Source organism: Gymnodinialimonas sp., assembly GCF_059726805.1.
Map to the genome: position 1 here is coordinate 1730128 of NZ_AP041059.1, position 225949 is coordinate 1956076.

The 225949-nt window shown below is 61.4% G+C and carries 214 protein-coding genes, 5 tRNA genes, 3 pseudogenes and 1 riboswitch (1 of these 223 cut by a window edge); of the genes and pseudogenes, 115 read left to right on the top strand and 107 right to left on the bottom strand.

Going from position 1 to position 225949, the window contains the following annotated elements:
* Positions 1-164 precede the first annotated feature (164 nt).
* A complete protein-coding gene (locus AC6I9R_RS08545; protein ID WP_461425150.1) occupies positions 165-725 on the top strand; it encodes a GNAT family N-acetyltransferase in 561 nt (186 codons plus the stop codon).
* A gap of 23 nt (positions 726-748) precedes the next feature.
* Here AC6I9R_RS08545 and AC6I9R_RS08550 read toward each other — a convergent pair whose 3' ends face one another.
* The 3 genes from AC6I9R_RS08550 to AC6I9R_RS08560 form a co-directional block, all read right to left on the bottom strand.
* Positions 749-1282 (bottom strand): cupin domain-containing protein, encoded by a 534-nt coding sequence (locus AC6I9R_RS08550; protein WP_461425151.1) that lies wholly within the window; start codon positions 1280-1282, stop codon positions 749-751.
* A 2-nt stretch (positions 1283-1284) separates the two neighbouring features.
* A complete protein-coding gene (locus AC6I9R_RS08555) occupies positions 1285-2166 on the bottom strand; it encodes a polysaccharide deacetylase family protein (protein ID WP_461425152.1) in 882 nt (293 codons plus the stop codon).
* An 85-nt stretch (positions 2167-2251) separates the two neighbouring features.
* A complete protein-coding gene (locus tag AC6I9R_RS08560) occupies positions 2252-3328 on the bottom strand; it encodes a C4-dicarboxylate TRAP transporter substrate-binding protein (protein ID WP_461425153.1) in 1077 nt (358 codons plus the stop codon).
* Positions 3329-3566: 238 nt separating this feature from the next.
* On the opposite strand from AC6I9R_RS08560, the gene AC6I9R_RS08565 reads away from it, so the two are divergent.
* Positions 3567-4091 carry a TRAP transporter small permease gene (locus AC6I9R_RS08565; protein WP_461425154.1) on the top strand — a complete coding sequence of 175 codons (525 nt, stop codon included), beginning with the start codon at positions 3567-3569 and terminating at the stop codon, positions 4089-4091.
* Positions 4092-4103: 12 nt separating this feature from the next.
* Positions 4104-5420 (top strand): TRAP transporter large permease, encoded by a 1317-nt coding sequence (locus AC6I9R_RS08570; protein ID WP_461425155.1) that lies wholly within the window; start codon positions 4104-4106, stop codon positions 5418-5420.
* On the opposite strand, the gene AC6I9R_RS08575 is transcribed toward AC6I9R_RS08570, so the two are convergent.
* On the bottom strand, positions 5417-6319 hold the full coding sequence (locus AC6I9R_RS08575) for a LysR family transcriptional regulator (RefSeq protein WP_461425156.1): 903 nt from the start codon (positions 6317-6319) through the stop codon (positions 5417-5419). The two genes, AC6I9R_RS08570 and AC6I9R_RS08575, sit on opposite strands and share 4 nt — an antisense overlap.
* Before the next feature lie 101 nt (positions 6320-6420).
* Here AC6I9R_RS08575 and AC6I9R_RS08580 point away from each other — a divergent pair, with 101 nt between their 5' ends.
* A complete protein-coding gene (locus AC6I9R_RS08580; protein ID WP_461425157.1) occupies positions 6421-7527 on the top strand; it encodes an LLM class flavin-dependent oxidoreductase in 1107 nt (368 codons plus the stop codon).
* Positions 7524-8306, top strand: a complete 783-nt coding sequence (gene pcaD / locus AC6I9R_RS08585) for a 3-oxoadipate enol-lactonase (RefSeq protein ID WP_461425158.1) — start codon at positions 7524-7526, stop codon at positions 8304-8306. Before AC6I9R_RS08580 ends, pcaD begins: the two co-directional genes overlap by 4 nt.
* Here pcaD and AC6I9R_RS08590 read toward each other — a convergent pair.
* Genes AC6I9R_RS08590 through cobO form a run of 3 tightly spaced genes read right to left on the bottom strand, consistent with a single transcriptional unit; the run spans position 8301 to position 10810 of the window.
* A complete protein-coding gene (locus AC6I9R_RS08590; RefSeq protein ID WP_461425159.1) occupies positions 8301-9746 on the bottom strand; it encodes a cobyric acid synthase in 1446 nt (481 codons plus the stop codon). The genes pcaD and AC6I9R_RS08590 overlap by 6 nt on opposite strands.
* Positions 9747-10202, bottom strand: a complete 456-nt coding sequence (locus tag AC6I9R_RS08595; RefSeq protein WP_461425160.1) for a cupin domain-containing protein — start codon at positions 10200-10202, stop codon at positions 9747-9749. It lies immediately after the preceding gene.
* Positions 10202-10810: a cob(I)yrinic acid a,c-diamide adenosyltransferase gene (gene cobO, locus AC6I9R_RS08600; protein WP_461425161.1), complete on the bottom strand. Its 609-nt coding sequence runs from the start codon at positions 10808-10810 to the stop codon at positions 10202-10204. Before cobO ends, AC6I9R_RS08595 begins: the two co-directional genes overlap by 1 nt.
* A 70-nt stretch (positions 10811-10880) precedes the next feature.
* A riboswitch (cobalamin riboswitch) is annotated at positions 10881-11067 on the top strand.
* Between the two features lie 32 nt (positions 11068-11099).
* Between cobO and AC6I9R_RS08605 the strand changes: the two genes are divergently transcribed.
* Genes AC6I9R_RS08605 through cobJ form a run of 7 tightly spaced genes read left to right on the top strand, consistent with a single transcriptional unit; the run spans position 11100 to position 19118 of the window.
* Positions 11100-11492 carry a DUF1636 family protein gene (locus tag AC6I9R_RS08605; RefSeq protein WP_461425162.1) on the top strand — a complete coding sequence of 131 codons (393 nt, stop codon included), beginning with the start codon at positions 11100-11102 and terminating at the stop codon, positions 11490-11492.
* A 3-nt stretch (positions 11493-11495) separates the two neighbouring features.
* Entirely contained in the window at positions 11496-12548 is a 1053-nt protein-coding gene (gene cobW / locus AC6I9R_RS08610; RefSeq protein ID WP_461425163.1) for a cobalamin biosynthesis protein CobW, read from the top strand.
* Positions 12549-12554: 6 nt separating this feature from the next.
* Positions 12555-15824, top strand: a complete 3270-nt coding sequence (gene cobN, locus AC6I9R_RS08615) for a cobaltochelatase subunit CobN (RefSeq protein ID WP_461425164.1) — start codon at positions 12555-12557, stop codon at positions 15822-15824.
* On the top strand, positions 15821-16978 hold the full coding sequence (locus tag AC6I9R_RS08620; protein WP_461425165.1) for a ferredoxin-like domain-containing protein: 1158 nt from the start codon (positions 15821-15823) through the stop codon (positions 16976-16978). The genes cobN and AC6I9R_RS08620 overlap by 4 nt, the downstream gene beginning before the upstream one ends.
* Positions 16979-16990: 12 nt before the next feature.
* Complete coding sequence (locus AC6I9R_RS08625) at positions 16991-17620, top strand: precorrin-8X methylmutase (RefSeq protein ID WP_461425166.1); 630 nt, start codon at positions 16991-16993, stop codon at positions 17618-17620.
* On the top strand, positions 17617-18354 hold the full coding sequence (gene cobI, locus AC6I9R_RS08630; RefSeq protein ID WP_461425167.1) for a precorrin-2 C(20)-methyltransferase: 738 nt from the start codon (positions 17617-17619) through the stop codon (positions 18352-18354). The genes AC6I9R_RS08625 and cobI overlap by 4 nt, the downstream gene beginning before the upstream one ends.
* Entirely contained in the window at positions 18351-19118 is a 768-nt protein-coding gene (gene cobJ / locus AC6I9R_RS08635; RefSeq protein ID WP_461425168.1) for a precorrin-3B C(17)-methyltransferase, read from the top strand. The genes cobI and cobJ overlap by 4 nt, the downstream gene beginning before the upstream one ends.
* Here the strand turns inward: cobJ and AC6I9R_RS08640 are convergent.
* Positions 19076-19846 carry a cobalt-precorrin-6A reductase gene (locus AC6I9R_RS08640; protein WP_461425169.1) on the bottom strand — a complete coding sequence of 257 codons (771 nt, stop codon included), beginning with the start codon at positions 19844-19846 and terminating at the stop codon, positions 19076-19078. The genes cobJ and AC6I9R_RS08640 overlap by 43 nt on opposite strands.
* Between AC6I9R_RS08640 and cbiE the strand changes: the two genes are divergently transcribed.
* From cbiE to cobF, 6 genes are read left to right on the top strand one after another with little or no spacing between them, the layout of a single operon-like run.
* Complete coding sequence (gene cbiE / locus AC6I9R_RS08645) at positions 19845-21044, top strand: precorrin-6y C5,15-methyltransferase (decarboxylating) subunit CbiE (RefSeq protein WP_461425170.1); 1200 nt, start codon at positions 19845-19847, stop codon at positions 21042-21044. The genes AC6I9R_RS08640 and cbiE overlap by 2 nt on opposite strands.
* Positions 21041-21403: a cobalamin biosynthesis protein gene (locus tag AC6I9R_RS08650; protein WP_461425171.1), complete on the top strand. Its 363-nt coding sequence runs from the start codon at positions 21041-21043 to the stop codon at positions 21401-21403. Before cbiE ends, AC6I9R_RS08650 begins: the two co-directional genes overlap by 4 nt.
* Positions 21400-22194: a precorrin-4 C(11)-methyltransferase gene (gene cobM, locus AC6I9R_RS08655; protein ID WP_461425172.1), complete on the top strand. Its 795-nt coding sequence runs from the start codon at positions 21400-21402 to the stop codon at positions 22192-22194. Before AC6I9R_RS08650 ends, cobM begins: the two co-directional genes overlap by 4 nt.
* Positions 22187-23512 (top strand): cobyrinic acid a,c-diamide synthase CobB, encoded by a 1326-nt coding sequence (locus AC6I9R_RS08660; protein WP_461425173.1) that lies wholly within the window; start codon positions 22187-22189, stop codon positions 23510-23512. The genes cobM and AC6I9R_RS08660 overlap by 8 nt, the downstream gene beginning before the upstream one ends.
* Complete coding sequence (gene cobA, locus AC6I9R_RS08665; RefSeq protein WP_461425174.1) at positions 23509-24231, top strand: uroporphyrinogen-III C-methyltransferase; 723 nt, start codon at positions 23509-23511, stop codon at positions 24229-24231. Before AC6I9R_RS08660 ends, cobA begins: the two co-directional genes overlap by 4 nt.
* Positions 24221-24961, top strand: coding sequence for a precorrin-6A synthase (deacetylating) (gene cobF / locus AC6I9R_RS08670; RefSeq protein ID WP_461425175.1), 741 nt, complete (start codon positions 24221-24223; stop codon positions 24959-24961). Before cobA ends, cobF begins: the two co-directional genes overlap by 11 nt.
* 21 nt (positions 24962-24982) lie before the next feature.
* Here cobF and AC6I9R_RS08675 read toward each other — a convergent pair whose 3' ends face one another.
* From AC6I9R_RS08675 to AC6I9R_RS08685, 3 genes are all read right to left on the bottom strand, one after another.
* The gene (locus tag AC6I9R_RS08675) at positions 24983-26923 is read right to left on the bottom strand and encodes a putative bifunctional diguanylate cyclase/phosphodiesterase (RefSeq protein WP_497863091.1); all 1941 of its coding nucleotides are present in this window, start codon (positions 26921-26923) and stop codon (positions 24983-24985) included.
* A gap of 100 nt (positions 26924-27023) precedes the next feature.
* Positions 27024-28313, bottom strand: coding sequence for a type I glutamate--ammonia ligase (locus AC6I9R_RS08680; RefSeq protein ID WP_461425177.1), 1290 nt, complete (start codon positions 28311-28313; stop codon positions 27024-27026).
* Positions 28314-28325: 12 nt separating this feature from the next.
* On the bottom strand, positions 28326-29582 hold the full coding sequence (locus AC6I9R_RS08685) for a cytochrome P450 (protein WP_461425178.1): 1257 nt from the start codon (positions 29580-29582) through the stop codon (positions 28326-28328).
* Positions 29583-29623: 41 nt separating this feature from the next.
* On the opposite strand from AC6I9R_RS08685, the gene AC6I9R_RS08690 reads away from it, so the two are divergent.
* Positions 29624-30364, top strand: coding sequence for a type 1 glutamine amidotransferase (locus AC6I9R_RS08690; protein ID WP_497863092.1), 741 nt, complete (start codon positions 29624-29626; stop codon positions 30362-30364).
* Here AC6I9R_RS08690 and AC6I9R_RS08695 read toward each other — a convergent pair.
* Entirely contained in the window at positions 30353-31003 is a 651-nt protein-coding gene (locus AC6I9R_RS08695) for a GntR family transcriptional regulator (RefSeq protein WP_461425180.1), read from the bottom strand. The genes AC6I9R_RS08690 and AC6I9R_RS08695 overlap by 12 nt on opposite strands.
* A gap of 124 nt (positions 31004-31127) precedes the next feature.
* Here AC6I9R_RS08695 and AC6I9R_RS08700 point away from each other — a divergent pair, with 124 nt between their 5' ends.
* The gene (locus tag AC6I9R_RS08700) at positions 31128-32102 is read left to right on the top strand and encodes a LysR family transcriptional regulator (RefSeq protein WP_461425181.1); all 975 of its coding nucleotides are present in this window, start codon (positions 31128-31130) and stop codon (positions 32100-32102) included.
* Here AC6I9R_RS08700 and AC6I9R_RS08705 read toward each other — a convergent pair.
* Positions 32099-33625, bottom strand: a complete 1527-nt coding sequence (locus AC6I9R_RS08705; protein WP_461425182.1) for a trimethylamine methyltransferase family protein — start codon at positions 33623-33625, stop codon at positions 32099-32101. The two genes, AC6I9R_RS08700 and AC6I9R_RS08705, sit on opposite strands and share 4 nt — an antisense overlap.
* Before the next feature lie 177 nt (positions 33626-33802).
* On the opposite strand from AC6I9R_RS08705, the gene AC6I9R_RS08710 reads away from it, so the two are divergent.
* The 3 genes from AC6I9R_RS08710 to AC6I9R_RS08720 all read left to right on the top strand — a co-directional run bounded on the left by AC6I9R_RS08710 (position 33803) and on the right by AC6I9R_RS08720 (position 37405).
* Positions 33803-36238, top strand: a complete 2436-nt coding sequence (locus AC6I9R_RS08710) for a GcvT family protein (protein ID WP_461425183.1) — start codon at positions 33803-33805, stop codon at positions 36236-36238.
* A 188-nt stretch (positions 36239-36426) separates the two neighbouring features.
* Positions 36427-36500 (top strand) — tRNA-Gly (locus AC6I9R_RS08715).
* A 368-nt stretch (positions 36501-36868) separates the two neighbouring features.
* Positions 36869-37405, top strand: a complete 537-nt coding sequence (locus AC6I9R_RS08720; RefSeq protein WP_461425184.1) for a phage tail protein — start codon at positions 36869-36871, stop codon at positions 37403-37405.
* 134 nt (positions 37406-37539) lie between these two features.
* Here AC6I9R_RS08720 and AC6I9R_RS08725 read toward each other — a convergent pair whose 3' ends face one another.
* The 7 genes from AC6I9R_RS08725 to AC6I9R_RS08755 form a co-directional block, all read right to left on the bottom strand.
* Positions 37540-37686, bottom strand: coding sequence for a hypothetical protein (locus AC6I9R_RS08725; protein WP_461425185.1), 147 nt, complete (start codon positions 37684-37686; stop codon positions 37540-37542).
* A gap of 55 nt (positions 37687-37741) precedes the next feature.
* On the bottom strand, positions 37742-39505 hold the full coding sequence (locus AC6I9R_RS08730; protein WP_497863093.1) for an asparagine synthase-related protein: 1764 nt from the start codon (positions 39503-39505) through the stop codon (positions 37742-37744).
* Between the two features lie 94 nt (positions 39506-39599).
* On the bottom strand, positions 39600-40028 hold the full coding sequence (locus AC6I9R_RS08735) for a lasso peptide biosynthesis B2 protein (RefSeq protein ID WP_461425187.1): 429 nt from the start codon (positions 40026-40028) through the stop codon (positions 39600-39602).
* A gap of 67 nt (positions 40029-40095) precedes the next feature.
* Entirely contained in the window at positions 40096-40341 is a 246-nt protein-coding gene (locus tag AC6I9R_RS08740) for a PqqD family peptide modification chaperone (RefSeq protein ID WP_461425188.1), read from the bottom strand.
* Between the two features lie 71 nt (positions 40342-40412).
* A complete protein-coding gene (locus AC6I9R_RS08745) occupies positions 40413-41339 on the bottom strand; it encodes a phosphoenolpyruvate carboxykinase (ATP) (protein WP_461425189.1) in 927 nt (308 codons plus the stop codon).
* A 268-nt stretch (positions 41340-41607) separates the two neighbouring features.
* The gene (locus AC6I9R_RS08750; protein ID WP_461425190.1) at positions 41608-43758 is read right to left on the bottom strand and encodes a M10 family metallopeptidase C-terminal domain-containing protein; all 2151 of its coding nucleotides are present in this window, start codon (positions 43756-43758) and stop codon (positions 41608-41610) included.
* A gap of 9 nt (positions 43759-43767) precedes the next feature.
* Positions 43768-44178 carry a hypothetical protein gene (locus AC6I9R_RS08755; RefSeq protein ID WP_461425191.1) on the bottom strand — a complete coding sequence of 137 codons (411 nt, stop codon included), beginning with the start codon at positions 44176-44178 and terminating at the stop codon, positions 43768-43770.
* A gap of 184 nt (positions 44179-44362) precedes the next feature.
* On the opposite strand from AC6I9R_RS08755, the gene AC6I9R_RS08760 reads away from it, so the two are divergent.
* The 5 genes from AC6I9R_RS08760 (at position 44363) to AC6I9R_RS08780 (ending at position 51414) form a co-directional block, all read left to right on the top strand.
* Positions 44363-46189: an ABC transporter transmembrane domain-containing protein gene (locus tag AC6I9R_RS08760; RefSeq protein ID WP_461425192.1), complete on the top strand. Its 1827-nt coding sequence runs from the start codon at positions 44363-44365 to the stop codon at positions 46187-46189.
* A 163-nt stretch (positions 46190-46352) separates the two neighbouring features.
* Complete coding sequence (locus tag AC6I9R_RS08765) at positions 46353-48248, top strand: acyl-CoA synthetase (protein WP_461425193.1); 1896 nt, start codon at positions 46353-46355, stop codon at positions 48246-48248.
* Positions 48249-48257: 9 nt separating this feature from the next.
* On the top strand, positions 48258-49457 hold the full coding sequence (locus AC6I9R_RS08770) for a winged helix-turn-helix domain-containing protein (RefSeq protein WP_461425194.1): 1200 nt from the start codon (positions 48258-48260) through the stop codon (positions 49455-49457).
* Positions 49458-49534: 77 nt separating this feature from the next.
* A complete protein-coding gene (locus AC6I9R_RS08775; protein ID WP_461425195.1) occupies positions 49535-50686 on the top strand; it encodes a CapA family protein in 1152 nt (383 codons plus the stop codon).
* Positions 50687-50748: 62 nt separating this feature from the next.
* Complete coding sequence (locus AC6I9R_RS08780; protein ID WP_461425196.1) at positions 50749-51414, top strand: hypothetical protein; 666 nt, start codon at positions 50749-50751, stop codon at positions 51412-51414.
* On the opposite strand, the gene AC6I9R_RS08785 is transcribed toward AC6I9R_RS08780, so the two are convergent.
* The 12 genes from AC6I9R_RS08785 to AC6I9R_RS08840 form a co-directional block, all read right to left on the bottom strand.
* Positions 51394-51933, bottom strand: a complete 540-nt coding sequence (locus tag AC6I9R_RS08785; protein ID WP_461425197.1) for a DinB family protein — start codon at positions 51931-51933, stop codon at positions 51394-51396. The two genes, AC6I9R_RS08780 and AC6I9R_RS08785, sit on opposite strands and share 21 nt — an antisense overlap.
* Complete coding sequence (locus tag AC6I9R_RS08790; RefSeq protein WP_461425198.1) at positions 51917-53014, bottom strand: cupin domain-containing protein; 1098 nt, start codon at positions 53012-53014, stop codon at positions 51917-51919. Before AC6I9R_RS08790 ends, AC6I9R_RS08785 begins: the two co-directional genes overlap by 17 nt.
* Positions 53011-53703 (bottom strand): fumarylacetoacetate hydrolase family protein, encoded by a 693-nt coding sequence (locus AC6I9R_RS08795; RefSeq protein ID WP_461425199.1) that lies wholly within the window; start codon positions 53701-53703, stop codon positions 53011-53013. The genes AC6I9R_RS08790 and AC6I9R_RS08795 overlap by 4 nt, the downstream gene beginning before the upstream one ends.
* Complete coding sequence (locus AC6I9R_RS08800; RefSeq protein ID WP_461425200.1) at positions 53704-54894, bottom strand: 3-hydroxybenzoate 6-monooxygenase; 1191 nt, start codon at positions 54892-54894, stop codon at positions 53704-53706.
* Positions 54895-55078: 184 nt separating this feature from the next.
* Positions 55079-56593, bottom strand: coding sequence for a mannitol dehydrogenase family protein (locus tag AC6I9R_RS08805; RefSeq protein ID WP_461425201.1), 1515 nt, complete (start codon positions 56591-56593; stop codon positions 55079-55081).
* Positions 56581-57348: an L-iditol 2-dehydrogenase gene (locus AC6I9R_RS08810; protein ID WP_461425202.1), complete on the bottom strand. Its 768-nt coding sequence runs from the start codon at positions 57346-57348 to the stop codon at positions 56581-56583. Before AC6I9R_RS08810 ends, AC6I9R_RS08805 begins: the two co-directional genes overlap by 13 nt.
* On the bottom strand, positions 57345-58349 hold the full coding sequence (locus tag AC6I9R_RS08815; RefSeq protein ID WP_461425203.1) for an ABC transporter ATP-binding protein: 1005 nt from the start codon (positions 58347-58349) through the stop codon (positions 57345-57347). The genes AC6I9R_RS08810 and AC6I9R_RS08815 overlap by 4 nt, the downstream gene beginning before the upstream one ends.
* A gap of 12 nt (positions 58350-58361) precedes the next feature.
* Positions 58362-59192: a carbohydrate ABC transporter permease gene (locus AC6I9R_RS08820; RefSeq protein WP_461425204.1), complete on the bottom strand. Its 831-nt coding sequence runs from the start codon at positions 59190-59192 to the stop codon at positions 58362-58364.
* A gap of 10 nt (positions 59193-59202) precedes the next feature.
* A complete protein-coding gene (locus tag AC6I9R_RS08825) occupies positions 59203-60069 on the bottom strand; it encodes a carbohydrate ABC transporter permease (protein WP_461425205.1) in 867 nt (288 codons plus the stop codon).
* A 129-nt stretch (positions 60070-60198) separates the two neighbouring features.
* On the bottom strand, positions 60199-61518 hold the full coding sequence (locus tag AC6I9R_RS08830; protein ID WP_461425206.1) for an ABC transporter substrate-binding protein: 1320 nt from the start codon (positions 61516-61518) through the stop codon (positions 60199-60201).
* 120 nt (positions 61519-61638) lie between these two features.
* On the bottom strand, positions 61639-62670 hold the full coding sequence (locus AC6I9R_RS08835; RefSeq protein ID WP_461425207.1) for a LacI family DNA-binding transcriptional regulator: 1032 nt from the start codon (positions 62668-62670) through the stop codon (positions 61639-61641).
* Positions 62671-62918: 248 nt separating this feature from the next.
* Positions 62919-62993, bottom strand: a tRNA-Thr gene (locus tag AC6I9R_RS08840).
* A gap of 191 nt (positions 62994-63184) precedes the next feature.
* Between AC6I9R_RS08840 and AC6I9R_RS08845 the strand changes: the two genes are divergently transcribed.
* The 10 genes from AC6I9R_RS08845 to AC6I9R_RS08890 all read left to right on the top strand — a co-directional run bounded on the left by AC6I9R_RS08845 (position 63185) and on the right by AC6I9R_RS08890 (position 70938).
* Positions 63185-63355 carry a hypothetical protein gene (locus AC6I9R_RS08845; protein ID WP_461425208.1) on the top strand — a complete coding sequence of 57 codons (171 nt, stop codon included), beginning with the start codon at positions 63185-63187 and terminating at the stop codon, positions 63353-63355.
* A 16-nt stretch (positions 63356-63371) separates the two neighbouring features.
* The gene (gene murA, locus AC6I9R_RS08850; protein WP_461425209.1) at positions 63372-64631 is read left to right on the top strand and encodes a UDP-N-acetylglucosamine 1-carboxyvinyltransferase; all 1260 of its coding nucleotides are present in this window, start codon (positions 63372-63374) and stop codon (positions 64629-64631) included.
* A complete protein-coding gene (locus AC6I9R_RS08855) occupies positions 64628-65098 on the top strand; it encodes a DUF2948 family protein (RefSeq protein ID WP_461425210.1) in 471 nt (156 codons plus the stop codon). Before murA ends, AC6I9R_RS08855 begins: the two co-directional genes overlap by 4 nt.
* Positions 65095-66102, top strand: coding sequence for a GNAT family N-acetyltransferase (locus AC6I9R_RS08860; RefSeq protein WP_461425211.1), 1008 nt, complete (start codon positions 65095-65097; stop codon positions 66100-66102). Before AC6I9R_RS08855 ends, AC6I9R_RS08860 begins: the two co-directional genes overlap by 4 nt.
* Before the next feature lie 48 nt (positions 66103-66150).
* Positions 66151-67455 (top strand): histidinol dehydrogenase, encoded by a 1305-nt coding sequence (hisD, locus tag AC6I9R_RS08865; RefSeq protein ID WP_461425212.1) that lies wholly within the window; start codon positions 66151-66153, stop codon positions 67453-67455.
* 7 nt (positions 67456-67462) lie between these two features.
* Entirely contained in the window at positions 67463-67936 is a 474-nt protein-coding gene (locus tag AC6I9R_RS08870; RefSeq protein ID WP_461425213.1) for a UPF0262 family protein, read from the top strand.
* A gap of 4 nt (positions 67937-67940) precedes the next feature.
* Positions 67941-68399 carry an arsenate-mycothiol transferase ArsC gene (locus AC6I9R_RS08875; RefSeq protein WP_461425214.1) on the top strand — a complete coding sequence of 153 codons (459 nt, stop codon included), beginning with the start codon at positions 67941-67943 and terminating at the stop codon, positions 68397-68399.
* A gap of 232 nt (positions 68400-68631) precedes the next feature.
* Positions 68632-68985, top strand: a complete 354-nt coding sequence (locus tag AC6I9R_RS08880; RefSeq protein ID WP_461425215.1) for a hypothetical protein — start codon at positions 68632-68634, stop codon at positions 68983-68985.
* Positions 68982-70088, top strand: coding sequence for a hypothetical protein (locus AC6I9R_RS08885; RefSeq protein WP_461425216.1), 1107 nt, complete (start codon positions 68982-68984; stop codon positions 70086-70088). Before AC6I9R_RS08880 ends, AC6I9R_RS08885 begins: the two co-directional genes overlap by 4 nt.
* 241 nt (positions 70089-70329) lie before the next feature.
* Positions 70330-70938: a hypothetical protein gene (locus AC6I9R_RS08890; RefSeq protein ID WP_461425217.1), complete on the top strand. Its 609-nt coding sequence runs from the start codon at positions 70330-70332 to the stop codon at positions 70936-70938.
* Between the two features lie 223 nt (positions 70939-71161).
* Here the strand turns inward: AC6I9R_RS08890 and AC6I9R_RS08895 are convergent, their stop codons facing one another.
* Positions 71162-71368 (bottom strand): hypothetical protein, encoded by a 207-nt coding sequence (locus tag AC6I9R_RS08895; RefSeq protein ID WP_461425218.1) that lies wholly within the window; start codon positions 71366-71368, stop codon positions 71162-71164.
* Positions 71369-71742: 374 nt separating this feature from the next.
* On the opposite strand from AC6I9R_RS08895, the gene AC6I9R_RS08900 reads away from it, so the two are divergent.
* From AC6I9R_RS08900 to AC6I9R_RS08930, 7 genes are all read left to right on the top strand, one after another.
* On the top strand, positions 71743-72144 hold the full coding sequence (locus AC6I9R_RS08900) for a ketosteroid isomerase-related protein (RefSeq protein WP_461425219.1): 402 nt from the start codon (positions 71743-71745) through the stop codon (positions 72142-72144).
* Positions 72141-72725, top strand: a complete 585-nt coding sequence (locus AC6I9R_RS08905; RefSeq protein ID WP_461425220.1) for a GNAT family N-acetyltransferase — start codon at positions 72141-72143, stop codon at positions 72723-72725. Before AC6I9R_RS08900 ends, AC6I9R_RS08905 begins: the two co-directional genes overlap by 4 nt.
* Complete coding sequence (locus AC6I9R_RS08910; RefSeq protein ID WP_461425221.1) at positions 72722-73609, top strand: carbon-nitrogen hydrolase family protein; 888 nt, start codon at positions 72722-72724, stop codon at positions 73607-73609. The genes AC6I9R_RS08905 and AC6I9R_RS08910 overlap by 4 nt, the downstream gene beginning before the upstream one ends.
* A gap of 70 nt (positions 73610-73679) precedes the next feature.
* Positions 73680-73898 carry a translation initiation factor IF-1 gene (gene infA, locus AC6I9R_RS08915; RefSeq protein WP_011455993.1) on the top strand — a complete coding sequence of 73 codons (219 nt, stop codon included), beginning with the start codon at positions 73680-73682 and terminating at the stop codon, positions 73896-73898.
* 4 nt (positions 73899-73902) lie between these two features.
* Positions 73903-74469 (top strand): hypothetical protein, encoded by a 567-nt coding sequence (locus tag AC6I9R_RS08920; protein ID WP_461425222.1) that lies wholly within the window; start codon positions 73903-73905, stop codon positions 74467-74469.
* A 10-nt stretch (positions 74470-74479) separates the two neighbouring features.
* Positions 74480-75052: a Maf family protein gene (locus AC6I9R_RS08925; RefSeq protein ID WP_461425223.1), complete on the top strand. Its 573-nt coding sequence runs from the start codon at positions 74480-74482 to the stop codon at positions 75050-75052.
* Positions 75049-76083, top strand: coding sequence for a ribonuclease E/G (locus AC6I9R_RS08930; protein WP_461425224.1), 1035 nt, complete (start codon positions 75049-75051; stop codon positions 76081-76083). The genes AC6I9R_RS08925 and AC6I9R_RS08930 overlap by 4 nt, the downstream gene beginning before the upstream one ends.
* A 102-nt stretch (positions 76084-76185) precedes the next feature.
* Here the strand turns inward: AC6I9R_RS08930 and AC6I9R_RS08935 are convergent, their stop codons facing one another.
* Positions 76186-77469, bottom strand: a complete 1284-nt coding sequence (locus tag AC6I9R_RS08935; protein WP_461425225.1) for a lytic murein transglycosylase — start codon at positions 77467-77469, stop codon at positions 76186-76188.
* A 140-nt stretch (positions 77470-77609) separates the two neighbouring features.
* On the opposite strand from AC6I9R_RS08935, the gene AC6I9R_RS08940 reads away from it, so the two are divergent.
* The 3 genes from AC6I9R_RS08940 (at position 77610) to AC6I9R_RS08950 (ending at position 79284) form a co-directional block, all read left to right on the top strand.
* Entirely contained in the window at positions 77610-77792 is a 183-nt protein-coding gene (locus AC6I9R_RS08940; protein ID WP_461425226.1) for a DNA gyrase inhibitor YacG, read from the top strand.
* Positions 77793-77895: 103 nt separating this feature from the next.
* Positions 77896-77970: transfer RNA gene (locus AC6I9R_RS08945), tRNA-Phe, on the top strand.
* A gap of 159 nt (positions 77971-78129) precedes the next feature.
* Entirely contained in the window at positions 78130-79284 is a 1155-nt protein-coding gene (locus AC6I9R_RS08950; protein WP_461425227.1) for a tyrosine-type recombinase/integrase, read from the top strand.
* Positions 79285-79470: 186 nt separating this feature from the next.
* On the opposite strand, the gene AC6I9R_RS08955 is transcribed toward AC6I9R_RS08950, so the two are convergent.
* Positions 79471-80496: a hypothetical protein gene (locus tag AC6I9R_RS08955; protein ID WP_461425228.1), complete on the bottom strand. Its 1026-nt coding sequence runs from the start codon at positions 80494-80496 to the stop codon at positions 79471-79473.
* 924 nt (positions 80497-81420) lie between these two features.
* Complete coding sequence (locus tag AC6I9R_RS08960; RefSeq protein ID WP_461425229.1) at positions 81421-82440, bottom strand: recombinase family protein; 1020 nt, start codon at positions 82438-82440, stop codon at positions 81421-81423.
* A gap of 84 nt (positions 82441-82524) precedes the next feature.
* Between AC6I9R_RS08960 and AC6I9R_RS08965 the strand changes: the two genes are divergently transcribed.
* The 5 genes from AC6I9R_RS08965 to AC6I9R_RS08985 all read left to right on the top strand — a co-directional run bounded on the left by AC6I9R_RS08965 (position 82525) and on the right by AC6I9R_RS08985 (position 87937).
* On the top strand, positions 82525-84099 hold the full coding sequence (locus AC6I9R_RS08965) for an ATP-dependent nuclease (RefSeq protein WP_461425230.1): 1575 nt from the start codon (positions 82525-82527) through the stop codon (positions 84097-84099).
* Positions 84084-85112 (top strand): hypothetical protein, encoded by a 1029-nt coding sequence (locus AC6I9R_RS08970; RefSeq protein ID WP_461425231.1) that lies wholly within the window; start codon positions 84084-84086, stop codon positions 85110-85112. The genes AC6I9R_RS08965 and AC6I9R_RS08970 overlap by 16 nt, the downstream gene beginning before the upstream one ends.
* 844 nt (positions 85113-85956) lie before the next feature.
* On the top strand, positions 85957-86781 hold the full coding sequence (locus AC6I9R_RS08975; RefSeq protein ID WP_461425232.1) for a transglutaminase family protein: 825 nt from the start codon (positions 85957-85959) through the stop codon (positions 86779-86781).
* 14 nt (positions 86782-86795) lie between these two features.
* Positions 86796-87623 carry a TreTu family toxin gene (locus AC6I9R_RS08980; protein ID WP_461425233.1) on the top strand — a complete coding sequence of 276 codons (828 nt, stop codon included), beginning with the start codon at positions 86796-86798 and terminating at the stop codon, positions 87621-87623.
* Positions 87620-87937, top strand: a complete 318-nt coding sequence (locus tag AC6I9R_RS08985) for an immunity protein TriTu family protein (protein ID WP_461425234.1) — start codon at positions 87620-87622, stop codon at positions 87935-87937. The genes AC6I9R_RS08980 and AC6I9R_RS08985 overlap by 4 nt, the downstream gene beginning before the upstream one ends.
* Positions 87938-88332: 395 nt before the next feature.
* Here AC6I9R_RS08985 and AC6I9R_RS08990 read toward each other — a convergent pair whose 3' ends face one another.
* Positions 88333-89010 (bottom strand): pilus assembly PilX family protein, encoded by a 678-nt coding sequence (locus tag AC6I9R_RS08990; protein WP_461425235.1) that lies wholly within the window; start codon positions 89008-89010, stop codon positions 88333-88335.
* Positions 89011-89012: 2 nt separating this feature from the next.
* On the opposite strand from AC6I9R_RS08990, the gene AC6I9R_RS08995 reads away from it, so the two are divergent.
* Together AC6I9R_RS08995 and gspG are read left to right on the top strand one after the other, a co-directional pair.
* The gene (locus AC6I9R_RS08995) at positions 89013-89591 is read left to right on the top strand and encodes a prepilin peptidase (protein WP_461425236.1); all 579 of its coding nucleotides are present in this window, start codon (positions 89013-89015) and stop codon (positions 89589-89591) included.
* Positions 89588-90028, top strand: a complete 441-nt coding sequence (gene gspG, locus AC6I9R_RS09000) for a type II secretion system major pseudopilin GspG (RefSeq protein WP_461425237.1) — start codon at positions 89588-89590, stop codon at positions 90026-90028. The genes AC6I9R_RS08995 and gspG overlap by 4 nt, the downstream gene beginning before the upstream one ends.
* A 2-nt stretch (positions 90029-90030) precedes the next feature.
* On the opposite strand, the gene AC6I9R_RS09005 is transcribed toward gspG, so the two are convergent.
* From AC6I9R_RS09005 to AC6I9R_RS09045, 9 genes and pseudogenes are all read right to left on the bottom strand, one after another.
* Positions 90031-90459, bottom strand: coding sequence for a hypothetical protein (locus AC6I9R_RS09005; RefSeq protein ID WP_461426633.1), 429 nt, complete (start codon positions 90457-90459; stop codon positions 90031-90033).
* Between the two features lie 63 nt (positions 90460-90522).
* Positions 90523-90621, bottom strand: a pseudogene (locus AC6I9R_RS09010) (prepilin-type N-terminal cleavage/methylation domain-containing protein); the annotation flags it as partial.
* Complete coding sequence (locus AC6I9R_RS09015; protein ID WP_497863094.1) at positions 90618-90962, bottom strand: hypothetical protein; 345 nt, start codon at positions 90960-90962, stop codon at positions 90618-90620. The pseudogene AC6I9R_RS09010 and the gene AC6I9R_RS09015, both read right to left, overlap by 4 nt.
* Before the next feature lie 13 nt (positions 90963-90975).
* The gene (locus AC6I9R_RS09020; RefSeq protein ID WP_461425239.1) at positions 90976-91350 is read right to left on the bottom strand and encodes a prepilin-type N-terminal cleavage/methylation domain-containing protein; all 375 of its coding nucleotides are present in this window, start codon (positions 91348-91350) and stop codon (positions 90976-90978) included.
* Complete coding sequence (locus AC6I9R_RS09025) at positions 91337-92554, bottom strand: type II secretion system F family protein (RefSeq protein ID WP_497863095.1); 1218 nt, start codon at positions 92552-92554, stop codon at positions 91337-91339. Before AC6I9R_RS09025 ends, AC6I9R_RS09020 begins: the two co-directional genes overlap by 14 nt.
* A gap of 9 nt (positions 92555-92563) precedes the next feature.
* The gene (gene gspD / locus AC6I9R_RS09030) at positions 92564-94552 is read right to left on the bottom strand and encodes a type II secretion system secretin GspD (RefSeq protein WP_497863096.1); all 1989 of its coding nucleotides are present in this window, start codon (positions 94550-94552) and stop codon (positions 92564-92566) included.
* On the bottom strand, positions 94527-95081 hold the full coding sequence (locus AC6I9R_RS09035; RefSeq protein ID WP_461425242.1) for a hypothetical protein: 555 nt from the start codon (positions 95079-95081) through the stop codon (positions 94527-94529). The genes gspD and AC6I9R_RS09035 overlap by 26 nt, the downstream gene beginning before the upstream one ends.
* On the bottom strand, positions 95078-95632 hold the full coding sequence (locus tag AC6I9R_RS09040; RefSeq protein ID WP_461425243.1) for a hypothetical protein: 555 nt from the start codon (positions 95630-95632) through the stop codon (positions 95078-95080). Before AC6I9R_RS09040 ends, AC6I9R_RS09035 begins: the two co-directional genes overlap by 4 nt.
* Positions 95629-96624, bottom strand: coding sequence for a hypothetical protein (locus AC6I9R_RS09045; protein ID WP_461425244.1), 996 nt, complete (start codon positions 96622-96624; stop codon positions 95629-95631). The genes AC6I9R_RS09040 and AC6I9R_RS09045 overlap by 4 nt, the downstream gene beginning before the upstream one ends.
* Positions 96625-96714: 90 nt before the next feature.
* Here AC6I9R_RS09045 and AC6I9R_RS09050 point away from each other — a divergent pair, with 90 nt between their 5' ends.
* The 4 genes from AC6I9R_RS09050 (at position 96715) to AC6I9R_RS09065 (ending at position 105799) form a co-directional block, all read left to right on the top strand.
* Positions 96715-98175: a GspE/PulE family protein gene (locus AC6I9R_RS09050; RefSeq protein ID WP_461425245.1), complete on the top strand. Its 1461-nt coding sequence runs from the start codon at positions 96715-96717 to the stop codon at positions 98173-98175.
* 396 nt (positions 98176-98571) lie between these two features.
* The gene (locus AC6I9R_RS09055) at positions 98572-104865 is read left to right on the top strand and encodes an RHS repeat-associated core domain-containing protein (protein ID WP_461425246.1); all 6294 of its coding nucleotides are present in this window, start codon (positions 98572-98574) and stop codon (positions 104863-104865) included.
* A complete protein-coding gene (locus AC6I9R_RS09060) occupies positions 104859-105464 on the top strand; it encodes a hypothetical protein (RefSeq protein WP_461425247.1) in 606 nt (201 codons plus the stop codon). The genes AC6I9R_RS09055 and AC6I9R_RS09060 overlap by 7 nt, the downstream gene beginning before the upstream one ends.
* Positions 105465-105541: 77 nt before the next feature.
* Positions 105542-105799, top strand: coding sequence for a hypothetical protein (locus tag AC6I9R_RS09065; protein WP_461425248.1), 258 nt, complete (start codon positions 105542-105544; stop codon positions 105797-105799).
* On the opposite strand, the gene AC6I9R_RS09070 is transcribed toward AC6I9R_RS09065, so the two are convergent.
* Positions 105705-107207, bottom strand: coding sequence for a recombinase family protein (locus AC6I9R_RS09070; RefSeq protein ID WP_461425249.1), 1503 nt, complete (start codon positions 107205-107207; stop codon positions 105705-105707). The two genes, AC6I9R_RS09065 and AC6I9R_RS09070, sit on opposite strands and share 95 nt — an antisense overlap.
* A gap of 186 nt (positions 107208-107393) precedes the next feature.
* Complete coding sequence (locus tag AC6I9R_RS09075; protein ID WP_461425250.1) at positions 107394-108554, bottom strand: type IV secretory system conjugative DNA transfer family protein; 1161 nt, start codon at positions 108552-108554, stop codon at positions 107394-107396.
* A 178-nt stretch (positions 108555-108732) separates the two neighbouring features.
* Here AC6I9R_RS09075 and AC6I9R_RS09080 point away from each other — a divergent pair, with 178 nt between their 5' ends.
* From AC6I9R_RS09080 to AC6I9R_RS09090, 3 genes are all read left to right on the top strand, one after another.
* A complete protein-coding gene (locus tag AC6I9R_RS09080) occupies positions 108733-109263 on the top strand; it encodes a DUF3768 domain-containing protein (protein WP_461425251.1) in 531 nt (176 codons plus the stop codon).
* A gap of 380 nt (positions 109264-109643) precedes the next feature.
* A complete protein-coding gene (locus AC6I9R_RS09085; RefSeq protein ID WP_461425252.1) occupies positions 109644-109991 on the top strand; it encodes a helix-turn-helix transcriptional regulator in 348 nt (115 codons plus the stop codon).
* A gap of 4 nt (positions 109992-109995) precedes the next feature.
* Complete coding sequence (locus tag AC6I9R_RS09090) at positions 109996-110463, top strand: hypothetical protein (protein ID WP_461425253.1); 468 nt, start codon at positions 109996-109998, stop codon at positions 110461-110463.
* 54 nt (positions 110464-110517) lie between these two features.
* On the opposite strand, the gene AC6I9R_RS09095 is transcribed toward AC6I9R_RS09090, so the two are convergent.
* Positions 110518-110832, bottom strand: coding sequence for an H-NS histone family protein (locus AC6I9R_RS09095; protein ID WP_461425254.1), 315 nt, complete (start codon positions 110830-110832; stop codon positions 110518-110520).
* A gap of 248 nt (positions 110833-111080) precedes the next feature.
* Here AC6I9R_RS09095 and AC6I9R_RS09100 point away from each other — a divergent pair, with 248 nt between their 5' ends.
* The 6 genes from AC6I9R_RS09100 to AC6I9R_RS09125 all read left to right on the top strand — a co-directional run bounded on the left by AC6I9R_RS09100 (position 111081) and on the right by AC6I9R_RS09125 (position 118419).
* Entirely contained in the window at positions 111081-111689 is a 609-nt protein-coding gene (locus tag AC6I9R_RS09100; RefSeq protein ID WP_461425255.1) for a hypothetical protein, read from the top strand.
* A 199-nt stretch (positions 111690-111888) separates the two neighbouring features.
* Entirely contained in the window at positions 111889-112248 is a 360-nt protein-coding gene (locus tag AC6I9R_RS09105; protein WP_461425256.1) for a hypothetical protein, read from the top strand.
* Positions 112248-114332 (top strand): type IV secretory system conjugative DNA transfer family protein, encoded by a 2085-nt coding sequence (locus AC6I9R_RS09110; protein ID WP_461425257.1) that lies wholly within the window; start codon positions 112248-112250, stop codon positions 114330-114332. Before AC6I9R_RS09105 ends, AC6I9R_RS09110 begins: the two co-directional genes overlap by 1 nt.
* 99 nt (positions 114333-114431) lie before the next feature.
* On the top strand, positions 114432-114641 hold the full coding sequence (locus AC6I9R_RS09115) for a hypothetical protein (RefSeq protein ID WP_461425258.1): 210 nt from the start codon (positions 114432-114434) through the stop codon (positions 114639-114641).
* 139 nt (positions 114642-114780) lie between these two features.
* Positions 114781-115605 (top strand): replication-relaxation family protein, encoded by an 825-nt coding sequence (locus tag AC6I9R_RS09120; protein ID WP_461425259.1) that lies wholly within the window; start codon positions 114781-114783, stop codon positions 115603-115605.
* Between the two features lie 306 nt (positions 115606-115911).
* Complete coding sequence (locus tag AC6I9R_RS09125) at positions 115912-118419, top strand: hypothetical protein (protein ID WP_461425260.1); 2508 nt, start codon at positions 115912-115914, stop codon at positions 118417-118419.
* A 189-nt stretch (positions 118420-118608) separates the two neighbouring features.
* Here the strand turns inward: AC6I9R_RS09125 and AC6I9R_RS09130 are convergent, their stop codons facing one another.
* Positions 118609-119970 carry a hypothetical protein gene (locus AC6I9R_RS09130; RefSeq protein ID WP_461425261.1) on the bottom strand — a complete coding sequence of 454 codons (1362 nt, stop codon included), beginning with the start codon at positions 119968-119970 and terminating at the stop codon, positions 118609-118611.
* 226 nt (positions 119971-120196) lie between these two features.
* Positions 120197-120436 (bottom strand): annotated as a pseudogene (locus tag AC6I9R_RS09135) (IS5/IS1182 family transposase); the annotation flags it as partial.
* Positions 120437-121215: 779 nt separating this feature from the next.
* On the opposite strand from AC6I9R_RS09135, the gene AC6I9R_RS09140 reads away from it, so the two are divergent.
* Positions 121216-123132, top strand: a complete 1917-nt coding sequence (locus tag AC6I9R_RS09140; RefSeq protein WP_461425262.1) for a hypothetical protein — start codon at positions 121216-121218, stop codon at positions 123130-123132.
* 297 nt (positions 123133-123429) lie between these two features.
* Here AC6I9R_RS09140 and AC6I9R_RS09145 read toward each other — a convergent pair whose 3' ends face one another.
* The 3 genes from AC6I9R_RS09145 to AC6I9R_RS09155 are packed head-to-tail and all read right to left on the bottom strand — an operon-like array spanning position 123430 to position 125369.
* Positions 123430-124488 (bottom strand): hypothetical protein, encoded by a 1059-nt coding sequence (locus tag AC6I9R_RS09145; RefSeq protein ID WP_461425263.1) that lies wholly within the window; start codon positions 124486-124488, stop codon positions 123430-123432.
* Positions 124482-125006 (bottom strand): hypothetical protein, encoded by a 525-nt coding sequence (locus tag AC6I9R_RS09150; RefSeq protein WP_461425264.1) that lies wholly within the window; start codon positions 125004-125006, stop codon positions 124482-124484. Before AC6I9R_RS09150 ends, AC6I9R_RS09145 begins: the two co-directional genes overlap by 7 nt.
* Positions 125007-125369, bottom strand: a complete 363-nt coding sequence (locus tag AC6I9R_RS09155; protein ID WP_461425265.1) for a hypothetical protein — start codon at positions 125367-125369, stop codon at positions 125007-125009.
* A 226-nt stretch (positions 125370-125595) separates the two neighbouring features.
* Here AC6I9R_RS09155 and AC6I9R_RS09160 point away from each other — a divergent pair.
* Positions 125596-126749, top strand: a pseudogene (locus AC6I9R_RS09160) (IS3 family transposase).
* Between the two features lie 279 nt (positions 126750-127028).
* Positions 127029-127544 carry a hypothetical protein gene (locus AC6I9R_RS09165; RefSeq protein ID WP_461425266.1) on the top strand — a complete coding sequence of 172 codons (516 nt, stop codon included), beginning with the start codon at positions 127029-127031 and terminating at the stop codon, positions 127542-127544.
* Between the two features lie 256 nt (positions 127545-127800).
* Here AC6I9R_RS09165 and AC6I9R_RS09170 read toward each other — a convergent pair whose 3' ends face one another.
* Together AC6I9R_RS09170 and phnF are read right to left on the bottom strand one after the other, a co-directional pair.
* Positions 127801-128025 (bottom strand): helix-turn-helix transcriptional regulator, encoded by a 225-nt coding sequence (locus AC6I9R_RS09170; RefSeq protein ID WP_461425267.1) that lies wholly within the window; start codon positions 128023-128025, stop codon positions 127801-127803.
* 323 nt (positions 128026-128348) lie between these two features.
* Positions 128349-129071: a phosphonate metabolism transcriptional regulator PhnF gene (gene phnF, locus AC6I9R_RS09175; protein ID WP_461425268.1), complete on the bottom strand. Its 723-nt coding sequence runs from the start codon at positions 129069-129071 to the stop codon at positions 128349-128351.
* Positions 129072-129167: 96 nt separating this feature from the next.
* On the opposite strand from phnF, the gene phnN reads away from it, so the two are divergent.
* The gene (gene phnN, locus AC6I9R_RS09180; protein WP_461425269.1) at positions 129168-129734 is read left to right on the top strand and encodes a phosphonate metabolism protein/1,5-bisphosphokinase (PRPP-forming) PhnN; all 567 of its coding nucleotides are present in this window, start codon (positions 129168-129170) and stop codon (positions 129732-129734) included.
* Here phnN and AC6I9R_RS09185 read toward each other — a convergent pair.
* A complete protein-coding gene (locus tag AC6I9R_RS09185; RefSeq protein ID WP_461425270.1) occupies positions 129716-130417 on the bottom strand; it encodes a DUF1045 domain-containing protein in 702 nt (233 codons plus the stop codon). The genes phnN and AC6I9R_RS09185 overlap by 19 nt on opposite strands.
* Positions 130418-130436: 19 nt before the next feature.
* On the opposite strand from AC6I9R_RS09185, the gene AC6I9R_RS09190 reads away from it, so the two are divergent.
* On the top strand, positions 130437-131582 hold the full coding sequence (locus AC6I9R_RS09190; protein WP_461426596.1) for an alpha-D-ribose 1-methylphosphonate 5-triphosphate diphosphatase: 1146 nt from the start codon (positions 130437-130439) through the stop codon (positions 131580-131582).
* Here AC6I9R_RS09190 and AC6I9R_RS09195 read toward each other — a convergent pair.
* Positions 131579-132505: an aminotransferase class IV gene (locus AC6I9R_RS09195; protein ID WP_461425271.1), complete on the bottom strand. Its 927-nt coding sequence runs from the start codon at positions 132503-132505 to the stop codon at positions 131579-131581. The two genes, AC6I9R_RS09190 and AC6I9R_RS09195, sit on opposite strands and share 4 nt — an antisense overlap.
* Before the next feature lie 110 nt (positions 132506-132615).
* Here AC6I9R_RS09195 and AC6I9R_RS09200 point away from each other — a divergent pair, with 110 nt between their 5' ends.
* A complete protein-coding gene (locus tag AC6I9R_RS09200) occupies positions 132616-132876 on the top strand; it encodes a hypothetical protein (RefSeq protein ID WP_461425272.1) in 261 nt (86 codons plus the stop codon).
* Here the strand turns inward: AC6I9R_RS09200 and ltaE are convergent.
* Positions 132862-133893 carry a low-specificity L-threonine aldolase gene (gene ltaE / locus AC6I9R_RS09205; protein ID WP_461425273.1) on the bottom strand — a complete coding sequence of 344 codons (1032 nt, stop codon included), beginning with the start codon at positions 133891-133893 and terminating at the stop codon, positions 132862-132864. The genes AC6I9R_RS09200 and ltaE overlap by 15 nt on opposite strands.
* A gap of 130 nt (positions 133894-134023) precedes the next feature.
* Here ltaE and pdxR point away from each other — a divergent pair, with 130 nt between their 5' ends.
* On the top strand, positions 134024-135505 hold the full coding sequence (pdxR, locus tag AC6I9R_RS09210; RefSeq protein ID WP_461425274.1) for a MocR-like pyridoxine biosynthesis transcription factor PdxR: 1482 nt from the start codon (positions 134024-134026) through the stop codon (positions 135503-135505).
* Positions 135506-135558: 53 nt separating this feature from the next.
* On the opposite strand, the gene AC6I9R_RS09215 is transcribed toward pdxR, so the two are convergent.
* From AC6I9R_RS09215 to AC6I9R_RS09235, 5 genes are all read right to left on the bottom strand, one after another.
* Positions 135559-137997 carry a GcvT family protein gene (locus AC6I9R_RS09215; RefSeq protein ID WP_461425275.1) on the bottom strand — a complete coding sequence of 813 codons (2439 nt, stop codon included), beginning with the start codon at positions 137995-137997 and terminating at the stop codon, positions 135559-135561.
* Between the two features lie 60 nt (positions 137998-138057).
* The gene (gene aptA, locus AC6I9R_RS09220) at positions 138058-139389 is read right to left on the bottom strand and encodes an omega-aminotransferase AptA (protein WP_461425276.1); all 1332 of its coding nucleotides are present in this window, start codon (positions 139387-139389) and stop codon (positions 138058-138060) included.
* 243 nt (positions 139390-139632) lie between these two features.
* Complete coding sequence (pta, locus tag AC6I9R_RS09225; protein ID WP_461425277.1) at positions 139633-140616, bottom strand: phosphate acetyltransferase; 984 nt, start codon at positions 140614-140616, stop codon at positions 139633-139635.
* Positions 140616-142397: a sulfoacetaldehyde acetyltransferase gene (gene xsc / locus AC6I9R_RS09230; protein WP_461425278.1), complete on the bottom strand. Its 1782-nt coding sequence runs from the start codon at positions 142395-142397 to the stop codon at positions 140616-140618. The genes pta and xsc overlap by 1 nt, the downstream gene beginning before the upstream one ends.
* Before the next feature lie 414 nt (positions 142398-142811).
* The gene (locus AC6I9R_RS09235; RefSeq protein ID WP_461425279.1) at positions 142812-143318 is read right to left on the bottom strand and encodes a tetratricopeptide repeat protein; all 507 of its coding nucleotides are present in this window, start codon (positions 143316-143318) and stop codon (positions 142812-142814) included.
* A 340-nt stretch (positions 143319-143658) separates the two neighbouring features.
* On the opposite strand from AC6I9R_RS09235, the gene AC6I9R_RS09240 reads away from it, so the two are divergent.
* Together AC6I9R_RS09240 and AC6I9R_RS09245 are read left to right on the top strand one after the other, a co-directional pair.
* The gene (locus tag AC6I9R_RS09240; protein ID WP_497863097.1) at positions 143659-145386 is read left to right on the top strand and encodes a hypothetical protein; all 1728 of its coding nucleotides are present in this window, start codon (positions 143659-143661) and stop codon (positions 145384-145386) included.
* A 3-nt stretch (positions 145387-145389) separates the two neighbouring features.
* Complete coding sequence (locus AC6I9R_RS09245; RefSeq protein ID WP_461425281.1) at positions 145390-146412, top strand: SUMF1/EgtB/PvdO family nonheme iron enzyme; 1023 nt, start codon at positions 145390-145392, stop codon at positions 146410-146412.
* Positions 146413-146481: 69 nt separating this feature from the next.
* Here AC6I9R_RS09245 and AC6I9R_RS09250 read toward each other — a convergent pair whose 3' ends face one another.
* From AC6I9R_RS09250 to AC6I9R_RS09270, 5 genes are all read right to left on the bottom strand, one after another.
* Complete coding sequence (locus AC6I9R_RS09250) at positions 146482-147939, bottom strand: hypothetical protein (RefSeq protein ID WP_461425282.1); 1458 nt, start codon at positions 147937-147939, stop codon at positions 146482-146484.
* A 225-nt stretch (positions 147940-148164) separates the two neighbouring features.
* Entirely contained in the window at positions 148165-148899 is a 735-nt protein-coding gene (locus AC6I9R_RS09255; protein WP_461425283.1) for an SDR family oxidoreductase, read from the bottom strand.
* Positions 148896-150143, bottom strand: coding sequence for an FAD-binding oxidoreductase (locus tag AC6I9R_RS09260; protein ID WP_461425284.1), 1248 nt, complete (start codon positions 150141-150143; stop codon positions 148896-148898). Before AC6I9R_RS09260 ends, AC6I9R_RS09255 begins: the two co-directional genes overlap by 4 nt.
* Before the next feature lie 47 nt (positions 150144-150190).
* Positions 150191-150616 carry a GtrA family protein gene (locus AC6I9R_RS09265; protein ID WP_461425285.1) on the bottom strand — a complete coding sequence of 142 codons (426 nt, stop codon included), beginning with the start codon at positions 150614-150616 and terminating at the stop codon, positions 150191-150193.
* Positions 150613-152064 carry a UbiA family prenyltransferase gene (locus AC6I9R_RS09270; RefSeq protein WP_461426597.1) on the bottom strand — a complete coding sequence of 484 codons (1452 nt, stop codon included), beginning with the start codon at positions 152062-152064 and terminating at the stop codon, positions 150613-150615. Before AC6I9R_RS09270 ends, AC6I9R_RS09265 begins: the two co-directional genes overlap by 4 nt.
* Positions 152065-152223: 159 nt before the next feature.
* On the opposite strand from AC6I9R_RS09270, the gene AC6I9R_RS09275 reads away from it, so the two are divergent.
* A complete protein-coding gene (locus AC6I9R_RS09275; RefSeq protein WP_461425286.1) occupies positions 152224-154002 on the top strand; it encodes a hypothetical protein in 1779 nt (592 codons plus the stop codon).
* Between the two features lie 10 nt (positions 154003-154012).
* On the opposite strand, the gene AC6I9R_RS09280 is transcribed toward AC6I9R_RS09275, so the two are convergent.
* From AC6I9R_RS09280 to AC6I9R_RS09295, 4 genes are read right to left on the bottom strand one after another with little or no spacing between them, the layout of a single operon-like run.
* Entirely contained in the window at positions 154013-154588 is a 576-nt protein-coding gene (locus AC6I9R_RS09280; RefSeq protein WP_461425287.1) for a peroxidase-related enzyme, read from the bottom strand.
* Between the two features lie 56 nt (positions 154589-154644).
* Entirely contained in the window at positions 154645-156348 is a 1704-nt protein-coding gene (locus AC6I9R_RS09285; protein ID WP_461425288.1) for a dipeptide ABC transporter ATP-binding protein, read from the bottom strand.
* The gene (locus AC6I9R_RS09290) at positions 156348-157298 is read right to left on the bottom strand and encodes an ABC transporter permease (protein ID WP_461425289.1); all 951 of its coding nucleotides are present in this window, start codon (positions 157296-157298) and stop codon (positions 156348-156350) included. Before AC6I9R_RS09290 ends, AC6I9R_RS09285 begins: the two co-directional genes overlap by 1 nt.
* On the bottom strand, positions 157295-158311 hold the full coding sequence (locus tag AC6I9R_RS09295) for an ABC transporter permease (RefSeq protein WP_461425290.1): 1017 nt from the start codon (positions 158309-158311) through the stop codon (positions 157295-157297). Before AC6I9R_RS09295 ends, AC6I9R_RS09290 begins: the two co-directional genes overlap by 4 nt.
* Positions 158312-158488: 177 nt before the next feature.
* On the opposite strand from AC6I9R_RS09295, the gene AC6I9R_RS09300 reads away from it, so the two are divergent.
* Entirely contained in the window at positions 158489-159271 is a 783-nt protein-coding gene (locus tag AC6I9R_RS09300) for a MipA/OmpV family protein (RefSeq protein WP_461425291.1), read from the top strand.
* A gap of 175 nt (positions 159272-159446) precedes the next feature.
* Here AC6I9R_RS09300 and AC6I9R_RS09305 read toward each other — a convergent pair whose 3' ends face one another.
* The 5 genes from AC6I9R_RS09305 to AC6I9R_RS09325 form a co-directional block, all read right to left on the bottom strand.
* Positions 159447-161000 carry an ABC transporter substrate-binding protein gene (locus AC6I9R_RS09305; protein ID WP_461425292.1) on the bottom strand — a complete coding sequence of 518 codons (1554 nt, stop codon included), beginning with the start codon at positions 160998-161000 and terminating at the stop codon, positions 159447-159449.
* Positions 161001-161208: 208 nt separating this feature from the next.
* Complete coding sequence (locus AC6I9R_RS09310) at positions 161209-161529, bottom strand: DUF1330 domain-containing protein (RefSeq protein WP_461425293.1); 321 nt, start codon at positions 161527-161529, stop codon at positions 161209-161211.
* Positions 161530-161624: 95 nt separating this feature from the next.
* Positions 161625-162059: a universal stress protein gene (locus AC6I9R_RS09315; RefSeq protein WP_461425294.1), complete on the bottom strand. Its 435-nt coding sequence runs from the start codon at positions 162057-162059 to the stop codon at positions 161625-161627.
* Between the two features lie 147 nt (positions 162060-162206).
* Positions 162207-163379, bottom strand: coding sequence for an LCCL domain-containing protein (locus tag AC6I9R_RS09320; protein WP_461425295.1), 1173 nt, complete (start codon positions 163377-163379; stop codon positions 162207-162209).
* A 333-nt stretch (positions 163380-163712) separates the two neighbouring features.
* The gene (locus AC6I9R_RS09325; RefSeq protein ID WP_461425296.1) at positions 163713-165302 is read right to left on the bottom strand and encodes an ABC transporter substrate-binding protein; all 1590 of its coding nucleotides are present in this window, start codon (positions 165300-165302) and stop codon (positions 163713-163715) included.
* Positions 165303-165450: 148 nt separating this feature from the next.
* On the opposite strand from AC6I9R_RS09325, the gene AC6I9R_RS09330 reads away from it, so the two are divergent.
* The 3 genes from AC6I9R_RS09330 to AC6I9R_RS09340 are packed head-to-tail and all read left to right on the top strand — an operon-like array spanning position 165451 to position 167221.
* Complete coding sequence (locus AC6I9R_RS09330) at positions 165451-165894, top strand: YeeE/YedE family protein (protein ID WP_461425297.1); 444 nt, start codon at positions 165451-165453, stop codon at positions 165892-165894.
* A gap of 4 nt (positions 165895-165898) precedes the next feature.
* Positions 165899-166330: a DUF6691 family protein gene (locus AC6I9R_RS09335; RefSeq protein WP_461425298.1), complete on the top strand. Its 432-nt coding sequence runs from the start codon at positions 165899-165901 to the stop codon at positions 166328-166330.
* Between the two features lie 6 nt (positions 166331-166336).
* Positions 166337-167221: an MBL fold metallo-hydrolase gene (locus tag AC6I9R_RS09340; RefSeq protein ID WP_461425299.1), complete on the top strand. Its 885-nt coding sequence runs from the start codon at positions 166337-166339 to the stop codon at positions 167219-167221.
* An 89-nt stretch (positions 167222-167310) separates the two neighbouring features.
* Here AC6I9R_RS09340 and xth read toward each other — a convergent pair whose 3' ends face one another.
* Positions 167311-168093 (bottom strand): exodeoxyribonuclease III, encoded by a 783-nt coding sequence (gene xth, locus AC6I9R_RS09345; RefSeq protein ID WP_461425300.1) that lies wholly within the window; start codon positions 168091-168093, stop codon positions 167311-167313.
* A gap of 163 nt (positions 168094-168256) precedes the next feature.
* On the opposite strand from xth, the gene AC6I9R_RS09350 reads away from it, so the two are divergent.
* Positions 168257-168574, top strand: a complete 318-nt coding sequence (locus AC6I9R_RS09350) for a hypothetical protein (protein WP_461425301.1) — start codon at positions 168257-168259, stop codon at positions 168572-168574.
* A 99-nt stretch (positions 168575-168673) separates the two neighbouring features.
* Here the strand turns inward: AC6I9R_RS09350 and AC6I9R_RS09355 are convergent, their stop codons facing one another.
* A complete protein-coding gene (locus AC6I9R_RS09355) occupies positions 168674-169060 on the bottom strand; it encodes an STAS/SEC14 domain-containing protein (protein WP_461425302.1) in 387 nt (128 codons plus the stop codon).
* 81 nt (positions 169061-169141) lie between these two features.
* Positions 169142-170356 carry an acyl-CoA dehydrogenase gene (locus AC6I9R_RS09360; protein WP_461425303.1) on the bottom strand — a complete coding sequence of 405 codons (1215 nt, stop codon included), beginning with the start codon at positions 170354-170356 and terminating at the stop codon, positions 169142-169144.
* Positions 170357-170492: 136 nt separating this feature from the next.
* On the opposite strand from AC6I9R_RS09360, the gene AC6I9R_RS09365 reads away from it, so the two are divergent.
* From AC6I9R_RS09365 to AC6I9R_RS09375, 3 genes are read left to right on the top strand one after another with little or no spacing between them, the layout of a single operon-like run.
* Positions 170493-171470, top strand: a complete 978-nt coding sequence (locus AC6I9R_RS09365) for an NAD(P)H-dependent flavin oxidoreductase (RefSeq protein ID WP_461425304.1) — start codon at positions 170493-170495, stop codon at positions 171468-171470.
* Complete coding sequence (locus AC6I9R_RS09370) at positions 171470-172705, top strand: acyl-CoA dehydrogenase family protein (protein ID WP_461425305.1); 1236 nt, start codon at positions 171470-171472, stop codon at positions 172703-172705. The genes AC6I9R_RS09365 and AC6I9R_RS09370 overlap by 1 nt, the downstream gene beginning before the upstream one ends.
* On the top strand, positions 172702-173727 hold the full coding sequence (locus AC6I9R_RS09375) for a phosphotransferase family protein (RefSeq protein WP_461425306.1): 1026 nt from the start codon (positions 172702-172704) through the stop codon (positions 173725-173727). Before AC6I9R_RS09370 ends, AC6I9R_RS09375 begins: the two co-directional genes overlap by 4 nt.
* 106 nt (positions 173728-173833) lie before the next feature.
* Here AC6I9R_RS09375 and AC6I9R_RS09380 read toward each other — a convergent pair whose 3' ends face one another.
* Positions 173834-175018, bottom strand: coding sequence for an FAD-binding domain-containing protein (locus tag AC6I9R_RS09380; protein ID WP_461425307.1), 1185 nt, complete (start codon positions 175016-175018; stop codon positions 173834-173836).
* A 125-nt stretch (positions 175019-175143) separates the two neighbouring features.
* Between AC6I9R_RS09380 and AC6I9R_RS09385 the strand changes: the two genes are divergently transcribed.
* The gene (locus AC6I9R_RS09385) at positions 175144-175770 is read left to right on the top strand and encodes an ATP-dependent Clp protease proteolytic subunit (protein WP_461425308.1); all 627 of its coding nucleotides are present in this window, start codon (positions 175144-175146) and stop codon (positions 175768-175770) included.
* Positions 175771-175966: 196 nt separating this feature from the next.
* Positions 175967-177232 carry an ATP-dependent Clp protease ATP-binding subunit ClpX gene (gene clpX, locus AC6I9R_RS09390; RefSeq protein ID WP_461425309.1) on the top strand — a complete coding sequence of 422 codons (1266 nt, stop codon included), beginning with the start codon at positions 175967-175969 and terminating at the stop codon, positions 177230-177232.
* 98 nt (positions 177233-177330) lie between these two features.
* On the opposite strand, the gene AC6I9R_RS09395 is transcribed toward clpX, so the two are convergent.
* From AC6I9R_RS09395 to uraH, 7 genes are all read right to left on the bottom strand, one after another.
* Positions 177331-178326 (bottom strand): GT-B fold glycosyltransferase domain-containing protein, encoded by a 996-nt coding sequence (locus AC6I9R_RS09395; protein WP_461425310.1) that lies wholly within the window; start codon positions 178324-178326, stop codon positions 177331-177333.
* 92 nt (positions 178327-178418) lie between these two features.
* On the bottom strand, positions 178419-180830 hold the full coding sequence (locus AC6I9R_RS09400) for a GcvT family protein (RefSeq protein ID WP_461425311.1): 2412 nt from the start codon (positions 180828-180830) through the stop codon (positions 178419-178421).
* A 95-nt stretch (positions 180831-180925) separates the two neighbouring features.
* Complete coding sequence (locus AC6I9R_RS09405) at positions 180926-181918, bottom strand: 5-oxoprolinase subunit C family protein (protein ID WP_461425312.1); 993 nt, start codon at positions 181916-181918, stop codon at positions 180926-180928.
* A complete protein-coding gene (locus AC6I9R_RS09410; protein WP_461425313.1) occupies positions 181915-182589 on the bottom strand; it encodes a 5-oxoprolinase subunit B family protein in 675 nt (224 codons plus the stop codon). The genes AC6I9R_RS09405 and AC6I9R_RS09410 overlap by 4 nt, the downstream gene beginning before the upstream one ends.
* Positions 182586-183353 (bottom strand): LamB/YcsF family protein, encoded by a 768-nt coding sequence (locus tag AC6I9R_RS09415; RefSeq protein ID WP_461425314.1) that lies wholly within the window; start codon positions 183351-183353, stop codon positions 182586-182588. The genes AC6I9R_RS09410 and AC6I9R_RS09415 overlap by 4 nt, the downstream gene beginning before the upstream one ends.
* Positions 183354-183416: 63 nt before the next feature.
* Complete coding sequence (locus AC6I9R_RS09420) at positions 183417-184664, bottom strand: urate hydroxylase PuuD (RefSeq protein ID WP_461425315.1); 1248 nt, start codon at positions 184662-184664, stop codon at positions 183417-183419.
* Between the two features lie 44 nt (positions 184665-184708).
* On the bottom strand, positions 184709-185065 hold the full coding sequence (uraH, locus tag AC6I9R_RS09425) for a hydroxyisourate hydrolase (RefSeq protein WP_461425316.1): 357 nt from the start codon (positions 185063-185065) through the stop codon (positions 184709-184711).
* Positions 185066-185210: 145 nt separating this feature from the next.
* Here uraH and puuE point away from each other — a divergent pair, with 145 nt between their 5' ends.
* Genes puuE through AC6I9R_RS09440 form a run of 3 tightly spaced genes read left to right on the top strand, consistent with a single transcriptional unit; the run spans position 185211 to position 187914 of the window.
* The gene (gene puuE / locus AC6I9R_RS09430; RefSeq protein WP_461425317.1) at positions 185211-186623 is read left to right on the top strand and encodes an allantoinase PuuE; all 1413 of its coding nucleotides are present in this window, start codon (positions 185211-185213) and stop codon (positions 186621-186623) included.
* Positions 186620-187447, top strand: coding sequence for a bifunctional allantoicase/(S)-ureidoglycine aminohydrolase (locus AC6I9R_RS09435; RefSeq protein ID WP_461425318.1), 828 nt, complete (start codon positions 186620-186622; stop codon positions 187445-187447). The genes puuE and AC6I9R_RS09435 overlap by 4 nt, the downstream gene beginning before the upstream one ends.
* On the top strand, positions 187444-187914 hold the full coding sequence (locus AC6I9R_RS09440) for an ureidoglycolate lyase (protein WP_461425319.1): 471 nt from the start codon (positions 187444-187446) through the stop codon (positions 187912-187914). The genes AC6I9R_RS09435 and AC6I9R_RS09440 overlap by 4 nt, the downstream gene beginning before the upstream one ends.
* Before the next feature lie 116 nt (positions 187915-188030).
* Here the strand turns inward: AC6I9R_RS09440 and AC6I9R_RS09445 are convergent.
* A tRNA-Tyr gene (locus AC6I9R_RS09445) sits at positions 188031-188114 on the bottom strand.
* Positions 188115-188231: 117 nt separating this feature from the next.
* Here AC6I9R_RS09445 and rlmB point away from each other — a divergent pair.
* The 4 genes from rlmB to AC6I9R_RS09465 all read left to right on the top strand — a co-directional run bounded on the left by rlmB (position 188232) and on the right by AC6I9R_RS09465 (position 190539).
* Positions 188232-189014: a 23S rRNA (guanosine(2251)-2'-O)-methyltransferase RlmB gene (rlmB, locus tag AC6I9R_RS09450; RefSeq protein WP_461425320.1), complete on the top strand. Its 783-nt coding sequence runs from the start codon at positions 188232-188234 to the stop codon at positions 189012-189014.
* Between the two features lie 54 nt (positions 189015-189068).
* Positions 189069-189332 (top strand): hypothetical protein, encoded by a 264-nt coding sequence (locus tag AC6I9R_RS09455; protein ID WP_461425321.1) that lies wholly within the window; start codon positions 189069-189071, stop codon positions 189330-189332.
* A 105-nt stretch (positions 189333-189437) separates the two neighbouring features.
* Positions 189438-189902 carry a YHS domain-containing (seleno)protein gene (locus tag AC6I9R_RS09460; RefSeq protein WP_461425322.1) on the top strand — a complete coding sequence of 155 codons (465 nt, stop codon included), beginning with the start codon at positions 189438-189440 and terminating at the stop codon, positions 189900-189902.
* A 166-nt stretch (positions 189903-190068) separates the two neighbouring features.
* Positions 190069-190539, top strand: coding sequence for a CoA-binding protein (locus AC6I9R_RS09465; protein WP_461425323.1), 471 nt, complete (start codon positions 190069-190071; stop codon positions 190537-190539).
* A gap of 43 nt (positions 190540-190582) precedes the next feature.
* Here AC6I9R_RS09465 and AC6I9R_RS09470 read toward each other — a convergent pair whose 3' ends face one another.
* The 4 genes from AC6I9R_RS09470 to hisA form a co-directional block, all read right to left on the bottom strand.
* Positions 190583-190891: a phosphoribosyl-ATP diphosphatase gene (locus AC6I9R_RS09470; RefSeq protein ID WP_461425324.1), complete on the bottom strand. Its 309-nt coding sequence runs from the start codon at positions 190889-190891 to the stop codon at positions 190583-190585.
* Complete coding sequence (gene hisF / locus AC6I9R_RS09475; protein WP_461425325.1) at positions 190888-191649, bottom strand: imidazole glycerol phosphate synthase subunit HisF; 762 nt, start codon at positions 191647-191649, stop codon at positions 190888-190890. Before hisF ends, AC6I9R_RS09470 begins: the two co-directional genes overlap by 4 nt.
* 156 nt (positions 191650-191805) lie before the next feature.
* Positions 191806-192165 carry a hypothetical protein gene (locus AC6I9R_RS09480; RefSeq protein ID WP_461425326.1) on the bottom strand — a complete coding sequence of 120 codons (360 nt, stop codon included), beginning with the start codon at positions 192163-192165 and terminating at the stop codon, positions 191806-191808.
* Positions 192166-192249: 84 nt separating this feature from the next.
* The gene (gene hisA / locus AC6I9R_RS09485) at positions 192250-192966 is read right to left on the bottom strand and encodes a 1-(5-phosphoribosyl)-5-[(5-phosphoribosylamino)methylideneamino]imidazole-4-carboxamide isomerase (RefSeq protein WP_461425327.1); all 717 of its coding nucleotides are present in this window, start codon (positions 192964-192966) and stop codon (positions 192250-192252) included.
* Positions 192967-193115: 149 nt separating this feature from the next.
* Between hisA and AC6I9R_RS09490 the strand changes: the two genes are divergently transcribed.
* Positions 193116-193505: a DUF2147 domain-containing protein gene (locus AC6I9R_RS09490; RefSeq protein ID WP_461425328.1), complete on the top strand. Its 390-nt coding sequence runs from the start codon at positions 193116-193118 to the stop codon at positions 193503-193505.
* Positions 193506-193563: 58 nt separating this feature from the next.
* On the opposite strand, the gene hisH is transcribed toward AC6I9R_RS09490, so the two are convergent.
* The 3 genes from hisH to AC6I9R_RS09505 all read right to left on the bottom strand — a co-directional run bounded on the left by hisH (position 193564) and on the right by AC6I9R_RS09505 (position 195114).
* On the bottom strand, positions 193564-194202 hold the full coding sequence (gene hisH, locus AC6I9R_RS09495) for an imidazole glycerol phosphate synthase subunit HisH (RefSeq protein WP_461425329.1): 639 nt from the start codon (positions 194200-194202) through the stop codon (positions 193564-193566).
* Between the two features lie 40 nt (positions 194203-194242).
* On the bottom strand, positions 194243-194830 hold the full coding sequence (hisB, locus tag AC6I9R_RS09500; RefSeq protein WP_461425330.1) for an imidazoleglycerol-phosphate dehydratase HisB: 588 nt from the start codon (positions 194828-194830) through the stop codon (positions 194243-194245).
* A 209-nt stretch (positions 194831-195039) separates the two neighbouring features.
* Positions 195040-195114 (bottom strand) — tRNA-Gly (locus AC6I9R_RS09505).
* Between the two features lie 177 nt (positions 195115-195291).
* On the opposite strand from AC6I9R_RS09505, the gene AC6I9R_RS09510 reads away from it, so the two are divergent.
* Positions 195292-196263: a hypothetical protein gene (locus tag AC6I9R_RS09510; RefSeq protein WP_461425331.1), complete on the top strand. Its 972-nt coding sequence runs from the start codon at positions 195292-195294 to the stop codon at positions 196261-196263.
* 166 nt (positions 196264-196429) lie between these two features.
* On the opposite strand, the gene AC6I9R_RS09515 is transcribed toward AC6I9R_RS09510, so the two are convergent.
* From AC6I9R_RS09515 to AC6I9R_RS09540, 6 genes are all read right to left on the bottom strand, one after another.
* A complete protein-coding gene (locus AC6I9R_RS09515) occupies positions 196430-197263 on the bottom strand; it encodes a metallophosphoesterase (protein WP_461425332.1) in 834 nt (277 codons plus the stop codon).
* A 138-nt stretch (positions 197264-197401) separates the two neighbouring features.
* Positions 197402-197908: a DUF2314 domain-containing protein gene (locus tag AC6I9R_RS09520; RefSeq protein WP_461425333.1), complete on the bottom strand. Its 507-nt coding sequence runs from the start codon at positions 197906-197908 to the stop codon at positions 197402-197404.
* A gap of 2 nt (positions 197909-197910) precedes the next feature.
* Entirely contained in the window at positions 197911-198426 is a 516-nt protein-coding gene (locus tag AC6I9R_RS09525) for a hypothetical protein (protein ID WP_461425334.1), read from the bottom strand.
* A gap of 214 nt (positions 198427-198640) precedes the next feature.
* Positions 198641-198802, bottom strand: coding sequence for a hypothetical protein (locus AC6I9R_RS09530; RefSeq protein WP_461425335.1), 162 nt, complete (start codon positions 198800-198802; stop codon positions 198641-198643).
* Positions 198803-199045: 243 nt separating this feature from the next.
* Complete coding sequence (locus AC6I9R_RS09535) at positions 199046-200728, bottom strand: bifunctional helix-turn-helix transcriptional regulator/alpha/beta hydrolase (protein ID WP_461425336.1); 1683 nt, start codon at positions 200726-200728, stop codon at positions 199046-199048.
* Between the two features lie 198 nt (positions 200729-200926).
* Positions 200927-204367, bottom strand: coding sequence for a pyruvate carboxylase (locus AC6I9R_RS09540; protein ID WP_461425337.1), 3441 nt, complete (start codon positions 204365-204367; stop codon positions 200927-200929).
* Between the two features lie 206 nt (positions 204368-204573).
* Between AC6I9R_RS09540 and AC6I9R_RS09545 the strand changes: the two genes are divergently transcribed.
* On the top strand, positions 204574-205014 hold the full coding sequence (locus tag AC6I9R_RS09545) for a BLUF domain-containing protein (protein ID WP_461425338.1): 441 nt from the start codon (positions 204574-204576) through the stop codon (positions 205012-205014).
* Positions 205015-205017: 3 nt separating this feature from the next.
* On the opposite strand, the gene AC6I9R_RS09550 is transcribed toward AC6I9R_RS09545, so the two are convergent.
* Together AC6I9R_RS09550 and AC6I9R_RS09555 are read right to left on the bottom strand one after the other, a co-directional pair.
* Entirely contained in the window at positions 205018-205398 is a 381-nt protein-coding gene (locus AC6I9R_RS09550; RefSeq protein ID WP_461425339.1) for a hypothetical protein, read from the bottom strand.
* Positions 205399-205453: 55 nt separating this feature from the next.
* Positions 205454-206596 (bottom strand): alpha-hydroxy acid oxidase, encoded by a 1143-nt coding sequence (locus tag AC6I9R_RS09555; RefSeq protein ID WP_461425340.1) that lies wholly within the window; start codon positions 206594-206596, stop codon positions 205454-205456.
* A gap of 198 nt (positions 206597-206794) precedes the next feature.
* On the opposite strand from AC6I9R_RS09555, the gene AC6I9R_RS09560 reads away from it, so the two are divergent.
* Together AC6I9R_RS09560 and AC6I9R_RS09565 are read left to right on the top strand one after the other, a co-directional pair.
* A complete protein-coding gene (locus AC6I9R_RS09560) occupies positions 206795-209236 on the top strand; it encodes an ATP-dependent helicase (RefSeq protein WP_461425341.1) in 2442 nt (813 codons plus the stop codon).
* 63 nt (positions 209237-209299) lie between these two features.
* The gene (locus AC6I9R_RS09565) at positions 209300-209854 is read left to right on the top strand and encodes a hypothetical protein (RefSeq protein ID WP_497863098.1); all 555 of its coding nucleotides are present in this window, start codon (positions 209300-209302) and stop codon (positions 209852-209854) included.
* On the opposite strand, the gene AC6I9R_RS09570 is transcribed toward AC6I9R_RS09565, so the two are convergent.
* Complete coding sequence (locus AC6I9R_RS09570) at positions 209851-210453, bottom strand: LysE family translocator (RefSeq protein WP_461425343.1); 603 nt, start codon at positions 210451-210453, stop codon at positions 209851-209853. The two genes, AC6I9R_RS09565 and AC6I9R_RS09570, sit on opposite strands and share 4 nt — an antisense overlap.
* A gap of 72 nt (positions 210454-210525) precedes the next feature.
* Between AC6I9R_RS09570 and AC6I9R_RS09575 the strand changes: the two genes are divergently transcribed.
* Positions 210526-210978, top strand: coding sequence for an Lrp/AsnC family transcriptional regulator (locus tag AC6I9R_RS09575; RefSeq protein WP_461425344.1), 453 nt, complete (start codon positions 210526-210528; stop codon positions 210976-210978).
* Positions 210979-211410: 432 nt separating this feature from the next.
* On the opposite strand, the gene AC6I9R_RS09580 is transcribed toward AC6I9R_RS09575, so the two are convergent.
* Positions 211411-211788 (bottom strand): DUF1127 domain-containing protein, encoded by a 378-nt coding sequence (locus tag AC6I9R_RS09580; RefSeq protein ID WP_461425345.1) that lies wholly within the window; start codon positions 211786-211788, stop codon positions 211411-211413.
* A 35-nt stretch (positions 211789-211823) separates the two neighbouring features.
* Between AC6I9R_RS09580 and AC6I9R_RS09585 the strand changes: the two genes are divergently transcribed.
* The 14 genes from AC6I9R_RS09585 to AC6I9R_RS09650 all read left to right on the top strand — a co-directional run.
* Positions 211824-213026 carry an MFS transporter gene (locus AC6I9R_RS09585; RefSeq protein WP_461425346.1) on the top strand — a complete coding sequence of 401 codons (1203 nt, stop codon included), beginning with the start codon at positions 211824-211826 and terminating at the stop codon, positions 213024-213026.
* Between the two features lie 32 nt (positions 213027-213058).
* Complete coding sequence (locus AC6I9R_RS09590) at positions 213059-214147, top strand: Mrp/NBP35 family ATP-binding protein (protein ID WP_461425347.1); 1089 nt, start codon at positions 213059-213061, stop codon at positions 214145-214147.
* Positions 214148-214772: 625 nt separating this feature from the next.
* On the top strand, positions 214773-215300 hold the full coding sequence (locus tag AC6I9R_RS09595; RefSeq protein ID WP_497863099.1) for a division/cell wall cluster transcriptional repressor MraZ: 528 nt from the start codon (positions 214773-214775) through the stop codon (positions 215298-215300).
* Between the two features lie 14 nt (positions 215301-215314).
* Complete coding sequence (rsmH, locus tag AC6I9R_RS09600; RefSeq protein ID WP_461425348.1) at positions 215315-216295, top strand: 16S rRNA (cytosine(1402)-N(4))-methyltransferase RsmH; 981 nt, start codon at positions 215315-215317, stop codon at positions 216293-216295.
* A gap of 2 nt (positions 216296-216297) precedes the next feature.
* On the top strand, positions 216298-216657 hold the full coding sequence (gene ftsL / locus AC6I9R_RS09605; RefSeq protein ID WP_461425349.1) for a cell division protein FtsL: 360 nt from the start codon (positions 216298-216300) through the stop codon (positions 216655-216657).
* On the top strand, positions 216654-218435 hold the full coding sequence (locus AC6I9R_RS09610) for a peptidoglycan D,D-transpeptidase FtsI family protein (RefSeq protein ID WP_497863100.1): 1782 nt from the start codon (positions 216654-216656) through the stop codon (positions 218433-218435). Before ftsL ends, AC6I9R_RS09610 begins: the two co-directional genes overlap by 4 nt.
* A gap of 12 nt (positions 218436-218447) precedes the next feature.
* Positions 218448-219923 carry a UDP-N-acetylmuramoyl-L-alanyl-D-glutamate--2,6-diaminopimelate ligase gene (locus AC6I9R_RS09615; protein WP_461425351.1) on the top strand — a complete coding sequence of 492 codons (1476 nt, stop codon included), beginning with the start codon at positions 218448-218450 and terminating at the stop codon, positions 219921-219923.
* Positions 219920-221329, top strand: a complete 1410-nt coding sequence (locus tag AC6I9R_RS09620; RefSeq protein WP_461425352.1) for a UDP-N-acetylmuramoyl-tripeptide--D-alanyl-D-alanine ligase — start codon at positions 219920-219922, stop codon at positions 221327-221329. Before AC6I9R_RS09615 ends, AC6I9R_RS09620 begins: the two co-directional genes overlap by 4 nt.
* Before the next feature lie 12 nt (positions 221330-221341).
* Positions 221342-222427 carry a phospho-N-acetylmuramoyl-pentapeptide-transferase gene (mraY, locus tag AC6I9R_RS09625; RefSeq protein WP_461425353.1) on the top strand — a complete coding sequence of 362 codons (1086 nt, stop codon included), beginning with the start codon at positions 221342-221344 and terminating at the stop codon, positions 222425-222427.
* Positions 222424-222717: a hypothetical protein gene (locus tag AC6I9R_RS09630; RefSeq protein ID WP_461425354.1), complete on the top strand. Its 294-nt coding sequence runs from the start codon at positions 222424-222426 to the stop codon at positions 222715-222717. Before mraY ends, AC6I9R_RS09630 begins: the two co-directional genes overlap by 4 nt.
* On the top strand, positions 222714-224108 hold the full coding sequence (gene murD / locus AC6I9R_RS09635; protein ID WP_461425355.1) for a UDP-N-acetylmuramoyl-L-alanine--D-glutamate ligase: 1395 nt from the start codon (positions 222714-222716) through the stop codon (positions 224106-224108). Before AC6I9R_RS09630 ends, murD begins: the two co-directional genes overlap by 4 nt.
* A gap of 40 nt (positions 224109-224148) precedes the next feature.
* The gene (locus AC6I9R_RS09640; RefSeq protein ID WP_461425356.1) at positions 224149-224514 is read left to right on the top strand and encodes a VOC family protein; all 366 of its coding nucleotides are present in this window, start codon (positions 224149-224151) and stop codon (positions 224512-224514) included.
* Positions 224515-224681: 167 nt separating this feature from the next.
* A complete protein-coding gene (locus AC6I9R_RS09645; RefSeq protein ID WP_461425357.1) occupies positions 224682-225467 on the top strand; it encodes a hypothetical protein in 786 nt (261 codons plus the stop codon).
* A 154-nt stretch (positions 225468-225621) separates the two neighbouring features.
* Positions 225622-225949, top strand: partial view of a hypothetical protein gene (locus tag AC6I9R_RS09650; protein WP_461425358.1) — the 5' portion only. Its footprint extends 155 nt past the window's final position; the window shows 328 of its 483 coding nt (coding positions 1-328); the start codon lies at positions 225622-225624; its stop codon lies beyond the right edge, outside the window.

Genomic DNA, 225949 nt, shown 5'->3' on the forward strand with positions numbered 1-225949 from the left:
ACTTGAAAAACTATTCCGCGCCGAACGCAGGCGCGGAGGGGCAAGGGGCCCGTCGGCGCGTTTCCGCGCCATTTCTCGACTTTCTCTGTGCACGATTTACCACTTGATCCAGGGACATCACGGTTGCCCGTGGGAGGTAAGGCAACGTCAGAAAGTCCGGTGCCATGGCCCAACGCAGTGATCCCCCGCGCCCCTCGATCCGCCGCCTTTGGCGGTCGAACCAACGCGATTTGATCGACCATTTCCTGCGCCTGGATGATGAGACAAGGCGGCTTCGGTTCGGGCGCGCCGTCGATGCAGAATTTGTCACCACCTATGCCTTGCAGGTCCTGTCGGTAGATGCCGTGATTTTCGGCGCCGTGCACGATGGCAAGCTGCGCGGGGTGGCTGAGTTGCGCGGTCTGTTGGACAGTTGGCCGCGCAGCGCGGAAGCGGCCCTTTCGGTGGAGGCGGATTGGCAGGACAACGGCCTCGGCGAGGCGCTATTGACCCGGCTGATCGCGGCGGCCCGCAACCGCGGGATCAAGAAGGTGCATATGTTGTGCCTAAGAGAGAACGCCCGCATGCGCGCCTTGGCGCTGAAAAACGACGCCGCGCTGCAGTTCAACATCAGCGAAGTAGAGGCGGAATTGACCACGCCCTGGCCGACCCCGGTTTCGGTGTTCCGAGAGCTGTTTGGCGATACCGACACCTATATCGATGTCCTGTTTCAGCAGAAACAGTGATCGCGCTGCCCTGTGCTGTGACGCTAGCTCTCTTCCAGATCGCCGGCTGCGTTTACCCGCAGACCCGTGGCCTGGCTTTGCGCCAGAATGCGGGGCGCCCAATCGACGCGGCCGCCGTCTCCGGTGGCCTCTTTCGAGCCAATGATGGCCATCAACATCCCAGGCGCGTCGCCGATGTTGCGAAAGCCCCGGTAAATGCCGGGCGGGAAGGAGATCACGTCGAAGGGATCAATCTCGATCTCCTTGTCGCCGTTTTCGCCCCAGTACGCGGCCCAACGGCCGGTGAGCGGAATGAACACCTCGATCGTCTCGTGGGCGTGGAGCGCCGCGCCCTTGCCGGGCTCTGCGCCGACATAGGTGATCGAGAAGTAGCGGGAATCGACAATGGACGGCGCAAGGCCCGCATCCTCCGTCACGCCGCGCCCGATGACGTTGTAGATATCACGCTCATACTCAGGGATGCGGGTGTCCACGAAGGCCTGGGGAGAGGCCTTGAGCTCGCGGTAGCGGGCAACCCGGGCCTGCATTTCTCCTACGCTGATGTCTTTGATTTCCATGATTAACCTCGCGCTCGTGCCGATTCTACGTGGTACCATTCACCGATGTCGCGGGCTTGCATCCAGATGACCCCGTCGTGGCCGCCGATGTAATCCAACAGCTCTTCCAGATAGCGGATGCGGTGGGGCACCCCGGTGATGTAGGGATGGACAGAGATCGCCATGACCCGCGCGTTATGTTCGCCTTCCGCATAAAGGCGGTCAAACTGGTCCCGTCCGCGCCGCAGAAACTCGTCCGAGCGGTGGCCCTGGAGGGCGTAGACGGCGATGTCGTTCGTCTCGACCGTGTAGGGCAGGGCAACCATGTTCCCATAGGGCGATGTGATGTCCGCGGGCAGGTCGTCGACCACCCAATCGGCGACATATTGAATGCCGTTTTGACAGAGCAGATCCAGGGTCTCCTCGGTCTCGGTCAGGCCGGGGCTTTCCCAGGATACCGGGCGGCGGCCGTAGAAATCTTCGATGGTGTCCAGCGCCCTCGCGATTTCACCGGCCTGATCCTCCAGCTTGTGCATCGGCCCTTGCACATGCCCGTGGCCCATGAACTCCCACCCCGCCTCTCGCCCGGCGGCGGCGACACGGGGATAGCTGGTGCAGACGCTGCCGTTGATCGCCAGGGTCGACGGGATATTGCGGTCCGTCAGCGCCTTCCATTGGCGCCAGAAGCCCGAGCGCATGCCGTATTCGTGCCAGCTCCAGTTCGGGACATCGGGAATAAGCGGCTGGCCCATCGGCGGCGGCAGGACCGTGCGCGGCATCGGGCGGTCGATCCGCCATTCCTCCACATTGACGATCACCCAGACGGCCAGGCGTTTGCCATCGGGCAGGTACAGGCGTGGGCGGTCGACGCTGGCCTGGTAGGGAATACGATCAGATAGTGCCATGGAGCCCCCCCCCCGACATCACAAAGAAGACGTCACATAGAAGAAGGGCGGCCCCGAAAGGCCGCCCCGTTGTCAGTCGCGTCGATTACTCGACCGTGTATTCGAAGGGCCACTCGTAGTCCGTGGCGGCCACGGCCTCCAGGTACGCCTGCATCACTTCGGTGCCGGGCATGCCACGGCCATCGGCCTCGGCGGCCTGCTGGCCCGGGAACGACGCGAGGCTTTCGGCCCAACCAGAGCGCACCTCGGGCGAGATTTCCGAGATCGTGGCCCCGGCCTCTTCCAGACCCGACAGGCCCGAGACCTGACGCGCGTTGAGCGAGGCACCGGCCTGCGCCTCATAGGCGGCGCCGACTTCCAGGATGATCGCCTGCACATCTTCGGGCAGGCGCGACAGCGAGCGTTCGTTCATCGTCAAAGCGTTCACGCCCATCGCGCCGAAGCCGATCAGCGTGTAGTAGGGCGCGGGCTCGTAGAAGCGGAAGCCCAGGTAGGCCGACGGGAACATCAGCCAGCCGTTATAGACGCCAGTTTGAAGCGACAGGTAGCCATCGGGTAGGGTGGATTGCACGGGGGTTGCGCCCGCAAATTCCAGCCAGGGCAGGTTCGGGCCCGCGCCGCCGATCTTCACGCCCTGCAGGTCTTCGACCGTTTCCCAGGGGTCGGTCGTGCCCAGGTGATAGTTGTCCCATCCGTGCAGGCCCAGAAGCACCTGACCGTATTCAGAGGTGAACTGCTCTTCCAGCCAGGGCACGGCGTCATAGACGGCGCGGGTGGCCGTCATCTGCACTTCACTGTCCTGCGGGCCGAAGGGCGCGTAGTAGGGGAAGTTGTGCAGGAACAGCTTGGCGGGCTCAAAGCAGATGCAATAGGCGCCGATGTCGAGGATGCCGTTCTCGACCGACTCCAGCGTCTCCGCCACGCCTGCGATGGCACCGCCGTAGCCTTCGACGAAGGTGACCGTATGCTCCGTTTCTTCGGCGACACGGCGTGTGACCTCGGGGACGAAAAAGCCAGAAACATCAGCGACATAGACCGCAGGGCCATCGGGGTGGCCGGATCCGATCCGCAGGGTGAAATCCTCTGCCAGCGCGGCGCCCGCGCCAAGCGATAGTGTCGTGACGGCCAGCGCCGTGCTCCGCAAAAATGCCTTGGTTGCCATTATAAACTCCTCCCATGATGGCGATGATAGTGTCAGCGGTCTGTCGCGGCTTTTGCCTTTGCGCTTTGGATGAATTCCTTATTTATCGACCGCTAATCACGCACATCTCCACATAAAAGTGCCGTCCGGTCAAGCGTTCCGCGTCACTATTTATCGATTGCTAAATAACTCCTTGACCCCCCGCACCGATGTATTAGCGTTTACAAATTGTCGCAGGGCAACAGACGGGGAGGGTCTGATGGGCGTGCCGATCAAACTATCGCGGGGGATCCATTTGATCTCCGCGTTCTGGACCATGGGCTTGGCGTTGCTGATCTTTTGCGACGTGATGGGGCGTCAGTTGTTCGGCACCCCAGTCCCTGGCACGAAAGAGATCCTTCAGAACTCCGTTGTGACCATCGCGTTCCTGCAACTGCCCCTCGCGATCTACTCGGGATCCATGCTGCGCACCTCGATCTTTGCCGATGCCGTGCCGTTCGTGATCCGGCGCCTTCTGCGCACGATCACGGCGCTTCTGGGCATCGCGGTCTTCGTGGCCTTGGTCTGGAGCACCAGCGACTCGTTCCTGGATGCCTACCGCATCGGCGAATACGAGGGCGAAGGCTCCCTGCGGGTGCCCACCTGGCCCGTGCGCGGCGCGGTTCTGGTGATGTCGGCCTTCGTGGCGCTGGCGTATCTGCACATGATCGTTCTGGATTGGCAGGGCAAACTCGACAACGAAATCGAAGCGCCGGGGGCCATCGCGCCGCCGGTCGCCGAATAAGGGGCGCGGCTGATGGGTGGTGATATCGTCCTGTGGATGCTGGGTCTTCTGATCCTGCTGATTTTGCTGGGAACGCACATCGGGGTGGCGCTGGCCGTCTGTTCGGGCCTGGGCGTGTTCCTGATGTTGGGCAGCTTCGAGGCGGCGATCTCGATCCTTGGCAATACGGCCTATGAGGCGATCCGGAAGGACGTGTTCGTGGTGATCCCGCTCTTTGTCCTGATGGGGGATTTCATATCAAGATCAGGGGCGGCGAGTGACCTTTACCGCATCTGTGACCGCTCCCTGAAGCGCCTGCCTGGGCGCCTGGCGATTGCAACAATCGCTGGCAACACGGTCTTTGCCGCCGTCACGGGCGTTTCTATCGCCGCGGCCGCCGCCTTCTCGCGCATTGCGTATCCGGAGATGAAGAAGGCCGGCTACAAGCAGACCTTCGCGCTGGGGGCCGTTGCCGGTTCTGCCTGTTTGGGCATGCTGATCCCACCCTCGGTCCTGTTGATCGTCTGGGCGATCCTGACTGAGCTTTCCGTGGGCGCGCTGTTCATTGCAGGGATCATCCCAGGCATTCTTTTGGCCGTGATGTTCGCGGCCTATGTGGTCATCTCGGTCATGCACAGGCCCGAGATCGCGCCCGCGTTCGAGGCGGATCTTGTGCCCCTGACCCGTACCGAGATCAGGTCCGAGCTTGTGGGCGGTCTTGGCATCCTTGGCCTGATCATGCTGGTCATTGGCGGCATCTGGCAGGGTTTTTTCACCCCGACCGAGGCCGCGGGCTTCGGGGCCATCGGGGCCTTCGTCATCGGCCTGATCAAGGGCATGCGCGGCAAGGAGATCCTCGACGCGATCTATCAGGCGGGCCGCACCACCGCGCCGATCATGTTCCTGCTGATCACCGCGCAGATGTATTCGCGCCTCTTGGCCATCGGCGGCGCGGTGCCCTTCATCCAAGGCCTCTTCTTCTCCATCGGGGCAGAGCCGTGGATGATCATCGCGATGATGATGGTGATCTGGATCATCCTGGGGATGCTGGTCGACTCGGTCTCGATCATCCTGTTGACCGTGCCGATCTTCGCGCCCATGGCTGTTCTTCTGGGCCTTGATCCCATTGCCTTCGCGATCTTCGGCATTCTGGTGATCGAGGCGGGTCTGCTGACGCCGCCCTTTGGCCTGCTCGTCTACACGGTGAAAGGCGCCGTGCCCGATCCGTCGGTCACCTTGGGGCAGATCTTCTGGGGCTCCACGCCCTACTTCCTGTTGATCCTGCTGGCGGCGCTGATCGTGCTGTTCATCCCGCAACTGGCGACCTGGCTGCCGCAGATCATGTTCTAGGGTTCGACCAATCGATCCAGTTCGGCGCGCAACTCGTCGAGGAACAGGTGCCCCTCGGGCGGCAAGGGCCTGCGGGCCGGTTCAATCACCACGAACTCCGAATGGAGCGGCGGGTCGATCAGCGGCGACACCCGCCGCACATCGCCGCGCGCGTCGGCACTGCAGATGATCCAGGGCAGGATCGTCACCCAGTCACTGGCGGCGACCAGTTCTAGCGTGCCAAGCATCGCGTCCATGTCCAGCACCCGGTCGATGGCGACGCCGTGGGTCTCGGCGTATTCCATGATCTTGGCGCGCCGCACGTTGGTGCGTGACGGCACGATCAGCTTCAGGGGCCCTTGGTCGGCGAGCCTGACCGGGGTCAGATGCGCCAGCCCGCGCCCGGCGCCTGAGACCAGCATTTCGCGCGACCTGTTGAGGTGCGTGACCTTTAACCCCGTCTCTCCGGCGAACCCCGGCACCAGCGCGAAGTCCAACGTCTGGGACCGGACCCGGTCCGTCAACGCACCGCTGTAGCCTTCGATCACTTCAACCTCGACGCCCGGATATCGGGCCGTGAACCGCTCCAACGTGGGCGCGAGGGCGGCGCGGGTGAAGGCGGGGATCAACCCGGCGCGGATCTTGCCTGTCACCTCGTTTCCGGTCGTGCGCGCCTCATCCTTCGCCTCGTCGAGGGTGCGCAGCACGTCTATGCATTGCTGGTAGTACCGCTGGCCCGCAGGTGTCGGCACAACCCCGTCACTGCTGCGCGCAAAAAGCGCCACGCCAAGCGCCGTCTCCGCCGCTTTCACATGCTGCGAGATCCCCGATTGGGTGGCGTTTTCCCGTGCGGCGGCCCGCGTGAACGAACCTTCCTCCACCACGGCGACAACGGATTGGATCTGGCGCAGCGTGACCATGGCGTCCTATCAACTTTCCTAATGGGATCGGTTATTCTTTATTATTTTCCCTCCAGCAACCCCCACCCTATCCTTAGGGGGCGCAACAGGGAGAGCTGCCAATGGACCTCGGTTTTTTTACCATGCCCATCCACCCCGTGGACAAGGACTGGCGTCAATGCCTGGCCGAAGACCGCGAGGCGTTTCTGCTGGCCGATGAATTGGGCTTCACCGAAGCCTACGTGGGCGAGCATGTGACGGATGGCGCCGAGCAGATCGTCAGCTGCACAATGTTCATTGCCTCTCTGGCCTCTGCCGTGAAGAACATGCGCCTGGGCACCGGCACCGTGAACATGCCCAACAGCCATCCCGCCAATGTGGCGGCGCAAGTGGCTATGCTGGACCATATGCTGGACGGGCGTTTCAACTTCGGCATCTCACCCGGTGGCCTTGCGTCCGATGCGGAGGTCTTCGGCAACCTTGATGCCAACCGGCAAGAGATGTTCCTGGAATGCATCGATACCGTGTTGAAGATCTGGGAGAGCGACCCACCCTACAACATCGAAGGCAAATACTGGAACATCACGACCGAGCGGACGTCGATGACCGAGATTGGCCAGGGCATCATGCCCAAGCCGCTGCAGAACGATCCGCATCCGCCTATCGTGGTCACCGCCGTGGCGCCGTTCTCCAAGGGCGTAACCGAGGCCGCCGCGCGCGGGTGGGATCCGATTTCCGCCAACTTCCTGATGCCCCAATGGGTGGCATCGCACTGGCCCAAGTACGTTGAAGGGTGCGAGCGTGCTGGCCGCCCGGCAGAGCTGGCCAATTGGCGTGTCGCCAAAAGCGTCTTCGTGGCCGACGACATGGACACAGCACGGGCCTATGCGACCGATCCCAACAGCCCCTACCGCTTTTACTACTCCCAGCTGTTCACCAAGCTGAAAAAGCACGGGCGGATCAACCTGTTCAAGGAACACAAAGATCAACCCGATGAAGAGGTGACGCTGGATCACGTGTGTGAACGCCTGATCATCTGGGGCACGCCCGACAAGGTGACGGACGAGCTGCTGCAATTCCGCGAGCAGACGGGCCAGTTCGGCACGCTTCTGGTGGCGGGCAAGGACTGGGCCGATGTGGATCTGGCACGGCGCAACATGGTGTTGCTGGCCGAGCAGGTGAAACCCGCCATCGACGTGGCAGAGGCCGCGCTGCGAGCGGCAGAATGAGCCGTCTGGACATCGGCGGCCATGGGTTGAATGTCCACATGGATGGAACCGGGGAGGATTGGTTGATCCTTTCCAACTCCCTTGGGGCGGATCTTTCGATGTGGGACGACCAGATCGAGGCGCTGACGGCAAAATACCGCGTGCTGCGCTATGACACCCGCGGCCATGGCGGCAGTGACACCACGGGCCCCGTGACGTTCGCGGACCTCAACGCTGACGTCATTGCCCTGATGGACGCGCTAGAGATCGATCAGGCCGCGTTCATGGGCCTGTCGATGGGCGGTATGACGGGGATGGGCCTGGCGGTGGATCATGCTGACCGCATCACCCGCGTCGTCTGCGCCGACGCACGCGCCGATGCGCCGCCGCCGTTCCAGGCCAACTGGGACACGCGCATTGCTGCCGTGACCGACGGCGGGCTGGAGGCGATCGTGGAGGGCACGCTTGGCTCGTGGTTCACCGAGGATTGGCGCGTCGCCAATCCTGAGCGCGTCACGCAAGTCCGAGCCATGATCCTCGCCAATGATCCGCGCGGCTATATCTCGTGCTGTCACGCGCTCAAGGGCCTTGATTGCCTGCGCCATTTGCCGAACGCCAAGGCGCCGATCTTCTATGTCGGCGGCGATCAGGACATGGGCGCCGCGCCCGCCGTGATGCAGGAAATGGCCGATGCCACGCCGGGGGGGCAATATGTGTCGATCCCCAATGCGGCCCACGTGGCCAACATCAACGCGCCCGAGGCGTTCAACGCGGCAATTGCAGAGTTCCTGGGTCTATAGCGTGATGTTCAGGAGGCCACGGGTATCCATCACGGCCTCCAGATGCGCGGCAAGGTTGTCCAGCGTCGCCTCTACCGTGGCATCATAGCTGACCGACTGCGCCACACCGAACTGCGCCAGCCAGGCGGCGCGAAAGGCATCGTCGCGAAACATTCCGTGCAGGTAGCTGCCCGAGACGCGGCCATTGGCGGAAATCGCCCCCTCCGGCTGGCCGTTCAGCTTCGCGAAGGGGCGGGCGCAATCGGGGCCTTGGGTGCGCCCGATGTGGATCTCATAGCCCTTGAAGGGCGTGTCCGAGGGCGCATGCACTGCCTGCACCTCGGTCAATCTCTTGTCGCCGGTCATGACGGTCTCGACGTCCAGCAGGCCTAGGCCGCTGTCCGTGCCTGCCGCCCCCTCGATCCCCACTGGGTCCGCGACCGAGTGGCCAAGCATCTGATAGCCACCACAAATCCCCAGCACATGCCCGCCGCGCCGCAAATGCGCCGCGAGGTCCACGTCCCACCCTTGGGTGCGCAAGTAAGCCATGTCTACGCGCGTGGATTTGCTGCCCGGGATGATCACCACGTCGGCGTCGCCGGGGATCGCCTCTCCGGCGTTCAACATCGTCAACCGCACGCCGGGCTCTTGCGCGAGCGGGTCCATGTCGTCGAAATTGGCGATGCGGCTCAGGCGCAGGCAGACGATATGCAGCCCCTCGGCGCGGGTGCGCGTGGTGATATCCAACGCGTCTTCGGCGGGCAGGTTTCCGGCATCGGCAAACCAGGGGATCACGCCGAACCCGCGCCAGCCGGTGTGCGCCTCGATCAGCTTGTAGCCGTCGTCAAACAGCGAAGGATCGCCGCGAAACTTGTTGATCATGAAGCCCCGGACCAGCGCGTTGTCTTCCTTGGACATCACCGCTTGCGTCCCCACGACCTGTGCGATCACACCGCCCCGATCGATATCCCCGCAGAGCACGACTGGCACCTTTGCGGCCTGCGCGAACCCCATGTTCGCGATGTCGCCTGCGCGCAGGTTGACCTCCGCCGGAGACCCCGCGCCTTCCACGATTACCAGATCGTGCTGGGATTTCAGCCGCTCGAAGCTCTCCAGAACGGACCTGAGCAACTGCGGTTTCAGCGACGCATATTCGCGCGCCCGCACGGTGGTCAGCCGTTTGCCCTGCACGACCACCTGAGACCCGGTTTCCGACTCAGGCTTCAACAAAACCGGGTTCATATCCGTATGCGGCGCCAACCCGCAGGCCAAGGCCTGCAACGCCTGTGCGCGCCCGATCTCTCCGCCGTCCGATGTCACGGCGGCGTTGTTCGACATGTTCTGCGGCTTGAACGGCGCGACCGACAGGCCCCGGGCCCGCGCGATCCGGCAAAGCCCCGCGACCAGCATCGACTTGCCCACGTTCGAGCCCGTGCCCTGGATCATCACCGCGCGGGTCATCTATGCCCCGTGGTACGGTTTGCGCGCCGTCTCACGGCCGTCGGCGTCGCGGTAGATCTTCACCCCGTCTTTGATCGTGACAGTTTCCCCGGTTTGGGAATACGTCACGACATCGTCGCCCGAACGTGTGCCGATCACCAGATAACGCACCGGAGAGTCTGATCGGTTCTCCAGGTGATGCCCCACTGCGACGCCCGCCTTGAAACAGGCCGTGTCGCCTGCGCGCAGCTCCGTTTCCACGCCCCCCTCCACCAGCGTCGCCACCCCGTCCAGCACATGCACCATCTCATCCTCGCGCGCGTGCCAATGGTTTTTGGACGCCGCCCCGCCAGGCCAAAGCGTTTCGATGAATGCGCCGAATTGGGTCAGCCCGCCAGCGTCCGAGAGCAACTCGGCGCGAAACCGGCCGATCTCATCCTCGCCTTCTTCGATCTTGGGGGCCGCGATCTTTGGCATCAGAACTCCACGCCCTTCTGCGCCTTCACGCCGTCGCGGAACGGGTGTTTGATCAACGTCATCTCGGTCACCAGATCCGCCGCTTCGATCAACTCGGGCTTGGCGTTGCGGCCCGTCAGGCAGACATGGGTCATCGGCGGCTTTTGCGTCAGCAGGAAGTCCACCACCTCGTCGATATCCAGGTAATCGTAGCGCAGCGCGATGTTGATCTCATCGAGCAGCACGAAGTCGATCTCCGGGTCCAGGATCTGCTCTTTCGCGATCTTCCAGCCGTTCTGGGCGGCGGCGATGTCACGCTCTTTGTCCTGGGTCTCCCAGGTGAACCCCTCACCGGACACGAAGAACCTGCACTCATCGGCAAATCGCTCGCGCAGAAAGCTCTTCTCGCCGGTCGCCCAATTGCCCTTGATGAACTGCACGACAGCACAGCCCATCCCATGCTGGATCGACCGCATCACCATGCCGAACCCGCTGGAGGATTTCCCCTTGCCCGGCCCGGTGTGGACCATGATCAGACCTTTTTCTTCGGTTTTGGTCTCCATCATCTTGTCGCGCGCGGCTTTGATCTTGCGCATTTTCTCGGCGTGGCGAGCGTTCTCGTCTGTCATGGCATGCTCCTCCTGCGGTTGCTCAAAGGCTTGGCGGCAATCGCCCCGATTGACAAGCCCGCTGGCCCGTGAACAGGCTTTCCCCGATGGTGCCCGAAAGGGCCTTAGAGGGAACGCGGTGCGACACCGCGGCTGCCCCCGCAACTGTAAGCGGTGAGCGGCCTCGCGTATGCCACTGAAACCAAAGCGGTTTCGGGAAGGCGCGGGGCAGGCTTTGACCCGTGAGCCAGGAGACCTGCCATCATGAACGCAACACTTGACCCGGGCGGGGTGTCCCGGAGGAGGATTGATGGACGACAAATTTGCCCCCCCACCGACCGAAGTGCTGGTCTGCGTCAAATGCCTGCGCGGCACCGAGGCGCCGGAAGAGGGCATTCGCCCCGGCCAGGCGCTATACAACGAGCTGATCCAGCGCGACATGCCCGAGGGCGTCACGATCCGCCCGATGGAATGCCTGCAGAACTGCGACAGCGGCTGTTCAGTCGCGATCCGCGGCGGTGACGCGCGCTGGACCTATGTCTACGGAAATTTCCTGGAGGCGTCGCATCCGGACATGCTGGCCGAGGGGATTGCCCTTTATCACGCCACCCATGACGGGCTGATCCCGTGGCGTTCGCGCCCCGAACACTTCAAACGCAACTGCATCGCGCGCATCCCGCCCGTGCTGACCAAGGAGGCCTAGACCATGGCTGACCTCGCAAAACTTCCCGTCACCGTCGTCACCGGCTTTCTGGGCTCGGGGAAGACGACGCTTATCTCACAGCTCATGCAGAACCCCGGCGGCAAGCGCCTGGCGATTGTCGTCAACGAATTTGGCGACGTGGGTGTGGATGGTGACATCCTCAAAAGCTGCGCCATTCCCGATTGCCCGGCGGAAAACATCATGGAACTGGCCAACGGCTGCATCTGCTGCACCGTTGCCGATGATTTCATCCCGACGATCGAGGCGCTGATGGCCCTGGACCCGCGCCCTGAGCATATCGTGATTGAAACCTCCGGTCTTGCGCTGCCCAAGCCGCTTCTGAAGGCGTTTGATTGGCCCGATATCCGCTCCAAGATTACAGTGGACGGGGTCATTGCTCTGGCCGATGCTGAAGCCGTCGCGGCAGGCCGCTTTGCCACGGATGTCGCCAAGGTCGATGCGCAGCGCTTGGCCGATGAAAGCATCGACCACGAAACGCCCCTGTCCGAGGTGTTCGAGGATCAGATCTCTTGCGCCGATATCATCCTGCTCACCAAGCCCGATCTCGCGGGCCCCGAGGGCATCGCCAAGGCCAAAGCGATCATCGCGGCAGAGGCCCCGCGTCCGATCCCGGTGGTTGAAGTGGCCGAAGGCGTCGTGGACCCCCGCGTGATCCTTGGGCTGGAAGCGGCGGCAGAGGATGACATGGATGCGCGCCCGTCGCACCATGACGGCCACCATGATCACGAGCATGACGACTTCGACAGTATCGTCGTGGATATCCCTGACGTCTCCGACCCGCTGGAACTGGTTGCCCGGATCGAGGAATTGGCCAAGACCCAGAACATCCTCCGCGTCAAAGGCTATGCGAATGTCTCCGGCAAGCCGATGCGCCTGCTGGTCCAGGCCGTGGGTGCCCGCGTCCGCCACCAGTTTGACCAGCCCTGGGGCGACCGACCGCGCCAGGGCCGCCTTGTGGTGATCGCCGAGCATCACGACGTGGACCCCAATGCCATCCGCGCCGTTCTGGCTCCCGCCCAGGCCGCCGCCGAGTAGCATGCCATGCACGTCGTCTTCCGCGAAAGCCACGGGTTAGAAGAGACAGAGACCCCAATAGATCTGGCGCAAACGCCCGCAGATCTGGTGGTGTTGTCGCTTTCTGATTCCGACCTCGGCGCTTTCGCGGCGGGCTGGCACCGTGCGAACGGTGCCTTGCCGTCGCTTCGGCTGGCCAACATCGCGGCGCTGAAGCATCCGCTGTCGGTCGATACCTATATCGAGCAGACGCTTTCTGGCGCGAAGGGCATCCTGATCCGCCTGATCGGCGGCGTGCCGTACTGGCCCTATGGGTTGCAACAGATCGAGGTGCTTTGCCGGGCCAAGGGCATCGTTTTGGCCGTCCTGCCCGCCGATGGGCGAGAGGACACGCGGCTCGATGATATCTCCACGCTGCCCGTTTCCACCCTGCGCCGCCTCCAGCACCTCTGCGATGCGGGCGGAGAGGTCGCGGCCCAGGCGGCTCTGGCGCAAATGGCCCTCGCGTCGGGTCTTTACGCGGGTCCCGTCCGGGGCGCCAAAGGGCTGCCGAGCGTTGGGGGATGGACGCCAGAGGATGGCGTCTGCTGCCCGGTCCTCGCCGTCCACTCCCAGCCGCTCATTCTGGTGACGTTTTATCGATCGTACCTGGTCTCGGCGGATCTCGCCCCGATCCGTGCGCTGTTCGAAGCCCTGCGCGCCAAGGGGTTTTCGGTCATGGGCCTCTTCGCACCGTCGCTCAAGGCCCCTATGGCGGCTGAATGGATGACCCGCCAGGTGGCGCATCTTTCGCCGGTGGCCATCGTCAATGCGACGTCGTTCTCGGGCAAAGGGGCAGGGGGGGCGTCGCCGCTCGACGCGGCGCAGGTTCCTGTCTACCAAGTCGCCCTTGCCACCTCTGGCGAGCAGGCTTGGGCCGAGGCCGAACGCGGCTTGTCACCCGCCGATCTGGCCATGCACGTCGTGCTGCCCGAGGTCGACGGGCGCATCTTCGCCGGCGTCGCCTCGTTCAAAGAGCCCGACACCCGCGACGACGATCTGCAATTCGCGCGCTATGCCCATAACGCGCACCCCGAGCGCGTCGAACACCTGGTGGACCGCATTACGGCCTGGCACGCGCTGGCGACGAAACCACCCTCTGAGCGGACCCCCGCCCTGGTCCTTTCCACCTATCCCGGCCGTTCCTGGAACGCCGCCCACGCCGTCGGTCTCGATGCCATCGCATCGGCCAATGCAATCCTCGCGGACCTGTCAGAGGCAGGGCATGACGCGCCGGGTTCCGTCTCGGGCGACGACCTTGAAGCCGCTGAAATCATTTGGCCTTTCGCAGATTACAAACGCGCCTTGGGCACTCTTCCCGCATCGCTTCAGGACGATCTCCACACCGCATGGGGCGGCTGCGAGGAGGACGCGTCAGCGACCGAGGAGGGACTGGCCCTGCCGATCATCCGCCGCGGAGCGACCCTCATCGCCTTGCAGCCTGAACGCGGTAATCCATCCCTGCGCGACGCTGAATACCATGACCTGGCCCGCGTGCCCCGCCATGCCTACGTCGCCTTCTACCTTTGGATGCAAAGACATGCCGACGCCCTGATCCACATCGGCGCCCATGGCACGCTGGAATGGCTGCCGGGCAAATCCGTGGCGCTTTCCGCCGACTGCTGGCCCGACGCCCTTACCGAATGCCTTCCGGTCATCTACCCCTTCATCGTCAACGACCCCGGCGAGGCGGCCCAAGCCAAACGCCGCATCGGTGCCGTCACCCTGGGCCATGTGCCCCCACCGATGAAGGCGTCCAAAACACCCACCAGACTTGTCCGGCTGGAGGCGCTTTTGGACGAGTTCTCCAACGCCGACGGTCTGGACCCCAAACGCCGCGACCGACTGCAAGACGACATCCGCGCCGAGGCGCAAGCCCTTGGCGTGGAAGGCGATTTGGGCCTCGACGCCGCTTCTTGTCCGGCCGAGGCCCTCACCCGCATCGATCGCTTCGTGTGCGATGTGAAAGAAAGCCAGTATGGCCACGGCCTCCACGTCTGGGGCCGGCCAGAGGCTGACCAAACCGCCTTTGACAGCTCCTCCTCGGCCCTCGCGGAACGCGCGGCCCTCCTCGCAGCATTGGATGGCAAGCGCATCTCCGCCGGTCCCTCCGGATCGCCCTACCGGGGCCGAACGGACGTTCTGCCCACCGGGCGCAATCTTTTCACCACCGATCCCCGTTCCGTTCCAACCCGCGCCGCCTACGCGCAAGGCGTTGTTTTGGCAGAGGAATTGATGCGCCGCCATCTGCAGGACGAAGGCGATTGGCCCAAGGGCCTCATCGTCGATCTCTGGGGGTCGGCGACCATGCGCACAGCCGGTGAGGAATTTGCCATGGCCCTCGCCTTGTTGGGCGTGCGCCCGATCTGGGATGCCGGGTCTGAGCGGGTTTCTGGCATCGAGGTCCTGCCCATCGCCGAACTTGACCGTCCCCGCATCGATGTCACGCTCCGCGTCTCGGGCCTGTTCCGGGATGTCTTCCCAACGCTGTCGGCCCTCTTCAACCAAGCGATCCGAGCGCTCTCCGCCCGCGACGAGGCGCTCGATTGGAACCCCTACGTGGGAACGCAGACGTCTCGCGTGTTCGGCCCTGCACCCGGCAGCTTTGGGGTCGGCATCGGCCCGCAGATCGGCGATTATTCCGAGGCGGCCCGCGCGGCGGCGGGGGAGGCCTGGCTTGTTGCCTCTGCCTATGCGCTGGACGGGGACACGATCGCCAAGGATGCGGACGGTCTTCGCGACCGTGTGGCCAAAGCTGATGCCTTCGTCCATCTACAAGATCTGCCGGAAACCGATGTCCTGCTGGCCGAAGACTACGCCACCCATGAGGCCGGGTTCCTCGCGGCACAAACTGTCACCGGGGGGGCGGCCAAGGCCTATCATCTTGACGTGACAGACCCGTCCAAACCCCGCGCGCGCGCCCTGACCGAAGAGATCGCGCGCGTCGTTCTGGCCCGCGCCTCCAACCCGGATTGGATCGCTGGCATGTCGCGTCACGGGTTCCGCGGCGCGGCGGAAATTGCGGCAACGCTGGAAAACATGGCCGCTTTCGCGCAGCTGGCCCCGGTCGTGCCGTCGCATCTCTTTGACCTCTACTACGAGGCCACGTTGGGCCAGCCAGAGGTCATCGCGTTTCTCGAAGAGGCCAACCCAGGCGCGCTGGCCGCGATGCGTGACCGCTTCACAGCGCTGCACGCAGCAGGCCTTTGGCAATCGCGCCGCAACTCGATCCTGATGGATCTGGAGGCGGCGGAATGAACGGGTCGCTCGACAAATCGCCCGAGATCAAACGCCAAGAGATCAAAGGCTGGTGCCCCGGCGCCTACCGCCCGATGGCCTCCGGCGACGGGTTGGTCGTGCGCGTGCGGCCCTGGATGGGCGAGGTTTCATCGGCTCAGGCCCTCGCGCTTTGTGACCTGGCAGAGCGCTTTGGATCGGGGACTTTGGAGTTGACCAGCCGCGCCAACCTGCAGATCCGAGGCATCGAGGAGGCTGACCACGGGGCCGTCATTGCAATGCTGCTGGAGGCAGGCCTGCTCGACGCAGACCCGAGCCTGGAGGGTCGGCGCAATCTTGTCATGACGCCGGATTGGCAGCCTGGGGACGAGACGCACCAACTGGCGAAAGCGCTGCTGCATGCCCTGCCGTCGTTGCCGGACGTCCCGGCCAAGTTCGGCTATGCCGTCGATACCGGAGCCGAGCGTTGGGTGGCGGAAGCGCCCGCCGACATCCGTTTCGAACGCGGCCATCGCGGTGGTCTAATCATCGTGGCAGATGGCGCCGACGGCGGCATGCCGGTGACGGTGGACACGGGGCAGGAGGCGCTCACGGCGCTTTTGGCCTGGTTCGTCGACACTGGGGGGCGGGCGTCGGGCCGGATGGCCCGGCATCTAGCGCAGACGCATTTGCCGCCGGAGTGGACGCAAGTGCCCCGGAGTGCCTCCAAGCGCACGATCAATTGTACCCTCGGCACCCTGATTGGCGTACCCTTCGGACAGATCGACACGCGCGCTCTTCGGGCACTTCTGGCGGATAACACACTCAAAATGCTGCGCGTTTTGCCGGGCCGAACCCTCCTCGCTAAGCGCTCCTCGCAGCATATCCCAGAGGGGTTTTCCCCCCCCGACGACCCCGTGCTCAACGTCCACGCTTGCACCGGCGCGCCGGGATGCCCGCAGGCGCTCGGGCCCACACGCGCGCTGGCACGGACGCTCGCCAAAACGCTGCCCGACGGCGAAAGCCTGCACGTCAGCGGCTGCGCCAAGGGCTGTGCCCACCCCCGTGCGGCGGATCGGACCTATGTGGCGACGCAAAGCGGGTTCGACCTTGTCAGCAAGGGCGCGCCGTGGGATGCGCCGGAAGCGCGGGGCCTCTCCGCCGATGCCATCCTCGACCGACCGCAACAAAGATAGACTGACCAGACCATGCCCTACGAATACGAGAAGAACGGCGCCGCGATCTATGATGAAAGCTTCGCGACGATCCGGGCCGAGGCAAACCTCGCGCGCTTCGATGCCGATGATGAGCAGGTCGTCGTGCGGATGATCCACGCGGCGGGCCTCGTGGGCCTGGAAGAGAACGTGCACATCGCCCCGGGCATGGTGGCCGCCGCCCGTGCAGCTCTGAACGCGGGCGCGCCGATCTTCTGTGATGCCTATATGGTCAGCGAGGGCGTGACCCGCAAACGCCTGCCTGCGGAGAATGACGTCATTTGTACGCTCCGCGACGCCCGTGTCCCGGCGATGGCCGCAGAGTTGGGCACGACCCGGTCGGCCGCGGCGCTGGAGCTGTGGCGTGACCGTCTGGACGGCGCTGTCGTGGCCATCGGGAACGCGCCGACCGCGCTCTTCCATCTTCTGGAAATGCTGGAGGACCCAGACTGCCCGCGCCCGGCCGCGATCATCGGCTGTCCCGTGGGCTTCGTGGGCGCGCGTGAAAGCAAGGACGCGCTATGGGAAGCCGCGCCGTTGCCGTCGCTGATCGTGGAGGGGCGCCTTGGCGGCTCTGCCATCACGGTGGCCGCAATCAACGCTATCGCGAGCCGCGCGGAATGAGCGGCCCGGCAAAAGGTACAGTCTATGGCGTGGGCCTTGGCCCCGGCGACCCGGACCTGATGAGCGTCCGCGCTGATCGTCTCGTGCGCGGCTCCAAGCATATCGCGTTCTTCCGGAAACTGGGCCGCAAGGGCCGCGCGCGCGCCATCGTTGACGGGATGCTGCGCACGGATGCCATTGAATTCGCGATGGAATATCCGGTGACCACCGAGATCCCGCTGACCGACCCGCGCTACAACGAGGTTCTGTCCGCTTTCTATGAGGATTGCACCCGGCACCTCTGTGCCCTTTCATCCGAAGGCGAAGACGTCGTTGTCCTTTGCGAGGGCGATCCGTTTTTCTACGGCTCGTTCATGCATCTCTTTACGCGCCTGAAGCCCACTTGCGATGTGCAGGTCGTGCCTGCGATTACTGGCATGTCGGCGGCCTGGACCGCCTCCGGCGCGCCGATCACCTGGGGCGATGATATCCTGTCGACCGTCATGGGCACGCTGGATGAGGCTGCCCTGACGGACGCCATGACCCGCGCCGATGCGCTTGTGGTAATGAAGATCGGGCGCAACCTGCCGAAAGTGCGCCGGGCCCTGGCGGCGGCGGGCAAGTTGGACCGCGCGGTACTTGTGGAATACGCGAGCATGGAGGGGCAGACCGTGCGGCCCCTGTCGGAGTTCACCAAGGATACTCTGCCCTATTTCTCGATCATCGTCGTGCACGGACAAGGGCGGCGTCCATGAGCGGCTGGGTCGTGATCGCGGGCCTGGGCCCGGGGGCAGAGGACCTGATCACGCCCGAGGCGACGGCTGCGATCGAGGCGGCCACGGATGTCGTCGGCTACATCCCCTACGTCCGCCGGATCACGCCGCGCGCCGGTCTGACGCTCCATGAAAGTGACAACCGGGTGGAGCTGGAGCGGGCGGCCCATGCGCTCAACATGGCCGCCGCAGGGCGGCGCGTAGTGGTGGTCAGCTCGGGGGACCCGGGCGTGTTCGCCATGGCCTCCGCCGTGTTCGAGGCGGTTGAGGCGGGCCCGACGCCGTGGCGTGATCTCGACATCCGAGTGCTGCCCGGCATCACCGCCATGCTGGCGGCCTCCGCCGCTGCGGGCGCGCCGCTGGGGCATGACTTTTGCTGCATCAACCTGTCAGACAACCTCAAGCCATGGGCGCTGATTGAAAAGCGCCTGCGCCTTGCGGCAGAGGCGGATTTCGCCATGGCCTTCTACAACCCGCGCTCCAGGTCCCGGCCCGAAGGCTTTGTCAAAACACTCGACATTCTGCGCGCCTGTTGTGAGCCTGAACGGGTCATCATCTTCGCCCGCGCGGTTTCAACGCCGGAGCAGGCCTTGCGCGTGACAACGCTGGCCGAGGCCACGCCCGATATGGCGGACATGCGAACCGTCGTCATCGTCGGCTCGTCGCTGACCCGAGTGATCGAACGTGACGCCGAGCCAATCGTCTACACGCCCCGCTTCGTGTCAGAGACGGCGGTGGTGCCATGACCCAGCCACGCCAGAACCTCGGACGCGGTAAAGGCCTCGATCCGGTCGGGGATCGCAGGCCGGTCGATCATGATCACCGGCAAGGACAACGCCCGCGCGGCGGCGATTTTCGCGTAGGCCCCGGTGCCGCCTGCGTTTTTCGACACCACCAGGTCGATCCCATGGGCCTGCATCAGGGCCTGATCATTGGCCTGCGTGAACGGCCCGCGCGACACCAGCACCTCGGTACGGGGCAGGGGCAGAGCCGCTTTGGGTGGATCAACCAGACGCAGCAGGTAGAAGTGCTGCGGGTTGGGGGCGAACTCGGCGAGATGCATGCGCCCGACGGCCAGCATCACGCGGGCAGCGGGGCGGTCGAGCGCCGCGACGGCGCCCGCGATATCGGGCACATGGGTCCAGTTGTCGCCAGCCTCAGCCCGCCACGGCGCGCGGGTCAGGGCCATCAGCGGCACGCCTGTTTTGGCGCAGGCACGGATCGCATTCAGGCTCATCTGCGCGGCGAAGGGGTGGGTCGCGTCCACGACATGGGTGATGGCCTGAGCGGTAAGGTAGTCCGCAAATCCCTCCACCCCGCCGAAGCCGCCGACCCGTTGGGGCAGGGGCTGGCGCACGGGCCGTTCCACCCGGCCTGCGAAGGACACCATGCCGGTGATCCCCGCCTTTGCCACCGCCCGCGCCAGGGCCGTGGCCTCAAGCGTGCCACCAAGGATCAGGAGGTTGGGCGTCATGGCTAGCCTTGCATGGATCACGATTGTCGGGCTCGGCGAAGATGGACCGGAGGGGCTTTCGCCTGCAAGCCGAGAAGCTATCGCGGCGGCGGAAATCATCATGGGCCCGCCGCGCCACCTCGCGTTGATCGGCGACACGAAGGCGCAGCAGGTCCCCTGGCCCGTGCCTTTCGCCGACGGCATCGACGTGCTGCGCGGCTACAAGGGGCGCGCGACCGTGGTTCTGGTCTCTGGCGATCCGTTCTGGTTCGGGGCAGGACGCGCGATCTCTGACGCCTTCCCGCCCGAGGCATGGCGCGCCATTCCCGCGCCGTCCACCTTCGCCCTTGCTGCCGCGCGTCTGGGCTGGCCGTTGGAAGACACGCTTTGCATCGGCCTCCACGCAGCTCCGTTTCAGCGGTTGCGCCCGCACCTCGCCCCCGGTTTGCGCGCCATCGTCCTGCTGCGCGATGGTCCGGCGGTGGCGGCATTGGCCGCATACCTGGCGGAGAAAGGCTTTTCCGTCAGTACCTTGACGGTGTGTGAGGCCCTCGGCGGGCCGCGTGAGGCAATCACCCGCCTCTCCGTCGCGCAAGCCGCGACCGGCGCCTTCGCGCACCCCGTCTGTGTCGCCCTGGAAGTCGCCGGGGACGGCGCCGTGTTGCCCTGCGCCTCTGGCCTGCCGGACGATCTATTCGAGACCGACGGCGTCATGACAAAACGCCCGATCCGGGCGCTCACCTTGTCCGCACTGGCCCCGCGCGCCGGGGAACACCTTTGGGATATCGGTGGCGGGTCGGGCAGCATCGCCGTGGAATGGGCGCTGTCCCATGTCACCTGCACCGCCACGATCATCGAGTCCCGCGCCGACAGGGCAGCGCTGATCCGTGCCAATGCAGAGGCCTTCGGGGTCGCAGGCCGCATCGATCTTCAAGAGGGAACCGCCCCGGCAGTGCTCGAACCCCTGCCGCCGCCAAGCGCGGTCTTCATAGGCGGCGGGTTGTCGCCCGCAATGCTGTCGCACGTGCTCGCCTTGCCGAAGGGCACCCGCATCGTCGCCAACGCCGTGACCCTGGAGGCCGAGGCGCTGTTGGCCCAGGCCCAGGCCACCCACGGCGGCGCGTTGATGCGTGTCGATATTTCCCATGCCACGCCGCTGGGGGCCAAGCGGGGGTGGACCTCGGCCTATCCGGTCGTGCAGTGGAGCGTCACGCTATGATCGTCGCAGGCTTCGGATTTCGGGCAGCCGCAACGGGCGACAGCCTGCGCGACGCCTATGCGCGCGCAGGCGCCACGGCAGAGCTTTTCGCGACGGCGTCCGACAAGACCACAGAAGAGGTGTTCACGGCGTTTGCCGCCGAAAAAGACGCCCAGGTGATCGCCGTGTCGCCCGAAGCGCTCGCCGCGCAAGCCACGCTCACCCAATCCCAAGCCTCCCGCGCCGCCCGCAGAACCGGCTCGGTCGCGGAGGCCGCAGCGCTTGCCGCCGCTGGCCCTGGCGCCAGGCTTTTGGCCGCTCGTGTCGTCTCAGCCGACCGGATGGCGACCTGTGCCCTCGCTCAAGGAGATCCCCCATGACGGTGCACTTTATCGGCGCAGGCCCCGGCGCGCCGGACCTTCTGACCCTACGCGGACGTGACCTGATCGCGGCGTGCCCGGTCTGTCTTTATGCGGGCTCCCTCGTGCCCGAGGCGGTGCTGGCCCACTGCCCAGAGGGTGCGCAGGTCATCAACACCGCGCCGATGGCGTTGGACGATATCATTGGGTCCATCGCCGTGGCCCATGATGCGGGCAAAGACGTGGCGCGCCTGCATTCGGGTGATCTGTCGGTCTGGTCGGCGATGGGCGAACAGATCCGCCGCCTCGACGCCCTGGGCATCCCCTACACGGTGACGCCCGGCGTGCCCTCCTTTGCCGCCGCCGCCGCGAGCTTGGGCCAGGAACTGACGCTGCCGGGCGTCGGCCAATCGCTGATCCTGACCCGCACCCAGGGCAAGGCAAGCTCGATGCCCGAGGGCGAAAGCCTTCAGAACTTTGGCAAAACCGGCGCCACCCTGGCGTTGCACCTTTCCATCGGGCAGCTCACGCGCGTGGTGGCGGAATTGACCCCGCACTACGGCGCCGAATGCCCCGTCGCGGTCATCTACCGTGCCTCCTGGCCGGACGAGAAGATCATCCGCACCCGCCTAGGCGCGCTGGAACAAGCGGTGGACGACAGTATCGCGCGCACCGCACTGATCCTTATCGGCCCGGCAATCGGGGCCAGTGACTTCACCGAAAGCCGCCTTTATGCAGCGGATTACGACCGCCGCTACCGGCCGCAAACAGCCGACAGCCCCTGGTCGGAATGGCAGCACGGAGATGACTGAATTGAGCACGCTTCCCCCCGGCCTCCTCGTCTCGGCACCCTCGTCGGGGACAGGCAAGACAACCGTGATGCTTGGCCTTTTGCGGGCGTTGCGCGACGATGGACTGACCGTGCAGCCGTTCAAGTCCGGCCCTGACTACATCGACCCGGCCTTTCACCACGCGGCCTCTGGCAGAGCGTCCTTCAACATCGACACCTGGGCCATGGATGACGCGCTGCTGTCGGCCATCGGGGCGGAGGCCGCGGGCGCGGACATCTGTGTGGCCGAAGGCTCCATGGGCCTCTACGACGGGGTCGCCACGCGCGGGCAAAGCGGGTTTGGCGCCTCGGCAGAGACGGCGCAGCGCATGGGCTGGCCGGTGGTTCTGGTGATCGACGCGGGCGGGCAGGCGCAATCGGCGGCGGCCACGGCACTGGGATTTCAGGCCTATATGCCAGAGCTGCCCATCGCGGGGGTGATCCTGAACCGTGTGGCCTCGCCCCGCCATGAACGGCTGATCCGTCGGGGCATGGATCACGCGGGCCTGAACGTTCTGGGCGTGCTGCCCCGGCGCGGCGATCTGGCGTTGCCAGAGCGGCACCTAGGCCTGATCCAAGCGATTGAGCACCCAAATCTTGAAGCCGCCATCGTGGGCTATGCGGCCTTCCTGCGCGAGAACGTGGACCTGGCCGCGATCCGCGCGGCGGCCCTGGCAGGGCCTGCGCACGGTCCCGGCACCTTTCCGAAGCCGCCCGCACAACGCATCGCGCTTGCGCGGGATGCGGCCTTCTCCTTCACCTATCCCCATCTGCTCAAGGGGTGGCGCGAAGCGGGGGCCGAGATCCTGCCGTTTTCCCCCCTTGCCGATGAGGCCCCGGACGCCAGCGCCGACGTCGTCTGGCTGCCCGGCGGCTATCCGGAGCTGCACGCAGGCAAGCTGGCCGCAGCCGAGAATTTCCGTACCGCGCTGCAGGCCCATGCCGCAACGAAACCAGTCCATGGAGAGTGCGGGGGCTACATGGCCCTTGGCGCCGGGCTGATCGACAAAGACGGCGTGCGCCACCAGATGGCCGGGCTGTTGGGGTTGGAAACGTCCTACGCCAAGCGCAAGTTCAACCTCGGCTACCGCCGCGCGGTACTTTCCGAAACCATGCCTGGGTTCACAGCCGGAATGGCCCTACGGGGTCATGAGTTTCACTATTCCAGCATTCTTCAACAGCCCGATACGCCCCTGGCCGACGTCTTTGATGCCGACGGAAACTCCGCCGCCCAGACCGGATCCAAGCGCGGCACCGTCAGCGGAACCTTCTTCCACATGATCACGGAGGAGGCGCAGTGACGGGCTTCGTCTCCTTCGTGGGCTCCGGCCCCGGCGATCCGGAACTGTTGACCCTGAAGGCGGTGGACCGCCTGAAACGTGCCGATGCGGTGTTGTTTGATGACCTGTCTTCGGGCCCGATCCTGTCTCACGCGCGCAGCGGCGCGGACCTTGTGGGCGTTGGCAAGCGGGCAGGGCGCCCTTCGCCAAAGCAGAACCACGTGAGCCGTCTCTTGGTGGATTATGCACAGACGGGCCAACGCATCGTGCGCCTGAAATCCGGGGACAGCGGGCTTTTCGGGCGGCTGGAAGAAGAACTCGTCGCCCTGCGCGCGGCGGGCATCCCCTATGAGATCATCCCCGGCGTCCCCTCCGCCATCGCCGCCGCTGCTGCGGCGGGCATCCCGCTCACCCGGCGCTTGACGGCGCGGCGCGTGCAGTTCGTGACCGGCCACGACGCCTCGGGCGAATTGCCCCAGGACATCGACCTCAACGCGCTCGCGGACCCGACGGCCAGCACCGTTGTTTTCATGGGCAAACGGACGTTTCCCAAGCTCGCGACGGCCCTGATCGCCAAGGGGCTTCCCGCCGACACGCCCGCGCTGCTGGCCGAAGCCGTCAGCACGCCGGATCAGGCGCTGCACCGGATGACACTTTCCGAGCTGATCGAAAAGCTCAGCGCCGAGGTCGGCACCGCCCCCGCTTTGATCCTTTACGGACCGCTGGCCGATGCCGATTGACCTCTGGCTCATCGGGATCGGAACCGGCAATCCGGAGCATGTGACGCTGGAGGCGCAGCGCGCACTGCGCGACACGGCGTTGATCCTGGTGCCCCGCAAAGGGCCGGATAAATCCGACCTGGCGGAATTGCGGCACCGGATCATCAAGGACGCGGGCGCAACCGCACAGATCCGGGAATTCGACTATCCCACACGCGACGAAACGCTGCCCTACAAGGACCGCGTACGCGCCTGGCACGACGAGATCGCGCGGCGCTGGCAGGCGGCCATCGGCGACAGCGACGGCCCCGTCGCGCTGCTCGTCTGGGGTGATCCGTCCCTCTACGACAGCACCCTGCGCATTGCCACGCGGCTTACCCCGGCACCCAAGCTGCGGGTGTTGCCCGGGATCACCGCGCTCCACGCTTTGACGGCGGCCCATGGTATCACCTTCAACACGCTGGCGGGGGCCGTCGTGGTGACAACGGGACGGCGGTTGCGCGATCATGGCTGGCCCGAGGGAGCCGAGACGGTCGCCGTCATGCTGGATGGAAAGTGCAGCTTTCAGGACCTGGACCGCCGCGATCTGATGATCTGGTGGGGCGCCTATCTGGGCATGGCAGAGCAGATCCTGGACCACGGTCCCTTGGCGGAAACGGCCCCCCGCATCATTGCGGCCCGGGCAAAGGCGCGGGCGCAGCATGGTTGGATCATGGACACATATCTATTGCGTCCCAAGGGGTTGGCGTAACCGCGCCACGCGGCCCTGCGGTTAGCTCTCTGCCGAGGTCAGCAGCGCGGTCAGCGCGTCAGCCGGGCAGGGGCGCGCCACGAAGTAGCCCTGCGCCTGGGTGCAGCCGTGGGCCTTGAGCCAATCAAATTGTGCCTGCTCCTCCACCCCCTCGGCCACGGTGGTCACGCCCATTTGTTGGCCAAGGGCCAGGATCAGGCGCACGACCGGCCCCGAGGCGGGCAGCTGCGCGATGAAGGAGCCGTCGATCTTCAAACAATGCAGCGGAAACCGAGAAATATACGACAGGTTCGAATAGCCGGTCCCAAAATCATCGATGGAGATCTGATAGCCCATCCCGGTGATCGCCTGAAGCTTGGCCGCGATGCCGTCCTGATCGCCGATCAACACACTCTCGGTGATCTCCAACTCGATCTTGCGGACGGGAAAGTCGGGCCGTTCGGCGTAGGATTGCAGCGTTTCCAGCAAATGCGGGTCCGAGAATTGGCGAGGGGAGATGTTGAGCGACAGTTTCACATCAAGCCCGGACCCATGCCACGCGGTGGCCTGGGCAAAGCCGATCTCCAGCACCTGTCGCCCCAGCACATGGATCAACCCGGTGTCTTCACAAATCGGAATGAAGTCTTCCGGTGTCACCAAGCCCCGTTCGGGGTGGCGCCACCGCGCCAGGCCTTCGACGGACACGATCCGCCCCGACGCCAGATCGAGGCGGGGTTGGTAGTGCAGCTCGAACTGCTGCGTGTCCAGCGCCACCTCGATTTCGGCCTCCGTCCGGCTGCGTTTGTCGGCCTCCGCGCCCATACGGTCATCGTAGAAAACGTACCTGTTGCGGCCCGTGTTCTTCGCCAGGTAGAGCGCGATGTCGGCTTGGCGCAGGGCCACGTCAACATCGGTTTTCGCCGGTTCAAACACCGAAATCCCCATGCTGACACGGGCGTTCACAGAGGTGGTGCCGATGGTCGCCGGTGCCGAAAGCTCCCGGAAAAGGCGTTCGATCCGCTCAGGCCGAGAGGCCGCGTCGGCCCCACTCATCACAATCAGGAACTCATCGCCGCCCAGGCGCACGACCAGATCATCGGGCGCGCCATGGCGGATGGCTCGGTCCGCCAGATCCATCAGAACCCGGTCGCCAACCACATGGCCGTAGGTGTCATTGATCTGCTTGAAACGGTCGATGTCGAAGTAGATCAGCGCGGTTGGCGCGGCCTTGGCCTCGGCCAGTTCCGCCACATGCTGGTGCAGGTAGGAGCGGTTGAAACAGCCCGTCAGCTGGTCGCGGCTGGCCAGGTATCGCGCCTGGTCGCGGGCCAGCTTCAACTCGCTCACATCAATCGCCGTGATCAAAATGGCGGGATCGCCCGTGACCGCGTCGCTGCATTGCTTGGCCGACACATCGAACCACCGCGTCCCGGTCTTGGTGCGGATCTCGGCGATTTGGCGGTATTCGCCGCCATCATTCAGGCTGGCCAGTAGAACATCGTGGTCGCGAGGGGCCACGAACAGATCCCGAAGCGCGGCGCTGGCATCCACGGTCAGGTTCCGCGCGGCGGGGTTCATGTAAAGTGGCGGGCCCTCGGCGCTGAAGAGGGTGATCATCACGTCGGTGTGCAGCAACGCCTCGGCGCTGCGCAGATTGTCGGGCTGTTGATCCGGCTGGCCTAAGGCCTCGCACAACATGGCCATGCGCCCGTCGGGCATCGGGAAGCCGCTGAACAAGACCATGACGCTGGTCGGCACGCCGCCCGGAAACAGCGTCCACAGCTCGTTGAAAGTGGCGTCGTGGTCGATGAAATCCGCCTGATATTGCTTTAGCCGCTTGGCCACGGTCGCGGACATGTCTTTTGCCAGGTCGCGGGCCTGAAGCTCTGCCTCGGAGGCCGCGTGCCAAAGCGCGCAAGCGGCCCTGTTGGCCTGAAGGACACGGCAATGATCGATGTCATAAACCCAGATGGGCGTTTGCAACTTGTGCGCGGCTGCAAATTGATCGGCTGTGTTGACCCTCAGCATGCCAAAGCGTAGCGAGCGCCGCTGGGGGCGGCAAGCGTTGCACGGGTTTAGGCGCCTAAAGGTAGGGGATGTAGAAATCCCGGCGCGCCTTGGGCGCCAGCTCGGCGGTTTTTTCGACCTCGGCGGTCTTCATGAAGATATGGTTGTCGACCAGGTCCTGGCCGACCGCCGCGCTCAAGGCCGTGTCTGCCGCAAGATCAGCGATCGCGGTGCCAAGATCAGCGGCGACGCCGGTGGTGGCATCGGTCGTCTCAAACCCATCGCCTCCTTCCATCGGCGGCAGGCCATAGCCGTTCTCGACCCCAAGGCGCGCTGCCTGCAAGACGGCCGCCACGGCGGTGTAGGGATTGGCCGAGGCATCGGCGGTGCGATGTTCCAGCCGGGCCTTGGCGCCACCTTCACTGCTGACCCGCGTCGTGACGTTGCGATGATCGCCGCCCCAGTTCTGCCAATACCCCGAAAGCGAGGCCGGTTGCAGACGGTCGTAGGAATTGCCCGAGGGCGCGATCAGCCCGGCCAACCCCTTATGGTGATGCAGAAGTCCAGCCACGCAGCCCTTCGCCAGATCGTTCAAATGCTCGGGCCCGCTTTGTCCGCCGCTCGATAGGGCATTCATCCCGTCTGCGTTGGTGAACGAGAAGTTGACATGCATCCCACTGCCGCCCGCCTCTTCAATCGGCTTGGGCAGGAAGGACAGGATCACGCCTTCGCCCAACGCCACCTCGCGCGCCATTTGCCGAAACAGCACGATGTCGTCGAGGGCCTGCACGGCGTCATCGAAGGTCAGCGTGTATTCGAACTGGGGGCTGTCATATTCCGCCGTGATCATCTCCAGCCGAAAGCCCAGGGCATCGGCGACCTCCCAGATCGCATCGTTGAACCCGCGCGGGTCGGTGAAGGCGCCGGTGCCATAAACCACGCCGCCGAAACTGTCATAGGGGATCAGCTTGCCGTCCGCGTCGTGGACAAAGGCGAAGGCCTCCAGCTCGATGCCCACCTTGGGCGTCAGCCCCTTCGCCTCCCAATCGGCCACCGCGCGCTTCAACGCGCCACGCGGGCAAAGGGGCAGGGGCGCGCCGTCGGTGTCGTAGAGTTCCCCGATCACTATCTTGGTGTCGGCCTCCCAACTGTCGCGGATGTCATCACCGCGCCAGCGCAGCTCCATATCCGGCAGCCCCTCCATCATCATCGAGCCCGGCGCGGGCAGCAGATCCTTGTCGTAATGCACCCCAAACACGCTGCGGCAGAACCGCGTGTCATTGTCCCCGATCTTGGCCGCAGGCAGATATTTGCCCCGCAGGATCGAGAGGTGGTCACAAAAAACGGCGCGTAGTCTGGGGTTCATCTGAAAGCCTCCTCAGGCGCGTGCAATCCGCACGGGAAGCGACTTCAAGCCGCTGATGAAGTTTGACCGCAAAAACTGCTGCGGTCCATCGGCCTCGATGGCCGTGATCCGTTTGCTCAATTCCTGGAACAGCACCGTCACCTCCAACCGGGCCAGCCACATGCCCAGGCACAGATGCGGCCCGCCATGGCCGAAGCTGAGGTGTTTGTTGGGCGTGCGTGTCAGATCGACCCGGTCGGGCGCGGTGAAATAGGCAGTGTCCCGATTGCCCGAGGCGAACCAGTACAGCACCTTGTCGCCCGCGCGGATCGTTTGCCCATGCATCTCGTAATCCCGCGTCGCGGTGCGGCGGAAGTAGCTGGTGGGCGTGGCCCACCGGATGATCTCATCGGCCGCCGTGTCCCACACATCGCCTTGACGCATCTGGTCCAGCAGTTCCGGCTGGTGACACATCGCCTGCATCCCCGCCGCGATGGAATAGCGCGTGGTGTCATTGCCCGCCGCCACCAGCAGACAGAAGAAATTGCGGAATTCCGTCTCCGAAATGACCGAGCCGTCAGGCCCCGGCTGAAGGATCAGGTGCAGCACGCCGTTCGTGTCGCCACTGGCATTTTTCGCGGCCATCAGGTCCTTGGCGTAGGCGTAAAGCTCCGCCCCCGCAGGCGAGTTGAACGGCATCATCCGAAATTCATCCGTGCTCATCTTGTCCAGCACGTGAGAGGTGAAATCCGGGTCCGTGTTGGCGATCAGCGCGTCGCCTTTCTCCACCAGCCAGGGCAGATCCTCCTCCGGCGTGCCCAGGATACGGCCCAACATGCGCATCGGCAATTCGCGGGCGATCCGCTTGGTGGCATCAAAACTGTCGTCCTCCAGTACCTCGTCCAGGATATCGCGGCAGAGGCCGCGAATATCCTCTTCAAACCCCGCGATCACCCCCTTCGAGAACGCGCGCGCCAGCTTGATGCGCATCTGCATATGCTCGGGCGGATCAGTCTCCTGGAACGTGCGCCGCGCCAGGTATTCCTCGTAGCTCTGGTCCTCCATCCGGATGCCCTGCGCGGACGAAAAGACCTCCGTATTGCGGTTCATCTCCAGAATGTCGTGATACCGCGTGACGGACCAGAACCCTTTGCCCCCCTCCCATTCCGTCCAACTCAGGGGGTCGTCGCGGCGGAGCCGCGCGAAGGTCGCAAGCGGCGGGCCCGACAAGAAGGTGTCGTGGCTGGAAAGGTCCGCAAGGCCGTCATCCGTGGCTGTCCAAACGGTCATTAATTCCGCCCTTGATTGGTATACTTAACATGACCATAAATATGCAGACTGAAAAGGGAAGCCAGAAAATGCACCTCGCCATTCTGATGACCAACACCGACGAAAGCGCCTTCGCCCAGGCGCACCCGAAGGATGGAGAGAAGTTCACCACGATGATCCACGGCGTGCGGCCCGATTGGCAGGTGACATCGTTCAACGTGAAGGACGGCGTTTTTCCTTCTGATATAAGTGCGTTTGATGGGGTGATGATCACCGGTAGTCCCGCCTCTGTGCTGGACGAAGACGAATGGGTGACGCGTCTTCTGGCCCTGATCAAAGAGGCCTTTGATACCGGGATGCCGATGTTCGGTGCCTGCTACGGCCATCAAGCCATCGCGCTGGCCTTGGATGGTGAAATCGGCCCGAATCCCTCCGGCTGGGTCTTCGGCCTGACCCATTCCACCGTGACCGAGCGCGCCGCGTGGATGGCAGACCTACCTGAAACCTTCCCTCAATACGGCGCCCATATCGAGGCTGTCACGCGGCTTCCCGAAGGGGCCACGCCCATCTCAACCTCTGAGGCTTGCGCTGTCACCGGCTACCGCATCGGGTCCCAGGTCTACACCACTCAGAACCACCCCGAGATGACTCCTGCTTTCATCAAGGCGCTGGTGGCGGAGTATCAAGACAAACTGCCCGAAGGGGTCGGGCAGGCCGCGCAAGCCTCCCTCACCGAAGAGATCGATATGCGCGTCTACGCAGAGGCCATCGCCCGGTTTTTTGAGCACGCCTCACCCAACTAAAGCGATCAGGTCCATCACCGTCTGACGGTCATAGTTGAAGTGCTCCAGCATCGCCGCCTGGGCGTCCTCTGCCCGGTGGTCCAGGATAAGCCTGGCGATCCGCCCGTGATCCTTGGCCGAGGCGACGGACGCGCCCGGGGTGCGGTAGCGCATGCGGTAATAGGCCATCAACTTGCGCGCATTGGTCTTTACCATCCGGGCCAGAACGTCGTTATGGGCGGCGCGCACGATGATCTCGTGGAACTGCAGGTTCAGTTGATAATACCCGGCAGGATCGCCGTGCCCCTTCGCGGCCGCATGGGTCTCACAGGCCGCCACATTGGCGCGCAGCTCCGCCGCCACGTCCTCTGTAATCCGCTGCGCCGCAAGGCCTGCCGCGAAGCTCTCCAGATTGGCGTGCACCTCCAGAATGGTCAGGAACTCCGCCACGGAAGGCTGGAAAATCACCGCTCCCTTGCGGGCATGGCGCACCACCAGCCCGTCCGCCTCCAGCCGGATCAGCGCCTCGCGCACCGGAGTGCGCGACACATCGCAGGTCGCCATCACCTCTTTTTCATCGATAGCCGCCCCTGGCAGCAGCGTGCCCGCATCGATCCGCGCGATGATCAAGTCGATGACGGCGGTGGTCTGGGTCGTCACGGGGCGGGCCTCCTTGCGCTGCGCGTCAACCTACCCAACCGCGCGGCGCCGTGCCAGCGCGCGTTGTGCGCAGGCCGGGGCCTGGTCTAGGAAGGGACAGGGCCATGCAAGGACGCACACGACAATGCCGAAACCCTCGTCTCGCAAAGGCCTCAGCCTAAGGTGGCTGGAGCTGTTTCAGGTCTGCGCCCGCACCGGATCGCTGAGCGAGACGGCGAAAGAGACGGGCCTGTCGATCTCCACCGTGTCCCATCACCTGCGCTCTCTGGAGGATCATCTGGGGGTCGAGCTGTTCAACCACGCGCGCCGCCCCATGGTCCTGACCCCCAAGGGTCACGTCTTCCTGCGCAACATCGATGTGGCGCTTCAGTCGATCCGCAAGGCCACCGCCGAAGCCGCGACCGGTGATCTGATCGAGGCGCGCTACCTGCGCCTTGGCACGATCGAGGACCTGGATAGCGACGTCACGCCCGCCCTCGCTGTGCATCTGGCCCAGTCCATGCCCGATTGTGATTTCCTCTACCACGTGTCGACCAGTCACGAGATCCTGGAGATGCTCCGCGACCGCGAGTTGGACCTTGGCATCACGACCACCCCGCCCGAACGGATGCGCGATCTGCAGGACCACCCGCTGCTGCGCGATCCCTTCATCGTGGTTCTGCCCGCCGATGGCGGCCCGCCATTGCCCGATGTGATCGCCGGCAAGTCGGCGCTTCCGTTTCTGCGGTTTTCCAATGACTTGATCATTGCGGCGCAGATCGAGGCGCAGCTGCGCCGCCTCGGCGTCAGCCTGCCCCACAAAGTCGAGTGCGGCAGCAACCAGACCCTGATGGCCATGGTCGCGGCGGGCGCCGGGTGGACCATCACCACGCCGCTTTTGTTCTCGCGCGCCAAACGGTTCCAGCCGCGCCTGCGCGTCCATCCGTTCCCAGGCAAGCGCTTTTCGCGCACCCTGTCGCTCGTCACGACGCCCGACTGCGCGCGATCGGTGCTGGATCTGGTGAACCTGAAAATCCGCGCCTCATTGGAGGAACAGGTGATCCGCCCGCTCACCGACACGACCCCGTGGCTCGCCGGTGACTTCGCCCTGATCGACTAGCTGCGCGTGTGAAGGATGTTGAACCGCGCCCGGATCGCGGCGTCTTGCTCGGGCGTCAGGTACTTCGGCTTATGGCTCGCTAGGATCTCCCGCGCTTTTTCTCCTGCAACCTCCCAAGCGTCCTTCGCGCCTTCCGCGGCCCATGTCCGCGGCTCCTCCCGGTTCGCGAGTGTCGGATAGTAGTAATCCCGCTCCATCGCCGCAAAGGTATGGGCCCCGCCCAGGAAATGCCCCTCGCCCAACACCGCCTGGGTGATCGCGTCAAACCCGAGGTTTTCCTCGCTCACCTCGATCCCCCGAAGCGCCCGGTAGGTGTGGGAATGCATCTCATCATCCAGCACGAAAGCCTCAAAGCTCGCCCCCAGAAGCGAGGCCGTCATGCCGGAGCTTTCATATATAAGATTGCCCCCCGCCAAGGCCGCCGCCAGCGACGTCAGCCCCTTCTCCATCCCATATTGCGCGTCGATGGCTTTCGCGTCGGTCATAGAACAGGCCACGCCCGAGGGCAGCCCGAGCCAGTTCGACAGTTGCGCCGAGGCCGCGTTCAGCACCGCTGTCTCGCCGCTGCCGCCCGAAAACGCGCCGGTGCGCAGGTCGATCACCAAGGGCCAGTTGGAGAACACCATCGGAAAGCCCGGCTGGATTGCATGGACCATCACGAGGCTTGCCAGGGTTTCGGCCAGCGACTGCGCCAGGAACCCGGCAAGCGTCGCGGGCGCCGTCGCGCCGGCTTGCGCCGCCGTGATGCAGGACATCGGGATGTTGTGGGCGATGCATGCATAGACCACGTCCACCGCGTCCTCCCCGAACCGCAGGGGCGAGATGATCGGGCTGATATGTGCCTTCATCCACGGCCTCTCGGCGAACATGCCGGGGCCACCTGCTGCGATGTCGAGCATCTCTACAATCGGAGCAACATGCTCGGCCAGGGTGAAGGACGTGGCCGTCGGCTTGGTGGTGTTGCACAGCAGGGCATGGACGGTGTTCACGTCCAGATCAAAGACGTCCGGCACGTCCGTCGCCACGCAACACCGCGTGTACCAGCTGACGTTCGGCAAGACGTCCTGCAGCCGTGTGAAGTCATGCAGATCTGCCAGCGTCGAGGGGCGATAGACGTGGGTATCCAGATCCAGCGTCTGCACCGCCGCCCCCCCAGTGCCGAAATGCACATGGTTGCCGCCGACCTCAATCGACCGCGCGGGGTCGCGCCCGTGCAGCACGAAAGTCTTCGCCGCCTGATCAATCGCCGCCTGCACCAGCGGTGCCGGGAACAGCACGCGGCCCGCGCCGTTATCCTCTGCGCCCACGGCCAGCAGATCCTTGGTCAGCCGGTCCGGCACCTCGCCCAACCCCAGCTCGGCCAGAAGCCGCAGCGCGGTGTCGTAGATGCTGTTCAACTCCGCCTCTGTCAGCGGTTTGTACATGCCGCCGATCTGCCCGGGCGGGCAGGGGTCCACGACCGGCTTTGCCGCGCGCTTTGCCAACCGCGCCTGTCGCCCCCCTCGGATCAATCTCTCTGCCATTTTGCCACCGCCTTCCGCCCACATTCCAAACGGAAAAACAGGCAATTCCCAAACGCGGTTTGGGAATTCTGAAAAATTGGGAACAATTTTCCGCTGTTTTCGGATTAACTATAGAAACCCTAGGCAGGCCCCTCAAAAACCGCTCTGTCAGCGGCACGCAGGATCAGGAGAAAGCCGATGAAGTCGCGCACCAAGGTTGTTGTCATTGGCGGCGGCATCGCCGGGTGCTCGACCCTCTATCATCTGACGCAGGAAGGCTGGTCCGATGTCGTGCTGATTGAACGGGATGAGCTGACCTCCGGCACCACCTGGCATTCCGCCGCGCAGGTCACGAATTTTGGCATGAACCAGACGATGGTTGGCCTGAAGTCCCATTCCATCGCGCTTTACAAGAAGCTCCGCGACGATCCCGACTACCCCGTGGGCTACCACCACGGCGACGGCGGCATCCGACTTGCGAATACCGAGGCGCATATGCAGGGCTACCGCCACTTCGCCTCCATGGCGCGGGGGATGGGCGTGGAATATGAGGTGATCGACGCCGAAGAATGCGCGCGCCGCCATCCGCTGATCTCGACCGAGAACCTTGTGGGCGGGCTCTGGGACGGCGAGGACGGCGATATTGACCCGGCGCAGCTGTGCCAGGCGCTGGCGTTCCATGCCCGAAAGGCGGGGGCGGAGGTCTACCGCCACACCAACGTGACGGGGCTCACCCAGCACAAGGACGACACCTGGACGGTGGAGACGGACAAGGGCGACATCGACGCCGATATCGTGGTGAATGCCTGCGGCTACCGCGTCAATGAGGTCGCCAAGATGATGGGCGTGCACCACCCCGTCGCGTCGATGGAGCACCAGTATTTCGTCACCGAAGACATCCCGGCTATCGCCGAGGCAGGCCACCGAATGCCGCTTCTGCGCTGCCCGATCAGCGACTACTATTCGCGCCAGGAGAAGAACGGGTTGCTGGTCGGTTTTTACGAGCAGGACTGCAAGACCTGGGGCATGGACGGGATCAGCCCGAGCTTTGCCAATGATCTTTGCCCCGATGATCTGGACCGCGTGATGGACGTGCTGGAAGGCGCGTTTGAGCGGATGCCCGCGCTGACGGAGGTCGGCATCAAGCGCGTGGTTAACGGCCCGATCACCTATACCATCGACGGTGCGCCGCTGGTCGGCCCCATCCCCGGCAAGCGCAACGCGTTTTGCATCATCGGCCTGCGCGCGGGCGTGGGGGAGGGCGGCGGCCACGGCTGGCTTCTGGCGCAACAGATCGTCCATGGCGAGGCCTGTTATGACACCTGGTGCCTCGACCCGCGCCGCTTCACCGGCCACGCCAATGTGGAGCTGACGGCGCTAAAGGCCATCGAGGACTACCAGAACGAATTCCGCTTCCACTTCCCGCATGAACACCGCCCCGCGGGCCGCGACGCCAAGACCACGCCACTGACGCCTGTGCTGGCGGCTGAAGGCGCGGAGTTTACCGTCGTGAACGGGTGGGAGCGGGTCGATTACATCAAGCCCACGCCTGATTTTCACCCCTCGTTGACCTTCAATTTCGATGAGGCCTTCGACGTGGTCGCCGCCGAGGTTCGCAACGTGCAAGAGAACGTCGGCCTCTGCGAGGTTAACGGCTTTAACCGTTTCGAGATTACCGGCACGGATCGCCATAGCTTCCTCGACCGCATGTTCTGCGGCGCGGTCACGAAGCGGGACGGGCGGGTCGGTCTTGGCTATCTGCTCAACCATCAGGGCCGGGTGAAGGGGGAGGCGACCGTGGCCAATCTACCGCCGTCGGATCGCGGCCCCGCGCGGGCCTGGTACGGCTCGGCGGCGGCGGCGGAGACCCACGATATGGATTGGCTTTTGGCGCATCTGCGCAGCGATGAGGATGTGCAGATTAAAAGCCTCACCAACGACCAGACCATCCTGGTCCTCGCAGGCCCCAAATCCCGCGATGTGCTGCAAGCGGTCAGCCGCGAGGATTGGTCGTGCGAGGCTTTCCCCTGGCTGTCAGTTCGCGAATGCTTCATCGGCTACGCGCCCGCGACGGTTATGGGCGTCAGCTTCTCCGGCGAATTGGCCTATGAAATCCACGTCCCCAACGCCTCTCTCTATGCCGCCTACACCGCCCTGCGCGCCGCTGGTGAGGCGCATGGGATGAAGCTCTTCGGCGCCCGCGCCGTCGAGTCGATGCGGATGGAGAAGGGCTTTGCCCACTGGAAGGCCGACCTGATCACTGAATTCGATCCGTTTGAGACCGGGCTTGCCCGTTTCGTGAAGCTGGAGAAGGGGGATTTCATCGGCAAGGCGGCGCTGGAGGCGCACGTCGCGGCAGGCCCTCAGAAGAAGCTGGTGACGGTGAAAGTGGACTGCACGCACGCCCCCGCCCATGGCGGCGCGTCGGTGATGCAAGGCGCTCGTGTCATGGGCACCGTGACCTCTGGGGATTGGGGGCACCGGGTGGGCCTGAACCTTGCCTACGCTTTCGTCGATCCGACGCTGGCCGACATCGGAACATCGGTCGACATCGACATCTGTGGCGACCTGATCCGCGCCGAGGTGATCGCAGCCTCGCCCTATGATCCGTCCTACGCGCGGATGCGGGCCTAGGGCGTTTTGAACACCCACAGGCGCCGCTCTCACGGTGGGGTGAAAAGTGAATTGATATACCATTGATATACCCGCGGCCCTGAGTTCGCCCCCAATAGGGCCCGTCTAAGCGCCGCCTGTTTCTAGCCCGACCCGCGCAAGTGAACTTGACCCGGAATACCCATTGAAATATGCGATGGGCTCAGCGCGCGGGCGTTGTGTAATGGTAAGACCTCAGCCTTCCAAGCTGATGATACGGGTTCGATTCCCGTCGCCCGCTCCATCCAATCCCACCTAATCGTCTGCGTTTTTTTGCCGTCCCTCGCTGAGCGCGCGAACCCGGGCCCGACGGAAAAAATAGAAATTCCCGCGAGAATACTCGGAAGTCTTTACCTGAATCGGAATGACGCCTAGGCTTCCCTTACGTCATATTTTGATTGAATCGTGGGCCTTTGCCGGACCACGCTCAAATTGAAGTAAGATTAAGTAGTTTGAGGACAATAGGTTATCCAATTTCGCATGTCACATGCAGCCCCGTGATCGTTTGAATCCTCAATATTGTTTACGATGATCAGGCCGTTTGCCTCATGAGCTAAATCACTGAAGCGGCTTGTTGCATTTTTCAAGCTGCCCCCAACGGGAGAGAATACTATGGAAGGCACAATTGCCGAAATCCGCTTGTTTGCAAGTAACTTTGCGCCGCGAAATTGGGCGTTTTGCGATGGCCAGCTGCTCGCCATCAACTCGAACACCGCGCTGTTCTCGCTGCTCGGGACGATCTACGGCGGCGACGGTCGCACGACCTTCGGACTGCCCGATTTCCGGGGCCGGGTCGCCATTGGGGAAGGACACGGTCCCGGCCTGTCGAACTACACCCTGGGCGAGAAGGGCGGCAATGAGCAGACCGTGCTGCAGCTGGCAAACATGCCCGCGCACAATCACAGCCCGAGGCTGTATTCTGAATTGGCGGTTGCCACGATCTCGAATCCGACAGACCGTTTGTTGGCCGGCCCGCCTGCGGAAGCGCCGATCTACGCAGATTCCGACCCTTCTGCTGAGGTTGCGATGCACGTTGACAGCATCAAGTCCAACACGGTCGGCAACAACTCTGCGTTCAGCAACGTGAGCCCATTCCTCGGCATGCACTACATCATTTGCTTGCAGGGTATTTTCCCAAGCCGCAGCTGATCCTCGCGCAGTTCCAAAAACTGAAAAAAGGCGCCGTCCGAGCGCCTTTTTTTGTGTCCGGCGCGTTTCGGCTCATCAACGCCAATTTCGCCTCGTAGAACTCGGGCCTACGTCATCGCCCAAAGGTGCAGACGTCAGGATGTACCGTTCACAAACGCTTCGCCCCCGGCGAAAACGGCCGTAGAAGTGTCTGAGGCCTTCAGTTCTTCCAGCTTTGGCGCCTCATAAGGAGGTTTCTTGGCGTGTTCATCAGCGATAACCGCAGAGTTTTCAGTCTTCATGATATGTTTCCTTTGAAATCCAAGCGCACGAGCCGTGGCTAACTTTGGGTGCAGGTTATAACTGCGATCGCCACTTCGCAATACGGTTGATGTACCAAACTCGCTTCTGGTCTTCAAAGGTTTCGGCACGAAGCGGCGTCGATGGCGAAAGGGCGGGCAAGGTCTCATTGAGCCGCGCGATTTTTTCGGGGTCGAGCACCTGCCGCAAAAGCTCCGGTAGCGCATCGAATTCGATCCGAGGTTCATAGTCCATATCAGACACACGGAAGTGTGTGTCCCCCATGCTTTTGCGGTTGCGCCAAGCAATTTTTGGCGGCGTGTATGGCGACATGGCGCTGCGGTGCAAAAATCTGCCGATGCCTTCGACGTGGCGCACCGACAAGGGGCTTTGCAGATAGACCTTGATCAGCCGAGGATCGAACAGCGGCCAGCGAAACTCAACTCCAAGTGACCGACCGACAAGCGTGCAGGCTTCAAGCCGTGCGTAACGATGTGTCTTGAAAAGAAGCGCCTGGGTAAGTGCGGTGTTGGGGTCCGCCGCCCAGAGCTGCTGCTCGTTCTCTGGCTGGCGAAATGGCGCGAGGTCTGCGCGGGCGTTGTCGGTCAAAGCGCTTGTGTCAATCAGGGTGTTGACCCACCGGGCTATTTCGTCCGTTTTGCCATTGCGCAGCATGCTGCGCAGGAACCGGTAAGTCTTGAGAACAGGATTTCCACCGGTCGCACGGAACATCGCCCCGTAGCGGCGATGTGCGCGCCACCAAATCAACGCATTCCGCCCGTTGTTGGAGACGATCTCATCGCCACCATAGCCCGACATCAGGACCCGCGCGCCATCTTGCGCCGCATACCGGATGGCGGGGCCGAAAAACGTCGGGTGCGGGTGCTCCAGCGGGTGACCAAGCGCCGCCTCTGCCGCGTCCAAGTGATTATCCGTGCCGAACATCATGGGCCGGGCCAAAACGAAATTGCGCCGCAGCCCCACATGAAGCGCCATTTGCAACAGAACTTCGGGTTCTTCCTCCATGTGGCACATGCTGAGTGCCAATGTATCGGGGGCAAGCCAGCCGTTGGCATGCATGGATCCGATGATTGCAGACGAATCCACCCCGCCCGAGCTTTCGACGGCAACGGGGTAGGCTGTCCTCAGTCGGTCTCTTACGGCCTGGTCCAGTGCGGTTCGGTAGGTGGCGACGGCCTCTTCTGCCGATATGGCCTCGTCCCGGAACGGCTCTTCAAAGTTGCGGAACTCGTGGCAGAGCGTTGTGGTGTTTAGCCCGGCCCCAAGCCGCACCCCACCCGCGAGTGCTTGAACATCCGAGAAGGCGCAAAGGTCCGGGCCGCTGATCAGTCCGGCGGTGTAATGCGTCACCCACAGCGGGTTGGGTCCCGTGAACGCTTTGAACACCGACTTGAACAGAGCCTGGCTGGTACACAGGATCAATGTCGTGTCTGTTTCCAGCCAGTAGAGCGGGACCGCACCGACCACGTCGCGCGCGGCAAAGATCGCGCCGCTTGTCGGGTCATGGATGACGAAACTGAAATCACCCTCCAGCCGCTTTGCGCAATCGGGCCCCCACATCCGATGTGCGGCCAGCAGGATCTGTGGATCGGTCAGCGTGTCGCGCGAGGGAAGGCCGAGCGCCGCGCAGAGCGCTTCGCGGTTGTCCAGCCGCACCCAGCTGACGATGACCCGGCCCGTGTCAGGGCAGACCTCGGGCGCTGTTTCATACTTGGATTCGGGCGTGTTCCACAGGGTGGACTGCGCCATCAGCACCCGGTTCGTGACGTAGTGCCCGCGCACATCGCCGAAACCGCCCAACGACAGCGCGTCTTCCAGCGCATCGGGGCTGACGATATCGCGCGGGTCAGACCCCGGCTTGCGCATGAAAATTGCCGCAAACATACCAGCCCTGCTAAGCTCTCACGTGCTCGGCGATGCGCCACGTGAAGGTCGCCACCGGGGTCATCCCGTTGGCCTCTCTTCCCCCCGTGACCGCCTGTGGGCCCACAAGGGTCCATGCGTGGGCCAGAAGCTCAGGTTCCCTGTCGTCCTGGGCGGCGTCGCGGCGCATTCCCAGATGCACGACGTAGGGGATGGACGCGCCGCGCAGCAACAGCGCCGCGACCAGCGCCTGGGGCAGGCAGTTTGAGGTCCAGGGCGTCAACCGGGCGACGCCGCGCACCAGCTTGCCAATCCGCGTCACCGTGTCTTGGCGGGGCACGTCGGTGCCCGTCGCCCCAAGGTTGTTGCTGGGGGTGCCGAGTGCCCCGCGGTATCGCGCAAACGGCAGTGTCAGGATGGCGAGGCGAGCAAGCCCAAGGCCGCACCAGACAAGCGGCATCAAAAGCCATTGCCACCAGACAAACTCTCGTGCCGCACGGCGTGCGAGCCTGCTGATCTGGGCCGCCTTATGCCTCAACGCGCTGAACCAGACCTTTGGACAAAAGCATATCGAGAAACGCCGTGATATCAGCGCTCACCTGGCCCTGGTCCGGCGCATCGAAGCTATCAATCACATCTGCCACGACGCCCTCATAGGTCTTGGGCGTCTCCAGCGCGGCCCAGACGTGCGATCCGACAGCATTCATGGAGAAATAGCTGCCCTTCTCGATATCCATCATGACCACCTCGCCGTCCATTTCGGCGGCAATCATGGAGGGGTTTTGGGCTAGCAGAGCATTAGCGGGTGATGTCACGATGGCCTCCTTGCACGCGCCCGCTGTTCCTATCCTACCTGGGCGTGGTCGTCAAAAAGCTGAACCAATGTGTCGAGCAAGTTGTCCAGATCAAACCCCTCTGCGGGCCGCTCGACCCTGAAGGCTTTGACGCCAGAGAACCGCTCCGCGGCATGTCGAAACGACACCGCACCCAGCTGCATTCCGTGGACGATTTGGTAGCGGTACATGTTCTGCTGGATCAGGGCGATCTTCTTTGGGCCCGTCACAGGGGTAACGTGCACCTCGGTGACGTCGCTTGGACAGAGCTCCACCAACAGTCGAAGCGGCAAGGGTTGGTCCGAGAATGCGGCCCTCATCGGCAGCCGGTATTTGGGCAGGTCAGGCGCAACGGCGGGCAAGTCTGGCGTCAAGATCCCCAAAGCGTCGGCCGTTTCCTGCCAAATCTTGACATGTGGCATCCCGGGAATGACGCGCCGCTGCGCGTCGACGGGACAGACATCATCGGCAATCAGCGGATAGCCGCGTTGCATCATCCCCGTGGCCGTCGTCGATTTCCCGACGCCGGAAAGCCCCACACAGGTCAGGCAGCCCGTACCCATGTCAATCGCGTTGCCGTGCATGACGATCAGCCCGCGCTGGATCAACAAGGTGCCAAGGCCCGACCCCAACAGATAGACGCGCATATTGGCGTACGTCACCCCGGCGGCCAGCTCGTAGCCGATCTCGCAGCCATCGCGGATGATCATGCGGCCCACATTCGGGATGTTCAGCCAGACGGATTTGGGCGTGCACTGCAGGTGTTCTGTCGTGTGCGTCGCCCCCTCAAGACCGGCCGGTGGCACGCTTTCGGCACGAATGGTGACCAGCGCCCCAACGGGCGTTGCACGCGCCGCGTCGGGCAACAGCTCAGGCAACTCCAGATCGCTGTCGATGCTAAGCCCGTAGGCTTGATAATGGTGGGAAGGCGTTGTCATGCCGTGGGGTTTTCATCCGTCTCTGCAATGACTTGAGGGCCCGAAGCCCCTGCGCGTCATCATTCAGCCCGCAACATCGCAGATCACATCAGTTTCGCAACCGGCGCAGGAGGGGTGCGGGCGAACGGAAAAGGGTTGTCGCCGTTCAGATAACGGGGACGGGGAGGCTTGCTGTCTTCGACGCACACCAAATGCGCGGCCCCTCGGACCGCGCCAGTCGCGACGTCACCGAACGGCACCGACCAAAGCCGGTGCCGCATCGCCGTGATCAGAAAATGAAGTCAAGCGCATCAAGGTCGGAATAAAGCACATCTCTAAGCAGGATCGAGTTGCCGTTGCCGGTATCGATCAGGACGTCATTGCCGACCTGCATCGCTATCCCGGGATCTGTGCCATTGCCAAGAATGTCGGTGATCGAATTCACGGTGGACAGCCCCGAGAAGTCGATTTTCTCGAAGTCATTGGTGGCGTCGAAGTCCGTGATCTCGTCAACGCCGTGGTTGTCGCGGAAGATGAACACATCGGCGTTGAAGTTGCCCGTCATCGTGTCATTGCCTACGCCGCCAATCAGCGTGTCAAAGCCCGCGCCGCCTACCATGGAGTCGTTGCCAAGGCCCCCGTCCAGAAGGTCGTTCTGGGCGCCACCGCGCATCAGGTCGTCGCCGCGCCCGCCAAGGAGCGTGTCGTTGCCTTCGCCACCGATCAGCTTGTCACGGCGGTTGCCGCCGTCCAGCAGATCGTCGCCGCGTCCGCCGATCAGGGTATCCGCCCCCATCTGGCCAAGCATCGAGTCGTTGCCATTGCCGCCCGACATCCGGTCATTCTGGGTGCCGCCGAGCAGCGTGTCGTTGCCCATGCCGCCGGTCATCGAGTCGCGCCCGCCGCCACCTTCGAGGCTGTCGAACTGGTTGCCACCGTTAAGCGTGTCATTGCCCAGGCCACCGATCAGCGTATCCGCTCCGCCAAAGCCGTCCAGGGAATCTGCCCCTTCACCGCCCTCAATCAGGTTGTCGCCTTCGTTGCCGGTCATGGTATCGTCACCAGATCCGCCGATCGCGTTCTCGATCATCGCGCCATAGGCGATGGAGAAGTTGCCGGTATAGCCGCCGATGTTCGAGAAGACGCCCGCTTCCAGGGACAACATCTGACCCATGGTATAGCCCGACAGGTCAATCGTGTCCGTGCCCCCGCCGTCGTAGACCGTCATCAGCGGTGTCGTGTTAAACGTGAAGTCGTAGACGGAATTGGCTTCCGTGGCGTTGAAGCCGTAGATCGTATTGCCCGCGTTGTAGTTCAGGTTGGCGCCATAGAGTTGATGGATCGCCATGAAGTCGTACAGCATGAACGTGTCGGGGTAGCCTAGGCCGCCGCTGACGCCGGTGTTGGTCTCGCCGAAGTAGCTCATCACCGTATATTGGTGCGAGTCCTGGATGAACTGGGCGTTGTTGCCATAGGTGATACTGACGCCCGGGGCAGCGTTGTAGTCGCCGGGGTGCGCCAGGCCGATGGCATGGCCGATCTCATGCAGCATCGTATAGCTGGTGTAGGTGCCGATGCCGTAAGATTGGCCAGAGTGGAAGGAGTTGTTGTTCAACCAGACGTCGCCCTGGTTGGCCCCGAAGCTAGTATTGCCACCGTTCGACCCGGGGTAATAGGCATAGGCGCCAGACCCGTCGTTGGCTTGGTAGGCACCAAACAGCATCGTCGCGTTGTTCGACGTGCCACCGGGGTTCACCTGGGTGAAGTTGAGGCCCGAGATGGCGTCCGTATAGGCCATCGCCGCAATCGTAAGCGCGACCTGATTGGCATTCATCGCGATGCCGGGCGAGTTGTTCAGCGGATCATTACCCGTGGATCGGATGGCCCATGTCAGGTTGACCTCGTTCCCCGGTGTCGTGACCCAGGCCTGGTTCGGGCGCATCAGGTTGCCTGCGCCCATTTCCAGATTGTAGGCGGCGCGTTCCCCCTCGGTGACCGAGACGCCGTAGGTGCCGGAGTCGAACGACCATGCACTATTGACGTCGATGTAGAACGTCGTGGTATCTGTCACCGTGACCGTCATGTCTGCATTGCGCCCCGGCCCGTCATTGTCATCGCTTTGGACGAAGTTGCCATTCGCGTCGCGCAGGGTCAGCGTGATGTTGTTGAGCGCGTTACTCAATGGCCCGACACCTACACCCGCGATGGTATAGGTCCCCGCCTCCAGCGTGATCTCGATCCAGTCGCTGTCCGTGGTGGTGGACAGTTCGCCCATGAAGAACTCGCCCACGCCCATGTTGCCACTTGTCGTGGTCGTGTTGCCTGCATCACCGATCTCGTTGATCGTGTCGCCCGGGGCGGGCGCGACAACCCCTGGGGGCAGTGCGGTGTATTCGCACTCCAGCACTTGCGGGTTAAAAGTCGAACAGATGATGCACATGGTGTAATCCTACAGAGTTAATTGCGCTGCGATGACATCAGCGGAAACGGAATTGGAAAGGGTGGGGCGGGTGGCAGGGCTTCGCCCCACAAAGACGCGTTCTGCGTCGTGGATTTTGATAGACGGTGGCCTGTCGGGACCGGGCAGGTGCCCGTCGCGTTGGTTTTCACCGCAAAGCCGCGCCACATCGGCAAGAGCCACACGGAGCACCTGCGCCTGTTCATCGGGCGACAACAGTGGCGAGCCCATGCGTGCCTCGACAAGGCGCTCTTGCGCGACATCGCAGGACTGCGCGACCAAAGGGCGGTTTGGATCTGCTGGCACGGCAAGCGCAGGCAGTGCCGCGACGCTCAAAAGCGCGGCGGCCAAAATTAAACGTTTCCGAATTGAAAGCGCATTACGCAATTTGCTCTGTCCCAATCAGCAACTTAATTCAAATGGTATAGAACTGCGCAGTCGGTTGTAAGCCCTCCCAAGAGGAAAAGACTGCGTCGGCATGTCGCCGCTTCGCTGCCGGGCCTTGCAGCGCCGAGAGAAGGTCAATATCGACAATGCGTCACAGACCCGGCCCTGCCGGGGCGATCGGATGAGGCGACCACAGACCATGGCCAGCGACCCAAATTCTGCTCAAGCGCCAGCCCCGCTTTCGCCGCACGGCGCCTCGGAGGAGCGGCCGCGCTCCAAGCAGGTCGGCAGCCTGCGGGGGTTGCTGCCGTTCTTGTTGCCCCACAAGTTGATGCTGATCGGCTCCATCGCGGCCCTGGTCCTGACCGCGATGGTTTCGCTGACCCTGCCCCTTGCGGTGCGTCGCGTCGTTGACGGCTTCGAGACGGAAACGACAGAGTTGTTGGATCAGTATTTCGTGGCCGCCCTGACCATCGCCGGGCTTTTGGCACTTGGCACCGGCCTTCGCTACTATCTTGTGACGCGTCTGGGTGAACGGGTGATCGCAGACATCCGGAAAGCCGTCTTCGACCGTATGATCAACATGAGCCCCGCATTCTACGAGCGGATCATGACCGGTGAAGTGCTCAGCCGGATCACCACGGACACCACGCTGCTGCTGAGCGTGATCTCGTCAAGCATGTCGGTTGCCCTGCGCAACGCTCTGATCCTGACGGGCGGCATTGGTTTGATGTTCTGGACCTCGCCGAAGCTGGCGGGCGCGGTGCTTTTGATCGTTCCGCTTCTTACCGTGCCGGTCATCGTTCTGGGGCGCCGCTTGCGGGTTCTGAGCCGCCAGAACCAGGATTGGATCGCTGAATCCTCGGGCAATGCATCCGAAGCGCTTTTGTCCGCCCAAACGGTTCAGGCCTTCACCCATGAGAAATCGACCGCCGGACGTTTCACCGACGTGACCGAAATGTCGTTTGATAGCGCCAAGAAACGGATCGCCTTGCGCGCTATCCTGACGATGATCGTGATCTCAATGGTCTTCAGCGGCATCGTCGGCGTGCTGTGGATCGGCGCGCGTGACGTGCGCGCCGAGGTGATGACCATCGGCTCCCTGATCCAGTTCCTGATCTACGCGATCATGGTGGCAGGCAGCGTTGGTGCCCTGTCTGAGCTTTGGAGCGAGTTGCAGCGCGCCTCTGGCGCCACGGAACGGTTGGTGGAGCTTTTGGCGGCAGAAGACAGCGTCGCTGACCCCGTGGTTGGCCCGGCGCTGCCGCAAGGCGGGCGCGGCGCGATCGCGTTCAAGGATGTGCGCTTCAACTACCCGACGCGGCCCGATACGGCGGCGCTTGATGGCGTCAGTTTCACCATCCAGCCGGGCGAGACCGTGGCCCTTGTCGGCCCCTCCGGTGCTGGAAAATCCACCGTTTTTCAGCTGCTTCTGCGGTTCTATGACCCGGGTTCCGGGCAAATCACGATGGACGGCGTGCCCTTGACGGACATGGTTCGCCAGACCTTCCGGCAAGCCATGGCCTTGGTGCCGCAAGACCCGGTGATCTTCGCGGCCTCGGCCCGGGACAACATCCGGTTCGGGCGCCCTGACGCCACCGACGCCGAGGTGGAGGCCGCTGCCGTGGCTGCCGCCGCGCATGAGTTCATTACCGACTTGCCCGAGGGCTATGAAACCTACGTGGGTGAGCGCGGCATGATGCTGTCGGGCGGCCAAAAGCAGCGCATCGCCATTGCCCGCGCGATCCTTCGCGACGCGCCGATCCTGCTGCTGGATGAGGCGACCAGCGCGCTCGACGCGGAATCCGAGCGCGCGGTGCAGGACGCCGTGACCCAGATGTCCAAGACCCGCACCACTTTGATCGTTGCCCACCGGCTGGCGACGGTGAAACAGGCGGACCGCATTCTTGTATTTGAAGGCGGGAAGATCGTCGCCGAAGGCACCCACGATGCGCTGGTGGCCGACGGCGGCCTCTACGCCCGTCTGGCGCGGTTGCAGTTCACTGCGGGCCTCGCGGCGGAGTAGCCTCCGGAACACATAAGCGGCGTGATCAGCCTCGCTTTCCGTAGCGTTTGCCGTGACACCTACTTGTCACACTCCCCCTATTCGAGTGAGGATCGTTGCAAGAACAAATATGCCGCCCGGGGAGAGGGAGCTTCCCGCCGCGCGCAAGGGGAGGACGACACCGATGACATATGCAACTGCTATGGACCGAGACGCCATCGTGCAGGAAATGGCCTGGGAAGACCGCGACCTTCCCGCCACGACCTATGGCCTGCTGACACGCACGACCGAGGCGCATGGCAACAGGCCCGCGCTCAGCTATCAGTTGACCTCTGGGCCGAGTGATCCGAACGAAACGCTGACCTGGACCGAGCTGCGCGACCAGGTCACCCAGGCCGCAAACCTTTTTCGCTCCCTCGGGGTGGGAGAGACCGACGTCGTCGCCTACCTTTTGCCCAACGCCACGGAAACGGTCGTGACCTATCTCGGCGGACAAACCGCTGGCATCGTCAACCCGATCAATCCCTTGCTGGAGGCCGAGCAAATCGCCTCCATCCTGCGGGAAACCGGCGCGAAGGTCCTGGTGACATTGCGCGCGTTCCCCAAGACCGACGTTCCTCAGAAAGCGGCGGAGGCGGTGGCCATGGCGCCCAACGTCAAACACGTGCTGGAGGTGGATCTGCACCGCTACCTGACCGGTTTGAAACGGCTGATCGTGCCGCTGATCCGGCCCAAAAACCCCGTCAGCCACAGTGCCAAGGTGCAAAGCTTCAATCAGGCCCTCGCGGCGCAGCCCAAGACCTTGAGCTTTGAAGAAAGCACCGGGGACCGCGTCGCCGCTTATTTCCACACCGGGGGCACGACGGGCATGCCGAAGGTGGCGCAGCACCAGTTCTCTGGCATCATTTACAACGGTTGGGTGGTGAACCGGGTGCTGCTCAAGCACGAATCCGTCGCCATGTGTCCGCTGCCCATGTTCCACGTCTTTGGCGCGACCATCATCATCGGAGGGGCGGTCGCCTCCGGCGCCCATGTGATCCTGCCCACGCCGCAAGGTTACCGGGGCGAGGGCGTCTTCGACAATTTCTGGAAGCTCTGCGAGCGCTACAAGGCGACCTTCGTCATCGGCGTGCCCACGGCCTTCGCCGCCCTGATGCAGCGTCCGGTCGATGCCGATATTTCGTCGTTGAAGATGGCCTTCAGCGGCTCGGCCCCCTTGCCGGTCGAGCTCTATAAGCGGTTCGAAAAGGCCGCCGGGATCAACATTTGCGAGGCTTACGGGCTGACAGAGGTGACCTGCGGGGTGTCCTCAAACCCGCCCGATGGCGCGAAGAAAATCGGCTCCGTCGGGCTGCCGCTGCCCTATACCGAGGTCAAGATCATCTCCATCGAGACCCATGAAGAGGTGCCCGTGGGCGAAGCGGGCGAGATCTGCATTTCCTCACCCGGCGTCTACATGGGCCAGACCTATACCGAAGAGGCCAAGAACAAGGACCTGTTCTACCCCGGCCCGAAATCCAACGCGCAATTCCTGCGCACCGGTGATCTGGGGCGGATGGATGAAGATGGCTATCTGTGGATTTCCGGACGCGCCAAGGACCTGATCATTCGCGGCGGCCACAACATTGACCCCGCCGAAATCGAAGAGGCGCTGGCTGGCCATGAGGCCGTGGCCTTCGCGGGCGCAATCGGCCAGCCCGACGCCTTCGCGGGCGAATTGCCCTGCGCTTACGTGGAACTGGTGGACGGTGCCACGACCAGCGTGGCCGACCTGATGGCCTACGCGTCCGAGCATGTCCATGAGCGGGCCGCGATCCCCAAGTATCTGGAAATCCTGGAGGAATTGCCCAAAACGGCGGTGGGGAAAGTCTTCAAGCCGGACCTGCGCAAACGGGCGATCACGCGCATTTACAACGATGCCTTGGAAAAGGCGGGCCATGCGGCACGCGTGGTTGAGGTGCGCGAGGACAAGAAGCGCGGGCTGGTGGCCTACCTTGATCAGAACGGGGCCGAGGAAGAGGGCGTCACGAAGGTTCTGGGCGAATTCACACGCCCCTGGGAATGGCGCGAGGCGGCCTGAGCTCTCGCGATGTCCACCCCGGTTTTAAGCAACGACCAAGCGCGCCGGTTATTTCTGCAGCGCCACGGGTTAATGGCGCCGCCTTCGGGCGGGGCCAAGGGCGCGGCCCTTTCGCAATTGGTTCACGACCTCGGCTTCGTCCAGGTCGACAGCGTCAACACCTTCGCGCGGGCCCACGACCTGATCCTGTGGTCGCGGCGCCAAACCTACCGCCCCGAGGGCCTGCGTTGGATCAACGACCGCGCGCGGGCCACGTTCGAGCATTGGACTCACGATGCCTCGATCATCCCGATGGAATTCTACCCGATGTGGCGCATGCGGTTCGAGCGCGACAAAGCCCGCTTGCACTCGAAATGGAGGGATTGGCACGGGCAGGGGTTTCACCCCGAAATCGACACGGTCCTGGCCCGCGTCCAAGATGAGGGGATGTGCTGCTCGTCCGATATGGAAGACGAAGGCGTCGAAAAATCAACAGGTTGGTGGGACTGGAGGCCGTCAAAAGTGGCGTTGGAGTACCTGTGGCGCTGCGGCGAACTGGCGATTACCAAGCGCGTTGGATTCCGCAAGTTCTATGATCTGAGCGAGCGGGTCATCCCGCCCGAGCATCTCAACGCGCGGCTCACCGATGAAGAGATCGTGAATTGGGCCTGTACCGCCGCGTTGGACCGTTTGGGCTTTGCCACCAGCGGCGAGTTGGCCGCCTTCTTTGACCTCGTCCGTCCCGCGGATGCAAAGGCATGGGTGGCGGAAGCTTTGGCCTCAGGCCGGGCGGTGGAGGTAGAGATCACTGGTTATGACGGGAAGCCTCGCCGATCGATCATGTGGCCTAAAGATCTGGAAATGATGGATAATCTGCCGGACCCGTCCCCGAGGGTCCGCGTGTTGTCACCCTTTGATCCCGCCCTTCGGGACCGTAAGCGCGCGGAGCGGTTGTTCGGGTTCCACTACCGGATCGAGATCTTTGTCCCGGCCCCCAAGCGCCGCTATGGGTACTATGTTTTCCCGGTGATGGAAGGCACGCGGCTCATCGGCAGGATCGACATCGCGCGCGATGAGGGCGTCCTGGCCGTCCGCGCGTTCTGGCCCGAAAAAGGCGTACGCATGGGGACAGGGCGCGTGGCGCGCCTTTGCGCGGAACTTGACCGAGCCGCGCGGTTTGCAACGGAGGGGGAGATTCGCTTTGCGCCGGATTGGCTCAGGGCGGGTTAAGCGACGCCACGCAGCCAAGTATTGACAGCTGCGGATCCGTGTCGTTGCGTGGGGCTGAGTTATCCACAGGGACGCAGATGCTATTCCCGTTCAAAAACAATCCCTTTGGGCGCAAAGGGATTGTCGCCTTGAAGGTCGTGCTGACGGTGGCCGCCGTCACAAGTTGCGCGCCCACTTCGGGCGGGGGCGCGGGGAATTGCGCGCGCCCCGACCTCGCCTTTGGCGGCGACGTCCTGCTGCACACCTTGATCCAATCCGACGCCGCTTCCCGTCCCGAGGGCTTCGCGCCCGCCTTTGCACCCATTGCAGGCGCTCTGTCCCGCGCGGCCGTAACCGTCGTGAACCTGGAAGGGCCAACCGCGCATAACATAGCCCCCTCCGGGCGCGAGGCTGCTGATCCGGCTACGGTGTTCGACGGTCATATCTACTCCGGCTACCCCCGGTTTAACTATCATCCGTCGATCGCAAACACGCTTCGGTCGGTTGGAGTGGATGTGGTCCAGACCGCCAACAACCACGCGATGGACAGGGGCGCGATTGGTGCGGATCGCACCCTTTCCGCGCTGGCCAGCGCGGGCCTTGCCACCACCGGAACGCACGCCCGCGGCGCGCCCGCATCATGGCACACCGTACGGCAGGTCGCTGGCCATAACATCGCTTTCCTCGCTTGTAGTTTCTCGACAAATGGACTGGCGGATCCGGGCCGTCAGGTCCTAGGATGCTATAGTAACCGCAATTCCATCCCCACACTTATCCACAGCCTGAATCAGCAGCCCGGCATCGATGGTGTCGTGCTCCTGCCCCATTGGGGCACGGAATATTCCCCCCATCCGACCGCCCGCCAACGCGCGCTGGCCCGTGCGGCGGCCGAGGCCGGGGCGATCGCCGTGGTCGGTGCCCATCCCCACGTTCTGCAACCGTTGGAGATGCTTGTGACAGCGGACGGGCGGCAGGTGCCGGTTGCCTATTCCCTCGGTAACCTGCTTTCGTCGCAATGGCGGCTGGACCGTCGAACGGGCGCGATCCTTTACCTTGATCTTTCCGCCACAGAACCGGGCCTGCAAGCGACAGGCGCCCGCTATCTGCCCACGCGCGTAGAGCGGACGACAGCGCAGGGGGTTGCCGTCTTTCCCGCCGCTGCCCTGGCGACCGGCGCCCCAAGCCTCGCCCATGCGCAACGCATGCTCGGCCCGGGCATGGTCGCGCCCGGCGGATGCCTGACGCCCTAGCGCAACCTTGACCGGGGACCTGTGATCTCTATCGTGGCGGGACCTATCACGGGCGGCCCCTGATGCCACATCCACAATCCAAGTGTCTGACGTCGTTGCCTGTTTTTGCGGATCGGGCCTCTGAGGACGGGCCGCGCACGGTCGTGTGTTTTGGCACGCCCCGGGGCGGCACCTCGATGATCGCGGGCGCGATCCTTGGCCTTGGCGTGCCGATGGGGAAGGACCTGGGGCAGAACCTGGAGGATCCGGCCTTCAACATGGATTGGCACGACGGAACTCCGGCCGAGTTCCCGGCCCACGCCCGCCAACTCATCGCCGAACGCGACGCAGCCCACGAGATCTGGGGTTGGAAATTCCCCGGCGCAGCGCGTTACCTCGACCGGATCATCGGAGACCTCCGCGCGCCGCATCTGGTCTGCGTCTACCGTGACCCCGTCCCGATGGCGCTGCGGGCGCGAAAGCCCCCCGACAAGGCGGCAGAACTGGTCGTGGCCCGCCTGCGCGCGCAGGTGCGCAACACGACGATGGTCGAGGCGTTGGGCGTGCCCTGCCTTATGGTGTCCTATGAGAAGGCCGCCGCGCATCCGCTTGTGTTCATTGAGGAATTGGCAAGTTTCCTCAGCCTTCCCGTGCCCGGCCACGTCGATGAGATTGTCGAGTTCATGGCCCCGGGATCCTATAAAGACCCCGACACGCTGATGTCTCGTCTATCCCCGCCGCAGGGATGACGGCAGATCCGTGGCGCGCGCGCCTGCGTCCAGGTCCAACGCGGCGGCCCAAATCAATTGCGCCCGAATTCTTGGCGTGTCGCGGGCGGTGATCTGCGTCCCGTCCAGCAGGTGAAGCGGCGCGTCCCAGGCAGGGCCGGGAAGGTCGCGCCATTCGACGTCCAGATGGATCGCCGCATGGTCAAAAAGCCCCCGCAAAGCGCGCGCGGGCAGGCTGGAGCCTGCCACCACCTCTGCTTCGCGCGCGGCTTCGCTTGGATGCTCGGGCGTCTCAATCCCGGTCCGTGCCCAGGTGAGCAGGCGCGTCAGGCCGCGCGCGTGGTAGCCGACGCGGGCCACAACCAACGCGCGGTGGTTTTCCACCAGAGCGTCGTCTGGCAAGCCATTGAGAAGGCGTGCAAAGTAAGCCGTGCCGCGCCGCGCCAGCAGCAATTCCTCCGATGGGGCCTCCGCGGCGTCATAGCGCGCCCCGACACCTTGGCGCGCGACCAGCGCCGCGCGTTCAGCCGCCGTCGACATGGGTACGCGCGAAGTGCAAACGCTCCATGATAGGCGCGTCCGAGAAGCGGAACAGATCAAACCGCGTCTCGGCCTGTAGCGCCCAGGGCACCCAGGACGGCACGGTGAACAAATCGCCTTTTTCCAGGCGGTGCGTCACGCCATCGAGCACCACCGCGCCGCGCCCCTCAAAGACCTGGAACACGGTCGAGCCGACCTCGCGCCGCGCCGGCGTTTCCGCCCCTTCGCGCAGGCGGTGGAACTCGCACCGGATCGTCGGCATCACGTCGCCCCCGGTCGTCGGGTTCACGTAGCGGATCGCGGCGTGGCCTTGCTCGACCGTTGCGGGCTGGCCCTCATCCTCCAGCAACAATTGCTCGGTCAGGGCGCGGTCCGTATGCGCCCACCGGAAGGCGGCCAGCGGGCTTGAGACTGTGTCCTGTAACCCCGATAAAGGCCGCAACCCGGGGTTCGCCCACAGCCGTTCTCCGCGAGAGAAATTGGGGGTAGCGTAATCCGTCACCCGCTCGGACCCGAACTCGAAAAACCCCACATCCATCTGTTGTGAAAAGGGAATATCCAGGCCATCGATCCAGGCCATCGGCGCATCGCGGTCGTTGTGGTGGCCGTGAAAGCGCCAGCCGGGGGTCAGCAACAGGTCGCCGCGCGACATGCGCACCGGGTCGCCGTCCACGACGGTCCAGACCCCTTCGCCCTCCACCACGAAGCGGAACGCATTCTGGGCATGGCGATGCTCCGGCGCGGTCTCATGGGGCATCAGATATTGGATCGCGCACCAGAGCGTCGGAGAGATATAGGCGTTGGGCGCAAGGCCGGGGTTGGCCAGACCAATCGCGCGCCGCTCACCGCCCCGGCCCACCGGTACCAGCGTGCCAGCGGCTTCGGCCAGGGGCAGCAGATCACCCCAGCGCCAGACATGGGGCACGGCTTTGGGCGCCGGGGTCATCGGCATCAGGTCGCCCAATTGCGTCCAGAGCGGGATCAGGGATTGCTCCGCAAACCCTTGATAAAGCGCCCGTAACTCTGGCGTATCCTCGGGCTGCATGCCGTGTTCGATGGTCTCGTGGGTGCCCTCGGTCATGCGGGATCCCCGATGGTGACCGAAAGATCGGGCAGCCCGGTGATGGAGACGACAGCCGTGTCACCCGCCACCAAAGCGCCCACGCCCGCGGGCGTCCCGGTCATGATCAGATCCCCCGGCGCGAACCTCACTAGGCCCGAGAGGTAGGCGATGACTTCGGGCGTCGACCAGATCATATCGGCCAGGTCGCCCTTTTGCTGAACCTCGCCATTGCGCGTCAGCTGGATCGGGCCGCTGTCCAGATGTCCGACGTCGGCCACCCGGTGGATCGGTCCTACGACGGCGGACAGATCAAACCCCTTCGCCATGTCCCAGGGCCGCCCGGCCTTCTTCGCGGCGGCCTGAATATCGCGGCGCGTCAGGTCGTTGCCGCAGGCATAGCCGTAGACGTGATCGAGTGCGCTGGCCTCTGGGATGTTGCTGCCGCCAACCCCGATTGCCACCACTAACTCGGCCTCGAAATGCAAGTTTTCAGTGCCGGGCGGGTAGGGGACCGTGGCGCTGTGGGGCACCAGGGCATCGGCAGGCTTGGCGAAGAAGAACGGCGGTTCGCGGTCGTCGTGGCCCATTTCGCGGGCGTGTTCGGCGTAGTTGCGCCCGACGCAGAAGATGCGGCGCACCGGGAACTGCGCGGTCAGCCCGGCCACCGGGACGCACGGAGTGGGCATTGGGTCAAAAACATAGGCCATTTAGATTCCTCCCATTTCCGGCGGCAAGCCATTGGATCTGTAGATCCATGTCAGTTGATCATACCAGTCCTGAGGGCTCATGCCTTGCATGATCTCGTTGCGCACGGCGGCGCGGGCGTCGTCGGGATGGTAGATGTAATCGCCTATCAGGCGCGAGTTCATTTGCACCCGGCCGGTGCGGACGGCGCGCATGCTTTGGTAGTGCAGCAAGGCGGCCTCCACATCATCGGCGCCGTCGAGTGCCACGGCGAGGGCCACGCCGTCTTCCATCGCCATGCAGGCGCCTTGGGCGAAGTATTGCAGCATCGGGTGGGCGGCATCCCCCAGAAGCGCCACGCGGCCCTCGGTCCAGCGCGAGACGGGGTCGCGGTCACACAGCACCCACTGCTTCCAGTCGCGGCCATGTTCGATGACGGCGCGGGCGCGGGGGTGAACATGCTCGAACCCTTCGGCCACCTCCGCGTTGGTCACGGGCTTGCTCGAGACCGCCTCCAATGCGTCGCGATGATAGGTGACGACAAGGTTGAACACTGTGCCGCCTTTGAGCGGGTAATGGACGATATGGCACTTCGGCCCGGCCCAGAGCGTTGCGGCGTTCATCCGCAGATCCTCGGGCATCGCCTCGCGCGGGATGACGGAGCGATAGGTGGTGTGACCCGAGACGCGGGGCTCGCCGTCGGCCAGCATCTGCGCCCGGATAGGGGAGCGGAGACCCTCGGCGCCGATCAGCGCGCGACCGGTCACGGCGCCGTCGCTCAGATGGAGCGTGACCGAGGTGCCGTCTTGGGAATAACCCGTCGCTTTCGCCCGGGTGCGCAGGTCGACGAGGCCGCTGTCCGTGCAGCGGTTCAGCAGCAGCTGGTGCAATTCGGCGCGGTGGACGACGGCGTAGGGATTGCCGAAATGGGCGCGGAAGGGGGCATCCAAAGGGATGCGGGTGATCTCTTCCGCCGTCTGTGCGTCCAGGAGGCGCAGGGCATCGATGAAGACCGCCGTCTCGCGCATCTGGGGGCCGATGCCGAGGGCATCGAAACAGTGAAATCCGTTGGGGCCGATCTGAATGCCGGCCCCGATCTCGGCCATGGTCGCGGCCTGCTCCAGCACGACCGAGGCGATGCCCTTGCCCGCCAGAGCCGCCGCCGCCGCGAGGCCGCCAATTCCGCCTCCGGCGATCAAAATGGGCTGAGTCATGGGCGCTCCGCGGCTCGATCCTGACCCTGCTCAAGCTTGAGCAAGGGGGTAAGTATCTGTTTAATAACACTATAGTGAATAGTGGTTTTCGCAAAGTGCTCCAAATCCACGTATACTATAAGTATACATACTATCTGAGCACAGCAAACGGTCAAGCCCCGGGTGAGGGGCCTGATCCCAAGCGTCAACCTGCGGAGAAGGCCCGAAGCGTTGCGCGGCTGCCGTCCGCCCAGATCGCGGTGAGCCAGCCGGTGAAGGCCTTGGAAAACGCGGCGTGATCAGCCAGGTCGCCATAGACATGGGCCTGCTCCAACCACGCGGCGGGGCGCGTTTTGGCCGCCAGAGCCGCGGCATGGAGGTCATCCCAGAACGGATCATTGGCCGCGATCACGCTGCCATCTTCCCGGGTGCCGGCACACATCCGCGCCCAGAGCGCCTCGACCAGCGCCAGCGCCTCCACCGAGCCACCGGCGGCCACGGCTTCGCGCACGATGGGCAGGATGAAACCGGTGTGCCGGGACGAGCCGTCGAAGGCCACGCGGCGCGTGGTGTCCTTGATCGCGGAATTGGCAAAGCGCCGCTCGATCAGGTCGACATAGGCCAGGGGCGTCATGCCGGGCACGGCGCCCACATGGGGCACGATGCCGTCGCGTTCGACCTTGCGGAAGAAGGCGGCAATGTCGGCATCGGCCATGCAATCGGCGATGGTGGCACACCCCAGCAACTCGCCCACATTGGCGATGACCTGATGGCCGCCGTTGAGGATGCGGATCTTCATCGCCTCGTAGGAATGAACGTCGTCGGTCAGCGTCGCGCCTACCTTTTCCCAGGCCGGACGTCCGGCGCAGAAGTCATCTTCGATGACCCATTGGCGGTAATTCTCGTGGCTGACGGGTGCTGCATCATCGACGCCGAATTCCCGCGCCAGGGCAATCTCGGTGGGGCCGGTGGCGGGCACGATGCAATCGACCATGGAGTTGGGGAACGTGCTATTCGCCTCAATCCACGACGCCAGATCCGGGTCGCTCAGGCGCGCGAGGCCGACGATTGTCTGGCGCACGATGGCGCCGTTGCCTTGCAGGTTGTCACAGCTTTGCACGGTGAAGGCAGCATCGCCCGCGTCGCGGCGCGCGCGCAGGGCGGCGATGATCGCGCCAAAGGCGGTGCGGGGCGCGGCGGGGTGGGCGGCGTCATGGAGGATATCTTCATGGCCCGCGTCAAAGCCATGGGTCACGGGGTCGATGTAATAACCCCCCTCCGTCACGGTGAGGGACACGATGCGGATCGCGGGATCGCTCATCGCTTTGATCAATGCGCCGTTGCCGTCTTCAATGGGCAAATAGTCGATCATCGCGCCCGTCACCTCGGCCGAGGCGCTGTCGGGCGTCAGTTCAATGAGCGTCGTCAGGTAATCCTGCGCCGCGAGACGGTCGCGCATCGCGGCGTCATAGGCACGCACGCCCGCGCCGATGATTGCCCAATCATGGGCCTCCCCTTCCTGCATGAGACGATGGAGATACCACGCCTGATGGGCGCGGTGGAAATTGCCTAAGCCGATGTGGACAATGCCGGGGGTCAGCTGCGCGCGAGTGTACTTGGGCAGGTCGATCTCGCCCGGCAATTGCGCAAGTGTATCAAGGCGAAGCGGAAGAGCGTTCGTGGTGTCTTTCATCGCGTTGGCCTCCTTCAGCTCATCCATTGGCCACCATCCACATTATAGGTTTGGGCCACGATGTAATCGGCCTCGGACGAGGCGAGGAATACGGCCATGCCGGTCAGATCCTCGGCGACGCCCATGCGCCCGTAGGGCACAGCCGCGCCCACTTCGCGCTTCTTCTGGCCGGGGGCTTTGCCCTCGTGCTTGGCGAAGAAGGCGTCGACACCGTCCCAATGCTCTCCATCCACCACGCCGGGCGCGATGGCGTTTACGTTGATGCCGTGGCCGATCAGGTTGAGGCCAGCGGATTGCGTCAAGCTGATCACGGCAGCTTTGGTGGCGCAATAGACGGCCACCAAAGGCTCGCCCCGGCGGCCCGCCTGGGAGGCCATGTTGATGATCTTGCCCTTGATCCCACGCTCGATCATGTGGCGGGCGACGGCCTGCATCGTGAAAAGCGTGCCGCCCACGTTGATGTCGAAGACTGTGGCGTAATCCTTGTAGGTGATCTCGACCAGCGGTGCTGCCGTGAAGACGGCGGCGTTGTTGATCAGAATGTCGATCTGACCGAGGCCGTCTACCGCCGCCTTGACGCCGCCCGCAATGCTGTCTTCGCAGGCCACGTCCATCTCCACCGCAATGGCGCCAATTTCCGTGGCGGTTGCCTGGGCGCGCGCGAGGTCGATGTCGGCAATCGCGACGCGCGCGCCTTCGGCAATATAGCGTTCTGCAAAGGATCGACCGATGCCGCGTGCGGCACCGGTGATCAAAGCTGTTTTGCCGGCCAGTCTGCTCATGGCAGGCGCAGGCCGCTCGCATCAAAGCGGTGCAAATGGTCGAGGTCTGGCGTCAGGTAGATGTCGTCGCCGTATTTGACGTCGAACGATCCGCTGACCCGCACCGTGATGCTGTCGGTGAGCCCGGTGTCGTGGACGTAGAAGAACGTATCCGACCCCAGTTGTTCCGTCACCCCGACCCGGCCTTTCCAGGTGCCTTCTGTGGCGGAGGCGCTGATGTGTTCGGGCCGGATGCCGATTGTTGCGGCATTGTGCTTTTCGGCCTCGGGCCCGTCGAACTGGTTCATCTTGGGCGAACCGATGAAGCCCGCGACAAACAGGTTCTTGGGGCGCTGGTACAGCTCCAGCGGAGAGCCGACCTGCTCGATGTGCCCCGCGCGCAGGACCACGATCTTGTCGGCCATGGTCATGGCTTCAACCTGGTCGTGGGTGACGTAGATCATCGTCGTCTTCAGGCGCGAGTGCAGCTCCGTGATCTCCAGCCGCATGCCGACCCGCAGGGCGGCGTCGAGGTTGGAGAGCGGCTCGTCAAAGAGGAAGGCCGCAGGTTCACGCACAATCGCCCGCCCGATGGCCACCCGCTGACGCTGACCGCCCGACAGCTGCCCGGGGCGGCGGTCGATGTAGTCGGTCAGGTTCAGGATGTCGGCGGCTTTCTGAATGCGCCGCTCCTGCTCGGCCGGGTCCATGCCCGCCATCCGCAGGGGGAAGGCGATGTTCTTGCGCACGGACATGTGCGGGTAGAGGGCGTAGGATTGGAACACCATGGCCAGGCCGCGCTTGGCGGGGGGCACCATCGTGGCATCTTCGTCGTTGATGTTGATCTGCCCGCCGGTGACATCCTCCAGCCCTGCGATCAGACGCAGGAGGGTGGACTTGCCGCAGCCCGAGGGGCCGACGAAGACGACAAACTCGCCTTCGTTGATCTCCAGGTCCAGGGGCGGGATGACTTCGACATCGCCAAACGACTTTTGAACTTTCTCAAGAGTAATACGTCCCATTGGTCGTCTCCCTTATTTCACTGCGCCGAAGGTCAAGCCCCGGACAAGTTGCTTTTGGCTGAACCAGCCAAGGATGAGGATTGGTGCGATGGCCATGGTCGAGGCCGCCGAGAGTTTTGCGAAGAACAGACCTTCAGGCGAGGAGTAGCTGGCGATGAAGGCCGTCAGCGGTGCGGCATCGACCGAGGTCAGGTTCAGGGTCCAGAACGCCTCGTTCCAGGCCAGGATGAAGTTGAGCAGCAGCGTTGACGCGATGCCGGGTACGGCCATCGGTGTCAGCACATAGAGGATCTCTTCCTTCAGGCTGGCCCCGTCCATTCTTGCCGCCTCAAGGATCTCACCGGGGATTTCCTTGAAGTAGGTGTAGAGCATCCAGACGATGATCGGCAGGTTGATCAGCATGAGGATCACCACCAGCGCGAAGCGGTTGTCCAGCACCCCCAGCTGAATACACAGCAGGTAGATCGGGTAGAGGACGCCCACCGCGGGCAGCATCTTGGTCGACAGCATCCACAACAGGATGTCCTTGGTCCGGTTCGAGGGCACGAAGGCCATCGACCAGGCCGCGGGGATCGCCACGATCAGGCCGAGGACGGTGGAACCCCCCGCGATCAGGATCGAGTTGGACAGGAAACGCGCGTAGTTGGAGCGCTCCATGACCTCTTGGTAGTTCTCCAGCGTCCAGTCGAAGGCGAACAGGATCGGCGGGTTGGCGATGGCATCCGCTTCCGACTTGAACGATGTCAGGATCGTCCAGAGGATCGGGAAGAAGATCATCAGACCCACGAGCCACGCAATCGCTGTGTTCAGGGCCTTTCGGTTGTTTGTGACAGCTCTAGCCATGTCTAGTCCCTCACTTGTCCAGGTTTTTGCCGACGATGCGCATCAGGAAGATGGCAACGATATTGGCAAGAATGATGGCGTAGACGCCGCCGGCTGATCCCAAGCCCACGTTCTGGCTTTCCAGCACGCGCTGGTAGATCAGGTAGGTCAGGGTCCGGGTTCCGAACGCGCCGCTGGTGGTCACGAAGATCTCGGCGAAGACGGCCAGAAGAAAGATCGTCTGGATCAACACCACGATGGTGATCGCGCGGCTCAGGTGCGGCAGGGTGATGAAGGCAAAGCGCGCCAGCGGGCTTGCGCCGTCCATTTCGGCGGCTTCCAACTGCTCGCTATCAAGCGATTGGATGGCCGTCAGCAGGATGAGCGTCGCAAAGGGCAGCCACTGCCAGGACACGATCATCACGATGGAGAAGATCGGCATCTCGGACAGCCAGACCACCGGGTCGGCGCCGAGGAACCTTGATATGTAACTGAAAACGCCGTTCACGGGATCCATGAACATGTTCTTCCAGACCAGCGCCGAAACGGTGGGCATCACGAAGAACGGGGCAATCACCAGGATGCGGACAACGCCTTGGCCCCACATCGGCTGATCCAGAAGGATCGCCAGCAAAACGCCGAGGCAAATCGAGATAAGAAGAACACCACCCACAATGATGAGCGTGGTCATCACCGAAGGCCAGAATGAATTACTGGTGACGAAACGGACGAAGTTCTCCATTCCGACGAAACCATTGTCGCCGCCGCGCAAGGGGCGGTAGTCGCGCACTGAAAACCATAGGGTCATGCAGAGCGGGACGAGCATCCAGACGAGGAGCAAGAAGACCGCCGGGGCCATCATGATCCGTGCCGCTGATCGGGAATGCTGAGTCGCCATGACACATATCCTCCTCGTTCGGGCGCGTGTCCGCCCGGTGAAGCATTACAGAAAATCTTAGGGAGTGTGTGGTGTTTTGGGTGAGGGCGGCGGCAGATGCGCCGCCCTCGGGGTCTTTAAGCGAAGGGCTTACTGGTAGCCACCAGCTTCCATCGCTTCGTTCACGATCGCCTGACCGTTCGCCAGTGCCTCTTCAACGGTCTGCTGACCGGCGTAGGCGTTGGAGAACTCCTGGCTGACTTCGGTCCACATGCCGGCCCACTCGGGGATGGCCATGAACTGAATGCCGACGTAGGGAACCGGGTCCACGGTCGGGTTGTTCGGATCAGCGGCGAGGATCGAGTCCAGCGTCATCTGAGCGAAGGGAACCTCGGCGTAGTTGGGGTTCTCATAGAGCGAGGTCCGTGCGCCCGGAGGAACGTTGGCCCAGCCTTCGTTCTCGGCAACCAGTTCGATGTAACCGGTGGACGTGGCCCACTCGATGAACTGCATGGCTTCGTCCTGCTGCTGCGTACCGGCGGGAACTGCCAGTGCCCAGGCCCAGAGCCAGTTGGAGCGCTGACCCAGACCGTTGTCGGGTGCCAGAGCGAAGCCAACAGAGTCAGCAACGGTGCTGTCATCGGGGTTGGTCACGAAGGACGCTGCCACGGTGGCGTCGATCCACATGCCGCAGAGACCCTGGTTGAACAGGTTCAGGTTCTCGGTGAAGCCGTTGGTCGCGAAACCAGCGGGACCGGATTCCTGCATCATGTCGTTGAAGAAGTTCAGCGTTGCGGCCCACTCCGGGCTGTCGAGCTGAGCGTTCCAGTCTTCGTCGACAACGCGGGCGCCGAAGGAGTTGGACATCGCGGTGATGAATGCACCACCTTCACCCCAACCGGCCTTGCCGCGCAGGCAGATGCCGTTGACGTCGTTTTCACGGTCGGTCATCGCGGCCGCGGCTTCGCGGATGAAGTCCCAGGTGGGGGCGTCCGGCATTTCCAGGCCAGCAGCTTCCATCAGGTCCGTGCGGTACATGACCATGGACGATTCGCCGTAGAATGGTGCCGCATAGAGCGTGCCGTCGTGGGACAGGCCGCCTGCCATTGCGGGCAGGATGTCACCGACATTGTATTCCTCGGACAGGCCGTCGAGCGGGACGAGCCAGCCGTTGGAGCCCCAGATCGGCGCTTCGTACATGCCGATGGTCATGATGTCGAACTGGCCACCGTTGGTGGTGATGTCAGTCGTAACGCGCTGACGCAGAACGTTTTCTTCCAGCGTAACCCACTCGACGGCGATGCCGGTCTCTGCGGTGAACTGGTCGGTGTAACCCTGCATACGCACCATGTCGCCGTTGTTGACGGTTGCGATGGTGATGGTGGCCGAGTGGCCGTCTGCAAATGCGGTCGTTCCCGCGGCGCAGATTGCAAGCGCCGTCGTGGCGCCAAGTGCTCTCTTGAGAGACATCCGAATCCTCCCTGATCGTTGGATGTTGTGGGATCAAGATGCTGTGAACGTGGCGCTCGGTCAATAAAAAACTTTACGCGCGTAAATTTCAGGCGAAACGGTTTTCTTTTCGCTGATAAATCAAGCAGATGCGCGGATGATCAGTTTGGCGGGATAAAGTGTTTCCTGCCGATTGCTGAAGCGGCTGCCGTTTTCGATCAGCTCGAACAGCGTGTCGACGCTGCCCTTGGACACCGAATCGTAATCATGGGCGGCGGTGGTCAGCGCCGGGCAGGTGAAGCGCGAGAACGGGTGATCATCGTGGGAGGCCACGCGCAGGGCGCAGTCGTCCCCGGCACCCACGCGCAGGCCCCGCTCGTAGCAGGCGGCCAGAAAGCCAATGGCCAGGCGGTCGTTGCTGCACAGGACCGTATTGGTCGGCAGCTGGTTGCCGGAAAGCACGTCATGGGCGCCTTGGCGCCCGATCTCTTCAAAGGCCCAGCCGTCGCCGTCGATGCTGACGACCTGGGGCTCAAGTCCGCGCATCTCCATCGCTGCGATATAGGCGTTGCGGCGTTTGTTGGCGTTGGGGTTGGCGGGGTTGCGCATCTCAAAAAAGCAGGGCGGGCTGCCGGTTTGGCTGATGTAAGCCACTGTTTGTTCGACAAAACTCACGTTGTCCGAGCCGATGAACGCCTCGCCCATGCCGTCCATATTACTGTCAAAGAGGATGGTTGGGACGTCTTTGCAGAACTTTTCCACCACGCTGCGGTCCGAGGCCCGCCCCAGCGGCGCCATCAGCACGCCCGCGGGTTTCAGGGCCCGCAAGCTGTCGAGGTTTTCTACCTCCAGCTCTTTGTCACCGTGCGAGCTGAGCAGGATCGGGCGGAAGCCCGCCTCGATCACCATCATTTCGATGTTGCGCGCAATCTCGGCAAAGAACGGGTCGGCGAGGTAGGGGACCATGATGCCGATGTTCTTGGTCAGCCGCCGGTTCTGGTTCACCGCATAGATGTTGGGGCGATAGTCATAGCGGTCGAGCGCCTGCTCGATCCGCGCCCGCGTCGTGGCGCGCACGCTTTGGGGGTCGTTGAAATACTTCGAGACCGTCGGGCGGGAGATCCCGCTGACGGCTGCAAAGTCTTCCATATTCCTGATCTCTTGCTCAGCCATGGGACCAGAGTGTGCTCCATTCGTTGCCGAAACGCTAATCTGTCGAAACCGGTTTGAGAAGAAGATTCTTGCCGCGCGTAAAGGTTCGGCCAGCACCCGCGCGCCCTGAAAGATATTTCCCCGCTTTGAGTTGTGTGACGGACGGTGGGCCAAAAGAGGGACCATCCGGCCTCAAGTAGCCCAAAGGGCGGTAGGCCATACCCGGCCTCAAGTAGCGCGAAGCGCGGTAGGCCATAGAAAGAGGAAGATGGTGCTGTGAGGGAGGATTGAACTCCCGACCTCACCCTTACCAAGGGTGTGCTCTACCACTGAGCTACCACAGCATTCCGTCCCGGTTCTTAGCCGCGCGTCCCGTCGCAATGCAAGGGGGCGGGGCAGGTGGGGCCGAGCGGGACCCGCAAAGCAGGTTGCCGGACGTCGTCTCAGCAACATTGCGCCGCGTCCTAGACCCATCACGGCAACCTTGCAAGCGCAATCTGGACGCTTCCGGCCCGGCGCGCTAAAGGCTAGGGCCATGGCGCAGGAAACCAAAGGGGGCCGAGGCTCCAAATCCGGGAAGCAGACCCGGGAGGATCGTCTGAAGTCGGCGTTGAAGGCCAACATGGCGCGCCGCAAAGCACAGGCGCGCGCGCGCACGCAGGCGGAAGAGGCGCAGGATCAAGCCGGAAAACCGGCACAAGAGTAACGAGAGGCGAGGGCAGATGGACAGGATCGTGGTGAAGGGCTCGGGGCCGCTCAGTGGGCAGATCCCGATTGCGGGGGCGAAGAACACCTGCCTCAAGCTGATGTGTGCCGCACTTTTGAGTGATGAGCCGCTGACCCTGACCAATGTGCCGCGCCTTTCCGACGTGGCCACGCTGAGCGAGCTTCTGGAAAGCCTGGGCGTCCAGATCGGGCGGTTGGATGATGGCCAAACGCTGGCCTTTTCCGCCAACACGCTGACCTCGCACCTGGCGCACTACGATATCGTCCGCAAACTGCGCGCGTCGTTCAACGTGCTGGGGCCGATGCTGGGGCGCACCGGCGAAGCCATCGTCTCGCTACCCGGCGGCTGTGCGATCGGCGCGCGGGCGGTGGATTTCCACCTGGAAGGCCTCAAGAAAATGGGCGCCTCGGTGGATCTCAAGGACGGCTACGTCCATGCCTCGGGCGACCTGAAGGGGGCCGAGATCGAGTTTCCCTTCCCCTCGGTCGGTGCCACGGAAAACGTCATGTGCGCCGCCGTGCGCGCGCGGGGCACGACCGTGATCAAGAACGCCGCCCGCGAGCCGGACACCAAGGCGCTGGCCGATTGCCTGATCGCCATGGGCGCGGATATCGAAGGGGCAGGGACCTCGACCATCATCGTGCGCGGTGTCGACCGCCTGCACGGCGCCACCCACCGCGTGATCGCCGACCGGATCGAGATGGGCACCTATATGACCGCCCCCGGCATCGCGGGCGGCGAGGTTGAATGCCTCGGCGGCACCCGCGATCTTCTGGGTGCGTTCTGTGACAAGATGGAAGAGGCGGGGCTTGAAATCTCCCAGACGGACCTTGGCCTCAAGGTCCGCCACCCCGGCGGTCGCCTGAAGGCTGTCGATGTCTCTACCGCGCCTTTCCCGGGCTTCCCTACCGATCTTCAGGCGCAATTCATGGCGATGATGTGCTTTGCCGAAGGCACCTCGGTACTGGAAGAGACGATCTTCGAGAACCGCTTCATGCACGCCCCAGAGCTTTTGCGCATGGGTGCCCAGATTGAGGTTCACGGCAACACCGCCCGCGTCACCGGCGTCGAAACCCTGCGCGGCGCGCCTGTGATGGCGACGGACCTGCGCGCCTCTGTGTCGTTGATCCTGGCGGGCATGGCCGCCGAGGGCGAGACGGTGGTTAACCGCGTTTACCATTTGGATCGCGGGTATGAGCATCTGGTGCGGAAACTGCGCGGTGTCGGTGCCAATGTGGAGCGTCTGAGCGAATGACCCAAGCGCCCCAAGACGCCCGGTTTGAGGATTCCGGAGACAGCCCCATCGCCCTGCGCGCCCTGGAAGCCGCCGATGTCCCCGTGATCTCGGCCCTGATCCAGGACGCTATCTTTCCGGGTACGGAAATGCGCTGGGACGCCGCGCGTCGGCGCTTTGCGCTGTTGCTGAACCGGTTCCGCTGGGAACAGCAGGGGGGCACGCCGGAACGGGTGCAAGCGGTGCTGGCCGTTGAAGACGTCCTGAAAGTCTCCAGCCAGGGGATCGACCGCAGCGACCCGGACCTCGTCTTCTCGGTCCTGACCCTTACCTGGACCCCGTCCGAGGATGGCATGGGGCGGTTGGAACTGGTCCTCGCCGGTGACGGCGCCATCGCGTTAGAGGTCGAGGCGCTGGAACTCACCCTCAAGGATGTCACTCAGCCCTACGGCGCCGTGTCGGGCAAAGCCCCGGGGCACGCGCCGTGACCGTCCGGGCGCTGGAGCAGGGCGATCTGCCCGCCCTGGCCGCCCTGCGCCTTGAAGGTATCCGCCTGTTCCCGAACGCTTTTCTACTGTCCGAGGAAGAGGCCCTGGCCTCTGCCGATGATGCCCTTGCCGGGTGGATCGACAGCGGCAACGCCTTTGGCGTCTTTGACCGCAAGCGTCTGATCGGTTTCGCCGGGCTTCGGGGCCAGAACTTTGCCATGTCCCGCCACCGCGTTCACATGGGGCCCTTTTATGTCACCCCGGACGAGCAGGGCACCGGCGCGGCGGACCTGCTGCTGGAACACCTCTTCGAGGTCGCCAAAGCCCGCGCCACCACTCAGATGGAGCTGTGGGTGGCCCAGGCCAACACCCGCGCGCGCGCCTTCTACGCGCGCCACGGCTTTGCCACCACGGGCCGCATCCCGGCGGCGGTGATCCAGGGCGGCGAGCCCCGCGATGATCTGTTCATGGTCTGCGACCTGACCACAGATCCCCCCGTGCGCGGCCCCGACGGGATGCGCCGACTGCAGGCGGGCGATTGGCGCATCTTCCGCGATATCCGGTTGGAAATGCTGCAGAAAGCGCCCCGTGGCTTCGCCACGACCGTCGCCGAGTTCGAGGGCCTCGCCGCCGATGACATCATCGCCTGGATCGCCAAGACCAACCTCTGGGCCGTGGTCGAGGGCGGGCGCGTCGTGGCCACCGCCGGGTGGCATCCCTTGCCCGGCGCGGTGCAGGCCCACCGCGGCCATGTCGTTGCCGTCTACACGACGCCCGCCGCGCGGGGCCGGGGGCTGGCGGCGCAACTTCTGGCGCAAGTGGCCACCGAGGCGCGGCTCCAGGGCAAGATCCAGCTGGAACTGGATGTCGCTGCCGAAAACGCGCCCGCCATCGCCCTTTACGAGGCCGCAGGCTATCGCCGCGCGGGCACGATCCACAACTGCCTGAACCACGATGGCCACATCCACGACCAGTATTTGATGGTGTGCCCTCTCGTCGCTTGAGCGTGCCGTTTGGCCGGGCTATCTGCTGCCCCAACGCACGGAGGGGACATGCCGCAATTTCTCAATACAAACGACGCGGATTTCGACGCTCGCTTTGCAGCCCTTCTCACCATGAAGCGCGAAGATGCGCCGGATGTCGATGACGTGGTGGCCGACATCATCGCCGACGTGCGCGCACGCGGCGACGCGGCTGTCATCGAGCTGACCGCGAAATTCGACCGCCTGACCCTCACGCCCGAGACATTGGCGTTCAGCTGCGAGGAGATTGCGGCAGCAACCCGGGAAGTGCCGCCGGCCGAGCGCGCAGCGCTCGAATTGGCCGCCGCCCGGATCCGCGCCTACCACGAGCGCCAGTTGCCCGAAGATGCCCGTTGGACTGACCCGACAGGGGCGGAGCTGGGCTGGCGCTGGGGGCCGGTTTCAGCCGCGGGCCTCTATGTGCCCGGCGGTCTCGCCAGCTACCCCTCGTCGGTGCTGATGAACGCCATCCCGGCCCAGGTTGCGGGCGTCAAACACCTCACCATCTGCGCGCCCACGCCCGACGGCGTGGTCAACCCGCTGGTGCTGCTGGCCGCGCAGCTTTCGGGCGTCGACACGATCTATCGCATCGGCGGGGCGCAGGCCATCGCGGCGCTCGCCTATGGTACGCAAACCATTGCGCCTGTTGACAAAATCACCGGCCCCGGCAACGCCTTCGTCGCCGCCGCCAAGCGCCGGGTGTTCGGGAAAGTGGGCATCGACATGATCGCGGGCCCGTCCGAGATTCTGGTGATTGCCGACGCCGACAATGACCCCGACTGGATCGCCACGGACCTGCTCAGCCAAGCCGAGCATGACGAAAGCGCGCAATCCATCCTGATCACCACCGATGCCGCCTTCGCCGAAAAGGTCGCCGCCGCCGTCACGCAACAGCTTGAAACCCTGCCGCGCGCCGCCATCGCCGGGCCTTCCTGGCGCGATTTCGGCGCCATCATCACCTGCGATACGCTCACCCAGGCCGCCGCCCTCTCGGACCAGATCGCCCCCGAACACCTGGAGCTTTGCGTCCAGGACCCCGAGGCGCTTTTCGCTAGAATCACTCACGCCGGCGCCGTTTTTCTTGGCCAATGGACTCCCGAGGCGATCGGCGATTACATCGGTGGACCGAACCATGTGCTGCCCACGGCCCGATCTGCCCGCTTTTCCAGCGGCCTGAACGTGCTCGATTTCATGAAACGCACGACATTGGCCCGCATGACGCCCGAGGCGCTCAAGGCCATCGGTCCGGCGGCAGAGGTCCTGGCGGCCTCGGAAGGGTTGGGGGCGCATGGCGCCTCCGTGGCCGCGCGCCTGACGCGGCTGAACAGGGACTAAAGGGACTATGACGATGCACATCTGCCATATCGAGATCGACACCCAGGGCCTGCCCGCGCCCACCCCTGAGATCGAGCAGGAGCGCAAGGTCGCCATCTTCGACCTGCTGGAGGAGAACACCTTCACCCTGCCCAAAGACGACGCCCCCACCGGACCCTACCGCCTGTCCCTCGCGATCCGTGAGAAGCGGCTGGTGTTTGATATCGATACCGAGGACGGCGCCGATGCGGCCGAATTCCACCTGTCCCTGTCGCCCTTCCGCCAAACGGTCAAAGACTATTGGCAGATCTGCGAGGCGTATTTTGACGCGGTCAAAAAGCTGCCGCCCTCCCAGATCGAGGCCATTGATATGGCCCGGCGCGGCATCCACAATGAGGGCGCGCGCCTGTTGCAGGAACGCCTGGAGGGCAAGGCCGGGATCGACACCGACACCGCGCGCCGCCTCTTCACCCTGATCTGCGTTCTGCACTTCGGAGCCTAGATCCTTGTCGCAAGACTTCCCCCAATCGGTCCTCTTTTGCTGCGACCACAACTCGACCCGGTCGCCCATGGCCGAAGGGTTGATGAAGCGCTTCTACGGCCACCGCGCCTACGTCCAATCCGCAGGCGTCAAACACGAGCTGGAGATTGACGGCTTCGCCGTCGCCGTCTGCGCCGAACTGGGAGTAGAGCTGGAACGCCACCGCGTCCGCTCCTTCGACGAGATGGAGGAATGGGGCGACGATCTTTCGGGTTTCGACCTTATCGTCGCCCTTTCGCCCGCCAGCCAACGCCGCGCGCTCGACATGACGCGGCATTACCACATCGACGTCGAATACTGGCCCATCATCGACCCCACGGGCCTCGGCGAAACCCGCGAGGCCAAACTCACCAGCTATCGCCAGGCCCGCGACCAGATCGTCGGCCGCATGAAGGCGCGCTTTGGCGAGGCGACGGAAGCCTAGGCCTTCCGCGCAAGGGCTCGCGCCCCGGGGCGGCCTGCCTTGCTTACAGACAGCCCCTGTCCCCGCAGCTTCTTTTCCTATGCCGCACCGCTGAAGTGCGATACGCTTTCAGCAGGCGTTTTATCGGCCAATGACAAGCGGTTTTTTCCATCCGCAATCCTCAGGCCATCTGCGTTCTGAATGCCTTTGTTCAAGACATATCTACGATTTCATTCGAAAAGGGGAAGCATCGATGAAGATGACAATTACCAATATTACCTGCAATAACCCCTGCTCGGGCCTCCAGGATGATGATCTATTCCTGATCATCCAGGCCGACGGCGGGGTGCCCACGCGCTACCCGGATATCGGCACCCACAGCATGGGCAGCGGCGATAGCTGGGATCTTGAGGGCGGGCTTGCGGTTGATTTCACCTACGCCGTGGTCGTCACCGCCTGGGATCGGGACTCTTACGTTTTCAAAAATTTCGATGCCCCGGATTACCTCTTCAACATCAACGTCAAATCGATTGCCACCAGCGGCTCAAACACCAAGCTGAACCACAACGGCGCTGATTACACCTTTACCCGGAACATTTCACAATGACCCAGAATGGATTTGCCAATAGCCTTATTCAGGACGACCTGAATTTTGTCGCCAAGCACGCAGAGGTGACGCTGCCCGATATCCCGGTCCGCGCAACCCGCCCTGCGCGCGCCGCTGCTCAGGTGCCCGAGGCCCTGCGAAAGGCCGCCGCCCAGGCGTTGGAGGCCTTTCGCGCCACCCCGGACTACCGCGATCTGATGGATCAGCAGGCCACGCTGACCCTGCGCCAGTTCCACGCCAGGCTGGCCAAGGCCCTGCACGGCCCGGTCTTCGCGCCTGTCTTCGCCACGGCCAATACGCTGCAACTTGATGTCAGCCTTGAGGGCCTGATCCCGAAGGCGATTTCCCTGGGCGTCTCGGGGCAGGTGGTGCTCGGCGTCGGGATCAGCGGCTCGCTCGGGTATGTCGTTGACCTGAACCTGAGCGATTTTACCTCTGCCCTCTATCTTGGCGGCGCGGTCGATATCGGTGCGGACGCGGGCATTGAAGGGGACGTCTGCCTGGGGTTCTGGACCAATACCATTGACGATCTGTCCGGGTGGTATGTGGGCGAAGAGATCGACATTGATGACGCCGCCGGGGTGATGGAGGCGACCTATCTGAAAGATGAAGAGCTTGCGCTGGCGTTCATCGGTGTCACGCTTGGGTTCGATGACGGGTTCGAGAATTCGGACTACTACTTCTTCAAGATGGATATCGGACACGCCCCGATCTACCAGCCCGGCGATTATGACTACATGGTTCAGCTCGATAGCCTTGTGTGTACGAACTCGAAGGATGATTACGACACCGTCTACTACGAGTTTCTCGCCGATGACGATGATACGGTCTACCGCTACCCCGCCTGGGACGGCTTCCAGATGGCGGAAAGCCAAAGGGACAACGGGAATTTCACCAAGTGGGGCGTGGGCGTCGTCATCAAGTTCAACGAAAAGGTGACGCTGCGGCTGCATGTCGGGGATTACACGATGGACGACAAGACGATAACGCCCTCGGATTATTCGGGCGAGCTGTCGGAGCATAATGTTCCGTTCTCGGGCAAGGACTATGGAATCGATGACATTGAGTACAACCAGGACACCACTTTGCTGAAAGCCCCGTAAGCCAATCTGCGACGGTGCGTGACCAGCGTGAACGAACGGCCCGGGCGCGTGCTTGGCGGACGGCTGGGTGGTTCAGACCGCAGGCGGTAAACCCAGGCTGCTGCGACCTAGAAAATGTGACCCCCGGCGCGGTCAGCCGGGGCTGACATGGGCCTCGTTCTGCGCTACCCATTGCGCGTAACGCGGCGCGCCCGATGGGCGGGCGTCGACCATGGCAACCTGTCCACCAAAGGGGCGCATTTTGAGCATTGATCCTCCGTCCCTTCGCACCCTGCGGCAAACACTCCGCGTCTCGGCATTCGGCCTCTGCGCGCTCGCGCTGACCGGCTGCGCGGCGGAACATGTCTGGGCCGATGATGACTTCGTCGCCCGCTCTGTCTATGTCGCCCCGGGTCCCGCCACGGTGACGCTGATCACCTCGGTCAATCCCGGTAACAACACGGGCACACATTCCGCGTTGTTGATCGACGGCGCGCAGCGCCTGTTGTTTGATCCCGCCGGGCATTGGACGGATCCGGGCGTGCCGGAGCGTAACGATGTCTGGTACGGCATGACGCCCGCCTATATGGACCGCTACCTCGCCTTCCAATCCGAGGGCCAGTACGAGGTCTTTGCCCACACCGTCACCGTCTCTCCGGCGGTCGCACAGCAGTTGAGCCAGGTGGTGCAATCGGCAGGGCCCGTCGCCTCATTCTATTGTTCTCAGACGATCAGTGGCATTCTGAGCACGACACCGGGGTTCGAGCACATCGGTCAGACGTTCATTCCCACGACCCTGATGAATGATTTCGCCGCCACGCCCGGTGCCACGACCGAGATCATTTCCGAAGTCGGCGTCACGTCTGGGTAACGCCCAGAACGATCGCGCGCACTCCAGTAAATGGCGGGACCTCCTGTGACGCCCGGGTCGGTGATCGCGCGGGCGCACCTACGGCCCCGAACCGTTCGGCCTCTCTTCACACGCATTCCCCATGAAAAAGGCCCTGCTGCTACCCAAGTGGGCTGCGGCAGGGCCTTAAATCTGTTGCGCACACGCGGAGGCGGCTACATGCCGACCGCCGCGAGGGCAGGACTTAGCTGGAGCCGTCGGAGCTGCTCAATGCGAGGCCGAGGAAGACGACGCCGACACCTACAACGAGGAGGCTCGGGTCAATGTCAGGCGTCGCGGTGCCGACAACGACGTTTGTCGTGGGGGCGGTTGCGACAGGCGCGATGCCCTGTGCGGTGGCGGCGGTGCCGACGGCGGCGATGAGGGCGGATGTCAGAAGAACTTTTTTCACGATACTGCTCCAGGATAGCAAGTGTTGCTTGATGTACGATCCAACGATTCCCACGCCGGAAGGCTCAACGACAGTGGTGCATTTTTTTGTGGTCGAGATCAATTCATTTCGCCGCGTGTTTTCCTTGTTTTTCAGCATATCCGCCCAGACGTCGCCGAACTGCCACAGAATTGAGCAGTTTTGTGACGCGGCGCAGGGCCATCTGGCAGCGGTGCGGCGCGCGCTCTTCGGCCTCTGGGCGGACGGGGACATGGCCGTTTTTGTCCTGCCATCGGGCTTGTCCCCTACATCTAGCGCAACAATCAGGGGCATCCGGGCACGTGGGATGCGCCTTTCACTTTCCTCGGCGGCGTTCCCTGCCTATCCTCGGAGCCATGGACACGCACGGCCTCATCACGCGCTATTACGACGCTTTCAACGCCGCCGACACGGAGGGCATGATCGCCTGTCTGGCCCCGGATGTCGCCCACCATGTGAATGAAGGGCAGGTGCGCCACGGGGCCGAGGCATTCCGCGCGTTTTGCGCCCATATGACCCGCTGCTACCGTGAAAACCTTTCCGACATCACCGTCATGGCCACGCCAGACGGCAGCCGCGCGGCGGCGGAGTTCACGGTGAACGGCACCTACCTGCAGACCGACGCTGGGCTCCCCGAGGCCAAGGGCCAGACCTACAGGCTGCCCGCAGGCGGTTTTTTCAGCATTGAGGGCGGCAAGATCACCCGCATCGTGACCTACTACAATCTGGCCGATTGGATGGCTCAGGTCTCGCGATGAGCCTCAGCTACCGGGTCTATCGCGGCGCTCAGATCGCGCCCGTCATCGACACGCTCGCGGCCCTGCGCATCGCGGTGTTTCGCGACTGGCCGTACCTCTATGACGGCGATCTCGACTACGAACGCGCCTATCTGGCAAGTTATGCCGGTGGAGCCAGCATTCTGGTCGCCGCTTTTGTGGGGTCCCAGATGGTTGGCGCCTCGACGGGACTTTCCTTTACCGAACACGCCGCAGAGTTATCCACAGGTTTATCCACAACTGATATCCCGCCTTCGGAAACCTTCTACTGCGCCGAATCTGTCCTTATCCAGAGTTTCCGGGGCCAAGGCGCAGGCCGCGTCTTTTTCGCCGAACGCGAGGCACACGCGCGCACGCGGGGTTTCACATATGCGACGTTCTGCGCGGTAAGCCGCCCCTCTAGCCATCCCGCCCGTCCGCCCCACTACCGCCCGCTGGATCCGTTCTGGAAATCCCTCGGATATGCCCCCTTCGCGGGGGCTACAGCGTCGCTCAGCTGGCGCGATATCGGCGAAGCGGCGGAGACGTCGAAACCCATGCAATTCTGGATCAAACGCCTATGAAAATCGCCACCGCCGCTTACCCCCTCGACCTACTGTCCGATTTTCCCGCCTATGCCGAGAAGCAGATCAATTGGGTCCGGGAAGCGGCGGGGCAGGGGGCGGATCTGCTGGTATTCCCTGAATATGGCCGCATGGAACTCGCGGGTCTCTCAGGAGCCGATGCGGCGGGCGACCTCGAAGCCTCCCTCCATGCCGCCAGCGCCTATGCCGAGGACGCCGACGCCCTGATGGCCTCGCTGGCCGAGGGCTACGACGTCCACATCCTCGCCCCCTCCGGTCCCGTCTTCGCGGAAGGGGCGGCGCGGCCCACCAACCAGGCTTCGCTTTTCGGCCCCGATGGCTATCTGGGCCAGCAAGACAAGCAGATCATGACCCGCTTCGAGCGAGAGAAATGGGACGTCACCCCCGGCGAGCCGCTTGAAGTGATCGAAACCGCCCTGGGCAAGATCGGCATCCTCATCTGCTACGACGCGGAATTCCCAGCTCTGGGCCGCACCCTCATCGAGCTGGGCGCCGAAATCCTGCTCTGCCCGTCCTGCACCGACAGCCTTTCCGGCTTCTCCCGCGTACGCATCGGTGCCATGGCCCGCGCGCTGGAAGGCCAATGCATCGCTGTCCAATCCCCCACCGTGGGCGACGCCAAATGGTCCCCCGCCGTCGATGAAAACGTAGGCAGCGCAAGCGTTTACGGCCCGCCGGACCTGGGCTTCCCGCCCACCGGTATCCTCGCGGAAGGCGCGTTGAACACCCCCGGCTGGACCTACGCGGACGTCGACATCAAAGCCGTCCACCGGGTCCGCGCCGAAGGCGCCGTCTTCAACCACGCCCATTGGCCCGAGAGCATCACAGCGGCCCAGAAAGCCAAAAACGGCGATTTGCCTTGAAACCTTTAGGCTTTAGGCGCATTTAGCGCGCATCAGCCCCAACCCTTGGGGCGCAACTTATGGAGTACCCATGGCTAAGGAAGAGATGCTCGAATTTCCTGGTGTCGTTAAGGAACTCCTGCCAAACGCGACATTCCGGGTCGAGCTCGAAAACGGCCATGAGATCATCGCGCATACGGCAGGCAAGATGCGCAAGAACCGCATCCGGGTTCTGGCAGGCGACAAAGTCCAGGTCGAAATGACCCCCTATGATCTGACCAAGGGCCGGATCAACTACCGCTTCAAGTGATCCCTTGACCGACCGCACCATCACCACGCCCAAGATGTCGGACGCGGTCGCGGCCTATGCCACGGGCCTTGGCGACGGCGTGGCGGAGCTGGTCGACGTCGCGCCCACGGACGGCGCGATCGAAGACCAACCCTTCTACAACGTCATCATGGCAGGGCTCGATACTGAAGGCGGGGGCGCGCCGGTTTTTGGCTGGCTGGTGTGGGAACTCACCGGCTACTGGCTGGAGGCCCAACGCCACGCGGTGATCGAGCGGGACGGCAAGCTGGTCGACATCACGCCCCCCATCGATGGCGAGGCGCAGATCCTCTTCATCCGCGACAGCGCCTGGGCCTTCGATTACCTCAACCCCAAGCCGACCCGGAAAGCGCAGCGCCACCTGCTGACCGATGACGCCGACGTGGTGAAGTGGGCCAAGCTGGCCGACGACGTGGATGCCTTCAAATGGCGCCACACGAAGTTCAAAGGTGAGAAGTCCGAGCTGGTGATCCCCGAGGGCAAGGACATGCGCCGGATGGAGCGGATGCAGCGCGACTATAACGCCGCCGCGCGGATCGCGCTGGCCAAATGAAGCGGGTCCCATGGCTTTGATCTTGGGCTCCGGCAGCCCGCGCCGCGTTGAAATCCTTGGTGTTTTGGGCCTGACCCCCGATGATATCCGCCCGCCGGATATCGATGAAGACCCGCTGAAAAACGAACTGCCCAAGCCCTACGTGGACCGCATCATTCGCGCCAAGGCGGATGCCGTGCGCCGCGATCCCGGCGATGTCGTGCTCTGTGCTGACACTACCGTGGCCGTCGGGCGCCGCATCCTCGGCAAGCCCGCGGATGAGGCGGAAGCCCGCGCCTTCCTGACCCTTCTGGGCGGCCGTCGCCACCGGGTCCTGACCGGGATCGCGGTGAAAACCGATGACAAGCTGATGACCCGGATCGTGGAGAGCCGCGTGAAGATGAAACGCCTCAGCCAGGTGGAACTGGACGGCTACATCGCCACCGGCGATTGGCAGGGCAAGGCGGGCGGCTATGCCATCCACGGCCCCGCTGGCGCGTTTTTCCCTTGGATTTCAGGCAGTCACAGCGCCATCGTCGGCCTGCCGATGGTGGAAACCGCGAACCTGTTGCAGGCCGCAGGCATCGAGGTGTGGAAGACATGAAGGGCACTGTTGTTGTCTTGGACGAAGTCGAAGACCGCCGCGCGGCGGCTCTAATGGTCGACGGCAAGCTGCAAGACATCTTCGTCGATCCGCCCGAGGGCTCCGCGCCCGGCGTCGGTGCCATCGCCCGCGCCAAGGCCGACCGGCCGATGAAAGGGCAGGGCGGCATCACGCTGCAACTCGGCGATGGCCACATGGGTTACATGCGCCGCGCCAAGGATATCGCGCCGGGCGATGTGTTCCTCGTCCAGGTCTCGGGCGTGGCCGAGACCGGCAAGGCCGCCCCCGTGACGCCAGACCTGATCTTCAAATCCCGCTACGCCATCGTGACGCCGGGCAAGCCCGGCCTCAACGTCAGCCGCGCCATCCGCGATGAGGACGAGCGCGACCGTTTGCTGGAAGTGGCCCACGACAGCGCCGCCGCCGCCTCCGGCTTCGGCATGATCGTCCGCTCCTCCGCCGAGGGCGTCCTCGCAGACGTCTTGTCCGAGGATATCGAAGCGATGTGCGCGACCGCCGCGCAGGTGGTGGCAGAGGCCTCCGGCCCACCCGAATGGCTGCTCGATGCCGACGACGCCCACACCCGCGCCTGGCGCGAGTGGGACGCGCCCGATGAGGTGATCGAAGGCGGTTTCGCCACCCACGGCGTGTTGGAGGCGGTCGACGCGGCGCTGGCCGCGCGCCAGCCGCTGCCCGGCGGCGCCTATGCGATCGTGGAACCCACCCGCGCGTTGGTGGCCATCGACGTGAACACCGGCGCGGATCACTCGCTGGCGGCGGGGTTGAAGGCCAACCTCGCGCTTGTGCGCGACCTGCCGCGCCTGACCCGGATCAAGGGGCTCGGCGGGCAGATCACGCTTGACCTCGCGCCGATGCCGAAACGCGACCGCAAGCAGCTGGAGGATGCCGTGAAGAAGGCGTTCCGTCAGGGCGGCGGCGACGTGGTGGTGGCGGGCTGGACGCCGCTGGGGATGCTGGAGCTGACCCGCAAACGCGACCGCGCGCCCTTGGCGCAGGTCTGGCCTCGTTAGGTTTTTGCACAGATGCGGCGCAGGCCGCCGTTTTCTGTGCGTAGATCGCGTATGTACAGGTTGTGTACGCCCCGGTGTACGGATGTCACAGGCTTTGAAAGCCTACCGCAAACGCCGCAGCAGCTCTGCCGAAGGCTCGCCGGTCACCGGCAACCCGTTGGCCGTCTGATAGGCGCTGATCGCCGCTTCCGTGCCCGATCCGATGACCCCGTCTGGCGTGCCCGCGTCAAAGCCTGCGCGATTCAGGAGGGTCTGTAACTCGCGCCGTTGCGCCTGTGTCAGCCCGCTGGCATCTGCCCCGAAAGACTGCCTGAGCGGCCCGCCCCCGTTGATGCGATCCGAAAGGTAGCCCACCCCGATCCCGTAGTTGGTCGAGGCGTTGTAGCGGAGTATCACATTGAAATTGTGATACAAAATCCACGCAGGCGCACCTGCGCCACCGGGCGCATGGATCGCGGCAGACCCATGGTCGGGCAGGGCGCCTCCGCCCGCGCGGCGCACGCCAAGGCTGCTCCAACTGGCAACCGAGCGTCGGTTGTCGCGTCCCGTCGCCGCGCTGAAGCCTGACGGAAGTTCCACCTCCATCCCCCAGGGCTCGCCTGCGCGCCAGTTGAAACGGGCGAAGTAGCTGGCGGTCGATGCGAAGGCGTCGGTCGGGTCATTGGTCCAGATATCGCGCCGCCCATCGCCCCGGAAATCAACGGCGTATTCCTCGTAAGTCGTTGGAATCAATTGCGTATGTCCCATGGCCCCGGCCCAGGATCCCAGCATGCGGTCCGTGGTCGTATCGCCGTTCTGCACGATCCTGAGCGCCGCGATTGTCTGCGCCTCAAAGAAGTTCCCGCGCCGTCCTTCCCAGGCCAAAGTGGACACGGCGGAGATCACCGGAATGTCCCCCAAGCGCGTCCCGTAGCGGCTTTCCACGCCCCAAACCGCGCAGCAAACCTCCGCCGGCACGCCATACCGCGCCTCCACTTCCGCCAGAACACTGCGCTGAGCGGCAAAGCGCGACCGCCCCAGGCTCACGTCATCATCGCCCGCCACAAGCGCCAGGTAATCCTCGGTCGAGCGCCGAAATTCCGTTTGATTCCGGTCCCTTTCGACGACGCCGGGCAGATACCCAACGCCCCTCAGGCCGCGCGTCAGGGTGTCCTCCGTAATCCCCGCCGCGCGCGCGCGACCGCGAAATCCTTCCATCCAGGTGTCGTATGAGGCATTGGGCTGCGGCATGAAATCAGGGTCTCGCGACGGCCCACCATCGCCCGGCGTGCCAATGCCACCGCCGCCGCCCCCACCAAGGCCAAGCCCGCCAACACACCCCGCCATGGTCCCCGAGACCGCCAGCGAGGCCGCCCCCGCCCCAAATCTCCGCCGTGTGATCCGCATGGTGCCCACCCTTTGTTCGTTTTCCCAGTGCTAACGGCGCAAGCCCCTGTTTTGCAAGCGCGCAAAGGGGGGTGAAGGCTTGCGAGCGGCGATCTGCTGGCGCAAACTGGGGGGCCTGTTGCGAGCCCGAGGTGCCCCCATTGTCCTGCCCCATCTGCGAAAAAGAGACCGACACAACCTATCGCCCCTTCTGCTCGCGCCGCTGCGCCGACGTGGATCTAGGACGCTGGCTGAACGGCTCCTACGCCGTGCCGTCCACGGATCCCGAAGACATCGAGCAAGCCCTTGAAGAGGCTGCCCGAACCGGCCCCAAAATCCACTAGCGATGCCGGTTCTGAAAAACCCGCAAGTCCCTATGGACAGTGCCCGCCCAACGCCCTAGAACGCGCCCACCCACGGGGCGCAACACCTGCCCCCAAAGCCCGTGCCCGGGTAGCTCAGGGGTAGAGCAGTGGATTGAAAATCCTCGTGTCGGTGGTTCGATTCCGCCCCCGGGCACCATTTAACTTTCTCATAGATGAGCATATGACCCCTAAGGGCCTTTGTTTTATATCTAAATTTTGACCTCTTCAAAGCGCGACTGAACATGGTGACACATGCTTTCTCACACACTAGGGTGGTCTATACGGTGGGCTGAATGAACACCTCAGAAGGTGGGCTATGACTATCTCGAACGCATTGACCCAACTGAAGGCCAAGAATCTTGGCCCTGGGAAGTACTTCGACGGCCAGGGCCTCATGTTGGTTAAGAGCCGCAAGGATGCTGGGAAGTGGATTGTGCGTTTGGTGGTGGACGGCAAGCGTCGTGAGATGGGGTTGGGGCGGTGGCCTGATGTGTCTATCGTTGAGGCCCGTGAGGGGGCTCGTGTGGCGCGTAGCACGCTTCGGGGCGGCGTGGACCCTGTAGGTGAGCGGCAGAAGGCCAGACGGACGATTGGCCGCTTAACCGTGGCCGAAGCGATCCAAGGGTGTTTTGAGGCCAAACAGGCTGAGCTTAAGAACGACGGCCATGCCGGACGGTGGATGTCTCCCCTGTCTGTACATGTACTGCCTAAGATTGGGGGGATGGCGATTGAGGATGTTGATCAGCATGAGTTGAAGCGGGTATTGGAGCCGATCTGGCATGTGAAGGCTGATACGGCCCGTAAGGCCATGAATCGTATGAGCCTGACCTTGAAGCATGCTGCAGCTTTGGGATTAGATGTGGATCTGCAGGCGGTGATGAAGGCACAGGCGTTGCTTGGGAAGCGCAGACACACGACTACACACATTCCGTCGCTGCCGTATCAGGAGGCCCCCGCGTTCTATCAGTGGCTTGGCATGAAGCCATTCGTTTCCTCACTAGCGCTTCGTTTTCTGATGCTGACGGCGACGCGGACCAGCGAAGTGAGATTTGCAACGTTTGATGAAATAGATGGCGATATCTGGACGATACCGGCCAGCCGGACAAAGACTTCGGTGGAGCATAGGGTGCCGTTGTCTGATGAGGCAATGAAGATCGTTGGAGATGCGCGGCAAGACCCGCAGCAGAAGCTTCTATTCCCAACTGCACGAGGTAATCCGATGTCTGATGCAACTATGAGCCGCTTTATGCAGCGTGAAGGGTATGAGGCACGCCCACACGGGTTCAGGGCCACCTTTAGATCTTGGGCCGAGGAGTGTACTGATGCTAGCTTTGAGGTGAAGGAGACGGCACTGGGGCATCAGGTTGGGAGTGAAGTGGAGCGATCGTATCAAAGGTCCGATTATTTCGACAAGCGGAAGCTGATAATAGCCGTGTGGAACAGTTATCTAACGGAGACTCATAGAAAATAAATCTTCACCTATCGCCATACTTAAAACCAACCGACTCGTAGCTTTTCCAAAGCTTATCCTACGGCCAAGATCGAGCATTGAGTAATTAGACTGATGTAGTATTCTATTTGCAAAAGAGTAGTCGGAGATATTTCGCAGGCCGTGAATTATAATCGCCGTTCCTACTTTGGCGCGCAATCACTTTTCTCAACCTTCTCCAATAAAATCTCGAACGGCTGCGTCAAGTTCTTTTGGGTGAATCTTCACGCCCAGCTCTGATATCGAAAAACCACGAAACGAATCAATTAACTCCTCAGCTAGATCTGGGTAGTACTCAAGTAACTCAGCCTTCGTGATGTCCCCATAGTGACCGACAATACTATCAAGTGGCTGTTGAAGAGAGACTTCAGAATCCACCAAGTACATTATTCTAGATATAGCTTCTTGCCTGGAGTACGTAGCGTAACTAGCACGGAGCACGCCTGAAGCAGGGTTTGCATCCGCACTTGGTATGATGATGTTAAGTACGTCTAAGATATGTCCACCAGAACGTCGCCCAACGCAGCTCAACATTTGATGATCAAGAGTGCAAACGCCATTGATGTAGACTGGGCTTTGTTCTGGCCGGCGCGGCGAGTCTCCTTCTCGGAATCGCCCTACTCCTTGAAGAAAAGCCATTGACCAGTCGACAGTTCGTTTATCTATGCCTGCTCTGAATTGATGAATTGACACCTGGAACCGCTCAGTTGTACCCCTTTGACGAATTCCAATCAGATAGTTTGGGAAGGTCCTTGTGAGGTTTTCAACGCCTTCTTCCGCGAGAGTGAACGCACTTGATAGCAATTCAATGGCTGTTGGTGCGTTGCCGATTAGCGCTCGCCATAAATCGGATGAAATTAGGTACTGTTCTTGCGTGAACTGGTCCCGCGAGAAGTCGACACTCCTAAACCAGTTAATGAGTTTGCTTAAATCGCCAGCTTTGATCGAGGCGGGATCTTCAGATCGCTTTGCGAAGTAGTAAATCGCGTTTCGAGTTACACCGGTAGCGATCGACTGATTTTGGTATGACATCGTACCATCGTCAGCCAACTTGCGCAGGAGTTGGCCAAAGAGCTTAGCAAGCCCGTTAAGATCAATTACTTCTTTTGTGATATCGTATCTCCAGGCAACGCGGTGGGAGGCCTCACCGTAGCGGAAGCCAGTGTGAAAATCAAACGCAACAGTGCAAATCACGTTCGACTTTGACTCGTAGCGGTGGCCGTGTTACTTGAATGAGAACAAAGCTGCGATCCAAGGCAACCCTGGACGCAATAAAAAAGCACCGAACAAGTCGGCGCAGGTTGAACATTCTCTAATTAGGACGCACCGCGTCGCAAGTACTTCTTGCGGCATCAATCGCGAACGCAAGGAGTTTGCCATGGAGAACTAACGTAGAGATAGGCTGCGGATGTCCCAAACGAGAATTGAACCGCTCACGTAGGACATCCGCCACAAACCGTCGACCGAGTAGGTCATTGGTCTATATAGTGATCATACACCAAATCTTGCGGTTGGCAACTCTAGCAACACAAGAAAGGAGATGATTATGCCTCACACCCTACGTGAACGGGAGATACTAGCAGGTGCTCGAAACCGCATCTTGCGCATCATGGGCCGACGGAGGTGGTCGGTCGAGTATCTGGCAGATGCCACCAAACTCAAGACAGAAAAACTCTACCAATTACTGAAAGCACCTTATGCGGATGTTGAGGCGAACTATGAAGTCCTCAACCGTCTCCTTAGGTTCGGCCACTCACGACTCCGACCATGGGATCCTGCAACCATGCGCCTCTTGCGTATGGCCCGCGACTTTCGCGAGTTCTATCGTTGAAACTAGAAGGGCGCCCTCAAAGGCGCCCTTCTCACAATCGGTTGCGGCTGTGTTCAAAGCGAGCCGCTTATAGATGAGGAACAAAATATGCCCAAAAGCACTGTTCATGTCAAGCAGCACCGAACAATTGGTGCATTAATCCTAGCGTTTTGTCGTTGGGTGAAAGAGCTACTTGTACTTGTTATCGTGATCGGCGTCCTTCTTGAGCCAATGATCGATGCGAACTCTCCAGGGTTGGCCTTCATGCATGTAGCGGAAGTCTGGCACATTCGAGTGTCGTTACTTGCCTACGTCTTGATTGTGCTAATCTTCATAGATGCGATCTGGAAGAACGCTACGCAAATTCGCGCCCTTTTCCGGCGCATTAGAAGAACTTTCCAGGCCCAAGCGTAATCTAGGTGCCCTCTGTATTGCACAATGCAGAGGGCTTCGTTCTGAGCGTGTGCCACCGGATCAAATGCCAGATTACGACAACTAAGGGCGCCACTGTACCGAAAGGCGTGGCGAGCGCTCTTGGGACTGCTGCGACGATTGAGGAGGCGCTGCACCTTCCGGAAGAGTTCCGGCGTAATCAACGGTTGGTGTATGCCTTTGTACTGCTTCCCTGCAATCCTGATATCGCCGGTGTAGAAAGGGTTCTTGAGGATGCGAGCTATCATGTCCGGCCGCAATGGCCCTCCGTCAGCCTTTCTAAGCCCCTGGATCGCGAGTTCTTCGGCCAGAGCCTTGTATGTGTATCGACCAGTCGCGTAGCGCTGGAATGCGCTGATGACTAGCGGTGCCACAACTGGGTCCGGCTGCTTAACCTTGCCGCCCCCGCAATCAAGGTATCCGCGCGGTGCCCGAAGAGGGTAGAGACCCTGCTGCAGTCGGCCTTCAATGCCTTTTCGAACCTCTTCGCGAAGGTTGCGGATGTAGTCTGCAGCGATAACTGCTTGAATGTCTGCTGCAAGGCGACCACCTCGTGTGGTGAGGTCGAAGTCGTCTCCAGCAAAGCGCACATCGATACCAAGGTCGATAGCTTCTCCGATAGACGCCCAGTCGCGAAGATTTCGAGCACCGCGATCTACTTTGTGGATGAGCAGACCTCTCGAGCCGGGTGTCTCACCGAGGCACTGCATTACCTGGTCGAAGACTGGCCGCCCCTTTTTGGCTGCGGTTTGTTGTTCCTCGTACCAGTCCGTAATCTGCAGGCCGTGATTTTCGGCGTACCTGCTGATTGCCCGTTGCTGTTCTTGAAGTGATACACCAACTTGTCCCTGACGAGCGGTCGAGACACGGGTGTATGCGATGAATGAATTTAACATATAGATTTAGTTTGCCGAAGATTTGTCGCCCTGAAAACCTAACCAACATGTTCCATATGCACGAAAATCTGGTATCGTTTAATAATGACAAAGCATTACATCAAAGAAATTCACCTACGGAACTTCAAGGGTTTCCGGAGCTGGTCACTCCAGCAACTTCATCCTGAGATGAACATTCTTGTTGGCGACAACGACACTGGAAAAAGCTCCATACTTCTAGCAATTGACCTAGTTTTGTCTGCCAACCCAGGAAAGATCGAAACAATTGGTCTCGACCGACTGTTGAATCGTCAGGCAGTGGAGGCGTTTCTCTCAAAGCCAGATCGATCGTTTTCTGATCTACCAGTTTTGGAAGTGGATATATATCTTAGTGATCTGGGGCGCCATGAATTTGATGGCGAGTACAATATTGAACAGAAGCCAGCGCACGGGATGTGTTTGATTTGTGAACCCAGAGCGGAGCTAGCAGAAGAAATCAGCGAGTTAATTGGGCTTGATAATCCAGCTTTCCCGTATGAGTACTATAGCGTTGAGATAAAAAGCTTCTCTGGAGCAGCCGTTACACCGTATAAGAAGCCAATTCAGCATGTTGATATTGACAACACACGAATAAGCAATGATTACGCGTCGCGCTCATATGTGCAGACGATGTTTCGTGCCAGCGTACCCGACGTTGGCAAAAACCAGCTGAAGTATGGGTATCGAAGTGCGAAGGAGAAGTTCGCGCGGGAGCAATTTGCGGAAATCAACAATGAACTTGAGGGTGACTTGGGATTCACCCTCAAGAGCGGTTCAAAGTCAAACCTCGAAACAGATTTGACGATAGCGCGCGCTGGTTTGGATATTGAGAGTTTAGGGGTTGGGCAGCAGTGCTTCATTCGTACGAAGTTTGCTTTATCGAAAAAATCCAGCCTCGATGTTGTCCTGCTAGAGGAGCCAGAAAACCATCTTAGTCATGTGAGTATGCGCCGTTTGATCGATGAGATACGGCAAACAAGTCAATCGCAAGTCTTCATTGCAACTCATAGTTCGTACATCTGCTCGCGACTAGACCTACGCCACGCAATTATGCTGGGAGCCTTCGATAAAGAACCCATGCGTCTCAGCGACCTGCCCGAAGATACTGCTGAATACTTCATGAAAGCACCAAACAACGGCATCTTAGAGTTCGTTCTATCACCAAGAACACTTCTCGTTGAGGGTGACGCCGAGTACATACTAATGTCCGACTTGTATCAGGCCGCTTCGGGCGAAGAGCTTTCGGGGTCTGATGTCAGCGTTATCTCGGTCGGTGGCCTGAGCTTTCCAAGATTCCTAGACGTTGCGAGGATTTTGGGGATTCGGGCCGCTGTAGTGACAGATAATGATGGAGACATCGACGCGAATATTGTGCCTAAGTATGCACCCTATGACGATGTCGAGAGCGTTGCAGTATTCTGCGACCCAGACCCAGAAAGGTCGACATTTGAGATCTGCGTGTACCAAGACAACTCTGACATCTGTGAAGAACTCTTTGCCCCTGGAAGGAGGAAGTTGGGTGTTCAGGAGTACATGCTCAAGAACAAGGCGACCGCTGCACTTAATCTCATCAGGAGTAAGGCCGGGAAGATCAATCCACCTACGTACATTGTCGAAGCAATTACATGGCTAAGGACCTAATTCTTGCCGTTGCAGGATCTGGAAAGACGACCAGAATTCTGTCTGAGATATCTGAGGGGAAACGATGCCTGGTCATCACCTACACCAACGAGAACCTTCGTTCGTTGGAGGCAAGCCTCGTTGGAAAATTTGGGTGCATTCCAAAAACAGTCACTCTGCTGTCATATTTTTCTTTTATATATTCTTTTTGTTTTCGCCCATTCTTCTCGTATCAACTCCGAGATAGGGGTGTGTTCTGGGAAGTTCCAGGAACCTTTCCAGCAAAAAGTAGCATTAATCACTATGTCTCCAAGAATGGATACCTGTACGGAAACCGACTCGCAAAATTTATCGTCGAAAAGGATGGAGTTCCAAGGATTAAGAGTCGTCTAGAGACCTATTTTGACATCTTTCTAGTTGATGAGGTTCAGGACTTCGCGGCCAACGATTTTAGTTTACTAATGGCGTTATCGGATGCTGAGATCGACATGCTATTTGTAGGTGACTTCTTCCAGCACACATTTGACACAAGTCGTGACGGGAATATCCGTACAAATCTGCATAAACGCGGCTTAGCCCCTTATATTAAGGAGTTTGAGGGGAGAGGTTTTGCGATTGATGTGACTACGCTTGAGAAGACCTATCGGTGTAGCCCCACCGTATGTAGTTTCATCACTGATAGGCTCGGAATCACGATAGAGAGTTCTCGAACGGATGACACAATTGTTCATATCATTGAGGACCAAGACACTGCACATGCTCTTTTCGCAGACGATAGCAAAGTGAAATTGTTCTACAAGGATCAGAAAAAGTATCCTTGCAATTCAAATAACTGGGGAAAATGTAAGGGTCTGAATAGCTACGTAGATGTCTGCGTCGTGCTGAATAAGAAATCCGCCGATCTGTTTAGGAAGGGTCAGCTTGGAAGTCTTCCAGAATCATCGTTGAACAAGCTCTACGTGGCATGCTCTCGTGCCAACGGTGACTTGTACATCCTATTTGAGGATCAGCTTAAACTCTTAAAAATGGAGTAATGGTCCGCGAGATCAACTAGATGGTAATCTCCCGAAGCTTACTCGAGCATGCCCGCAACATAAACTACGGGACTCGTCTAGAAATCACATGATATATTGGTTCGATAAAAGGTCGAAAAGTGACTCGATCAACTCCGCAAAGTGGGATGACCCCCTCGAAAATTGCTATTCTACGGCTCAACAGAGCCGTATTTTGCGGTTCGAAATCCCGCTTTTTGGGTTTTGTGGGCAAACGTGCCGTTTTCTGCGTTTTACGGGTATGTTGAGCCATATCTTATCGTTCGAACTCTTTTGTTCCGGGATCAAGTTTTCGTGTTCATTGAAGCTTCCCAGAAGGTGATGGAAGGGCCTACTTGGCCTGTTTCTCACAAACGAACCAATCCTTGCGCATCTGACTGGAGCGACCGTTGCGCCCTCACTATCGGATGAAACCTCAAACTCCGAGAAACCCACGCACGCACTCTATGCGGAAGATACGGCTTGCGACACTGTTGCGGAGGGCGGGAATACCGAAAGGATATTCGCTTGCTTGGGCGGGTGATACGGTTAGAAAGCTGGGCCTGATGTGTCGGCTCATCGTCTCGCCATGCTACCCAATTTCCGGAAGTCGATAGATTGACGGCCCAAGCCAAGCTCCACATATAACAGTCGAGTCGTGGCGACCTCTAAAGCGTAGTCTCTTTCGGATTGCATGAGTTGGCTTGTGTTGGCAAGGTCATGAGAATAGTTTTCGCAGGCTCCCAATATGCGCGTTTTGCTCATCTCATTTCTAAGTCTGTGTGTCTCAGCCACCGCTTCATTGGCCGATGTCGCTGACGACGTCGCCGCGCTCTTTAATCAAGACATGGATCGTGTAGATCTCGGGCAGGTTATGATCGAGGCCGAACGGATCGTAGATCCCGACATCGACGCTGACGCGCTCCTGGCCGAGCTGGATCAGATGGTGCGGATCATTCAGGTGATGCTGCCACCACAGCCCACGGACTGGGATCGCCTAGAGACGATCCGTCAGTTCATCTACGAGCCCGGCGTGTGGAACGAACACCGCGCCTTTGGCTACGATCATGAAGACCCCTACGGCCAAGATCCCCGCAACCGGCTGTTGTCCGACTACCTAGAAGATCGGCGCGGCAACTGCATCACCATGCCGTTTTTGTTCATAATTCTTGGGCAGCGGCTTGGGTTGGACGTGGTGCCTGCCATGGCACCCTTGCACGTCTATGTGCGCTTCACCGACGCCGAGGGGGAGACCTACAACCTTGAGACCACAAGCGGCGCGGGGCTGACGCGAGACGCCCACTATCGCGAGCTTCTCCCCATCACAGACACGGCAATCACAAACCGCGTCTACATGGCGCCGCTCAATCAACGTGAAGCCGTTGCCGTCATCGCCTCCGTTGTCGTGGACAATCTCATCGCCCAGGGTGACTACCCTGAGGCTATCGAGACCGCCGATTTGATCCTCAGGCAGTATCCGCAATTCGTGTATCTGATGGTGAAACGCGGCACCGCCGCCTATCACCTAATCCGCACGGAATTCCACGCGAACTACGCCACCTATGCAGACGTTCCAAATGACCGGCGGCAATATCTACAATTCCTGCAAACCGTGAACGACACTAGCTTTGCCAATGCCGAGGCCCTAGGCTGGCAACCATTAGAGTTTTGAGCAGGGGATTCTTAATGAGACATTTTATGCGCAGCATGTTGGCCGTTGCACTGATGGTGCTGACCACCGTCCAGGCCAATGCGATATTCGTGCAGGCCGATTGGTTTGATCCGACGCAGCCAGGTGTGGGGACAAATAGATACGCTTACTCAGGCAACAACCCTGTCAACTTTTTTGACCCCGGCGGGAATCAATTTATCGATAGTTTAACGATTGAGTACTTGACAGAGGACGAATACGCTCAGGCTGCTGCAGACGTTGATAGTGAAATTGAGCGTCTCCGGAATGAAAGGGAAAACGATCCACAGCGTAACGACTATGCTTATGAATACGATCTTCAGCAATTAAGCAGACAAGCCGAAACTTACAGGCATTACGCTGGGTTAAGTAACCAGGAACGCATAGAAATTTTTCGCCAAGGTCTGGTGGGGTCAGCGGCAGGCGCGATGACGCTAGGAATCGGGCTCCCTCAAACCGCCACGGCTCAGATGCCGAGGATGTCACCCGTCGTAGGAGGGCCTGCTCAAACTAGAGTTGGGCGATGGATGAGCCGCGCAGAGTACGACGAAATGCTATCTACAGGCAGGGTAGTGGAAAGCAGATCGGGTATGACACACGTAGCAAATCCGGCTGCGGCATCGACATTTCGAAGCCAAGCACCACAAGGCAGTATGTACGTCGAATTCGGTATCTCTACACGATCTCTGCAAGCTTCCAGTACTGGCGTTTCAACGGTTATAACCCCGAACTCAAACGCGGCAGCAAGACTTACACGTCTTGGCCGTCCTATACCAACCCGGTCTCCGATAGCATACAACATCGAAATGTTAGGCTTCAGATGACAGAGAACACTAAACTTTTCGAATCCTTCAAAGACTGGGTAGAGACAGACGTTCGTGGAGTTTTTTCTAACTACGAATTTGGTGTATCCAATCCAGAGATGGAGAATACTGCATGGCTAAAGCTTGATACAAAGGGGACAATTTCAGGTATTAAGATATGGAGCACCGGTGACTATTACTGCGAAATTTTGACTTTTGATAAAGAAGAGCCCGACATGGCTTTATCCGACAAGCTACCGCAAGACCTCAACTTCTCAGCCGCTTTCTCCCGTTTCTTGAATCGTGTGGTAGAAATTGATCAAGCAGCTTCATGAACCAGAACGGTTTCGCCGCGCTTTCTACGGGTGAATAACCGCAAGGACGGTGTTCGTGGAAATCCGATCTTTAAACATAATACAAGTTCTTGGTTTCAGGAGGCACTGCGAAGCTCAGACGAAGACAACTTATCTACTGCACGTCGAAACGTGCATAGCTCCTTGGAGTGAAGCGATCATTCACAATAAATTTGTATCCCATTTATGTCGATTTGTGTTGATGCGGCAGCTTCGCCCTCTCGTCCTCCGCCGAGAAGTAACGACCGACTGAATTGTCATTGCCAACTGAGCGCATTTTTTTTGGATAAGATTTCTGCCTGAAGCAGTCGCACACGTTGTGTCTTTCTCGCTCGATTTCAGAAAGTTTGGAGAACCGAAATTCTACCGACCGCGAATTACTCTACATCCAGCGAAAAAACTCTGCCACCACCCAGGCCTGGCGAGCGATAGATGACGCCCAACAAGTGTCTTGATCCGCCACGCCCTTGGATAAGATGCAGAGTTCCAGTGAACGAACCCTGGTTCATTGCTTCAACGTCAGCGGGGGCATTGCCGAAACTACTGCCGACCTGGGCAACGTTTGGCCGCTCAAGGCCAGAGTGTACGGTGAAAAGGCTCCTGTCCAAGGGATCAGTCGCTTGCACCAACCGCCCAAACTCGCTGACGCTACTGAAGCGGGAGCTTTGCGCAAACTGGACTGCTGCCTCTTCCGCAAGGTACAGTGACTGCAACGCCATCTGTGCGTCACTTAGGACCGAACTTAGCACTTCAGGATGAGCGGTGTTTATGTCGATCAGACCAGCAGCGGCCTGAGAAAAGAACGATGCGCGACCGTCTTGCCACTCTACAAGCAATCTTGACGCGGCGACGGCTCCGTCCGGATGGCGAACAGCGATCTCAACCGCGATGCTATTTGTCAGAAACTGCTCGGCTACCAAAGCTCGCGCCGACATCCGTTGCGCGTTCGCCAAGACCTGAGACGTTGCGAGCGCATAAAGAAGGGTCAATACTATCAGTATCGCCAAGACGACGATCAGGGCAAAGCCACGTTGTTCGCTGAAGGAAGAGTTCATAGGTGTCCCGTTCAGATCCTCGCTTCACTACATCGCTCGGTTCGATTTCGCTTCCAATATCTATTTTTGTGCACCTTCTCGCATACGGGATTGTGCTAGCCTTCTTTGGAAAATTCAACGACCCCTATGTGGTAGCGTTTTCAGCGATATTGATTTGGGTAAGTGTCGTTGATTTCGACCGATTCGAGGTGCCAAATCTTGCGTCGTTGCTACTTGTCGCCCTAGGGATTTTCATTGGCCAACCTCTCTCTCATCCCGTCTGCAGCGTTGTGATCGTGTCAATTCTCATTTGGCCGATCTTGTTCTACCTGATTAGTGAACTCTACTTGAGACGTGTCGGCGTGCAAGGATTGGGAATGGGAGACGTAAAGCTGATCCTGGGTTTGAGTATCTGGCTGCCGTTTGACCTCATGTCTGTTGCAATCCTTGTGGGATCAGTTTCTGCCATTGCGGCTCTACTTGTGTTGAGAGCGGCCCGCAGCGCCACCGGCAACACAGACGAGACGAGTCTTGGGATAGCCTTTGGACCCTTCCTCTGCTTTCCTGCGATAGTACTTTTCTGCTTGGATCGAGTGATATGAAGCTAATTTCGAAAAACAGATGGTCGGAACGGGCGGGTGTCACAATCCTTGAAGTCTTGGTGGTATTAACGATCCTCGCGCTCATTGCCGCCGTGGTTGCGCCGCGTGCGATTGGGTATCTGGCTCGTGCACGATCAGAAACTGCCGATCTGCAATTGCGGAGCATCTCGCAGGCAGTTCAGTTGTTCTATCTGGATATGGGGAGGTACCCGAGCGACTCCGAGGGGCTGTCCGTCTTGGTGAGCCCTCCTGCCACAAGGGATGGGTGGACTGGGCCATACATCAACGTCTCTGATGGCCTTTTGGACCCGTGGGGCCGTTCTTTCTTATACGAAGAAGGGAGTGAAGGTGCTGGCTTCGTCGTTCGGTCGCTTGGTCGTGATGGAACGGAAGGCGGAACTGGTGAAGATACGGACCTAGAAGACGTATCATTTTAGTATCACGATGCTCCTAGCCGTGGACGTGCGTAGAAGTCTGGCCAAAGGATACCGTCGTCAGAGAGAATACGGACCAGGTCTGGCAAACGCTCAGGGTCGGTCCACTCGCTCAACCAGTCTTGCGCTCGCCCGTCGTAGTAACTCATCTCTAAACCCAACGCTGGAGAAGTGAGGCTCATCCTGTACTCGCCGAGAGTTGTGCCCGCGCGCGTTATTTCGCGCACCACAAGCTCAAATCCCGTTTCAATTTCCTGGACTGTAATGCTCAAGACAACCCCGCCTTCTGAAAACCCCATCTGGCTTTGAGCGTAGAACTCGATACCGTTTTCATTCCCGATGAACCGTCCATCCACAGGGAGTTGCTGAGCTGGATTTACAGCAGTCTCGAGCCAAACCCGCAGATAGCTACGCGCCAAGACAGCATCCCGCATGGCAGTATCGTTGGAAATCCGGCTCCTGAGCTGCAAGCTGGAACTAAGGGCCTGAGACAAAGCGGCTGCGGTTAGAGCTAGGACGGCGAGTGAAACCAACAGCTCCAGCAACGAGAAGCCAGCTCTGCCCTTCAACGACACAAGCTTTCGGCCTGCTTTCATTGACGTACCACCAGCGACATAACGTTAGCCAGCTCCCGGCCTGTCCGCGTGCTTACCGTTACGGAAACTTCGAAAACCACGGGTTCGTTCGCGAACTCTGGATATGGCTCGACGGATGTTTCGACGGTCCATCGTTCATAGGTCATTGAGGAGCGGCCAACCTCTAACTCTTCTGTGCCACCAAAGGTAGCGACAAGGCCCAAGGCGTAGTCCTGTGCCAGCAACCGAGTGACGTCAGATGAACTTCTGCGGAGCAGGATTGTCTGATTGGGCAGCAAGATGGTCAAAGTTGCCGCCATTAACGAAAAGGCGATGAGCACTTCTAGTAGGGAGTAGCCCATTGTTTGGAAGAGCCTACTCAAGGCCAATTTCCCATCTGATCAAGAACGGGTGAAGATGTAATTCGGCGCGTTGATCTCCAAAAAGGACGCAAAGTGAGCTTGGCGACGCAGTCCCATCTGGAAATAGACGGATCTCAGTCGGTTCTTCCTCGCAGTCCCTCTCTTCTAGGCGAATGATTGAACCGTCCTCGACGGCCCGAAAGGATGCGTCGGCAACGATTTGGTCGAGCTCGACGATCCGCATCTGCCGTTGTGCAGTAGGAGAAAGTGGGCGCAGGGAAAGGACCATGGCTGTGGTGATGGCGCCAATGATTGCAAGCGATATCAAGACTTCCAAGATGGAATACCCGCGCAGATTGTTCCTCGGTTTTTCTTCAGAAGGCGACATCGTTGAGCGCCATAATGCTACTGATTGTCGACAACACTAATGCACCGATGACCGCGCCAATGATCAGCGTGAGGATCGGGGACAGCAATTGAATTAGTCGATCATTGCGATCAACCCGTTCTCTCTCCAAAGCGTTAGCGACAACATCGAGTAGCTCGGCAAGGCGGTTCGCTGTGCTTGCAAGTTCAAGTATGCCGATGAGCATGGGATCCACATATTTGGGTTCGTTGAAGGCGTCCTGCAGCTGTCCGCCGTCTTTGATCGAATTGGCTGCCGCAGTGAGGACATCTGCCGAAAAGCTCTTTGTCGCTGTGGCCGCGTAGGTGTCAATTGCCGGTACGATCTGCATGCCCGATCGTAGAAGCATCGAGATGCCACGAGACAGCTCAATCGTATGGGACCGCCTCAGTACTGACCCGAGCAGCGGGACGTCAAATAGCCATCCTGGCATCCGCCTGAGAAGGGTCTGAACCATTAAGAATGCAAGCGTTGCGACAAGGAAATTCGCCGGCACCGCTAGAGCCCAATAGTTGATCGCGAACGTCCTAATCGAAAGAAAAACACGGAGGATCGCGGGTGCTTCCTGCTGAGATGCCGAAAAAGCTGGTACGAGCGCAGGGGCAAGAAAGAAGACCAAGAGGCCTACGACGAGTGCTGACATAACCAGCAAGATTGCGGGATAAAACAATGCAGAATTCACGCGCTTCCTTGCCTCAATACTACGCTTCATACTTTTGCTCACTGCCCGAGCCGTTTCCGCCAAGCGTCCCGCCTGTGCCCCAGTTACTAACATTGAGATAATGTTTGATGGAATGACGTGCGACAGTTCTTCAAGAGCAGCTTTTTCATCGGCGCCGTCTTCTAGAGCACGTTGTGCATTGCGAAACGCTGCTTTGAGACGTTGCGATTTGATCTGCTCAACGCTGAACTTGACTGCGTCCACCAATGAGAAACCAGTTTCCTGCATTAGGGCAAGAGATGTGAGGACACCAACAATGTCTTCTTGGGACGCATAAGAGCCACCGCCTCGCAAACTGATGTCTCGCGCCCACCAACGCGGACGCCCGTCCGCGAGTGAAATTGACACAGGCGTCAGCCCTTGCCCCGATATCTGAGTTAGAGCATCGCCTTCATTCAGGGCACGCACCTCTGTTATGCCTCGCTCGCCATTCGCTGTAACGTATCTGCAAGTATAGCTGGGCACGCGTTTGCTCTATTCGATGATACGGTGTCCGACAGTTTGAGTGTCGAGACCATCAAGGACCAACTGATTTGCACCGGGGATTTGTAGCCTGAACTCTTCCGTGATCTGCCGCGCATCTTCATCGTTTCGGATTATCCTCGGCGTAATCAAGATCAAAAGCTCGGTACGCGCCACGCGGTCATCACGGTTTCTGAATAAGGCGCCCAAGACTGGAATGTCGCCGACGATTGGAACCTGAGTGTTGCGCTGGTTGCCGCTCTCTTGGATCAATCCCGCAAGCGCAATTGTGTTTCCGTGCGTGATTACGACGCTCGTCTCAATGCGACGTTGAGAAATAGTTGGGCTATCGATCCCTGATGTTGTTGTACTTGCTACGCTGCTGACCTCTTGTTCGATATCCAACAGAACTGTCCCAGCATCTGACACCCGGGGTCGAACGTTAAGGATAATTCCTGTGTCCCTGAATGAAATAGTATTGATGATCGGTGCATCAGAATCGGCTGCATCAACGACCTGTTGGGTCGCAATCGGAACCTGGTCGCCAATTTGAAGCTGAGCACGCTCATTGTCCAATACTAGGATGCTGGGGGACGAGATGATCTCTACGTCGGTAATGGAAGACAACGCATTCAGAGCCACGCTTGCGGATACACCCTGAAATGAGAAGGAGAGGCCAGGGAAATTCGGACCTGTGGAGCCGGAGGATACGTCTGAGAAAGCACCGCTATAGTTGCCCTGCTCAAAGAACCAGCGAAGACCAAAGTTTAGCTCATCATTGAGTGTAATCTCAGCGATCGTGGTTTCCAAGAGCACTTGTACTGGCTGGGTATCCAATGAGTGAATGAGGCGGGCGAAGGCCTCCTGTTCATTTGAATTGCCCCAAACAACAATGGAATTGTTTGCTTCGTCTGCGGCGATGCGGGTACTTCCATCAGTCGGCCCCTCAGATTCACCGCCTTCAATCATTGACGATAATACTTGAACCATCTCCGTAGCGCTTCTGTGTTGCAGCGCATACACGACTGGCCTACGCGAAACACTTCCAGCCGCTCGATCCAGATTGTTGATCCATTGCTCCGCTTCGACAAGATAGCTGGAGCGGGACGTTATGACGATTACCGCCCCTAAATTTGTCGATGGAATGAAAGTAACGACATTTTCCAGACTGCCAGTATCGCCAGCATCGAAGACGGCGTTAAGCTCATCGACGACGTCTTCCGGCGATGCGGCGTCGAGGGGGAACACGCCGACGGACCGTCCTTGCATGATATCGATATCGAAGACACTCACAGCCTCAATCGCGGCGTTTAACTCAGAACGCGTTCCCGAAATCATGAGAACGTTTCGGTCCTCTACGGAAATGAGCTGGAGCGAGGGGCCCATAATTGGTTCCAAGAGCCGTATCATCTCCTCTGTGCCGATGTATTGAAGTGGCACCGCAACAATCCGCGACCCAGGCGCGCCTCCATCAACCAACCGCGAAATCTGGCCAGGAACTCTCGATGAAGGAACGATTGAGACAACGTCATTGCGAACCTCCAAGGCTGCACCGTTCAAAGCGAGCACGGACTGGAAGACTTCTAGCAGCGCCGTCTCCGATAGAGGTCGTGAAGTCTGCAAGGTTACCTCACCAGACACCTCCGGAGATACCACAAAGGTTCGCTCAAGCGCCTGTCCAAGCACAGCCTCTGCCGCTTGTGCGATCGGTACGCCAACCAGATTTAGTGAGAACGAGCCGTTCGAACTTGTTTCAATAAGAGGGCCGCGTTCCCGGTCGTCCAAGTTGAGGAATTGATCTGTGCCCGTTCGACGGGTTTCGCCCGATCTGCCATTAAACACTGAGAACAAGCGGCTCTGGCTTACAATACCATCCCCGGATGCTTCTCGACCTCCTTGGTAAATGCTACCAGTCCCATCCGATTGAGTGCTTCCGCACGCGGTTAGCGCAAGTCCCAAGACTAGAAAACAAGGCCTAGTCATTTCTGTCAAATATTGCATACGTACTCTGCCTGTCTTCAAATTCGAGTACGATTTCGTCACGCTCGATTTCGACGAGCTCCCATTGCTCAACGAAGCCTCCACGCGAAACCCACTCTGCCTCATGATTCGGGCGCTCAATTAATGCATGAGCCCCATTTTCCTCAATCATGACGCCAAGGACAGTAATCTCAAGGGGTTCAATTTCTGGAATGACAATTTCTGTTTGCACTGTTGCGGGTTGGACGGCTTCTTCAATGATTTCTGGGACTGGATCCACCTCATTTTCAACAGTCGGCTCCATTGGGCGCCTACTACTCGAAAACAAAGGTCGCGCTAGAATTGCTTCTGGATTGCCGCCTCGAACGCGCAGAATCTCCACCGCCACTTGGGTTTCGACGCCAGCAGTGTCCCTGCTGTCGCTATCGCCTCCTGTCGTCGCCGCAGGGGTGCCAATCGTGTTGCCCTCTACAGCATCTTGCGAGAACTGAACCGCGGCACCGAGTAAAACAGCCCAAAGCAGGACACTCGACCAAGATGTTAGCCTCATTCCTGAACCCCCTCCAATCGGAACGGGACGCCGATTTCATATTGAAGCAGGACCCTCGGAAAACGTTCTTCGGAAGCGGTGTTTGGTACGTGGCGCAACGCGCTGTGGCGCAAAACGATCGGAACGTCACTTTGCTCAATTTCAATCAGCATGTTGAGCACATCATCAAACGGGGCTTCCACTTCGAGGCGGGCCAATGCCAAATCAATACCGTTCCAAGAGGTTACGCCTTGATCACTCAGCGATCGAAGTGACACGCCACTTGAAATGGCGGCCTCGGTCAGTCTTTCCTGCAGCAATCCAAATGCATCGCTTGGACGCATTGAGGGAACATCTCGATGCGGCACCTCTTCATTGGGCTGATCCTGAAGGGCGAACTCGGTCTGACGGATTCGGGTGTTGATTGCTTCGAGTTCTCGAGCGGCCTGTGCGTAGTTCTCGGCAATGTCTTGCCGCCAATTCCAGAACGACGCCGTTGCGACGGCGAGCACGGCGACACTAACTACCAATAGTGCTATCAAGCCGAAAAAACGTCTTGCGCGGCGCGTCATAGTACAAGCGTAATTGATAGGGAGAGGTCAAATCTCACGCGACCTTGAGGAAGGGTTGCGATCGGACCCACTATTCGGACGTCCGAGAATTGTGTAAGGTCCCCTAACATCAATGCCAACGCTGGCGCTGCCGTGCGACTTGTTAAGCTTGCCACTATTCTTTCATCGCGCATCTCCAGACCAGTGACCCAAACCTCGTCAGGAAGAGCTTCTGTGAGCGCTTCTAACGCGGCTGACAGCATGAGTTGTTGTGCGAGCGCCGTACGGAGAGCCTCTTCTGACTGCACCGTCGCCAATCGGTCGTCTAACTCCACCCGTAAGGTGACAGCCCTTGTCGTGCGTTCAGAAATCTGCGTTCTCAACTGAATTGTCGCTGACTGCACAGAGAGGACCGGCGACGCTTGTGACCATACGAGACTTGCGATCGCACAGGCGGCGAGTAAGCAGTTCAGAAGCGGTACCCTTTTTGCCCAAGGGGAAACCACCTTAGGAAAATCAACAAGAGGCTGGTGGGTTTCCACTTTTGAGATCAGCATTCTCCTAACTATGAAACCCTGATCGGATAGGGTCTTTACCAATTGATCAACCAACTCTCGCTTGATGACCCATTGTGTGACCTCCACGTTGTTTTTTCCCAACTGAGGAGCTTCATGTGCCCAAAAGGCAGTCATTTCAGAGAACGGGGTTTTTTGCAGAAGATCAAGCTGAGCTGCATTGTCCACGTCTGCCCTTCTAAGTCGAGGCAGCGTTAGATTACGGCGAAGCAGCATTTCTGAAGGAATGACGACTTCCACTAGGGTTGTTCCACGCTTGGCGCTGCTAGTGCCCGCCGAGGGGACTGGACCAGAACGCAATTTGCTGCGTCTATTGCTTTCATTCTGAGCCGGATACACGTGCAGCGGACGAACCAAAGTGCGGCCTGTAACCACCGATGCTAGCAGTCGCAGAAAGCCAACTTTGCCGAGTTCTGTTCGAACTGAAAAATCGCTCAATTGGGCACACCTAGGATGACGAAGACTTTATGCGCTAGTCCTTCGCTGATAATGGCAAAGCTGGTGACAATCTAGATTGATGGCGCGCAAATGACACCAATACCAATTCTGGATGAGAGCAAGCTAATTGAGAGTATGAAGGCTGTGGGTCTTGCACAACAACCTGACCTAGAGCGGGCCTTAGAGGCTGGTCGCGCGGCAGGCACTGGGATCGTGCAATCGCTCCTCCAACTGGGCATTGTCCCCGAGGATGCCTTGTTTGAGTGCCTTTCTGAGCAGGTAGGTGTGCCTTTACTGAACGTTTCTCAATTCGATGTGTCTCTCCCGAGTGATCTTGGCCTCGAGGCCGAGTTTGTAAAACGCACCGGCGTTTTTCCTGCTTCTAGGTTGGAAGATCGGGTCGTTGTTGCCGCCAGTAGGCTGGATTGCAGGAGTGAGGTCGATGCGGTCGCTTACGCTTCCGGCATGCAACTTGAGTTTGCACTGGCGACTCCGACTACCATCGCGAATGCTCTGACGCGGTTAAGCTCGTATCAAAACTCATCTGCAACTGTGAACTTGGCCACCGCGGACGTTGCGCAGCTTGAGTCTCTGGCAAACCAGGGACCGATCATCATCCTCGTAAACGAGATATTTAGAAATGCGGTTCTAGCCACCGCGTCAGATGTCCACGTGGAAACAACGGAACTCGGCGGGCGAATAAGGTTTAGATGTCATGGCCGGATGTCTGTCCATCGTTCTCTGACTGATCAAGAGACAATGGCGGTTGTTTCTCGGATCAAGGTGCTTGCAAATCTGAACATCTCCGAGAAGCGAAAATCGCAAGATGGGCGGGCGAAAATCGTTGTTCGGGGCAGCCCATTGGATCTCAGAATTGCCTGTCTGCCCACACAATTTGGCGAGAGTATCGTTGTTCGACTCTTGGATCAAAGACAGCTGAAGCTGGACTGGAACGCGTTGGGGTTCGAAGCTCAAACGTCGGAGAAAATACGTAGCATTGTGTCACGTCCCAGTGGATTATTCTTGGTTGCAGGGCCTACCGGCAGTGGGAAGACGACAACGCTATATACTGCATTGGCGGGTCTAAACGCTGAAACGCGTAAGATCGTTACTGTAGAAGATCCCATCGAGTACAGCCTTTCCGGCATTAACCAAGTCCCAGTGGATAGTGACTATTCGCTGGGTTTTTCAGAGGCTCTTCGCGCGATCCTCAGACAGGACCCCGACGTCATCATGATCGGAGAAATCAGGGACGAAGAAACGGCGGCAATTGCGGTTCGCGCAGCTTTGGTTGGTCGCATGGTACTATCGACAATACACACCAATGACGGCCCCTCTACTGTCAGTCGCCTTCTAGACCTTGGTGTTGAACGGTATTTGCTTCGAGACACTCTCAAAGCAGTGCTTTCACAAAGGCTTCAGCCTATCGAATGTTCAGAGTGTGGCGCAGCAGGATGTGACGCCTGCAATTCGAGTGGCTTTGTTGGCCGTAGGGTTGTTGCTAATCTCATGCTCACGGAAGCAGATCCAACGGTTTTTGATCGCATTTGAGCTCTATTTTGAGCCACATCGTCTCGTTGCGAAGAAGTTGATTTTACCGGCTTACAATGCGGTTGGGAAAATAAATGAAGACGGTTCGGCGAATTTTTGGGCTGCTCAACGTGCGCGGGCAAAGAAAATTCAAAATACTGCCCCGGTCTAAAGTGAGGTGAATTCACCATATTTCCTTGGATGAACCCATATTTTCGTAAGAAAGCCGCTTCCAGTTCAGTGAGGCCGAACTGGTATACACCTTAAATTCAGGTGGAACGACGTTCAGATTTTTGTCAGCCTCAACTTAGAGATTCGTCGTTACTTTGGCAAACTGAGGGTTTTCTTTTGCGTGGTTCTGTTTTTGGTGTGGCTATTTTGGCCGCCTCTATATTGTCTAGCTTTTCTGGTCCAACCATGGCTCAGGAAGCGATCCCCACAATCGACATCCCCGAGTTTGAAGCCCCGGACGATGTGCAATCCGACGGATCTTTCCGATACAGCATCGCGTTGGACTTGCCCGAATTCCGTGGCTTGGTTCCGTCAATTTCCGCCTCCTACAATTCGTCTTTTCGAGGGCGAGGCGCGCCAGATGTTTGGATGGGTTCTGGGTGGCGACTAGGCGGCTTTTCTTCCATCGAACGCGTCACTGAAGGCGGCGGCCTCGCAAGCTTTGATGATGCTCGAGACATTTATCGTTTGGATGGCACGGAGCTGCTGGCGTGTTCGGACGCGGCCGCAACGAATCCTTGGCCAACTGGCGACACGTATGGTCCCCGTTTCCGAACAAATGTGGAAAGCGCCAGCTGCTCTGCTGGTGGAAACCTCACGCCTTTGATCGATGACTATCGGCGCATCGAGCACCAAACGGTATCGTTCGGTGGCATCTCAGTCCCGTATTTTGTCGTTACCAACACTCGCGGGATCCAATACCGTTACGACAGCATTGGTTTTCTCGCGCAGGAAGCGACTGGCACGCCAAATCACGACGCGCTCTTTGAGCGGGTCTTTCTTTTGTCCTCCATCGAAGACACGCAGCAGACGCCGAACGTCGTGCAAATTGCATACGACTTTACGCCACTGTCTGAGGGTCGGGCCTATCGCCCATCGGAGATTACCTACGCTGGCTACGAGGTTGCGTTCCACTACGAGGAATTGCCCGAACCCATGGCAACCTATGCCAATGGCGTCCAAGGCTTCATGGGGGTCGTGCGTCATCGGTTGTTTGCGGTGACCGTCGAAGACACCATCGCTGCGAATGGCGAGATCCGAGCCTACGAATTCTCATATGACGAGACGCCAACGATCGGGGCGCATTTATTGAGTGAGATCCGGCAGATCGGCACAGACTATTCCGTTGTCAGCGCGTCCGCATCTGTCACAGGTAGCGCGCTTCCATCCCTGTTAAGCAATGTCGTCTATCAGTCCGACGCGCCGTCTTTCTCTGAACAGACTTACACAGGCCTCCACTTCCATAGCCAGGTTTTGGATTTTGACATCGACCAAGATGGTCGGACTGAATTATTGTTCACTGGAGTGCTTCCAAACGGCCTTCCGGGGGTCGGTGGCGATGTCGGACCAAACGGGGTGCCTGAAACGGACGCCTATTTGCACTTGGTAGCTGATGAACCGCCCTTGTTTACGTCCCAAATAGCCTTCAACCCAAGTCGAAACGTGGTCGCTTTAACGGGAGTTTGGTCTGCGCTTCTTTCTGGTTTTGGAAGTGATTTCGATGCCTCGCAGGGCTGTCCGTCCGGCACGACGCGATCGCTCCATGGATTGACTGGCTATGTGCCAAGCGAACAATCAGTCTTTGTTGCAATTCGCGAGCAGACGTCTACGGGGATTTATTCGGACGGCAACTGCAATGTGGTTCAAGGCACCCCGACGGTTGAGTATAGCGATCTAGACGGCTCCACCGTTGAACCGTTGGATGACCTTATCCCGCGGCTTCAGTTTTCCAATGTGGATTCTGACCCGGATCCGGAAGCGATTGCCCTCAATGTAATTGCTGAGCTCTCGTCACTTCCCAATTTGGCAGATGTAACTGATGACGCCGGACCGAATTCATTCGGTCCTGGCGTCTGGGCACATCAAGGAAGCTTCCCGACAAACTTGCACTCTATACCAAGTGGTGGAGACGGCTTCGGAGCTGCGAGCATAGTTGACTTGAATGGTGACGGGCGCAGCGAGTTCCTTTTTGGGCCGAGAGCTTTTTGGGACGGGCATCAATGGTGTGTATATCGCTTCGTCGGTCAAACAACAGTTTCGTGCGATTACCTCACTTTCGACTATACCGGCGGCGTTGTACGGCAACCGGGTTTAGATGCACATCGGCACTACAGCTTCGGCGACTTTAACGGCGACGGCGCGCAGGATCTCTTGATGCTTTCGGCGCATGGCGACGATCCTCGCCAAGTGCATATCGCCTATGGCTGGGGGTTTGGGTTTGACGATAGGCAACTTATCCTTGACACACCGCAGCTTTCGCAACTCACGTCGGATCTCCAGCCCGGTGGCGACAACGGTGGTTCGCTACTACAACTCGAACACGCGGAAGTCGTTGACCTTAATGCGGACGGCCTCAGTGATTTGATCCTGACCGCATCTCTCGACCCGTCGGGACCATGTCCTGGCCCGTACTACGAGACCACGGGTCCAGAAGATGAGTGCACGCCAGTTCCTAACCTGGCTGTCGTAGCTGACCAATATGCGCCCGTGTCTTACGTTTTTCTGTCGACTGGCGACGGCTTTATCGAAGTCTCGGACACTGCTTACCCATCTCTAACGGGCATCGTCGCTTTGGGGGATTTCGACGGTGACGGTTTAGACGATGTTGCTTTGAGAGATCGAGACGGGCGCATCGCATGGAACGACGGCGCAATTCCGCATCTGTTGACCGAGTTTGACACCTCCGGCGGCGGACGTATTGAAGTCGCCTATACGCCGTCTACCGCACTTGAGAACGTCGGCAACAACTTCCCCAGCGTGCTGCAAGTTGTCAGTGCGATCACGCGCCATGATGGACGCGGACAGTCCCGGGAAACGACGTACAGCTATGTGCAAGGCGAATACGACTATGAATATCGTCGACCACTAGGTTTCCAGACCATCACGGCGCATCTTCCGGCCATTGCTGGCGAAACAGATGGCCCGATGATCGTTACCACCTATCGTAATGACGCACTCCGGGAAAGGGGTCTCGTTCAATCACAAACGATGATCCATGGCGGACAGACCTGGCGGCAAACGATCAATGATTGGGAGGTCCGTGCAGATGGCGATCTGCCGATGCGCCGAACCTTGTCCGAGGAGCGTTCCCGTCTGCTCTATGGAACGGAACTCGTGGAAACCACCACTCAGTTCTCCGACTACACTCTTTTTGGAAACCCGATCCTAACGATTGAGCTTGGGTTTACACAGAACGGAACAGATCTCGATACAGCCGACAACCATTCCACGCATACGATGTATACGCCGCCCAATCTAACTGCGTATATTGTTGATCTGCCGATAGAAGTTTCCCGATTGGAGGGCATCGGCACGAATCCACTCAACCCTTCACAACGATTAGAACGCCACGGATATCTTTATGAGGGAAGCGTGGCTCTCAATGACGTACCTTCGTCGACGAATCTTGCGGTAGTCTACTTCCAGGCGTTGAATCAAGCCGGGCAATCCAACTTCCGCATTGAAACAACGCTGACATACGACGTCCATGGGAATGTGCTGACAGAAGCTGACCCACTCGGAAACACGTCCACATTCACTTACGATACTGTCCGCAACTTGTTCCGGAACTCAGAGCTCAACGCATTGGGGCACCAAGCGACAGGCACATGGAATACCCTGTGCCAAGCTCCTGCCACTACAACCGATGTAAACGGCAACACGACCAGCTACACCTATGACGTCTTCTGCCGAGAAGCGCGCATAGATCACCCCAACGGCCATTGGGAACAGACGTCCTGGCTCAATTGGGGGGATCCAACGGCGCAATTCGTCGAGCGAAGCGCGCTTTCTGCAGGCACGTTGAATTCGAACGATACATCCGTCGCACGGGAGTACGTGGATGGGTTGGGCCAAGTCTATCGCTCCTCAAGCTCTGTCCGCTACGAAGTGGGACATCATCACGCCGTAGTTCAACGTGAGTTTGACGAACGCGGACAATTGGTCTGGGAGAGCATTCCCAGGCGCTGGCGGACGTCCTCCGATGCAAACTGGGTCGTTCTGCAAAACGAGCGCAATGAGTTCGTACACGATCCTCTCGGGCGTATGATCACGACACTGATGGCGGGCGGCGGCACTGCCACCAGTGAATACACCACTGCGGACGTCTCCGGTGTCTCGTACCCCTCCTTGATTGCCAGAGACCCCCATTGCTTTGATGGCGTCTCCGCCAACCTGTGTGGCGAAGTGCGCCTAGTTAGCGACGCGCGCGGCAACACCATAGTGAGGGAAATGACGGACGTAGGTTCGACGGACGTCGGAGCTACGGGAACGCTGCGCACAACCGAATACGACTATGATCTACGAAATCGCCTGGTTGGTGTCGTCGATCCCATCGGGGCGAGTTGGACCTACACCTATGATGGGTTCGGAAATCGCACGCAGGCTTCAGACCCGGGGCTGGGAACATGGACAATGTCTTACGATGCCGCGGACAACCTGGTCCTGCAAACGGATGCGCTCGGCCAAACGATTGCATTTGAGTACGACGATCTGAACCGGATAACGCGCCGGACAGTGACCGGCACTCAAGCGACATACATCACGACGTACACGTATGATCAGCCTGGAACAGGTGAGCATAACGTCGGTCACCTTACTCAGATCACCAACCCTGATCACACGATCCGACGGGGCCATGACCAAGCGGGCAACGTAACGCGCGAAGAGCACACGTTCCTCGGTCGCACCTACAGCCTTGGCGCAACCTACACCCCAGCCGGTCCGGTTTTGCAGCGTACCTTGCCACTGAACCCTGGCAGCACCATCGCGACCGCTATCGGTATTCATGAATACGACTCGGCCAACAATTTGAGAGCAATCGCAGGGTACTTGGACTTCGCCGACTACGACTATTCGGGCCGATTGACCCAGTTGCGGTTCGACAATCTCGCGCGCTACAGGCTCATCTACACCGGCCCAGACCAATTCCTGCGCCGGGTCACCGTGCGCGGCACCACGAACCAAGAGCTGCACCAGCTGATCTACGACCGAACGCTCGCAGGACGCGTGTCTCGGATCACCTCGCCTTATGACGTCGCCTACAACCACGACTATGTCTACGACTACGCAGGACGGCTTATGTCCGCCACGCCTGTCAACGGCAACACCGGTCTCACCCGGGCGTTCAGCTACGATGCGGGCGGCAGCATGGTGTTCAACTCCGCTGTCGGCACCTACCAATATGGGCCACCGACAGGCCCGCACCCCCATGCGCCGACCAGCGTGGCCGGTGACGCACTGACCTATGACGCCAACGGCAACATGACCGTCGGCCCGCCGATTGCGCCCGGTTTCAATGGCCGTGCCATCACCTATGATGGTGAAAACCGCCCGCTCACCGTTAACCACGGCGGGGCGATCACCGAATACACCTATGCTGCTGACGGATCGCGCCTCCTGCGGGAGGATGACCAGGGCCGGATCACCGCAACCTTCGGCCCGGTGGAGATCCGCAACTTCGGTCGCCCGGATGAGGCGGTGCTCACCTACGTCCACCCCGACATCCGCGTAACCAACGGGGCGTCCTACGACCTGCTCATGCGCGACCAACTCGGCTCGGTTTTCGCCGTGATGAACGAGGCGGGCGCATTGATCGAGGAACGGACCTACGCGCCGTTCGGGGAGATCACGTCCCAAACCGGAGCTGCCTCGCCCGAGGAGACCTACGGCTTCATCGGAGAGCGCTACGACGCCGACGTCGGCCTGCAATACCTCAACGCGCGCTACTACGACCCGCGGCTCGGGATCTTCATCCAGCCGGATTGGTTTGAGGTAACGATGCCGGGAGTGGGGACCAATCGGTACAGCTATAGCTTCAATGACCCGGTCAATCTGAGGGACCCGAACGGAAATTTCGTCGATTGGATCGTGGCCGTCAACATGGCCGTTGTCATGGATGGTGAGTTGAGTCCGTCGGCGGTCATGGCAAGGCACCGTCAGCTTACTGATGGCGCTGCGGCGATATTGCTGCCCGATGTCCAGGAATTGACAAATGGCGAATGGACAGTAAACGATGCAATCGAAATTGTCGGACTCATCCCTCCGCTGCGCGCTGTTCGTTGGGGAGCCGACGGCCTGTCCATGATGCGTAGAGGTGCTACGGGAACGATATCATCATTGCCCACTTCAGCTCAGACACAGAATCTTCGAACTAATATGCTGCGGGCAGGAATGCGATTTAACCCAAGCGAAGAGGCGCATCACATTGTCGCTATTAATTCACCACGTGCTGCGCGCACCAGAGAGCTATTGGATGAGGCTGGCGTGGACATAAACAGCCCTGCAAATGGCGTCGCACTTCCAGGAACAAGGAATGCTCCGAATCCGAACGGCAGCACCATTCATCGAGGGGAAGACATTCACTCTGACGCCTACTACAGGTACATTGAAGATGAACTAGGTAGTGTACCGGCGAATGAACGCGCTGCCCGACTACGCACTATCGCTGATGAATTGGTTCGTGGAGAAAGAAATTGGTAGGTTCGAAGAAGTTTTTCGATCTCGGGTATCCAAGTCTCACCAATGGCTGGGTTGCCACTTTGGGTCCAAGTCAGGAACTGAAATTTGACCCGCATACGGGGAAAGAAGACTTCACTGACCAGCGGCGCGTCGGCCAGTTCATTGAGACCTGGCGACCGGGGCAAGAGTGGCTGCCTCAGCCGATTTGTTTGCATTTTGAGGACCTAGGGCGAAAGCTCAGAAGAGCAGACCGCATTTTCCACAATGGTGTGGGCCCGTTTATTTCTGAGGAAGCGGTTTCAGTTATGCGCCCTTTGCTTGAGCGGGAAGGTCATGTCTTGCCGCTTAAGGTGATTAACAGCTGTGAGAATTTCTATCTATGGTGGGTACCGTGGGTTGAAAACAGTGTTGATCTGGGCCTGTCCCAGAAATTTCCCAACGGAAGAAGTGTGAAGCAATACGCGTTCAATGAATCAAAGGTTGTCGGTCTAACCGCATTCCGACCTCACTATGAAGAAATGTACAACCCTGATGCTCAAGGAAAGGTTTTGGTGAGTGAAGAATTCAAGCAGGAGTGGTTAAGTGCGGGCTTGACAGGAATTGAGTTCAAGCCGACCTAATCACTCAGGTACTGTTTCTATTTTCACCATAAACTCTGGCATACCAACGGCGCTATAAAGATTATCGTCATTACCTTATGCGATCTGAGGCGGTGCTGACCTACACCCACCCCGACATCCGCGTGACCAACGGCGCGTCCTTCGACCTGCTCATGCGCGACCAACTCGGCTCGGTCTTCGCCGTGATGAACGAGGCAGGCGCGCTGATCGAGGAGCGGACCTACGCGCCCTTCGGCGAGATCACCTCCCAAACCGGCGCGGTCTTGTGCGAGGAGACGTTCGGGTACTCCCCCCGAGGAGAGTTGCAGGTACTTTGTGACCAGAGGTCAGGCTAGCAGGCGTCGAACTTGATCCGACAGGATCTTTAACCCAACCGGCCTCCTTGAGCATGCAACTTCCGGACTGCGTCTCTACTGCTTCGAATAATTGTCTAAGCAACCGTCGCTTCTGGCTCGATGTTGCAGACCCATACAGCTGGGGCAGCGAGCACACAAACGTGACCAACTCAGCAAGTGACCCTTGGCGCTTCTTCAACTCCCCCAGTGCTTTGCGTTCTTCGTCGATGCGCGTCAGGTCAAGTTTGAGCTGCCCCTTGCGCATCTGATATTCAGCGTCGTTGATGTTCCCATCCACGAACAGATCGGTCAGCCTAGACTGCCGGGTCTGGATCTCTGCCGCCCTAAGATTGAGCGAAGACCGCATGGCATCCTGATCCGCAAAAAGGTCGCGAGAAGCTAGCTTTCGGCGGAAGGTTTCAATCTGAACGTCCGTCCAACGGATACGCGAGACCGCAGCACTTGCCGCTGCTTCTAGAACATCCTCGCGATAGCTCTTCTCTGGGCAGCCTTTGGTGTGGCAACGGTAGTAGATATGGGCTTTCTGCCGTTCACCGGTCAAGATGCGCCCGCAAGCGCTGCAATTGATCAGGTTGCGAAACAGGTAACTATGCTTGGTCGCTTTCTTTGTGCTCTTGCTGGCTTTGATCTTCTGGACCTTCTGGAAGGTCGCAACGGTGATAAGCGGCTTGTGCGCGCCGTCGAACACGCCACGGCTGCACTTAAGCTGGCCGCAGTAATATGGATTGCGAAGGATCTGCTCAACGTTCCGACGCACCAGAGGCTGGTTGTAGTATCCGGTAAGGCCGCGTTCACGCATCACATCGGTGAGAGACGTAATGGAGTAATCTCCGGTCAGGTAGCGGTCGAAGACTTCCTTCACGAGTGGCGATTTGATCGGGCAGAATTTCTTGAGCTTACCTTCGCCGGTATCAACATACCCAAGCGGAGCTCGCCAAGGCCAATAGCCTTGCTTTAGCCGTTGGTTCTGTCCCTTTTGCACCTCGATGCTAAGGTTGCGGCTGTAATCTGCGGCTAGCACCATCTGGATGTCCGCCATGAGGCGTCCACTGCGGCTCTCAAAGTCGATATTGTCTCCGGCGCAGAACACTTTGATACCTCGATCAGCCAATTCGCTGATGGCGGCCCAGTCCGTGAAGTTGCGGGCTGATCGATCCCAGCGATGCACGATGACCCCCTGGGCTTTGCCAGCCTCTAATTTGCGCATCATGCCGTCGAAAATCGGTCGTCCTCGTTTGGAGGCCGTTTCAAGCTCTTCAAACCAATCGGTGATCACCAATCCCTGCTGACTCGCAAAACCCGTGATTGCATCTTTCTGGGCCTCAAGAGACGCGCCGTCTCCCTGTTTCAAGGTTGAGACCCGAACGTAGCCGAAGCATTGGGTCATGATTGGTTTGCGGTGTCCTCGGACTCTACCAAATCCTCAGAATTATGCGAATCCGGCCACGGCCACTTCCCCTCCTCCAGGAGAGTGCGGTGGATCTCCAAGCAGAGGTCTAGGAATTGATCGAGTGGGTCGCGATTTGCCATCACACTATGATACGCATCTGTATTTTTCTGCCTAGCAGCCACGCTATGTTCCAGACCGATACGGTGGATACATAGATGCCGAAAACGGCTTCAGCCGCTCGCCCTGAGCCATCAGCCGAACCACGGACCGATGGTTGGGTTGGTTTTGCAAGCTATGAGCCGAGAACGGCGGCAATAGCCGCTCAAACATCGCAGCATCATTGGCCCCAACCCGAAACACCACCATGCTCCCCACGTTCCCGAGCACTGCATCTCGCACCTCCACATCGGTCTGAGACAGATGCTGGTGCGCCAGGATCAGGCCAAGCCCATATTTCCGTGCCTCAGACAGCAACCCCGCAAAGGACTTGGTCGTGAAGTTGTGGAATTCGTCCACGTAGAGGAAGAAAGGACGCCTGGCAGGCGCTGGCAGCCCATGTCGGGTGAAGGCCGCGTGCATCACGGTACTGGTGATCAGCCCACCGAGAACGTTTGAGACATCCGCGCCCAGTCGCCCCTTTGCGAGGTTCACGATGACGATTTGGCCAGTATCCATGATCGACCGAAACCGCAGCGGCTCCAACGGCTCACACAGCGCGCGCCGCACTGCCGGTTGTGCCAAAAAAGCCCCGAGCTTGTTAGCAATCGGCGAGACCCCGTCTGCACTGTTTTGGTAGTTCATTGCCGGAAACTCATACTTCCAGAAAGCCCGTACCTGATCGTCAGTGATGGCGTCGATCACCTGTCGCCGGAACCCTTTGAACACGAAGAGCTTCATGATGTCCCTGAGATCGGCTGAGGGTTGTTCTAGGAGGGCTAGAACGGCGTGGCGCAGTAGATGCTCCATGCGCGCGCCCCAGGCATCGGGCCATTGTTTTTTCAGTGTCTCAATGAGACCGGAGGCGACCAGAGGCCGGTAGGCTTCTGAGACACGCTTCAGCGGATTGTATCCGTGGGGACAGGCTGGGTCCGCAACATCCCAGTAGATGTGTGGCTGGTTCAGATTGAGGTGCAGGTCTTCGGCCAGATCACCGTGAGGGTCGATCAAGCAAAAGCCCCGACCATGCTGCGCGTCTTGATGGGCAAGGTTGTATAACAGCGTGGATTTTCCGGTGCCGGTTTGCCCAATGGCATACAGATGAATCAGCCGATCCCGTTGCAATATGCCGAACGGCGTTGGTTCGGCGTAGCGTTTGTATGCGAGGCCCAGAATGGAGGGAGACATGCTGCCATTCTCTGGTGCTTTGCAGCTTTGAGCTAGCAGGCCGCGTATCGCTCCTGCCGATACCGTGCCTGCTTTTCCAATCCAGGCAGCAGAGAGACAATCAGATCAAACCATCTCGCATCGCCCTTCGTGAAGAGCGTGAGATGTCCTTGCGTTCTTGACCGGAAGGAGATGTCTGATGAGTGTTCTTTGTGAAGAGATTGAAGGCGATATTGGATCGGTGCCCCGTTGCCAGAGTTGTGGTTCCAAGCGCGTGGTGAAAGACGCCTGGGCGTGCTGGAACCCCGCGTTCGGGATCTGGGAACTGGAAAAGGTCCATGATCAAACGTACTGCCAACAATGCGAGGCTGCAGCCACGCTAGTTTGGTCCAAGCCAGAGGTTCCGCAGAATGGCCGTATTCGGGAGCTCAACGATGCGTTTCGGCGGGATGGCCAAGGCAATGGCTCCGTCATGCTCACCGTTGGCATCCAAGGCGAAGGCCAAGAATTCTTGGAAGCCAGCGTGGCAGCCGTACAGGCCTTCGAAGCGTTCAGCGAAGACAACGATCCCTGGGGCGAGCATGACTTCGGCGCAGTCGAGGTCTCGGGCGAGAAAGTCTTTTGGAAAATAGACTACTATGACCCGGACCTGCAAGCTGGCAGCGAAAACCCAGCCAATGACGCCGTGACCCACCGTGTCCTCACCATCATGTTAGCCTCAGAGTACTAATATCGGTCATGCCGATACGCCGCCTGCTAGTCAGGCGGCGTTTTTCGTCTTCGAGTGGGGCTCCGGTGTAAGAAATTGGGTTCCAAAAACGTCTCAACTCATATGGCTTCGGTAGCCAATTCCCGATACTCCAAGGGCGGTTTTGATCACCTCATGATCTTGGCTACTCAATCTGAAACTGTATTCCAGAGACGAACACCTGTGCTGAGGATGTTCGTCTGTTGCCGGAACCGTAAGGGTTCCGGTCTACGCGCACCCGCAGCACACGTTCCTGTGCAACGGCAGGCAGTCACGGTATCGAACAGCCCGATATCGTGCCTGCTACGCCCCAAGCGGCAAGCGCCCTAGACTGAACTCGTATCAGTTTAAGACACAAAAGTATGACGAAACAATTTGCCCATGACCTGCGCCTGGCACGGCGTAAGGCCGGGTACACACAAGGAGACGTGGCGCATCTGTTGGCCTGCCAGCAATCCGGCGTCTCAGATCTCGAGCATGGGAAAGCCAGTCCCACGTTGGAGCAGATCGTTGAGCTATCTCTAATCTATGGCCGCTCGTTCGAGAGCTTCTTTGAGGAGTTGATGACCGCGCGCCAGAAGAGCTTGAAGCGACGGCTGAAGCGCTTGCCAGATATTGGCAAACAAACTGCCCACACCTTTAACCGCGAGGGCTCACTTGAGCGCCTGAAGCAGCGCCTAGATCAAACACCCGCTTATGGCAGCTCTTAGAATATTGTCTATTGCGGTGGCCTCCGGTCGGGCTGGCTACGTGTTGCTGCAGGGAACACAGCTCCTTGATTGGGGTATTGCCGTGAAAGCAACCAAGACCGGATCAGACATGATGGGCTTTGTGCAGGAACTCATCAATGAGCTGAAACCAGACGTAGTAGTGACAGAGAAATTGACCGAGACCTGTCGCAAAGGCAAACGGGCCAGGAAGTTGATCGCATCGATTGCCGAGCTGGCAAGCCATAACATGGTGTTGGATGTGTCGGTTGAGCGCCCGCGTGAATTCCCCTCAAAACATAATGAGGCGCAGCATCTCGCAGGAAAGCACCCGGAGATCGCCGGCTACCTACCAAAACGCAAACGACGCCTGTTTGATTTTGAGCCGCGCGGCATGGTGATCTTTGAAGCCATTTCGATGGCGGAAGCTGTCGCCAGTGGCCCGCCGGAACAACTGGCGGCGGCTATGGGATAAGACAAAGGCTGCCTCCCAAGGGAGGCAGCCTTTTCAAGTGTATCGATGTGCCGTTTAGATCGCGAAGTCTTCCAGAGCCTTCCCAGCAGCCAAACCTTCTTTGATCCAGTTTGGTTGACGACCACGTCCGGTCCAGGTCAAAGCGGCATTCTCAGGATGGCGGTATTTCGGGGGTGAAACTGGTTTAGCAGCCTTCTTTCCGCCGACCAAATCAGCCAGCTTGTATCCATGCTTTTGAGCCACGGCTTCTAGTTCCGCCATGGCGTCTGCGCGCTTGCGATCCTCGAAACTCGCTATGGCCTTGGCGGTTTCTTTTTGAAGCTGCTGCAGTTCTTCGACCGAGAGCTTATCAAGGTTTGGTTTTGTCATTGTGCCGTCTCTTCCAGTTTTTTTCATCTCTCCCAGTGAGATGATATGTCCGCTTAATGGGCGATGCGTCTGGATGCAATCTCCGTTGCGATACACTTGTGCGCAAGAGGCATGAGCGAATTGGTCGCCGATAGGTTGGTTTTTGCCAAAGACAGAAGTCGCCCTGCCTGAAGCCGAATTGGAAATTCGTTGAATCAATCCACCCTAAGACTGCAGCCTGTTTTCGTATCTATTGATTGGGGGCAATAATGAGTTTGACAACTTCGAATTACGGAGCCGCTCGCGGCATCCTTGGATTTGCTGAGCTGACGCTTTGGTGCGGTATTGGCTTGGGCGTCATTGTGGCAATTGTGGCCGCTGGTGCCGCCGCGCGAGGATTTGGATCATCCGGCCTGTTGGCTGCGGTGCCCGGCATCTTCATTTCCGTATTGTGCTTCCTCGGGGTGGTCATTGTTCAGATGGCGAAGGCCACCGTCGATAGCGCGGATTACAGCTACCAAATGCTCAGCGTAGCGCGGGATCAACTGGCGGTCTCCAAGCAGGGGTTGACCAGTGCAAGCGCCCCGCAGGGATACGCTAGCAGCGCTCCGAAGGGTGCCGCATCTGAGCAATCGAAGATCAGCGCGGCTCAGCAAATGCTTGCCACGCAATCGAAGAACGAACCGTCGCCTGTGCCGCCAAGAGACCCTGCACTTGCCAAGCAAGATTGGGACTATCGAGGGCTACGCATTAATCGAACGGTTCATGGGTACCTTGTGGAAGGGCAAACCTTCGAGACGCTCGAGTTGGCTAAACTTCACGTGGACGGCGAAGCCCTCCGAGCAGGTCTGAATCGACCCTCAGGAGCGTCGTCATGACCCCCATACACACCCCCAACCTCTATGGGGGTCCAGTGAGGGGGTGCCGCGCATCTCATAGCAGAACATTGCAGCACCAAATCCACTCCTTCTCCTGCCTGACATCTCTTCCTCTCGGTCGAGATACGCAGCCGATGCCCCTTACGGCTGAGCCCAAAAACCATTCCGCCCTTTTTGTCGGAGCGCTAGGGACAATCACATGAGGGTCTCTGTCTCTCATCATACCGTTCGCAAGGGCTTCATTCTAAAGACCACCTACTACTTGGTCTGTCTTGAAGTGCAGTTCAGCCATGAAGAAGTCCAAGTGATCCGGCAACGCAATCTAGCCAAAACCAAGCTTTTGGATCGCCGTCCAGCGACGGCGCGCGTTGATGATCGCGACGAAAAGTTTGAGTTGCGACTGCAGGATCTTATGCGCGCGCAAATGGATACGTTTTTGTGTGCCACGCCGTCTGCGGCCAAGATCTACGAAGAGGAGCTTCTAGCGGCACTGGCCCAGGTGAAACTTTGGATCGGAGACAATGCTGAAGTGGCCGGACGCACTGTGGTTGAGTTCTAATGTCCGGACGCTCGTTTGGTCAAAGTCTCGAAGGCGCGATACTCATCACGTCTGCCATTATAGCGTGCTTTGTTCTCGCGGCAGTTATTGTCACGCCAATCTCGCTTATCGGTGTGCCCGTCTATATTGGCTTCCGTCTTTGGCGAGACAGCCCCGCCCGAGCTGAAAAGATTGCCCGAGAAGAAGCCGACCTCCTTTACCAGCACGCGCTGAATGGAACAGTACAGATCAGTAATGCGGAGATTGAACGCGCGCTGACATCCCATTGGCCATCCAATATGCCAGACGTATTGCGCGTGCAGCTTCTAGATCTAGCGCGCGCCATCTATGAAGCCGAAGGTCTTAGTCCAAACATTCCACCCCCACCGGCCCTTTGTAATACGCTTGAGGGCGGTCGCTATAGAGATCAGCTCGCCCGGCTTGGGCAAGTGCGCCATGACAAGGGCATGGCAATGGCCGCCCTTGACATCCTCTCGCGTGGCCTGGCCCCCATCGCGCAGGCTGCGCCGCCGCTTTCCGGCGACGTGCTCGTGGAAGTGACGCAGTTCCTCGATCCGCTGGGAGAGGCTGTGGAGGCCATGATCAGCCCGTTCTTTGATCAGAGCCCCTACGTCTTGTTCAAGCCTCTGAGGGGCCAACTCGAAGCCAACCTGGGCGATACCTCACGATCCGGCAATCCGGTCTTTCCGCGTCAGCATAAGGGTGACGATCTTCTCCACACTTACCTCAAGGGCACGCCGCTGCTAGATGCCTTCCGCTTGCGCACGCCATTCAATATTCCAGGCGAGCGCCGGTTTGAGCACCTGCACATGGTGGCGGGTTCTGGGCACGGCAAAACGCAAACGCTGCAGTATTTGATTGCGCAGGATCTGCCGCAGGTCGCGGCAGGCAATCGGTCTGCGGTCGTGATCGACAGTCAGGGTGATCTGATCAAGACCATTCTCAGCCATGCAGACATGCCGCCAGATCGGATTGTTCTGATCGATCCGGAAGACATCGAATGGCCGGTTAGCCTGAACCTGTTCTCCGCCGGACAGGAGCGTTTGGAAGGCTACAGCGCTCTGGAGCGCGAGCGCCTGACCAACTCCATCATTGAGCTCTATGACTTCGTCTTGGGGTCTCTGCTGGGTGCAGGCATGACCTCCAAACAATCTGTGGTCTTCCGCTATGTGACACGCCTCATGTTCCACATTGAGGACGCCACGATCCATACGCTGCGTGATTTGTTGGAACCCGAGGGCACAGTTAAGTTCCAAGCGGACATCGCGAAGCTAGATGGCACGGCCCGCCGCTTTTTTGAAACCGAGTTCGACAGCAAGGAATTTGCCAGCACCAAGACGCAGGTGTTGCGTCGCCTCTACGGGGTTCTGGAGAACCAAACGTTTGAGCGGATGTTCTCTAACCCAGAGACTAAGTTTGACATGTTCACGGAGATGAATGCGGGCAAGCTCATCCTGATTAACACCAGCAAGTCTCTGCTGAAGGAGCAAGGTACGCAGATCTTTGGCCGGTTCTTCATCGCGCTCATAGCACAAGCGGCCCAGGAACGCGCTACGTTGCCAGATCGCGATCGCTTGCCCATCCATGTCTATATCGATGAAGCGCAAGATTACTTCGATCAGACGCTGAGTGTGATCCTCAGCCAAGCGCGCAAATACCGCGTGGGAATGACCATGGCGCATCAATACCTCGGGCAGCTCTCTCACGGCCTGCAGGAGGCCTTTGAAGCCAATACCTCGATCAAGCTGGCCGGTGGGGTGTCGCAGCGCGACGCACGGGCGCTGGCGGGCATGATGAGCTGTGATGCGGATTTGATGACGGCTTTGCCCAAGGGAACTTTCGCTACATCCATTCGAGGAGTGACGAATCAGGCTGTGCCGTTGTCTTTTCCGTTCTTTGTTTTGGAGAAGAGACCGCGTGCCAGCGCTGAAACCCTACAAGACATCCGCGATCACAGCCGAAACGCCTATGCGGCCCCATGGGTGCAGAAAGCGCACGATGAGCCGCGAGAGGAAGCTGCAACTGACGAGCCTGCGCCGGAACAACCAAGCGATGATCCGTTGAAGCCGTCGACGGAGCTCTGAGGTCTCAATGCCCGGTTGCGCATTTGCCAAGTGCCTGTATTTGTGGCGTAACGCTCTGATAATTTGTGCATTTTGTGATTTTTGCTACACTGTTTACATATGACCAAAACAAAAACCATTCGTCTGAGCGAAGAGACATACGAAATGCTTCTCACCTACAAAGCCGAGCTAGAGATTACCAACAAACGCAGTCTTTCGTTTGATGATGCGGTTGAACTGCTCTTTGTTGAGGTCGCAGGATACGAGTACGAAGCTGCGACCCAAAGGCTTGAGGAGAAAAGTTACACCTACGCACCAAAAGCGGCGTAACTCCGCTCAGTGTCCATAGTCGAGCACTGCGCCACATAAGGCATCAATGAGTGCCTAAAAGTCCCAACATTGCAGCACTGATGTCGCTGGCCGAGCCACTGGATTGATCGTTGCTTGGTCTCGTCGGTAAGATCTCGACATGCTCATCGGCGATACTCACAAGCGTGCGACCTTTGATAAGATCGATGTCCGTTCGGACGTCAATCCAACGGACCGCGACATCCGCTGGTTCAAACATATTGAGCGCCACGGCGCGCTGACATCCACCCAGCTCATTGCTTGGACCGCAGATACCCATCGCTGCAGAGATACCGCGCTGCGGCGTCTGCAAGCACTCAGAGCCGTCGGGTTCCTCTACCTTCCCAAGCAGCAGCGGGCTTGCGAGCGTGCCGAGTTTCGGCCCTATGTGTATGACTTGGCCTTTAAAGGGTTTCAGTATTTAGCCAATTGCGGCCTGCGCGAGGAAACCGCCCGGCCAACCGGGCATTGGTGGCATCTGCATGAGACGGCGATGTTCACCGCGCAAATAGACTTGGAAGCGAGAGGACGCGGTTTCCGATACATCCCGGCCCATGAAATCTTGGAACGTGCCGGGTCAACGCTTGCGATATCCATTGGACGACGCAACCTGATCCCGGACCAGATCTTCGCCATCGACTACGGCGGCCTGTTCCGAGCCTTTATGGTGGAGGTTGATCGCGGGACGGAGCCCATTGCCAGCAAGAGCACGCGGAAGAGCTGGAAGTCTTCTTTGGCGCTGTATGATGAAGCGTTCCGGCTTGGATTACTGAACCATCACTATGGGCTAAAAGCGCCAGTACAAGTACTGTGGGCGCATCGGACAGGAGCAAGACGCGGAGCTTTCGAAAAACTGCTTGGCGCTTTGTCGGCGTCAACTAGGCAGAGGCACATCTGTTCCAGAATCGACAGCGTCGGTGCTGTTACGGCACCATGGACAGCGTAGAGGGGGGCGGATTGCGGAAGCTCGCTGCGGGTGCTTACTGTAACGTGCGCTGGACTGAAAGCGGTCGTTCATTGCGTGCACATTTTGCTAACAAGCTTCGGACTGTAGCAGACACATTGTAGTCTATCTGGGATTGTGCAGACTTCTTCCCGGGATGCCGTTTAAGAGTAACAACTTCGCCGTAGCGAACAATTCATCGGTTTGGAATTGGCAATGTGGGCGAAGCCCCGACATCGGAAGATTGAGGGTACCGCAAGACCTCTGCGCGTTGCGTACCTTGTCGATTTGACTACGTGTGAGCACCTGTTGATCGACGAGATAATTGCCGAGAGCTTCAGTCGTTGGTCAGGTCGACGCACTCCGATTATCCCTACATCACCGGATGGGATTGATCCCGCTTATGCGTCTTGGCTTCATGCATTCGACGCTGACATACTCTATAGCTTTGCCGATCTAACTGACGACGCTATCGCCTTGCTCGACGAAGAGTTGGCACCCGGAATACTTCACCACCATGAGGACAGATATCACGACCGCGAAGGTGACCGCCGATATCGCATTGAGCTTCCGATTCAAGGTTTGTCGTGCCTGTCTGTTCTGCCGATGTTTGCCAGCCGCCGCTGGGGTTTCGGCAACAAACCACGGGATATTTTGAGCTTCGACAGATATTGGGATGGTTCCGAGGACACCTTCATTCGCGAGAATTTTGGTTTCATCTCGACCAGCTTTGGCAACGGTCAACTGGCTGACTCAACTCCCGAGTTGTTTAAGTGTCTTACATTGATTTCAGAGGAAGCGCTGGGAAATCTCCAATACGGCAAGAGTGAGCACGCCAAGTATGAGAGTGACCCTCGCGCCCTGTTGGAAGCTCTGGCTGAGCCGGGGCCGGTTCTGCCACCTAGCCAATTGTCAGAGTTGTTTTGTCATTATCTTGAGCCAAAGAACGCTTTGAAGCGAAGTGGTGTCAACATCGTCGTGGGGGACGAAATTGCAGATCGATTAGTGTTTTGGAATGGACACAACCGATATCCTCGTAGTGAGTTAACCGGTACATCGTCCGTTCGCATATCGGTCGAACAATCAAAAGACACCGAATTCTTGCGGTTGGTCGGGCGTGTATTGGATCGCCGTGGGGTTCGAGATGAACAGAACGCGCCTGTTGCCACCATCAGATCAACCTCGCTCGCAGAGGATGAACTTTCGGACATTGCCGAGCGCATCAAGCCGGAAGGCAAGACGTGGAAGCGTTTCGAAACAGAAGCCATTGCAGATGCCCACTGGGCGATACCGGAATTTCGGGAAGAGCGTGCATACATCATAACAGGCTCGGTAGCCATTTCGAGAGAACCAAAGAGTCAGCAGAGAAGCGAATTAGCAAACGGTCGCGCAGAACTCCCTCTCGCGACGCCATGGCACTTGTCTGAAAATCACTTGCCGCCCGGCGTACGAGCAGGTCAGTGGATGGTGGATTTGTCGATTGAAAGGGAAAACGATCACTGCAAGTTCTCGAATGTCATTCATGAGTGGGTTTTGCCGCGAAGACTTCGCATTGACCCATTCTTCTTGATCAGCCGGGAAAGCTCATCTTCTCAAATGTATCCGCGGTACTGCCAAAGGCCTACGAGGTCTGGATCTTTGAGCGTTTCGATAGAACTGACGGTTCGCCAAGCGTCCATCGCCGTGCCGGACGATGATGACGCCCTCTTTGGAGGGCTACAGGACTTTCAAAGGGATCACTTTCTTCGGACTCCAAAGGACTTGGATGGCCCTCAGGAACTGCCTCCTCCGAAGGTTATGGATGTGAAGTATTCAGACAAGGGTCGTTATCTGCTGGGGGCCCTACAACACTTCAACAATTTGCCTGACGCCTTTCAAACGCTGATGCATGATTTTTGGCGGGAAACCCTCCGCAGGTTGGGCGCTAACCCTTCACATGTGGACGATCAGCTAGAAGCCGATTTCCAAAAAATCATGGCCAAGCGATTGCGTGCAAACAGTGAAGAGTGGGAAGTGAGCTGCCAACAGGACCGGCAAACAGTTTCAAGAGAGGCGTTGCGGCTTGCTGCTCAGATACGGCGTCCGGAGCGCTTTATGCGGTACGACAAGCTATCAGCTCTCTACAAAGATATGGTCGCAAAGTTCATTGAAGAGAACCCACACCTGAAAGATAGCCGTGCTGAGGAGTATCTTTCGGCGGAAGAACTGGATGCGTCGATACAATATCTCTGCGAGCGAAAGATCCTTTTCCAAGGCCATGAGTGGAAGTGCAGAAATTGCTTTAACCGTAACTGGGTCTCGATTGACGACTTGTCCACCGCGATGGAGTGCAACGTATGCCAAAATGAGGCGCTACCGCCTGTTTCCGGAGGATGGCAGTTCAAGGCCAGCGGCTTCTTCGTGGAAGCCTACAGTGATCACGGAACTGAACCAGCCGTCTGGGCACTCTGGCAGCTTGCCGAACGCGCGAAAGCATCGTTTTTCTTTTTGCCGTCTACGTTAATCTGGTTCGACAAACATCGAGAAGATGGTCCCAATGATTGCGAGGTCGATCTTCTGGCAGTGGTGGATGGCCAAACATTCGCGGTTGAAGCGACTGCTTCCAAAACCCTAAAGGCGTTTGAGATTCAGAAACTTGCCGCATTTGCAGAAAGGGTTCGTCCAGACAAGTTGTTCGTTGTCTGCGGAGCCGCTGGCAAGAGTGCGCGAGATCGACTAGCGAGGCAAATTCAGCAACGCTTGCCCAAAGCGGTGAAAATCGAAGTCGCGACCTACCAAATTTCAGGCGCGCGACACGACCCTCATTTGCCTTACTAGACTGGAACGCATCACAAAGGACGTTGAGCCGAATTGGAAAATCGTTCAAATCACATAGCTGCGACTGGGGCATTTCAGGTTGTAATTCGCGGCGAACATCAGCTCTTACGCTCCGCGGCGGCCAGAATGCCCATCAACTGACGTCGGCATCGGCAGTCCAAAAAATGCCGCGGTACAAGATATCTTAATCTAGCTTCCAAACTCCTCCGCGTCTTCAGACAGTGCGCTCGGTGACACATCTTGACCACTTGCCCGATCAGATTTGATTTGCGGGGCTTTCTTAACCCATGCAGCTAATTGGGCCCCAATTTCTCCGTAGAACTTTGGAACGACCCGCTCGAGTTCGGAAACAAAATTGGTCTGCTGGGCAAACTTTCCCCCAAGCCGCTCAGACAAGAATATATGAAAACTGTGAGGTGACAGATGCTCTTTGCCTTCTACTGCTAGATCTGGATCGACTCTCAGGTCTGCGACTGAATACTGAGTTGGTTCGCTCGCCCCTGGCCAGAGTAGACGGATGAACAATCCCTCAACGTCTTCTGCTTTCACTTGGCGCAAGAGCCAGTTGACCCGAGCCTTCGTCGACTTTTTGTCTTCTGGTGCTTTGAGCGTCATTCCGACGTCCAGGGAGCGTCGAGCCAAGTTGGCCGAAACGTGAATAGGCGCGGCGGCGTCTGGGACTGACAAGGTGCAGGATATACACTGATCCTCCTTCAGCCGCACCAGTTCATCTCTCTGACGCTGTGCTGGATCGCCGACATGCTTTCGCGGCAATTTTTCCGTCACGACATTTCCCGTCATGCGACTAAGGATCATCGACAGATCGCGGGTTTCTTGGTGCCAAGCCTCGAGAACAATCTGGGCAGGCAGTGACTTTGCAGGAATTGCACCTCCAGAAGAGACAAGCCTGTTAAGCTCTGTCCACTCCTTCGGCATTCGGTCAAAGCCCTTCACGCCAGCACTCTCGTGCGTCAGAAAACGGCGCAATTCATTGAGTAAAAGAAGTTGGTCGCTATCGGCAACTTGCTCACCTGAGATAAGCAAATCCGCTGCGGTGAGGACATGCATCCAAGACCAATGATAAACCGGCACTCGCGAACGGCTCTTGCGAACCTGCTCAACCGGATGACTATCTGGGGACGTCGCAAATTGGTTTGAAATAGTGACTACGCAATCGATGCCGTTTTCTTTAGCCAAAACCCGATACCGCTCGATTTGGTTGGCATCCAACTCGCTGTTTCCAACTTTGGCCTCAACAAGCGCCCGCCATTCGCGGCTGCCGATCCGTACGACAATTAGCCCATCAGGGCGGTCTTTGATCCCCGTGCTCTGTTTGTGAAACACCACCTCGGTGTAGGATTCAACGCTCGCGCGAGCGCCAACGCGCTGTCCAACGGACGATAAAAGACTAGCACCAAATTCATCAATTTTGCACAGACAAGCCAATACGATTGAGGTGGTCCTTCCCTCCTTGGATGTTGTTGATAGAACGGGGAACAGACGTGCTGCCTCACCTTGCTTCAAGTAGACAGGCAGTTGTTCGTTTCCCATTGAAAAATCCTCGCATACAAACAGTGTGTTGGACTTGAGCAGAACACCCGTCCGTCGGTCAACTCTCGCATGCGAGTTGAGACCCAGGCAAATGTCGGCTAACCGGGCTGCGATTGCAGCACGCAAGAGCTATTGCCAACGACCGTTCAGGGCCGTTTCTGTCGAAAAACAACGTGTTGCAGACACAAAAAGCGATGTCAGCTTCAAAGCTCGAGCGCCTTTTCCTTCAGGCTTCGCCCGATTGCTGCGATCCAGGAAAGATCTTGGCTAGTTTGCTCAGAATTTGGGCGGTAGCAACGAATAAGAATACGTCGTTTGCGCCACAAGGCCCAAGTAGTCGGAGCCGCCCCAGCCCCAGAATGCGTATTAGATGGGCGAAGAGCATCTCTACCTTCTTACGGAGCCGCATTGAGATATCATTTTGGCGGGTATTGGCGATGTCACGGGCGACCTGCCGGACCACTTCACATGATCTGAAATTTCAACGGCTTCTGTAGTCACGAGAGCCCACCCAGGTTCAGTTCCCAAAAACCTGACGGAGGAAAGAACCCAGGATTGGAACGCCAAAAATGCAATGAGTGCAGGTTGATCGCCTCAATCTGGCCGAGCATTGTGAAATTTTTTCATATCAATTGTGCGCAGAAAACGATGGCTTCGACGCAGAGCGGTAAGGGGCAATTGCGAAATGTGCATGCACAATGACCAATGGAGGTAAAAAGCCCTACGCACTCGTAAGTATTGAAGCCATGCGGTTCTGAACCTTGATGGACTTGCCTTCGCTCTCGAAACTATAAGCTTGCCCATACCGCAGCGCTTGTTGAATAAAAAACCTATCGACCGCGGTGACGCACCGTTCGGAGACACCTTCCTATGGGTTATTTTCTTTACTATTGTCAAATTTGAAACTACCTTCAAGGGGAAGTACAGACGCTGCCCGCGCTTGATTCACACTCAGAGGTTTTCAGATGGCTTTGTTGATGGATCTGCTTAACGTCGGAGGCATCTCGGCTCTAAGTGTGGGTGTCCTCTTTCTACTTTATAGGCAACTATTAGGCTTGGGGATCTTTCCGCAGATATCTAAAGATCAGGCTTTTCGCCTTCTAAGGCTCGTTGTTTTATTAGTTTTTCTTGTAGTTTTCGCGGCCTTTTTCGCTACGGGAAATTTAAGAATTAACCAGGCTGAAATATCTAATTCCGACGAATCAACTATTATTCAAGGCGCGAATTAGCTGAGGGAAGATAAGCATGCGAAGTGTTATAATATGTTTCCTCTTGTTACTTAGCGCGCCAACGCTTTCGCTCGGGCAGACACTTAACCGTGGAAACATCGATGACAGTACATGTATTGTTCTAATTCAAGATTCTGACGGAGTTGAAGTAGGTAATGTCTGTGCATCAAGCGATTATAGACGAGTAAACGTTCGCTATGTTTGGCTTGATCAATTACAGTACGCTTTCTTGCGGGTGGGTTATGTTCAACCAACTGCTGAGTTTCTTTTCGGTCAAACGCCTCGCATAGTTGAAACAGCTGCGTACAACACTGCTGAGGAAATCTATGAGGACTATGGAGTCGGTATTCACCTGCCAGACTTTGTACAACACTTTAGAAATCCCGATGCGGTCGAGTTAGTGGCCAGAGGACAGCTTCCAACGTTTACAAATGGCGACTGGGATCAAGAAGTACCGTCGCTCAGCACGGATCAACTTCGGCGACTTCGGGTGATCAATGCGCATGGACCAATAATTTGGCCAGATAGAGATTTTCAGGAAGCGCTGAATAATGGGCACTTGTTTTCAAGTGAGTACGAATACCGACTAAATTATTATCGGGAGCATTTTCGGAATATACTATACGAAGAATCCCTACACTTTTTGGGGACGCGTCGCCAGTTTGTGCAGAGCCTCATAAGAGACTTCGAAGATGAAGGGGCAGATCCCGTCGTTGCCTACTGCTTGCTTGCAACAAGGCTTGCGTCGCAGCAAGAGTTCTTGGACTACTGGAATGTTATTGATGATTTGGTTGACAGTTACGTCTATCCTTTCAATCGACTACCTACACCGTTGGACCAAAGCCTCTTTGATCCCAATAATGCGCAGGTGTTCAATGAGCTGGCTATAATCCAAGGACGGTACCATCGAAACAATTTCAGTTATTCTGGATTCAGAGATTTCGAAGGCAATGTGTATTCTAACCCCTCCTATGATCTTTTGTTACACGCGACGCAAAGGGGCTGGCCAGACGACTTTCTTGTGGTGGAGGCCGCCTTTCGCGACGCAAACTCAATAACAGAGTGTTCGGAAAGATACAGTGGGCGTGCCAACCTTCACGCTATTCCGAGAGATGTATCAGTACTAGTAGCGGTATTGGAAGCTGCTACTGACGAACCGGTAACAATATCAAGACTAACGGCATTGTCGGATGAACTATTACACTTGAGGCCGGAAGTTGTCCCAACCAATGAGTTGCAAGTCGAAATTGGCGAGGAGATTCTCACTCGTAGTGGGGGCGAGAGAATTGTGGTGCCGTTGCAGGTCGAATTCCTGTACGATCATGAAAACGCTTTTGTCTTGGGTGAAAATATTGCAGAGCAAATCGATTTTTCTGAGTTCACAGCCGAACAGCGATCCATCGATCTGCGGCATTGTGATGATCAGTGGAGTTGCGAAGTATTTGCGAGCATGGATGCAGGATTGATAAGTACAAATACCTCACCAGTAGCCGACACTTCCTATGTCTTTGGTCCTGCGCTGCGATTATCAAACTATTATATTGATGGGATCGGGGCTTTTGAAATCAGACAGGTTCCCGAGATTGCGACCTACACAAGCTACAACTACGGATATGGCTCTTGCCCGTACCTGTATTTTATTGACGCTCAAGGGAACATGACGCTTTATGGACGTGTGCTTGTGGGTGCTTCAAGCGCAGAACAAACAATGACAGAGAGTGTCGAAATTCCAGGCTGGGCGGTTGGCTATTCAATAAGGGAGATCGAGCCAGAAATTTCATATATTTCTCGAATCGGAATCGAGGGTCAAAACGGAAACATATCTGAAATGTTAGGCCAGGAGCTTGTTTTAATGCCGCGAGACGGTGTTCAATTTGAATTACCACCTGGATCCGAGATCCTCCACATTAGTGGATACTATACGCCGCTATGATTATGGTTGCCGCTAAAAAGAGCTTAATGTAACTGTTTGCTTTGGCTGGGGTTCTCCATGCATGCTAACAAAATAAACTACTCGTTGAGTAGAAAATGAGAAATTTGTTCTTCAAAAGCAGTGTGGATGTAGTCACTACTTTGAAGTGTTGTCTTTGTTCTCAGCGGCCAATCGATAGCCAAAATTCGGTATTTTGGTATGGCGCCAAGTTATCCAGGTCAGAGGTCAGCTTTCAACCGAAAGGTGAGTAAGACCAAGGTACTAAGCTGCTCAGAAAAGTCCATTTGGCAACTACTACTATTCTATTGTCTGAGACCAACCAGAAAAGTCGTAATGTGGCGATATGAATGAATGAAGTGGCATAATCGACGCTTGGAGGCGATTACTATCACTATACAGCACAACATCTAAATAGGGCCCACCAGCGTATCTTTGCTCTTCCACGATGAATTCCCGCATTCTCATATGACAGCCGTTCTCGTACATGCCACGTGAGAACACAGTCTCCCACCCCGGTTCACCGGAGGGAAATCCACTTTGATGATAGCCACCTCTATTGAATTGAACGTCATAGCTGTCTCTATAGAAGCCAAGGACGGGAATAGAAGAGTTTGTCCAAGCGTTCTCACACGCGTTCAATACTGCATCTTCTTGCGAAACTTGCCAAAAGACGTTTGGCAAGCCGACGTGAGAAGGTTGGAAGTCGTATCTAAAAATTTGTTCTAGGGTTCTGATTTCGTAATAATTTCCGGGACCTGTGAAGTTAAGCATCGATACGAAGAGGGCGTTGTCGAGCACTGGCTCGAAACGGTGCCGAGTATCTCCAGCGACAGACATCAACCGTGCAAGATCTCCTAAGGCGCTACTGTAAGCGATAGAAAATAGTGCCTCGGATTGACCTATAGCCGCCAGGTTAGGAGAAGGAGCATGAAATCCCACTCGAGCTCCAATGTCCAAAATTCGACCATTAAAACTCTCGTTAACAGATTTTGCCGACCCAAAAAGGAAAAGTACTGCGCATGCAGATACGCACGTGTCGTTGGATCGAACGCGCGTAGTGATTGACCGTTCCAATAGGAACTGCCCGATATTTAGTGCTTCATCCCAGTTTCCGCCATTGCTTGAGAGGCAGAGCACTGTTTGATCATCCTGTGTGGCGATCCAAGGGAAATTGTCTTCAATTGTGGGGACAAGGACTGATAAGTCACCGGGAACGATCTCCCCACGTAGTTCAATATTACAATGAGGAGAAAATAGTGCTTGCTGTAAGGTGACAGTCTGATCTGAAACCAACACAATTTCGGCTGATAACGCCGGTGTGGAAGCGATTACTGCGCAGGCTATTGCTTTCAACACGCTTCATCTCCCGCAAAGTACTCCAGTCCTTCTGACGCACTGGGATTGTTCAAGCGATCACTTATGGAGTCAAAAGTGCTTGAAAAGAAGCAAGTCAGTTGAAAGGCTTCAGCTTGGGTCAGATCAAGGAAAATGGCCTCATTGCATAGCTCAGCTTCGACACAGCCACGCGCGACGCCATAGTGATCCAGGATCGATAATGCAGATATTTCAAAATTTTCTCTTGAACTCAGCATCCTATTAGATGCGTATTGTGCACGAAGTATACTGGCAACGTTTGAATAGCCAGCACTTCCTTCTGGTAAATCATCAATCACATTAGCTACTTCACGAAGAAGTAAGAAGCGTGCTTCTCTCAATTCATCGTCCAAGAGGGAAAGGGCCAGTTCAAAGGTATAGCGCTTTTTTGCCTGGGCTTCAGCGTTTAGGAAAGTTACAAAAGCAAGAGCACCACCGATTACAATGAATGTTGCAGCGACGATTTCCGCAAGCTTTGCTCCTCTGTCTAGGATAGACATCTAACAAACGTCCGATATCAACACAGAATAAGGCAGTTCGGTTAGGGTTTGCAGCCGCTCAAGTAAGCAATTAAACTCCTCTCGTGTCAGCGCCATGATGACCGCTTGGTTGCCCTGATCTGCAGCAGGGAAAATCCCGGTCGCCTCAGTAAATGACGAAATAGCAATCTCTAAATCCACTTCCGGACATGCAGCTGGGAGAAAAACTATCGGATCCGAATCACCTATCAGATACACGTCGGAATGTTCTATTAAACAAAGCACCTCATCGGCAGTCAGGTTGATTTGATTGGCGTAGGCGGACGTGACGCTCGCGGCTAGCATCATCAAAATTGCCACAAAATGAACAAATCTTAGTATCATTTTAGGTCCTCAAGTGTAGAACGTTATACTACTCGATAAGGCAGGTTAGCACGCTCGATGGTTCTAGCAACCCGTTTGGCCAGGTGTGGACTCTAATCTTCTACATATGCGCGACCAGGTCATTCGCTTGCCGGGAAAGACACATGTGAGCTACCCCCCGAAATTCGGACACTGACATAAGCTACGATTTGCAGTGTGCTGATCTTCGAGGAGAAGGAGATCAGAGATGTCGAAACGCAAGCAGCACGCGCCTGAATTCAAGGCCAAAGTCGCGCTGGAAGCCCTGAAGGGCGAGGAGACTGCCGCCGAGCTGGCAAGCCGGTTCGGGGTTCATCCGACGATGATCCACCAATGGAAGCGAGCCCTGCTGGATGGCGCGTCTGGCGTGTTCGAGCGCGGGAGCCGCAAGAAGCCGGCGATTGACGAGGAACAGGTGAAGGAACTCCATGCCAAGATCGGGGAGCTGGCAGTGGCTAACTCTTTTTGGGAACGAAAGCTGAAGCCCCGGGGCGGGAAGTGAGGCGCGGCATGGTTGAGCGTGACCACCCGGATCTGTCGATTGGGCAGCAGTGCAAGCTGCTGTCGATCGCGCGCTCGTCCTATTACTACGAGCCGAAGGGCGAGTCTGAGCAGAACCTCGGCCTGATGCGGCGGATCGACGAGCAGTTTCTGGAAACCCCGTTCTTCGGCGTCCGTCAAATGACCTGGCATCTGCGTAACGACGGACACCTGGTGAACGAGAAGCGGATACGGCGGCTGATGCGCCTGATGGGGCTCATGCCGATTTATCAGAAGCCCAATACCAACAGGCCAGCGAAGGGGCACAAGACCTATCCCTATCTGCTGAGAGGCCTGCGCGTGGATCGCCCGAACCAAGTCTGGTGTTCGGACATCACCTATCTGCCGATGCGCCGCGGGTTCCTCTACCTCGTGGCGATCATGGACTAGCATACCCGCAAGGTTCTGTCCTGGCGGATCTCGAACACGCTGGAGGCTAACTTCTGTGTCGAGGCGCTGACCGAAGCCATCCACAAGTTCGGGCCGCCCGAGATCATGAACACGGATCAGGGAAGCCAGTTCACGTCCTTCGCCTGGACGGATCGGCTACGGCGATCAGGCGTGCGGATCTCGATGGATGGGAAAGGTCGGTTCCTCGACAACATCTTCATCGAGAGGCTGTGGCGCACCCTGAAATACGAGTGTGTCTACCTGCATGCCTAGGAGACCGGTTCGGAGACAAAGGCGGCCATGCGGAAATGGATGACCTTCTACAACCACCAGCACCCGCATTCTGCCTTGGGCGGCCAGCCTCCGGCGCTGGTCTATTGGCAGAGAAATGATATCAACCAACCCGATCAGCAGGTGCAACGAGTAGCTTAAACCACGCCAGATACTGTCCAACTATTGGGGAGCAGCTCAGGTCGACGGACTCGAACGGCAGCTTCGTCCGCACAGCGGCCCTTAGTGCGCCCCCGGCAGCGCGTCCGCGAATCGCGAATCAGGGCTTGCACAGAAGACATATGGAGCATGGCAGCATCTAGCGTTGGAGGTCGAAACGCTTGCCATGCAACTTCGATCTGTCTTTGGTGGAAATTAACACCCTAAAGGAATTGCGCCGTGGCCGAAAACGTCTTTGTAAAAGCTGATCATTCCCCTAGCGTGACGCTGATTGCTTCGATCATCCTGGGGGTAATCGGAACGACGTGTATTTGGGCGGTTGTGACGCTGATTCAGGGGGGCCAGTGGCAGCCGCTTTTGTGGGTGCCCATTGGCATCGCAGCGATAAGCGTGTTTGTGATCGTGTTGCTGATCCGCCGCGTGACGATGCGCGCCCTGACAATCTCGCCCGAAGGGATCAAGGTGCATCGCCCGTTCGCGCCGCCTCACTTCATCCCGGCAGGAGGGCTGAAGGCAGGGATCTATACAGAGCCAGGGATCTCGGGCGGCGCGGCCAGTGCCGCGGGCAGCCGTGCGGGCACGGTCATGTATGATGTGATTTATTTGGGTCTTCCCGATGGGTCGACCAAGGGCCTTTTCATGCGCCCCCAAGGCGACCCGGGCGTGAGCCTTGTTGTTCAGGGCTTGGGGCATTTGCTGGATGTTCATGTTGTTCCGTTGCAAGGTGATCCGGCCAAGAAGATGCGCCGGGCGCTGTTGGATCCGTTGAAGGCGTGAAGGGGATGCGCCGGGGCGGCTTCCCCGGTAGTCTTGGGAAAACCTCTTTCGTATGCATCGGCACCCTAACCCGATGGAATATGTCCTTTGTCCGCATGTCGGTCACTCGCCACCTGAAAATGCTGCATGATGCACGAATGGCCGGTTCGGTGAAGCCGCGCTGGGGCGTGGCCGGTCTCAGTCAAGGTCAGCTCTGGGCCGATTGCACTTGGATGGGTGGCCGAACTGTGCACGCCCGACCACCCCGCTCCTGAGATCAGGAGTGTCGGTTGGGAACTTCTCGACAGTCCAGACGCTTCTGCAGCCAGTTGTGCACTTCCTCCTCAACCCAACCCACTCGGTTCGGGCCTAGCTGCACCCGTAAAGGGAATAGGCCTGCCTTCTCCAAGCGTGCGATGTGTTGTGGTGAGTACAGAACCAACTCCTTCAGCTGGCGTTTTGAAAGCATCCGCATCACGATATCTCCTCGATTGAAGAGCATCGCGATGCCCTAAGGTTGACAAAAACCTAGGCGCATTGATGGTAGCGAGACGGGATGAATGTGCCAAGGTTGAACATAGCCCACCATTCAAGCGCGTCGATAACGGTGGTCCAAAAGGTGGTCTAAGTTTCGTGATTGGAAGATAAATTCTACCAATACAACTGCTTGCGTGATTTCACTGTGCCGCCCCCGGGCACCATTCAAATACAGCTAGTTAGATCGTTTCTCAGCGCAGCTAAAACCCGTGCTAAGCGACGCCCCTCTCCACAACCGCGCAACGCCACACGCCCCAAGAAAACCAATGCTCCACAACTCCCCCACGCTCACCATTCACCATCCAACGCAGACAGCGTCAGCGTCACGCGGTCTGCGGCGAACCAGGTGCGGCCGTATTCTATCGGCGCGCCGTCTTGGTCCACGTTCACACTGATCGTGCCCAGGACAGGCTCTCCGGGGGCGAGCTCTAGCAAAGCGGCCTCGGGTTTTGTCGCCAGGCGCGCCGTGACCTCGGTCCTTGACCGGGTGTAGTCGGTCACGCCCTGCGCGGCGAAGGTTTCGGTCACGGACTTGGTCCTGCGCAGGACCTCAAGCAGGCCCGGGAAGCGGGCTGCGGGAAAGACGGACCGGAATGAGGCCAGCGGCACGCTGTCTGACAGGCTCAACCCCTCATAGACATGGACCTGCGCGGGCATGTCCAGCGCCAGCGCGCGGGCCTCGTCCGAGCTCGCGGCGCGGGTTTCCATGTGCAGGATCCGCCTCTCGGGCACGCGGTTGGTGGCCAGCAGGTTCTGGTGGAACCGCACGCGGCGGCCGATTGGGTAGGGGGTGGGCACATGGCGCACGAAGACGCCTGCGCCGCGCCGTGCAAAGACGATGTCGCGTTCGGCCAGATGCCCCAGGGCCCGCCGTACCGTGTGGCGGTTCACGCCGAAACGCTCGGCCAATTGCGCCTCGGTCGGAAGGCGGTCACCGGGGGCGTAGTGGCCCTGCGCAACCTCCTCGGCCAGGGTGTCGTGGATGGCTGTCCAAAGCGCGCTGCGTCCCATGGGGTCCAGGATCCTGAGTGAAAAGGGGTTGCATGCCCAAGCGGGGTGACGGTAAGAATTTGTCTAGTTGTATATAAAAATGGACAACTCTGCAAGATGTCGAAATCACCCGCCTCCCGCCACAAGGCCCGCTTCATCGCCGTTGTCGGCCCCTCGGGCGCGGGTAAGGACAGTGTGATGCGGGGGCTTTGTGCCCTGCGCGCCGAGGCGGTCCTGGCACGGCGGGTGATCACCCGGCCGCCTGATCCGGAAAGCGAGGATTTCGACTCGGTCTCAGAGGCGGAGTTCGCAGAGCGCGCGGCACGCGGTGCCTTCGCTCTGCATTGGACGGCCCATGGCTTGTCGTACGGCATCCCCAACAGCGTCCACGATGCGCTGGAACGCGGCCACGACGTGTTGGCAAATCTGTCACGCAGCACCCTTGCGGAGGCGGCGCAGGTGTTCGGTAATGTGGTCGTCCTCCACATCACAGCCCCGACAAAGGTCTTGCTGCACCGCGTGTTACAGCGGGGGCGCGAGGCCGAAGACGCCGTGCAACAGCGTCTTTCGCGCCAGGCGCCGAAGATCCCGGAAGGCCTGCCCGTCATCGAAATAGACAATTCGCACGCGCTGGAAGACAGCATCTCAGCCGCTGTCGCCGCCCTTTATCCGGACAGGGGATAGCGATGCACCAGGTGGAATTTGCCCCCCGCGTCCTCTCCCATCAGGGCGAGCGTATCAATCACGAAGGGACGCGGCAGGACCGGCGCGAAGTGCCGGGACAGGGCCGCACAGACGGCGTCCACATGGGGCGTGCGCCCGGTCAAAGTCATGTGGAAGCGGAACGCCTGCATCACATAGGGGTAGCCCCAGCGCTGCAACAACGCCTCTTGCACATCGGTAAGGCCCGCCTTGCGGCGACGCGCCAATTCTGCCGCCGACGGGGGCGCGCGGAACCCGTCCAGCGCCGCGACGGCGGATCCGGCGAGCTCGGCCAGGGCGTCGCTGGGCTCGGATGGGGCCAGCGCCACAAAGCCGCTCATCGGTGTGACCTGCAGGGCCGGGATAACGACAGGCGCGCGGGGGGCGCAGAAGGCGCGTACCGCCGCGTCCAACTCGGCAGCCTCCGTGCCATCCGCCAAGAAAAACGGCGGCTTGATGGTGCCGTGAAGCCCGTATTTGCGGGGCGTGGCGGTCAGGGCCTCTGCGTCCTCTGGCAGGTCCGCGACCAAGGGCTGCGCGACGGCACCCCCCGCCGCGCTGTCCCACCCCAGCCAGGCAGAGCCTGCCGCAAAAAGCGCGCCCTCTGGCACCACATAGACCCCGTATCGCTTGAATTCCCCCACAGTCCCCTCCGAGGTTGCCATGTCTGACGTCCCCCCCGTGATGCCCCAGCCCGTGACCCTTGCCAATGCCCGGCTGATCCTTCCGGGCGGCGAGGTCCGGGGCCGGATCACCCTGCATGGTGACCGGATTGTGGACGTGACCGAAGGCAGCGCGGTGCCGCCCGGTGCCGAGGATTGCACGGGCGACATCGTGGCGCCGGGTCTGGTGGAATTGCACACCGATAATCTGGAGCGTCACATCCGCCCGCGCCCCGCCGTCCACTGGCCCCATCGCCCGGCGCTGATCGCCCATGACGCCGAGCTCGCCTCTTGCGGCATCACCACGGTGTTCGATGCCATCCGCGTAGGCTCCCTGAAGGCCCATGGCGACGCCAGCTGGCCGCGTTATGCCCGCGAGTTGGCCGACGAAATGCACGCCGTGCGCGCGGCGGGCGCGTTCCGGATCAGCCATCATCTGCACCTGCGCGCCGAGATCTGTTCCCATTCGCTGATCGAGGAACTGGCAGAGTTCGGTCCCGAAGACCGGGTCGGCATCGTCTCGCTGATGGATCACACGCCGGGCCAGCGCCAGTTTGCCGACCTCAAGCAGTACGAGACCTATATGCGCGGCAAACACGGGCTGTCGCAGGAAACCTTCGACGAACATGTGCGCACCCGGACCGCGCTGGGGGCGCGGGTGCGCGCGCCGCATGAGGCGGCTGCGGTGGCAGCGGCCGGCCGTTTTGGCGCCGCATTGGCCAGCCATGATGACACAACCGTGGATCATGTGACGCGCTCTGCCGCCCACGGCGTCGCGCTGGCCGAGTTTCCCACGACCCGCGCGGCGGCAGAGGCGTGCCACGCAACCGGCATCGCGGTGATGATGGGCGCGCCCAACCTGATCCGGGGCGGCTCCCATTCCGGCAATGTCGCGGCGGGGGACCTGGCCCGGGCAGGGCTCTTGGACATTCTGTCGTCGGACTACGTCCCCTCGGCGCTGCTCTATGCCGCCGTGCGTTTGGGGGCGGAGACGGGCGATCTGGCCCGCGCCATGGCCATGGTCACCTCCGCGCCCGCCCGCGCGGCGGGGCTGACGGACCGGGGCGATCTGGCGGTGGGCCAGCGCGCCGACGTCATCCGCTTCCGCGTGCTGGACGACGTGCCAATGCTGCGAAGTGTCTGGTCAGCGGGGGCGCGCGTCGCCTAGGCCTTCTGCTCGGCAATATGCCGCGCGATCAGGGCCTTATAGGCCGCCTGGATGCGCGCCGTGACCGGGCGCGCACCGTCGCCAATCGTCTTGCCGTCAATCTCCGCCACCGGCGTTTGCGCCCCGAAGGTGCCGGTCAAAAACGCCTCATCGGCGGACACGGCCTCATAGAGCGAGAAGTTCTTCTCAAAAACCGGAATACCCTCCGCCCGGCAGATATCGATGACCTTCTGCCGCGTGACCCCGTTCATGCAATAATCACCGGTCGAGGTCCAAACCGCCCCCTTTCGCACAATGAAGAAGTTGCAGGCGTTGGTCGTGTTCACAAACCCATGGGGGTCCAGCATCAACCCCTCATCCGCGCCCGCCTGCTCGGCCTGCAGGCAGGCGATCACACAGTTCAGCTTGGAATGGCTGTTGTATTTCGCGTCCTGGCTCATCGGCAGGCCCCGCACCTGGGGCACCGTCGCCAGCCGGATCCCCGCCCCCTGCAACCGGTCCACCGGCTTCGAGTGCTCGCAAATGATCACCAGCGTCGGGCCCGAGCGCGACAGCGACGGATGCTGGAACGGCTTCACCTTCACCCCCCGCGTCAGCATCAGGCGGCAATGCACATCCGTCTCCATCCCGTTGGCCACCCGCGTCGCCTCCAGCGCCGCAAAGATCCCCGCGCGGTCCATGCCCACATCCAGCGACACGGCCTTACAACTGTCAAAAAACCGATCCATGTGGTCGTCGAAAAAGCTCCAGACCCCATCGTAAAGCCGCAACCCCTCCCACATCCCGTCCCCCAGCAAAAACCCGCTGTCATAGACCGAGACTTTCGCCTCATCCCGGTGCACCAGATCGCCGTTCACATAAATCAGGATATCCGCATTCCGCGGGTCCTCCAGCGCGTCATGGGTGGTGTGGGTGTCGGTCATCTTCGGGGCTCCTTGCTGCGCCCTTTGTGGCGAAACCCGGCGGGCTTGTCACGGCTGGCGCTTGCCCAAATTATCGGGCACTAGGAGCGCGTCAAAACGCCGGAGCGCCCATGGATTTCGCGACACTCATTCAAAGCCTGACAGATTGGATCGTGCGGATCGGGTCCTCCGTCAACGACCTTCCGGGCACCGTGGCCTTCGGCCTCGGCCTGTTCACCTGGTTCGCGGTGGAACAAATCCTGCGCCGGGTGATGTCGGGCCTGCGCTGGGTGATCATCGTGGGCGCCATCGTGGCGCTGGGCCTCTCGGTGCCCTACCTCGCCGCCCTCATGCTGGACGCAGGCGGCCCCGCGCCCCTAAGCGACAGCTGAGAAGCCGCGCAGAATTGCGTCAAACGCCGTGTCGTCGATGTCACGGTGCAGGACCAGCCGCAGGGCGGGCTCCGGGGCTGACGTGCGGATGCCGTGGGCCCCGAGCGGTGCCAGATCCACGCCCGATTTTGGCGTCAGGAAAACCATGTTGGTCGCCTGGCTGACCTCTCCCAGGCCCAATTGGGTCAGATGCGCCGCCAGGGCCTCGGCGCGGACGTGATCCTCGGCCAAGCGCGCCACGTTGTGCTCCAACGCATAAAGCCCCGCCGCCGCCAAGACACCCGCCTGCCGCATCCCCCCACCCAGCATCTTCCGCATCCGCCGCGCCTTTGCGAGGAGGTCCGCAGGACCGAGGAGGGCCGAGCCAATCGGCGCCCCCAACCCTTTCGACAAACAGACCGACACCGTATCAAACGGCCCGGCAAGGGCCGCCTCATCGCAGTTCAGCGCGGTGATCGCGTTGAAAAACCGCGCGCCGTCCAGATGCAGGCCCAGGCTCGCCGCGCGGCCCGCGTCAATCGCGTCGAGCATCCGGGTCAAGGGCACGACCCGGCCATAATGGGTATTTTCCAACGATAACAGACGCGTAACAGCGTGGTGGCTGTCGTCTTCCTTGATCGCCGCCGTCACATCCGCGGCCTCCAACGCGCCGTCCTCGGCCACCGGCAGCGCGTGCAGCGGCACGCCCCCCAGCACCGACGCGCCCGCCGCCTCGTAGCGGATCACGTGGTAGGCCTCGCCGGAAATCACCTCTTCCCCGCGCCCGCAATGGGCCAGCATCGCCAGCAGGTTGGACATCGTGCCCGAGGGCACGAACAGCCCCGCCTCCTTGCCCAACCGCTCCGCCAAAGATGCCTCCAGCCGGTTCACGCTGGGGTCGTCGCCGTAGACATCATCGCCCACCTCTGCCGCCGCCATCGCCGCGCGCATCCCCGCGCAGGGCTGCGTGACCGTGTCCGAGCGTAGGTCGGCCACGATCGGTCCGGTGGGGGTGGCGGTGGCTTTGTATTGGGACATCGGGGCGGCTCCTTGCAGGCTTGGCGCAAAGCACCATGCGCCCGCGCCCTGCGCAACCCCAACCGCACGCTTGGACTTGTTGTTTCAAGCCAAACCTCGCATTCTGGCCTTATCGAGATCGCGAGTCTTTATGGCCATCATTTCCGAGCATCATATCTTCCTGCCGGAAGACTCAAATGTCGGGCTTCAGACCCGCCTGAAGGATGCGATCACCCGTGCCATTTGGGACGGGCGGTTCGCCCCCGGCGACCGTTTGCCCGCAACCCGCGCGCTTGCCCGCCACCTGAGCATCAGCCGGATCACCGTCAGCCTCGCCTACGATAGCCTTCTGTCGACGGGCTACATCGTCTCGATTGCGCGCTCAGGCTATTTCGTCGCCAACGACGCGCCGACGCAATTGCAAGCCGTGGCGCCCAACCAACTGGCCGACAGCGAGCGTCTGGATTGGGCCGCCCGCCTGGGCCCCGTGCCGCGCGCGCTGGGCGGGCAGGCGACGCCTGCGGATTGGCGCAGCTTCCGCTATCCGTTCATCTTTGGCGAGCTTGATCTGGCGCGCTTCCCGGTCGATGACTGGCGCGACTGCGTGCGCCGGGGCCTGGGCAAGCGGCATTTTGAGCAGATCGCCGATGACGCCAGCGACCGTGATGATCCGTTTCTGGTCGAACAAATCGTGCGCCGGTCGGTCTCGGGGCGCGGAGTGGCCGCCTCCGTCGACGAGGTTCTGGTGACGGCGGGCGCCCAGAACGCGCTTTGGCTGGCGGTCCATGCGCTATTCGGGGGCAAGGGCGGCACGGTGGCGATGGAAGACCCGGGTTATCCGGAGTTGCGCAACCTTTTGTGCCAGCAGGGCATGACGATCCACCCGGTGCCGGTGGACCGCGAAGGCATGAAGATCGACGACATCCCCAAGGGCGTTAGCGCCGTGTTCGTGACCCCCTCCCACCAGGCGCCCACGGGGGCGACGATGTCGATGGCGCGCCGCCGCGCGCTTCTGGAGCGGGCCGAAGCCGATGATTTCGTCATCATCGAGGATGATTACGATTTCCAGATGAGCTATTCCTCGCCCGCGCTTCCGGCGCTCCGCTCGCTCGACCAGCGGGGGCGGGTGATTTACGTCGGCAGTTTCTCGAAATCGATCTTCCCGGGCCTGCGGTTGGGTTACCTGACGGCGGATGTCCGCGTGGTCCAGCACGCGCGCGCCCTGCGCACCTTGTCCGAGCGTCATCCCCCCGGCCTGACCCAGCGCACGGTGGCCTATTTCCTGTCGGAGGGGCATTACAACAGCCATGCCCGGCGGATGCGGATGCGCATGGCGCGCCGCAACGAGGTGCTCCGCGATGCCTTGGCCGCCCATGGCCTGGAACCGGCCCTGTCGCGCGCGACAGGGGGGACCACCCTGTGGTTGCAGGGGCCGAAGGGCTTGGATGCGGATCTGCTGGCCCGGGACCTGCGCGAAAAAAGCGTGTTGATCGAGGCGGGATCGTCGTTTTACGCCCGCGAAGACGCGCCGAAAAACCGGATCCGTCTGGGCTTTGCCACGATCGAGACAGCGCGGATCGCCGACGGCGTCGCCCTGATCGCCGAGGCGATCAGGGAGCAGGTCGCGCGCTAAAGGGGGGCAGCCCCTCCTCGGCCCCGCGCCTGCGGCGCGCGCCCTCCTCGCAGCTACGCCCGGGCTTTTTCCGATTTCGGATCATACATCGGGCGGGTGCTGGCCTCGGCCAGAACGCGGGTGCCCGCGACCTCGATCTCGTAGGTGGCGGCCAGCATTTCGGCGGGCGTCTCGCCGGGGCAGGGGACATAGCCCATGCCGATGGCCCCACCGAGCGTGTGGCCGTAATTGCCCGAGGTGATGTAGCTGACAACTTCGCCGTTACGGATGATCGGCTCGGCATGGAACAGCATCGCCTCGGGGTCCGTCAGCTTGAACTGCACCATCCGCATTTGCAGCCCCTCGTCGCGCTTGCGCGCCACGGCGTCCGCACCGATGAAATCGTTCTTCGTTTTCGACACGGCAAACCCCAGACCGGCCTCAACCACGTGGTCTTCTCCGGTGATGTCATGGCCGAAGTGGCGGAACGCCTTCTCGATCCGGGCGCTGTCCATCATGTGCAACCCGCAGAGCCGCAGGCCCTGATCCGCGCCCGCCTCGTGCAGCGTCTCGAACACATGGGCGGCCTGATCGGTGGAGACGTAGAGCTCCCACCCCAACTCGCCCACATAGGTCACGCGGTGGGCGCGGGCGACGCCCAGGCCGATCTCAACCTGCTGTGCCACGCCAAAGGGAAACGCCTCATTCGACCAATCGTGGGGGCTGACCGATTGCATCAACGCCCGCGAATTCGGACCCATCACGCAGATCACCGCCTCGGACGCCGTGATGTCCGAGATCACGACAACCTCCCCCTGGCGGTTCATCTTCAGCCAGGCCATGTCGCGGACCAGTGTCGCGGCAGGCGTCACGATGAAATAGCTGTCTTGGGCCAGGCGGGTGATGGTCACGTCTGCCTCGATCCCGCCACGCACGTTCAGGAACTGAGTGTAGACGATCTTGCCCACCGGCACGGACATGTTGCCCGCCGCGATCCGGTTCAGGAAGGCCTCCGCATCGGGGCCGTCGACGCGGATCTTGCCGAAGGACGACATGTCGTACATGCCGACCGTATTGCGCACCGCATCATGTTCCTGGCGCTGGTTCCAGAACCAGTTCTGGCCCTTCCAGTCGTACTTATACTCAGCCTCTTGCCCCGGATTGGCAAACCAATTGGCCCGCTCCCACCCGGCCAATTCCCCGAACACCGCGCCATTGGCCTTCAGATGTTCGTGCAGGGGCGAGCGGCGAATGCCCCGCGCCGTATCCTTCTGGCGGTAGGGGTAATGGTCCGCGTAAAGCAGTCCCAAGGTCTCTGTCGCGCGCTCCTTCAGGTAGCGCTTGTTGCGCTGGAAGGGCTGCATCCGGCGAATGTCGACCTCGCCCACGTCAAAGGGCGGGATACCGTTTTCCATCCATTCCGCCAAGGCCCACCCGGCGCCGCCCGCCGACTGGATCCCGATCGAGTTGAACCCCGCGCAGACCCAGTAGCCGTCCACCTCCGGCGCCGGGCCCATATGGTAGGCATCGTCCGGCGTAAAGCTCTCTGGCCCGTTGAAGAACGTATGGATGCCCGCCTCCGCCAGCATCGGCAGGCGCTCGATGGCCTGTTCCAGGATCGGCTCGAAATGGTCGAAATCCTCGGGCAGTTGGTCAAACTCGAAGTCTTCCGGGATCGGCCCCCAGGGTTTTGAGACGGGCTCGAACGCGCCCAGAAGCATTTTTCCTGCGTCTTCCTTGTAGTAGGCGCATTCGTCGGGCACCCGCAGGACGGGCAGCTGCTTCAGCTCAGGGATACTCTCCGTGACGATGTAGAAGTGCTCGCAGGCCTGCACCGGCACGTTCACGCCGGCCATCTCGCCGAAGTCCCGCGCCCACATGCCCGCACAGTTCACCACCATGTCCGCCTGGATCGTGCCCGCGTCGCCGTCAGCCTCCCAGTTAACGCCGTTAACCTTTCCGCCCTCAACGTCCACGCCGGTGACCTTCACGCCCTCCAACACCTTCGCGCCGCCCATCCGCGCGCCCTTGGCCATCGCCAGCGCGATGTTGGCGGGGTCGCCCTGGCCATCCAGTGGCAACCAGACCGCTGCCGTCATCCCTTCCACGTTCACGTGGGGGTAGCGCGCCAAAACGTCATCCGCGCCGATCTCTTCCACTTCCACCCCAAAGCTGCGCGCCATCGACGCCTGCCGCCGGATTTCCTCGGCCCGGTGCTCGGTCAGCGCCATGGTGATGGAGCCACAGCGGCGGAACCCCGTGGCCACGCCCGTCTCGGCCTCCAGGTTGCCGTAAAGCTCCTGGCTGTAGCGCGCCAGCCGCGTCATGTTCTTGGTCGCGCGCAGCTGTGCAATCAGCCCCGCCGCGTGCCAGGTTGTCCCTGATGTCAGGCGCTTACGCTCCAACAACACCACGTCGGTCCAGCCGAGTTTCGTCAGGTGATACGCGACCGAGCAGCCGATAACGCCGCCGCCGACGATGACAACGCGCGCGTGGGAAGGGACTTTGGACATGAGAGGGAACCCAGGTGTGAAAAGGGAGGCAGGGCAGGGGTTTCCCCCCGCCCCAAAACACTAGCCGTTGGCTTGCATGTGGTCGATGGTTTTGCGGAAACGCCCCACGATCTCGTCGACATTCTCGCGCGTGGCGATGAACTGCGGCGCGATGATCGCGTTGTCGCCGGTGAATTTGACCGACAGACCATCCCAGAACATGCGCTTCTGCAACTCGGTCCCGCGCATACCGGGCCCACCCTCGGCGTGAACCTCGACACCGGCCATCAGGCCCGCAACCCGGATGTCCTTGATCATCTCGTGGTCTTTCAGCCCGTCCATCAACGCGGTCTCGAAATAGGGGATCAGGTCGGCAGAACGTGTGATCAGATCCTCTTCCTCGATGATGTCCATCATCGCGTTGCCCGCCGCACAAGCCGCCGGGTGGCCCGAGTAGGTGTAGCCGTGGAAGAACTCCGTCAGGCCGCGCTTGGACGAGCCCACGACCGTCTCGTAGATGTCATCGCGGCAGGCCACCGCACCCATCGGGATCGACCCGTTGGTCAGCGCTTTGGCCATGGTAATGATGTCGGGCTCCACCCCGTACCGCTGCGCGGCAAACGCCGTGCCCAGGCGACCGAAACCGGTGATAACCTCATCAAAAACCAGCAGAATTCCGTAGTCGTCACAGATCTTGCGCAGACGCTCCAGGTAGCCCTTCGGGGGCGGCAGCGCGCCGGTGGAGCCTGCCACGGGCTCCACAAAGACGGCGGCGATGTTGGACCCGCCATAGGTCTGTGCCATCCGCTCCAGATCATTGGCGAGCTCTTCGCCGTTGTGCTCGGAATGGCCGCCGGGGATGAACTTCTCGCTGGGGTCATAGGTGTGGCGCAGCATCATCACGCCGGGCACCGTGGCGTGGAAGATGTCGCGGTTCTTGACCATGCCAGACAGGGACACACCGCCGATGTTCACGCCGTGATACGCCCGCTCGCGGCTCACGAACCGGGGCCGCGTCTCGCCGCGCGCGTTCCAATAGGCCATGACGATCTTCATCGCCGTGTCGACAGATTCAGAGCCGGAGTTGGTGAAGAACACGTGGTTCATCTTTTCGGGCAACATGCGGCTGATCTTCTCGGCCAGCTTGAAAGAGCCCGGGTGACCCGCCTGGAAGGGCATAACGTAGGTGTATTCCGTCATCTGTTTGGCGACGGCCTCGGCGATCTTCGGGTGGCAGTGACCGGCGGGCGAGCAGAACAGGCCGGAAGATCCGTCCAGCAGCTGGCCGCCCCGGTGGTCATAAAGGTGAACGCCTTCCGCGCGCACAACCAGGCGCGGGTCTTCCTTGAAACCACGGTTGTCAGAGAACGGCATCCAGTGCGCTTCAAGCGAGTTCGTTGCATCATAGGCCATGTTTGGAACCTCCCCAAAGGGCCGCTCAGGGCCCGTAATAAGATGCGCGAAATTCGCTCTGATCCGAGAGTCGGAGTAGGGCCAGAGCAGACGATGACTAAGGCCACGACATTGGGGGCAGGCGGGGGCCTGCCCGGCGCAGGGATTTTGCGACGGATTGCGCCCTGCTTCGTTATTCTATAAGAATTTTTTATATTGGGTATTCAACAGGTTGCGCGTTTGCTCAAGCTTGAGCAGGCCTGTTCAGGCCTGCACCGCGGTCACCGCGATAATCTGAACGATGTCATCCACCGTGCAGCCCCGCGACAAATCGTTCGCCGGTTTGGCCAGCCCCTGAAGCACCGGACCAATCGCCGTGGCCCCGCCCAATCGCTGCGCGATTTTGTAGCCGATATTGCCCGCGTCGAGGTTCGGGAAGACCAGCACATTCGCCTGCCCCGCGACGCTCGATCCCTTGGCCTTGGAGGCCGCAACCGAGGGCACGATGGCGGCGTCGAACTGAAGCTCTCCATCGATATCCAGCTCGGGTGCGGCCGCTTTCGCGATCGCCAGCGCCTGGGTCACCTTATCCACATTCGGATGCCGCGCGCTGCCCTTGGATGAGAACGACAGCATCGCCACCTTCGGCTCGGTATCCAGCAGCGTCCGCGCCGAGGCGGCGGCCTGCTGCGCGATGGCGGCCAGTTCCTCTGCCGACGGTTCAATCACCAACCCGCAGTCCGAGAAGATCATCCCCCGCTGTCCAACCGGATGCCCCTCTGGCAGCGCCATCAGGAAGAAGCTGGACACCAGCGCGGCCCCTTTGGCCTTGCCGATCACCTGCAACGCGGCGCGCACGGTATCGGACGTCGTATGAACCGCCCCGCCGACGGTTCCATCCGCCAGCCCCTCCCGCACCATCATGGCGGCGAAGACCAGCGGTTGGCGGACAGAGGCGGCAGCCTGCTCCTCGGTCACGCCCTTATGGGCGCGCAGCGCGTGGAAGGCAGCGGTGAAGGCCGGCAAATGTTGGGAAGTTTCAGGATCCTCGACAGCGACCGCGTCGCCCATCTGATCCGCGAGGGCACGTGGGCCCACAATCGTGACCCGGGCAAGGCCCTGGTCTGCGGCGACCCGCGCGGCTTCCTGCACGCGCGGATCACTGCCTTCGCTTAGCACGATGTGCTTGATGTCTGCCGCCGCACGGGCAGCGATGGCGGCCAATGGATCATTCGCCGCCATGTTCATCAGGCCACTTTCTGCGGACGCATGTCGTCCTTGGAGATGCCCGCAACTTCCACCGGCTTCTTCATCGCATCGCGGCGGAAGGGGTCGCCCAACTCCTGGTTGATCATGGCTTCGATGAGCGTGGTGATCCCATTCTCCATCTGGTCCTTGATCGCCTGATCGAGCGCCGCCGTCAGCTCTTCCTGGGTGCGGGCGACAACGCCTTTCAGCCCGCAAGCGTTGGCGATGCCCGCGTAGGAGACCTGCTCATCCAGCTCGGTGCCGACGAAGTTGTCGTCAAACCACAGCGTGGAGTTCCGCTTTTCAGCACCCCACTGGTAGTTGCGGAACACGATCTGCGTGATCGCGGGCCAGTCACCGCGGCCGATGGCCGTCAGCTCGTTGACCGAGATGCCGAAGGCGCCGTCGCCAGCAAAACCCACAACCGGAACGTCCGGCTTGCCGATTTTCGCGCCCACGATGGAGGGCAGACCGTAGCCACAGGGGCCGAAGAGGCCGGGCGCCAGGTATTTGCGGCTCTCGTTGAAGGACGGGTAGGCGTTGCCGATGGCGCAGTTGTTGCCGATGTCCGACGAGATGATCGCCTCGACCGGCAGGGCGGCCTGAATGGCGCGCCAGGCCATGCGGGGGGCCATCCAATCGGGCTTGGCGGCGCGAGCGCGCTCGTTCCAGTTGGTGCCGGGATCGTCCTGCTCTTCCGTCATGGAGGTCAGTTCCTGCGCCCATGCGGATTTGGTCTGAGCGATGGTGTCCTTGCGCGCCTGACGGTTGGTGTCGCCTGCGGCGTCGGACAGTTTGGCGGTGATGGACTTGGCCACTTTGGCCGCGTCGCCCACGATGCCGACGGTGACCTTCTTGGTCAGGCCGATGCGGTCGGGGTTCAGGTCCACCTGGATGATCTTGGCGTCTGTGGGCCAGTAATCAATGCCGTAGCCGGGCAGGGTGGAAAACGGGTTCAGACGCGTGCCGAGGCACAGGACCACGTCGGCCTTGGAGATCAACTCCATCCCCGCTTTGGAACCGTTGTAGCCCAGGGGACCTGCATAAAGCGGGTGGTTGCCGGGGAAGGCGTCGTTGTGCTGGTAGCCGACGCAAACCGGTGCGTCGAGTTTTTCGGCCAACACGCGCGAGGCGTCGATGCCACCGGCCGACAGGATCGCGCCCGCGCCGTTGAGGATCACGGGGAATTCGGCGTTCGACAGCAGATCCGCGGCCTCGGCCACGGCCGCTTCGCCGCCCTGGGGCAATTCGAAATCGACGATGACGGGCAGGTCGATGTCGATGACCTGGGTCCAGAAATCGCGCGGGATGTTGATCTGTGCCGGCGCAGAGGCGCGCTTGGCTTGCATGATGACGCGGTTCAGCGTCTCGGCGATGCGCGACGGGTCGCGGACCTCTTCCTGGTAGGCCACGCAATCGGCGAACAGGTTCATCTGCTCCATTTCCTGGAAACCGCCCTGACCGATGGTCTTGTTGGCGGCCTGCGGCGTGACCAGCAGAACCGGCGTGTGGTTCCAATAGGCGGTCTTCACGGCGGTCACGAAGTTGGTGATGCCGGGGCCGTTTTGCGCGATCATCATCGACATTTTGCCGGTGGCGCGGGTAAACCCGTCGGCCATCATGCCGCCGGAGGTTTCATGGGCGCAGTCCCAGAACTTGATGCCTGCATCGGGAAAGATGTCAGAGATCGGCATCATGGCAGAGCCGATAATGCCAAAAGCATTGTCGATGCCATGCATCTGCAGTGTTTTGACGAAGGCTTCTTCAGTGGTCATTTTCATGGCGAATCTCCCGAGAGCGGACTCCCCCGTGGGTCCGCGATTGCGTCGTTAATGAGCCTAGAAGTCTCAATAATGGTAGGGCCAATTATCTCGACGGATAGGGCCAAGTGCGGCGCATGGTGAATGTCTCAACGATTCCAAGCAGGCCGGAGCCGTTGCGCGCAAGACATTTTTTCCCGCGCTCACTGGACATAGGGCCAAGGCTCGCACGGATCAAAGCGAAAATGCTTCGATAGCTTGGGATCGGCGGGATCTGGAATTGCGGTGGCCCGGTTTTTTGAGGACACGCGCGGGGTGCGTTTCCCGAGACTGCCTGGGGTCTTTTCGCGCGCGGGAATGTGCAGCCTGGTGTTCCCTTTCAGAGAAAGGCCTGAAACCCGGCGCGGGCCGGGCTTTCGCGAGTTTCCGTTTCCGTTACCCGGAAGTATCTCGTCTCGTCGGCGGGTTCGGCATCATGTCGCTGCTGGGGTCCCGTCCGATCTCGACGTCATTGCCCAGGTGCTGCAAGACGGGCCTGACGTCCGTGGCGCGTCCTGCGGCCATCATGACTTCTGTCATCAGCGCGCGGAGTGCGGGGGCCTTGGGGTTCTTCTCGATCGCGCGGACCAGAATGGCCCGGGCGGCTGCGCCGTCATTAGTCGCCATGGCAATGCGCGCCTTTGCTGCGGCAAGCTGCGCCTGTGTCGTCCGGTCTGCCGAGGCAGGATCGGACGCACCATGGGCTGCAAGGACGGCCTCGGCATTGGCAACAAGAGTGCGGGCATCCGCGATCCTGTCTGTCTCAAGGGCCATGCGCAGCGCGTCCTCGAACGGCGGTTCTTGTCCGCTGTCAGAGGCTGCGCGGCTACCAGCTGCGCGCGCCTTTTGCTGGTCCTGCGGATGGGTCGCATTGCGCACGACCGATGTCGGACTTTTAGACATGCCTGTTAGTTTCCCGCCCATTGCGTTCCCTCATCGTCATTTAGTTTTTAGCGTCCCACATTCCCGGCGCCAGCATCGGGATTCTACAAGCCAAAGATACGGTAACCCATTTGAGGGTTAATAACTTGTTAATTTCGCCACAAAGATTGTTTCGATAAAAGGAACATGACCCAAGCGCTACGCCTTGCACAATGGGATTCCCAAAGCGCTGGCTTTGGTGCCGCCGCCCGTTCACATCTGCAGGTCTTGCCGTTGCGTCACTGGACGCTTTGTTGCAAACCTTCCTCTGTTATTCATAAACTTCCGCACGCTGCCCGCCGCGCGGTCTCATTTCCCAACGATGGAGCTCATCTTGCTGCCCCAGTTTTCGGTCTTTTCCAGTTTTCCCATTGTCGTCACGACCGCGTTCGCCCTGGCCTTCGCGCCGCAAGCCGCCGCTCAGGGCATTGAATTACCTGACCAATCTGTCATCGATGCGCAACTCGCCACGCTTGAGGGCAACGTGCCGGGCACGATCTTTGCCATGCAGGCGTTCCGCAATGCCCAAACCCTCACGGCCGAGGATGGGACGGTCTACACGCTGACCTCGCTCAACCCCCATGTGAACTCGTGGTTCGTGTTGGAAACCGCGCCCGCGGGGGGGCGCTCAAGATTTGTGCACTTTGAAAATGGGGACCCCGATACCTGGGACATTTCCTTGATCGATGAGGATGGCCCCGCGCTGCTGATCGAAGGGGAGGGCGACAGTTTCGCCTGCGCGCCCTGGGAAGACGGCGAATTGGAGGAGGCGCAAGCCAGTTCGCTGCCCTATGCGCCGGTCTGCGATTGGAGCCTTTTCGTCCGCAATCCCGTCACCGGCAACCGCACCACCCGGGAGGCCGTGGCAGAATTCCTGCGCGACAACGTGATTTTCGGCGAATCCATCGTAAACCTGATCAAAGGCGCCTTCTTTGAAGACGCCTTCATGGTCTCATCGGAGGGCGAGGAAGAACTGGAGGAAATCGATGGCGTGGAGCTTCTGGGCAACGCGCTTTTGGCCAGCACACCCAACATGCGCCCCTACATGGGGTTCGAGCTGGCGGGCACCGATGCTGGCGCGATGACCGCGGGCGCCTGGTATGAGGTTGAAGAGAGCCCCGGCATTTACGCCTCGGTCATGCAGCCCGGCATGATCGCGGGCGAGGTGATGCAGACGCGCGGTGCCAACGGTTTGGACGGGATCGAGCGGCGCGCCGACGTCTACCTTGTGGCCTTCGACATGGCGCGGTTTGACATCGGGTATGAGCTGGGGACGGATCATCCGGCCCTCGGGTGGTCCTCGCGCCCGCAGAACCGACACAATCAGGGGCGCGGCCCCGATGGATTCAACAGCCCCGACCCGCTGGTGCGCACGGGCATGCTGAACCCCGCGCTGGTGGAAACCGTCGCCGCGACGTTCACCGCCGGGTTCAAACGGGACCACGGGGCGTGGCGGTTCGGCGACTACGCCACGTTCAACTACGGCCACCACTACGGCTTCATGCAGAACGGCGTCCTGATGTCGCGCCTTTGGCCCAACCTCGCGACGATGTACCTGACCCAGGATGGCGAATTGGCCATGCGGACCTGGTCCGAAGAAGACGATGCATTGCTGCCCGACCTGATCTTTGCCCGCCAGAACGGCGTGCCGATCATCGAGGATGGCGTGCCGGGCCCGCGCGTCACCTCCTGGGGTGGGGGCAATTGGTCGGGCGATGCGAACGCCACGCTGCGCACCCTGCGGGGTGGGGCCTGCATGCGCACCGTCGAGGGGCGTCAGTTCCTGATTTATGCATACTTTTCAACAGCAACGCCCTCGGCCATGGCGCGCACCTTCCAGGCCTATGAGTGCGACTACGCCATGCTTTTGGACATGAACAGCCAGGAGCACACGTATATGGCGCTTTATGTGCATGACGAGGATGAGGAGCTGGATGTCCAGCACCTCGTCTCGGGCATGGCAGAGGCCGATCCCGACAACGGTCGCGTCGCGCGCTTCATCTCGGCGCCCGACAATCGTGACTTCTTTTACCTGCTGCGGAGGCAATAAGTGATGCGACTGAGCACTTTAGTAAAGGCGGCGGTCGCCGCGACGGCATTGGCTGTAACGGGCGCAAACGCGCAATCCCTGGCCGAGCGCAATGAGCTGTTGTTCCAACAATTGCAAGACATCCGGGGCCTCTCGAACGCGGAGATCAACCGAGTTCGCACCATCTTCGCCAACTCACCCAACGGCTGGATGGGGCAGGGCAACCCGGCCGTCACCCAGCACCCGCTGACGCCCGAGCAAGCCGCCGCGAATATCGGCGGCACGGTGGCGCAGGTCCAGGCCAGCTACCGCAACCGCGAGTTCGAGCGGATCTGCGGCGGGCCCTACATGGTGCCGCTCTACGATCCCGAAACGCAGTCACCGCGCGATGCGACGGCCTGTGCGGATATGTTTGAATATCCCAATATTCCCATGGTTTACCCCGTTGTTTGGGTGCGCGCGAATGAGGCGGCGCAGCTCTGCGCAGCGGAAGGCGGGCGCATCGGTGACGCCCATGAATGGGAAGGGGCCGCAGCCGGTCAGCTGCTGCCGCCCGACTACCCGTTCGACCGCGTGCGGGGCATGGGCCTCTCGGCGGCGGTCAACACGATCCGCAACTGGCACAACAACCACTACGCCAGCACGCGGGGGACCTATTCCATCGGCGCATGGCAATCGGGCGTTTGCGCGACCGGATCGTTCAAGAACGCCTCGTGCAACGGCGGCAGCTTCCAGGGCTGCGGGTCCAATACCTATCCCGCGGGCAGTTTCCCGGCCTGCCGCTCTCCGCTTGGGGTCTATGACATCGACGGCAACGCTGCGGAACACATGAACCTGCCGCTGGCCGAAGATCAGATGGCCTCTGCCGGGTCGACGACCCTGGGCGTGACCGAGATGAAGGGGTCGTGGTTCATCTGGGACACGATCCGTGCGCATGAACACTGGGCCCGCTGGCGCGCGCCGTTCTGGCACGGGACGCGGGTGATGTCCGAGGGAAGCCACCGGAACTACCATCTGGGCTTCCGCTGCTTCCGCGACGTCCGCTGAACAGAAGTCCGCTAGACAAACGAAAGGCGCGCCAGACCCGGCGCGCCTTTTTCGTTTTGGGGTAGGGGCTTAGAGCGAGGCGAGCCGAACCGTTGCGCCCGTCAAAGCACCGTCGGAGTTCAGGAAGCCTGCATACCGCTCATCCGTCAGAAGCTCTCGCAGGTCAACGGCGCGCCCATTCACGAAGGCCGTACGGCTGACGAGGCGGATGCCGTGGGAGTAATCGGCGTAATACTCGCCATGGACCGTGGAAAGCGGCTGGATCGCGCGCCCGTTGGTGCGGTGCCAGCCATAGATCGCGACCCGGCCCGGGTTGCGCGACAGGCGGTTGGCCAGCACCAGGTCTTTCTTGTGTCCGGCCACCAGCATGCCGTCGCGCACGCCGGCGCGGGCGAATTGGCCTTCAATCGTCTCGTTATGGCGCACGAAATAGTTGGTGGACGACATGGACGAGCCCGGCGTCATCGGCGAGGGGGCCACCCGCACGTCGGCCTGCTGGTAGATCGCGTCGACCATGGTCGTCGTCGGCAGCATCATATCGAAGGCCTCCGCCACGCGGAGCGCGGCGGGCAGGCCCAGGGGGACGCGGACGTGGTCCCGGTCCGAGCCGATGGCGAGGTAGTCCGGCGTGACGCAGATCGTCACCTCAACCGTGCGGCCGCCGACGGTGCCATTGAACGTCACCGGATGCAGGTTGCGGATATGGCTGGGGATGTTGCCAGCCAGTGCCTCTTGCACCATGCGGTTGTCGCGGCCCGAGCCCGAGCCGTTGCCCGCGCTTGCCATTACGGCTGACCCGCTGGCGGCAGATCCGGGACGGCGTGGGATCTCGCGCGCCATGCGCGGCGAGCAATCGCCGCTGCCGCCGCTGAAGATATTGGGGCGCGGGCTTTCACCGATCCCGCCCAGGGCATCGGGGGCCTCGGCGCGGGCGACTTCGATGTCAAACTCATCCGGGCGCGCGGCGACGCGGGTCACGAGACCTTCGGGACGCAGGCTGGGGCGCGGGCTGGAGGCGGCCAAAAGCGTGGAGGTTTGCGGCCCGGTTTCCAGATCCGGCCAGGCGGGGGTCGTCGTGCCGCCGGGGCGCGCAACGGGGCGCGGCAGGGCCAGGGCGCGGTCTGCGTCCAGATTGCGCGCGATGGAAATGACCTGCACCACGGAGGGGACAGTCACCACACCGGGGCGCGGTTGGGGCATGACGGGCGGGCGCCCTTCGACGATTGTATAGGGCTCTGCCGGATCTGCAGGGGCCAGGGTGATGGCTTGGGGCGCTGCCAGTTGCGGCGGCACGCGGGTGCTTGGGGGGCGGTCGATCACGACCGAGACGGTCGTATCAAAGCTGGCGGCATCGGGGTAGCGGCGTTGGGGCGTGGGATCTGCGGCGGGGGCAGCCTCCACAACCCGTTCAACCGGGCGTTGCCCGTCCAACGCGTTGGAAACCACGACATAGGCGCAGCCGGACGTGATGATGGTCGAGGCCAGAACAATGGCCAACACGCCATTTGGCCGCTCAAGCGCTGCCATGCCGTCGGAGGTTTTCACCTGTTTTGCCCGCGCAAAAACACGCGCGATCACTGTCCCATTCATCTTGAGGCACTGCCCATTCTGTTGACCGCAACCTGTCCGTCGCGTGTCGTTGTCCCTAGTTCTATGTCAGCCCTATGCTGGAAGTGTTAAATTCGCAACAACGTGGCTGCAGGTTTCATCCAATGCTTGATTTTTGCGCGGAATCCCGCCAGCGCGCGGCTTTCAGATTGAGGTTTTCTTGAACACGGGCTCCGGGATGTTCCGGATCACCGCCATCACGATCCGCCAGATCGGGCGGGTGTAGAGGATGTTGGTCTGTTTGGTGACAGCCTTAAGGATCGCGGCGCCGACTTCGTCGGGCTCTGCGGTCAGGGGGCCGGGGGTGTCCATGCCTTCGGTCATCGCGGTTTTCACGAAGCCGGGCAGCACGGTCACCACGTGAACGCCCTTTTTTGCAAGGCGATTGCGCAGGCCCGAAAGGAACGCTGTGAAGCCCGCCTTGGCGGCGCCGTAGACGTAGTTCGACGCACGCCCCCGCTCGCCTGCCACCGAGGAGATCCCGACCAGAGTGCCGGATCCGCGCGCTTCCATGGCGTTGGCGAGGTGGGCGAGGATGGATGCGGGCCCTTCAAAATTCGAGCGCATGACATGGGTGGCGGCCAGCGGGTCCGCCTCGCTTCCGTCTTGAGTGCCCATGGCGCCGACGGCGCAGATGGCGACCTCGGGAAGGGTGGGGAGGCTCGCGACGAAGGCCTCGTGCGAATCAAGGGCGAGGGCGTCGAACTCGTGGATGCTGACCTCGGCTCCGTAGCGTGTGCGCAGATCGCGCGCGTCATCTTCCAGGCGGGCGGCGTTACGCGCAGCCAATTGAATGGGATGGCCCGCTTCGGCGAAGGACCGCGCCACGGCGCGTGCAATGCCGGAGGCCGCGCCCAGGATCAGAACGGGGCCGCTCATAGCCCGAGCCTTTGCGATTGCACCGAGTGGAAGCGGTCCGTCAGCCCGGCCTGCGCGCGCATGGCTGCGAATGCCTCGGCCCGCGTGTCCGCCTTTGCGACCGCCTCTGGCATGCGGGCGTCTTTGGCCAGGTAGAAGCGGCCGTTGTGGGCCAGTGTGATCGCGTCCAGTCGTTCCATCAGGGCAAGGCTCCGTTCGTTAGCCGGGAAATCCAGGGCCAAGGTGTACCCTGCCATTGGGAAGGAAAAAGGGCCCGATTGCGGCCCAAAGCGTTTTAGCACCGACAGGACGGAGCCCGATTGTGACGCCGCAATCTCATCCATTAACGCCGTTAACCCGTCCCCCGCTGTGTCCATCGGCAAGGCGCATTGGAACTGCAGGAAACCGTTGCGGCCATAAAGCCGGTTCCAGTTCGCGAGCGCGTCGAGGGGGTAGAAGTAGCTGTCCCAATCCACCAGTTTGTGTCCGGCGCGTTTTGCGCCGCGCCGCCAGTAAATGCTGTTAAGCGCCCGAAGCCAGAGGCCACGAAACAGGAACGGGGGTACGCCGAACGGCACCGGAAGCTTGCGCTTGCGCTTCACCTCCAGCGGTTCCTGGTAGCGCGGCAAGGCGTCGGGCGGTGCATGATCGCCCAGTAAAAGAAGGGCATGGCCGTGGTGCGGCCCGTCCGAGCAATCGATCCAGGCCACGGAATAGGGCGCATCCAGGGTGGCCTCGAACGCCTCCAACGTGTCGGTTAACGACGTTAACGCCCGCGTCTCCTGCGTAATGAAACTGGTCTCTACCGCGCGCAGGCGGATCTGGGCGCGCAAGATCACGCCCGTCAGGCCCATGCCGCCCAATGTCCAGTGAAAGAGGTCGTCGTCAGGGGTCACGCGCGTCACCGCGCCATCCGGGCCCATCAGGTCCACCCAGTCAACGCAGGACCGGAATGAGCCGTCCAGATGGTGGTTCTTCCCATGGACATCCGCCGCAATTGCGCCCCCAAGGCTGACGTATTTCGTGCCCGGCGTGACCATCGGGAACCAACCGCGCGGCAGAAAGGTGTGGATGATGTCGCCCAGAAGCACGCCCGCCTCGGCCACCAGCACGCCGTCCTCAAACGACAGCATCCGGTCCATGCCAGTCATGTCGAGGGTCATGCCTTGGTTCAGCGCCGCATCACCGTATGCCCGCCCATTGCCGCGCGCGATCAGCGGCGCGGCTTCGACTGCCGCGCGCACGTCCGCCTCGGACCGCGCCACGCGGACTGCACACTCAACGCTTGGAAATCGTCCCCAACCGCTCAGCTTCATGGGGCCACGTCGCGCAACATCGCGTCCTTGAACACGTAGCGCCGATCAAGCTGGTACTTGGTGACATAGCCGATTGTCAGGCCGATCACCGCGCCCAGTTCTCGGGCGAAATCCGTGCCCCAGATCATCCAGAACGCCGTCTCGGTCGCCCAGAAGATCACCGTCGTCACGATCCCCATCAGCGAATAAAGGCCAAACTGCTTGCCCTGCGCCGCCGCGCCCGTGGTCATGTCGTAAAAGATCCAGCGCTTGTCGAGGACGTATTTCACGACCAACCCCGCCAGCGTCCCGCACCCCATCGCGAGCACGAACCACAGGGCATTTTCGCCCCCCAACAGCACCAGCCGCTGAACCAGAAGGTTCACTGCCATCGCCACAATCGCGAAGGCCGTGTAGCGGATCACGAGGGTAAAGCGCGTCATAGGAACATCGCGCCAGCGACGATGACCCCGCAAAACAGGATCACCAGGCGCGACGTGGAATTGGTCACGGCAAAGATCATCGGATCGTCGTGCATTTCGCCGCGATCCGCTTTCAGGACCATGCGGCTGATCCAGAAGATCAAAAGCGGGCAGACGCCCCACAAAAGCCAGGGCGTCTCAAACTTGGCCTGGGTCGTCGGCTCATCCACGTAAAGCGCCAGGACCAGCACCGCGAGGTAGCCCGAGGTGATCGCCATCTGGCTGATGATCCGCCGATCCTCGGCGATGTAGCCCCGGCGCGAGGCCTCTCGGCCCACCGTTTCGCTGTCGGTCAGTTCCGCCAGCCGTTTCACGGCGGCAAGGGCGTAGAAGATGAACATGGAAAACGCCAGAAGCCAGACCGACAGGCCCGAGGCAATCGCCACACCGCCCGCGATGATGCGCAGGGTGAAAAGGAACGCCAGCAGGCAGATATCGATCAACGTGTGCTGCTTGAGCCGCACGGAATAGGCGACGGTGGCCACAAAGTAGAGGGCGACGACCCCGGCCAAGGCGGGAGAGACGAGGAAGGATATGCCCGCCGACGCTGCCAACAGAAGCGGGATCGCCAGGGTTCCGATCTGCGGCGAAAGCGTGCCCGAAGCAAAGGGGCGCGTGCGCTTGCGCGGGTGGCTGCGGTCGTCATTGAGGTCCAACAAATCGTTGATCAAATAGCCCGCCGAGGCCGCGAAGCTGAGCGCCAGAAAGGCGGCCACAATCGGCAGGAGCGCGCCTGCGCCGTGGCCGGGATCCGCGATCAGCGGAACGGCCACCAGAAGGTTCTTCAGCCATTGCTGCGGGCGGATGGCCCGGATCAGTGCGCGGGGCGGGGCCTCTCGCGGCAGGTGCTCTGCCGGGGTGTGGCCCGCATCTAGCGCCGCCACAACCTTGGGGGCGGCGCCGACGCTGATCGCCGCTTTCGCGTGCTTCCACACCGGCAGATCGGCGGCGCTATCGCCCATATAGGTGAAGCCGTCGGGCAAGTGATCTTGCAAAAACGCAGCCTTTTCAGGGCCTTTCAGGTTGCGCGTTCCGTCAGAGCCATAGACCTCATCAAATAGGTCCAGATGCTGCGCGACCTCGTCGGCCAAGGCCTGATCGCTGGCCGTGGCCAGGATGCAGCGCCCGCCGTCATCGCGCCACGCCTTGATGCGCGCGATGACCTCATCGTCGTAAGGCAGGCTGCTGACATCGACGTCTGACAGATCCACCAAGGCCCGCTTCAACGCCGCGCGCCCCTCGCGCAGCCGGCCCAAAGCGTTCAGCGTCGCCCACCCATCGCGTCCCATGGCCGACCACAGACACTCGTACAACATGTCCGAGCGCAGCAATGTGCCGTCGAGATCCACGACCAAGGTGTCAGAGCCGGTGCGGCCCGTGGGAGTGGGTGCTTGTGTCAGTGGCTTGATCCCTAAAGATTTCTCCTCCCGGAAGGTGCCTTAGCCGAGGGGGCTTGGCCAGTGCTTTTTGGGCTGGGTTTTTGCGCTTTGGGCCCGGGTAAGTATCGACAGCGGCAAAGGGGCTGGCTATCGTCTCAATGGTTGATTTTGCTCAAGGATTTTCTGGTTATGCCGCTGCCCCACGCCGTCCGCTCGATCTGTCTGATCTCCGTGCTCGCCCTGAATGCCGGAGGCGCATTGGCGCAAAGCGACGATGCCGCCGCCGCCGCGGAAGAGGCCATCGCAGCACTGCTGGCTTTGCAAGCGCCGTCAGAGGAAGAGGACGCGGCTTCCCTGGAAGCCGCCGCTGCAGAGGAACGCGCCGCAGCCGTGGAAGATGCGACGTCGGCGTTCGAGGCGCTGGCGGAGGAAACCGCTGCGCGCGTGGCGGCAGAAATGGCGGTGGCTGCCGCCCTAGAGGCGGAAGCGCAGGCGGCAGAGGCGCGTGCGGAGGCCGTGGAGGATGCAACGTCGGCGTTTGAGGCGCTGGCCGCAGAAACCGCGGCCCGCGCGGAGGCTGAAATGGCGGCGGCTGCCGCCGCTGAGGCGGAGGCGCAGGCCGCAGAGGCGCGCGCGGCAGCCGTTGAAGAGGCCACGTCGGCCTTTGAGGCCTTGGCCGCAGAAACCGCCGCCCGCGCTGAGGCGGAAGCCGCCGCCCGTGCGGCAGCTGAGGCAGAGGCCGCGGCAGCCGCTGAAAGGGCGGAGGCCGTGACGGATGCCACAACCGCGTTTGAAGCCCTTGCTGCAGAAAGCGCTGCGCGCGCCGCTGAAGCCGCCGCCGCAGCGGAGGCTGCCGCAGCACTCGTCGCCGCAGAGGCCGCCGCCGCCGCCGCCCGAGCGGAAGCCGTGGCCGAAGCGTCGAGCGCCTTTGAGGCGCTGGCCGCAGAAAGCGCAGCCCGGGCAGCCGAAGCCGCCGCAGCCCAGGCCGCTTTGGCGCAATGCCTTGAAATCGCTGGGGAACCCTCGGCCGAGAACTACCCTTCGGAGGAAGCTCAGGTCGCCGCACTCAATGCCCTGCGCGATGCCTTGCCCGCCTGCCGCGCCGCCGCTGAAGCACTGCCGGAAGAGGGCGCCCCGGTCTTCCATCTGGCCACGGCGGCCCAGGCGGCGGGCCGCCACCGCCGGGCTGTCCCGCTCTACGAGCGCGCCGCAGAAGCGGGCGTGGCGCCCGCAATGACGCGCCTTGGGGATTACCACAACTTTGGCCTGCGCCCCGTGCGCGAGGATGCGGCGCAAGCCGTTGAATACTATCGACAAGCGGCCGAACTGGGCGACCCGGCTGGCATGGCGACCCTGTCGTTCATGTATCGTCTGGGGCGCGGCGTAGACGAGAACCCGGCCGAGATGGTGCGCCTGATGGAAATGGCCGCCGACGCGGGTTACCCGTTCGCCCAGGCGTCCCTCGCCGATATTTACCTGGAGGGCGCGGGCCTTCCGGGCGGGGCCAGCGACACGCTTGATCTGCCCGATGCCCGCCGCGCGGTTCCGCTTCTGGTTGAACTTGCAAACAGCGGAAATATCGAGGCTGTTCAAAGCCTTATCACGCTTTATTCTGACGGTGCCGAGGGTGTGCCGCCCAGTGATTTCCTGCGCGGCGGCTGGGTGGAGCAACTGGCCGCGACCGGTAGCCCGGAGGGCATCGCGGCGCGCGGGTTCCTGTACGAGCAGGGGATCGGACGCGGTGCAAATCCCGAGCGCGCTGCTGCCGATTACATCGCAGCGCTTGAAACAGGCGAGGTCGATATTGAGGATATGCGCGGGACAATCGACGGGCGCACGCCGCCGTGGGAGCGGGAAACAGCCCTCGCGTTCCAGACGATCCTGCGCGAACGCGGGCTCTATAATCTGGCGATCGATGGCGACATCGGGCCGGGCACCCGCGCAGCGGCTCGGGCGCTAAGCGAATGATCCGAAAGGATTATTCGCGGTCCATCGCGTGATATTCCGGGTTCGGCATCATGTCTGACGCGATGGCGAAGCGGTTGGACATGTTGAAGAACGCGATGACATCGGAGAGATCGAAGATCTCGTCCTGGGTCAGGCCTGCGGCCTCCAGTTTGGCGCGTTCTTCGCCCGCGACCTCCCAGGGGGCGGTGGTTAATTTCCACGCGAAATCGAGCATGGCTTTGTGCCGCTCGGGCAACTCGGCCACGCGGTAATTCATCACCAGCATCTCGCCCAGTTGCGGATCACCTGATAGCTTACGCACCGCTTGTCCGTGGGCCACAAGGCAATAAAAACAACGGTTTGCGGAAGAGACGACCACGGCCACCATCTCCCGCTCCAGCTTGGAGAGACGGCTCTCCCCCAACATCAACGTGTTGTAATACTGCCCAAACGCGCGGAGCTTCTCTTGGTTAACCGAGAAGGTGCGCAGCACGTTTGGCACCATGCCAAGCTTTTCCTGGCAGACCTCGAAATAGCGCTTCGTGTCGTCATCGAGCGTGTCGAAATCGGGCAGGTCGTAGATGGAGATATGGTCAGGTTGCGGCATGGAAACCTCCGTCCGGGTATATCAATGGTATATCAATTCGCAAACCGCCCCTGCGCTCAGGCGACCGACAGCCCTTCGTCCGACAGCCCGTCCAGCCGCGGCATCAGCGACAGAAGCTGCTGAGTGTAGGGGTGCTGGGGGGCGGCGAAAAGCGCCTCGGTCTCGGCGACTTCGACAAGCTCTCCGTTTTTCATGACACCGACGCGGTCGCACATTTGGCGCACAACAGGCAGGTCATGGGAGATGAAAAGCATGGTCAGCCCGAGGTGCTCTTGCAGATCCTTAAGGATGTTAAGGATTTGCGCCTGGATGGAAACATCAAGCGCAGAGGTCGGCTCATCACAGATCAGGAAACGCGGCTGCGTAGCCAAAGCGCGGGCGATGGAAATGCGTTGCCGCTGACCGCCGGAGAATTCGTGCGGGTACTTCAGACCCGCCGCCGCGCCGAGGCCCACGCGATCAAGCAACTCGCCCACACGATCCTTCAAAGCCTGGCCGGCCAAAAGGCCATGGTGACGGGCGGGTTCCGCGATAATCTCATCCACGCGCATGCGTGGGTTGAGGGACGAATAGGGGTCCTGGAAAATCATCTGGATCTGCTTGCGATACCAATCGGGCACGCCGCCGGGTTGGTTGGACACGGGCTGGCCATCAAAGCTGACCTCGCCGCCGTCAACCGTGTAAAGCCCCGCGATCATCCGCGCGATGGTGGACTTGCCGGACCCGGATTCGCCAACAAGACCAAAGACTTCGCCCTGCTTGATGTCAAACTTCGCGCTATCGACAGCGGTGAACATCTTGCGGTTGCGCGGCAGGATCGCGCGGGTCTGAACGAAGCGTTTGGTGATCGCGTCGGCCTCCACCAGCGGTTTGGCGCGGTCGATCTGGACCTCGGGCCAATTGCGCTTGAGGTCTTCGATGGCGAACTCCATCACGCGACCGCCGTAAGAGATCAGCGGAAAGCGGTTGAGTTTGCGCGTCGGGCGCGGAACGGCGGCGATGAGCGATTTGGTGTAGGCATGATCGGGCCGCCCGAGGACCTGCGCGGTGGGCCCGGATTCGACCACTTCGCCCATATACATCACGGTGACCTTGTCCGTGGTGTCGGCGATCACGCCCATATCGTGGGTGATCAGGATCACGCCCACCTGCCGCTCCGTCGCGAGTTCCTTAATGAGATCAAGGATTTGCGCCTGGATGGAGACGTCGAGCGCGGTGGTCGGCTCGTCCGCGATGATCACATCGGGCTCCGAGCAGAGCGCGAGGGCGATGACGACGCGCTGGCGCATCCCACCGGAGAACTGGTGCGGATATTGGTCAAGCCGCGCCTCGGGGTCGGGGATGCCGACCCGGTCAATGAGCGCGCGGGCACGGGTGTTGGCCTCATCAGCGGAGACGTCGAGATGCTCCATGATGGTTTCAACCAGCTGTTGGCGCACGGTGAAGAGAGGGTTTAACGACGTTAACGGATCCTGGAAGATCATCGAGATCTTCTTGCCCCTGAGCGCGCGCATGGCGTCCGCGTCGAGGCCGGAAATCTCATCCCCCTTGTAGCGGATGATCCCGCCTGCAATGCGCCCGGGGCGATCCAGCAGGCCCATGACGGCGGCGCCGATGGTGGATTTCCCGGCGCCAGACTCGCCCACAAGACCGTGGATTTCGCCCGGCTCCACGCTCAGATGCGCGTTTTTCACAGCGGTGAACAGCGCACGGCGGGTCGGAAATTCGACGGTGAGGTTTTCGATTTCGAGAAGGGACATCAGCGCAGCTTCGGGTTGATCGCGTCGCGGAGCCAGTCCCCGAGCAAGTTTACGGCAAGGGCAAGAACGAGGAGCGTGGCGGCGGGGAACACGAGGATCCACCATTTGCCCGAGAACAGGAACGTCTGGCCGATGCGGATCAGCGTGCCGAGGGACGGCTCGGTCGGCGGCGCGCCGACGCCGAGGAACGACAGGGTGGCCTCGGCGATGATGGCAAGGGCCAGCGAGATAGTGGCGATGACCAGCACGGGCGAAAGCACATTGGGCAGGATGTGGCGCGCCATGATGACGAAGGTGGAGCGGCCGATCAAGCGGGCGGCTTGGACGTATTCCTTGTTCTTCTCCACCAGGGTCGCGCCCCGGACCACCCGCGCGAATTGCACCCAATCGGAGAGGCCAATGGCGAGGATCAGGACGAAAAGTGCCATCTCGTCCCGGTACTCGATGGGCGTGATGCCCTTGGCGATCCCAGAGATCAGGAGCGCCACGAGGATCGAGGGGAAGGTCAGCTGGATGTCGGCGATGCGCATGATGATCGTCTCGGTCCAGCCGCCGACGTAGCCTGCCAGAAGACCAAGGGTGACGCCCAAAACCAGCGCGAATGTCACCGCCGCAAAGCCCACAAACAGGGAGATCCGCAGGCCGTAGAGGATGGTCGAAAAGACGTCTCGGCCCTGGTCATCGGTGCCCAGAAAGAAGCTGTCGCCGGTGAACGGGGACGGCGTGCCGGGGGGCGTTAACCCGTTCATAAGGTTCAACGTGGCAGGGTTGAACGGATCGTGGGGCGCGATGAGGGGGGCAAAGACGGCCGCGAAGATCAAAAGGAGCGTGACACCGGCTGACACCATCGCAACCGGCGAACGGGTGAAGGCGTAGCCGACATCGCTATCCAGCGCGCGCGCAAGGCGCCCTTTGGGCTTGTCCTGGGGGGGGCGTGTCGCGTCCGTCATGTTGTTTTCCCATCCCCGCGCAGGCGCGGGTCAATCGCCACGTACAAAAGGTCAACGATCAGGTTGATGGCCACGAACATGACCGAGATCAGCATCAGGTAGGCGGCCATGACGGGGATGTCGACGAACTGGATCGCGTTGATGAAGAGAAGGCCCACGCCCGGCCATTGGAACACCGTCTCGGTGATGATGGCGAAGGCGATGATGGAGCCCAACTGCAGGCCGGTCACGGTGATCACGGGCACCATCGTGTTCTTCAGCGCGTGGCGGAAGTTGATCGCGCGGGTGGACAGCCCGCGCGCGCGCGCAAAGCGAATGTAGTCGGCGCGCAAGACCTCCAGCATCTCGGCGCGGACCAGCCGCATGATCAGCGTCATCTGGTAAAGGCCCAGGGTGATCGCGGGCAGGATGATCGACTGGATGCCGTCCCAGGTGGCGAAACCGGTGCTCCACCCGCCCAGGTCCACCGTGTCACCGCGCCCGAAGGTGGGCATGCCGCCGGTGTTGAAGGTGATGTCGGTGAAGGGGATGCGGACGTCGAGGCCCACGCCGAAAGCATAGATCAGCAGGACGCCGATCAGGAAGGTGGGCAGCGACACGCCGATCAGGCTGACGGACATGATGAAATTGGCCCAGAAACCATCGCGCCGGATGGCCGTGAAGATGCCCAGAACGATGCCAAACACCAGCGCCAGAATGCCCGAGACCATGGCCAGCTCCAGTGTCGCGGGCAGGCGTTCGACGATGATCTCGGCCACCGGGCGGCCCTGACGGTAGGAAATGCCGAAATCACCCTGAACGGCGCGCACCAGGAAATCCCAGTACTGGATGAAGAACGGCTTGTTGAGGCCCAAGACCTCTCGCAACCGCTCGATGTCTTCCATCGTGCGTTCCTGGCCCAACATCGTGTCGACGGGGTCGCCCACGAAGCGGAACATGGCGAAGGCCACCAGGCCTACGACCAGAAGGACGAGGAAGGATTGCAGGACGCGCTTGAGGATGAAGTTCAGCATTCTTTGTTGTGAGGCTTGGCTGGGGGAGGGTCAAGGCATGCCCGGAACGCAGGGCGCGTTTGTCAGCGTGGTGCGCCCAAATAAAGGCGCTGGACATGCGCGGGACCGGTGTTCTTCGGGCCAAGCGCCCTATAACAGGTTCAAGACATTGGCCGTCGAGCGGAAGGAACGAGCGGGATGAGCAGAATTGGAAGCGCGGCGGCAAGTGTTGCAGCCCTGCTGTGCCTCGGCACGATAGGTGGGGCCCCGACCCCGGCGCAGGCGCAGGGCTTCGGCATCTCGGGCGAGATCGGCTTTGGGGCGCGGGTGCGCCAGGAGTATTTCGGCGCGGAGGACTACGCCATCAGCCCCCGCGGGCGCGGTTCGCTGGAGGCGATCCGCTTTGGCCCGGTCAGCCGGGGGGAGCCCGGCGTCGTCCGCGACACCGAGGGTTTTGGCTTTCGCGGTGCCTTCCGGCTGGTCCCGGGCCGCTCGGCCTCGGACTTCCCCGAGCTGACAGGGCTGGAAGATGTGTCGTTCTCGGTCGAACTGGGCTTGGGCGTGGCCTATGAGTTGGAAAATGCCCGCGTCTTCGCCGACGTGCGCTACGGCGTGATCGGCCACGGCACCTGGGTTAGCGAGATTGGCGGCGACGTCATCTACCGCCCGTCAGACCGCCTGACGATCTCGGCCGGGCCGCGCGCCTTCTTCGGCTCCGAGGATTACGCAAGCACCTATTTCGGCGTCACGGCGGCCGAGGCCGGGGCCAGCGCGTTCAACGCCTTCGATGCCTCGGGGGGCCTTCTGTCGGCCGGTTTCGAAGTGCTCGTCGACCAGCGCCTGAACGACGATTGGTCCATCCAGGGAGAGCTTGAATTCAGCCGCTTCCTCAATGACGCCAGCGCCAGCCCGATCACCCAGGAAGCCGACCACGCGATCTTCAGCCTCACCCTGTCGCGCCGGTTCAGCTTCGGTTTTTAAACCGCCAACAAGCCGCCCACAAAGAAGGAGGCCCCGCCCGGTGCGGAGCCTCCCTTTCATCTTGCCCAAAAAACTCCCCCCGGAGGGTCTTGCGCATCTTTGATGCGCGCCCAACGCGAGGGGTGCAGCCCCTCGCGTTGGGCGACTGGCGTCAGCCAGGCGCAATCCCTCGGGATCAGTTCTCGGCGCCGACGGTCACCCAGCGCAGGATGAAGAAGTTGTCAGGCCGCTGGGTCAACTCGATGCCATCGGCCACCCCCCAAAGGAGCGGCTGAACATACATCGTGTTGTAGACCGCATCGTCCTGCACAATCGCGGCCGCCTCATCCAACATCGCCTGACGCGCGGCCGGGTCGATTTCGGATTGGATCATCGGCAGCATCTCGTCGATGCGCGGGTTGGAATACCCGCCGAAGTTCCAGGTGCCCAGGCGTTCACCGTTGGTGTGCACGAGGAAGCGCAGCGGGTGCTCGGCATCGAACGTGCCGGGCGACCAGCCTAGAAGATACATGTCGTAATTGTCCGCGCGCAGTTCCGGCCAGTAGTTCGACACCGGCATGGTTTCGAGCTGCGCGTTCAAACCCACCTGCGCCAGCATACTGACGACGGCCTGGCAGACCGCTTCGTCATTGAGGTAGCGGTCGTTGGGGCACGACAGGTTGAAGGTCGCGCCCTCGGCGCCTGCCTCGGCGATCAGCGACCGCGCAAGATCGGGGTCATAGGCCGGACGCTCCGCGCGCGCCTCGGAATAGCCGCGCATGGCGGGGCTCACCAATTGGCTTGCCTCTTGTGCGTTGCCGTTCATGATCGTCTGCAAGATCGCCGGCACATTGACCGCATGGGCCACGGCCTGGCGCACACGGACATCGGCGAAGATGTTGTCTCCGCCGCCCACCAGCGTCTCATGGTCGATGCCATATCCCAGCATGATCACACGGGCCTCGATGCCCGAAAGCACATAGACGCCGTCGGCAGCGTCCACGCGGTCGGCGTCCTGCACCGGCACCGGGTCGATCAGGTCGATGTCACCCGACAGCAACGCGGCCACGGCGGTGGCAGAGTTCTGGATCGGCGTGAAGATCGCCTCGGTCACGTTATGCTCGACCTCGCCCCACCAGCCGTCAAACGGCACAAGCACGGTTTCCAGATCGGGCTGGCGCGACTGCAGTTGGAACGCAGCGGTGCCGTTCACGTTGCGGGTGGCATAGTTCTCGGCATCGCGCGCGGGACGCTCGGCGCCGTTGGCCGCGGCCCAGTCGCTGTCCATGATCATCCAGTTGGCGATGGAGTCGGGGAAAATCGGCTGCGGCGTGGTGGTCAGGATGTCGATGGTGTACTCGTCCACGACTTCCACACCCGAGACGACGGCGAACCAGCTGGCAACGTCGCTGTCCTCGGAGCTTGCACGCTCATAGCTGAACAGCACGTCATCGGCGTTGAACGCCGCCCCATCGTGGAAGGTCACGCCCTGGCGCAGGTTGAAGCGCCAGCCCGCCCCGTCGGGCAGCGGCTCCCAGCTTTCGGCCAGCGCGCCCTCGATGGACATGTCGCGGCCCCGGCGCACGAGGCCCTCATAGACGTTGTTCAGAAATCCCAGAACCGGGGCAGAGGACACGGCGTGCGGGTCCATGGTTTGCGGGTCGGTGGTGGCGGCCCACCGGAAGGTTTCCGCTTGGGCGGGAATGGCGGTGGCCAGCGCGAGGACGCTGGCAGTGATCAGACGGTTCATATGGTGTCTCTCCCCAGAGAAAGGTGTGGCGAACGCAAAGCGCCCACATCGCGCGATAGGGTGGCGCATTGTCACAGGTAGTGCGAGAGGGGTGCGTTCACGAAACTGTGAGCAGGCGCAGGGCAGACCTGCGTAAATGCACGCAAATTCCCTCAAATCAGCTGCGAGGAGCGCGCGCAGCGGGCGAGGAGGGGCGGGTTAAAGCTTCTTAAAGCTTCGGGTCCGGCGCTTCCGTGTCCGCGCTGCCTTCCTGCAGCAGAAGGTAGTTCATCGTCGACGCCGCATGGCGGAACACCATGGCCTCTTCATAGTCCGGGTCCTTGTACCATGCCGCGACATGGGCCTTGGAGGGGAACTCCAGGATCACCAATCGCCCGTCGTACTCCTTGCCCTCGACACATTCGAACGGCTCGCCCCGGGTCAGGAACTTGCCGCCATGGCGCTTGACGATGGTGGGCGTGCGGTCGGTGTAGCTGCGGTAGGTTTCCGGGTCGGTAATATGCATCATCGAAACGACGTAGGCGGGCATGGCGGGATCCTTTGCGAAAAGCCCCGCCACTATTGCCCGCGCACCGCGGCTTGCCTACCGCGTTTCGCTTATGGCCCGGTCGCTCGCGCGACGCCCTAGTGGACCGTCAGCACGGAACTCGACGCACTGCGGCTCACCTTTTGGCTGACCGAGCCGAGGAACAGGCTGGCCACGGACCCGAGGCCACGACGGCCCATCACGATCAGGTCGACGTCGTTCAGTTTGGCCGATTGCAGGATGTCATCCGCCGGGTCGCCTGCGCCAATTGTTGTTTCCGTCACGGTCGCGCCAAGGGCGCTGGCCTTGGCCTCGGCATCCGCCACGACAGCCTTGCCCGCTTCGGCAATCTGCTCCGGGGTCACCGGCACATCGATCACGGAATAGCCAACGGCAATGGCGGTTGTTTCCACCTGGGGGGAATTGACCAGATGCAGCTCGGACCCGAAGGTCGTGGCCAGCTTGCAGGCCGTGGTCAGCGCCTTTTCGGAGGCTTCAGATCCATCGAGTGCAACAAGGATAGAGGTGAACATAACGGCAGTCCTTTCGGATAAGACGCGCGGGATTGCGCCTTTGAGTCTGCCACAAATGGGCCAAAGCCGTATTGATCCTTGTCAAAGAACTCGGGTTGCCGGGCTTGGGAAGACGCCGCCACCCAAGCGGGCGGCGGCGCATGAGACTTAGTTGTTCCAGGTCTCCAGCTCGACCGTCGCGGGGCAGGCGGAGCCATTGAAAGTGCCGACCCAGATATCGATCCGCCCGTTCATCGCCGCCGACGACGGCAGGTTGAGGAGCGGCTGGAAATTGCCCCGGCTGTCGTCGTCAAAGACCCATTGGGCCGTCGGCGTGTTGACCAGAAGCGTCGTGTCGCACTGGGCCACAACCTCGATCTCCAGACGGCCGTAGCCCTCCATGCCCGAGAGGTTGACCGAGATCTGCGGCACCTCGGTCGTGAAGCCGATGCCGCCGACATTGCAGCCGCTGATATCAAGCGTGCCGCCCGCCTGAACGGTCAGCGACGTGGGCGTATAAAGCTGATCTCCGGTCGCGGCGTAGAGGTCACCGGGTTGCGCAAAGCTGGGGCAGGCACCGACGGGCTGTGGCACCGGTTGCGGGACCGCTTGCGGCAAGGGCTGCGGCACCGGCTGGGGGGCAGCGGCCTGCAAGGGCACAAGGCTGAAGCTGCTGTCATAGGCGCCCCAGGTATTGGAGGTCACGCCGTTCTGGGCGGAGCCGGGGAAAGCGTCGAGCCGACCGCTGAGGATCACAGATACATTGCCACCGCTGGGGGGAATGGCCCCGGCGTGCAGGGCGGCAACGCAGATGTTGCTGTCAGCGGTATAGGTGCCGCTGCCCCAGATCGTGCCCGTCGGATTGCCCGGGCAGGCGCATTGGGTATTGGCCGAGAGCGACAGGGCGTTCGACGGGCATTGGGCCAGGGCCTGCACGGGCTGTGGCGCGACGGGCACCGGCGCGGGCACAGGAACGGGCGCTGGGGCAGGCGTTGCCACAGGGGCGGGCGCGGGGACGGGAATCGGCGCGGGCGCGGGCGCGGCGCCCGCTGCACCGGCGGAGCACCCGGCCGTTTCCAGCACCAGTTCCGCCCCTTCGGTGCGGGCCTGCCCGGAGGCGATCAGGCTGCCGACGATGGCCTGGGTCTCGCGGGCATCGCCAAATCCGTTTGCCAGAACAAAGGCTTGGGTATCAGCTTGCGTCAAGCGGCAGCCATGGGCTTCCAGCGCTGAAATGAACCCGGTGACGCGGTCGGGGTTCACATCCTGCGCCATGGCAGAGGTCGCCACGGGCAGCGAGAGTATCGACAGAGCAAGTGCTTGTAGAAGATCGTGAGACACGACAAATCCTTTCAGTCATAAAAAACAGATCTTCCCCGGACTGTGGGGAAAATCACAGCTTCCGGCCTTGGGGACTATAAAAGTTGGCAAAAAATCTTTGCGCGAATGCAGGCGAGGAGAATTTCAGCCTGAGTGAAAAAGGCCCCGGGCGCAAGCTTATTGCAGGTGAAACGGCAATTGCGGCGGGGGACGGGGGTGGCATGGATGACCGGTGCGCTCGGAAAAAAGCTGGCGCAGACCTTTGACGGCAGAGGGAAACAAGAAATGCCCGGGGGAGTTACTTCCCCGGGCACTTCAAAGGTTAAAGGCGTTAACGCCTTTGGCGTCGTCGGCTCAGTTCAGCTCGAAATACTTGAACTTCACCTGATCGTCCGCGTCCACCAGCGTGGACCAGGCGTCCGAGATGCCCCAGTTCAGAACCTGGTTGTGGATCGGCAGGTAGATCAGCTCTTCCTCGGCCATGGCCCACAGATCGGCGATGGTGCCGTCGCGCGCCTCAAGGTCCGTCTCGGAGGACAGCGACACGATCATCTCGTCCATCGCGGCGTTGGAGAACCCGGTGCCGTTCCAGCTGCCGCGACCCTCGTTGCGGGTGTGGTAGAGGAAGTTGAAGATGTACTCGGCGTCATAGGTGGGCACGCCCCACCCCAGAAGATACAGGTCCGTCTCGCCGTTGGCGATCAGCGGGAAATGCTGGGCGCGGGGCAGGGCGGAGAGGTTCACGGTGATGCCGATCTGGGCGAACATGCCCACGGCGGCCTGGCAGATCGACTCGTCGTTGACGTAGCGATCGTTCGGGCAATCGAGCTGGATCGAGAAGCCGTCGCCGTAACCTGCCTCTGCCATCAATGCGTTCGCGGCGTCCACATCGTAGGCGGGGTATTCGTCCAATTCAGCCGTCCAGCCGTTGACAGGCGGGGGCGAGATGACGCCTGCGGGCGCGGACTGGCCGCGCATCACAACCTGCTGGATGGCTTCGCGGTTGATCGCCATGTTCATCGCCTGGCGGACCAGCGGGTTGGCGAGCGGGTTTTCCCCGTCCACATCGTCCCGCTCCAGATCATCGGCGCCGACGTTGAGGCCGAAGAAGATGACGCGGTTCTGGGGACCGGTGCCAAGGCCGATGCCATCGGCGTCGACCACACGCTCCAGATCCTGCACGGGCACGTCCTGGACGAAATCGACCTCGCCGCCGAGGAAGGCGGCCAGACGCGTGGCGGGGTTTTGGATGGGGGTGAAGATGATCTCGGTCACGTCCATGGGGAACATGTCCATGCCCCAATAATCGGCGTTCTGGGCCAGGACGGTCTGCACGTCGGCCTCGCGGCTGACGAGGGTGAAGGCGCCGGTGCCATTGACGTTGCGCGCAGAGAAGGTGTCTTCCCCAGCGGCGTAGTCCTGCACGTTTTCGGCGCCATTCTCCACCGACCAGCCCTCATCCATCATCATGATGTTGGTGAGGTTGTTGGGCAGCAGCGGGTTCGGGCCCTCTGTCTCGATCTCGACGGTGAAATCGCCGGTGGCGCGAACCTCGACAACGCCCGAAAGCAGTTCCTTGAAGTTGGAGCTTTCCTGCATCGCGCGGTTGAGGCTGAACACGACGTCGGAGGCATCGAACGCCTCGCCGCCATGGAAGGTGACGCCTTCGCGGATCTCGAACACCCAGACGTTGGGATTGTCAGCCGACGGTGCCCAGGACGTGGCCAGCGCAGGCTCCATCTCACCGGCCATGTTGCGCACGATCAGCGGGTCGTAGATCTGGTGCATGAGGGTCGTGGTCGGGCCCTCGTTCTGGGAATGGGGGTCGAGGGTCAGCGCCTCAGCCGCGCGGGTCCAGCGCAGGGTTTCGGCAGAAAGCGAGGTGGCGGTGATCGCCGTCGTCGCAAGAAGGGCCGCGCCAAGCGCGATAAATCGGTTCGTCATCTATAGTCTCCCGGTTGGTCTTTCCCCGTGTCGGGGACGGTCGTTGCCGTGGGGCAGACTATTGGGCGCAGGCGCGAAATGTCCAGCGGGGCTTGGAAGGGGTTTGTCAGGGGACTAATGATTGGGCGATGCAGACACGGAGAGGCTGATGGAAACGGCATTCACACCATGGGCGTCGCTGGCAGGCGGCGCGATGATCGGCACGGCGGCGGTGTTGCTGATGCTGGTGGCGGGGCGGATCATGGGGGCGACGGGCGTGTTGGCAGGCGCGCTCATGCCCGCGTCACGCAGCGACGGCCTGTGGCGCTGGGTGATGATCGCGGGGATGGTGACGGCGCCGGGGGTGTTCCTGGCCGTGACCGGCGCGTGGCCCGAGATCACCGTGCCGGTGAGCACGCCCATGTTGGTGGTCGGTGGCTTCCTGGTGGGGCTGGGTGTGACGTTTGGCGGCGGCTGCACGAGCGGCCACGGGGTTTGCGGGATCGCGCGGCTATCGCCCCGGTCGTTGGTGGCGACCTTGGTGTTCATGGCCGCCTGCGCGGTGACGGTCTACGTGGTGCGCCACGTGCTGGATCTCGGGGTGGGGGGATAGGTTAATGCGGTTAATCTTTATCTTTCTGATCGGCGCGCTTTTTGGCATGGGGATCGTCGTTTCGGGCATGGGAAACCCGGCCAAGGTGGTGAATTTCTTCGATGTTACAGGCTCCTGGGACCCGTCCCTGATGTTCGTCATGGGCGGCGCATTGGCTGTGACCCTGCCGGGCTACCGGCTGGTGTTCGGGCGCGAGCGGCCTTTGTTCGGACGCGAGTTTCTGTTGCCGATTGGCCGCCAGATCGATGGGCGATTGGTGGGTGGCGCGGCAGTTTTTGGCGTGGGCTGGGGCATCGCGGGGTTCTGCCCCGGCGGCGCGCTGCCGGTTCTGGGTGCATTTGAGCCGTCCGTCTGGGTCTTCACCGGGGCGCTTGTCGCGGGTATCCTGACCGCCCGTCTATTGCCTGGCGCATTGAAGCGCCGGGCCCCAGCATAGGAGACGATGATGAGCTATCCTGTTGATATGACGATGGAACCCAAGGTTACCGGGTTCTTTGACGAAGCGACCAACACGATTTCCTATGTCGTGCAGGAGCCGGACGGCAAGGCCTGTGCGATCATCGACACGGTCCTGGACATCGACTACGCGGCGGGGCGGATCACCCATGTGTCCGCCGATGAGATCATTGCGTTTGTGCGCCAGGAGGGCCTGGACGTGGCCTGGATCATCGAAACCCACGTCCATGCCGACCACCTTTCCGCCGCGCCCTATCTGCAGCAGGAGTTGGGCGGCAAGATTGGCATCGGGTCGAGGATCACCGAGGTCCAGGAAGTCTTCGGCAAGGTCTTCAACGAGGGGACGGAGTTCCAGCGCGACGGCTCGCAGTTTGACGGGCTCTTTGCCGACGGCGATACCTATGACGTGGGTGCGATGACCTGTTTTGCCATGTCCACGCCCGGCCATACCCCGGCCTGCATGGTGCATGTCGCGGGTAACGCGGCCTTCGTGGGCGACACGTTGTTCATGCCCGACGGCGGCTCGGCCCGATGTGATTTTCCGGGCGGGGACGCGGGAGAGTTGTACGACAGCATCCAGAAGGTGCTGGCCCTGCCGGACGCGATGCGGCTGTTCATCTGCCACGATTACGGCCCTGGCGGGCGTGCGATTGCCTGGGAGACGACGGTGGCCGAGCAACGGGCGAAGAATATTCACCTTTCCGGTGGGCAGTCGCGAGAAGACTTCATTGCGGTGCGCGAGGGGCGGGATGCGACGCTCGCGATGCCGAAGCTGATCATTCCGTCATTGCAGGTGAACATGCGCGCGGGCGATATCCCGAAGGACGACGCCGGGCATCCGGTCTTGAAGGTGCCGCTGAACGGGTTGTGAGGTTGGACGCGGACGGGGGAGACGCTGGTCCGCGATTTTTGCCACGGCAAAAAAACGCGAACCTCGCCCCTCCCGCCGTCCCGCAGGGCTCAGGCGGCGAGGTCGATCCAGACCGGCACGTGGTCTGAGGGTTTGTCGCGCCCGCGCACGTCTTTTTCGATCCAGCAGTCTTGCAATAGGTCGGCGGCCTCGGGGCTGAGCAGGTGGTGGTCGATGCGGATGCCGTCGTTCCGGTTCCAGGCCCCGGCCTGGTAATCCCAGAATGAGTACATGCCGGGTGCCTGAGTGCGGGCGCGAAATCCTTCGGTAAGACCGAGGTTCAAAAGCTTGCGGAAAGCGGCGCGGCTTTCCGGGCGGGCGAGGGCATCCTCTTGCCAGACCTCGGGGCGGGCGGCGTCTTCGTCCTGGGGGATGATGTTGTAATCGCCGGCCATCACAACGGGCATTTCGCCTTGCAGCAGGTGTTGCGCGTGGGCGTGCAGCCGCGCCATCCACGCCAGTTTGTAGTCGTACTTTGGCCCCGGCACGGGGTTGCCGTTGGGCAGATAGAGCCCGCAGACGCGCACGGGATGGCTGTCGCCCATCACTGTCGCCTCGATCCAGCGGGCCTGTTCGTCGGCATCGTCGCCGGGCAAGCCCCGGCTGATGTCTTCGAGCGGCAGTCTGGACAGGATCGCCACGCCGTTGAAGCCCTTCTGGCCATGGGTTTCGACCCGGTAGCCGCGGTCTTCAAACAGCTCTCGGGGGAAGGTTTCGTCGACGGATTTGATCTCTTGCAGGAGTGCGACATCGGGTTTTGCCTCGTACAGCCAATCACTGAGCGCGCCGATGCGGGCCTTGACGCCGTTGATGTTGAACGTTGCGATGCGCATGGTTGCTCTCCCCCGGATTTCCTCCGTTCTGCCCCTTTGGCGCGCGCTTGCCAAGTCGTGCGTGGCTTTGGGCAACGTGACGCTTGGTGCGGCTTTCTCCCCTTTTTCTGCGCTGCGGCATCACCTACATTGGGACAAGCGCAACGCAAATGCAGGTGAGAGAATGCTGAAGTTCCTTTTTGGCGGCAAGAAGACGGTGCCCGACGTGGTAATCGAGAGTGATCGCGCGCGGTTTGAGCGGGTGGTTAACGAGCTTAACGAATTGATCGACGGGCTGGCTGACAAACCGCGCGTCACGATTGACCCGGCCACCGGGCATGTCCTGCCGGAGACGCCCGAGCAATTCGCCGATGAGGCGCTGGCATTGCCCGCTCCGGAGCCGGAGGGGGACCAGGACGCGGGCGGCGATGGGCCAAAAGGCCAAGAGGCCATGAGCGCGCAAAAGGCGCCGAACGCGGACGCCCTTGCGAAAGCCTCTTGAGGTAAATCGACGTCGGTCCGACGGAAACGATCAGGTCCCCCACGCTACGGTGCAGGAGGGCTTGGAACCCGCGGTTGCCTGAGGCATAGGCCGCGCGTTTCAGACGAGACTGCGGGCTTCCTCCAACCATGCCGTGGCAGAGGCTTCGTCGTTGAAGCTGCGGATCTCATAGCCGGGGATCAGCACGGATTCGACGGCTGCCGCCGCGCGGAAGATCTGGTTATGTGAAACCAAAGCGGCACGGTCGATCTGGTGCAGCATCGCCATCAGCTGCGGCCAGTGCCGCAACTCGACCCCGATGGCACCGAGTGACGGCCATTCGGCGCCTTGGTCGACAATCAAAAGATCGCCATGGGCCATACCCTCCATCTCCAGGGACATGGCCTGTAGCCCGGCCTCCATGGTGATCGCATCCAGCGCGCCGGAAATGCTCACGCGGAGCGAATTGGGGCCGGTGCGCGAGACGGTGAAATGAGGCTCGATCATGTGCGTTCTCCCGTTTCCTGTGTGATGCGGGAGAGTCTGTCACACCTCGGGCGTGGCGGCCTTGATCCGGGTCAATAGCGCTTAGAAAAAGGCCTGCAACCCGGTCTGTGCGCGGCCCAGGATCAGGGCGTGGACGTCGTGCGTGCCCTCATAGGTGTTAACCGTTTCCAGGTTCTGGGCGTGGCGCATGACGTGGTATTCGGCCATGATGCCATTGCCGCCGTGCATGTCGCGGGCGTGGCGCGCGATCTCCAGCGCTTTGCCGCAATTATTGCGTTTCATCAAAGAGATAAGCTCAGGCCCGCAGGTGCCGTCTTCCATCATACGTCCCGCCCGCAACGCGCCCTGAAGGCCAAGGGCGATCTCGGTCTGCATGTCGGCCAGCTTCTTCTGGAAGAGCTGCGTTTGCGCCAAGGGTTTACCAAATTGCACACGATTGAGGCCATACTCGCGCGCCCGGTGCCAGCAGTCTTCCGCCGCCCCCATGACGCCCCAGGCGATGCCGTAACGCGCCCGATTGAGGCAACCGAACGGCCCTTTGAGACCCTCAACACCGGGTAGCAACGCGTCTTCGCCGACCTCGACCTTATCCATGACAATCTCACCGGTGACGGATGCGCGCAGGCTGAGCTTGCCACCGATTTTGGGCGCGGAAAGCCCCTTCATGCCCTTCTCCAGAATGAAGCCGCGGATCTTGCCGCCATGGGCCTCGGACTTGGCCCAGACCACGAAAACATCGGCAATCGGGGCGTTGGAGATCCACATCTTCGCGCCACTGATCACATAGCCGTCGGCGGTTTTTGTTGCGGTCGTCTTCATCCTTGCAGGGTCGCTTCCGGCCTCGGGCTCGGTCAGGCCAAAGCAGCCGATAAGGCTGCCTGCCGCAAGACCCGGAAGATACTTTTTGCGTTGCTCTTCAGAGCCATAGGCGTGGATCGGATACATCACGAGCGACGATTGCACCGACATCATCGAGCGATAGCCGCTGTCGACACGCTCCACCTCCCGGGCCACAAGACCGTAGCTGACGTAGCCCGCGCCAAGGCCGCCGTATTCCTCTGGGACGGTGATGCCCAGAAGCCCCATCTCACCCATTTCCGCGAAGACTTCCGGGGTGATGTGCTCATCAAGGTAGGCGTCCGTCACCCGCGTGGCGAGCTTGTCTTGGGCATAGGCACGCGCGCTTTCGGCGATCATGCGCTCGTCATCGGCCAGTTGATCGGCCAGGTGGAACGGGTCCGCCCAATCGAACGGGGCGAGGGAAGGGCCGGTGTGGCGGGGCTGTCCGTCGGGCATGGGAAACTCCTTTAAGCTTAAAGTATATTGAGCGCGCGGCCGCGGTTTTGCAAGGGCCGGGTGCGCCCCTGTGACGGCGCGTCCACCTTGCCGCGCGCCGGGCGCCGCGCTAGCGTCAGGTTTAAGGGAGGCCTTCATGCCAAGCAATCGAGAATTACCAAGCATCTTTAAGGGCTTGCGCCTGCCAGTTGTGGGCAGCCCATTGTTTATCGTCTCTAACCCGGACCTGGTGATCGCCCAGTGTTGCGCGGGGGTCGTCGGATCATTCCCGGCGCTGAATGCGCGGGAGAAAGACGGCGATCCGATCGCTTTGGAGGCCTGGCTGAAGAAGATCACAGAGGCATTGGACGCCTGGAACCAGGCCAACCCGGATATGCCCGCAGCGCCTTATGCGGTGAACCAGATCGTGCATCGGTCGAACACGCGGTTGGAGAGGGACCTGGAGATCTGTGCAAAATGGAACGTGCCGATCTGGATCACGTCGCTTGGTGCGCGGGTGGAGGTGAACGACGCGGCCCATTCCTGCGGCGGCATTGCGCTGCACGATATCATTAACAACACCTTTGCGAAGAAGGCGATCTCCAAGGGCGCGGACGGTCTGATCGCCGTCGCCGCCGGCGCAGGCGGCCACGCCGGCCCGCAATCGCCTTTCGCTCTGGTCCAGGAAATTCGCGAATGGTTCGACGGGCCGCTGCTGCTGGCCGGATCCATCGCGACAGGGGGCGGGGTGTTGGCCGCACAAGCGATGGGCGCCGATCTCGCCTACGTTGGCTCGCCGTTCATCGCGACCGATGAAGCTAACGCGGCGCCTGCCTACAAGCAGATGATCGCGGATTCCGGCGCCGAGGATATTGTGACTTCTTCATTGTTTACAGGTGTTTCCGGGAACTACTTAAAGCCCTCGATTGCGGCGGCCGGGATGGACCCGGACGCGCTTGAAAGCGCTGACGTGAAGTCGATGAACTTTGGTGAAGGTTCATCAAAGCCCAAAGCTTGGAGCCAGGTTTGGGGCGCGGGACAGGGCATCGGCGCGGTCAAATCGGTGGGCCCGGCGCGGGCCTTGGTGGACCGGTTGGAGCGCGAGTACACTGCCGCCCGCGAAAGGCTACTGTGATGGATCTTGGCGTCTCGGATCGGGTCAAACCGCTGGTGGAAGCGGTGCGGCGCATGGTGCGCGATGAGATTGCGCCGTTGGACGCGGAGTACCATGGCGAGGTCGGCCAGCACCCCTCGGGTGACCGTTTCGCGATGACGGACCGGCAGGTTGAGATCCTCAAGTCTCTGAAAGAGAAGGCAAAAGCGGCGGGGCTTTGGAATTTCTGGTTGACCGATTCTGAGGAGGGCTACGGTCTTTCGACCGTCGAATACGCCTATCTGGCAGAGGAAATGGGGGCTGTGGCCATCGCGCCAGAGATATTCAATTGCAACGCGCCCGATACCGGCAACATGGAGGTGTTGGAGCGCTACGGGACCGACGCGCAAAAGGCGCGTTGGTTGCCGGATCTGATGGCGGGCGTTTCACGGTCTGCGTATCTGATGACAGAACCCGCCGTCGCCTCGTCTGATGCGACTCAAATTTCGTTAAAATGCGAACGACAGGGTGAAGATTACGTCCTAAACGGCGAAAAGTATTGGGCAACTGGCGCGGGGGATCCGCGCTGCGGGCTCTATATCGTGATGGTCTGCACGGATCCTGGCGCCGCGAAGCACGCGCGGCATTCGATGCTGATGGTGCCGTCCGACAGCGCGGGGATCGAGAAGATCCGACCGATGGAAGTTTTCGGCCATGATGATGCACCCCATGGGCATATGCACATCCGTTTCACCGACGTGCGCGTGGGCGCGGATGCCATGGTGCTGGGGGAAGGACGCGGCTTTGAGGTTGCGCAGGGCCGTCTTGGGCCAGGGCGCATCCACCACTGTATGCGCGCCATCGGGCGTGCGGAGTATGCCCTTGAATTGATGGTGAAAAGAGGGCTGTCCCGCGAAGCTTTCGGTAAGCGCTTGGTCGATCTGGGGGCGAACTACGACATCATTGCCAACGCGCGGATCGACATCGAGATGACGCGGTTGTTGTGCCTGAAAGCGGCTTGGATGATGGACCATGCGGGCGTGCGCGCGGCGCAGCCCTGGATCTCTAAGGTGAAGGTCCAGGCGCCGTTGATGGCGTTGCAAGTGGTTGATGAAGCGATGCAAATGCACGGTGCCACGGGCCTTAGCCAGGATACACCGTTGGCAAAAATCTGGGCGGACTTGCGGACGCTGAGGCTTGCCGACGGGCCCGATGCGGTCCATCGCAGACAGGTCGCGCGGGCGGAGCTGCGCAAATATTCCAACGCTGCACCATGACGCCAGAGGAATGGCGCGCGGCGGAAGCTTGGTTGAGGATTAACGTCGGCCTGCAAGGCCCTGTGGCACTTGAGAAAATCCAAGGCGGCCAATCCAACCCGACTTACCTGGTGACGGCGGCGGATCGTTCGATCGTTCTACGGCGTAAACCGCCCGGAAGGCTGCTGAAATCGGCCCATGCCGTTGATCGCGAATACCGGGTGCAGCGGGCGTTGCAGGGGACGGCGGTTCCGGTCGCGCGACCCTTGGCGCTTTGCGAAGACGACGGCGTGATTGGCTCGGCCTTTTACGTGATGGAGTTCGTACCGGGGCGATGCTTTGACGACCCGCGATTACCGACTGTCACTAGACCCGATAGAGCCAGATATTTCAATGAGATGGGTCGCGTTCTGGCGGCAATTCACAGCGTAGATCTGGAGCGGGTTGGGTTGGGGGATTACGGCCCCCGAGGGAACTACTTCCGGCGCCAGATCGACCGTTGGTCCAAGCAATACTGTGCCAGCGAGACCGGCGTGATCACAGAAATGGACAGTTTGATCTCAACGCTTGATCGGATCTGTCCAGAAGATGATGGACGGGTCACCTTGGTGCATGGGGACTACAGAATAGACAACTTGATGTTCGCTCCGGAAACCCCTGAAATCGTTGCGGTTCTGGATTGGGAGCTATCCACGCTTGGGCATCCCTTTGCGGATATTGCGGCGGTCATCATGCAGTGGCAGATGCCGCCCGGCGAACAGGGGCGCGGTTTGCAGGGCGTCTACCGCGGGGCGGAGGGCTTGCCAAGTGATGAGGATTTCCTGGCGGCTTATTGTGACCGGATGGGCCTGAGCGGGATCGACAATTTTGGTTTCTACGTCGCATTCTGTTTCTTTCGGATGGCGGCGATCTTGCAGGGGGTCAAGAAACGCGCCCTGGATGGCAATGCATCGGACCCCGAGAGGGGGATCTCGCTTGGGGCGCTTGTACCGCGCTATGCCATGGCCGGTTTGGCGGCGTTGGAGCGCGGCGAAGGCCGTTGAAGCTGTAGTCCAGCTCGCGGAAAGACTGTGAAAACACTACGTCACTCCACAAGTTTGTAGCGCTTATCCACAGAAAGCTTAATGTTTAACGACAAAGCAGATCCCTTCAAACGAATTCCGCCACCAAACGCGGTATCTGCCGTTTGAACTTGAAGAACCCATGCGTCGCGTGGGGCCAAGCGGCGGCATCCCAGGGGCGCAACACCTCAACCAGCTTGATCCCGGAGGTATCCAAGGCGGACCTGAGGCGCCTCAGTTTGCTCGCCGTGGGGCCGACCGGCGCATAGGGCGTGATGATCTGTTCCAAGTCCGCTTCGATGGCCCAGGCGCAGATCTTGTCCACAGAGTTGCTCACAGGGCCCGGCGTGCCAAATGACGGGCCCCAACGGGTCATGGCGTCGTCAAGGGTGCCTTCGGCGAATGACAGAACCAGAGGGTTGACCGCGCCCGGGGACCGCGATGCGGTCGCCAGAAGTCCCGCGTGCGCGACAATGGGGTCGTCGAAACCGGCCTGCAAATAGGACGGCGACAGGTCATCCTCATGTAGCAAGACGCCGGTGCGCAGGCCGGGCATGGCGACATCGCCAGCCGGGGCACAGCGCGGTGTGGGGTGGGACGGCCCGTTCAGCGGGGCGGGGTGCGGCGCAAGACGGCCCTCTGGATTATGGCGCCCGTCCGTGTATTTCGCGATATTCGATGGCCGCGCGACGTAGTTTTTACCCTTGGTTTGAAGGCCCGCCACCCAGCGCCAGCTGAGCGTGTTGGACGCAGGATCGCCGTCCAGAAGATGACGCATGAAAAAATCCGCGCCGGCTTGCCAAGGTAACCCGAGGGTGAAGATCCAGATTGAAGCGAACCACATCCGCGCGTGATTGTGCAGGTATCCCGTTTCCGTCAGCTCCTGCGCCCAGGCGTCAAAAGCGGCGATGTCGGTCTGTCCGGTCTCGGCCTTGGCAACACCCGCGCGGTCGATGTGGTCGAGGTCTCGAAGATAGTCGGCCCAAGCGCTCGGGCGCAGCTCCAGCCAGCCTTTCCAATAGGTTCGCCAACACACCTCGGCCACGAATTTTTCTGCGGTGGCAAGGGAATAGCGCCCGAGGACCGCTTGCAGAACTTCTTGTTCCGTCAACAAGCGATGGCGCAGGTAGGCCGAGAGTTGAGAGACATGAGGGTGCCCCTGATCCGGCAGGTCATAGTTGCGTTTGGCCGCGTAGTCGCGACCGGCTGCCGGGACGAAGCGCGCCAATCGAGAGAGGGCTTCGGTGCGGGTGGGATGGGACGGTGCATTCATGGGGCGTCAGCTATTGTGACCAAAGGATTGGTCAAGCCGCGCGAATTCGACCGATGGTGCCCTTGCAGCCCCCCAAGGGCAGACATAGTCTTGGTCGGAACGATACATCTGATGAGGCAGGCACGATGCACGATCCCGTGGAGTACTTCCAAAACAACTTGGTCCCGATGGTGGTTGAACAAACCAGCCGTGGCGAGCGGGCCTATGATATTTTCTCGCGTCTGCTGAAAGAGCGGATCGTGTTTGTGAATGGGCCGATCCATTCCGGCATGAGCCACCTGATCGTGGCGCAATTGCTGCACTTGGAGGCGGAGAATCCGTCCAAGGAAATCAGCATGTATGTGAACTCGCCGGGCGGAGAGGTGACCGCGGGCATGTCGATTTACGACACGATGCAATACATCAAGCCCAAGGTTTCGACGCTGATCTGCGGTATGGCGGCCTCGATGGGGTCTGCGATTGCCATTGGCGGGGAAAAGGGCATGCGCTTTGCGCTGCCCAACGCCGAGGTCATGGTGCACCAACCCTCTGGCGGGGCAGGGGGAAAAGCCTCTGACATCCTGATTTCGGCCCGCCATATCGAGAAGACGCGTGAGCGGCTCTATCAATTGTATGTTAACCATTCTGGGCAAGATTATGAGACGGTTCAGCAGGCGCTGGACCGCGACACATGGTTAACGCCGCAAGAAGCGCTCGAATGGGGCCATATCGACGAGATCGTCGCAACCCGTGGCGGCGACGACGCGGAATAAGACCGGGCATATATCCGGTAAGACGACACCAGGGCCGGGCGATCGGCCCTGTTGCACGATGGGGCCAGCGCGATGGTCCCTTCGGAATTTGCGATTGTGACCGGGGCGGGCCTGTTCTAGGCTGGCCAAAAGCCGGTAAAATGACTGGCGTCTTGCGGCGCATTGGCCGCGTGAGGGCCCGCTTAAGGTGGACGATATGGCAAGTAATTCCGGCAACGATTCCAAGAACACGCTCTATTGCTCGTTTTGTGGCAAGAGCCAGCACGAGGTGCGCAAACTGATTGCGGGCCCGACGGTGTTCATCTGCGATGAATGCGTCGAGCTTTGTATGGACATCATCCGTGAGGAGACCAAAAGCGCCGGGCTGAAAAGCGACGACGGCGTACCCTCGCCGAAGGATATCTGCGCTGTTCTGGATGATTACGTGATCGGCCAGGCCCATGCCAAGCGTGTGCTCTCGGTGGCTGTGCACAACCACTACAAACGCCTCAATCACTCGGATAAATCCGAGATTGAGCTGGCGAAATCCAACATCATGCTGATTGGCCCCACGGGCTGCGGCAAGACGCTGCTGGCGCAGACACTGGCGCGCATTCTGGATGTTCCGTTTACCATGGCCGACGCCACGACCCTGACGGAAGCGGGTTATGTGGGCGAGGATGTGGAGAATATCATCCTCAAACTGTTGCAGGCGTCCGAGTATAACGTGGAGCGCGCGCAACGCGGGATCGTCTACATCGACGAGGTCGATAAGATCACGCGGAAGTCCGATAACCCGTCAATCACCCGCGACGTGTCGGGCGAGGGGGTGCAGCAAGCACTGCTGAAGATCATGGAAGGGACCGTGGCATCGGTGCCGCCTCAAGGGGGGCGCAAGCATCCGCAGCAAGAGTTCCTGCAGGTCGACACGACCAATATTCTGTTCATTTGCGGCGGCGCGTTCGCGGGCCTCGACAAGATCATCGCGCAGCGCGGCAAGGGCTCTGCCATGGGCTTCGGCGCCGATGTGCGTGATCCGGAAGCGAAATCCGTGGGCGAGTATTTCAAGGACCTTGAGCCGGAAGATCTGCTGAAATTCGGTCTGATCCCGGAATTTGTGGGCCGTCTGCCGGTGATTGCGACGCTGGAAGACCTGGACGAGGACGCCTTGGTGACGATCCTCACCGGTCCGAAGAACGCGCTGGTTAAACAATACCAGCGCCTGTTCGAGCTGGAAGACGTGAAGCTGACCTTCACCGACGACGCGATGAGCGCGATTGCTAAGCGGGCGATTGCGCGCAAGACCGGCGCGCGGGGTCTGCGGTCGATCATGGAAGACATCCTCCTGGATACCATGTTCGACATGCCCGGATCGGAAGGGATTGAAGAGGTTGTGGTGAACGAAGAAGCCGTGACCTCCGACACCCAGCCCCTGATGATTTATGCCGATCGCAAGACGGAAGAGCCCGCCTCTGCTGGCTGATCTTCTTTAGAATTGACCCGGCCCCGATGGGGGCCGGGATTTCATTCTGGTGCCCTCTGTCTGCGCGAGCCCGATCCTTCGATGCGGGCGCTCGTGGCTTAGCGCAGCCAAAGTTTCTCGCGTTTCAAAGTATTGCGGATCTGCTGCTCGCGTCTTGGCAACTTGGCGCGGTCGAACAGGGCACGGGCCTTGGCGCCTTTGCCTTGGAAGATCATCCGGCGCATGGGCTCGTAAGTCTTCAGGACCTTCTTGATCTTGTTGGGGGCGGTGACCTCTTCCAGAGTGTCGACGACCCGTTGGTCTTCTCTTGCATAGAGCAGGGGTAAGACCCTGTAATGGCAGGAGATTTTCCCGTCCAGCCACCCGGGTTCCAATGCGTCGCGACCGCCGCTGAACGAGTGGATGACCAGGGGCAGGGCCACCTGATCCAACCAGGGATCCAGGGTCTGGCAAACAAGTTCGGGCGGGCCGTCGTGGCGGATGCGGGTGGCGTAATCGGTGAAGCGTTGGCCGAAGGCGTGGGGGCAGGAGTAGTAGAAAAAACCCGCGTTGAAGTAGAGGTAGCGGCGCCAGAATTCGTCCGGGTGCGAGGTGTCGAGCGAGGAGGCAAAATCCAGCCCGAACATGTCGTAGAGTGATTTCCAGGTGGCCGTGTAGCCCGGCCCGTAAAGCTCGATCTGGGGCCAGGTGCCTTCCACCCGTCGCGACGCGCTCGGTCTACTGAAATCGAACGGGACCTCTGTGAGATCGCCGGTGATTAATGTGTCGGTGTCGAAGAAGACGAAGGGCTCGCCTTTGGGCAGGGCCTTGAGCGCCTCGATCTTGTTGCCATAGGGGTAGGCCTCGCCGAAGTGATTGTTTTCAAACGGGATAATCTCGGCGCCTAGATCGGACAGCAGAGTGCGGACCGCGTTGTCGCCCATGCGCGGGTCCTTGGACCAGCGGGGGCCGGGCTGCGGCTCTGCCACGAAAAGCTTGCCCGGAAACCGCGGGTTGGCGGCTCGGAAAGAGGCGGCGAAGAGCACCGCTTCGTATTGCAGCCGGCCGTTCTGGCCGACGATCATCACGTTGAAAGGGGTCGCTTTGCGCGCCATGGTCCGTCCCGCTGCTCGGCTGGTTATTTTCGCCAAGTATAGCGGGAAGTCGGGGGGCACGTCACGGGGTTACTGGGATCTGCGTTAACCTATTACGCATCCCGTAGGCGCAGGCCTTTCGGGTCGAAGGGCGCTTCTTTAAGGATCCGGGCCGAATGGGGGCGGCCGAGGATGGCGACCTCGACCGTGTCCCCGGGTTCGGCGCTGCCCGCTTTGAGGTACGCCAGAGCAAGGGATTGGTTAACGGTGTAGCCATAGGCGCCGGACGACACCTGGCCGATGGGGGTGCCGTCGGGCAAAAACACCGGCTCCGCGCCGGAGGCATCGGCGGTGCTCGCGTCGATTGACAGGATCACCATCACTTCGCGAGGGGCTTGAGCTTCGATCTTTAACCAGCTGTCTTTGTTCAGAAAATCCTTGTCGCGCTTGACCAGACCGCCCAATCCCGACTCCTGTGGCCAGTACTCGGGCGAATAGTCTCGGCCCCATGAGCCATAGCCTTTCTCCAACCGCAGTGACATCAAGGCACGGCTGCCGACCGGCCCCGCGCCCGTCTCCGCGCCTGCCGCGAGAAGGGCGGTGTAAAGCGCAACCTGATCAGCTTCGGCGCAATGAAGCTCCCACCCTAGATCCCCGGTGAATGACACTCGGATCGCGACGCAGTCGATGCCTGCGACGACAATCTGTGCGGATCGGAAGAACGGGAACGCCGCGTTCGACAGGTCAGCATTTGTCAGTCTTGCCAATAGGTTGCGAGACTGAGGGCCTGCGACATTGAAACCGCAGGTGGCCTCCGTAAGGCCTTCGAACGTGGTGCCGTCCGGGAGGGGGACCTGGCGGAAGAAACGCTGGTGGTAGCGCTCCGCCGCGCCGCCGCCGAGGATCCAGAACTCATTCTCTGCCAGCTTCGTGACGGTGAAATCACCCGCCACACCGCCGCGCTTGCCGATCAGCGGCGTGAGGCACGAACGGCCCACCGCTGTCGGCATCCGGTTGGCGAAGAGGGCGTTCAGCCAATCCTCCGCTCCGTCCCCAGCCACGCGATACTTGGCGAAGTTCGAGATATCGATGATCCCCGCACCCTCGCGCAGCATACGCGCCTCGCGGCCCACGACGTCCCACCAGGGTTGCCGCGCGTAGCCCGCACTGTCATCGACGTTTTTGTCAAAGAAAGCAGGATGTTCCCAGCCATAGTTCAAGCCGAATTTGGCGCCCATTTCAGCCTGCATCGCATAGATCGGGCGCTTTCGAACCGGGCGGCCTGCGTCGCGTTCTTCACCGGGGAAGTGGATTTTGAAGCGATGGGCGTATTGGTCCTGGACCCGCGCCTTTGTGAAATCCTTGCCTGCCCAGTGGCCATATCGCGCCAGGTCCCAGGCGAACAGGTCGAGCGATGGCTCGCCCTCGACGATCCATTCGGCGGCAAGGCGTCCAAGGCCGCCGTTCTGTGAGAAGCCGGGGATGATGCCGCAGCAACAGAAATAGCCGGTCAGCTCGGGCACCGGACCAAAGAGCGCGCTGGAGTCGGGGGACCAGATCATCGGGCCATTGATCACGCGCTTGATGCCCGCCTGGCCAACCAGCGGCACCCGGTCGATGGCACGCATCATGTTGGGCTCGATCCGCTCCAGATCGTCGGCAAACAGCTCGTGCCCGAAGCCTTGGGGCGTGCCTTCCTCGGCCCAGAATCGCATGTCTTTCTCGTAGGCGCCCACCAGAAGTCCCTGGCCCTCCTGGCGCAGATAATACTCACCGTCGCGGTCGGCAACCGAGGGGAGACGGCGGTCCATCGCCGCGATTTCTGCAATGGTTTCAGTGACAAAGTACTGATGTTCGGTCGGCATCAGGGGGAGGTCGATGCCTGCCATCGCCGCCACTTCGCGCGCCCAAAGGCCTGCTGCATTGATCACCCAGGGCGTGCGAATATCACCCTTCTCCGTGCGCACGATCCAGCTGCCATCGGGCTGCGGATTGGTTCCGATGACGGGGCAAAAGCGGATGATTTCCGCGCCCCGCTGCCGCGCACCGAGGGCGTAGGCGTTGGTCACGCCCGAGGGGTCGACATTGCCGCCATCGGGCTCGAACATGATGCAACGGATGCCGTCGTAGTCGACCAAAGGGTGCAGCCGCTCGGCCTCATCGCGGTTGACCTCATGAAAATTCATCCCGTAGCGGCGTGCTTTCGCCTCTTGCAGGCGCAGCTGATGCTCTCTGTCTTCCGTCTGCGCGAGGTAGAGCGAGCCGGGTTGAAAGACGCCGCAGGATTGGCCGGTTTCTTCCTCTAACTCTTTGTAAAGGTTCATCGTGTAGTGCTGAAGGCGTGAGATATTGGTGCTGTCGTGAAGGCCATGGATGTTGGCTGCGGCGTGCCAGGTCGAACCGCTGGTTAACTCATCGCGTTCCAGCAGGATCACATCGGTCCAGCCCGCCTTGGCGAGGTGGTACAGGATGGAACAACCGACGACGCCGCCGCCGATAACGACTGCCTGTGCATGGGTTTTCATCGCTGTTCTCCCCCTGGTACGGGTCTGACCTTGGCGGTGCGCGGGAGGCTGTTCTGGTCCAGAGGCGACAGGGCGCGGTCTGTTTTCACCGATGATTAGTCCTCGTTCACGCCGCTGATGAGGTTGGCGTGAGACAGAAGGTGCGACAAGCTCGCGCGGGGGGCGGCGAGGGTGGACAGCGCTGCAGCGCGCTTCTCGTGATCGCGGCGGCTGAGGGTGATCGCTTCATCGGCAGAGATGGCCAGAAACCGAAATGCGTCCCCGGCGCGGAGTTGCGCGAGGCGGTCGGTATCGGTCGACAGGACCGTGGCGATCTTCGGGTAGCCGCCCGTGGTTTGGTGATCGGCCAACAAAACAACGGGCACGCCGTCACCGGCAACCTGGATCGATCCACGCAGGATCGGCTCGGACGGGATGGACAGCGCGTCGCTGAGGGGCAAGGCGGTGCCCTGGAGCCGGACCCCCATGCGGTCGAAAGCGTCGGTCATCTGGTAGGGCGCGGCGGTCAACACCTCGACGGCGCCGGCGGCGAAGTGCTGTTCCTGCGGTCCGATCACGACGCGAATGTCCGTTGAGGGGCGGGCGATGTCGGGGCAGGCGTGGGCGCCGTCACGGCCCGGTTTCGGCGCGGCGTCATGGATGTCAATCGTGTCGCCCGTGCGCAAGGTGCCACCACCAAGGCCCGAGAGGGTATGGGTCGCGCTTGATCCAAGCCATTGATTGGCAACGATGTTACCGGAGAACGCCAGGTAACACCAACTGCCCCAAGGCCCCGCCCGCAGCGTCAGACGATCTCCTTTTGACACGGTTACGGCCTGCCACCCGGGATCGCCCGTGTTCAAACTGAACGCGCCGCCTGCCACGGCACAGGTCACGGAGCCCTCCACGCACTCCAGGACCAAGCCCCCGAGAGAGACCTCAATCGCGGTGCCTTCCGGTTGCCCCAGCATGGCATGGGCCGAAGCGAAGGCGAAGCGTTCCATGGGACCCGAGGCCGGGACCCCGAAACGCATCTGGCCGGAACGCCCGGCATCCTGGAGGGACACCAGCGGTCCGGCGAAGCTGACCTTGAAGCGGGCGATACTCATGTCTGGAGCCGCGCGGGCAGGTCGGCGCGAGGGATGCGCGTAAAGGTGACGGTATCGCCGACGTCAAACAGGAAGCGGCTGCCCGAGATCACCTCGGCGGGGGAGCGTCCAATGATGTTCCAACCGGTGGGCATGGTTAACGGCGTTAAGATACTCTGGGCGCCCGCGATGAGGATCGAGCCTTGGGGGACGTCGCGCAGGGCCGTCTGCTTGCGCGGAACATGGATTTCGGGCGGCAAGCCCGAAAGGTAAGCGTAGCCCGGCGCGAAACCGTACATCGAGACCCGAAGGCGGGCGGAGACATGGGCCTCGATGACCGCGTCGGTCGACAGCCCGGTGGCCTCGGCAGTGGCCGTCAGATCCGGACAAAGCTCTGCGTCGTAGCAGACCGGGATGACGTGGGTGACAGCATCGGCCCTTGTCGCATCGGGCAGAGGAAAAAGCCCGCGCACCGCCGCCTCGATCGCGGCGTGATCCGTGATCATCGGATCGAAATGGACCAGCAGGTTCACGAGAGCCGGAACAACTTCCTTAACGCCGTTAACCTTGGCGGCCGCCAGCGCCTGATCGAGCGCGATGACGCGCGCATTCGAGGCGTCATCGGCAACCTCTGAAACAGTCACCAGAAGGCCCGTATCGCCTACAGGTTTGAAGGACGGCGCTTCCGTCATGGGGCGATGAACCCTTTGATTTCAATGCCCTGCGCTTCCAACCGCGCCCGGATGCGCGCAGCCATGGTGACCGCGCCGGGGCTGTCGCCGTGAACGCAGATGGAGTGGGCGTTAAGCGTAATCGGGGGGCCGTCAATCACCGGCATCTGGCCCGTCTCCATCAGCTCCAGCAACCTGTCGGCGGCGAAATCGACGTCATGGATCATCGCCGCGTCGTGCCCGCGCGGCACCAATTGACCGGACGAAAGATAGCCGCGATCCGCGAAAACCTCAGAGAAGACGGGCTGTCCGGCGGCGCGGGCGGCAAGCTCTGTCTGGGTGCCGGAAATGGCGAGGACCGGAAGGGCGGGGTCGATCTGCGCCACTGCGCCCACGATGGCGTCGGCGACCGAACGGTCGCGCGCCGATAGGTTCGCCAACGCGCCGTGCGCCTTCACGTAGCCCACTCGTGTGCCCGCCAAGGCGGCCACCCCTTGCAGCGCGCCGATTTGGGCCGCGACAAGGCGCGCAATCTCGGACGGTGTCATCGGGATCACCCGGCGGCCAAAACCCTCGCGATCATTGTAGCCAGGGTGCGCACCCACCACGACGCCGTTTTCGCGTGCAGAAACAAGGGTTTCAAACATCGTTTCGGGGTCGCTGGCGTGGCCGCCGCAGGCGATATTGGCGCTGGTCACGATCTGCAACATCGCCGCGTCATCACCCATGGACCACGGCCCAAAGCCTTCGCCAAGATCGGAATTCAGGTCAATGGAGCGGGCCATGGTGCCTCCTTCACAGGGTCGCGCCCCCTGTCTAATGGACGCCGCCCCAAGGTGCGAGGGGGGTTAGTCGAGGGCGGCCAGATCGCGGTCGAGCGAGCGATACCAACGCACGATCTGGGCGCGCTCCTCCTCGGTCATCCCCGTGACATTGCCCGGCGGCATGGCGTTGCTGCGACCTGCGTGCAGGTAAATCATCCGGGCGTGCAAGGCGATCTGCGCGTCGTCGTCCAACCGCAATCCGCGCGGGGCCCAACGGACGCCCTCCCACACCGGATCAACGCCGTGGCACATGGAGCAGCGACCCAGAACGATATTGCGCACCTCGTCGTAATGGGGGTTGGCGACGACGTATTGAACCGGCTCTGGCACGACGACCTCGGCGTCGAAATCATAGTCGCGGTTCATCGGGATCGACGACAGCCACATGATGATCACGAAGATCACCGCGCTGGCACCCCAGGTCCAATGGGGCTGGCCTTTGCCCGCATGCATCGAGTTGAAGTAATGCCGGATCAGGACGCCCAGAAGGAAAACCAGCGAGGCGATGATCCAGGCGTATTCAGTGGCGAAGGCAAGGGGGTAGTGATTGGACAGCATCAGGAAAATGACGGGCAATGTCAGATAGTTATTGTGGGTGGAGCGCAGTTTGGCGATCTTGCCGTATTTCGCGTCCGGCGTGCGCCCCTCTTTCAGGTCGGCGACCACGATGCGCTGGTTAGGCATGATGATCAGGAACACATTCGCGGTCATGATCGTTGCGGTGAACGCGCCCAGATGCAGCAGCGCGGCGCGGCCCGTGAAGACCTGATCGTAGCCCCAGGCCATCACGACGAGGATCACGAATAGCAGGCCCATGAGGGCCGTGGGATGCTCTCCGAGCGGGCTCTTGCAGAGGAAATCGTAGATCACCCAGCCGATGGCGAGGGAGCCTGCAGAGATCAGGATCGCCATGAAAGCTGACAATTCCAGCTTGTCGTAGTCGATCAAATACATCTCGGCGCCGCCCCAGTAGACGATCGCCAGAAGGGCGGCGCCCGACAGCCAGGTCCAATAGCTCTGCCATTTGTGCCAGGTCAGATGCTCGGGCAGGCGGGCGGGGGCGACGTTGTATTTGACGGTATTGTAAAAGCCGCCGCCGTGAACCTCCCACTCCTCGCCGGTGGCACCTTCGGGCATGTCGGGGGCGGGGCGCAGCATCAGGTCGAGGGCGATGAAGTAGAACGACGCCCCGATCCAGGCCATGGCGGTGATGACATGCAGCCAGCGGACGGCGAAGGCGATCCAGTCGGTGAAAACGGCGAGGTCATACATGGGCCGGGGTCCTTCGACAGGCTTTGTGTTGCGACTTCAAGGGGTTAACTGCCGCGGTAGGTCGAATAGCTGAACGGGCTCAACAGCAGGGGCACGTGGTAATGGGCCTCAGCCTCGGCCATGCCGAAGCGGATCGGGACCTCGTCCAGAAACAACGGGTCGTCGCCCGCTTGGCCCGTGGCGCGCAGGTAGTCACCGGCGCAGAAAACCAACTCATAAGTCCCGGTCTTGAACTTATCGGCGGGCAAGATCGGCGCATCGGTGCGGCCGTCGGCGTTGGTCACCGTCTCGGCGATTTTGCGGTGAGAATTGCCCGAGACGCGGTAAAGCATGATCTTCAGGCCCGCCGCCGGGCAGCCGCGCGCGGTGTCGAGGACATGGGTGGTCAGATAGCCGGACATGGGGACCCTTCGGATTGCCGTTTGGGGCATCATGGTAGAAACCAGATCGCAAGGAAAGGCGACACGCCTTGCAAAGCGCAGGGAAAAGGCGTGAATGACCCTGCGGGCGGCATGGTTTATGCACAGTGAACAACAGGAGGGCGCCGTGGACAGATATTGCCGTGATATGAGGGGATATGGCGCGACGCCGCCCCCCGCCAATTGGCCCGGCGACGCGAAGATCGCGGTCCAATTCGTGGTGAACTATGAGGAGGGGGGCGAGAACAACATCCTCCACGGCGATGCCGCGTCTGAGGCGTTTTTGTCCGAGATCGTGGGGGCCGCTGCCTGGCCGGGTCAGCGCCACTGGAACATGGAATCGATCTATGAATACGGCGCGCGTGCGGGGTTCTGGCGCTTGCACCGGATGTTCACCCAAGCCGGTATGCCGGTCACGGTTTACGGCGTGGCCACGGCGCTCGCGCGCGCGCCGGAACAAGTGGCCGCGATGCAGGACGCGGGCTGGGAGATCGCCAGCCATGGCTTGAAATGGATCGAATACAAGGACGCCACGCCCGAGGCCGAGCGCGCCGATATCGAGGCCGCCAAAGCGCTCCACTACGAAGTCACGGGCGAAGCGCCGCGCGGCTGGTACACCGGTCGGTGTTCCGAGAACACCATGCGACTGATCGCGGAAGATGGCAGTTTCGATTATATATCAGACGATTACGCCGATGATCTGCCCTATTGGGTGTTTGAGGGACGGCAGTTGGTGATCCCCTACACGCTTGATGCCAACGACATGCGCTTCGCCACGCCCCAGGGGTTCAATGCGGGCCAGCAGTTCTTCGATTACCTCAAGGACGCGTTTGATACGCTGTACGCCGAAGGGCAGGCGGGCTCGCCCAAGATGATGAGCGTCGGTCTGCACTGCCGCCTGATCGGGCGGCCCGGACGGGCGGCGGCGTTGCAGCGGTTCCTTGATTATGTGGCGGGCCACGAGGATGTCTGGGTCGCGCGCCGGATTGATATCGCGCAGCATTGGGCGGCGGAGCACCCCTATGTGGCCCCCAAACTGCGACCCTCGCAGATGGATGCGGATGAGTTCTCGGCGGCTTTTGGCGGCATCTTCGAGCATTCGCCCTGGATCGCCGAGCGGGCCCATGGGCTGGAGCTTGGCCCCGCCCACGACAGCGCCATCGGCGTGCACTCAGCGCTGGCTCGGGTCTTCCGTGCGGCCAGTGAGGCGGAAAGGTTAAGCGTGTTAACCGCGCACCCCGATCTGGCGGGAAAACTGGCCGAGGCCAAGCGGTTAACGGCTGAGTCGACGGCTGAACAGGCGGGCGCGGGCCTCAACGCGCTGACAGATGCAGAACGCGCGACCTTCCAGGACCTCAACGCACAATACGTGGCCAGGTTTGGGTTCCCCTTCATCATCGCCGTGCGCGACAACGACAAGGCGAGCATCCTCGCGGCCTTCCACGCGCGCCTGTCCAATTCCCGCGACGAAGAATTTGCGCAGGCCTGCAAACAGGTCGAACGCATCGCGCTGCACCGTTTGAAGGACCTGCTTTCATGAGCAACGCGCCCACCTACGCCTTTCCCCCCGGCGGAATGCCTCACCCCGATGACGACCCCACCGGCAGCGCTATTTTCACTGACGCCTACGCGGTGATCCCAGCGGACACCCAGCGCGATATCGTCACCAGCCTTTTGCCCGGCTGGCAGGGGCACCGGGCCTGGATACTTGCGCGTCCGCTGACGGGATTTGCCGAAACCTTCGCCCAATATGCCGTTGAAGTGCGCCCCGATGGCGGCTCCAGCGCGCCCGAGCCGGACCCGAACGTTCAGGCGGTGATTTTTGTCGCCAAAGGCACGGCGCGGCTGGTGATCGGGGCCGAGACGCACCGCCTGCGCGCGGGGTCTTTCGTGTATCTTCCGGCGTCGGCCCCCTGGGAGTTCTGGAACGACGGCGATGAGGATTGCGGCTTCCACTGGATCCGCAAACGCTATGTTCCGGCCGAAGGGACCACCGCGCCCGAGCCGCTGATCACCCATGAAACGGACGTCAACCGCGCCTCCATGCCGGGGGCCAATGGCGCCTGGGCCACGCAACGGTTCTTTGACCCGCTTGACCTCGGCTATGACTTCCACATCAACATCGTCAATTTCTTGCCCGGCGGGCGTATTCCTTTTGCGGAAACCCATGTGATGGAGCACGGGCTCTACGTGCTGGAAGGCACGGCGCGCTACCTGCTCAACACCGATTGGGTCGAGGTGGGGCCGGGTGATTTCATGTGGCTGCGCGCTTTCTGTCCGCAAGCCTGCATCGCCACGGGCGACGGGCCATTCCGCTACCTCCTCTATAAGGATGTGAATCGCCACCCGAGGATGGACCTGTGATCGCGAAGCCAATTACGGCGAAGGCGTTTGCGCCCTACGGCGAGGTGATCGCCCTTGGCGGAGAGGCGGTCACGATCAACGACGGCCTTTGCCAGCGGTTCAGCGATTTGGCGACCATTGATATCGTGGACGGAAAGCCGGGCCTTAGCCTGTTCCAATCCCAGCTCCGCGCGTTGCCCTACCAATGTGATCTGCTGGAGCGGCATCCCCTTGGATCGCAATGCTTTATCCCGATGTCAGAGGCAGCGCTTCTGGTGATTGTGGCCTCAGACCGTGACGGCCAGCCGGGGGCGCCCGAGGCGTTCGTGGCCACAAACGACGTGGCCGTGAACATCGCCCGCAACACCTGGCACGGCGTGCTGGCGCCGATTTCCGGCTCTGGCCTGTTTGCGGTCATTGACCGGATCGGCGCAGGGAAAAACCTGGAAGAACACCGATTGGATCGTCCGCTCGTCGTGACGACGTAGGGGCGTGCGATCGGTGGGCCCTAGACCGCAATAGGTTCTCAGTTCGCCAACGTCCAACAGGCGAAAACGCAAGCGGCATGGGCCGCTTGTCAGACGTCGTCAATGCTGTTGGAAAATGGTGGGCGACCCTGGAATCGAACCAGGCGTGAGTCGCCTCGAGGGAGTTACAGTCCCCTGCCACACCTTGCGGCCTGTCGCCCACCGGGGCCGGATTGCTCCGGCGTGAGCGCGGAATATCGACGCGGGGCGGGGCGGTCAAGCGGGAATGCGCCTTGCGCTTGGCAAGTTGCCCGGCGACTAAGGGGCAGGAGGGCACCATGGCCAAAAAACCAACCTGGGTGATCGATAAAGAGCGTGGCAAACGCGCTGCGGCGGCGGAAACGCTATGGCTCTTCGGGCTTCACGCAGTGCGCGACGCTCTGTCCAATCCGGGGCGCGAGGTGTTGCGCCTGGTGGTCTCGAAAAACGCGGGCGACAAGCTGGCGGATGCGATTGCAGCGCGCGGGATCGAGGCAGAGATCGCCGATCCGCGCAAGTTCCCGGTGCCGCTGGATGCGGGATCGGTCCACCAGGGGGCGGCGGTCGAGGTCAAGCCGTTGGATTGGGGCGATTGGCGCGCGCTTGCGCGCGGCGACGGCAGCGAACGGTCCGTCGTCGTCCTGCTCGACCGGGTCAGCGATCCGCACAACGTGGGCGCGATCCTGCGCTCGGCAGAGGTGTTCGGCGCGCGCGCGGTGATCGCCCCGGCCCGCCATTCCGCCCCGGAAACCGGGGCCTTGGCCAAGACCGCCTCCGGCGCGTTGGAGCGGATGCCTTACGCGCGGGTCGGCAATCTGGGCGACGCGATGGAAGCGCTGAAGGCCGACGGCTTCTGGATGGTCGGCCTGGCAGAAGAAGGTGCCGAGGATGTCAGCGCCGTGGCCGCGCGCCATGCGGAAAGCAACATTGCCCTGGTTCTGGGGGCGGAGGGCCCGGGTTTGCGGGAACGGACGCGGGGGCTGTGCGACGAACTGGCGAAAATTCCCTTTGCGCGCGATTTTGGCTCTCTCAACGTCTCAAATGCCGCCGCGGTCGCCCTATATGCCCTTACGAAAGGGTAACACATGCACGCCACCAAGATTGCCACCTGCTCCTATTGTGGGCGCAGGCAAACGTTGAAGCCCACCGCACGCGACGGGCACGAGTTGGCTTGTGGCGCCTGTGGGGCGCCCTTGCACGAGATGAAATGGCTCAAACCGCCTGAGAAGCGGCGCGAAAGCGTGAAGCGCTCCCCCGAGCGGGCCGCGCCCCATGGGTTTGCGGGCGGGCAGGTTCGCCATGAGCGGCCCAAGAAGGCGAAAAAGAAGAAACGGCGCAAGCCGATGTGGAAGAAGGCGCTGGAAGAAGCGTTTGACGTGATCGAGGATATGTTCGACTAACGCCAGCGGTCTTTCACGCGCAATAACACCTGCGTCAGGGGGCATATCATTTTGCGCGCCCGGGCGGCATATGGCTTGGCATTGACACGCACAAGGAGCCTCAACATGTTCACACGCCGCACGACCCTTGGCCTCGGCCTGGCCGCCGCAGCCGCCACTTTCACCGCCACCCGCGCCTCCGCGGCAGAGCCCAACATCTACCAGGAGGCAGGGATTGCCATCGACGGCGCCGATGCCGTGGCCTTCTTCGGCCTTGCCGAAGACGACGCCCCGATCATTGGCCTGCCTGAGCATTCGGTCGAGTGGAACGGCGCGACCTGGCACTTCGCCAACGAAGAAAACCGGGCCGCGTTTGAGTCCAATCCTGAGGCCTATGCGCCTGCCTTCGGCGGCTATTGCGCGTATGCTGCGGCGCGGGGTTATGTGGCCTCGACGGTGCCCGAGGCGTGGAGCGTCGTAGACGGGCGTTTGTTCCTGAACTACTCGCTCCGCATTCGCCGCCGTTGGCTGCGCGAGATCCCGGACGCCATCGGGCAGGGCGACGCCAATTACCCCGCGATGTTGGGCTGATCACGTTTTTGTTCGCCCCCTTAAAGATGGGCCGATGCGGACCCATATATAATTGAGGCACCGCGGGTCGGAACCCCGCTTGCCCATCACTGTCCCTCGTTCCGAACTTGCGCCCGCCGGTGAGAATTCCGCTGCGGGCGCCTTTTTTGTTTGATAAAGGGGCTGCATGACAACGACACCTTCCGACGATCTGCTGCGCCATGTGCTGCGCACCTCCAAAAGCTTCGCCTGCGTTGGCGTCTCGCCGAACCCGGTGCGGCCTAGCCATTACGTGGCGCGTTATCTGAAGCTCAAAGGGTTTCGGGTCGTGCCGGTAAACCCCGGGCATGTGGGAAAAGAGCTGTTTGGCGGCACGGTCGTGGCGGATCTAAGCGAGGCAGGGCAGGTGGATGTCGTGGATATTTTTCGGCGGCCCGAACATGTGCCCGATATCGTGGATGCTGCCCTGGCCATGCCTGAGCGGCCGTCCGTGATCTGGATGCAGATCGGGGTGGTCCATGCGGAGGCCGCTGCGAAGGCAGAGGCGGAGGGGTTGACGGTGATCCAGGATCGCTGCCCGAAGATCGAGTATCAGCGGCTTTTTGGAGAACTGCGGATGGGTGGGTTCAACACCGGGATCATCAGCTCAAAACTGTGAGCTCGGCCCCTCCTCGCGCGGCTCCGCGCGCTCCTCGCAGCCGCTATCTGTTGGCTTTCTCATCAATGCCAGAGGTGCCGTGGCGCGAGGCCAGTTCCGCCTCGATGTCGGCCAGCGAGACGTCGCGGGCGGCGCACATGACAAGCAGGTGGTAGAGGGCGTCGGCTGCCTCGGACGTCAGGGCGGCCGGGTCGCCTTTGACGGCCTCAATGATCGCTTCCACGGCCTCTTCCCCGAACTTCTCGGCGCATTTCTCGGGGCCTTTGGCGAGCAGTTTCGCGGTCCAGGAGGTGCTGGGGTCGGCCCCTTTGCGGGTTTCGATCGTGGCGGCGAGCTGGTGCAGCGGGGTCATGTGAGCCTCACGGGGATGCCGGCCTCGGCCATATGGGCTTTGGCCTCGCCGATGGTGAAGGTGCCGAAGTGGAAGATGGAGGCGGCCAGAACGGCCGACGCGCCGCCCTCGGTCACGCCTTCGACCAGATGATCCAGCGTGCCGACACCGCCGCTTGCGATGACAGGGACCGGCACGGCGTCCGACACGGCCCTCGTCAGCGGCAGGTTGAAGCCCGCCTTGGTGCCATCGCGGTCCATGGAGGTGAGCAGGATTTCACCGGCGCCTTTGGCGACGACGGTCTTGGCGAATTCGACGGCGTCGATGCCGGTGGATTTGCGCCCGCCGTGGGTAAAGATCTCCCACTTGCCGGGGGCGACTGTCTTGGCGTCGATGGCCACGACGATGCATTGGGAGCCGAACTTGTCAGCCGCACGCGCCACGCAGTCGGGGTCCGCCACGGCGGCGGAGTTGAAGCTGACCTTGTCAGCGCCCGCCAGCAGCAGGTTGCGCACATCGTCCACGGTGCGCACGCCGCCGCCGATGGTGAGCGGCATGAAGCATTGCTCGGCCGTGCGCGTCGCGAGATCATACATCGTGCCGCGGTTCTCGTGGGTGGCTTTGATGTCGAGGAAACACAATTCATCCGCGCCCGCCAGATCATAGGCGCGGGCCTGTTCCACCGGATCGCCCGCATCGATGAGGTCGACAAAGTTAACGCCCTTAACGGTTCGGCCTTCGGCGACGTCGAGGCAGGGGATGATGCGTGTTTTCAACATGGGGGTGTCATATGGGATTGTCGCGGGTGGGGGAAGACGGCGGTGACGCTGGTCCACGATCTTTTGCAGGGCAAAAGACGTAGACCTCGCCCCACCCGCCGTCCCGCAGGGCCGGTTGCGTGGAAAACAGAGCGATTGGCGATCTGTCGAAGGGGGCTAGGATGCCCTGACGCGGGCGATGATCTCGGTAATGCCGCCGCCCACGAGTAGCGCCGCGCCGTATGCCATGCCGCCAAGAAAGCTGAGAATGCTGAGGGATGTCAGGCTGTCGGCCATATCCTCGGACAGACGCGCGCAATCGGTGAAGCCGTAGAGCCAGTTCCCAGAGCATGTCGTTGTGAGGTAGGTGAACAGCGCAAAGGAAAGGGTCAGCCAGATCGCCCAGAAAATCCCGCTGTATCGCAGGATGCGCGCGAGCGGTGCCACTTTGCTATACGCCGACCAAGCCAGCGCGATGGCGCAGCACAGATAGACCGTGCCGAGGGTAAGTATCGTGCCGCCGATTGCGCTGCTCAAGGGCCGTCTCCTGATCTGTGCCCGCTGGCAGATAGGCGCAGATCACGCGCGGGATAACGTCAGGAAAACCCGCAAGCAAAGGGGCTAGGCCAAGGCAGCCAGAGCCTCGCCCAAATCCAAGGCACCGTCGTAAAGCGCGCGGCCCGAGATGGCGCCCGCGATCACGCCGGTATCTTTCAGGGCCGTGAGGTCATTCAGCGACGACACGCCGCCGCTGGCGATCACCGGAATGGACGTGGCGCGGGCAAGCTCTGCCGTGGCCTGCACATTCGGTCCGCCCATGGCGCCGTCCCGGTCGATGTCGGTGTAGATGATGGCGGCCACGCCCGCGTCCTCGAACGCGCGGGCAAGATCGGTGACCATCACGTCGGTCTCTTCCGCCCAACCCTTGGTGGCGACGCGGCCTTTGCGGGCGTCGATGCCGACGGCGATCTTGCCGGGGAAGGCGCGCGCGGCCTCGCGCACGAGGTCCGGGTTTTCGACCGCCACGGTGCCCAGGATCACCCGGGCGATGCCCTTGCTGATCCAGGTCTCGATCGTGGCCATGTCGCGGATGCCGCCGCCCAACTGCGTGGGCACCGAGGTGGCCGCCAGGATCGCCTCCACCGCGCCGCCATTGACCGGCGCGCCGGCGAAAGCGCCATTGAGATCAACCAGATGCAGCCATTCGCAGCCCGCGTCCTGGAACGCTTTGGCCTGCGCCGCCGGGTCGGTGTTGAACACGGTCGCCTCCGACATCTCGCCGCGCAAAAGCCGCACGGCGTTGCCGTCCTTGAGGTCGATGGCGGGGTAAAGGATCATCGGCTGGGGTCCTTGCGATGGCGTCATTTCGCGGGCTTTTCCCCCATGTGTGCTGGCAGCGCAAGGGCCAGCCGCCGCGACGTCATGCTTGCTTTGGCGGCAAGCCATGGCTCACGTTCCGCCCCAGAGAGATTTGGGAGGATCATCAAATGAAAAAGACCGCTCTTGCCGCATGCGTCGCACTTCTGGGCAGCGTGGGCACCGCGTCCGCAGACGCGGCACACGGCGTTTGGCAGACCGAGGTGGATGACGGCAACTACGCCTTCGTGACACTGGCGGCCTGCGGCAGCGCCGTTTGCGGCACCATCAGCCGGACGTTCAACGCCTCGGGCGAGTACCAGTCCGAGAACCTAGGGCGCCAGATTGTCATCGACATGGTGCCCAACGGCGACGGGACCTACGAGGGCTCTGTCTGGCGGCCGTCCAACAACCGCATCTACATCGGCCGGATGAGCCTGAGTGGCAATTCCATCACCCTGCGCGGCTGCGTGGCGGGGGGGCTGATCTGCGCCCGGCAGAATTGGGTGCGTGTCCAGTAAACGGTTGATTTTGAGGCCGGAAATGGCGCGCCCCGTCGATGGCGCGCCTTTTCCGGCGTCAGGGACGCCACGCCAGGAAATTCGCGATCATCCGCAGACCCGCGGATTGGCTTTTCTCCGGATGGAACTGCATGCCGACCATATTGTCACGGCCCACAATGGCCGTGACCTGCGCGCCATAGTCCACATGGGCCAGAAGGTGTGCGTTATCAGCAGGTTGCATGGCATAGCTGTGGACAAAGTAGGCGTGGTCGCCAGAGTTAACGCCGTTAAGGATTGGGTGCGGATGATCAATGACAAGATCATTCCAGCCCATATGCGGGACCTTCATGGCCGGGTCTGACGGGGCGATTTGCGTGACCTCACCCGGGATCCAGCCGAAGCCTGCAACATCCTCGTACTCGCGGCCCCATGTCGTCATCATCTGCATGCCAACGCAAATCCCCAGGAAAGGTTTCCCTTCCTTTTCAACCGCTTGCAGAAGCGCGTCTTCCAGTCCGTCGATGGCTTGAAGCCCCCGGCGACAGGCCGGAAATGCGCCGTCGCCTGGCAACACGATGCGGTCGGCCTTGGCCACGACCTCAGGATCGGCAGAGACGACGAGCGTGCCCGCGTCGACCCCCGCCGCCATGCGTTGAAACGCCTTCTCGGCGGAGTGCAGATTGCCCGCGTCATAATCGATCAGAACGGTCGTCATCGCGCGATATTTCCCGAACGTGGTCGTTTCACCCGGCGCCTCAAAGCGTGCCCTTGGTGGACGGAATGGCATCGGCCTTGCGCGGGTCGACCTCCAGCGCGTCGCGCAAGCTGCGGGCGACGGCCTTGAAGGCGGCCTCGGCGATGTGGTGGCTGTTGAACCCGGCGCCCTGGGCCAGGTGCAGGGTGATGCCGCCGTGGGTCGCGAAGGCTTGGAAGAACTCACGAACGAGCTCTGTGTCGAAGGTCCCGATCTTCGCGGTCGGCATCTCGACCTCCCACACCAGATAGGGCCGCCCCGATAGGTCCAACGCGCAGGCAACGCGCGCGTCGTCCATCGGCAGAACGCATTCGCCGTAGCGCCGGATGCCGCGCTTGTCGCCCATCGCTTCCGTCAGTGCCTGACCCAATGCGATGCCGACATCTTCGACCGAGTGGTGATCATCGATGTGCAGATCGCCCGCGCAGCGCACCTTCATGTCGATCAACGCATGGCGCGCCAGTTGGTCGAGCATATGGTCGAAAAAGCCGACGCCGGTCTGGTTGTCGTAGGTGCCGGTGCCGTCGAGATTGATTTCCACGGAAATCTCGGTCTCGGCGGTCTTGCGGGTGATCTGAGCTGTGCGCATCGGGCCTCTCCTGTCGTCGCGCCGCTTATAGGGGGCGGGGCGGGGGCAGGGAAGGCGGCAAGGCGCGGACCGGCAAAGATGTTTCAATTGCGATACAGATGGCGGTCGGCCCAGAACGCTGAAGCCCAGAACGCTGCGGTCCAGAACGACGAAGGGCCGCCCCAAGGGCGACCCTATCGTGAAACCACTGGGGTAGAAGTGGTTCAAATTGGAGCGGGCGAGGCGATTCGAACGCCCGACCCTAACCTTGGCAAGGTTATGCTCTACCCCTGAGCTACGCCCGCTCACTTGAGTGAGCGCTTCCTATAAAGAGTTGCGCGACCGCGCAAGGGGGAAAATCCGCCGTTTTGACAAAGCTGTGATTTGGGCCAAAGTGGCGGGACTGCTTGGCGCCGCATCTTGCGGGGCTTGTGTGCCGCTTTGGGCATGGAGCATGACGTTTATTAACTTGGAGACCCTTCATGACATTGATTAAATCGCTTGGGATGGCTGCGGTTGCGGGGCTGATGGCCCTGCCTGCAAGCTCGGTCCTTGCGCAGACAGAGGCGCTGACGTTGAGCACGATGACGGTGACGCGCCACGATATCATTCGCACGAACGACACCGACATGGCCTCGCCCTGTTGCGCGCAACATACCTACGAGTCCGGGGCGGATACGGATTTCATCTACATCGACGCGGATTTCGCCGTGGCCTGGAGCGACGAATTGGACCGGATCCAGATCTCGTCGAGCGACATTACCCTGGAGATCCCGGGAGAGACCGACGCCCGCGCGGCCTGGGGCCGGGTGGATTACTTCCCGCATGTCATGCGCAGCGGCACCAGCCTGAACGCGCGGCGGCCCCGCGACTTCCCCGATGAAACCGCAGGCGCTTACCTGAACCTGGTGTTCACGGTGCCCACTGCCGCCACGACCGCCACCTTGGTCATCGGCGATCCCGAGGACGGCGCGGTGATGCGGTTGCCGGTCGATCTGACGGCGCAGCCCACCGAGTTGCCGACTGCGGCAAGCCTTTACGACATCAAGGTGGTCGAGATCACCACGATGCCCGAGTTGGTGACGGAGAACCGCATCGGCCGGAACACCGTCGATGGCCGCATGGTGCCGCGCACCGGCGTGATCACCCGGATCGAGGTGGAGGTCACCCCGATTGTGGGCACTGACACCGATAATGAGCCCGACGATCCGCTGTCGGTCGTGCGCGGTGCGGGCTTTGCCCTGGTCGGGCCCGAGGGCCTGCCGCTGACCTATCTTGGCACGTCGTTCTCCGGGTCGATCCGGGCCAACCACAGCACCTCGTTGAGCTGGGATCTGGGCGAAGAGCCCCCCTCGCGCACGATGACCCTGTTCTACCATGGCTCGGGTGCGGCGGGGGACTACCACTTGTTCTTCTATGACCAGCAGGTCGCGGACGTGCCACTGCGCGAGTGATCTGAGAGACAAGGCAAAGGGCCCGGCGCAGGCGTCGGGCCTTTTTTGCGGCCAAAAACGTCCCGCCTTTAACCTGAGACATCAGATAGAGGCGGGGCGCATGCAACGATGAGGCCTTGCACTGCGCTCCCCCAAAAGCTGTGATTCAGGTTTTTGGCGGAACGCTTTAGTAGGTCAGGATGGTGCCATCGGACAGCGCGAAATCCTCGGTATGGACCACAACGGTGTTCTTGAGCGCCAGGAGGATCCCGTAGGCGCCGGGCTCATCCACGCTGTCGGCGAAGGTGCCCTGGCCCAGGATCATCGGGATCTGGTGGCAGGGGCTTTTGAGGATCGTCACTGGTAGCGCGCCACCATCTGGGTTGGCGGCACTGGCGTGGATCGTGCGGTGGATGTGGCCGCAGATCAGGTGTTTGACGTGGCCCGCAGAATGCAGGCGAGACAGGAGCGCGTCGGCGTTGGCCAGGCCAATCGCATCCATCGCCCAGAAGCCCACGGGGCAGGGCGGGTGATGGGTGAAGACGACCACGTCTTTTCCGTCCCGCGCGGCGCGGGCCAGCTCAGTGTCGAGCCAGGCGAGACGGGTCTCGCAGAGCCAGCCGTCGTGCTCCAGCGGGGCCTGGTTGTCGTAATCATGGGTATCGAGGATCAACAGCCGCAGGGGGCCGAGGTCGAGGGCGGTCTGGGCGAAGCCGTCTGAATTCAGGGCTTGGGGGAAGGCCTCCGACAGAGGGCCGCGCTGGTCGTGGTTGCCCATGGTGACGGTGACCGGGATCGGGCACTCCGCCAGCGCGGGGGCGAGGCGCGCGTACTCAGTGGGGTCGCCCGTGTGGGTCAGATCGCCCAGAAGTACGATGTGCTGGGCGTCGGGGTGGCGGGCGAGGGCATGGGTCAGCCCCTCTTGAAAACGGGTCAACGGATCGAGGCCGATGATCGTCTGCCCCTCGGGGACGATATGCAGATCTGTGAAGATCAGCGCCTTGTCGAAATGCTCTTCCATGGGGTCAGCGTGGCCGATCCCGGGACATCAGGCAAGGGTGTGTTTTGGGGGGTGCTCAAGCTTGAGCACATACCTTAAACCCCTGACAACACGCAAAAAAGACAATTTCGTTTACCTTTTGTTAACCCCGCGAACCCCCTATTCCCACCCCTCGGGCAGGGCCACCGGCGCGGGGATATCCCAGAGATAGGCGTTGCCCGGCTGGGCGGCGATCACGCGGGTGGTGAAATTGCCAAGGAGCCCGTCCGGCCCGTCCAGCAACCAATCGCGAATGTCATCGGCGGGAAACTCTACCAGATCACCCAATTGCCAATCCCCCAGATAGACGGGGTGATTGTCGAGGCGGCCTTCAAACCATCCATCGGGCCTGCGGCGGATCGGGGTCACCCAGATCGCCTCGGCGCCGACATCGACGGGGAAGGTCTGAAACGCGACCTTCAGCAGGCCATGGGTGAACAAGCCGTCGGCCCGCACGACATGGGACAAGAACAGCGGCAGGGTGCGCTGCGCCTCGGCAATGGCGGCGTTCATTCCGATGTCATCGGCGGCGAACGGGGTTAGCCCGTCTGAGGGCGACGGGGCGGGGGCAGTTTCGGCAAGGGAGGGACCCGTGAGCAGAGCCACGACGGCGAGGGTTCGGAGCAAGGTCAGTTCCAATCGGGGGGCAGGGGGCTGGGCATCAGCTGACGCATGATGGCCCCGCCATCAACCGCGCGTTCGAGGGCCGCGCGCAGCCGGTAGGCGCCATAGAGACGACCTTGGGTTTCGGGCGTGCGCCACTGCCAGTCCCAGACCTGGGCGGCGTCAAAAGCGAGGCTCTGCCCGAAGAGATGGCTGTGAAACGAGAGGGAGTTGCGGACGACGACGCCCGCAAAGCGCCCCTCGCCCAGGTAGCGGATGTCGCGAACAGGCTCCAACGATCCGGCGGGACAGCCGGGCGTCATGTCACCGGGGACGAGGACCGTGAAGTCGAGGCCCGGCGTGGTGGCGCTGGGGTCTGAGGGAAGGACGTTACGCACCAGCGCGGGCAGGCTGTCCTGGGCGGGCGCGGGATCGTAGAGTGCGATGGGTGCTGGTGAGCTTTGGCAAGAGATTGGCGCGGTTTGCGCCTGGGCCGGATGCGCGAGCGCGAGGGCGAGAAGAAGGGCGATGGGATGACGCATGGGGGGCCTGCCTGGCGGCGTTCGGGGAGATGGTAACACGCCCTTTGCCCCTTGCGATAGGGTTGGGCGGTGGAAGCCGCGTGCGTCTGGTTGCGTAGAGGGCCCCCATGCGGGCGGCGCGAGACGTCGCGCCGGGGCCGTGGCGCGTATTGGAGATGCTGCAATGGGGGGCCAAATTTACCCGCAGCTTTGAAGGGGACAGGACCGAAACGTCTTAATTCCGATCAAAGCGGACGCCAAAGAAAGCCAATACGGTTTTCCACGACGGATCACTGCGCTGGGCAATATCGTAAGCGTCCCAATACTTCCGTCCGGTTTCGCTGCTGGGCGGGGCGTCTTCGGAAATCATCGTATTCGGGGTTTCGGTGAGCTTCATTGCGCAACGTCCTTGTTCTGTTTGGCTGAGCAGAAGAAGCGGAAGGCAAGCCCCATTGACCCGCAGGGAGACCGCCATCGACGCAGCAGTGATGCGCCGATGGCTGTTTACACAAAATACCACTTACTCAGTTACTGGCCTGAGATTAGGGGCATACCTGTCCCGTCGCCATACGACAGGTGTTGTAAACTACCAGGGGAAAAGAGGTCTTTTTGGGGCAAGCCGGGCGGGCAAGCGCCGGGGTCAGCCGACGAGATCTTTCACATAGGCGACGTGCAGATCCTCGTGGGTGACATGCAGGAACCCGCCGCCATTCGGCACTTCATCCAGGGTGATCATATCGGGGAAGGCGGCGGCGAAGCGGTGGATGCTTTCGATGCTGTTGGTCTTGTCACGGACCCCGTGGACGATCTTGATCGGCACGGGGCAGGCGCAGGCGTCGTCGAACCAGTCGGAATGCACGTCCTCGGCTTCGGTGACGACGGTTTTGGTGAAGCCCTGGCGCATCCAGGATTTGAACCCCTCGTCAATCGCGTCGATTGTATCGGGCTCCAGCAACATCTCGGCGATTTCAGGCTCGGAGCGGACCTGGAATTTCGCCATCTTGCGGGTGCCGAGGATGGCGAGGGCGCGGATGGAAGACCGCGTGACCAGTTTGCGCATCGCGGGCGAGATCATCGAGGCGTTGCCCATCGCAGAGACCGCGTTTGGGGTTTCCTTGGCCTCTGCCTCGGTGCGGAACCGAGCCGGGGGGATGGTGATCCAGGATTGGATCTCTGTCATCCGCCGGGGGATTTTCGCGGCCAGGCGCACGGTCGACACCAGGTTCGAGCCCAGGCACAGAAACGGCACGGACGAGACGCCCAGTTGGTCCATCACCGAGGCGACGTCTTCCGCCAGGCAATCCATGCGGCAAGTGCCCTCGGGCTCCGGGTCCGTGTAGCCAAGCCCGGGCGGAGAGATGGAGTAGATGCAAACCCCTGCATCCTTGAATTTCTTGGTTTTCTGGGGGGCGAATTTTTGTGGCCCCGCCGAGGCCAGCATGAAGACCGGTTTGCCTTTGACATCGCCCGAGACAATGACTTCGAGCGTGCGACCGCCGGGGCGCAGCATGTGCAACTCGCGGCGGTGGGGGTGTTTGGAGGCATTGGCCACCTTCGGCACGAAGCTTTGGAACATCGCCCCGGCGACGACTTCGCGGACCAGATCGACCTGGGACGACATCCCGCATTTGTTCAGCGCCGAATAGAATTGCGTGCGCACCGTCTTGTAGGAGCGCCCCCGGATCTCGGCGATCTGTTCGAGGCTGTTGCCGAGGATGAAGAACTCCAGAATGTCCTGTTCGGATTGCGAGAGGGCATAGGCGCGGGAGATGAAGCGGCCAATGGCCTCGTCCCAGCCGATATCGATGAAGAACACGAGGGCAGAACGGTGGTCATGTTCCGGCGCATGGTGGGGCACGATGGCCAGCAGGATCGGCCGTTCGGCATCCTTGTAGTCGGCGCGGCAGAAGAACGTCTGCTGCCCCTCGTGGTCGGAGGCGATGATCTGCGCGATCCGTTGCGACAGCGGGATGGCGTCTTTGCTTTCGATGCCGCAGCGATCGATGTGATCGGAGACGTCCAGATCAAAGGCGATATGGGCGGGGCGGTTGAGCGCCATGATCAGGCCCAGGTCAGAGACCACGAGGCAGGGTTGGGGATATTCCTCGGAGCAGTTTTTCAGGGTGGCGAACACGTTGTCGCTGGAAAGGCCATTGCCGAGGGTCGGCGAAGTGGCCTGTTCGAGCCGCTCGATTTCCAGCGTATCGCCCCGCGCCGAGGCGAGCGGACCGGTATCGTTGAATGCCTTGAGGAAGGCATCGTATTGCATCGGATCAAGGAGCCGATCCCGAAAAATCTTGCCCTGCACGGCCTGTCTTTCCATCTACCGGATCCCGAAATTCGGGATCCCTGCTCTCCCCGTAAGCTGTGTTTTCCAGCAATTCGAGGTGGGGAGAGTATGGCCGAATTGACGCCAATTGTACAGCGTGTTGGTCTGCGAATTGCCGTGCCGCCCCGGGGAAATGGGGTGGGTATTGACGTTTGGCCGTGGAATTGGATTGGGAAAGGGGGCTTTTGCCCCCTATTCCAATTCGACCAGCAGGTCTTTTGCGTCGATTTGACCGCCCGGCGAGACGTGGACGGCTTTGACCACCGCGTCGCGGTCGGCGTGGATGCCGGTTTCCATCTTCATCGCCTCGATGGTCAGCAAAAGCGTGCCCTCGGCGATCTTCTGGCCCGCTTGCACGCCGACGCTGGCCACAACGCCGGGCATCGGCGCGCCGATGTGGTTGGCGTTGCCAAGCTCGGCCTTGGGGCGTTTGGCGGTGGCCGCTGAGACGAGGCGGTTGGGGACGCGGATGGTGCGGGGTTGGCCGTTGAGCTCGAAGAAGACACGGACCTCACCTTCGTCGTTGGTCTCGCCCACGGCCACCAGACGGATGACGAGAGTGACACCGGGGTCGATCTCGGCCTCGATCTCTTCGCCCTGGTCCATGCCATAGAAGAACGTCTTGGTGGGCAGGGTGCGGACGGGACCGTATTCGGCGTGGCGAGTGGCGTAGTCGGTGAAGACTTTCGGGTACATGAGGTAGCCGTTGAGGTCTTCGTCGTCGATCTCGACACCCAACTGCTTCGCCAGATCGGCGCGGGTGGCCTCAAGGTCCACGGCGTCGAGGTGTTTGCCGGGACGCTCCAGGTTGGGCTTTTCGCCTTTGAGCGCCTTCTTGACGATGGCCTTGGGGAAGCCGTTGGGGGGCTGGCCGAGGTCGCCCTTCAGCATCCCGATGACGGAGTCGGGGAAGGAGACATCGGTATCGGGCGCCTCCACCTGTTCGCGGGTCAGGCCCTGGGACACCATCATCAGGGCCATGTCGCCGACGACCTTGGAGGAGGGCGTCACCTTCACGATGTCGCCGAACATCTGGTTCACGTCGGCGTACATCTGCGCGACCTCGTGCCAGCGTTCCTCCAGTCCCATGGAGCGGGCTTGGGCCTTGAGGTTGGTGAACTGACCGCCGGGCATCTCGTGCAGGTAGACCTCAGACGCGGGGGCCTGCATGCCGCTCTCGAACGCGGCGTAGTGGGCGCGCACGGCCTCCCAATAGTCGGAGATCTGGCGGATGGCGCCGATGTCGAGTTGCGTGTCACGCTCGGTGAAGCGGAGGGATTCGACGATTGTTCCCAGGGTGGCCTGGGAGGTGTTGCCCGAGAGCGCATCCATGGCGCAGTCGACGGCGTCGACGCCATGCTCGGAGCAGGTGAGGATCGTGCCGCAGGCGGAGCCCGCCGTGTCGTGGGTGTGGAAATGAATGGGCAGGTCGACGGCGTCTTTCAGGGCGGGGATCAGCACCTCTGCCGCGGAGGGGCGAAGGAGGCCCGCCATGTCTTTCAGGCCAAGGACGTGGGCACCGGCCTTCTCCAGCTCTTTCGCCATGTCGACGTAGTATTTCACGTCATACTTGGCGCGGGCGGGGTCGAGGATGTTGCCGGTGTAGCAGATTGTGCCTTCGACGATCTTGCCCGTCTCACCCACGGCGTCCATGGCGACGCGCATGTTTTCGACCCAGTTGAGGCTGTCGAAGATGCGGAAGACGTCGACGCCAGACTCCGCCGCCTGTTTGGCGAAGCCTTGCACGACGTTGTCGGGGTAGTTGGTGTAGCCCACGCCGTTCGATGCGCGCAGCAGCATCTGCGTCATGATGTTGGGCATCTTGGCGCGGATGTCGCGCAGGCGCTGCCAGGGGCATTCCTGCAGGAAGCGGTAGGCGACATCGAACGTGGCCCCGCCCCAGCATTCGACGGAGAAGAGGCCGGAGAGGTTGTGCGCGTAGGCGGGCGCGACCTTGATCATGTCGAGCGACCGCATCCGGGTGGCGAGAAGCGATTGGTGCCCGTCGCGCATGGTGGTGTCGGTGATCAGCAGCTGTTTCTGCGCCTTCATCCATTTGGCGACAGCTTCGGGCCCCTTGTCGTCCAGCATGGTGCGGGTGCCCGGCGGCGGCGCGTCGTAGGGGACCTTCGGCGCGCGTGCGGGTTTGATGTCGGCGGGCGGTGTCGGGCGGCCCTGGGTTTCGGGGTGGCCGTTGACGGTGATGTCGGCGACGTAGCGCAGGATTTTGGTCGCGCGGTCGCGGCGGGGGCGGAAATCGAAAAGCTCGGGCGTCTCGTCGATGAACTTGGTGTGGTATTGGTAGTTGAGGAAGGTCGGGTGCTTCAGCAGGTTCTCCACGAAGGCGATGTTGGTGGAGACGCCGCGGATGCGGAATTCGCGGAGCGCGCGGTCCATCCGGGCGATGGCGGCGTCAGGGGTGGGGGCCCAGGCGGTGACTTTTTCCAGCAGTGAGTCGTAGTAGCGGGTGATGACGGCGCCGGAGTACGCCGTGCCGCCGTCGAGCCGGATGCCCATGCCGGTGGCCCCGCGATAGGCGGTGATGCGGCCATAGTCGGGGATGAAGTTGTTGGAGGGGTCTTCCGTCGTGACCCGGCACTGGATCGCGTGGCCGTCGAGTTTCACGTCATATTGCGAGGCAATCCCGGTGGCGGCGGCGAGCATCTTGCCCTCGGCGATCAGGATCTGGGCGCGGACGATGTCGATGCCGGTGACTTCCTCGGTCACCGTGTGTTCGACCTGCACACGGGGGTTGACCTCGATGAAGTAGAATTGGCCTGAGTCCATATCCATCAGGAATTCGACGGTTCCGGCGCATTCGTAGTTCACATGTTCGCAAATCTTCTTGCCCAGAAGGCAGATCTCATTGCGCTGCATGTCGGTGAGGTAGGGGGCGGGGGCGCGTTCCACGACCTTCTGATTGCGGCGCTGGACCGAGCAATCCCGCTCATAGAGGTGGTAAATGTTGCCGTGGCTGTCGCCGAGGATCTGCACTTCGACATGGCGGGCGCGGAGGATCATCTTTTCCAGATAGCCCTCGCCATTGCCAAAAGCGGCTTCGGCCTCGCGGCGGCCTTCGAGGACCTTTTCTTCCAACTCATCCTCGCTGGCGATGGGCCGCATCCCGCGCCCGCCGCCGCCCCAGGAGGCCTTGAGCATCAGGGGGTAGCCGACGTCCTTGGCCTCCTTGCGGATCGCGTCCATGTCGTCGCCGAGCACCTCGGTGGCGGGGATGACCGGGACGCCCGCCTCAATGGCCACACGGCGCGCGGAGGCCTTGTCGCCGAGGGCGCGCATGGTCTCGGCCTTCGGCCCGATGAAGGTGATGCCGTTCTCGGTGCAGGCATCGACGAAATCGGGGTTTTCCGACAGCAGGCCATAGCCCGGGTGGATCGCATCGGCGCCGCATTGCTTGGCGACGCGGATGATCTCTTCGATGCTTAGGTAGGCGGCCACGGGGCCGAGACCTTCGCCGATCTTATAGGCCTCATCTGCCTTGAAGCGGTGGAGGGACAGCTTGTCTTCCTCGGCATAGACCGCGACCGTGCGCTTGCCCAATTCGTTGGCGGCGCGCATCACGCGGATGGCAATCTCGCCCCGGTTGGCAATAAGGATTTTCTGGAATTCGGCCATGGTTGTCGTGCCCTCAAGTAGCGAAGCGGTAGGGGTTTAGGAAAAACCCTTTCGCAGTTGCAGCAAAACCTATGGCGCAGGCGCGGCGAGAGCAACCGGAAGGTTGGAGCGCCAGAGGGGCGGTCGGGGGGCGGTCTGGCTTGGTTACGATCCATAAACTGTTTTGCAGTAACGTGGCCGAAATGGAGTAAACCCCGGGGGCCAACTTGTACCGTGTCATCTACACCAGCCAATTAAGCCAGACGTTCGGTCGCGGGGCGCTGTCGGCGATCACCGCGGTCGCGCGGCGCAATAACGCCAGACTGGATGTCTCCGGTTTGCTCGTCTGTCACGACCGCCGCTTCTTTCAGGTGCTCGAAGGGGCAGAGATGGTTCTTTCCGGCCTGATGACGCGAATCGCCGCCGATCCGCGTCACGTGAACCTGGGGATGATCGGCCATGGCCCAACGAGCGGGCGGGCGTTCAAGACCTGGCGGGTCTACTGCGCGTCGGACAATCCGATGGCCGTGGGGGATCCGCAAATCTCGGCCCTGGAACGGCTCATCCCTACCAACAGCGATCTGCGGGGCAACGACCCCGAGGTGCGCCAACATGTGCGTGAGTTTCTGGCAAGCCTGCGGGATTTGCCCTCTGCGACAGCGGCTTAGGGGTCAGCTTCCCGCCGCCAGGCGCGCCCGGAACGGCGCGGTCATCTGCCAGCGGATCAGAAAATGCTCGTCCCAGACGGCATAGTCGACGCCGTGGGCCCGCGCGACAGCCTCGATCTGGTATTCATATTGCGACTCGATATTATCGGTGTCGATCAGGATCACCATCGGCGCGCGATCCGTCAGCATCGCATTGAACGTCGCCTGGTGCAGGCTGTCATAAGAGCCCCGCGTATGGTCCAGCCCGATCTCGATCGCATGGGTGTCGGTGATGCAATCCACCCGCACATGGGTGCTGACAGCGTCGAGCGTATAGCTGACGCGATGCTCGGGTTCACCGCCGAGCATGGCACAGAGAATCGCAATGGCCTGGGCTTCGTTCATGAGAACGATCTAGGAACATCCGCACCCGATGTTAACCCCTCGTTAAGAAAATCGGTTAATCAGCGATCAACCTACCGGGCAGGTCGGCGAGGGTCCGCGCCCCGATCTGGGCCATGTTCGACTGCATATCCTTGACCAGAATGTCGTGCCAATGGGCCGGCCCCTCGGCGCCGAGCGCGCCCAGGGCATAGTGCCAGGCCCGCCCCATCATCACGAAATCCGCCCCCAGGGCCAGGGCGCGCATCACATCGAGCCCCCCTTCCACGCCGCTGTCGAAAATGATCGGCAGCCGCGTCGCGTCCCGAACGCCCGGAAGCAGCGTTGCGGCCCCCGGCGCGCCGTCGAACTGGCGCCCGGCGTGGGTAGAGACCCAGATCGCGTCGACCCCGTAGGCCTCCGCATGCGTCGCAACCTCGGGTTCGCACACGCCTTTCAGGATCAATGGCCCCTCCCAGGCATCGCGCAGCGCTGCGACATATTCCCAATCCGGCGCGGCCCTCAGCAGGTAGCCGACATGGGCGGTGGAGGGCAGGGGCCCCTTGGCCAGGTTCTCGGCGTAGCTGTCCATCAACCGCATCCGCGGCATGCCGGTCGCGGCGATGCCCCGGGCCCAGGCCGGGCACCGCGCCACCTGGGCCATAAGCCGCCGCGTCAGGCGCGGCGGCTGCACAAGGCCTCCGCGCGTCTGCCGCTCGCGCCGGGACGCGGCGGGCACGTCGATGGTCAGGACCAGCGTATGGAAACCCGCCGCCCGGGCGCGCGTGAGCATATCATCGCGCACTTCGGGCGATTTCGGCGGGTACATCTGAAACCAACCCTGCGCACCGATCCGATCTTTCAGGGCCTCGGGCACCACGGTCGCCACGGTCGAAAGACCGTAAGGAATGCCCGCGCGCGCGCCGTGATCGGCCAGCATATGCTCGGCTTTGGGCCAGATCAGCCCCGACATGCCCAACGGCGCGATGCCGAAGGGCACCGGGTAATCGCGACCCAGGAAAGTGCAATCGAGCGCGGGCGCCACATCGCCGAGCAGCGCGGCAGGACGAAACAGCACGCTGTCGAGCGCGGCCCTATTGCGCGCCGCCCCCGCCTCTAGCCCGGTGGCCGAATCCAGATACTCCCAAACAAAATGCGGAATGCGCCGCCGCGCGTGCGCCTTCAAATCCGCCAACGCGGGGTATCTTGCGTGTAAATCCATACCCCAACAAAATCCCGCAACCCTGACGAACTCAATCAAATTCGTCTCAATTTGTTCGCGCCCCTTTCATCTTGCCAGAAAAACTCCGGGGAGCGCGAGGGGCTGGCCCCTCGCTCCCGTCCCCTGCCCAAAAACCCGAGCGGAACAATTAAAGAACAAACCTTCCCAACCCGCGCAACCCGCACTATCCTTCGCTCCATGACCCAATTCGACGATTCCGATGCCTTCGAGGCCGCCGCCACCTCTTCGCTCGCCGCCCGCGCCATGGCCGCGCGGCCGCAGCCCTATATGGACGGCCTCAACCCGGCGCAGGTCGCGGCCGTTAACCAACTCGAAGGCCCGGTTCTGATGCTGGCGGGCGCGGGCACCGGCAAAACCCGCGCGCTGACGGCCCGCATTGCCCATTTGATGGCCACAGGCACCGCCCGCCCGAATGAGATCCTGGCCGTCACCTTCACCAACAAGGCCGCGCGCGAGATGAAAACGCGGGTCGGCACGCTTCTGGGGCAGCCCGCGGAAGGGATGCCCTGGCTGGGCACGTTCCACGCGATTTGTGTGAAATTGCTGCGTCGCCATGCGGAACTGGCGGGATTGAAGAGCAATTTTACTATCCTCGACACCGATGATCAGACCCGTCTGATGAAGCAGCTGATCATCGCGGAGGGCATCGACGACAAGCGGTGGCCGGCCCGCGCGTTGGGCTCGATCATCGACGGTTGGAAGAACCGCGCGCTGACGCCTTCCAGCGTGCCAAGTGTCGATCACGGCGCGTTCAACCACCAGGGCGTGAAGCTTTACGCCCAATATCAGGCGCGCCTGAAAGAGCTGAACGCCTGCGATTTCGGCGATCTCCTGCTTCATGTCATCCAGATTTTCCGGGACAACGAGGACCTTCTGGGGCAGTACCAGCGTTGGTTCCGCTACATTCTGGTGGACGAATACCAGGACACCAACGTCGCCCAATACCTCTGGCTGCGGCTGCTGGCGGCGAGCCATAAAAACATTTGTTGCGTGGGCGATGACGACCAGTCGATTTACGGCTGGCGCGGCGCGGAAGTGGGCAACATCCTGCGGTTCGAGAAAGATTTCGAGGGCGCCCATGTGGTGCGGCTGGAGCAGAACTACCGCTCTACCGGGCATATCCTGGCCGCCGCCTCCGGGGTGATATCGGGCAACAAGGGACGGCTTGGAAAGACGCTTTGGACCGAGGGGGAGGACGGCGAGAAGGTGCGTCTGATCGGCCATTGGGACGGCGATGAAGAGGCGCGCTGGATCGGGGAAGAGATCGAGGCGATGGGCAAGGGCACCCGGGGCATGGCGCCCATCGGTCCCAACAAGATCGCCATTCTGGTGCGCGCGTCCCACCAGATGCGCGCGTTTGAGGATCGGTTCCTGACCATTGGCCTGCCTTACCGCGTCATCGGGGGCCCCCGGTTCTATGAGCGTATGGAGATCCGCGATGCGATGGCCTATTTCCGCGTCGTCGTCTCGCCCGATGATGATCTGGCGTTCGAGCGGATCGTCAACACCCCCAAACGCGGGTTGGGCGACAAGGCGCAGCAGACGATCCAGCGCATGGCGCGCTCCAATGGTGTGAGCCTGCTGGAGGGCGCGCGGCTGTGTGTGGAGACGCAAGCATTCGGCGGTAAGGGCCTGCGCGAGTTGCGCAATTTGGTTGAAGGCCTGGCCCGGTGGCGGTCGCAGCTTGGCGCGCCGCGCGCCGTGGGGCCTGCGGATGATCTGATAGAAGAAGAGAACGCGCCGAAGGGTGTGTCCCACGTGGAATTGGCCGAAATCATCCTGGACGAATCCGGCTACACCGCGCATTGGCAGAACGACAAGACGCCCGAGGGGCCAGGGCGGTTGGAGAACCTTAAGGAGCTGGTCAAGGCCTTGGAGAACTTCGAGAATTTGCAAGGGTTCCTGGAGCATGTCTCGCTGATCATGGACAACGAGCAGGACGACCAAGAGCCGAAAGTGACCCTGATGACACTGCATGCCGCCAAAGGTCTCGAGTTTCCGGCGGTGTTTTTGCCCGGCTGGGAAGACGGGCTTTTCCCGTCGCAGCGCTCGATGGATGAGAGCGGGCAGAGCGGCTTGGAAGAGGAGCGGCGGCTGGCCTATGTGGGCATCACGCGGGCCGAAGAGGTCTGCACGATCTCATTTGCCGGCAACCGGCGGGTTTACGGGCAGTGGCAATCCCAGATGCCCTCGCGCTTCATCGACGAATTGCCCGAGGATCATGTCGAAGTGCTGACGCCGCCGGGCCTTTACGGGCACCAGGGTGGCATGGGCGGGCGCGCCAGCCCGGTCGAGCGGGAGATGGCAGGCTCCAACCTGCATGAAAAAGCGGCCAGCGCCGATGTCTATAACTCGCCGGGCTGGCGACGGTTGCAGGCGCGCCAAGGCCAATACGGCACGCGCCAACCGTCCGAGGCGAAAGCGATGACCATTGACGCCGAGGCGATCAGCGCATTCTCCGTCGGTGACCGCGTGTTTCATCAGAAATTCGGCTACGGGGTCGTCAATTCCGTTGAGGGCGACAAGCTGGGGATCGCGTTTGACAAGGCGGGCAACAAGCATGTCGTGGGCCGGTTCCTGGTTGCGGCGGGCCAGGAGGGCGGCGACGTGCCGTTTTGAGGCACCCTCGACCCGGTGCCCCTAGGGAACTAGGTTAACGCCATGACCCCAGCGGAGAATTTCATGTTGCGCCCTTTGACTGCCCTGGCCGTGCTGCCGCTTCTCGCCGTCCCAGTGGCCGCGCAAGACTTCCTGACCCGCGCAGAGGTCGAGGCGCATATGGAGGCCTCGGCGTTTTGCTACTACCCTGACGCGCGGTCCTCCTGCGCCTGGGCGGAGCTTTATGTAGAGTTGAACGCGGATCACACCGTGCTGATCACCGCCTCGGCGACCTGGGATTTCCCGATGGAAATCGCCGAATACCGGATCGATTGGCGCGGCGATGCGCTGTGCATTCCCTATGAGGATCAGGGCCTGCGCGCGATGTGGCAGGCGGAGGGCTATCGCTTTCCCTTTGACCTGGAAGGGCTTACGCCGCTGCCGGACGCGGACATCCCGGCGCGGATCGAAGAGCTGCGCGAGACCGCGCCGCGCGAGTTTTGTTTTCAGTACACCGATGACCCGGAAACGCCGGGTCAGCTGCAACAACATGTGTTCCGCGATGGCGCTTGGGATGAGGAACTCGACCCGATCGCCCTGATCCCCCGCTTCGCCAGCGGCGTGGCGGTGCGGCCCTAATCTGAGGGCAGAATCATCGGGTAGAGCGACAGGACCAGCAGCGCGGCCATGGTCCAGTTGAACGCCTTCAGGCGCCCCGGCCCGTCCAGCCAGCGTCGCACCTGCGTGCCGCCCCAGACCCAGGTCGCCACCGAGGGCAGGTTGACGAGCGAGAAGATCGCCGCCACGGACACGGCGCCAAGCCACCCCGCGCCCTCGGGCGCGTAGGAGGTTTGGGCATAGATCGACATGTAGATCGCCTTGGGGTTCACCCATTGAAAGCCCGCCGCCTGCAGGAACGTCAGCGGTTTGCTGCCCTCACGGGCATCGGCGGGCGGGGCGGCATTGGCGACTTTCCAGGCCAGCCACAGAAGGTAGCCGACCGAGACCACGGTTAACGCGGTGCGCAGCCAGGGGATCAGATCGAAGATCTGCACAAGACCCAGACCCAGGATCAGCGTCATTGCCCCGTGACCGAGGCTGACGCCCAACATATGCGGCACCGTGCGCCGCAGCCCGAAGTTCACGCCCGAGGCCATGAGCATGATGTTATTGGGCCCCGGCGTGATGGAGGAGGCGAAGGCGAACAGCGCAAGGCCGGTAAGAAGCTCGTAGGTCATTGCGCAACGATAGGAGTGTTCTGCCCGAATGAAATTGTGAACTTGATGGATTGGGGGTAGATTGCGCAACAAATGGCGAAGATTGATGAAAAAGACCGTCAGATATTGCGTGAGCTGACGCGCGATGGCCGGATCTCGAACCTGGATCTGGCGGAAAGGGTGGCGCTGTCACCCTCAGCGACGCTCAGGCGCGTGCAGGCTTTGGAGGCGGGCGGCGTGCTGAAAGGCTACCGCGCCGTGCTGGATCCCACCGCCATGGGGGTCGGATTTATTGCTTATATTACAGTGGGGTTAGGCCTGCACACCAAGGCCTCGCAAGAGGCGTTTGAACGCGCCGTGGCGCAGGCGTCGGAGGTGGTGGAGTGCCACAACATCACCGGCACGGTGGAGTATCTGCTGCGCGTGGAAGTGGCGGATCTGGTGGCGTACAAACGCTTCCACACCGACGTTCTGGGCGCGCTGCCGCAGGTGGCGACGATCACCACGTTTGTCGTCATGGGCTCGCCCAAGGACACGCGGGCCTAGTCGTTTGGGCCTAGCCATTCGGGCCCAGTCATTTGCCATAAAAAAAGGCGGTGATGACGTTCTTGGGAGGAAGACATCATCACCGCCGATATCTGGCCCGCCCGATGGGAGGAAAGGGCAAGACCGTCGTGTGGCGCCGGTCCGATGGGAGGAAAGGACCTTGGCCGTATCTGTCAGACCGATCCGATGGGAGGAAAGGCGCGGTCTGTCGTTTGGAGCCACTCCAAAGGGAGGAGGAGGAGCAGCCCCGCTGATCGCGGCCTCGATGGGAGGAAGGAGGCCGGATATCTGGCCCAGAAGCTGGACCGTTATGGAGAGGCGGGCGCCCCCAAGGGAGGGTCGGGTGCGGCCCGCTGTCCCGGATGCCCCGTGGGAGGACGGGGCCCGGTATGTCGTTTGCCGTCTTAGACGGCTTTGCCGGGGTCCGCTGTCTTAGACAGCTTTTCCGTATGCTGCTTCCATGGCGATGCGCTTGATCATGGAGGGGTTGATCCCCAGATCGGCCATTTCGCGCATGGAAAGGTCCTGCAGCTCGGCCAGGGTGTTGCGGTACACGCGCCAGTTGCTGTAGGCCTGCATTGCATTTGCGCGCACGTCGGCCAAACGTTGGCCAAGGGGCGCGGTGTAGGTGCGGTTGCCTGTGAGATAGGCCATTGTCATCCTCGATTTCATCTCATGGGTGGCGCGGAGGTTTTCGACCGTCCTGCGCCGCGTTCCGTTGGTTTTTTCCGTTCTGTCCCGATTGAAGATAAGCGAATGCTGCAACTGCACAATGGACGATACGGAATTGCTGCTATGCAGCGAACGCATGACACATTTTCGTTACATTCCCTATGGTTAACCGCATGTTGATCGCCGGAGGCGCCTTCGCGGACCGTCAATTCAAGCTGTTTTTCGGGGGCGTCTTCTTTGCGGTGCAAGCGCTTTGGATCCAGCGGGTCACCCTGGCATGGCTGGCGTGGGAGCGGACGGGGCAGGCCTCGACCGTGGGGCTTGTGGCCGCGCTCAGCCTTCTGCCGACGCTGTTTCTGGGGCCGTTCTTCGGGGTGATGACCGACCGGGTCGACATCCGCCGCGCGGCCTTCGTGACGAATGGGTTAATGGCGTTAATCATTGCGGTGCTGGCGCTGGTGGCCAGTGACGTTGGCGCGGTGGGGCTGGCGCTGGCGGCGTTGAGCATCGGTTTGATCTCGGCCGCGCACCACCCGATCCGCATGTCCTTGGGCCCCAGGTTGGTGGCCGCCGATTTGGTGCAGCACGTGGTGGCGGTGACGGCGCTGAACTTCAACATCGCGCGCCTGGTCGCGCCGGTCTTCGCGGGCTGGGTCATTGCCGTGGCGGGTGGTGCCACGGCCCTGTGGCTGGCGGCGCTGTGCTATATCCCGATGCTTCTGGTCCTGCCCGCACTGCATCCGCGCCTGCTGCCCCCACGTCCTGCCGCCCCGTTTCTGAGCGATCTGGTGGAGGGGTTGCGCTATGCCGCCAACACGCCGCTGATCCGGCAGGCCTTGCTGATTACCCTGGTCTTCGCGTCGACCGCGCGCGGCACGCTGGAAGTCCTGCCGGTGATTGCCGACGGGGGCTTCGGGCGCGGGGCCGCGGGCCTTGGATATCTGACGGCCGCGGCAGGCGCGGGCGCCTTGTTTTCGGCATTACTCAAATTCGTGGGCGTGGCGGCGGTGGGCGCGCGGATCCCGCGTGCGGTGTGGGTCGCGAGTTTTGCGGGGCAGGGGGCGGTGATGGCCATGGGGCTGGCGCCGTCCTGGCCATTGGTCCTGCTGGCGGCAGGGTTAACGGGGTTAACCTCGACCTGGTGCGGGGTCAGTTTGCAGTCGGCGATCCAATCGGGCCTGCCCGACAGCTACAGGGGCCGGGTGATGAGCCTTTGGGTCGTTGTGGGCTTTGGCACGGTGGCGGTGGGAGCCATCGGCATCGGCGCGCTGGCGGATGGTGTGGGCATCGGCCCGGCGCTTGCCATCGCCGGGGCGTTGGGCACGCTTGGCATGGCCATTGTGGGGGTGCGCGTCCGGGCAAATCATCCTATGTGAGGGGAAACGCTGCAATAGTAAGGACGCGCTAGATGGCCCAGACCCGCGAAACGATCCTCGACGCTCTTTCCAAGATCGGCCTGCCCGATGGCGGAGATCTGGTCAGCCGCGACATGATCCGCGCCTTGATGGTGCAGGACGGCAAGGTCAGCTTCATCATCGAGGCCCCGTCGCCCGAGATTGCGCAACAGATGGGCGGGTTGCGGGAAGGCGTGCAGGAGTTCATCGGCAAGATGGAGGGCGTGACCTCGGTTTCCGTGGCGCTGACGGCGCATTCCGACAAGCCCTCTGCCCCCGCCGCGCCGAAAGGCCCGCCGCCGACGCTGTCGGTGGGCGGGCATATGAAACCGCAGGAAGGGCCGATGCGGCCCAAGGGCGTGGCGCGGATTATCGGGATCGGCTCGGGCAAGGGTGGCGTGGGAAAGTCGACGGTGTCGACGAACCTGGCGGTGGCGTTGGCGCGTCAGGGCAGGCGGGTCGGCCTGCTGGACGCGGATATCTACGGGCCGAGCGTGCCGCGGATGATGGGGGTCAACAAGCGGCCCGCCTCGCCCGATGGCAAGACGATCATTCCGTTGCAGGGCCACGGGGTCACGCTGATGTCGATTGGTTTCATGTTGCCCGCCGAAAAGGCCGTGGTGTGGCGGGGGCCGATGCTGATGGGCGCGTTGCAACAAATGTTGACCCAGGTGGAATGGGGTGAGCTGGACGTTCTGCTCGTCGACTTGCCGCCGGGCACTGGTGATGTCGCAATGACCCTGTGTCAGAAGTCCGAGGTGTCGGGCGCGATCGTGGTGTCCACGCCGCAGGACGTGGCGCTGCTGGACGCGCGCAAGGCGCTCAATATGTTCGAGACGCTGAAGACGCCGGTTCTGGGGTTGATCGAGAATATGGCCTCGTTCTGCTGCCCCAAATGCGGGCACGAGTCCCATATTTTCGGGGAAGGGGGCGTGCGGGCAGAAGCGGAAAAGCTTGGTCTGCCGTTCCTGGGGGCGCTGCCGATTGACCTGGACACGCGGGTTGCGGGCGATGCTGGCAGCCCGATTGCCGTGGGGGATAGTCCCATGGCCGAGGCCTACGCGAGCCTCGCGCGGCGCTTCATTGACGGCGGCATGGCCTGAAATGGGCCTGGGGCGGGGGTGATTTCTCCCCCACCGCGTCGCATCCGAGTGCGATTCGAATCAGTAAAATAGGAACAAAACGGGATCACGGTGCCGTGATCGCCCGGGGGTTGGTAGATTTTGGGAAAAATCTGCCACCGTCCCCCACTTTCTTCCCCTACCTCTGAAATCCCCCACATATCGTGATTAACGGGGTTAACCCTACTAGATGGGTGCGGTCAGGCCGCCCCAAGGGCACAAGATGCTGCGTTCAGAGGGGGTGAAAATCAACAGATTGGGGCTTTGTCCCAAAAAAAGGTGTTGATTGGGAGAGTTTCCCATGGGACAAGAATTCATCGACAACGAGACAAGACAAAGGATCACAAAGATCCGAACCAAAAACAAAAATAGGCAGGTTCATACAGGCATCTCATTCGTCGAAACAAAGAGATCCGGCGCGTAGACGAGCAGACATCCCCCCCAGGTAGTCGGCGCAGTCGGACACCCCAGAAATGGGACGAGGGCGGCGGATTGAGGAGTGGCAGCTTCCTCAATCCGCCGTTTCCATTTCAGGGCCCCTGCGCAGAGCGGCGGGAATGACTGGAGTGAACTAAGGCCACTTTGTGGCTAATTTGAGGCAGAATACGTGGATACGAGGTTTCAGGGCACCAATGTGTGCAAGGTTGATGGGAAGGGCCGGGTTTCGCTCCCGGCTAAATTCCGTCGTGCCTTGCAGGCGGAAGATGCCTCCTGCGGCCCCGGTGACGCGCCGCGCCTCTATGTCGCCTACGGCAACCCCATGAACGATTTTGTCGAGTGTCTGTCGGGCAATGCCTACGATGACCTCGACCAGCGAATCCAATCCATGCCCGAGGGCGAGGAAGAGCGCGAAGTTCTTGAGATCCTTTACTATTCCCTGTGCGACGAAGTGCAGGTCGACGACACCGGCCGCTTCGTCCTGCCCGGCTCGGCCCGAGAAAAGCTGGACCTGAGCGGCGAGGCCGTCTTCCAGGGCAAGGGCACGAAATTCCACATCCTCAAGCCCGCCGATAGCGAGGCGTCCAAGGACAAGCTGGCCGCGATGCTGGCGAAACTGTCGGAGGGCAAGGAGTTCTTCAACCCCGTGTCGCTTGCCAACACGCCCAAATCCACCTCGGTGACAGATGATGCTTAATAGTGAGGGGCCGAATGACCGCCGCAGCCGATCAGCCCCATATCCCCGTTCTGTTGACCGCAATCCTGCGCGAAGTGGCACCGATTTCTGGCGTTTGGCTGGACGGAACCTTCGGCGCTGGTGGATACGCCCGTGGCTTGCTTGAGGGCGGAGCGGATACGGTGATTGGCGTGGACCGCGATCCCCTGGCCTTCGAGATGGCCGCAGATTGGGCCGTGTCCTTTGGTGACAAATTACGTCTGGAAGAGGGGACGTTTTCCGATCTGGACACCTTGGCCGGGGAGCCGTTGGACGGCGTGACGCTGGATCTTGGTGTCTCCTCCATGCAGCTGGATATCGCGGAGCGGGGCTTTTCGTTCATGCGCGACGGGCCGCTGGACATGCGGATGGGCCAGAGCGGTTTGTCTGCTGAAGATCTGGTTAACGACGCGCCCGAAAAGCTTTTGGCGGACATCCTGTTTCTGTATGGGGAAGAGCGTGCCTCGCGCCGGATCGCGAAGGCGATCGTCGCTGAGCGGTTAAAGTATCGCATTAGCTCCACCCTGCAACTTGCTGGTATCATTGAGAAGTGTCTGCCGCGCAAGAAGCCGGGGCAGAGCCATCCCGCGACACGCTCGTTTCAGGCCATCCGTATTGCGGTGAATGATGAGTTTGGTCAATTGGCCCACGGATTGATGGCGGCAGAGCGTGCCTTGAAGCCCGGTGGCAAGCTGGCGGTGGTGACGTTTCACTCCAGCGAAGACCGGATCGTGAAGAAGTTTATGGCGGAACGCGCCAGTACCGGGGGCGGCGGCTCGCGCTATGAGCCGGAAGCCGAGGCCAAGGTACCGGGCTTCACGCTGACGCCGCGCAAGGCGATTGCGCCGGACGCGGACGAGGTCGCACGCAACACGCGCGCGAGGTCCGCCAAACTGCGCATCGCCACGCGCACCGACGCGCCCGCCCAGGGCGTGGATCTGAAAGCACTCGGGTTGCCACAGTTGGAGGGGCTTTAACCATGCGCTTCACCACGTTGATCGCTGCTATTCTGGTCGTTGGTCTGGGCTACTGGGCCTATCACCAGACGATCCAGACCCAGATGGCCGACCGTGAGGTTAACCGCTTGCAACAACAGATCGCCCATGAACGCGAGCGCCTGGGCGTGTTGCGCGCGGAATGGGCGTACCTCAACCGTCCGGACCGCCTGCGCGAGTTGGCGGATTTCAACTTTGAACGTCTGGGTCTTTTGCCGCTGGCCCCGAGCCAATTTGGTGACGTGGCGCAGATCCCGTTCCCGTCGCCGATTGATGACGCGGAAGCGTTCATCCTGGAGAATTCCTCCAACCCGCTTTGGGACGGAGAAGTGGAGCCGCTATGAGCCTGCGCATTCCGTTAAGACCGTTAACCCGTATCCTCGACGCGCGCGCACGGGGCGAAAACCCTGATAACGTTGAGAAAGAGAACCTGCGCCTGCGCCATGAGGGGCTGCGCGACAAGATGCGGGTGCGCGCGGACTCGCGGCTTTTGCTGGTGGCGCTGTGCTTTGTTTTGGCCTTTGGCGCGGTGGGCACGCGGATGGCGGCGTTGGCGACATCGGCCCCGACCGAGCCGCGCATCGTCAGCCAGGGGCCGACGATCCTGAACACGCGCGCAGATATCACGGACCGCCACGGGCGCATTCTGGCGACGAATTTCGCCACCAACGCGCTCTATGCGCATCCCCATGATCTGATCTATCCACGTGCCGCCGCCGAGGGACTTGCGGCGATTTTCCCCGAGATGGATGCCGACGAATTGCACCGCCGCTTCACCGGCGGCTCTCGGTTCCTGTGGCTGCGGCGCTACATTTCGCCCGAGCAGGAGCAGTTGGTTCATGACCTGGGCGAGCCGGGTCTGTTGTTCGGCCCGCGCGAGATGCGGCTTTATCCCAACGGCTCGATTGCGGCGCACATTCTGGGCGGCGCGAGCTTCGGCGAAGAGGCGGTGAACGCGGCGGAAGTGATCGGCATTGCGGGGGTCGAGGCGCGCTTTGACGAGGATTTGCGCGACCCGTCGCGGGTCGATCCGCTGATGTTGTCGCTGGACCTCACGATCCAGGCCGCGGTGGAGGAAGTGCTGGCGGGGTCGATGACGTTGATGGGCGCGCGGGGCGCGGCGGCGGTTTTGATGGACGTGCATACGGGCGAGGTCATCTCGATGGCGAGCTTGCCGGATTTCGACCCCAACGCGCGGCCCCGTCCGTTGCTGGAAGGGGACCAGGCCGATAGCCCACTGTTTAACCGCGCGGTGCAGGGCGTTTATGAATTGGGAAGTGTTTTCAAGACCTTCACGATCGCCCAGGCGCTGGAGCTGAACCTTTATTCGCCCTTCGACATGATCGACACCACGGGTCCGCTGCGCATGGCGGGCTTTTCAATTCGCGACTTCCGCAGCTATGGCCCGGCCCAAAGCGTGGAGGATGTGTTGGTGCATTCCTCGAACATCGGCACGGCGCGGATGGCGCAGACGATTGGCGGCCAGCGGCAGCGTGAGTTCCTGGATCAACTGGGCCTTCTGGAGCCCACGCCGGTGGAATTGGTCGAGGCCGGATCGGCCCGCCCGCTGCTGCCACCGCGCTGGGGTGAGTTGGCGACGATGACGATTTCTTACGGCCACGGCGTGTCGACCTCGCCGCTGCATCTGGCGGCGGCCTATTCGACGATTGTGAACGGGGGCACGACGATTGAGCCGACGCTGATCCGCCGCGAGACGCCGCAAAACGGACCGCGTGTGATTTCGGAAGGGACCAGTCAGATCGTCAATGCGATGCTGCGTTCGGTCGTGACCGATGGCACCGCCAGCTTCGGCGAGGTCGAGGGGTATCATGTGGGCGGCAAGACCGGCACCGCCGATCTGCCGCGGCCCCAAGGCGGCTATTATGATGACCGCAACCTGAACACCTTCGCCAGCGCCTTCCCGATGACTGATCCGCAATATGTGCTGATCGTGACGCTGCAAGAGGCGTCCGATCCGTCGGGCGATCAGCCCCGCCGCACGGCGGGCTGGACGGCGGTGCCGTTTGCCGCCGAGATCATCCGCCGCACCGCGCCGCTTCTGGGCCTGCGACCGGACGTTGAACATCCCCTCGGTTTGCAGCTATCCAACTCCTCAAATTGAGGGGGCGGGATGATGGCCGAGAGACGACTTTCCGATCTGGGGCTGACGCCGATGAGCGGCGGCGATGTGGTGGTATCAGGCCTCGCCTTAGACAGCCGCAAGGTGGAACGCGGCACGTTGTTCGCGGCCTTGCCCGGCACGCGGGTCCATGGGGGTGAGTTCATCCAATATGCGTTGCGGATGGGCGCCGGGGCGGTTTTGACGGACCGCAAAGGTGCTGAGATTGCGGCGGCGGAGCTGGCGGCCTCGGACGCTGCTCTGGTTGTTGTAGAAGATGCCGCCGATGCGCTGGCACATGCGGCGGCTCTGTTCTTCGGCAAGCAGCCCGAGACGATGGTGGCGGTGACAGGGACCAACGGCAAGACCTCGGTCGCCAGTTTCACGCGGCAGATCTGGGAAGCGCTAAACCTTAACGCCGTTAATATTGGCACCACGGGGGTGGAGGGCGCGTATGAGGCGCCGGGCATTCACACGACGCCTGAGCCTGTCACGCTGCACGGTGTTTTGGCGCAAATGGCCGAGGCGGGCGTCACCCACGCGGCGATGGAGGCCTCGTCCCACGGGTTGGACCAAAAGCGGATGGACGGCGTGCGCTTGGCGGCGGCGGCGTTTACCAATCTGACCCAGGATCACCTGGATTATCACGGCTCGATGGAGGCCTATTTCGAGGCCAAGTTGAGGCTCTTTACCGGGCTTATGCCCGAAGGCGGCGTGGCGGTGGTGAACCTGGACGACAGCTATGGGGTCCGCGTGGCCGAGGCCTGCGAAGAACGCGCGATCGAGGTGCTTGGCGTGGCGCAATATGCCGAGGCGGCGCTGAAAATCACCGGGCGTCGCATTGATGAAACGGGCCAGGATGTGTTGTTCCGCTGGCAAGGCGAGGGGCGTCAGGTGCGCCTTGATCTGATCGGCGGATTTCAGGCGATGAACGTGCTGACTGCTGCGGGTTTGGTCATCGCGGGCGGGGAGGATCCGGACGACGTCTTTGGTGTGCTGCCGAAAATGACCGGCGTGCGGGGACGGATGGAACTGGCCGCGCGGCGCAGCCACGGCGCGCCGATATATGTTGATTATTCGCATACGCCCGACAGCCTTGAAGTGGCGCTAAAAGCGCTCCGCCCCCATGTCCTGGGCCGCTTGGTCGTTGTTTTTGGGGCTGGAGGCGACCGTGACACGGGGAAGCGACCGTTGATGGGGGCTGCTGCCGCCAATTACGCCGATGTTGCGTTTGTGACAGACGATAACCCGCGCACCGAAGACCCGGCAGTGATCCGCAAAGCTGTTCTGGCGGGGTGCCCGGAGGCCACAGAGGTCGCGGACCGGGCCGAGGCGATCCTGCGCGGTGTGGACATGCTGGAGCCCGGCGATGCGCTTCTGATCGCCGGAAAAGGGCACGAGACGGGGCAGCAGGTGGGCGATGTCCTCTACCCGTTTGACGATGTCGAACAGGCCTCCGTCGCGGTGGCGGCTTTGGAGGGGACGATATGAGTTTGTGGACCGCGCAAAGCGCGGCGGCGGCAACGGGCGGGACGGTCAAAGGCGACTGGACCGCGACGGGCGTTTCCATCGATACGCGCACGCTGGACCCCGGTGATCTGTTCGTGGCCTTGGCCGCCGCGCGCGACGGCCATGAGTTCGTCGCGCAGGCGCTGGCGGCGGGTGCCGTTGCCGCGATGGTTAACCATGTTCCCGACGGCGTGGACCCCGACAAATGCCTTGTCGTGGAGGCAGTTTTGCCCGCGCTGGAGCGTCTGGGCGAGGCCGCGCGCGCCCGCACGCAGGCCAAGGTAATCGCGATCACCGGATCGGTGGGCAAGACCACGGCGAAGGAAATGATGAAGCAGGCGTTGAGCGGGCAGGGGAAGATCCATGCCGCCGTCGCTTCTTACAACAACCATTGGGGCGTGCCCCTGACGCTGGCCCGGATGCCTGCCGACACCGACTATGCGGTGATCGAGATCGGCATGAGCAACCCCGGAGAGATTGCGCCGCTGACCCGGATGGCGCGGCCCCATGTGGCGATGATCACCACCATCGCGCCCGCCCATCTGGAGGCCTTCGGGCGCATCGAGGGCATCGCCGAAGAGAAGGCCAGCATTTTTGAGGGGTTGGAGCCGGGCGGCGTGGCGATTGTGCCGCTGGACGTCGAAACGGCCGCGATCCTGATCGACAAGGCCAAGGCCCACGCCGCCGAAGTCGTCCGTTTTGGCGAGGCCGAGGGCGCAGATCTGCGCTTGACGGACGTTATCCTGGCCGAAGAGAGCACCGTGATGCGGATCGCGACCGATGAGGGCGGACGCCTGGCGAAGCTGTCCGTCTCGGGCCGCCACTATGCGATGAACGCGGTCGGCGTGCTCTGCGCCGTCGCGGCCTCGGGCGCGGACACGACGCAGGCGGCCATGGCCCTGTCGCACTGGCAACCGGTTGAGGGGCGCGGCCAGCGCGAGCGTATCCAGCTGAGCCGCACCGACGACATCGCCATCGAGTTGATTGACGACGCCTTCAACGCCAATCCGGCGTCCCTGGCTGCGGGCCTGGACGTCTTGGCCGCCATCACGCCGGAACGGGGCGGGCGGCGGATCGCGGTTCTGGGCGATATGTTGGAGTTGGGCGAGGATGCCGAACAAATGCACGCGGATGTGGCTGACCTGGCGTCCATGCAGGCGGTCGACGTTGTCCATACCTGCGGGCCGCTCATGTCGCATTTGCACGCGGCGTTGCCGGGGGCCAAACAGGGCGCCCATGAGGAAACGGCCCAGGATCTGTGCCGGGCCGTCCCGCGCAGGTTGAGGCCCGGCGATGTTGTGCTTGTTAAGGGTTCCAAAGGCTCTCGCGTGTCCCTAGTGGTTGACGCCCTGCGGAAACTGGGGCAATCGCTTGAGGGTGAAGGGTGAGGTGACCGCTACATGTTGTTTTGGCTGAGTGAACTGTCCGACGGTGGCGATGTCTTTAACCTGTTCAGATATATTACGTTTCGCGCCGGCGGGGCCTTCTTCACGGCGCTGATTTTCGGCTTCATTTTCGGGCGCCCGCTGATCAACGCCCTGCGGCGCAAGTACAAAGACGGCCAGCCGATCCGAGAGGACGGCCCCGCGAGCCATCTGGAAACCAAGGCGGGCACGCCGACGATGGGGGGCTTGCTGATCCTTGCCGCGCTGACCCTGTCGACGGTGATGTGGGCGCGGCTGGATAACCCTTACGTCTGGCTGGTTCTGGGCGTGACCGTCTGCTTCGGGTTGATCGGGTTTGCGGATGATTGGGCCAAGGTCAGCCGCAACACAACGGCAGGTGTCTCGGGCAAAGTGCGGCTGGCGGCAGGCTTTGCGATTGCCCTGGGGGCGGCGCTGATTGCCGCGCAGTTGCACCCCGAAGAGCTGTCAAACCAGCTTGCGATGCCCGTTTTCAAGGACGTTCTATTGAACATGGGCTGGCTCTACATCCCCTTCGTGATGATCGTGATCGTCGGCTCGGCCAATGCGGTGAACCTGACGGACGGCCTGGATGGCCTCGCGATCATGCCGGTGATGATCGCGGCGGGCACCCTGGGTGTGATCGCCTATGCGGTGGGGCGCGTAGATTTCACTGAGTATCTGGACGTCCACTACGTGCCCGGCACGGGGGAGTTGTTGATTTTCACGGCAGGCCTGATCGGCGGCGGCCTTGGGTTCCTGTGGTACAACGCGCCCCCGGCCGCCGTGTTCATGGGCGACACCGGGTCGTTGGCCCTGGGCGGCGCGCTTGGGGCCATTGCCGTGGCCACCAAGCACGAGATCGTGCTGGCCATTGTCGGCGGCTTGTTCGTGGCCGAGGCGGTCAGCGTCATCGTGCAGGTTCTTTACTTCAAGGCGACGGGCAAGCGCGTGTTCCTGATGGCGCCCATTCACCACCATTTTGAGAAGCAGGGATGGGCCGAGCCGCAGATCGTGATCCGCTTCTGGATCATCTCGCTGATCCTGGCGTTGATCGGACTGGCGACGCTGAAACTGCGATGAGCCTGCTGGAGCGGCGCGTCACGGGTGAGGTCGATGGTCTGTCCGTGGAAGTGGTGAACCATTGGTTCAAGGGCTGCGGGATCTGGGTTGATGGGAGGCAGGTGGCGCATCGCGGCGACATGATCGCCATCGATGAAAACACGCCCTTCGTGGAGGCCGAAGTCGCGGGGCACTCTGGCCCGGTTCATCTGGACGTGCGGATCGTGGCGGTGTTGTTTGTTCAGATCGAACTGCGCGCCAATGGGCGGTATCTGGCGGGCAGCCGGTTGGTCAAGGAGCAAGACGGATGATCCCAGTGGTGGGCTTTGAAGGCCGCAAGGTCGTGGTGCTGGGGCTGGGACGCTCGGGCCTGGCGGCAGCGCGCGCCTTGCGAGAGGGCGGCGCCGAGGCGCTCTGTTGGGACGATGGAGAGGCCGGGCGCGCGCGCGCTTCGGACAAAGGCTTCTTGGTCCACGATCCGATCCGCGACGGCTTGGACGGCGTGGCCTGTCTGGTCACCTCGCCCGGCATCCCGCACCTCTATCCCGCGCCGCACCGCGCCATTGCGGCGGCTTACGCGGCGGGCGTGCCAGTGGACAATGACGTGGGGCTGTTCTTCCGCTCGCTCGGGCAGGGGGATTGGGCGTTTCACGACACCCCGCCCCGGGTTGTTGCCGTCACGGGTTCGAACGGGAAGTCCACCACCTCGGCGCTGATTGCGCACATCTTGGAGGAGGCGGGTACGCCGGTTCAGCTTGCGGGCAACATCGGGCGCGGGGTGCTGGATATCGAGCCGCCGATTGATGGGGAGGTCGTGGTGCTGGAGCTGTCGTCCTACCAGACGGAACTCGCCCGCGCTTTGACGCCTGACATCGCGGTGTTCACCAACCTCTCCCCCGATCATCTGGATCGCCACGGCGGCATGGGCGGGTATTTTGCGGCCAAGCGCAGGCTTTTTTCCGAGGGCGGGCCGGAGCGTGCGGTGATTGGCGTCGATGAGGTGGAGGGGCAGTATCTGGCGGGCCAGATGGTCGAAGGCCCCGAGGATGGCCGCTTGATCCGCATCTCCAGCGGCAAGTTGAACGGGCCGGGGTGGGACATCAGCACCCGCAAGGGCTGGCTGAGCGAGTTCCGCAAGGGCCGTCAGGCGGCCTCCATCGACCTGCGCGGGGTGCCTGGGTTGCCGGGGGCGCACAACCACCAGAACGCGGCCTGCGCCTATGGCGTGTGCCGGGCCTTGGGCCTGGCGCCGCGCGTGGTTGAGGCGGCGTTCGGCTCGTTTGAGGGCCTGCCGCACCGGTCGCAACGGGTTGCCGAGGTGGGCGGCGTTTTCTACGTCAACGACAGCAAGGCCACCAATGTGGACGCGGCGGTGAAGGCGCTGGGCGCGTTCAAACACATCCGCTGGATCTGCGGCGGGCTGGAGAAGGACGGCGGGTTGGAGGCGTTGTGGGAAGCGGCGGGCAACGTGGCGAAAGCCTATGTGATTGGCCGCGAGGCGGAGGCCTTCGCGCTGCATCTGGGCGATATCCCGGTGGAGGTTTGTGGCGACATGGCCACGGCGGTGGCCCGCGCGGCGGCGGATGCACAGCCCGGCGACACGGTGCTGCTGGCCCCGGCAGCCGCCAGCTTTGACCAATACGACAGCTTCGAGATGCGCGGCGCCGACTTCATTGCGCAGGTCGAAGCGCTGCAGAAATAGGTTAATAGTGTTAACCTGCCCTCACATATCGGAGGGCACCATGGGAAAAGTCATCGGCGTGGGCGGGGTCTTCATGGCCTGCGCCGAACCAGAGGCCACCAAGCGCTGGTATGCCCGCGTGCTGGGCCTAGAGGTGGACCCGGACGGCGGCTTCAGCTTCAGTTTCCCGCACCAAGAGACGGCGAAAGCCTTCCCGCAGGGCGCGCGCACGGTCTTTACGCCCTTCGCGGCGGGCAGTGATTACTTCAAGCCCTCTACGCAGCTTTTCATGGTGAACCTGATCGTCGATGATCTTGACGCCGTGCTGGCACGATGCGCGGTGGAGGGCGTGGCGCAGGTGCAGCCGATGGAAACCTATGACTACGGGCGCTTTGCGTGGATCATGGACCCCGACGGGCGCAAGTGAGAGCTGTGGCAGCCCGAGTCGTAGCAGGCCAGCCGCGCTTTTGCCGATATGGGGGATCGCCCCCATAGGACTGCGCGGCCTTTGATGGTGTCTTGGGGCCAATCCGGGCGCTTTCCCTTAAACCCCTTTTCGGCCCGGTCCTTTTTTCCCTCTGATTGGACGCTTTGATGACCAAGACATTTTCCATTCTCACGCTCGCCCTCGCCCTGCCGCTTCTTGCCCCGACCGCCGCGCAGGCCTGTTGGAGCGCCGATTGTCCGACGCACGAAGAGATGGCGGCAATGGTGGCCCCGCAGTCCAACCGGGTTATTGACATTGCAGCGGCCCCCCCGGTGATCGCGCGCGTGCCGATGATCCTGGCCGTGCTGCCGGAAACGGGGTCGTGTTTTGTCGAGCCCCTTGCCCCGCCAGCGCCGTGCCCCCGAGTGCAGCTGCCTGACGGGTCGATGCAGGACGCACTTATCTTCGGCTTCCATCGTGCGGGTCCGTTGAGCATCGAGGTCGATCAGCTGACCTTTGATTGGTCACGAGGCAACCTGTTGCGCCCTTTCACGCCGACCTTCGAGTACACCGGAGAGGCCGAACACGAGGTCTGGAGCCGGGAAGAATGGGGTCCTTGCGATATGGATGCCTGCACGCCGCGTCGGTCTTCGCCCACGCATCCAGCGTTTGCGATCCCCCGGCCTGAAGAGATCGCGCGTGATTTCATCGTGGTGGAGGTGGTCAGCGACGAAGGCCTTTGTGCCTCTTTCGCGATGCCGGAAGGCCAGGTCTACCCTTGCCACGAGGTGCGCTTGCCGGATGGTGAGGTCATTCCGCTCGACCTTGGGGCTCACGCGCGGTTCCCGGTGGCGCCGGTCCTCTATTTCCAGCGCATCATCCATGCCGCCGCGCATCCGTTGTTCGACTACGACCGCTACACCTTCATCGCTTATGAATGGCCAGAGGAGTAGGCCGTCGCGTTTCGGACTAAGCACCTTTATGGGGATTTGCCCCCATGGGACGGGGCCTTGGTTCATGGTTTTCTCCTGCTACGCCGGGCGCATCCCTTCGCCTTTTTTCCGCGCTCCGGATCCCATTTTCATCCTCCCTGAAAGGAGGCCCCTTATGACTAGATTGATTTCAGCCCTCACCTTGTCGCTCGCCCTGGCGACGCAGGCCCATGCGTTCGGTCCCATAAACTCTGGTCCGGTGAGCGCCGATAGCATCCCGGCGCTCCACACCCTGGCCGAGGCGCAGCCCGCCCAAGACCCCGGGCAGCCGCAGTTTACCGACGTGCCAAGCTACGAGACGGTCGTTTCAGTCACGCAGATCGATCTGTTGATCACCACCGCGCCGGAACCCTGCAACCCCGGCGCCACCGGGTTCGCGAATACCGGAGATTGCTTTGACGCCGTCCTGCCGGGCGGAGAGGTGCGTCGCTTCCACGTGCGGG

Coding starts and splice junctions, on each gene's coding strand:
- AC6I9R_RS08605 (WP_461425162.1), top strand. CDS start 11,100: ATGGACGACAAATTTGCCCCCCCACCGACCGAAGTGCTGGTCTGCGTC.
- AC6I9R_RS09385 (WP_461425308.1), top strand. CDS start 175,144: ATGCACGATCCCGTGGAGTACTTCCAAAACAACTTGGTCCCGATGGTG.
- AC6I9R_RS09565 (WP_497863098.1), top strand. CDS start 209,300: ATGTTGCGCCCTTTGACTGCCCTGGCCGTGCTGCCGCTTCTCGCCGTC.
- AC6I9R_RS09285 (WP_461425288.1), bottom strand. CDS start 156,348: ATGTCCCTTCTCGAAATCGAAAACCTCACCGTCGAATTTCCGACCCGC.
- AC6I9R_RS09315 (WP_461425294.1), bottom strand. CDS start 162,059: ATGTTCACCTCTATCCTTGTTGCACTCGATGGATCTGAAGCCTCCGAA.
- AC6I9R_RS08905 (WP_461425220.1), top strand. CDS start 72,141: ATGAGCCTCAGCTACCGGGTCTATCGCGGCGCTCAGATCGCGCCCGTC.
- gspD (WP_497863096.1), bottom strand. CDS start 94,552: ATGCAATATTTGACAGAAATGACTAGGCCTTGTTTTCTAGTCTTGGGA.
- AC6I9R_RS09640 (WP_461425356.1), top strand. CDS start 224,149: ATGGGAAAAGTCATCGGCGTGGGCGGGGTCTTCATGGCCTGCGCCGAA.
- AC6I9R_RS09530 (WP_461425335.1), bottom strand. CDS start 198,802: ATGAAGCTCACCGAAACCCCGAATACGATGATTTCCGAAGACGCCCCG.
- AC6I9R_RS09330 (WP_461425297.1), top strand. CDS start 165,451: ATGGAAACGGCATTCACACCATGGGCGTCGCTGGCAGGCGGCGCGATG.
- AC6I9R_RS09355 (WP_461425302.1), bottom strand. CDS start 169,060: ATGATCGAGCCTCATTTCACCGTCTCGCGCACCGGCCCCAATTCGCTC.
- AC6I9R_RS09005 (WP_461426633.1), bottom strand. CDS start 90,459: ATGCGGGATGCTGTCTTGGCGCGTAGCTATCTGCGGGTTTGGCTCGAG.
- AC6I9R_RS08845 (WP_461425208.1), top strand. CDS start 63,185: ATGGCGCAGGAAACCAAAGGGGGCCGAGGCTCCAAATCCGGGAAGCAG.
- clpX (WP_461425309.1), top strand. CDS start 175,967: ATGGCAAGTAATTCCGGCAACGATTCCAAGAACACGCTCTATTGCTCG.
- AC6I9R_RS08950 (WP_461425227.1), top strand. CDS start 78,130: ATGACTATCTCGAACGCATTGACCCAACTGAAGGCCAAGAATCTTGGC.
- AC6I9R_RS09100 (WP_461425255.1), top strand. CDS start 111,081: ATGAGTTTGACAACTTCGAATTACGGAGCCGCTCGCGGCATCCTTGGA.
- AC6I9R_RS08555 (WP_461425152.1), bottom strand. CDS start 2,166: ATGGCACTATCTGATCGTATTCCCTACCAGGCCAGCGTCGACCGCCCA.
- AC6I9R_RS08685 (WP_461425178.1), bottom strand. CDS start 29,582: ATGACCGTTTGGACAGCCACGGATGACGGCCTTGCGGACCTTTCCAGC.
- AC6I9R_RS08705 (WP_461425182.1), bottom strand. CDS start 33,625: ATGGCAGAGAGATTGATCCGAGGGGGGCGACAGGCGCGGTTGGCAAAG.
- AC6I9R_RS09195 (WP_461425271.1), bottom strand. CDS start 132,505: ATGACCGACACCCACACCACCCATGACGCGCTGGAGGACCCGCGGAAT.
- rlmB (WP_461425320.1), top strand. CDS start 188,232: ATGGCCAAAAAACCAACCTGGGTGATCGATAAAGAGCGTGGCAAACGC.
- AC6I9R_RS08825 (WP_461425205.1), bottom strand. CDS start 60,069: ATGGCGACTCAGCATTCCCGATCAGCGGCACGGATCATGATGGCCCCG.
- cobM (WP_461425172.1), top strand. CDS start 21,400: ATGACGGTGCACTTTATCGGCGCAGGCCCCGGCGCGCCGGACCTTCTG.
- AC6I9R_RS09615 (WP_461425351.1), top strand. CDS start 218,448: ATGGCCGAGAGACGACTTTCCGATCTGGGGCTGACGCCGATGAGCGGC.
- AC6I9R_RS08790 (WP_461425198.1), bottom strand. CDS start 53,014: ATGACCGAGGGCACCCACGAGACCATCGAACACGGCATGCAGCCCGAG.
- AC6I9R_RS08700 (WP_461425181.1), top strand. CDS start 31,128: ATGCCGAAACCCTCGTCTCGCAAAGGCCTCAGCCTAAGGTGGCTGGAG.
- AC6I9R_RS09075 (WP_461425250.1), bottom strand. CDS start 108,554: ATGTCTCCCTCCATTCTGGGCCTCGCATACAAACGCTACGCCGAACCA.
- AC6I9R_RS08780 (WP_461425196.1), top strand. CDS start 50,749: ATGCCACATCCACAATCCAAGTGTCTGACGTCGTTGCCTGTTTTTGCG.
- AC6I9R_RS09055 (WP_461425246.1), top strand. CDS start 98,572: ATGGCTCAGGAAGCGATCCCCACAATCGACATCCCCGAGTTTGAAGCC.
- hisA (WP_461425327.1), bottom strand. CDS start 192,966: ATGATCCTTTACCCCGCCATCGACCTCAAGGACGGCAACGCCGTGCGG.
- AC6I9R_RS09095 (WP_461425254.1), bottom strand. CDS start 110,832: ATGACAAAACCAAACCTTGATAAGCTCTCGGTCGAAGAACTGCAGCAG.
- cobN (WP_461425164.1), top strand. CDS start 12,555: ATGCACGTCGTCTTCCGCGAAAGCCACGGGTTAGAAGAGACAGAGACC.
- AC6I9R_RS09305 (WP_461425292.1), bottom strand. CDS start 161,000: ATGAACCGTCTGATCACTGCCAGCGTCCTCGCGCTGGCCACCGCCATT.
- AC6I9R_RS08735 (WP_461425187.1), bottom strand. CDS start 40,028: ATGCCGCTTGTCTGGTGCGGCCTTGGGCTTGCTCGCCTCGCCATCCTG.
- AC6I9R_RS08925 (WP_461425223.1), top strand. CDS start 74,480: ATGGCTTTGATCTTGGGCTCCGGCAGCCCGCGCCGCGTTGAAATCCTT.
- AC6I9R_RS09235 (WP_461425279.1), bottom strand. CDS start 143,318: ATGTCTAAAAGTCCGACATCGGTCGTGCGCAATGCGACCCATCCGCAG.
- xth (WP_461425300.1), bottom strand. CDS start 168,093: ATGCGCATCGCAACGTTCAACATCAACGGCGTCAAGGCCCGCATCGGC.
- AC6I9R_RS08870 (WP_461425213.1), top strand. CDS start 67,463: ATGACGATGCACATCTGCCATATCGAGATCGACACCCAGGGCCTGCCC.
- AC6I9R_RS08750 (WP_461425190.1), bottom strand. CDS start 43,758: ATGTGCATCATCTGTTCGACTTTTAACCCGCAAGTGCTGGAGTGCGAA.
- AC6I9R_RS09070 (WP_461425249.1), bottom strand. CDS start 107,207: ATGACCCAATGCTTCGGCTACGTTCGGGTCTCAACCTTGAAACAGGGA.
- AC6I9R_RS08885 (WP_461425216.1), top strand. CDS start 68,982: ATGACCCAGAATGGATTTGCCAATAGCCTTATTCAGGACGACCTGAAT.
- AC6I9R_RS08975 (WP_461425232.1), top strand. CDS start 85,957: ATGGATCGTGTAGATCTCGGGCAGGTTATGATCGAGGCCGAACGGATC.
- AC6I9R_RS09360 (WP_461425303.1), bottom strand. CDS start 170,356: ATGCCCGACGGACAGCCCCGCCACACCGGCCCTTCCCTCGCCCCGTTC.
- AC6I9R_RS09510 (WP_461425331.1), top strand. CDS start 195,292: ATGACATTGATTAAATCGCTTGGGATGGCTGCGGTTGCGGGGCTGATG.
- AC6I9R_RS08550 (WP_461425151.1), bottom strand. CDS start 1,282: ATGGAAATCAAAGACATCAGCGTAGGAGAAATGCAGGCCCGGGTTGCC.
- AC6I9R_RS08625 (WP_461425166.1), top strand. CDS start 16,991: ATGCCCTACGAATACGAGAAGAACGGCGCCGCGATCTATGATGAAAGC.
- AC6I9R_RS09335 (WP_461425298.1), top strand. CDS start 165,899: ATGCGGTTAATCTTTATCTTTCTGATCGGCGCGCTTTTTGGCATGGGG.
- AC6I9R_RS08800 (WP_461425200.1), bottom strand. CDS start 54,894: ATGACTCAGCCCATTTTGATCGCCGGAGGCGGAATTGGCGGCCTCGCG.
- AC6I9R_RS09380 (WP_461425307.1), bottom strand. CDS start 175,018: ATGAATGCACCGTCCCATCCCACCCGCACCGAAGCCCTCTCTCGATTG.
- AC6I9R_RS08565 (WP_461425154.1), top strand. CDS start 3,567: ATGGGCGTGCCGATCAAACTATCGCGGGGGATCCATTTGATCTCCGCG.
- AC6I9R_RS09375 (WP_461425306.1), top strand. CDS start 172,702: ATGACGCCAGAGGAATGGCGCGCGGCGGAAGCTTGGTTGAGGATTAAC.
- AC6I9R_RS08545 (WP_461425150.1), top strand. CDS start 165: ATGGCCCAACGCAGTGATCCCCCGCGCCCCTCGATCCGCCGCCTTTGG.
- AC6I9R_RS09240 (WP_497863097.1), top strand. CDS start 143,659: ATGGAGCTCATCTTGCTGCCCCAGTTTTCGGTCTTTTCCAGTTTTCCC.
- aptA (WP_461425276.1), bottom strand. CDS start 139,389: ATGGCCTATGATGCAACGAACTCGCTTGAAGCGCACTGGATGCCGTTC.
- murD (WP_461425355.1), top strand. CDS start 222,714: ATGATCCCAGTGGTGGGCTTTGAAGGCCGCAAGGTCGTGGTGCTGGGG.
- hisF (WP_461425325.1), bottom strand. CDS start 191,649: ATGTTGAAAACACGCATCATCCCCTGCCTCGACGTCGCCGAAGGCCGA.
- AC6I9R_RS09395 (WP_461425310.1), bottom strand. CDS start 178,326: ATGGCGCGCAAAGCGACCCCTTTCAACGTGATGATCGTCGGCCAGAAC.
- AC6I9R_RS08970 (WP_461425231.1), top strand. CDS start 84,084: ATGGCTAAGGACCTAATTCTTGCCGTTGCAGGATCTGGAAAGACGACC.
- AC6I9R_RS09535 (WP_461425336.1), bottom strand. CDS start 200,728: ATGGAAAGACAGGCCGTGCAGGGCAAGATTTTTCGGGATCGGCTCCTT.
- hisH (WP_461425329.1), bottom strand. CDS start 194,202: ATGACGACCGTTCTGATCGATTATGACGCGGGCAATCTGCACTCCGCC.
- AC6I9R_RS09570 (WP_461425343.1), bottom strand. CDS start 210,453: ATGACCTACGAGCTTCTTACCGGCCTTGCGCTGTTCGCCTTCGCCTCC.
- AC6I9R_RS09050 (WP_461425245.1), top strand. CDS start 96,715: ATGACACCAATACCAATTCTGGATGAGAGCAAGCTAATTGAGAGTATG.
- AC6I9R_RS08760 (WP_461425192.1), top strand. CDS start 44,363: ATGGCCAGCGACCCAAATTCTGCTCAAGCGCCAGCCCCGCTTTCGCCG.
- AC6I9R_RS08910 (WP_461425221.1), top strand. CDS start 72,722: ATGAAAATCGCCACCGCCGCTTACCCCCTCGACCTACTGTCCGATTTT.
- AC6I9R_RS08965 (WP_461425230.1), top strand. CDS start 82,525: ATGACAAAGCATTACATCAAAGAAATTCACCTACGGAACTTCAAGGGT.
- AC6I9R_RS09415 (WP_461425314.1), bottom strand. CDS start 183,353: ATGGCCCGCTCCATTGACCTGAATTCCGATCTTGGCGAAGGCTTTGGG.
- AC6I9R_RS09435 (WP_461425318.1), top strand. CDS start 186,620: ATGAGCAACGCGCCCACCTACGCCTTTCCCCCCGGCGGAATGCCTCAC.
- AC6I9R_RS09250 (WP_461425282.1), bottom strand. CDS start 147,939: ATGGCAGCGCTTGAGCGGCCAAATGGCGTGTTGGCCATTGTTCTGGCC.
- AC6I9R_RS09155 (WP_461425265.1), bottom strand. CDS start 125,369: ATGATACTAAGATTTGTTCATTTTGTGGCAATTTTGATGATGCTAGCC.
- AC6I9R_RS09365 (WP_461425304.1), top strand. CDS start 170,493: ATGCCAAGCAATCGAGAATTACCAAGCATCTTTAAGGGCTTGCGCCTG.
- AC6I9R_RS09410 (WP_461425313.1), bottom strand. CDS start 182,589: ATGACGGAAGCGCCGTCCTTCAAACCTGTAGGCGATACGGGCCTTCTG.
- cobW (WP_461425163.1), top strand. CDS start 11,496: ATGGCTGACCTCGCAAAACTTCCCGTCACCGTCGTCACCGGCTTTCTG.
- AC6I9R_RS08740 (WP_461425188.1), bottom strand. CDS start 40,341: ATGATTGCCGCCGAAATGGACGGCGAGGTGGTCATGATGGATATCGAG.
- AC6I9R_RS08805 (WP_461425201.1), bottom strand. CDS start 56,593: ATGGATGAGCTGAAGGAGGCCAACGCGATGAAAGACACCACGAACGCT.
- AC6I9R_RS08620 (WP_461425165.1), top strand. CDS start 15,821: ATGAACGGGTCGCTCGACAAATCGCCCGAGATCAAACGCCAAGAGATC.
- AC6I9R_RS08900 (WP_461425219.1), top strand. CDS start 71,743: ATGGACACGCACGGCCTCATCACGCGCTATTACGACGCTTTCAACGCC.
- phnN (WP_461425269.1), top strand. CDS start 129,168: ATGTCGAAATCACCCGCCTCCCGCCACAAGGCCCGCTTCATCGCCGTT.
- AC6I9R_RS09310 (WP_461425293.1), bottom strand. CDS start 161,529: ATGCCCGCCTACGTCGTTTCGATGATGCATATTACCGACCCGGAAACC.
- AC6I9R_RS09325 (WP_461425296.1), bottom strand. CDS start 165,302: ATGACGAACCGATTTATCGCGCTTGGCGCGGCCCTTCTTGCGACGACG.
- AC6I9R_RS09150 (WP_461425264.1), bottom strand. CDS start 125,006: ATGTCTATCCTAGACAGAGGAGCAAAGCTTGCGGAAATCGTCGCTGCA.
- AC6I9R_RS08930 (WP_461425224.1), top strand. CDS start 75,049: ATGAAGGGCACTGTTGTTGTCTTGGACGAAGTCGAAGACCGCCGCGCG.
- AC6I9R_RS08935 (WP_461425225.1), bottom strand. CDS start 77,469: ATGCGGATCACACGGCGGAGATTTGGGGCGGGGGCGGCCTCGCTGGCG.
- AC6I9R_RS09040 (WP_461425243.1), bottom strand. CDS start 95,632: ATGACGCGCCGCGCAAGACGTTTTTTCGGCTTGATAGCACTATTGGTA.
- AC6I9R_RS09420 (WP_461425315.1), bottom strand. CDS start 184,664: ATGTATGACCTCGCCGTTTTCACCGACTGGATCGCCTTCGCCGTCCGC.
- AC6I9R_RS08980 (WP_461425233.1), top strand. CDS start 86,796: ATGAGACATTTTATGCGCAGCATGTTGGCCGTTGCACTGATGGTGCTG.
- xsc (WP_461425278.1), bottom strand. CDS start 142,397: ATGAAAATGACCACTGAAGAAGCCTTCGTCAAAACACTGCAGATGCAT.
- AC6I9R_RS09590 (WP_461425347.1), top strand. CDS start 213,059: ATGGCCCAGACCCGCGAAACGATCCTCGACGCTCTTTCCAAGATCGGC.
- AC6I9R_RS09525 (WP_461425334.1), bottom strand. CDS start 198,426: ATGCGTCATCCCATCGCCCTTCTTCTCGCCCTCGCGCTCGCGCATCCG.
- AC6I9R_RS09245 (WP_461425281.1), top strand. CDS start 145,390: ATGCGACTGAGCACTTTAGTAAAGGCGGCGGTCGCCGCGACGGCATTG.
- AC6I9R_RS08575 (WP_461425156.1), bottom strand. CDS start 6,319: ATGGTCACGCTGCGCCAGATCCAATCCGTTGTCGCCGTGGTGGAGGAA.
- AC6I9R_RS08595 (WP_461425160.1), bottom strand. CDS start 10,202: ATGCCAAAGATCGCGGCCCCCAAGATCGAAGAAGGCGAGGATGAGATC.
- AC6I9R_RS09350 (WP_461425301.1), top strand. CDS start 168,257: ATGCTGAAGTTCCTTTTTGGCGGCAAGAAGACGGTGCCCGACGTGGTA.
- rsmH (WP_461425348.1), top strand. CDS start 215,315: ATGACCGCCGCAGCCGATCAGCCCCATATCCCCGTTCTGTTGACCGCA.
- AC6I9R_RS09115 (WP_461425258.1), top strand. CDS start 114,432: ATGACCAAAACAAAAACCATTCGTCTGAGCGAAGAGACATACGAAATG.
- AC6I9R_RS08650 (WP_461425171.1), top strand. CDS start 21,041: ATGATCGTCGCAGGCTTCGGATTTCGGGCAGCCGCAACGGGCGACAGC.
- AC6I9R_RS08745 (WP_461425189.1), bottom strand. CDS start 41,339: ATGACAACGCCTTCCCACCATTATCAAGCCTACGGGCTTAGCATCGAC.
- AC6I9R_RS09020 (WP_461425239.1), bottom strand. CDS start 91,350: ATGTCGCCTTCTGAAGAAAAACCGAGGAACAATCTGCGCGGGTATTCC.
- AC6I9R_RS09105 (WP_461425256.1), top strand. CDS start 111,889: ATGAGGGTCTCTGTCTCTCATCATACCGTTCGCAAGGGCTTCATTCTA.
- AC6I9R_RS09490 (WP_461425328.1), top strand. CDS start 193,116: ATGAAAAAGACCGCTCTTGCCGCATGCGTCGCACTTCTGGGCAGCGTG.
- AC6I9R_RS08990 (WP_461425235.1), bottom strand. CDS start 89,010: ATGAACTCTTCCTTCAGCGAACAACGTGGCTTTGCCCTGATCGTCGTC.
- AC6I9R_RS08720 (WP_461425184.1), top strand. CDS start 36,869: ATGGAAGGCACAATTGCCGAAATCCGCTTGTTTGCAAGTAACTTTGCG.
- AC6I9R_RS09400 (WP_461425311.1), bottom strand. CDS start 180,830: ATGAAAACCCATGCACAGGCAGTCGTTATCGGCGGCGGCGTCGTCGGT.
- AC6I9R_RS09185 (WP_461425270.1), bottom strand. CDS start 130,417: ATGGCAACCTCGGAGGGGACTGTGGGGGAATTCAAGCGATACGGGGTC.
- pta (WP_461425277.1), bottom strand. CDS start 140,616: ATGAACATGGCGGCGAATGATCCATTGGCCGCCATCGCTGCCCGTGCG.
- AC6I9R_RS09110 (WP_461425257.1), top strand. CDS start 112,248: ATGTCCGGACGCTCGTTTGGTCAAAGTCTCGAAGGCGCGATACTCATC.
- AC6I9R_RS09130 (WP_461425261.1), bottom strand. CDS start 119,970: ATGGGAAACGAACAACTGCCTGTCTACTTGAAGCAAGGTGAGGCAGCA.
- AC6I9R_RS09300 (WP_461425291.1), top strand. CDS start 158,489: ATGAGCAGAATTGGAAGCGCGGCGGCAAGTGTTGCAGCCCTGCTGTGC.
- AC6I9R_RS09295 (WP_461425290.1), bottom strand. CDS start 158,311: ATGCTGAACTTCATCCTCAAGCGCGTCCTGCAATCCTTCCTCGTCCTT.
- AC6I9R_RS09540 (WP_461425337.1), bottom strand. CDS start 204,367: ATGGCCGAATTCCAGAAAATCCTTATTGCCAACCGGGGCGAGATTGCC.
- AC6I9R_RS09550 (WP_461425339.1), bottom strand. CDS start 205,398: ATGAACGAAGCCCAGGCCATTGCGATTCTCTGTGCCATGCTCGGCGGT.
- pcaD (WP_461425158.1), top strand. CDS start 7,524: ATGAGCCGTCTGGACATCGGCGGCCATGGGTTGAATGTCCACATGGAT.
- AC6I9R_RS09200 (WP_461425272.1), top strand. CDS start 132,616: ATGGATTTCGCGACACTCATTCAAAGCCTGACAGATTGGATCGTGCGG.
- AC6I9R_RS08810 (WP_461425202.1), bottom strand. CDS start 57,348: ATGAGCAGACTGGCCGGCAAAACAGCTTTGATCACCGGTGCCGCACGC.
- AC6I9R_RS09340 (WP_461425299.1), top strand. CDS start 166,337: ATGATGAGCTATCCTGTTGATATGACGATGGAACCCAAGGTTACCGGG.
- phnF (WP_461425268.1), bottom strand. CDS start 129,071: ATGGGACGCAGCGCGCTTTGGACAGCCATCCACGACACCCTGGCCGAG.
- AC6I9R_RS09610 (WP_497863100.1), top strand. CDS start 216,654: ATGAGCCTGCGCATTCCGTTAAGACCGTTAACCCGTATCCTCGACGCG.
- gspG (WP_461425237.1), top strand. CDS start 89,588: ATGAAGCTAATTTCGAAAAACAGATGGTCGGAACGGGCGGGTGTCACA.
- AC6I9R_RS09645 (WP_461425357.1), top strand. CDS start 224,682: ATGACCAAGACATTTTCCATTCTCACGCTCGCCCTCGCCCTGCCGCTT.
- AC6I9R_RS09120 (WP_461425259.1), top strand. CDS start 114,781: ATGCTCATCGGCGATACTCACAAGCGTGCGACCTTTGATAAGATCGAT.
- AC6I9R_RS08590 (WP_461425159.1), bottom strand. CDS start 9,746: ATGACCCGCGCGGTGATGATCCAGGGCACGGGCTCGAACGTGGGCAAG.
- cobO (WP_461425161.1), bottom strand. CDS start 10,810: ATGACAGACGAGAACGCTCGCCACGCCGAGAAAATGCGCAAGATCAAA.
- AC6I9R_RS09585 (WP_461425346.1), top strand. CDS start 211,824: ATGTTGATCGCCGGAGGCGCCTTCGCGGACCGTCAATTCAAGCTGTTT.
- AC6I9R_RS08880 (WP_461425215.1), top strand. CDS start 68,632: ATGAAGATGACAATTACCAATATTACCTGCAATAACCCCTGCTCGGGC.
- cobJ (WP_461425168.1), top strand. CDS start 18,351: ATGAGCGGCTGGGTCGTGATCGCGGGCCTGGGCCCGGGGGCAGAGGAC.
- AC6I9R_RS09580 (WP_461425345.1), bottom strand. CDS start 211,788: ATGCGTTCGCTGCATAGCAGCAATTCCGTATCGTCCATTGTGCAGTTG.
- AC6I9R_RS08855 (WP_461425210.1), top strand. CDS start 64,628: ATGACCCAAGCGCCCCAAGACGCCCGGTTTGAGGATTCCGGAGACAGC.
- hisD (WP_461425212.1), top strand. CDS start 66,151: ATGCCGCAATTTCTCAATACAAACGACGCGGATTTCGACGCTCGCTTT.
- cobF (WP_461425175.1), top strand. CDS start 24,221: ATGCCGATTGACCTCTGGCTCATCGGGATCGGAACCGGCAATCCGGAG.
- AC6I9R_RS09085 (WP_461425252.1), top strand. CDS start 109,644: ATGACGAAACAATTTGCCCATGACCTGCGCCTGGCACGGCGTAAGGCC.
- AC6I9R_RS08775 (WP_461425195.1), top strand. CDS start 49,535: ATGCTATTCCCGTTCAAAAACAATCCCTTTGGGCGCAAAGGGATTGTC.
- AC6I9R_RS09620 (WP_461425352.1), top strand. CDS start 219,920: ATGAGTTTGTGGACCGCGCAAAGCGCGGCGGCGGCAACGGGCGGGACG.
- AC6I9R_RS09290 (WP_461425289.1), bottom strand. CDS start 157,298: ATGACGGACGCGACACGCCCCCCCCAGGACAAGCCCAAAGGGCGCCTT.
- AC6I9R_RS09555 (WP_461425340.1), bottom strand. CDS start 206,596: ATGGATTTACACGCAAGATACCCCGCGTTGGCGGATTTGAAGGCGCAC.
- AC6I9R_RS09015 (WP_497863094.1), bottom strand. CDS start 90,962: ATGGGCTACTCCCTACTAGAAGTGCTCATCGCCTTTTCGTTAATGGCG.
- AC6I9R_RS09275 (WP_461425286.1), top strand. CDS start 152,224: ATGCCGCTGCCCCACGCCGTCCGCTCGATCTGTCTGATCTCCGTGCTC.
- AC6I9R_RS08830 (WP_461425206.1), bottom strand. CDS start 61,518: ATGTCTCTCAAGAGAGCACTTGGCGCCACGACGGCGCTTGCAATCTGC.
- AC6I9R_RS08690 (WP_497863092.1), top strand. CDS start 29,624: ATGCAGACTGAAAAGGGAAGCCAGAAAATGCACCTCGCCATTCTGATG.
- infA (WP_011455993.1), top strand. CDS start 73,680: ATGGCTAAGGAAGAGATGCTCGAATTTCCTGGTGTCGTTAAGGAACTC.
- AC6I9R_RS09465 (WP_461425323.1), top strand. CDS start 190,069: ATGACAACGACACCTTCCGACGATCTGCTGCGCCATGTGCTGCGCACC.
- AC6I9R_RS08580 (WP_461425157.1), top strand. CDS start 6,421: ATGGACCTCGGTTTTTTTACCATGCCCATCCACCCCGTGGACAAGGAC.
- pdxR (WP_461425274.1), top strand. CDS start 134,024: ATGGCCATCATTTCCGAGCATCATATCTTCCTGCCGGAAGACTCAAAT.
- AC6I9R_RS08835 (WP_461425207.1), bottom strand. CDS start 62,670: ATGGCTGAGCAAGAGATCAGGAATATGGAAGACTTTGCAGCCGTCAGC.
- AC6I9R_RS09370 (WP_461425305.1), top strand. CDS start 171,470: ATGGATCTTGGCGTCTCGGATCGGGTCAAACCGCTGGTGGAAGCGGTG.
- AC6I9R_RS09460 (WP_461425322.1), top strand. CDS start 189,438: ATGTTCACACGCCGCACGACCCTTGGCCTCGGCCTGGCCGCCGCAGCC.
- AC6I9R_RS08985 (WP_461425234.1), top strand. CDS start 87,620: ATGACAGAGAACACTAAACTTTTCGAATCCTTCAAAGACTGGGTAGAG.
- uraH (WP_461425316.1), bottom strand. CDS start 185,065: ATGTCCGGCTATCTGACCACCCATGTCCTCGACACCGCGCGCGGCTGC.
- AC6I9R_RS09080 (WP_461425251.1), top strand. CDS start 108,733: ATGAGTGTTCTTTGTGAAGAGATTGAAGGCGATATTGGATCGGTGCCC.
- AC6I9R_RS08785 (WP_461425197.1), bottom strand. CDS start 51,933: ATGTCGACGGCGGCTGAACGCGCGGCGCTGGTCGCGCGCCAAGGTGTC.
- AC6I9R_RS08570 (WP_461425155.1), top strand. CDS start 4,104: ATGGGTGGTGATATCGTCCTGTGGATGCTGGGTCTTCTGATCCTGCTG.
- mraY (WP_461425353.1), top strand. CDS start 221,342: ATGTTGTTTTGGCTGAGTGAACTGTCCGACGGTGGCGATGTCTTTAAC.
- AC6I9R_RS08765 (WP_461425193.1), top strand. CDS start 46,353: ATGACATATGCAACTGCTATGGACCGAGACGCCATCGTGCAGGAAATG.
- AC6I9R_RS09255 (WP_461425283.1), bottom strand. CDS start 148,899: ATGAGCGGCCCCGTTCTGATCCTGGGCGCGGCCTCCGGCATTGCACGC.
- AC6I9R_RS09280 (WP_461425287.1), bottom strand. CDS start 154,588: ATGCCGCAACCTGACCATATCTCCATCTACGACCTGCCCGATTTCGAC.
- AC6I9R_RS08560 (WP_461425153.1), bottom strand. CDS start 3,328: ATGGCAACCAAGGCATTTTTGCGGAGCACGGCGCTGGCCGTCACGACA.
- ltaE (WP_461425273.1), bottom strand. CDS start 133,893: ATGTCCCAATACAAAGCCACCGCCACCCCCACCGGACCGATCGTGGCC.
- AC6I9R_RS08680 (WP_461425177.1), bottom strand. CDS start 28,313: ATGAACCCCAGACTACGCGCCGTTTTTTGTGACCACCTCTCGATCCTG.
- AC6I9R_RS09575 (WP_461425344.1), top strand. CDS start 210,526: ATGGCGAAGATTGATGAAAAAGACCGTCAGATATTGCGTGAGCTGACG.
- AC6I9R_RS08725 (WP_461425185.1), bottom strand. CDS start 37,686: ATGAAGACTGAAAACTCTGCGGTTATCGCTGATGAACACGCCAAGAAA.
- AC6I9R_RS09630 (WP_461425354.1), top strand. CDS start 222,424: ATGAGCCTGCTGGAGCGGCGCGTCACGGGTGAGGTCGATGGTCTGTCC.
- cobI (WP_461425167.1), top strand. CDS start 17,617: ATGAGCGGCCCGGCAAAAGGTACAGTCTATGGCGTGGGCCTTGGCCCC.
- AC6I9R_RS09190 (WP_461426596.1), top strand. CDS start 130,437: ATGCCCCAGCCCGTGACCCTTGCCAATGCCCGGCTGATCCTTCCGGGC.
- AC6I9R_RS09405 (WP_461425312.1), bottom strand. CDS start 181,918: ATGAGTATCGCCCGCTTCAAGGTCAGCTTCGCCGGACCGCTGGTGTCC.
- AC6I9R_RS08710 (WP_461425183.1), top strand. CDS start 33,803: ATGAAGTCGCGCACCAAGGTTGTTGTCATTGGCGGCGGCATCGCCGGG.
- AC6I9R_RS09265 (WP_461425285.1), bottom strand. CDS start 150,616: ATGACGCGCTTTACCCTCGTGATCCGCTACACGGCCTTCGCGATTGTG.
- AC6I9R_RS08640 (WP_461425169.1), bottom strand. CDS start 19,846: ATGACGCCCAACCTCCTGATCCTTGGTGGCACGCTTGAGGCCACGGCC.
- AC6I9R_RS08660 (WP_461425173.1), top strand. CDS start 22,187: ATGACTGAATTGAGCACGCTTCCCCCCGGCCTCCTCGTCTCGGCACCC.
- AC6I9R_RS09170 (WP_461425267.1), bottom strand. CDS start 128,025: ATGCTCTTCAATCGAGGAGATATCGTGATGCGGATGCTTTCAAAACGC.
- AC6I9R_RS09035 (WP_461425242.1), bottom strand. CDS start 95,081: ATGAGGCTAACATCTTGGTCGAGTGTCCTGCTTTGGGCTGTTTTACTC.
- AC6I9R_RS08795 (WP_461425199.1), bottom strand. CDS start 53,703: ATGGCCTATGTTTTTGACCCAATGCCCACTCCGTGCGTCCCGGTGGCC.
- cbiE (WP_461425170.1), top strand. CDS start 19,845: ATGGCTAGCCTTGCATGGATCACGATTGTCGGGCTCGGCGAAGATGGA.
- AC6I9R_RS09065 (WP_461425248.1), top strand. CDS start 105,542: ATGCGATCTGAGGCGGTGCTGACCTACACCCACCCCGACATCCGCGTG.
- AC6I9R_RS09515 (WP_461425332.1), bottom strand. CDS start 197,263: ATGGAAGAGCATTTCGACAAGGCGCTGATCTTCACAGATCTGCATATC.
- AC6I9R_RS09470 (WP_461425324.1), bottom strand. CDS start 190,891: ATGACCCCGCTGCACCAGCTCGCCGCCACGATCGAAACCCGCAAAGGG.
- hisB (WP_461425330.1), bottom strand. CDS start 194,830: ATGCGCACAGCTCAGATCACCCGCAAGACCGCCGAGACCGAGATTTCC.
- AC6I9R_RS09215 (WP_461425275.1), bottom strand. CDS start 137,997: ATGTCCAAAGTCCCTTCCCACGCGCGCGTTGTCATCGTCGGCGGCGGC.
- AC6I9R_RS08815 (WP_461425203.1), bottom strand. CDS start 58,349: ATGGGACGTATTACTCTTGAGAAAGTTCAAAAGTCGTTTGGCGATGTC.
- AC6I9R_RS09140 (WP_461425262.1), top strand. CDS start 121,216: ATGCGAAGTGTTATAATATGTTTCCTCTTGTTACTTAGCGCGCCAACG.
- ftsL (WP_461425349.1), top strand. CDS start 216,298: ATGCGCTTCACCACGTTGATCGCTGCTATTCTGGTCGTTGGTCTGGGC.
- murA (WP_461425209.1), top strand. CDS start 63,372: ATGGACAGGATCGTGGTGAAGGGCTCGGGGCCGCTCAGTGGGCAGATC.
- AC6I9R_RS08770 (WP_461425194.1), top strand. CDS start 48,258: ATGTCCACCCCGGTTTTAAGCAACGACCAAGCGCGCCGGTTATTTCTG.
- AC6I9R_RS09560 (WP_461425341.1), top strand. CDS start 206,795: ATGACCCAATTCGACGATTCCGATGCCTTCGAGGCCGCCGCCACCTCT.
- AC6I9R_RS08820 (WP_461425204.1), bottom strand. CDS start 59,192: ATGGCTAGAGCTGTCACAAACAACCGAAAGGCCCTGAACACAGCGATT.
- AC6I9R_RS08960 (WP_461425229.1), bottom strand. CDS start 82,440: ATGTTAAATTCATTCATCGCATACACCCGTGTCTCGACCGCTCGTCAG.